The organism is Streptomyces sp. NPDC102402 (assembly GCF_044765765.1).
Lineage (GTDB): Bacteria > Actinomycetota > Actinomycetes > Streptomycetales > Streptomycetaceae > Streptomyces.
Genome location: NZ_JBIWKR010000014.1, coordinates 1 through 164,157, shown reverse-complemented (window position 1 = coordinate 164,157; position 164,157 = coordinate 1). Strand labels below are relative to the sequence as shown.

Genomic DNA, 164,157 nt, shown 5'->3' with positions numbered 1-164,157 from the left:
CGGGCGGGGGGGCGGGGGGGGGGGGCGGGGGGGGGGCGGGGGGGGGGGGGGGGGGGGGGCGGGGGGGGGGGGGGGGGGGGGGGGGGCGGGGGGGGGGGGGGGGGGGGGCCCCCGGCGGCGGGGGGGGCCCGGCCCCCCCCCCCCCCCCGCCCGGCACTCGATGGGTGAGCCTTCTACGACCCGGCGCGCAGCACCGCCGCCACCACGGGGCCGGCCGCGTCGCCGCCGTGGCCGCCGGACTGGACGACCGCCGCTGCCGCGAGGTCGTCGCTGAAGCCGGTGAACCAGCTGTTGGACGTGCCCTGCCCGTCGACCTCGGCGGAGCCCGTCTTGGCGCCCTTGTCGCCGCCGACCGAGGCCATGGCGGCCTTGCCGGTGCCCCAGGAGGCGGTGGCCCGCATCATGGCGTTCAGCTGCCCGGTGACGTTCGGGGACAACGAGCGTGACGCGGTGGCGAGCTGACGGTCGTCCAGGGACTGCGGGACGATCACGGGCTGGCGGAATGTCCCGGTGCGGGCGGTCGCGGTGATGGACGCGATGTTGAGCACGTTCATCTGGACGGTGCCCTGGCCTATGTACTGGGCCGCGGCCACGCCGCCGCTCTCCTCGGGCACGCTCCCGTCGAACGAGACGACACCGGTCTTCCAGTCCAGGCCGATCCCGAAGACGTCACGGGCCTCCTTGGAGAGCGCGGTGTCGTCGTGCACGTCGTCGATCTTCTTGATGAAGGCCGTGTTGCAGGAGCGGGCGAAGCTCGTGGTGAACGTGTCCGAGTCCGGCAGCGAGAAGTACTTCAGGTTGTGGAAGGTGTTCCCCTGGTACATGACGTCCTTGGGGCACTCGACCGGGCGGGTCGCCGAGACGAGGCCCTTCTCGATGAGCATCGCGGCGGTCATGATCTTCAGCGTGGAACCGGGCGCCTGCTTGCCCTGCATCGCCGCGTTGAATCCCGTCGCCGGGTTGTTCGCGACGGCGCGGATCGACCCGGTGGACGGCCTGACGGCGACCACCGACGCCCCGCTGAACTGCTTGACCGCCTTCTCCGCCGCCGCCTGTGCGCCCGCGTCCAGCGTGGTCTGCAGCTTGCCGGGCTTCCCCTTGGCCAGGGTCAGCAGCGTCGTGTCCGGCAGCTGTTCGTCCGCCGGCTCGATCCAGGTCTCGATGCCCGGTGAGCCGCCGGTGGTGTCGCCGTACTTCTCGCGCAGGCTGTCCAGGATCGGCCCGAGCGACGGGTATGTCTCCTTGTCCAGCACCTTGCCGTTGTGGTCCACGGCCTCGATCGCCGCCGTCGACGACTCGCCGGTCTTCAGCGTGGCGCCCTCGGTCAGCTCCGGATGGATCACCGTGGGTTCCCAGTCGACGAGCGCCTTCCCGGTCGTCAGGCCGCGCACCACGGTCAGCTCGGAGGAGTACGACCAGGGCTTGCTCTTCCCCTCGTACGACACCGTCGCCTTCACCGTGTACGGCACCTTCGTGCCGACGGCGGGCCCCGGTGTGATCACGGCCTTGGTGACGTACGCGTCGTCGGCGTACCCGGCCAGCAGCGGCTCGGCGACCGCGTCGTTGTTCGTGAGCTGGGCGGCGGCCGGCGCGTCGCCGGACGCCCATGCATCGAGGAAGGCCTTGGCGGTCTCCTCGATCTCCTCCTTGCCCGGCGGCCCGGTCTTCACCTCGGATGACGCCGAGGCCGTCTCCGTGCCCCCGTCACCCCCCAGCACCACGTCGTACACGCCGTACCCGAGCCCTCCGGCCACCAGTACGAACACCCCGCCGACTATCGCGACCTTCGCTCCACTGCGCATCTGTGCAGTCCCCCTCCCCAGGAGGTCTCTTGAACGTGTTCAAGAGACGCTTCCCTGGGCACTTTACGGGACGCGAGGTGACTCTGAGGAGGTTGTTACCGGACCGCTACGCACTCCGAGAGAGCGCTTTCCGCCAAGTGGCGCCTTTCCGATGCGCGCCGGATCCCCCGCTACACCCAGGTGTCCAGCCACATCCGGTCGCGCCAGGAGGTGTCCGGGATCGAGGTGCCCGTGTAGAGCGGCCAGAAGTAGACGAAGTTCCAGACGATCAGCAGCACCAGCACCCCCGCCGCGATGGAGCCCAGGGTGCGTCTCCGGTCGCCCGTGGGGTCGGCCTTCTCCAGGCCCAGACGGTGTCTGGTGCCCGTGCCGGACGCCGGGCCCAGGAGGGCGCCGATCATCATCGTGACCGCCAGGCACAGGAACGGCACGAAGACGACCGCGTAGAAGAGGAAGATCGTCCGCTCCTGGTAGAAGAACCAGGGCACCCACCCCGCCGCCACGCCGCACGCGATCGCTCCCGCACGCCAGTCGCGGCGGAAGAACCAGCGCCACAGCACGTACAGCAGCGCCACGCACGCCGCCCACCAGAGCAGCGGGGTGCCGAGCGCCAGGACCTCGCGGGCGCACTTGCGCGTCTCCGAGGTGAGGCAGCCCGTCTGCTCCTCGTAGAAGTACGAGACGGGCCGGCCCAGCACGATCCAGCTCCACGGGTTGGACTGGTAGGTGTGGCCGGAGGTCAGGCCGACGTGGAACTCGTACACCTGGTACTCGTAGTGCCACAGGCTGCGCAGCCAGTCGGGGAGCCAGGTCCAGCTGCCGCCCTTGCCCTCCGTCGCCGCCCAGTTGCGGTAGTAGCCCTTGTCCGTGACGATCCAGCCGGTCCACGAGACGAGGTACGTGCCGATCGCGACGGGCACCGTGGAGACGAACGCGGGCAGCAGGTCCCGCAGGACCACGGCCCGGTACGGCTGCACGGCGCCCGCCGTGCGCCGCGCGCCGACGTCCCAGAGCACCGCCATCACAGCGAACGCGGCCAGGATGTAGAGCCCGTTCCACTTCGTGGCGAAGGCCAGGCCGAGCATCAGCCCGGCCGCGATCCGCCACGGGCGCCACCCGAGGCGGAGCGTTTCGGCGATGTGCGCGTCCGGCCGCAGGATCCCCTCCTCGTCGACCGGGAGCGCCGCGGCCAGCTTGCGGCGGGCCCAGTCGCGGTCGATGAGGAAGCAGCCGAACGCCGCGAGCACGAAGAACATCAGCACCAGGTCGAGCAGCGCGGTGCGGCTCATCACGAAGTGCAGCCCGTCCACGGCCAGCAGGGTGCCCGCGAGGCAGCCCAGGAACGTCGAGCGGAACAGTCGGCGGCCGATGCGGCACAGCATCAGGACCGAGACCGTGCCGAGCAGCGCCACCATGAAGCGCCAGCCGAACGGCGTGAATCCGAAGATCTGTTCACCGATCCCGATGATCCACTTGCCGACCGGCGGATGGACGACGTAGCCCGGGTCCACCGGGATGTCCACCGAGGACGGGTCCCTGAGGATCTGCTTGTCGATGTCCTTCGGCCAGGAACCCTCGTACCCCTGGTTGACCAGCGCCCAGGCGTCCTTGGCGTAGTACGTCTCGTCGAATATCACCGCCTTCGGGCTGCCCAGGTTCCAGAAGCGCAGCACTCCGGCCACCAGGGCGACCAGCAGCGGCCCGCCCCACGCGGACCAGCGCACCAGGCGGCCGGCGAGGGCCGGCGGCACGGCGAGCACGTTCCAGAACTGACGGCCGGGGCGGCTGTAGGGCGGCACCAGGCGCTCGCGCAGCCCCGTCTCGGGGCGTGGGGAATGGCCGAAGCGGCGCAGCCGCTGCTGCCAGGAAGGCAGCTGTTCGCCGGCATCGTCCCCGGCGTCGTTGCCCTGCTGGGCCTCGGGCGCAGTACTCGTCACCGCGCCATCGTAGGGAACGCATCTGTGCGAGTGGTGCCGCCCGTGCTGGGAGGATGGCCGATGTGACTGGAACGACTGGAACGCTCGTACTCGCAGGGACCCCCATCGGTGACGTCGCGGACGCCCCGCCACGGCTCGCCGCCGAGCTGGAGACGGCCGACGTGGTGGCCGCCGAGGACACCCGGCGGCTGCGCCGGCTCACGCAGGCGCTGGGAATCCACACGACGGGGCGTGTCGTGTCCTACTTCGAGGGCAACGAGTCGGCGCGTACGCCCGAACTCGTCGAGGCGCTGGCCGGCGGCGCGCGCGTCCTGCTCGTCACGGACGCCGGGATGCCGTCCGTCTCCGACCCCGGCTACCGTCTCGTCGCCGCCGCCGTGGAGCAGGACATCAAGGTCACCGCCGTGCCGGGGCCCTCCGCCGTGCTGACCGCGCTCGCGCTCTCCGCGCTGCCCGTGGACCGCTTCTGCTTCGAGGGCTTCCTGCCGCGCAAGGCGGGCGAGCGGCTCGGGAAGCTGCGCGAGGTCGCCGGCGAACGCCGCACGATGGTCTTCTTCGAAGCCCCGCACCGGCTGGACGACACCCTGGCCGCGATGGCCGAGGTCTTCGGCGCCGACCGCAGGGCCGCCGTGTGCCGGGAACTGACCAAGACGTACGAAGAGGTGAAGCGCGGCCCGCTGGGCGACCTGGCGGTCTGGGCGGCCGAGGGCGTGCGGGGCGAGATCACCGTCGTGGTCGAGGGCGCCACGGAGACCGGCGAGGAACTGGACGCCGACGAGCTGGTGCGCAGGGTGCAGGTGCGCGAGGAGGCGGGGGAGCGGCGCAAGGAGGCCATCGCGGCGGTCGCCGCCGAGGCCGGGCTGCCCAAGCGCGAGGTGTTCGATGCGGTGGTCGCGGCAAAGAACGCGGCCCGGACCGGCCAGGACCAGGGCAAAGGGCTAGCCTGAAAAGTAAAGCGCAAGCCGCGTACCGGGCCCTTCCCCCACGGATCGGCCAAAAGCGTTCCAATACTCGGCAGATCTGGTGCGCGGCCCCCGGGTGAGGGCGTCCACTTGAGGGTGGAACGCACCATCCGGAGTGCTTGTCCGGAGTGCTTGTCCATCGGACAAGAGGAGCAGGCATGAGCGAGATCGCGGCAACCACCGTGCACGAGGCGTACGCCTTCGCGTGCATGAGGTGTGGACACGGCTGGGAACAGGCGTACGAGATAGAGCACCACGTCGACGGCTCGGGCAAGGCCTTCGTCGTGTACAAGGCGGACGGGGAGCGGGTCCCCTCGCCGCTGTCCACCCCGACCTGCGCCAACTGCGGCGGCCATGTGGTCCGGATCATGCGCGCCGGCCGGGTCTCCACCGTCCAGCAACTGCTCCAGCACCAGAAGACCGTGCGCCCGGAGGCGGGGGCGGACCGGATCGCGGCCACCGCCGTGCCGTCCTCCGGGTCCGACGCCCACCACTGGCAGCTGGCCGATCTGCTGCGCCCCTTCCACCGGCGGTGAGCTCGCCCCACCGGCGGTGAGTCTCGCGCCCCTTCCACCGGCGGTGAGCTCGCCTCACCGGCGGTGAGCGGGGGCCCCGGCCCTCGTAGAGTCGTGGCATGAGCCGTACCGACGCCCCGCCGCTCCCCGAACCCCTCCGGGTTCCGGTCGCCGATTCCCACACCCACCTGGACATGCAGGACGGCACCGTCGAGGAGGGCCTCGCCCGCGCCGCCGCGGTCAACGTGACCGCCGTCGTCCAGGTGGGCTGCGACGTGAAGGGCTCGCACTGGGCCGCCGAGACCGCCGCCGCACACCCGTCCGTGCACGCCGCCGTGGCCCTGCACCCCAACGAGGCGCCCCGCATCGTGCACGGGGATCCCGAAGGCACGGCCCGCCAGGGGGCCCGCGAGCCCGGCGGGAAGGCGGCGCTCGACGAGGCGCTCGCCGAGATCGACGCCCTCGCCGCCCTCGCGCACGTACGCGCGGTCGGCGAGACCGGCCTCGACTTCTTCCGCACGGGCCCCGGGGGCGTCGCTGCGCAGGAGGAGTCCTTCCGCGCCCACATCGAGATCGCCAAGCGGCACGGCAAGGCTTTGGTCATCCACGACCGCGAGGCCCACGAGGACGTGCTGCGCATCCTCGCCGACGCGGGCGCGCCGGAGCGGACCGTCTTCCACTGCTACTCCGGGGACGCCGAGATGGCCCGGATCTGCGCGGCGGCCGGCTACTTCATGTCCTTCGCCGGCAACGTGACCTTCAAGAACGCGCAGCCGCTGCGCGACGCGCTGGCCGCCGCCCCCGCCGAGCTGGTGCTCGTGGAGACCGACGCCCCCTTCCTCACCCCCGCGCCGTACCGCGGACGGCCCAACGCGCCCTACCTCATTCCGGTCACGCTCCGTGCGATGGCCGAGGTGAGGGGCGTCGACGAGGACACCCTCGCCGCGGCCGTCTACGACAACACCGCGCGGGCGTTCGACTTCTGATCTGCCCGGCCCCCCACGCCGACACGTAGGGTGATCACACGACTTTGGGCGGTGACGGAACCTCGGCTATCGTGCCCGCGCATCGGGGTCGGCAGCCGGATCTCCTGGAGCGTCGTGGGCCATTCGCAGGGCAGTCACCGCGCACCGCGCGGCGCAGGGCGGACCGGTCGGGTCCCGGCGAGGGTGCCCGCCCCGGCTCCGCCGCGCTCCCTCCACGAGGAGCGGACGATCGTGGCCACACTGTGGGCGGGTCCGCTCCCGGTCCACGACCCGACGGTGCTGGACACCCCGCTGGTGCCCCCGCCGCCGCTGGTGCCCCCGCCTCCGGCGGTGCGCACGCGGCCCGCGGGGCACCGGGCGGTCCGACGGCACCGGAGCACGCCCGAGGGCCTGCGGCGGCTCGTCCCCCGCGCACTGGTCCTCGCCGTCCTGGCCGGCGGGACCGCCGCCTTCCTCACCCAGGACAAGGCCGTCCACGTCAGCGTCGACGGGACCTCGCGCACCCTGCACACCTTCGCGGACGACGTCGGTGAGCTCCTCGACGCGGAGGGCGTCACGGTCGGCGCCGGCGACACCGTCGCCCCCGCCCCCGCCACGGGGCTGGCCGACGGCGACGAGGTCACCGTCCGCCGGGAGACGCGCGCACCCGCGCCCGCGCCGGGTGGCGGGCCCAGGGCCCCGCGGCGGCCGTAGGCTTAACGGGTGAGCACCACAGAGCCCGACGCCCTCCTGGGCCCCGCAGACATCCGCGAGCTGGCCGCAGCGCTGGGCGTACGCCCCACCAAGCAGCGCGGCCAGAACTTCGTCATCGACGCCAACACGGTCCGCAGGATCGTACGGACCGCCGAGGTGCGGCCCGACGACGTGGTGGTCGAGGTGGGGCCCGGCCTCGGGTCACTGACCCTGGCCCTGCTGGAGGCGGCCGACCGGGTCGTCGCCGTGGAGATCGACGACGTGCTCGCGGGCGCCCTGCCGGCCACGGTCGCCGCCCGGCTCCCGGAGCGCGCGGACCGCTTCTCCCTGGTCCACTCCGACGCGATGCTGGTCACCGAGCTGCCCGGCCCGGCGCCGACCGCGCTCGTCGCCAACCTGCCGTACAACGTCGCCGTTCCGGTCCTGCTCACCATGCTGGAGCGCTTCCCCACCATCGAGCGGACGCTCGTGATGGTCCAGTCCGAGGTCGCCGACCGACTGGCCGCCCGGCCCGGCAACAAGGTCTACGGCGTGCCGTCGGTCAAGGCCAACTGGTACGCCGACGTCAAGCGCGCCGGGTCGATCGGCCGCACCGTCTTCTGGCCCGCGCCCAACGTCGACTCGGGGCTGGTGTCCCTGGTGCGGCGTACGGAACCGGTCCCCACCACCGCGACGAGGGCCGAGGTCTTCGCCGTCGTCGACGCCGCCTTCGCCCAGCGCCGCAAGACGCTCCGCGCGGCCCTGGCCGGCTGGGCGGGCTCCGCACCGGCCGCCGAGGCCGCCCTCACCGCCGCCGGGATCTCGCCGCAGGCACGCGGTGAGGCACTGACCGTCGAGGAGTTCGCCGCCATCGCCGAGAACAAGCCGGAGCCCTCCGCATGACCCGCAGCGTCACCGTCCGCGTCCCCGCCAAGGTCAACGCGCAGCTCGCGGTGGGAGCCCCCCGCCCCGACGGCTTCCACGACCTGGCCAACGTCTTCCTCGCCGTCGGCCTGTACGACGAGGTCACCGTCACCCCGGCCGACGCGCTGCGCGTCACCTGCTCCGGACCGGACGCCGGCCAGGTCCCGCTGGACGCCACCAACCTCGCGGCCCGCGCGGCGATCGCCCTGGCCGCCCGCCACGGCATCGCCCCCGACGTGCACATCCACATCGCCAAGGACATCCCGGTCGCCGGGGGCATGGCGGGCGGCAGCGCCGACGGCGCCGCCGCGCTGCTGGCCTGCGACACCCTGTGGTCCACCGGCGCGAGCCGGGAGGAACTCCTTGAGATCTGCGCCGAGCTGGGCAGCGACGTGCCCTTCAGCCTGGTCGGCGGGGCCGCGCTCGGCACCGGGCGCGGCGAGAAGCTCACCCCGATCGAGGTCGGCGGGACCTTCCACTGGGTCTTCGCCGTCGCCGACGGCGGGCTCTCCACCCCCGCGGTGTACGGCGAGTTCGACCGGCTCGCCGCCGGTACACGGGTGCCCGAGCCCGTCGCCTCCCCCGCCCTGCTCACCGCCCTGGGCAAGGGGGACACCACCGCGCTCGCCGAGGCCCTGTCCAACGACCTCCAGACCGCCGCTCTCTCCCTGCGCCCCTCGCTGGCCGACACCCTCGCCGTGGGCACCGCCGCGGGCGCCCTGGCCGCTCTGGTCTCGGGGTCCGGGCCGACGACGGCGTTCCTGACCGCCGACGAGGAGTCCGCGCGGACGGTCGCCGACGCCCTGCTGGCGTCGGGCACGTGCCGCAGCACGCGGGTCGCCCTGTCTCCCGCTCCGGGGGCCACCGCCGTCTGACCGCCGGTACTCAGACGGGAACTGAGTACGGTCGCGCTGCCGCCCCCCGGGTGCCCGGCGCGACCGTAGGCGCATGGGATCACCTGTTCGCGAACTGGCCGAGGCCACACCCGTCACCCGGGACCGCTACATCGACCTGCTGCGTGTCGTCTCGCTCGGCACGGTCGTCCTCGGCCACTGGCTGATGGCCGCCGTCACCAGCGAAGGGGTCGGCAACCTCCTCGCCGTCGTGCCGGGACTCCAACTGCTCACCTGGGTCCTCCAGATCATGCCGGTGTTCTTCTTCGTCGGCGGCTTCTCCCACGCCCTGTCCTACCGCTCCCTGCTGCGCAGGCGCCCGGAGGACTCCACGGCCTCGGTGTACCCGTCCTTCCTGCGCGCCCGCCTGCAACGGCTGCTGCGGCCCACCATGGTCTTCGTCCTCGTGTGGGGTGCGGCCGCGCTCGCCGTCCAGCTCCTCGGCGGTGGCGGCGGACTGACCGGTGTGACGCTGAGGCTGGTGACCCAGCCCCTCTGGTTCATCGGGATCTACCTGGCGATGGTCGCGTTCACCCCCGCCCTGCTCACGCTCCACGACCGCTACGGCTGGGGCGCGTTCGCCGCGCTCGCCGGAGCGGCGGCCGCGGTGGACCTCCTGCGGTTCGCCGCCGGCGTCCCGTACGTCGAGTTCCTCAACTTCGCCTTCGTCTGGCTCGCCGTGCACCAGCTCGGCTTCCTGCGGGCCGACGGCCGCATCCGCCGGCCCGCGCTCCTCGCCGGCGCCGGGCTCGCCGCCGTGGCGCTGGTGGCCCTCGGCCCGTATCCGCTCTCCATGGTCGGCATGCCCGGGGAGAAGATCAGCAACATGGCGCCCCCCACGCTCGCCCTGCTCGGTCACGGCCTCTGGCTGGTCGGAGCGGTCGAGCTGCTGCGCGCCCCCGGCGCCCGGCTGGTCGCCCGGCCCAGCGTCTGGCGCACGGTCGTGGCCGCCAACGGCGTCGCGATGACCGCGTTCCTGTGGCACCTCACGGCGATGCTCGGCGTGTACGGGGCGATGCTCACCCTCGGCCTCACGCTGCCCGAGCCGGCCACCGGCGCCTGGTGGGCGCAGGTACCGGTGCGGATCGCCGCCGCCGCCGCGGTCACCGTGGTCCTGGTCGCGGCCTTCCGCACGTTCGAACGCCCCGTCGGCGTCGTCCCCGGAAGAGGGTCGGGCGGAGCGGGCGCGGTCTCGGCGATCGGGGTGACCCTCGCCCTGCTGGGCGTGCTCGGCCTGTCCATGGTCGGATACGCGGGACTGCTGGAAGGACACACCGCGCTGCTGATCGCCTTCCACGTCAGCGCCCCGGCCGCCGTGGCCATGGCACTCGGCGGCTGGCTGCTGGTCGAGCGGGCCGGGCGGTGACGGCCGTGGGCAGCGGGAGGTGCCGCCCGCGTCAGCCCAGCTCCAGGCTGTCCCTCGCCAGCTCGTACGCCGGGAGCATCTCCTCGTGCTCCTGCGGGTCCAGTCCGCCCAGGTGCACCACGACCGGCCCCTCCGGCGTGGCGACCGCGAAGGCCCGCTCCGTCTTCGGCTCGTCCAGCAGCTCGCCGCTCACCGTGTAGGTCACCTCGGCGGCCGGCACCGGCCCCGCCTCGGTCTCCTCGTACGCGGCCTTCGACGCGTCCTGCGCGCCGGCCACGAAGTCCTCCAGCGCCGCGCGCGGGGTGGTGGAGGCGCCCTTGCCCTGCCAGACACGGATGTAGCCGATGTGGCCGGCCGGCTTGGCGTCGATCTCGCAGACCATCGTGGCCGAGCCCTGCCGGCCCAGCTCGGCGAACTCGGAGCCGGGATCGACGTCCACGGCCTCCGGCTTCCAGCCGGCCGCCAGGTCGAAGCTCACCGGCAGCTCGCAGGCCGATCCCGCGCCACCGAGCCTGGCGCCCTTCTCCGCAGCGCTCTTCGACGCCTTCGCGGGGGCGCTGTCCCCGTTCTTGCCCGCGTCGTTCCCGCCCGCGTCCGTGCCCGTGCCACCGGACGACGAGCAGCCCGCCAGCGCGGCCGCCGTCAGGATCGCCGGAACCAGTGCCCGTATCGCGCCACGCATCATGAAGTCCCCACCCCAGAGATGTTCCGGACCGCTCCGACCTGGGGTTACTCCCCATGATCGATCGCCGCACGCTATCGCACCCCGCGCGGCGACTACTCTGGGACGTCGAGCGGTCCCCGACGCAGGGATCCCCGAGGCAGGAGTGAAATGGCCGTCAATCTGGTCAATGTCGAGCAGGTCAGCAAGGTGTACGGCACCCGTGCCCTGCTCGACGGTGTATCCCTCGGGGTGTCCGAGGGCGACCGGATCGGCGTCGTCGGCCGTAACGGCGACGGCAAGACGACGCTCATCCGGATGCTCGCCAAGCTGGAGGAGGCGGACACCGGCCGCGTCACCCACAACGGCGGGCTGCGCCTCGGTGTCCTGACCCAGCACGATTCGCTGGACCCGCAGGCCACCATCCGGCACGAGGTGATCGGCGACCTCGAGGACCACGAGTGGGCGGGCAGCGCCAAGATCCGCGACGTCCTCACCGGGCTCTTCGGCGGCCTCGCCCTCCCCGGTTTCGAGCACGGCCTCGACACGGTCATCGCCCCGCTCTCCGGTGGCGAGCGGCGCCGGATCGCGCTGGCGAAGCTGCTCATCGCCGAGCAGGACCTGATCGTCCTCGACGAGCCGACCAACCACCTCGACGTCGAGGGCATCTCCTGGCTGGCCGGACACCTGCGGACCCGTCGCTCCGCACTCGTCTGCGTCACCCACGACCGGTGGTTCCTGGACCAGGTCTGCACCCGCATGTGGGACGTCCAGCGGGGCAGCGTCCACGAGTACGAGGGCGGCTACAGCGACTACGTGTTCGCGCGGGCCGAGCGGGAGCGGATCGCCGCGACCGAGGAGTCCAAGCGGCAGAACCTGATGCGCAAGGAGCTTGCCTGGCTGCGGCGGGGCGCCCCCGCCCGTACGTCCAAGCCGCGCTACCGCATCGAGGCCGCCAACGAGCTGATCGCCGACGTCCCGCCCCCGCGCGACACCAGCGAGCTGATGAAGTTCGCCAACGCGCGCCTCGGCAAGACCGTCTTCGACCTTGAGGACGTGACCGTCCAGGCCGGCCCCAAGACCCTCCTCACCCACCTCACCTGGCAGCTCGGCCCCGGCGACCGCATCGGCCTGGTCGGCGTCAACGGCGCGGGCAAGACCTCGCTGCTGCGGGCGCTCGCCGAGGCGTCCCGCAGCCAGGGCGACGTACAGCCCGCCGACGGGAAGATCGTCGTCGGCAAGACCGTCAAGCTCGCCTACCTCTCGCAGGAGGTCGCGGAGCTCAACCCCAACCTGCGGGTGCTCGAAGCGGTCCAGCAGGTGCGCGACCGGGTCGACCTCGGCAAGGGCCGCGAGATGACGGCCGGGCAGCTCTGCGAGCAGTTCGGCTTCGTCAAGGAGAAGCAGTGGACGCCGGTCGGCGACCTCTCCGGCGGTGAGCGGCGGCGGCTGCAGATCCTGCGCCTGCTGATGGACGAGCCCAACGTCCTCTTCCTCGACGAGCCCACCAACGACCTGGACATCGAGACCCTGACCCAGTTGGAGGACCTCCTCGACGGCTGGCCCGGATCGATGATCGTGATCTCCCACGACCGGTTCTTCATCGAGCGGACCACGGACAAGGTCATGGCGCTCCTGGGCGACCGGGCGCTGCGGATGCTGCCGCGCGGCATCGACGAGTACATCGAGCGCAGGCAGCGCATGGAGGCGACGGCCACGCCCGCCTCGGCCGCCGCGTCCTCCGCGCCCAAGGCGGCGCCGGCCGAAGCCGTTTCGCCGCAGGCGGCGCGTGCCGCGAAGAAGGAGCTGCAGAAGGTCGAGCGGCAGCTCGACAAGATGTCGACCAGGGAGACCACGCTGCACGCGCAGATCGCCGACAACGCCACCGACTTCGCGAAGGTCGCCGAGCTCGACGCCGAGCTGCGTGAACTGGTCGCGGAGCGGGACGTGTTGGAGATGCGCTGGCTGGAACTGGCCGAGGACGCCTGAGGGACGGCGGGTGGCGGGGACGAGGACCGCTCCGCCGGTGTGACCGTGCGGACCATGTCCGTCCAGCTCCCGAAGCGGATGAGCGCGGACGAGGACGAAGCGGATCAGCGCGGACGAGGACGAAGCGGAGGAGGCGGGCACCGCGGTGCCCGCCTCCGGCCCGTAGTCACCGGAACCCGGTTCCGGTGAAATGAGCTCCTTGCGGGACGAGTTGACGTGGCTTGGGGAAACGCGGCCGGGCCGGGCCCCGACAGGTGCGTAACGGAGGCATCACGGCCCGGTTCTCCCTTGGGAACAGGGGATGGACCGCACCGGTGCCCGGTGCGGTGCGGGTGGTACAAAGAAGCCCCGCTCGACTGTCGTAACGCCGCGGAAGCCATGCCCGATTCGCTCCTTTCCGGGGGGAATTCAGAGATCTCTCCTACGTGATCCTCTGAGCCCAGCGGAATCGCGGGGGAGACCGGAACGGGCACCGGACCGCACGAAGGGGGACGTGCTGATGACCCAGCCGCCCAGCCAGCAACCGCCGCAGGGGGGCTTCGGGGCTCCGCAGGATCCGCAGGGCACTCCTCAGCCGCCGTCCCAGCCGCCGTCACCCCCGGCGGCTCCGCCGCAGATGCCGCCGGGGCCCCCGCAGACGCCGCCCCCGGCGACGCCGCCCCCCGCGCAGCCGGGCTACGGCTACCCGCAGACCCCCGGCGCGCAGCCCGGATACGGCTACCCCCAGGGCCCCGGACAGGCGGCCCCCGGCCCGTACGGCGGCCAGCAGCCCGGCCCGTACGGCGCCCCCGCGGGCCCGTACGGCCAGCAGCCCGGCCCGTACGGCGGACAACAGCCCGGCCCGTACGCCCAGCAGCCCGGTCCGTACGGCGGCCAGCAGCCCGGTTACGGCTACCCGCAGCAGCAGTACCCCGGGGCGCCCACCCCCGGCGGCACCGGCGGCGGCCCCTTCAAGGGCAAGCCCGCCGTCATCATCGGTGCGGCGCTCGCCGCGCTCCTCGTCATCGGCGGAGGCGTCTTCTTCGCGGTGAGCGGCGGTGACGACGACGTGAAGAAGCCCGTCTCCAAGTCCAGCAGCGGCGCCGTGGACCCGAGCGGCTCTCCCAGCGTCGACCAGGGCGACGGCAAGGGCGACGGCCGCGAGGCCGACGACGACCTGAACGCCGGGCGCAAGGCGGGCGAGGCGAAGGTCCTCTGGCTGACGAAGAACGATGTCGACCTGCCGCGCAACGGCGCGGACGTGTACGGCCCGTGGATCGTCGGGGACACGCTCGTCAAGGGCATGTACCGCTCGCTCATCGGCTATTCGGTGGCCGACGGCAAGGAGAAGTGGAAGCTGCCGCTGTCCACCGACCTGTGCGCGGCACCAGGGACGGCCACCGCCGACGGCAAGATCGTCATCGGTGTGCAGAACGGCACCACGGACAAGTCCACCTGCGCCGATCTGCAGATGGTCGACCTCAACACCGGCAAGGCCGGCTGGAAGAAGTCGATCAAGAAGAACGGCAACTTCGACCTGCTGTCCGACATCGGCATCGCGATCAGCGGAGACACCGTGGCCGTCGGCCGCACGAGCAACTCCAACGGCTACCGGGTCAGCGACGGCAAGGAGCTGTTCGGCAACCCGTCGAGCGGCTGCAAGCCGTTCGCCTTCGCCGGCGGCCCGAAGCTGATCGCCGCCGCCAGCTGCCCCACCAAGTACGGGGAAGACCCGCAGAACCAGATCCAGGAGATCGACCCGACCACCGGCAAGGCCAAGTGGACGTACCAGCCCAAGGTGGGCTGGGAGGTCGACAAGGTCTACTCGGTGAACCCTCTCGTCGTCTCGCTGACCCATCGGGAGGACAAGAAGTGGGGCATCCTCGCGCTCAAGGAGGACGGGTCACTCCGCTCCCAGCTGATCAGTGACAAGGGGGACAAGCTCTCCGTCGACTGCGGCGGCGGCTTCGTGATCTTCGGCGGACAACTGGAGGGCTGCACCGGTCTCGCCGCCGATGCCAACACCTTCTACATGATGACCGAGGACGACACCAGCGGATCCGCCCGCACCAACAAGGTCATCGCGTTCGACCTGAACACCGGCAAGACCAAGTGGAAGGCGGCGGCACCCGCCGAGCGCACCATGAAGCCGCTGCGCATGGAGGGCGGCAACGTCCTGGTCTACCTGGAGCCCTCGTACGACAAGGGCGGCGCGATCGCGACGATCGCCCCGACCGGCGGTGCGCCCAAGGTGCTGTTGCAGCACCCGGACTCGACGACCGGGATAGAGAACTTCTTCTCTTCCCAGGTCGTCTACGAGGGCGGCCGTTCCTTCGTCGTCAGCAACCGCGTCAGCGCGAGCAACGACGAGGAAGAGATGGAACAGACGACCATGATGGCCTTCGGCAAGTGACGGCCGACGACGGCAGCAGCAGCCCCTCCTTCTCAGACTCCGCAGAGGTACGTACGCCATGACCCAGCCGCCCCAGCCGCCCAACGAACCGCCCCAGGGCGGGTTCGGTGCCCCGCAGGACCCGCCGCCCGGCGGATTCGGCGCGCCCACCCCGCCGCCCTCCGACCCGTTCGGCAAGCAGCCCCCGGCGGCGCCGCCCACCCCGCCCGCGGGTGGCTACGGCAGCCCGCCCACCCCGCCGGCCGGTGGCTACGGCAGCCCGCCGCCCCCGCCCGCCGGTGGCTACGGCGCACCGCAGACGCCCCCGCCCGGGCAGCCGCCGCAGAACCCCGCGTACGGCTACCCCCAGGCGCCGCCTCCCGGGCAGCCGCCGGCGCAGCCCGGATACGGCTTCCCGCAGGGACCGCCCGGACAGCCCGGCATGCCTCCGCAGGGGTACGGATACCCGACCGCGCCGATGCAGCCGCAGTACGGCCCCCAGCCGGGCGGCGGCAAGAAGTTCAGCACCCAGATGCAGATCATCGTCGCCGCGGCCGTGGCCGTGGTGCTGATCGTCGGCGGCGGGATCTTCTACGCCTCCACCAGTGGTGACGACGACGGCGGCAAGCAGGGCCAGGCGTCCTCGGCCGGAACCGACGGCGGCGAGGGCAAGGGCGGCGAGGGCGACGGCCTGGCCGGCGGCACCGAGAAGGCCCCGGCCGACACCAAGTCCGAGGTCGGCTTCCAGCTGCCCCACCCGAAGGTCACCGACACCACCGTCGTCGAAGGATCCTGGGTCACCGACAAGGCGTACGTGAAGACCGGGGTGAACGAGGTCGTCGGCTACGACCTCGCCAAGGGCACCAAGCTCTGGGCGATCCCGCTCAAGGGCCAGGTCTGCGCCGCGTCACGGCACATGACCAAGGACCACAGGACGGCCATCGCCTTCGAGGAGGGCAAGGCCACCGCGGAGGACAAGTACCCCTCCTGCAACCAGGTCGGCGCGCTCGACCTGGCCACCGGCAAGCTCCTGTGGAGCAAGTCGGTCACGTCGGCGTCCAGCGGTGACGAGCCCGTCAGGTTCGACGAGGTCACGGTCAGCGGCTCCACGGTCGCCGCGGGCGGCACCAGCGGCGGCGCCGCCTTCGACATCGCCGACGGCGCCGAACTCTGGAAGCCGAAGGCGGACACCAACAACTGCTTCGACATGGGCTACGGCGGCGGCGACGCCCTCGCCGTGGTCCGCAGGTGCGGAAGCTTCGACGAACCGCAGCTCACCATCCAGGCGCTGGACCCGGCCACCGGCGCACCGCTCTCCACGTACACCATGCCGGCCGGCGTCAAGTACGCGGGCATCGTGTCCACCAAGCCGCTCGTGGTCGCGGCCAACGTCGGCGACACCGCCGACGACGGCAGCGCCGTCTCGGACTTCTTCTCCATCGACGCGGCCACCGGCAAGCTCAAGGTCCGCATCTCGGCCGATGCGGACAAGTACGCGGGGGAGTGCGGTTCCACCGAGGTGGAGAAGTGCGCCTCCCTGGTCGTCGGCAACAACAAGCTCTACGTGCCGACCGAGGACCACGAGGGCGAAGGCGAGTACGGGAACACCAACGAGATCGTCGCCTTCGACCTCGACACCGGCAAGCTCGTCGGAGGCAGGGCGGACGCGGGCGACAAGTACAGCCTGATCCCGCTGCGCATGGACGGCTCCAACGTCATCGCGTACAAGAAGCCCCCGTACGACAAGGGCGGCCAGATCGTCTCCATCAACGGCTCGACGTTCGAGCAGACCGTGCTGATGGTCAACCCGGACGACGAGGCGATCCGTGACGCGGAGGGCACCTTCTCCACCAGCTACGCGGAGTTCCGATACGAGAAGGGCCGGCTGTTCATCTCCGAGGGGATGGTCAGCGAGCCCAGCAAGTCCGGTTCGCTGGACGACAAGCAGTACCTCGTCGTCTCCTTCAGCACCGTCTGACCCGCCCCGGCCCCGCTCCCGGGGCCACCACCGACGGCCCTGCCGGTTGATCATCCGACCGGCAGGGCCGGTCGTTTTCTGACGGGCAAGTAGCCCTGAATGACGCAGAATTCGGCATTCTGGGGGGCTTCTGCCCAGTAGGGGGCGCGCAGCGTCGAACAAGCGTGTAACTTGCCGGGTCAGAGGGGCCGGGGGGCCTGTTCAGGGTTACGCAGCGGTACCGCTGTACACATGGGGGCTTTTCCGATGGGCGTGCGGCTCATGGTGGTCGATGACCACCGTCTGCTCGCCGAGGCACTCGCCTCGGCACTGAAACTCCGGGGGCACCGCGTGCTCGCCGCCGCCGCGCCGACGTCCGGGGCCGCGGAACTGGTCGTCAGCAGAGCGCCCGAGGTGTGCCTGTTCGGCACGGCGGCACCCGCCGAACCCGGCGTGTTCGACCCGATCGTGCGGATCGGACGCGAGCGTCCGCAGGTGGCCGTGGTGGTGCTCGGCCCGGTGCCGTCTCCGCGCGGCATCGCGGCGGCCTTCGCCGCGGGGGCGGCCGGCTACGTCCGGCACGACGAACGCATCGAGGGCGTCGAACGCGCGATGATCAAGGCCCGTGCGGGGGAGGCCGCGATCGCCCCGCAGCTGCTGCGGGGCGCCTTCGCCGAGCTGCTGCACCCGGCGGCCCAGCCGGACGACGAGGGGCAGCGGCTGCTGCGCCTGCTGACCCCGCGGGAGGTCGAGGTGCTGGTGCGGGTCGCCGAGGGCGAGGACACCCGGCTGATCGCGGCGGGGATGGGGATCGCGCCGAGCACCGCGCGGACGCACGTGCAGCGGGTGCTGATGAAGCTGGGCGTCGGATCCCGCCTGGAGGCGGCCGCGCTCGCCGCCCGTACGGGGCTGCTCGACCGGGCGGGAACGCCGCAGGGGCCGGACGGCCTCGCGTGAACGCGTGATCGCCGGCCCCCGCTGGGTGGTGCCGGTCAGCCTTCCGGCGTGCCGGGGGTCTCGTTCGGGACCTGGACCGGGCGCAGCTTCATCCAGATGAGGAAGAAGAGCCCGAGCGCCAGCATGGCCAGGCCGGTCCACAGGTTGATGTGGACGCCCTCGGCCTTCTTCAGGTCGGCTTCGGACGGGCTGATGCCGGCGATGGTGACGATCACTCCGTAGACCACGAAGAGACCGCCGATGATCCGCCGGATGTCGAAGAGCCGGGCCGCGGTCGCGGACTTGCGCTCCAGCTCGGAGACTTCCTTGTGCAGGTCGGACATGGTGAGTGCCTCCGATCAGAGCGAGTAGGGCAGGTAGCAGAGGGTGGCGAGGACGATGGCGCCCCAGCCCAGCAGCGCGGGCTTGCGGTACCAGGCGCTGTCGCCCTCGTCCGGGGCTTCGTCGGCGTCCGGGGACTCCGTCCCGTAGACCAGACCGGCCAGCTGGGCCTCCGGCTTGGGGGCGGTGAACAGGGTGACCGCGACCATGACGACCGCACCGGCGACGAATCCGACGATGGCGGAGACGAAGTTGGCGCCCTGGTCGGACGGGATGTCGATGATGCCCTGCTTGTAGATGACGAAGTAGTTGACCATCGCGGCGGTGGTGCCCGCCAGCAGGCCCCAGACGCCCGACTTCATCGAGGCGCGCTTCCAGAACATGCCGATGATGAAGACGACGAACAGCGGGACGTTGAAGAACGAGAACAGCGTCTGCAGGTACGTCATGATGTTGGAGAAGCTGGCCGCGATGAACGCCGTGCCGATCGAGGCCAGCACACCCACCGCGGTGATCAGACGCCCGAACCTCAGGTAGTACGCGTCCGGCTGGTCCTTCTTCACGTACCGCTGCCAGATGTCCGTGGTGAACACCGTGTTGAACGACGACACGTTGGCGGCCATACCGGCCATGAACGCGGCCAGCAGACCGGTCACCGCGATGCCGAGCACACCGTTGGGCAGGAGCTCCTGCATCAGCAGCGGAATGGCGTCGTTGTACGTGAGGTCCGAGCCGGGTGTGCCGATCTTGGGCACGATCACGGCGGCGACCAGGCCGGGGATCATCACCACGAAGACGATGAAGATCTTCGGGAAGGCGGCGATCAGCGGGGTGCGCTTGGCGGCCGAGAGGTTCTTCGCGGACAGGGCGCGCTGCACCTCGGCGAAGTTGGTGGTCCAGTAGCCGAAGGAGAGCACGAAACCGAGGCCGAGGATGATCGTCAGCCAGTTGGCGCCGAGCGGGTTGGCGTCACCGATGCCGGTACCGCCCCAGGCGGTCATGAAGTCGGCGCCGTGCTGCTTCTCCAGCGAGCCGCTCAGGCCGTCCCAGCCGCCGACGCGCTTGAGGCCCAGCAGGGTGATCGGGATCAGTGCGGCGAGGATGACGAAGAACTGCAGCACCTCGTTGTAGATCGCCGAGGAGAGACCGCCGATGGTGATGTAGATCAGCACGAAGAGGCCCGCGACCACGATCGCGACCCACTGCGGCCAGCCGAGGAGCGCCTCCACGACGATCGACAGGGCGTAGAGGTTCACGCCCGCGATCAGGATCGCCGAGAAGGCGAAGAGTATGGAGCTCAGCAGGTGCGCCGACTTGTCGAAGCGGTGCAGCAGGAACTCCGGTACGGAGCGGACCTTCGACCGGTAGTAGAACGGCATCATCACCAGGCCCAGGAAGACCATGGCGGGGATGGCGCCGATCCAGTACCAGTGGACGACCGCGACGCCGTACTGCGCGCCGGTCGCCGCCATGCCGAGGATCTCGGTCGCCCCGAGATTCGCGGCGACGAAGGCCAGACCGGTCACCCAGGCGGGCAGCGAACGGCCGGACAGGAAGAAGTCGAGGCTCGTCTTCACACTGGCCCGGGCGGCGAAGCCGATGCCGAGCACCACGACGAAGTAGATCGCCAGGATTGTGTAATCGAGCCCGTTCGTGGGGAGCCGGAGCCCTTCGGCCAGATATTGCATGGGGGGTACTCGCTTCGTTGCGCGAACTGAACCCGTCGGAACCTACGCCTTTGTGTTCAGAAACTGAACAGGTTGCATCACGTTCTTTGTTTGATCGTGATCGCACAGGGTGGAATGTCTGCTTATGAGCCGCCTTTGGGCACAGGCATCCCACAGGACTCGGCGCCATTGACTGTCATGTTGAGTTGTGATTTGTTATGTGCGGTTATGTTTGGAGGGCGTCAAATGGAGGACCCTGGTGAAGAAGACGGTTACGACCCTCGCCGACGGCCGTGAGCTGATCTACTACGACTCCGCGGACGACACCGTCCGCGACGCCGTCGACCGCCGGCCGCTGGATGCCGTCTCGACGTCCTCCGAGGTCCGCCGCGACCCCCTCCTCGGCGACTCCGTCGCCATCGCCTCGCACCGCCAGGGACGCACCTACCACCCGCCGGCCGACGAGTGCCCGCTCTGCCCCTCGCGGGAGGGCCGGCTCAGCGAGATCCCCGACGCCGACTACGACGTCGCCGTGTTCGAGAACCGCTTCCCCTCCCTCGCCGGCGACTCCGGCCGCTGCGAGGTCGTCTGCTTCACCTCCGACCACGACGTGTCCTTCGCCGGCCTCACCGAGGACCAGGCCGCCCTCGTCCTGGAGGCCTGGACCGACCGCACCGCCGACCTCGCCGAGCTCCCGCAGGTCACCCAGGTGTTCTGCTTCGAGAACCGGGGCGCCGAGATCGGCGTCACCCTCGGCCACCCCCACGGGCAGATCTACGGCTACCCCTTCGTCACCCCGCGCACCGAGCAGATGCTCCGCTCCATGGAGACCCACCGCGCGGAGACCGGCCGCAACCTCTTCGACGACGTCGTCGCCCGCGAGCTGGCCGACGGGTCCCGGATCGTCCTGGAGGGCGAGCACTGGGTCGCCTTCGTGCCGTACGCCGCGCACTGGCCCTACGAGGTCCACCTCCACCCGCGCCGCCGCGTCCCCGACCTCCGGGAGCTCGACGCGGGCGCGCGGACAGAGTTCCCACAGATCTATCTGGAACTCTTGAGGCGATTCGACCGGATCTTCGGCCCCGGCGAGCCGCCCACCCCGTACATCTCCGCCTGGCACCAGGCCCCCTTCAGGGTCCCCGGCCGTGAGGAGTTCGGGCTGCACCTGGAGCTCTTCACCATCAGGCGGACCACCGGCAAGCTGAAGTTCCTCGCGGGCTCCGAGTCCGGCATGGGCGTGTTCATCAACGACGTGCCGCCGGAGGCCGCGGCCCAGCGACTGCGAGAGGTAGCGAGCGAGTGAGCAACACCGGCAAGAAGTACCTGGTGACGGGCGGCGCGGGATACGTCGGCAGCGTCGTCGCCGCCCACCTGCTGGAAGCCGGTCACACCGTGACCGTCCTGGACGACCTGTCGACCGGCTTCCGCGAAGGCGTCCCCGCGGGCGCCGGGTTCATCGAGGGCCGCATCCAGGACGCCGCCCGGTGGCTGGACCCCTCCTACGACGGAGTGCTCCACTTCGCCGCCTACTCCCAGGTCGGCGAATCCGTCACCGACCCCGAGAAGTACTGGGTCAACAACGTCGGCGGGACCACCGCCCTCCTCGCCGCCATGCGCGACGCCGGGGTGCGCACCCTCGTCTTCTCCTCCACCGCCGCGACCTACGGCGAGCCGGTCTCCAGCCCCATCACGGAGACCGATCCCACCGCCCCCACCAGCCCCTACGGCGCCACCAAGCTCGCCGTCGACCACATGATCACCGGCGAGGCGGCCGCCCACGGCCTGGCCGCGGTCTCCCTGCGCTACTTCAACGTCGCCGGCGCCTACGGCAGCTGCGGCGAGCGCCACAGCCCCGAGTCCCACCTCATCCCGCTGGTCCTCCAGGTCGCGCTCGGGCAGCGCGAGTCGATCTCCGTGTACGGCGACGACTACCCGACCCCGGACGGCACCTGCGTACGCGACTACATCCACGTCGCCGACCTCGCCGAGGCCCATCTGCTGGCCCTGCAGGCGGCCACCGCGGGCGAACACCTCATCTGCAACCTGGGCAACGGCAACGGCTTCTCCGTCCGCGAGGTCATCGAGACCGTCCGCCGGGTCACCGGCCACCCGGTCCCCGAGACCCCGGCACCCCGGCGCGGCGGCGACCCGGCCGTCCTCGTCGCCTCCGCCGCCACCGCCAGGGAGCGGCTCGGCTGGAAGCCGTCGCGCGCCGACCTGGACGCCATCGTCGCCGACGCGTGGACGTTCGCCCGCCGAGAGGAGCCCACCGCACCATGACCGACAACGCCGAGCTCACCGCCTCCTTCACCGAGCTGTACGGGACCGCCCCCGAAGGGATCTGGGCCGCACCCGGACGGGTGAACCTGATCGGTGAGTACACCGACTTCAACGACGGCTTCGTCATGCCGCTCGCCCTTCCGCACCACGCCCGCGCCGCCGTCGCCCGCCGCGCCGACGGACTGCTGCGCCTGCACTCCACCGACGTACCCGGCGGAGTCGTCTCCCTGCGCGTCGACGAACTGGTCCCGCACTCGGGCCACGGCTGGGCCGCCTACCCGGCCGGTGTCGTCTGGGCGCTCAGGGAGGCGGGGCACCCGGTGACCGGCGCGGACATCCAGCTCACCTCCACCGTGCCCGTCGGAGCCGGCCTCTCCTCCTCGGCCGCCCTGGAGGTCGTCACCGCGCTCGCCCTGAACGACCTCTTCGAGCTGGGCCTGAGCGCCCCGGAGATCGCCGTGCTCGGCCAGCGCGCGGAGAACGCCTTCGTCGGCGTGCCCTGCGGCGTCATGGACCAGATGGCCTCGGCGTGCTGCACCGAGGGCCACGCCCTGCACCTCGACACCCGCGACCTCACCCTTCGCCAGGTCCCCTTCGACCTGGCCGCCCACGGGCTGCAGCTGCTCGTCGTCGACACCCGGGTCAAGCACGCCCTGGGCGACGGCGCGTACGCGGAGCGCCGGGCCGGCTGCGAGGCGGGAGCCCGGGCGCTGGGCATCGGCACGCTCCGCGACCTTCCGTACGAGGGCCTGGACGCCGCGCTGAAGACCCTCGCGGCGGCGGGTGAGGACGAGTCGGTCGTGCGCTACGTCCGCCACGTGGTGAGCGACAACCACCGGGTGGAGCAGGTCATCGCGCTGCTCGACGCGGGCGACGTGCGCGCCGCGGGCCCGGTGCTCAACGAGGGGCACGTCTCGCTCCGCGACGATCTGCGCGTCTCGTGCCCTGAGCTGGACCTCGTCGTCTCCACGGCGAACACCGCCGGGGCGCTCGGGGCCAGGATGACCGGCGGCGGCTTCGGCGGCTCGGCGATCGTCCTGGTGGAGGAGGCGATGGCGGACACCGTCGCCAAGGCCGTCTCCGAGGCGTTCAGCTCAGCGGGTCACGCCGCCCCGGGAGTCTTCCCCGCGGTTCCTTCGGCGGGTGGCCGGCGGCTCGCTCCAGCTGCTTGACCAGGATGAACTCCGCGACACCGGGCGGGTAGTCCTCGACCGCGCCGACCACCTCGTACCCCTGCTTCCGGTAGAAGTCCGGGGCCTGGAAACCCCAGGTCTCCAGCCGGGAGCGGGTACAGGCCCGGTCGTCGCGGGCGAGGCGCTCGGCCTCGGCCAGCAACCGCGCGCCGAGGCCGAGCCCGCGATGGCGGGCCTCGACCCAGAGCAGGTCGACGTGGAGCCAGTAGGCCCAGGTCCGCCCGCTCAGCCCCCCGGCCAGGGCCCCCTGCTCGTCCAGGAGCCAGACCTCCAGCGGCACCTCCTGCTCGGCGGAGGTGGAACGCAGGGCACGCAGCTCCGGAGATCCGTCCCAGTTGTCGTCGTGCAGCCGACGGCCCAGCAGAATACGACGTTCCTTGTCTACTTCTGTCTCAAGACGGAACATGGACAACACCCTAAACACCTTGGACGGTCAGTTCCGCGAATCGCCTTCCGCCGCCCACCGCCGCCCGTACGCTGATGCTCAGCACCGGTGGGGGCCGGTGCCGTTTCAGGGGACGAGACAGTCGGACACGACGCCCGGAGCGGGTGGCACCCGGCGTACGGCGGCGGCCGTGCGCCGGTGGATCACCGGAGCGCTCCGGGCGCCGTGTCCGCAGGGTCCGTCCTCGTCGGGGCCGGCCACGAACGGGGCGCCCCAGGAGTTCACACAGCATGGGGGTGTCTGTGGCTCGTATCCGGGTTCTGGTGGTCGACGACCACCGCATCTTTGCCGAGTCGCTCGCGGCGGCCCTCGCCGCCGAACCGGACGTCGACGTGTCCGCGGCGGGCAGCGGTCCCGCCGCGCTGCGCTGTCTGGAACGCGCGGCCGTCGAGGGGCGCCGTTACGACGTGATGCTGGTCGACGCCGAACTGGGTGCCCTCGCCACGGGCGGGGCCCGCACGGTTCCCGCGCCGCGCGCCGCCCCGGACGCCGGGGACGGAAGCGGCCCGGTGGACGGCATCTCGCTGGTGGCCGGGGTGCGCGCCGGCCGCCCGCACATCCGCACGGTGGTGCTCGCCGAGAAGGACGACCCGCGCCGGGCGGCGGCGGCTCTGCAGGCCGGAGCCTCGGGCTGGGTCGCCAAGGACTGTTCGCTGCAACGGCTGCTGACCGTCATACGGGGAGTGCTGCGCGACGAGACGCATCTGCCGCCCGCCCTGCTGACCGGTGTGCTGCGGGAGCTGACGGCGGCCCGCAAGCACCGCACCGAGAGCGAGCAGCTCGTGGAGTCGCTGACTCCGCGCGAGCGCGAGGTGCTGCGGTGCATGGTGGCGGGTCTGGGCCGCAAGGCGGTCGCGGAGAGGCTCTTCCTGTCCCCGCACACGGTGCGCACCCACATGCAGAACGTGCTGGGGAAACTGGGCGTGCACTCGACCCTGGCGGCCGTGGCCCTGGCCCGGAGGGCCGGGGTGGGTCCTGCCCCGCTATCCGGGGATGTTGTCGAACGGGGCGGTCAACTGGCGTAGCAGCCCAGCCAGTTCGGAGCGCTGCTGGCGGGAGAGCTCGCCCAGGATGGCCCGCTCCTGGTACAGCAGGCCGGCCAGCGACTGGTCGGCCTTGTCGCGGCCCAGGTCGGTCAGCCGGACGAGGACGCCGCGCCGGTCGCTCGGGTCGGGCAGCCGCTCCACCAGGTTCTTCTTGGTCAGCCGGTCGATGCGGTTCGTCATCGTGCCCGAGGTGACCAGCGTCTGGGTGAGGAGCTGGCCGGGGGAGAGCTGGTAGGGGGCGCCGGCGCGGCGCAGCGACGTCAGGACGTCGAACTCCCAGGGCTCCAGCTGGTGCTCCGCGAAGGCGATTCTGCGGGCCCGGTCCAGATGCCGGGCCAGACGGGAGACGCGGCTCAGGACCTCGAGTGGTTCCACGTCGAGGTCGGGGCGCTCGCGGCGCCATGCAGCGACCAGTCGGTCGACCTCGTCCTCCATGTCGATCAGTGTAGAGGTTCCCTCGACATGAAGTCTCTTGAATTCAAGTCTCTTGACATCAAGATATACGGGTGGTGATCCTGGTGGCATGACAGCACCCGTCTGGGACCCCCACCAGTACCTCCGCCACGCCGGCCACCGCACCCGCCCCTTCCTCGACCTCCTGGCCCGGACCGGACCCCTCCCGCACGAACCCGCGCCCCGGATCGCCGACCTCGGCTGCGGCGCCGGCAACGCCACCGCCGTCCTCACCGACCGCTGGCCCGCCGCCCGCGTCACCGGCTACGACAACTCCCCCCAGATGCTGGAACGCGCCCGCACCCACGCGGGCCCCCTGCTCGACTTCACCGAGGCCGACGCCACCACCTGGGAGCCCTCCGAGACGTACGACCTCATCGTCTCCAACGCCCTGCTCCAATGGGTCCCCGGCCACACCGCCCGGTTCCCCCACTGGCTGGGCGCCCTGAACCCCGGCGGCACCCTCGCCTTCCAGGTCCCCGGCAACTTCGACGCCCCCAGCCACACCCTCATGCGCGAACTCGCCGGATCCCCCCGCTGGCAGGAGCGCCTCGGCGGCCTCCTGCGCCACGGCGACGCCGTGCACACCCCCGCCGGCTACCTGGAACACCTCACCGCGCCCGGACGGACCGTCGACGTCTGGGAGACCACCTACCTGCACCTGCTCCAAGGGGAGGACGCCGTCCTGGACTGGGTCAAGGGCACCGGCCTGCGCCCCGTCCTCGACGCCCTCGCCGACGACCCGGAGGCCCGTGACGCCTTCCTCGGCGAGTACCGCGACCTGCTCCGCACCGCCTATCCGGCGGGCCCGCACGGCACGGTCTTCCCGTTCCGCCGGATCTTCGCGGTGGCCCGCACGGCGGGGTGAGCGCCGCGGCCGGACGTCACAGTGCGTCGAGGGCCTCCGCCGAGATGTCGAGGTCGACGGGGAACGGCACACCCGTCTTGAGCCGGTCGTGATGGATGCCCGTCAGCGCGTACGCCTTCGTCACCGGATCCAGTTCGTAGACCCGCACCACCGGGTGCCGGTCGGTGCCGGTCATCTCCACCAGCCAGAAGTGCTCGATCCCGGCGGTCGCGTACTTGTGCGGCTTCGTCTCGCGGTCCCGGGCCTCGGAGTCGGGTGAGACCACCTCGACGGCGAGAACCACGTCCGCCGCCTCGAAACGGGTGAGCTCCCGCCCGGTGACCGCTTCCGCCCGGACGACGGACACATCCGGCTCCGGGGCGTTGCGCCGGTCGAGTGCCACGGTCATCTCGCGTACGACCTTCAACTCGCGGGGCGAACCGCTGCGCAGCCCGTAGGTCAGCAGGTCGATCATGCGGCTGTGAAAAATGCGCTGCGGACTCACGAAAACCAGGCTCCCGTCGAGCAACTCCGTGTGCGGCGGGAGATCGGGCAGCGTGAACAGGTCGTCCACGGTGTATCCGTCCTGCGGGGGCACCGGCCAGCGGCTGCTGTGCCCGGTGGTCGGCTCGGCGGTCATGGTTCCTCCCATGGACGGGATCCTGGTCCTGCACCACCACAGTAGGGTCCGGTTCGCGACTCCGTCATCACAACGAGTGATCACGCGCTGACCGGAGGGATCAGTTCTTCCGGTGCCCTATCAGCCGTGGCTTCGACTCCAGGTTCTCCAGTCCGTGCCACGCCAGATTCACCAGGTGCGCGGCGACCTCGGCCTTCTTCGGCTTGCGCACGTCCAGCCACCACTGACCCGTCAGCGCCACCATCCCGACCAGCGCCTGCGCGTACAGCGGCGCCAGCTTCGGGTCGAAACCCCGGGCCTTGAACTCCAGGCCCAGGATGTCCTCGACCTGCGTCGCGATGTCACTGATCAGCGACGCGAACGTCCCCGTGGACTGGGCGACCGGCGAATCACGGACCAGGATCCGGAAACCGTCCGTATACGTCTCGATGTAGTCGAGCAGCGCGAACGCCGCCTGTTCCAGCAGCTCACGCGGATGGCCCGCGGTGAGCGCCCCCGTCACCAGGTCCAGCAACTGGCGCATCTCGCGGTCCACCACGACGGCGTACAGGCCCTCCTTGCCGCCGAAGTGCTCGTAGACCACCGGCTTGGAGACCCCGGCACGCGCCGCGATCTCCTCCACCGAGGTGCCCTCGAAGCCCTTGTCGGCGAACAGGGTGCGGCCGATGTCCAGGAGTTGCTCGCGGCGCTCCTTGCCCGTCATACGGACCCGCCGGGCCCTTCGCGTGGGGGCAGGCATGCTCTTCTCGCCGCTTGTGCTTCCGTCGGTCGCCACGTCGTCAATCATGCCGGGTCGGCGGCCGCGGCCTTGCGCCGGGAGGCGATACGCGACGCGTCGGGCCACCGCACGTCGTGCGCCCAGCCCAGCTGCTCGAACCAGCGGATCAGCCGGGCGCTGGAATCGATCTGGCCCCGCATCACGCCGTGCCGCGCGCTCGTCGGGTCCGCGTGGTGCAGGTTGTGCCAGGACTCGCCGCACGAGAGCACCGCCAGCCACCACACGTTCCCGGACCGGTCACGCGACTTGAACGGCCGCTTGCCGACCGCGTGACAGATCGAGTTGATCGACCACGTCACGTGGTGCAGCAGCGCGACACGGACCAGCGAACCCCAGAAGAAGGCGGTGAACGCCCCCCACCACGACATCGTGACCAGGCCGCCGACCAGCGGCGGGATCGCCAGCGAGAGGATCGTGAAGCTGAGGAAGTGACGCGAGATCGCACGGATCGCCGGGTCCCTGACCAGGTCCGGGGCGTACTTCTGCTGCGGCGTCTGCTCCTCGTTGAACATCCAGCCGATGTGGGCCCACCACAGGCCCTTCATCAGCGCGGGGAGATTCTCGCCGAAGCGCCACGGCGAATGGGGGTCGCCCTCGGCGTCGGAGAACCGGTGGTGCTTGCGGTGGTCGGCCACCCAGCGCACCAGCGGGCCCTCCACCGCCATCGAACCCGCGACGGCCAGGGCGATGCGGAGCGGGCGCTTCGCCTTGAAGGAGCCGTGCGTGAAGTAGCGGTGGAAACCGATCGTCACGCCGTGGCAGCCCCAGTAGTACATGACGACCAGCAGGCCCAGGTCGAGCCAGCTGACGCCACGGCCCCAGGCCAGCGGCACCGCCGCGACCAGGGCCGCGAAGGGCACCACGATGAACAGCAGGAGCGCGAACTGCTCGACCGAACGCTTCTTGTCTCCGCCGAGCGTGGCGGAGGGGACGCCGTCTGCCGCCGTGGGCAGGCCGTCGTCGATCACATCGGGGCTGGTGGGCATTGGGGAGTCCCCCGTGAGGTGAGGAAATATGATGGTATGAGCGGGCTACGCTTCCGTAACCTACGGCAACGTAAGTATGACAGCGAAGAGCGCCGCGACACGAGAGCGCCGCCACGACAACCCGTGTACGACCGGGCTCCCACCCTCCGTCTACCCCGGATCCCGTCCACCCCCGCAGGGCAACGAGCACGCCGAACGCCCGGACACCTATCCTGGGTGCGTCGGACAGCGCGGTCCGCACTCTGCATACCCGGGGTGACCCGTCAGCACCGCGAGCGCCCCGGCCCCCCTGACAGACGTGCTCAACCACTGCAAGGAGCCGCACACTGTGAGCAGTGCCGACCAGACCCCTGCCGCCAACACCGAACTGCGGGCCGACATCCGCCGCCTCGGCGACCTCCTCGGCGAGACCCTCGTACGACAGGAGGGCCAGGAACTCCTCGACCTCGTCGAGCGCGTCCGCGCCCTGACCCGCGAGGACGGCGAGGCAGCAGCCGAGCTCCTCGGCGACACGGACCTGGAGACCGCCGCACAGCTCGTGCGCGCCTTCTCCACCTACTTCCACCTCGCCAACGTCACCGAGCAGGTCCACCGCGCCCACGAGATGCGCGACCGCCGGTCCGCCGAGGGCGGGCTCCTCGCCCGCACCGCCGACCGCCTCAAGGACGCCGACCCCGAACACCTGCGCGAGACGGTCAAGAACCTCAACGTCCGACCCGTCTTCACCGCACACCCCACCGAAGCCGCACGGCGCTCCGTACTCAACAAGCTCCGCCGCATCGCCGAACTCCTCGAAACCCCGGTCATCGAGGCCGACCGCCGACGCCAGGACATCCGCCTGGCCGAGAACATCGACCTCATCTGGCAGACCGACGAACTCCGCGTGGTCCGCCCGGAACCCGCCGACGAGGCCCGCAACGCCATCTACTACCTCGACGAACTCCACGCCAACGCCGTGGGCGACGTCCTGGAGGACCTGGCCGCCGAACTGGAGCGCGTCGGCGTCGAACTGCCCGCCGGCACCCGCCCCCTCACCTTCGGCACCTGGATCGGAGGCGACCGCGACGGCAACCCGAACGTCACCCCCACCGTCACCTGGGACGTGCTCATCCTCCAGCACGAGCACGGCATCACCGACGCCCTCGAACTCATCGACCAGCTGCGCGGACTCCTCTCCAACTCCATCCGCTACACCGGAGCCACCGACGAGCTCCTCACCTCCCTCCAGACCGACCTGGAGCGCCTCCCCGAGATCAGCCCCCGCTACAAGCGGCTGAACGCCGAAGAGCCCTACCGCCTCAAGGCCACCTGCATCCGCCAGAAGCTCGTCAACACCCGCGAGCGACTCGCCACCGGCACACCCCACCGCCCCGGCTGCGACTACCTCGGCACCGCCGAACTCATCACCGACCTCGCACTCATCCAGACCAGCCTGCGCGAACACCGCGGCGGACTCTTCGCCGACGGCCGCATGGACCGCACCATCCGCACGCTCACCGCGTTCGGCCTCCAGCTCGCCACCATGGACGTCCGCGAACACGCCGACGCCCACCACCACGCCCTCGGCCAGCTCTTCGACCGCCTCGGCGAGGAATCCTGGCGCTACGCCGACATGCCCCGCGACTACCGGCAGAAGCTCCTCGCCAAGGAACTCCGCTCCCGCCGCCCCCTCGCACCCACACCGGCCCCGCTCGACGCCGCCGGCGAGAAGACCCTCGGCGTCTTCCACACCATCAAGCAGGCCTTCGAACGCTTCGGCCCCGAAGTCATCGAGTCCTACATCATCTCCATGTGCCAGGGTGCCGACGACGTCTTCGCCGCCGCCGTCCTCGCCCGCGAAGCAGGACTCCTCGACCTCCACGGCGGCTGGGCCAAGATCGGCATCGTCCCGCTCCTCGAAACCACCGACGAACTCCGCGCAGCCGACGTCATCCTCGACGAAATGCTCGCAGACCCCTCCTACCGCCGCCTCGTATCACTCCGCGGCGACGTCCAGGAGGTCATGCTCGGCTACTCCGACTCCTCCAAGTTCGGCGGCATCACCACCTCCCAGTGGGAGATCCACCGCGCCCAGCGACGCCTCCGCGACGTCGCCCACCGCTACGGCGTCCGCCTGCGCCTCTTCCACGGCCGCGGCGGCACCGTCGGCCGCGGCGGCGGCCCCTCCCACGACGCGATCCTCGCGCAGCCCTGGGGCACCCTCGAGGGCGAGATCAAGGTGACCGAACAGGGCGAGGTCATCTCCGACAAGTACCTCATCCCCGCCCTCGCCCGCGAGAACCTCGAACTGACCGTCGCGGCCACCCTCCAGGCCTCCGCACTCCACACCGCACCCCGCCAGTCCGACGAAGCCCTCGCCCGCTGGGACGCGGCCATGGACACCGTCTCCGACGCCGCCCACGCCGCCTACCGCAAGCTCGTCGAAGACCCCGACCTCCCCGCCTACTTCCTCGCCTCCACCCCCGTCGACCAGCTCGCCGACCTGCACCTGGGATCACGGCCCTCCCGCCGCCCCGGCTCAGGCGTCTCACTCGACGGCCTGCGCGCCATCCCCTGGGTCTTCGGCTGGACCCAGTCCCGCCAGATCGTCCCCGGCTGGTACGGCGTCGGCTCCGGCCTCAAGGCACTGCGCGAAGCCGGCCTCGACACCGTCCTGGACGAGATGCACGAACAGTGGCACTTCTTCCAGAACTTCCTCTCCAACGTCGAGATGACCCTCGCCAAGACCGACCTGCGCATCGCCCAGCACTACGTCGACACCCTCGTCCCCACCGAGCTCAAGCACGTCTTCGACGCCATCCGCGCCGAGCACGAACTCACCGTGCAGGAAGTCCTCAAGGTCACCGGCGGCAAGGAACTCCTCGGCACCAGCCCCGTGCTCCAGCAGACCTTCGCCATCCGCGACGCCTACCTGGACCCGATCAGCTACCTCCAGGTCTCCCTGCTCGCCCGCCAGCGACAGGCAGCCGAACGCGGCGAGGAAGCCGACCCGCTGCTCGCCCGGGCCCTGCTGCTCACCGTCAACGGTGTCGCCGCGGGCCTCCGCAACACCGGCTGACCCCACACGGGACGAAACAGCGGGTGCGGCCCCGTCAGAGGGCGACGAACGTCGCCGCCAACAGGGCCGCACCCGCGATCCCCGCCCCCCACGCCGTACGCGTCAGCCGCATACCGCCGCCGATCACCAACGCGGCCAGCACCAGCGCACCACCCAGCGGCACCCACGCATGCAGAAAGCCCGGCGTCCCGGTACGCACCACCTCACCGGACCCGGGCTTCACCACGACACGGAAGCGGTCCCCCTTCTCCGCCGCGACCGACCGCTCGACCGTCACCGCGTCCCGGCCCTCCGCGTCGGCGTCCGGCGAGAACGACCCCGTGCAGGTGTCCTCACCGCACGACGTCACCTCCATCGTGCCGTGCTCCCGGCCCTTGGCCAGCACTATGTGATGCGCCGTGTCCCACGACGACCACACACCCGCGACCAACAGCAGCAGGACGACACAGCCGGCGGCGAACGTACGCCCATGAACCACCAGCCGGTGGGAGGAACTCCGCTTCATGGGGGCCGATCCTTGGGCAGAGCCCTGCCAACGGTCAACCCACGGCCGAAAAACACCCAGGAACCAGCAGGAATGTCAGGAGTTGTACGCGGACTGAGCCCGCTCCAACCCCTCCGCCAGCAACGACTCCACCGCATCCGCCGACCGGTCCACCAGATACGCCAACTCCTTGCGCTCGGCGGACGAGAAATCCTTCAGCACGAAATCAGCGACCTGCATCCGCCCCGGCGGCCGCCCGATCCCGAACCGCACCCGGTGGTAGTCCGGACCCATCGCCTTCGTCATCGACTTCAACCCGTTGTGCCCGTTGTCACCCCCGCCCAACTTCAGCCGCAGCATCCCGAAATCGACGTCCAGCTCGTCATGCACCGCCACGACGTGATCCGTGGGCACCTTGTAGAAGTCACGCAACGCAATCACCGGCCCGCCCGACAGATTCATGTACGACATCGGCTTGGCCAGCACCACCCGCCGGCTCGCCGGCCCAGGAGGCCCCACCCGGCCCTCCAGCACCTGCGCCTGCGCCTTCTGCGCCCGCTTGAACTTCCCCCCGATCCGCTCCGCCAGCAGATCGGCCACCATGAAACCCACGTTGTGCCGGTTCGCCGCGTAGTCGGGACCGGGATTGCCGAGGCCCACGATCAGCCAGGGGTCGGTGACGTCGGACATCGCGCTGGGTCTCCTCGGGTACGGGCGAACGACTGCGGACAGGACTGCGGACACAGGGAAACGGGGCGGCGGAACCCCCGGAAGGGAACCGCCACCCCGTCAGTGAAGCAGGTGGGGCGAGGATCAGGCCTCGGCGGGAGCCTCCTCGGCGGGGGCCTCCTCGACCTGCGCCGCGACGACCTGGAGCACGACGGCGTCCTCGTCACCGGCGAGCACGGAGCCCTTCGGCAGCGGGATGTCCTTGGCCAGGATCGAGTCACCGGCGTCCAGACCTGCGATCGAGACCGTGACGGACTCGGGGATGTGGGTCGCCTCGGCCTCGACGAGCAGGGTGTTCTGCACGTACTCCAGCAGGTTGCCGCCCGGGGCCAGGTCGCCCTCGACGTGCACCGCGATCTCGACCTCGACCTTCTCGCCGCGCTTCACGGTGAGGAGGTCGACGTGCTCGATGTTGCCCTTGATCGCGTTGCGCTGGACAGCCTTCGGGATGACCAGGGCGTCCTTGCCGTCGATCTGGAGACCGATGAGGACGTTGGCGGTACGGAGCGCGAGCTGCAGCTCGTGGCCCGGCAGGTTGATGTGAACCGACTCGGCACCGTGGCCGTAGACGACCCCGGGAACCAGGTTGGCGCGACGGGTACGACGGGCAGCGCCCTTGCCGAACTCCGTACGGACCGTTGCGTCGAGCTTGATCTCAGCCATGCTGCACTCCTCGTAAGGTGACGAAAACCGATGGTCACCCGGCCCACGACAGGCCTGCTACGAAGAGCGCGTCGATAACGGACCACCGGCTCCCATGACCACGCATGAGAACGGCCTCCCTCGCCGAGCAACTCAGTGAGTCTACCCGGCGGGGAGGCCGTACCCAAAGTCGATCACCCGCAGGTGGTCACTCCTGCTCCTCGAAGAGGCTCGTCACCGAACCGTCCTCGAACACCTCACGGACCGCACGCGCGATCGTCGGCGCGATGGACAGCACCGTGATCTTGTCGATCTCCAGCTCACCCGGCGTCGGCAGCGTGTCCGTGAACACGAACTCACTGACCTTGGAGTTCTTCAGGCGGTCGGCGGCGGGACCGGAGAGCACCCCGTGCGTCGCCGTCACTATGACGTCCTCGGCACCGTGCGCGAACAGGGCGTCCGCCGCGGCACAGATCGTGCCACCCGTGTCGATCATGTCGTCGACCAGCACACACACCCGGCCCTCGACGTTACCGACGACCTCGTGGACGCTGACCTGGTTCGGAACGTCCTTGTCGCGACGCTTGTGGACGATCGCCAGCGGCGCGTCCAGCCGGTCGCACCAGCGGTCGGCCACGCGCACACGCCCCGCGTCCGGCGACACGATCGTCAGCTTCGACCGGTCCACCTTCGCACCGACGTAGTCCGCCAGGATCGGCAGCGCGAACAGGTGGTCCACCGGGCCGTCGAAGAACCCCTGGATCTGGTCCGTGTGCAGATCGACGGTGAGGATGCGGTCCGCACCCGCCGTCTTCATCAGGTCGGCGACCAGACGCGCCGAGATCGGCTCACGACCGCGGTGCTTCTTGTCCTGACGGGCATAACCGTAGAACGGAACGATCACGGTGATGGACCGGGCCGAAGCGCGCTTCAGCGCGTCCAGCATGATCAGCTGCTCCATGATCCACTTGTTGATCGGAGCCGTGTGGCTCTGGATCAGGAAGCAGTCGGCGCCACGAGCGGACTCCTGGAAACGCACGTAGATCTCACCGTTGGCGAAATCGAAGGCCTTCGTCGGCACGAGACCGACACCCAGTTGATGCGCGACCTCCTCGGCCAGCTCGGGGTGGGCGCGGCCGGAGAAGAGCATCAGCTTCTTCTCGCCGGTCGTCTTGATCCCGGTCACAGCACAGTCTCCTCAGACGTGTATCTGGCGCCGCGCGCATGTGTCCCGATGTGCGACGAGCCAGCCGAAATGGGTGAGCATCTATCACGGTACGCCGCCTTCGGCGCACCTGTTTCCGGTCAGCTTTCGCCGTCGGGCTCCTGAGCGGCGGCCTGGGCGGCCTGCGCCGCGGCGCTCCCGGGGCGCTTCCGGGCGACCCAGCCCTCGATATTCCGCTGCTGGCCCCGGGCCACGGCCAGCGAGCCGGACGGTACGTCCTTGGTGATGACCGAACCCGCGGCCGTGTAAACGCCGTCCCCGACCGTGACAGGCGCCACAAACATATTGTCCGACCCGGTCCGGCAGTGCGAACCGATCGTGGTGTGGTGCTTGGCCACCCCGTCGTAGTTCACGAACACGCTCGCCGCACCGATGTTGGTGTGGTCGCCGATCGTCGCGTCCCCGACGTAGCTCAGGTGCGGCACCTTCGTGCCCTCGCCGATCGTCGCGTTCTTCATCTCGACGTACGTGCCCGCCTTGGCCTTCGCACCCAGCCGCGTCCCCGGACGCAGATAGGCGAACGGGCCCACGGTCGCCCCGGGGCCCACCTCGGCGCCGTCCGCGACCGTGTTGTCCACGCGGGCGCCCGCGTGCACGACGGTGTCCCTCAGGCGGGAGTTCGGGCCGACCTCGGCGTCCTCCGCCAGGTGGGTCGCGCCCAGCAGCTGCGTCCCCGGGTGCACGACCGCGTCGCGCTCGTACGTCACCGTCGCGTCGATCAGTGTCGACGCCGGGTCCACGACCGTCACGCCGGCCAGCATCGCGCGCTCCAGCAGCCGCTCGTTGAGCAGCCGCCGTGCCTCCGCCAGCTGGAGCCGGTTGTTGATGCCCAGGATCTCCCGGTGGTCGCCCGCGATCGAGGCGCCCACACGGTGCCCCTCCCCGCGCAGGATCGACAGCACGTCGGTGAGGTACTCCTCGCCCTGGCTGTTGTCCGTACGCACCTTGCCGAGGGCCTCGCCCAGGAGCAGGCCGTCGAAGGCGAAGACACCGGAGTTGATCTCGCGGATCGCGCGCTGGGCTTCGGTGGCGTCCTTGTGCTCGACGATCTCGGTGACCGCCCCGGTGGCCGCGTCGCGGACGATCCGGCCGTAACCGGTCGAGTCCGGGACCTCCGCGGTCAGCACGGTGACGGCGTTCGCGTCGGCGGAGTGGGTCGTGGCGAGCGCGCTGAGCGTCTCGCCGGAGAGCAGCGGGGTGTCGCCGCAGACGACGATCACGGTGCCGTCCACGGTGCCGCCGAGCTCCTCCAGCGCCATCCGCACGGCGTGGCCGGTGCCGTTCTGCTCGGCCTGGTAGGCAGTGCGTACGGAGGTGTCCCCGGCGGACAGGTGCGCGGTGACCTGCTCGGCGGCGTGGCCGACGACCACGACGAGGTGCTGGGGGCCGAGCTCACGGGAGGCGGCGACGACATGTCCGACGAGCGAGCGCCCGGAGATCTCGTGCAGGACCTTGGGGGTCTTCGACTTCATGCGGGTGCCCTCACCCGCTGCGAGGACGACGACGGCTGCCAGTGGGGCATCCCCTGTTCGAGCGGAGCCGAGAACTTGGGGAATGGTGGCGCTCACGGATGTGCCCTTCGGCTTCGGATGGTGGACACCCGCAGGATACCGGGGGGCGTTTACGCCCGAAACGAGTGCGGGCCCCGACCGGCGAGGTCGGGGCCCGGGGTGCGTAGCTCCCCCACCAGGATTTGAACCTGGACATACAAGACCAAAACTTGCAGTGCTGCCTGATTACACCATGGGGGATCAACGCCGGTTGGACCGGACATTGCGCCGGTGTACCGGATCGGCACCCAACACTATGCCGTACCAAGCGCCCTCTACGCGACGATAGAGCTCTGCACTCTTGGTCACGTAGATGACCAAGCAACCGCGATACGCCTCACCTGTGTTCTTTCGAGTCGTCTTCGGGGAGTGCTTTTTCAGGGTGGCCCGCATGAAATCGGTGCGTGGGACTCCGGTCAGGTCGGCCCAGAAGTCCTCCGCTTCTGCCACGTTCGCCGTCTCATGGATGCTGACGCGGAGGTGCAGGCGTTCGCGTGTGACGCCGAGCAGGTCGAGCCAACTCAGGTAGACCTTGATCACGTTGGGGTCGCTGTTGACGAAGAGCAGGCTTTCCCGGCGGCTGTAGGGCTTGTCCTTCATGCCCTCGGCCCAGTAGAGCGCGACTCCTGTCAGGAACAGGTCCCGGTCGGATACTTCGCCCACTGACTCGCGCGCGATCCGTTTCGTCTCCAGTCGTTCCGCGTCCTGGTTGGCCCGCAGTCTGGCCAAGCCTGCGTTCATGCGGGCGCGCCGCTCTTCCTCCGAGTAGCGCGGCTCCGGCTTCGGCAGGTCCCGCACCCACAGCGAGATCGAACTCTTCGAGCACCCCAGCTCCACCTGGATCTGGTCGTAGGTCATCCCCTGGAGCCGCAGCCCCCGGGCCCTCTCGCGCAGGTCGTCCTTGGCGTTGGGGCGTTTCGTCCACTCCGGCGCGGGCTCGCCTCGCAGGAGGCGATGGAGGATGTCGTTGTTGAAGACCTTCAGCCGGTCCCTGATCTGCCGCACGCTGAGCCCCTCCCGCCGCAGTGCGACCGCCTTCTCGCGCAGGCTCTCGAAGTCCGCGTACTTGCCACTGGCATGTGTCATACGGACAGCTTGGTCCGGAATGCGGACGTCCGGGTCGAAAGGGTGTCCGGTTCACCGGATCGTGCGATCTACGCATGTTTGCGGTGTGACCAGTCATTTTCTGTGCTGATGGAGTCTCCGGAAAAAGAGATGCGCCCGCCCGTAGGCTGGATGCCATGACCGCAACGGGGGCAGACCGGAAGGCGGCGGGACCGACCACCCGCGGCTACTGGTGGTGGGAGCGGCGGCGGAGTGCCGCCCTGGACGTGGGGCTGGCGCTGGTTTCGGCGCTGGAGTGCGCGCTGGAGGGGGTGGAGTTCGCCCGGGACACCGGGCTGCCGGTGCCGCTGGGGGTGCTCTTCGGGCTGCTGGCGGGGTCGGTGCTGGTGCTGCGCAGGCGGTGGCCGATCGCCGTGGTGCTGGTGTCGATAGCGACGACGCCGGCCGAGATGGGCTTCCTGATGGGGATCGTCGGGCTGTACACCCTGGCGGCTTCCGAGGTGCCGCGCAGGATCACGGTGGTGCTGACGGGGATGACCCTGGTCGGCACCTTCATCGTGTCGTACGTGCGGCTCCGGCAGAGCGTGGACGCCCATGCCGACTTCGGGCCGGGGGTCTGGTACGTCCCGGTGGTGTCCCTCTTCATGTCGCTGGGGCTGACGGCGCCCTCGGCGATCTTCGGTCTCTACGTCGGGGCGAGGCGCAGGCTGATGGAGAGTCTGCGGGAGCGCGCGGATTCGCTGGAGCGGGAGCTGTCGCTGCTCGCGGACCGGGCGGAGGAGCGGGCCGAGTGGGCGCGTACGGAGGAGCGGACGCGGATCGCGCGGGAGATGCACGACGTGGTGGCGCACCGGGTGAGTCTGATGGTGGTGCACGCGGCGGCGTTGCAGGCGGTGGCTCCGAAGGATCCGGCGAAGGCGGTGCGCAACGCGGCGCTGGTGGGGGACATGGGGCGGCAGGCGCTGACGGAGCTGCGGGAGATGCTCGGGGTGCTGCGGAGCGGGGATGCCCTGGCGCCTTCGCCGTTGGGGCTGGTGCCGCTGGCCTCGGTGGGGCGGGTGGCGGTGGTGGCCGCGGCCGCCGCGGTGGAGGAGGGGCCGCGGTTGTGCGAGGTGGAGGCGTTGGTGGCGCAGTCCCGTGAGGCGGGGATGACGGTGGAGCTGTCGGTGGAGGGGGAGCTGCGTCCGTATGCGCCGGAGGTGGAGCAGACGGCGTACCGGGTGGTGCAGGAGGCGCTGACGAACGTGCACAAGCATGCGGCGGGTGCGCGGACGTGGGTGCGGTTGGCGCATCGGGGGGCGGAGGTGGCGATGCAGGTGGAGAACGGTCCGACGGACGGTGTGGCGGTGGATGCGGGGCTGCCGAGCGGTGGCAACGGTCTGGTGGGGATGCGGGAGCGGGTGCTGGGGCTCGGGGGTGTGTTCGTGTCGGGGCCGACGGAGGCGGGGGGTTTCCGGGTGTCGGCGGTGCTGCCGGACGGCGGGGCGGCGTAGGGCGTCTCCTGGTTCGGCTGTTCCGGCCGGGTGGCCGGGTGGCGTTGTTCAGCCCGAGGTGAGGCGTGAGGGCTGTACTCCGGTCATGAGGGTTTCGAGGGCGCGGTCGATGTCGGAGCCGAGGTACCAGTCGCCGGTGTGGTCGATGGAGTAGACGCGTCCTTCGTTGTCGATGGCGAGGACGGCTTGTCCGTCGCCTTCTTCGCCGAGGGGTGCGACTTCGGTTCCGAGGGCGCGTCCGAGGTCGCCGAGCGTGCGGGCCAGGTGGAGTCCGCTGAGCGGGTCGATGTGCACGGTGGTGGTGGCGATCTGCCGGCCGGGGGCGGAGGAGGAGATGCTCAGGCGGCCGAATTCGGCCCAGGCCTCGACGGCGGCGGGGAAGACGGCGTGCTGGTGTCCGGCGGGGGAGGCGTGGGAGCGGAGGGCGTCGGCCCATTCCTCGGCCTGGCGGATGTCCCAGCGTCCTGGTTGCCATCCGGCGTCGCGGAGTGCGGCGTCCACGGCGACGGGGAAGCGTGTGGTGGAGGTGCGGCTCTGTTGGGCCGGTACGTCGGTCCGGTTGCGCATGGTGGTGTGCTCAGCCCTTCTCGGCGGTGGTCGCCGCACCTGTGGTGAGGTCGACGGGGCGTACGCCGAAGTGGGCGAGCATCGCCGTGCAGGAGCGGCAGGGGGGTGCGTAGCTGCCGTGGAGGGGGTCGCCGTCCTCGCGGATGCGGCGGGCGGTGAGGCGGGCGTGTTTGAGTGCGCGGCGGGCTTCGCCGTTGGTGAGGGGTTTGCGCTGGGCCCGTCTGGAGCGGCTGTCGTCGGCGGCGGTGAGCTGGCGTGACAGGAGTATGGCTTCGGGGCAGCGGCCGGTGAAGCGTTCGCGCTGGTTGCTGGTGAGGGTGTCGAGGAAGTCCTGCACGAGGGGGTGGAGGACGGGTGGCTGGTCGCCCTTGCCCGCGGTGCAGGTGAGTGTCTCCCCGCGGACGGACAGGGCTGCGGCCACCGCGGGCAGGATGCCGTCGCGGCGGTGGTGGAGATGGGGCGCGCGGTGGGGCTCGGTGGTGCTCCAACTGAGTCGCGGATCTCCGGCTGTGACTGGTTGTGCTGTGTGCATGGTGCTGGTGTCCCTCCCTGCAATCCCCCGAGTTGCGGGGGACAGCCTGCCAAATATGCAGGGTGCTGCGGAAGCTGGGTCGGTGAAACGTGTCTGCGTGTCGCGGCTGTGTGGCTTGGTTGTCGCGTGTCCGTCACGTGTCGGTGACGTTGGGTGAGTGGGGTGCCGGGGGCGGGGGGTGTTGTTGCGTCACCGCATAGGCTGTGCGGAACACCGGACGCAGCAGGGGGCAACCGCCATGACGACAGGTCGGCTCGGGCAGCAAGCCGCGCCACCGAACGCGGCCTATGCCAGGCAGGTCGTTCACTTCCCGGATCCTGTCCGGGCGTCCCGCCACCCTAGAGGTGTGCGTGTGGACGAGAACGGCTATCCGGTGCTTTCGCCGTATGCGCGTGCGGCGGCCGAGATCGCGGATCCTCCTCCGGGGTTCGGTGTCGACGAGCTGCGGCTGACGGATTACGTGTCGGCGAACGCGGCGCTGGCCGCGGAGGGCCATGAGCTGTGGGACACGATTCCGGCGGTGGCGACGCCGCACGGCTGGACGTGGCACCACGTGGCGGGGGGCCGGCGGATGGAGCTGGTTCCGGTCGAGGTGAAGGCGTTGTTGCGTCATCACGGTGGGCTGGCGACGACCGCGGTGGATCAGAACCGTCGGGGTACGCGGCCGTTGCAGGAGACGCGGCCCGCTCATTTCCGGCTGCCGAAGGGTTCTGTGGCGGTGGGTGAGCAGCAGGTCCTGGGCGTCGAGGAGGAGCTGGGGTACCGGCTTCCGGGGGCGTACCGGTCGTTCCTGAAGGCGGCCGGTGGTTCGGCTCCGGTGGGTGCGGCGTTGGACGCGGAGCTGGGTCTGCTGGTGGACCAGCCGTTCTTCACGGTGCGTGAGGAGGCGGCGATGAATGATCTTGTGTATGTGAACAAGTGTCTGCGGGATCACTTCACGAAGGATTTCCTGGGTGTGGGTTTCGTCCAGGGCGGGATTCTGGCGGTGAAGGTCCGCGGTGAGGGTGTGGGGTCGGTCTGGTTCTGTGCGTATGACGACGCGCGGGATCAGGACGGCTGGGGTGTGCAGGAGCGGGTGGACCGGCTGTTGCTGCCGTGCGGTGAGGATTTCGATGCTTTCCTCCAGCGTCTGGCGGGTAATCCGCCGGAGCTGGAGACGGTGGCGAACCTGATGGTGGACGGTGGCTTCGCGCGGGCCGTCCCGGTGGAGGGGTGAGCGCGGTGGTGACCTTCGCGCAGGCGCAGGAGCGGGCGGACGAGTGGGTCAACGGTGACGTGCCCGCGTATCAGCACCGTGAGGTCCGGGTCCGTGAGTTCGAGCTGGGTTTCGTGGTGTGGGCCGAGGACCGGGCGGAGGGTCCTGTTTCGGACGGGGGCCGTCAGCGGCTGGTGATCGCTCGGGACAGTGGTGAGGCGACGTTGTGGCCGGGGCTGCCGGTGGGTGAGGTGGTGCGGCGTTACGAGGAGGAGTACGGGGCGTCGGCGGAGGTGCGGTCCGCGCCGGAGCCGCCGCAGCGTATCGATCTGAATCAGACGTCGTTCCTGCTGACGCCGCCGGAGTGGCTTCAGGAGGCTGCGGACAAGCTGGGGATCCCGGACCGGCGGGCGGGGGCGGAGCCTGCGGATTCCGTGCCGTCGTCTTCTGCGGCCTCGTCGTCCGCGTCTGCTCCGGTCGCGCCGCCGGTTCCAGGGCCGCCTGCTCCTTCGTCTTCTTCCGGTCCGGCGCCGGTCCGTGCCGATTCGGGGGCCGGGTGGCCGGCTGCCGGCGGTCAGCGGGACCATGAGCCGACGGCGAACGACGGGGTGCCGGCCGGGGCGACTCCCTGGGCGGGTACGGATACGAACGCCGATGGTGACGAGGGTGGGGTGGCGCTGCCGGCGACGGTGTTCGCGCCGCCGCTCTCGGGTTCGGACGACGACGGGGCTCTGCCGCCGGTCGTTCCGGCGGAGGCTCCTACGGCGCTGATGTCGGGTGGCAGTGCGCTGCCGCCGACGGCGGTCGTTCCGGGGCTGGATCCGCAGGCGCCGGCTCCGGGGCCGGTGGTTCCTTCGGCTCCGGCTCCCGTGGCGCCCGCTCGGGGGGCGGAGGACATCGCCGACGCGGCGACGAGCAAGGCGGTCGTTCCGCCGCGGGGTGCGCGGGGGTCGGGTCAGACGACTCCGCCGCCTCCTGGGGCGCCGGGTACGCCGGGGGTGCGGCCGGGTCCGGTGCCGCCGCCGCCGGGTCCGGGTGCGCCCGCGGGTGGCTACCTGCCGACGCAGATGGTCTCCCAGCTGGGCCCTCCGGGTGTGCCGCAGCCGCCTGCTCCTCCGGGGCCGCCTGGTGCTCCGGGTGCTCCGGGCTCGACGCCGCCTCCGGGTGGCGGGATGCATCACGCGGCGACGATGTTCGCCGACGGGAGTATCGGCGGCCCGAGTGCTCCTCGTCCTCCGGGTCCGCCGGGACCTCCTGGTGCTCCGGGTGCGGTGCCGCCGCCTCCGCCGGGTTCGACGCCGCCTCCCGGGGTGCCCGCTCCTCCTGGTCCGCCTCCGGGTGCGACGCCGCCCCCGGGTGGCGGGGTGCACCATGCGGCGACGATGCTGGCGGGTCCGGGGCAGACCGGCCCGAGTACGCCGCGGCCGCCCGGTCCCCCGGGTCCTCCCGGTGCTCCGGGTGCTCCGGGGGTGCCGGGTCCGCACACACCTCCGCCGCCTGCGGGGGCGTACGGCTATCCGCAGCAGCCGTCGGGTCAGCCGACGGTCGGTCCGGGGTATCAGGCCGTGTTGCGCTTCCGTGCGGCCGACGGCAGCGAGCAGCAGTTGATCCGGCGTTCGGCGCCGGGTACTCCGCATCCGGAGTGGCAGATGCTGCACGAGCTGCGTGGGATGAACGTGCCGCCTCAGCAGGTCATCGAGCTGCACACGGAGCTGGAGTCGTGTGAGCTTCCGGGTGGTTACTGTGCGCGGATGATCCGGGAGACCTGGCCGCAGGTCCGGATCACGAGTGTGGCGCCGTACGGCACGGATCACGCGAGCCGGCAGCAGGGCATGCAGCATCTGCTGACGCACCAGGGTGAGCTGCATCAGGTGGCGGACGGTCCGGCGCGGCCTGCTCCGGTGCGGGCGCCGTTGCCGCAGATTCCGCCCGCGGCGGCGTTGCCTCCGGAGGCGTTGGCGGAGGAGCTGCACGGGGCGTTCGGTCCTGGGGTGCTGCGTTTCGACCAGCGGGCGGTGTCCCGTCAGGGTGTGCCCGAGGTGGTGGCGCGGACTCTGGTGTGGGCGGGGCTGCCCGCTGATTTCGGGCCGTTCTTCTGGGCGCAGCCCGGTCATCCCGTGGTGCCGACGCTGGGTGAGCTGGCGGCGCAGCGTCAGGTGCAGCCGGCGGCGGACGCGGGTTCGTATCTGGTGATGGGTTCGGACTTCGGCCGGGCGATCTGTGTGCAGTACGGCACGGCGAACATCGTGGCTGTGCCGGTGGAGGCGGGGCCGGGTGGTCAGCCGGTGCCGCCGCAGTTCGTGAACACGGGGCTGCCCGAGTTCGTGCGGTCCATGGCGTTGCTGGGCCGGATGTGGCGTCTGCGGTACGGGTTGAATCCGGAGCAGGCGGGGCGTTGGACGGTCGATTTCCAGGCGCAGTTGGTTGCGGTGGATCCGGCGGCGCTGGCGTCGCCGGAGAGCTGGTGGTCGGTTCTGCTGGAGCAGATGTGGGACGGGTTGTTGTGATCCCGCCCGATCGGTTCTGACCTGTTGTGCCCGAGAGGCGCTCGCCCCCTGGTGGGGTGGGCGCCTTTTGTGTGCGGTTTTGTGATGCGGATCGCTTCCGTCCTGAATGCAACTGATCGATTCCGACTTCCGGGCGAATTGCCGCATCCTTGACGTATTGCTGGACGGTCGGGGCGTCGGAGAGCGGGAAAGAGGGCTTCAGGGATGAGTGGTGGACCGGTGTCCGCGCACGGTTTCGTCGGTGTACGGGGGCGTGGTTACCGTCCTGAACAGGTGGACCGGGCGGTGGCCTCGCTGTCCGGTGAGCGGGACGCGGCCCTGGACCGGCTGTCCCGGCTGACGGCGACGGCGGAGGAGCTGGCGGAGGAGTCGGCGCGGCTGGGCGAGGTGGTGGCCTCGCTCGCGCCGCAGACGTACCAGTCCCTGGGGGAGCGGGCGCGGCAGATCCTGGGGCTGGCCGAGGCCGAGGCGGAGTCGGTCAGGGGGGCGGCGCAGGAGGAGGCGCAGGGGCTGCGGGACGCGGCGGACTCGGCGGGCCGGCAGGCGCGTGAGGCGGCGCGTGAGCGGGCCGCTGAGGTGCGGGCTGCGGCGGAGGCCCGTGCGGAGGAGGTGCTGGCGGCGGCGGGGGACGCGGCCGGGGCGCTGGTGGAGGAGGCACGCCGGGACGCCGGCGGGGTCCGTGCGGCCGCGGAGGCGGAGATGGCGCAGACGCGCCGGCGTACGGCGGGTGTGCTGACGCATCAGGAGCAGGAGCACGCCGAGCGGGGGAAGGCGGCCGATGAGGAGATCGCCGGGGCGGAGGCCGCCGCGTCGGAGTACGAGTCCGGTCTGACGACCCGCGGGGAGGAGTTGCTCGCCCGGGCCCGGCGGGAGCTCGCGGAGGCGGAGGAGGCGGCACGGCACGGGCAGGAAGACGCGGAGGCGCGGGCGGCGGAGCTGCTGTCGGGGGCCGGTATGGCGCGGGAGCGTGTGGTGCGGGAGACGGAGCGGGTCCTGAGGGAGCACGAGGAGGGCCGCGAGGAGCTGCAGGCGCACATGACGCACGTGCGCAATTCGCTGGCGGCGCTGACGGGGCGCGCGGTGGCGGGGCCTGCCGGGGAGTGAGGCGGGGCGGTCAGCGCCGCCCGGCTGGTGGGGCCCCCGCGAGGATCCAGGGTTCGACGGCTTCGTACTGGCGGCGTTGTCCGGTGGGGTCCGTGTCCCGTCCGTGGAGGCTGCCGAGCCAGCCGGCCAGGAAGCCGAAGGGGATGGAGACCAGGCCGGTCGTGGTGAGCGGGAACCAGTTGAAGTCGCGGTGGGGGAAGACGGATCCGGGGGAGCCGGAGACGAGGTCGGTGCCGGTGATGAGGACGAGTACGCAGGCGGTGCCGCCGATGAGGGTGCAGAGCAGGCCGGTGCGGGTGTAGCGGCGCCAGAACATGCTGTAGACGAGTGCCGGTGCGATGGCGGACGCGCCGATGCAGAACGAAAGGGTCACCAGGGCCTGGACGTTCCAGTGGCGGGCGAGGACGGCGAGGGCGACGGCCAGTGCCCCGACGCCGATGGCGGCGGTCTGGGCGATGGCCATCTCGGTGCGGCCGGGCAGGGGGCGGGCGGTCGGCAGGCCGTGGGCGAAGAGGTCGTGGGCGAGGGAGTTGGCGCAGGCCAGGATCATTCCGGCGACGGAGGCGAGCAGGGTCAGGAAGATCGCCGTGGTCATGGTGGTGACGACGAGTGCTCCGGTCTCGCCGCCTCCCGCGACGGCGCCGGTGACCTGGAGGATCGCGCTGTTGCCCTGGGCTCCGGCGGCGGTGATGCGGTCGTGTCCGACGAGGGCGGCGGCTCCGAAGCCGGTGACGGCGAGGAGGAGGCAGAGGCCGACGACGACGCAGACGGCCCAGGAGAGGGAGCGGCGGACGGCCCGTGCGCTGCGGACGCTGGTCATCCGCATGGTGATGTGGGGCAGGCAGGCGGCGCCGAGCACGACGGTCAGTTCGGAGCTGATCATGTCGAGGTCGTTGCCGCCGAACTGGAGGCCGGAGCGCAGGTAGGCGCCGCCCGCCCCGCTGCCGGCCTCGGCGGCGTGGAGGAGGGCGCCGGTGTCCCAGTCGAAGCGGTCGAGGACGAGGACGGAGACGAGGAGTCCCGCGCCGAGGAGGGCGACGGTCTTGATGATCTGGATCAGGGCGGTGCCCTTCATCCCGCCGATGGCCGCGTAGCCGATCATGACGGCGCCGAGGGCGATGATCGATCCGGTGCGGAATCCGGAGCTGTCGAAGCCGAGGATGAAGGCGAGCAGGTTTCCGCTGCCGGCGAGCTGGACGACCATCAGGGGCAGCAGGGCGGCGAGGGTGACGGCGCAGGAGGCGATGCGGGCGGCCCGGTCGGGTGCGCGCCGGGTGAGCATGTCGCCCATGGTGAACCGGCCCGCGTTGCGCAGGGGTTCGGCGAGCAGGAACATCAGCAGGACCAGGGAGAGAGTCGTGCTGAGGGCGAGTACGAGGCCGTCGTGACCGGTGAGGGCGATGACTCCGGTGGTGCCGAGGACGGTGGCGGCGGAGAGGTAGTCGCCGGCGATGGCGAGGCCGCTGCGCAGGGGCGAGAGCGTGCGGTAGCCGGTGTAAAACGTGTCGAGGTCGTCGCGGTCGGGGCCGGTCATGACGCAGAGCAGCAGGGTGATGCTGGCGACTGCGATGAACGCGGTGAGGGACATCGTCTGGGCGGACTCGTCGAATCCGTTCACCGGTCCGCTCCCGTCCTGCGGTCCTCGGCCGGTACGGCGCCGGTGCCGGGGTGGAGGCGGCCGGCCCGGTCGCGGAGTCCGGCGCTGAGCGGGTCGACGGTGCGGCGGGCGGTCCATTCGTAGACGGCGACGGCGGCGAGTGTGACGGGGAGCTGGCACAGGCCGAGGAGGAGGCCGGTGGTGAGTCCGCCGTCGCCGACGGGGCGGGTCATCAGGGCGGGGGCGTAGCCGGACAGCAGGAGGAACAGGGTGAAGTAGCCGAGTGCGGTGAGGGTCGAGACGCGGCGCAGCAGGCGGTAGGCGGTGCGCAGCCGTCGCAGGTCGCTGTGGTGTCCGGGGGCGGGGGCGGAGTTCGCCGAGGGGGCTGGTGGGCGGGGTGGTGGCGGGGGCGGGGAGCTCTGCCACGGCATGAGGTAGTCGCGGGGGTACGGGGGTGGCGTGGGGTGGTGGGTGCGCTGTGACTGCCGGGGTGGGTGAGGGGGTGGCTGCGAGTGGTGCGGCATGGCAGTGCTCCTTGCATGGTTCGGGTCCGGGGACGGACTGCAAGGCAGGTGCGCGGATGCGCTGTCGGGAGCGCGTACGTTACTCGCGGGTATCGCGATGGGGGAGGGATACGGGCGAACTACCGCAGGTAACACGCCAGTTGTCTAGTCCTTCGGTGTGTGGGAAGCGCTCTCGTGCTCGTCCAGGACCGGGAAGCGGCGCGGCGCCAGGACGACGAGCACCAGCAGGGCGAGCGCGGCGGCGCCCGCGGCGCCGGTGAACACGTGGTCGACGGCGGTGTCGACGGCGCGCCGCAGGTGGTCCGCGGCCGTGGCGGAGAGGGCCGCCGGGTCCTCCAGTGCGTGCGAGACCGCGTCCAGGTCGCCGGGGAGCCCCGGGGCGGGGGAGGAGGCCAGTCCGGAGGTGAGCACACCGTTGGCGACGGCGCCGAAGAGCGCCGCGCCGAGGCTCTGGCCGACCTGGCGGCAGAAGAGGACGGACGCCGTCGTCGTGCCCCGCTCGGCCCAGCCCACCGTCGACTGGACCCCGACGATCAGCGGGAGCTGGAAGAGGCCGAGCGTCGCGCCGAGCAGCAGCATGAGCAGGGCGGGCTGCCAGGCGGCGCCGGGGTAGGGCAGCAGCGGGAAGCAGAGCAGGACCAGCAGGGCGCCGGACATGCCGGTGATCGCGGTGCGGCGGAAGCCGATGCGGTTGTAGACGCGGTCGGAGAGCGCGGCGGCGACGGGCCAGCTCAGGGTCATCACGGACAGGACGAACCCGGCGGCGATCGGGCCGAGCCCGAGGACGGACTGGGCGTAGGTCGGCAGGAAGACGGTCGGCGCGACCATGAGCAGGCCCATGGCGCCGAGGGCGAGGTTGACCGAGGCGATCGTGCGGCGCCGCCAGACCCAGCCGGGGATGACGGGCTCGGCGGCCCGCCGCTCGATCAGGACCGTGAGGCAGCCCAGCGCGGCGGTCGCTCCGAACAGGCCGAGCGAGGGGGCGGAGAGCCAGGGCCAGGCGACGCCGCCCTGGACGAGCGCGGTCAGCAGGAGCGCGCCGGTCGCGAAGACGCCGAGGGCGCCCGCCCAGTCGGTGCGGGGGCGCGTGCCGGGCCGGGGGCGGGCGGGCTCGTGGAGGTGACGGACCACCAGCCAGAGCGCCACGGCTCCGACGGGCAGGTTGATCAGGAAGATCCAGCGCCAGTCGGCGTACGCGGCGAGGAGCCCGCCGACGGCGGGTCCGGCCACGGCCGAGGTGGCCCAGACGGTGGACAGCTTCGCCTGGATCTTCGGCCGTTCCTTGAGCGGGTACAGGTCGGCGGCGATGGTCTGCACCGTGCCCTGGAGGGCTCCGCCGCCGAGGCCCTGGACGACGCGGAAGGCGATGAGGGCGGCCATGTTCCAGGCGGCGGCGCAGAGCAGGGAGCCGGCCAGGAAGAGGATGATGCCGGCGATCAGGACGGGCTTGCGGCCGAAGGTGTCGGAGAGCTTCCCGTACACCGGCAGGGTGACGGTGACGGCGAGCAGGTAGCCGGAGAAGAGCCAGGAGAACACGGAGAAGCCGCCGAGGTCGCCGACGATCTGCGGTACGGCGGTCGCGACGATGGTGCCGTCGATGGCGGCGAGGCCCATGCCCAGCATGAGGGCGGCGGCGACCGGGCGCCGGCCGCGCGCGGTGTCCCGTGCCGTGTCCCGGGCGGCTTTCCCCTGCGCCACTTCCGGGCTCTCCGTACCGCCGGTGCCGTCCGTGCCGCCCACGGGGGTCCCTTCCCTATGCATCTATTTCCGGGGGACACTGTCTCACCGCCCGCGCCCGTACGGGAGTCGCGGGCCGAGGGGTGAGACCGTGTCCGCACCGGTCACGCCCGCGGCACGAGCGGCCTCCGAGGGGGCGGTCCGCAGGACCGGCGGCAGCGCGGCAACCCCTACTCAGGTCCCGCTCCGGCGGCCCGGACCCCTAGGGGGAGCTCCGTAGCAGGGCCCAGGGGGCGTTCCTCCCGGCGGAGGACGAGAGGGCGGTGCCCCGTTCCTTACCGTGGTCCTACACCGGGGGATGCGGTCGGCCGCAGGGGGCGGGGTGGGGAAAACCCCCCGTGAAGACTGCGCCGGGCACCACTGCGCTCGACCCCCTTCGCCACCGAGACTCGGAACGTACACAGAGACGTCCGTGCATCGACCGACATAGGAGAAAAACCGTGACAACGGCTGTAAGCATTCCCAGGCACGGGGACACTGGAGGGCGTACGGCCGTCGCAGCGCGGGCGCGGCAGGTCGTCAAGGCGTACGGGGCGGGCGAGACCCGGGTCGTGGCACTCGACCACGTCGATGTGGACATCGTCCGCGGGCAGTTCACGGCGATCATGGGTCCGTCCGGGTCCGGCAAGTCGACCCTGATGCACTGCCTGGCGGGGCTGGACACGGTGACCTCCGGTCAGATCCACCTGGCGGACACCGAGATCACCGGTCTCAAGGACAAGAAGCTCACGCAGCTGCGCCGGGACCGGATCGGCTTCATCTTCCAGGCGTTCAACCTGCTCCCGACGCTCAACGCGATCGAGAACATCACGCTGCCGATGGACATCGCGGGCCGTCGGCCCGACGCCGACTGGCTGCGGCAGGTCGTGGAGACCGTCGGTCTCGCCGAGCGCCTGAAGCACCGGCCCACGCAGCTCTCCGGCGGTCAGCAGCAGCGTGTGGCGGTTGCCCGCGCGCTCGCCGCACGGCCCGAGATCATCTTCGGTGACGAGCCCACCGGGAACCTGGACTCGCGTGCCGGAGCCGAGGTGCTGTCCTTCCTGCGCAGGTCCGTCGACGAGCTCGGACAGACCATCGTCATGGTCACCCACGACCCGGTGGCCGCCTCCTACGCGGACCGGGTCCTCTACCTCGCGGACGGATCGATCGTCGACGAGATGAAGAACCCGACGGCCGAGCAGGTGCTGGACCGGATGAAGGACTTCGACGCACGCGGGCGGACCTCATGACCGTCTGGAAGACCTCGATGCGCAACTTCCTCGCGCACAAGGGGCGGATGGCGCTCTCCGCCGTCGCCGTCCTGCTGTCGGTGGCGTTCGTCTGCGGCACGCTCGTCTTCACCGACACCATGAACACCACCTTCGACAAGCTGTTCGCGGCGACGTCCGCCGACGTCACGGTCAGCCCGAAGAAGGCGGCCGGCGCCGACGACCTCCCCGAGAACGGCAAGCCCGAGGCGCTCCCCGCGTCCGTCGTGACCGAGGTCGCCGGCGCGGACGGGGTGAAGAAGGCCGAGGGCGCGGTCACCAGCATGGCCGTCACCCTCGTCGACGGCCACAACAAGAACCTCGGGTCCGACACCGGAGCCCCGACCATCGCCGGCAACTGGACCGACAACGACCTGCGGTCGATGGAGATCACCTCCGGCCACGCCCCGCGCGGACCGACCGAGGCCATGATCGACGCCGACACCGCGGAGAAGCACCACCTGAAGCTCGGCGACGAGGTGCGCACCATCTCCGTCACCGGCGACATCGAGGCGAGGATCACCGGGATCGCCTCGTTCACCGTGACCAACCCCGGCGCGGCCGTCGTCTACCTCGACACCGCCACCGCGCAGCAGAAGCTGCTGGGCGCCCCCGGTGTCTTCACCCACATCTCGGTCACGGCCGAACCCGGTGTCGGTGACACCGAGTTGAAGAAGAACGTCGCCGCGGCTCTGGGCGGTACGGCCGCCTACAAGCTGCAGACCCAGGACGAGGCGGCGGCCGCGGGCAAGGACTCCATGGGGTCCTTCCTGGACGTCATGAAGTACGCGATGCTCGGGTTCGCCGGGATCGCCTTCCTCGTGGGCATCTTCCTGATCGTCAACACCTTCTCCATGCTGGTCGCCCAGCGCACCCGTGAGATCGGCCTGATGCGGGCCATCGGCTCCAGCCGCAAGCAGGTCAACCGGTCCGTGCTGGTCGAGGCGGTGCTCCTGGGCATCGTCGGATCGGTCCTGGGGGTCGGCGCCGGCATCGGCCTCGCCGTCGGGCTGATGAAGCTCATGGGCGCCGTGGGCATGGAGCTGTCCACCAAGGACCTCACCGTCGCCTGGACCACGCCGGTGACCGGGCTGGTGCTCGGCATCGTCGTCACCGTCCTCGCCGCGTACGTCCCGGCCCGCCGGGCCGGCAAGGTCTCCCCGATGGCCGCCCTGCGCGACGCGGGGACCCCGGCGGACGCCAGGTCCGGCTGGATCAGGGCCGCTCTCGGCCTGGTCCTCACCGGTGCCGGCACCGCGGGTCTGTGGGCCGCGACACGGGTGGACGAGGCGAGCGAGGGCTCGCTCTACCTCGGCCTGGGCGTGGTCCTCACCCTCATCGGATTCATCGTGATCGGCCCGCTGCTGGCCGGCGTGGTCGTGCGGGTGCTCGGCGTCGTCGTCCTGCGGCTGTTCGGCCCGGTCGGGCGGCTGGCGGAGCGCAACGCGCTGCGCAACCCCCGGCGTACGGGAGCGACCGGCGCGGCACTGATGATCGGCCTCGCGCTGGTGGCGTGCCTCTCGGTCGTCGGCTCCTCCATGGTCGCCTCGGCCACCGAGGAACTCGACAAGTCGGTCGGTACGGACTTCATCGTCCAGTCGGGCACCGGTCAGCTCCTCGTGCCGCAGGCCGCCGAGGCCGTCGAGAAGGTGCCGGGCATCGAGCACGTCACGGACTACAAGGTCCTCGCGGCGAAGCTCACCAACCCCGACGGCTCGACCGTGGACGAGGACGTCACCGCCGCCGACCCGACCTACCCGCAGGACCTGCGGCGCGAGACCGTCGCCGGCGACCTGGCGAAGGCGTACGGCGAGAACGCCATGTCGGTCGGATCGGACTACGCCACCCTGCACAGGATCAAGGTCGGGGACGAGCTCACCGTCGCCTTCAAGGCCGGCGACACCGCGAAGCTGAAGGTCGCCGCGATCACCTCCGACGACACGAACGTCGACCGGGGTGCGAAGTACATCAACGTCACCACCGCCGAGCGTCACGTCACCGCCGACCGGATGCCCGGGAACCTGCTCATGTTCGCGGGGGCGCAGGACGGCAAGGAGAAGGAGGCCTACGCCGCCCTCAAGAGCGCGCTCGCCCCGTACCCGCAGTACAAGGTGCAGAACCAGGCCGACTTCAAGGAGGACCTGAAGGACCAGATCGGCCAGCTGCTGAACATCGTGTACGGCCTGCTCGCCCTGGCGATCATCGTCGCGGTGCTCGGGGTCGTGAACACCCTCGCCCTGTCGGTGGTCGAGCGGACCCGCGAGATCGGCCTGATGCGGGCGATCGGCCTCTCCCGCCGTCAGCTGCGGCGCATGATCCGGCTGGAGTCCGTCGTCATCGCCCTGTTCGGCGCGCTGCTCGGACTCGGCCTGGGGATGGGCTGGGGCACCTCCGCGCAGAAGCTCCTGGCGCTGGAGGGACTCGGTGTCCTGGAGATCCCGTGGCCGACGATCCTCACGGTCTTCGTCGCCTCGGCCTTCGTCGGACTGTTCGCCGCCCTGGTCCCGGCCTTCCGGGCCGGCCGGATGAACGTCCTGAACGCGATCGCCACGGACGGGTGACAGTGCCCGCCGTAGGATGACTGCTCCGGCCCCGGGACGTTCCTCCAGACGTCCCGGGGCCGTTTCGTGTCCCGCTGCCTCCGTCAGGCGTGCATGACCGGCACGTCGTACTGGGGGATCCACTTGTCGCGGGTGACGATCGTCAGCCCCTCCGTCTGGGCCTGGGCGACGAGGACGCGGTCGAAGGGGTCACGGTGGAGCGGGGGGAGGCGGCCGGCCTTGACGCCGTGCCCCGCAGTGATCGCCAGGCCGGTCAGCTGGCAGTCGCGGACTCGCTCAGCCAGGTCGTCGGGCCCCGCGAGCTTCCCGGCGGACTGCTTGATGGCGATTTCCCATGGAGTCGCGGCACTGAGATACACGGCGGGCTCCGTGTCGATCAGGTCCTTGAGCTCGTCGGAGAGTTCAGGGGAGTCGTCGAGCCACCACAGGGCGACATGGGTGTCCAGCAGAAGGCGCATCAGCGCATCCCGAAGGCGTCGGCGATGTCGTCCGGAAGTTCGTCGAAGTCGTCGGGGATGTGGATCTGCCCTCGGAGGGAGCCGCGACCGGTCCGCCGTACCTTCGGATGAAGGGGCACCACCCTCGCGATGGGCTCCCCGGCCCGGCTGATCACGACCTCCTCGCCGGTCTCGACCTGCTGCAGTATGCGCGAGAAGTGGGTCTTGGCCTCGTGCACGTTGTACTGCCGGGCTGCTTCCATGACTGCCTCACAGGGCCACAGGTGGACTAGATACCGGACTAAGGCTAGCCCCGCTGCCGCCGTCCGGACAACGGCGTTCCCTCGCGCGGGTGACACACCGGCGTCGTACGCTGGAGACCCCGGCCCGTCCCACGTGTCGGGTCCTTCGCGTTGCTCACTCGCCCCACCGGACGGAACCTTCATGAGCCTGCACGGTCTGCTGGATGTCGTCGTCACCGACCCGGCGCTCTCCGAAGCGGTGAAGGCCGCCTCCGACGGCCACCGGGCCCATGTCGACCTGGTCGGGCCGCCCGCCGCGCGCCCCTTCGCCGTGGCCGCCCTGGCCCGGGACGCCGGGCGTACGGTGCTCGCAGTCACCGCGACCGGCCGGGAGGCCGAGGACCTGGCGGCCGCGCTGCGGACCCTGCTGCCCCCCGACACCGTGGCGGAGTTCCCCTCCTGGGAGACCCTGCCCCACGAGCGGCTCTCGCCCCGCTCGGACACCGTCGGCCGCCGTCTCGCGGTGCTGCGCCGGCTCGCGCACCCGCGGCCGGACGACCCGGAGACCGGTCCGGTCAGCGTGGTCGTCGCGCCGGTCCGCTCCGTGCTCCAGCCGCAGGTCAAGGGCCTCGGAGACCTGGAGCCCGTCGCGCTGAGGAGCGGGCAGACGGCGGATCTCGGCGAGGTCGTGGACGCCCTCGCGGCAGCGGCGTACGCCCGGGTTGAACTGGTCGAGAAGCGCGGCGAGTTCGCCGTGCGCGGCGGCATCCTGGACGTCTTCCCGCCGACCGAGGAGCACCCCCTCCGGGTGGAGTTCTGGGGCGACGACGTCGAGGAGATCCGCTACTTCAAGATCGCCGACCAGCGGTCGCTGGAGGTCGCCGAGCACGGGCTGTGGGCCCCGCCCTGCCGTGAGCTGCTGCTCACCGAGGAGGTGCGTGAGAAGGCCGCGGCCCTCGCGGAGGCGCACCCCGAGCTGGGCGAGCTGCTCGGGAAGATCGCGGAGGGCATCGCGGTCGAGGGCATGGAGTCCCTGGCCCCGGTGCTCGTCGACGAGATGGAGCTGCTGCTCGACGTCCTGCCGAAGGGATCCATGGCGCTGGTCTGCGACCCGGAGCGGGTGCGGACCAGGGCGGCGGATCTCGTCGCGACCAGCCAGGAGTTCCTCCAGGCGTCCTGGGCGGCCACCGCGGGCGGCGGCGAGGCCCCGATCGACGTCGGCGCGGCCTCCCTGCGGGGCATCGCCGACGTCCGCGACCGGGCCCGCGAGCTGGGCATGATGTGGTGGTCGGTGGCTCCCTTCGCCGCCGGCGACGAGGTCGACGACGACACCCTGAAGCTCGGGATGCGCGCGCCGGAGACGTACCGCGGGGACACGGCCAGGGCGCTCGCCGACACCAAGGGATGGCTCGCCGACGGCTGGCGCACGGTGTACGTCACCGAGGGGCAGGGGCCCGCCTCCCGCACCGTGGAGGTGCTCGGCGGCGAGGGCATTGCCGCCCGTCTCGACCAGGACCTGGCCGAGATCACGCCGTCGCTCGTCCACGTCTCGTGCGGCGCCATCGACAACGGCTTCGTCGACCCGGCCCTGAAGCTGGCCGTGCTGACCGAGACGGACCTGACCGGGCAGCGCACCGCCAGCAAGGACCTGGGGCGGATGCCGGCCCGCCGCCGCAAGTCCGTCGACCCGCTGACCCTCCAGGCGGGGGACTACATCGTCCACGAACAGCACGGCGTGGGCCGGTACATCGAGATGGTGCAGCGCACCGTGCAGGGCGCGACCCGCGAGTACCTCCTCGTCGAGTACGCCCCCGCCAAGCGCGGCCAGCCCGGCGACCGCCTCTACATCCCGACCGACCAGCTGGAGCAGGTCACGAAGTACGTCGGCGGGGAGGCCCCCACCCTGCACCGGCTGGGCGGCGCCGACTGGACGAAGACGAAGCAGCGGGCCAAGAAGGCGGTCAAGGAGATCGCCGCCGACCTGATCAAGCTGTACTCGGCGCGGATGGCCGCCCCCGGCCACGCCTTCGGCCCGGACACCCCGTGGCAGCGCGAGCTGGAGGACGCGTTCCCGTACGCGGAGACGCCCGACCAGCTGTCCACGATCGCCGAGGTCAAGGAGGACATGGAGAAGTCGGTCCCGATGGACCGGCTGATCTGCGGCGACGTCGGCTACGGCAAGACGGAGATCGCGGTGCGGGCGGCCTTCAAGGCGGTCCAGGACGGCAAGCAGGTCGCCGTCCTGGTGCCCACGACGCTCCTCGTGCAGCAGCACTTCGGCACCTTCACCGAGCGGTACGCCCAGTTCCCCGTCAACGTGAGGGCGCTGAGCCGCTTCCAGTCGGACACCGAGTCGAAGGCGACGCTGGAGGGGCTGAAGGACGGGTCCGTGGACCTGGTCATCGGCACGCACCGGCTGTTCTCGTCGGAGACGAAGTTCAAGGACCTGGGCCTGGTCATCGTCGACGAGGAGCAGCGTTTCGGTGTCGAGCACAAGGAGCAGCTGAAGAAGCTCCGCGCCAACGTGGACGTGCTCACCATGTCGGCGACACCCATCCCCCGTACGCTCGAAATGGCTGTGACCGGCATCCGCGAGATGTCGACGATCACGACGCCCCCGGAGGAGCGGCACCCCGTCCTGACGTTCGTCGGGCCGTACGAGGAGAAGCAGATCGGTGCGGCCGTGCGCCGTGAACTCCTGCGTGAGGGCCAGGTGTTCTACATCCACAACCGGGTCGAGTCCATCGACCGGGCGGCTGCGCGGCTGCGCGAGATCGTGCCGGAGGCACGGATCGCGACGGCGCACGGGCAGATGGGCGAGAGCCAGCTGGAGCAGGTCGTCGTCGACTTCTGGGAGAAGAGGTTCGACGTGCTGGTGTCCACGACGATCGTCGAGTCCGGCATCGACATCTCCAACGCCAACACGCTGATCGTCGAGCGCGGCGACAACTTCGGCCTCTCCCAGCTGCACCAGCTGCGCGGCCGGGTCGGCCGTGGCCGGGACCGGGGCTACTCCTACTTCCTGTACCCGCCGGAGAAGCCGCTGACGGAGACGGCGCACGAGCGTCTGGCGACGATCGCCCAGCACACCGAGATGGGCGCGGGCATGTACGTGGCGATGAAGGACCTGGAGATCCGGGGAGCGGGCAACCTGCTCGGCGGCGAGCAGTCCGGTCACATCGCGGGTGTCGGCTTCGACCTGTACATCCGGATGGTCGGCGAGGCGGTGGCGGACTACCGGGCGGCGGTGGACGGTTCCGTCGAGGAGGAGCCGCCGCTGGAGGTCAAGATCGAGCTCCCGGTCGACGCGCACGTCCCGCACGACTACGCCCCGGGCGAGCGGCTGCGCCTCCAGGCCTACCGTGCGATCGCCTCCGCGAATTCGGAGGAGGACATCAGGGCGGTGCGCGAGGAGCTCGGCGACCGCTACGGCAAGCTGCCGGAGCCGGTGGAGAACCTCCTGCTGGTGGCGGGCCTGCGGATGCTGGCCCGGGCCTGCGGTGTGGGCGAGATCGTGCTCCAGGGGCCGAACATCCGCTTCGCTCCGGTGGAGTTGCGGGAGTCGCAGGAGCTGAGGCTGAAGCGTCTCCACCCGAAGACGGTCATCAAGCCGGGCGCCCACCAGATCCTGGTGCCGCGGCCGACGGCCGGCCGGATCGGCGGGAAGCCGGTGGTGGGGCGCGAACTCCTCTCGTGGACCGGGGAGTTCCTCACGACGATTCTGGGCTCGTAAGCCCGCTCGCCGGGCTCCGCGGCTGTTCGCCGAAGAGGAGTCCGGCGAGGACGCGGAACACCTCGGCGGGGTCCCGCCCGTCGACGGGGCCGTCCAGGTTGCCGCTGAGCAGCAGGGTGGCGAAGCCGTGGGCGAGTGACCAGGCGGCGATGCCGGCGAGCCGGGCGTCGTCGCCCCGGCCGGCGTCGGAGAGGCCGCTGACCCCGGTGCGCAGCGCCTCGGTGGCGCGCGCCTTCGCGGCGAGCAGGCCGGGGTCGTCGGCGCGGTGGAGCTCGGGGCGGAACATCACCTGGAAGTACGCGGGGTGCCCGGTCGCGAAGCGTACGTAGGCGACGCCCCGCTCCCGCAGGTCCGGTGCCTGCGCCAGGGCGTCGGCGAACAGGGTGTAGCCCTCGGCGGCGACCGCGGTGAGCAGGCCGGTGCGGTCCTTGAAGTGGTGGGCGGGCGCGGCGTGCGAGACGCCTGCCCGGCGGGCCAGGTCACGCAGGGACAGGGCGTCGGGGCCGTCGGCGGCGATGACGTCGAGGGCGGCGGTGAGGACGGCCCGCCGCAGGTCGCCGTGGTGATAGGTGCGCTCACTGGTCATGGCACGTAACCGTACGCCGAATCTAGTCATTGACAAGTTGGTGGACGGAGCGCACTCTGGGTATCTAGTCGCTGTCAAGATTGATGGGGTCGCGGGAGGCCGGCATGTCGGATGAACTGGGGTTCGTACGCAGGATGTGGCATCTGCTGGAGCCACTGCACGCCGTCGTCTACTACGCGCCGGAGGCCTTCGAGGAGGCCGCCGCGCTGGGCCTCGCCACGGACGAGCGCTGGCCGGGCTACTTCGCGTGGCGTGCCGCCCCGCTGGGAGCCGTCGGGGCGGACCGGGTGACCGGGGTGTTCCACAGCTTCAGCCCGGCGATGACCGGCGCGTACGTCCCGGCGGGCTGGTCCGTGGCCGCCCCGGACGAGGTGCTCGCGGCCAGGGCGCGGGCGGTCGACCGGGCCTACCGCGCCCTCTTCGGCGACCGCGTCGACGGCCCTGAGTTCGCCGGGGCCGCTGCCCTCGCGCGGCGCGTGGCATCGGCCGCGGACGTGACCGGACGTCCGCTCGCCGCGGCCAACGCGGCCCTGTCCTGGCCGGACGCGCCGCATCTGGTGCTCTGGCACGCCGCGACGATCCTGCGGGAGCACCGGGGGGACGGTCATGTCGCGGCGCTCGAGGCGGCGGGCCTGGACCCGGTGGAGTCGCTGGTCTCCTTCGCGGCGGTCGGCGCCGCCCGCCCGGAGGTGTTCGAGAGCCGGGGATGGAGCGCGGCCGAGTGGGAGGCCGCCCGTGGCCGACTGGCGGAGCGCGGGCTGCTGGAGGCGGACGGGACGGCCACGGTCGCCGGGCGGGCGCTGCGCGCGGAGGTCGAACGGCGCACGGACGAGAGCGCGTCGGCGCCCTGGGCCGTGCTCGGCCCGGACGAGCGGGAGCGGCTCGTGGAACTGCTGGGGCCGGTCTGGGTGGGGGTGATCGGCTCGGGACTGCTGCCGTCCGAGACGACGCTGGGCATCGGGAAGGTGTGAGCGCCCGGCGGCCCGGTTCCGGCCCGCGGCCTGGTCCGGCCCGGCGGCCTGGTCCGGCCCGGCGGCCCGGTTCCGCTGGGGGGGCCCGGACGGGCCCGCGCCCTGGTTCCGGCGGGGGCCCCGGCTGCCGGGCGCAGGGGTGATCCGGGGGTGCGGGTGAGCGCGTCGGGTGAGCCCGTCCTCTCTCGCCCCGTGTCGCGAGGCGCGCCAGGCCCCTAACCTGGTTCGCTGTGACGCCTCTTCGTACAGTGAGCTCCCGAAACCGCCTGCGCCTTCTCTCCCTCGCGACCGTGGCCCTGTCCGGCTCCTGGGCCCTGACCGGGTGCGAGGGCCTGGACCTGCCCGAATCCGGGCAGTCCTCCGGGGCCGCGGCCCCGGCGGCCGCCGGCAGCGCGCTGAAGGCGGCCGAAGGTCTCACGGTGAAGGGGCGGGCACCGAAGACCGGTTACGAGCGGGAGGAGTTCGGGTCCGCCTGGGCCGACACCGACGACAACGGCTGCGGCACCCGCGACGACATCCTCGCCAAGCAGCTCGACGACGTCTCCCGGGACTCCGACGGCTGCAAGGTCCTCAGCGGCGTACTCGACCCCGACCCGTACACGGGTACGCGCGTCACCTTCGAACGCGGGCGCAGCAAGGTGGACATAGACCACCTCGTCGCCCTGTCCGACGCCTGGCAGAAGGGTGCCCAGAAGTGGAGCGACGGCAAGAGGCGGGCCTTCGCCAACGACCCGCTGAATCTGGTGGCGGCCGATTCGTCCACCAACCGCAGCAAGGGGGACGGCGACACCGCGACGTGGCTGCCGCCCAACAAGGACTACCGCTGTGACTACGTGGCCGGGCAGGTCTCGGTGAAGAAGAAGTACGGGCTGTGGGTGACCGAGGCCGAGCTGGGCGCCATGAAGAAGGTGCTGGCCGGATGTCCGGACCAGAAGCTGGTCGCGGGGGGTAACCCCACGGACGCGCCCGCCCGTTGAGCCGCGGGCCGTTCCCGGGCCGCGGTGCTGGACCGGGCCGGGCGTGTGGATACTGGGCGGATGTGGAAGTGGCGGCTGACGGCCGTGGGGGCGAATCTTCTGCTCGGGGTGCCGGGCATCGTTCCCTGGTGGCTGGTCTGGTACATCCTGGCGAACGGTCCGCTCGCGAACGCCGGCGTGACCCAGCGGGAGCCGACGGAGAACGACGGCATGATGCTGTGGCTGGTCATCGCCGTGCCGGTGTGGGCGGTGTTCGGGATCATCTGGTGGCTGGCCAACGAGCCAGTGGGACGCAGGTCGGCCATGGATCCCCTCGTGTACTGGCCGGCCGGCGCGCTGCTGACCCTGGTGCCGACGGGGGTGCTCATCGCCCTCACCTTGTCGTGAGGATGCCGGAGCGCGTGGGGAGGCGTCAGGGTTCGCGTCGGCCGCCCGTGAAGGAGTCGGCGGCGGGGGCCGGCGTCTCCGGCGTCGCCATATGGACGTGAAGACCACCATGCTCGCCGAGCGGCCCGAACCGGCCGGAGCGCCGGCCGAGATGCCCGGGCGCCGGACGGCCCGGTGTGGCACCGGACGGCCCGAGGGTGGACCCGGACGGCCTGAGTGGTGTGGCCCCGGCCGGCCTGAGACCCCGGCCGGCCTGAGACCCCGGCCGGCCTGAGACCGCGGCCGGCCTGAGACCGCGGGGCCGGCCCGCCCCGAGGGGGTGGCCGGCCCTGGCGGTGGGCGGTCCTTCGTCGCACGCGGCCCGTCGTGTCAGAGCTTCAGCTCCCACTGGCTCGCGTCCCAGTCGAAGCCGGGGCCGACCTCGACGGTCAGGTTCTTCGCGTCGGCCGGGGCGTCGAAGGCGTACTTCGCCGTGATCTTCTTGCCCGGCAGGACCGTGCCGCTGAAGCCCTCGCCGGTCTTGTCGTCGTAGATCTGCTCGGCGTTCACGCCGTCCTCACCGGCACGGGCGTCGACGGTGACGAGCGTCGCGTCGAACTTCTCCTTGCCCTTGTTCTCGATGACGACCGACACCGTGTAGGCGCTGTTCCCCTTGGTGTGGCCGATCGCGAACTCACTCGCGGTGTACGGGGCCGGGGCGCTGACGGTGATCTCCAGCCCGTCGTCGTAAGCGGCCGAGTCACCCGCTCTCAGGACGTCGTCGCCCTTGCCCTCGGTGCCGCCAGCCGCCCCGCCGCCGGCGGCCGGCTTCGCGGAGGCGGAGCTCTCCGCGACCGCCTTGTCGATCTCGTCCACCACGTCGTCCACGGCCTTGAACGTCAGGACGGCTCCGACCACCGACAGGATCAGCGCGACCAGCCCCAGGACCGCGCCGAACGTCGTCACGCCCTTGTTCGTGGCCTCCCCGCGCTTGACCCGTCCCCGCCCCGCCAGGCCCAGGATCAGGGCGATCAGGCCGAGGATCCCCGCGAGCCAGAAGAACAGCGGGATCAGCCCCGAGACCGTCCCGATGATGCCGAGGACGAGGGCGGAGATGCCGAGGCCGTTGCGGGCGGGACGGGTGCCCGGTGCCTGAGCGGGGGCGTACGGCTGCTGCGGCTGTGTGTACTGGGACATGGCTGTGCCCTTCCGGATGAAGAACGGGACTGTGAGCGGTTCGATGCGCCGCACCGTGGTGCGACGGGTCAATAAGACCATTGCCTGTGAACCGAGTCAACACTGAATTCGGTGTGAACGGATGGCGGGCCACTATCGGTATGCTCACCCCCACACAGCAGGCGACACGGACGTGCGCGGAACGGGAGACAGGCCAGTGCCGGACGACTCGACAGAGGTGACCGCGGCCGGAATCGCCAGGCTCGCGGGAGTGGGCCGCGCGGCGGTCAGCAACTGGCGCCGCCGGCACGCCGACTTCCCGAAACCTGTCGGGGGCACCGAGGCCAGCCCCTCCTTCGCGCTCCCCGAGGTCGAGCGGTGGCTGCGGGACCAGGGGAAGCTCGCCGAGGTGCCCCTGCGGGAACGCGTCTGGCAGCAGTTGGCCGGCCACCCCGCCGGTGCCGTCACCGCGCTCGTCCACGCCGGGTGCGCCCTCCTGCTCGTACGGGACAGACCCACCGCCTGGCTGGAGATCACCGCCGTCTCGGACGCCCGGATGGCCGGTGTCCTGCCGGCGGCCCTCGATCACGTGCTCGGCGACCGCTTCGGTCCGGAACGGGCGGTCCCCACCCCCACGGAGTCCGCGATCCTGCCGTCCGTACCCCTGCTGCGCGCCGCCGCGGACCTGGCGGCGGAGACCGGCGCCCGGCAGGCGTTCGACTTCCTCTTCGGACGTCAGCTGGACACCAACCCCCGTCAGTACACGCTCACACCCCCCGGCCTCGCCGAGCTGATGGCCGACCTCGCCGAACCGCAGAGGGACACCGCCAGGCAGGGAGGCAGGCGGGGCTCCCGGACGGTCCTCGACCCCGCCGCCGGAACAGGCGCCCTGTTGTGCGCCGTCGGCCGGCCCACGGCGCTGTACGCACAGGAGGCCGACCCGGACCTGTCCGCACTCACCGCCCTCCGGCTCGCCCTGCACTCGGAGGGGAGCGGAACAGGCCGCCTCACGCTCGCCGTCCGGACCGGCGACACCCTGCGCGCCGACGCCTTCCCCCAGCTCACCGCCGACGCGGTGCTCTGCCACCCGCCGTTCAACGAACGCAACTGGGGTCACGACGAACTGGCCTACGACCCGCGCTGGGAGTACGGCTTCCCGGCCCGCACCGAGTCCGAACTCGCCTGGGTCCAGCACGCCCTCGCCCACCTGCGCGAGGGCGGCACCGCCGTGGTGCTGATGCCCCCGGCCGCAGCCTCCCGCCGTTCGGGCCGCCGGATCCGCGCCGACCTGCTCCGCCGCGGCGCCCTGCGCGCGGTCGTCGCGCTCCCGGCCGGCGCCGCGCCCCCGTACGGCGTCCCGCTCCACATCTGGGTCCTGCGCAAGCCGGGTGCCGAGCAGTCCCCGGCGCCCGAACTGCTGCTCGTCGACACGGCGGAGCCCGAATCCGCCGGAGCCCCGTCAGGCCGTGACCGGCTGGACTGGCCGGCGGTCCGACGTGCGGTGCTCGACGCGTGGAGCCTCTTCGACGCGCCGGGGCGCCGCGAACCCGTCGAGGAGCGCCCAGGGGCCAGCCGGGCCGTCCCCGTCATCGAACTCCTCGACGACGACGTGGACCTGGCCCCCGCCCGCCACCTGCCGCCACCGGCCGCGGGCGGCGGCGCGGCCGAACTGACCCGAGTGCGGGAACGGCTGGACGGCACCCTGAGACTGACCACCCGGCTGACCCCGCCGCCCGCCGTCCCCGGCGAACCCGCCAGACGGCCCTTCACCACGGTCGGCGAACTGGCCCGCGCCGGCGCCCTGCAGCTGCGGTCGGGCACCGGCGCGGGCACCGGACCGGTGCTCACCGAACACGACGTCCTCGCGGGCACGGCCCCCAGCGGGACACCCGCCCAGCCCGCCCCGCCCGCAGACGGCGAACCGCTCCTCCTGGAAGCGGGCGACGTCATCGTGCCCGTACTGGGCGGCGGTTCGGTCGCCAGGGTCGTCGACGACGCCACCGCCGGTGCCGCGCTCGGACGCAACCTCCAGTTGCTGCGCCCCGACCCGGCCGCCCTGGACCCCTGGTTCCTCGCCGGATTCCTGCGCGGCACCGCCAACGGCCGTCAGGCCAGCAGCTACGCCTCCACCGCGACACGGCTCGACGCCCGCCGCCTCCAGGTGCCACGCCTGCCCCTGGCCGAACAGCGCAGGTACGGCGAACAGTTCAGCGCCCTCGCGGCGTTCGAGGACGCCCTGCGCGAGGCGGGACGGCTCGGCGGGCAGCTGGTGCAGGGGATGTACGACGGCCTCACGGACGGCACTGTCGCTCCGGAGTGACGTGAAGCACAACGGTTGTGCACAACCCGGGACCGGTTGTCCGTGTCGGTGTATACGCTCACTGCACACGTCCGATCCACGCCCTCCGGGAGCAGCACATGCACGGCTACGGCTATCCGCCGGAGCAGCAGCCGAAGCGTCGTCCGTCCTCGGCCACGCTGGTCACCCTGCGCGTGGTCTTCGTCGCGCTCGCCCTGCTGAGCTGCGGACTCCTCGCCTGGGCGGCCATGCTGCGGCTGGCGATCGTCACGCGCAGACAGCGCGACTGGTGGCTGTTCGGCCTCGTCCTGGCCCTGAACATCGGGCTGATCGCCTATCTGGGATCGTTGCCGCCGGAGGAAGAGGTGATGACGGACGGGCAGGCGGTCATCACCCTGTCCTGGATGCTGGTCGTCTTCGTCGGCTCGGTCACCTACTACCTGTACGCGGAGATACGGCACTTCGGCCCGTACGGCGACGCACGGACAGGGGCCCAGGCGGGTCCCTACACCGCCGGGCCCTACGCCGGTCCGTACGGCGGGCAGCACCCCGGAGCGTCCCCGGCCCGGTCCGGTGGGTACGCGCCGCCGCAGGCCGTGCCCGCCCCGTCGACGCCCCCCGCCCCGTCCTACGGCTACCCGCCCGCCCCCCGGCAGGGCTCCGTTCCCCCGCCCCCCTCGGACGCTCCGGGGGCGACCGGGCCTCAGCGCCTCGACCAGGTGCGCGCCGAGCTCGACGAGCTGAGCGACTACCTCCGCAAGGAGGGTGACGGCCGGTGAACGGGCGTGTCATCGCCGGACGTTACGAGCTGGCGACCATTCTCGGCCAGGGCGGCATGGGCCAGGTCTGGACGGCGTACGACCAGCGCCTCGACCGCAGGGTCGCGGTGAAGCTCCTGCGCCCCGACCGGGTCGCGGGCCCCTCCGGCAGTGCGGCGGCCGACGATCTGCGCCGCCGCTTCGTCCGCGAGTGCCGGGTCACCGCGCAGGTCGACCACCCGGGCCTGGTCACCGTCCATGACGCGGGGAGCGACGGCGAGGACCTCTATCTCGTCATGCAGTACGTCGAGGGCGCCGACCTCGCCGACCACCTCGCCGAGCACGACCCCTATCCGTGGCCGTGGGCCGTCGCCGTCGCCGCCCAGCTGTGCGCGGTGCTCTCCGCCGTGCACGCCGTCCCGATCGTCCACCGCGACCTCAAGCCCCGCAACGCCATGGTGAAGCCCGACGGCACCGTGACGGTGCTCGATCTGGGCATCGCCTCCGTCATGGACACCGACACGACCCGTCTGACCCACACGGGCTCACCGATCGGCTCCCCCGCCTACATGGCGCCCGAACAGGCCATGGGCGGAGCGGTCGGTCCCTACACCGACCTGTACGCGCTCGGTGTGCTCCTGCACGAACTCCTCAGCGGTGACGTGCCGTTCGCCGGGTCCACCGCCCTGGGAGTCCTGCACCGCCATCTCTACGAGCCGCCCCTCCCGGTCCGCCATCTCCGCCCCGAGGTCCCGGAGGCGCTCGAAGCGCTCGTCCTGCGACTGCTCTCCAAGGACCCGCAGCACCGCCCCGCCTCCGCCCAGGAGGTCTACGAGTCCCTGCGGCCCCTGCTGCCCGCCGGCGGGGCACCGTCCGGTCCGCTCGACCCGACGCGGCCCTTCCTCCGCCCGCACGCGCCCTGGCCCGACCGGGCGGCCGTCCCGGCGCCCGCGCCCGTCCCGGCGCAGCAGGCGCCCGCCGCGCCCCAGGAGCGGCCCTCCCGGCCGAACGTGGCCCGAGCCGTGGACGACGTCAAGCGGCTGCTCGGCGAGGGCCGTATCACCCAGGCCGTCGACATCCTCGGGGGGATCCTGCCGGCCGCCGCCGCGGAGCACGGCGAGCACTCGCCGGTGGTGCGGATCCTGCGCAAGCAGTACGCGGCCACGCTGATGGACGACGGCCAGTACCGCCGCGCCCTCCCCGAGCTCCGCCGCCTCGCCGACGACCGCGCGGCGGAGGCGGGGCCGGCCGATCCCCAGGCCCTGCAGTTCCGTTACGACGCCGCCCAGTGCCTGGAGCAGCTCGGTGAGGCGGCCGCCGCGCTCGCCGAGTACCGGGCCGTCCTCCCCTCCTACGAGAACGGCTATGCCACCTCCACCGGTCCCGGCCGGGCCTTCGACATCCGGCACCGGATCGGCCACCTCCTGCTCGGGATGGGCGACCACGCGGCGGGCCGCGCCCAGTTGCAGGCCCTCCTGTACGACACGGAGCGCACCTACGGCCCCCACCACCCGCTCCCCACGGAGCTCCGCCGGCAACTGACCCACCACCAGGACGTACGCGGCTCGGTGTGAGCCGGGGAGGCCGAAAAGGGTGAGCCGGGCGGGATTTCGTCCGTGACCCCACACTCACCGGTCCGGAAATCGTTGGTCGAAGCAGTGGCCCGAATCACGTCCACTGCCTAACATCGATCACCGCAAGGCTTTGTGCACTGATGCACAAACTCTCCCCGGGAGGCTCCTTTGCACCGCCGACGTCGCACCGCGCTCGCCCTCTCCGCCGCCACGCTCGTCGCGGCGCCGCTCCTGACCGCCTGCGGCAGCGAGGCCCATCCCGGTGCCGCCGCAGTGGTCGGCGGCGACCGGATCGACGTGGCCACGGTCCAGCAGCAGGCGTCGGACGTGCGCAGCGCCCAGCGGACGTCGGGGCAGTCCGAGGAGCTGGTGAAGAAGTCCGGCCAGCTGAACCGCGCCAAGCTGCACAGCCTGATCTTCGGACGGGTCCTCGACCGGGCCGCGAAGGACGCCGGGGTGAGCGTCAGCCGCAAGGAGATCCAGCAGATCCACACGGCGGCCGCCTCGCAGTCCGGAGGGGACAAGGGCCTGCGGACGGTCATGCTGGAGCAGCGCTGGGTCGCCCCCGGCCAGATCGAGGAGGACCTGCGCAAGGAGGTCCAGCTCCCGAAGCTCGCACTGGCGCTCGGCGCGGACCTGCAGACGCCGGCCGGCCAGCAGGCCGTGGGCAAGGCGCTCACCGCGGCGTCGAAGGCGCTCCACATCGACGTCAACCCGCGCTTCGGCAGCTGGGACGACCAGAAGGTCCAGCTCAGCACGTACAAGACGCCGTGGATCACACAGGTCACCACCTTCCAGGGGCAGGAGCCCGAGGCGGGGGCCTGACCCCGTCCGGCGGCAGAGGTAGGTTCGGGGGGTGAACGCTGAAGCCCCCGGCCGTATCGTCCTGCTCACCGCCAGCCACCGGGTCGCCCCCGGGCTGCTGTCCTGGCCTGCCTGGCAGACGCTGCACGCCGCCGACCGGGTGCTGTGCGCAGAGCGGGACCATCCGCAGCTGCCGTATCTCCGGGAGGCGGGGGTCGCCGTGGAGCACGCCGTGCCCTCGGCCGAGGAGCTGGTGGACGACTGCGCGGGCGGCCGGACCGTGGTGGTGCTGGTGGGCGGCGAGGGCGATCAGCGGCTCACCGACGGCCTCGCCCGGCTCGGCGGGTCCGGCCGGGTGCAGATGCCGGACCTGGAGCTCCTGCCCGGTTCGTACGACCTGCCCGGCGCGCGCCTCCTGGACCTGGTCCAGGTCATGGACCGGATCCGGCTCGCCTGCCCGTGGACCTCGCAGAAGACGCACCAGGGCCTCGTGAAGTACGCCATCGAGGAGGCGTACGAACTGGTCGAGGCCATCGAGGACGGCGACCGCGACGAGCTGCGCGAGGAGCTCGGCGACGTACTGCTGCAGGTCGTCTTCCACGCGCGCATCGCGCAGGAGGACCAGGAGGAGCCGTTCGGCATCGACGACGTGGCGGGCACGATCGTCGAGAAGCTGATCCACCGTCATCCCCACGTGTTCGGCGACGAGACCGCCGAGACCCCGGAGGACGTCCACGCGCACTGGCTGCGTACGAAGGCGATCGAGAAGCAGCGGGAGTCGGTCACCGACGGGGTGCCGCTCGGGCAGCCCGGTCTGGCACTGGCGGCCAAGCTGGGCAGCAGGGTCCGTACGGCGGGTCTCGACGCCGCGCTCCCCGACGGGGACGGGGTCGGCTACCGCCTGCTGGCCCTCGCGGTGGAGGCGGAACGGGACGGCACCGACCCGGAGGCCGCCCTGCGGGCCGCCGCCCGCGCCTACCGGGACGCCATCCGGGCGGCGGAGGGGCTCGCGACGGCTCCGGACGGCACGGAGGCCGCTCCGGACGGCGCAGGGGCCGCTCCGGATAGCGTCGAGGAGTGAACGACAGCCCCGACACAGCGTCCGCGTCCTGCCCGGCGTCCGGACCCGCGCCCGAACTCTTCACCTGGGAGTTCGCCACCGACCCCTACCCCGCCTACGCCTGGCTCCGGGAGAACAGCCCCGTGCACCGCACGGCACTGCCCAGCGGCGTCGAGGCCTGGCTGGTGACCCGGTACGCGGACGCCCGGCAGGCCCTCGCCGACACCCGGCTCTCCAAGAACCCGGCGCACCACGCCGGGCCGGCCGCCGCCAAGGGCAGGACGGGCATCCCGGGGGAGCGCAAGGCGGAGCTGATGACGCATCTGCTGAACATCGACCCGCCGGACCACACACGGCTGCGCCGGCTCGTGTCCAAGGCGTTCACTCCGCGCAGGGTCGCCGAGTTCGCGCCGCGCGTGCAGGAGCTGACGGACCGCCTCATCGACTCGTTCGTGGAGGAGGGCAAGGCCGACCTCATCCACGACTTCGCCTTCCCTCTCCCCATCTACGCGATCTGCGACCTGCTGGGAGTGCCGCGCGAGGACCAGGACGACTTCCGCGACTGGGCGGGCATGATGATCCGGCACGGCGGCGGGCCGCGCGGCGGGGTGGCCAGATCGGTCAAGAAGATGCGCGGTTATCTCGCCGAACTCATCCACCGGAAACGGGAGAATCCCGGCGACGACCTGATCTCCGGGCTGATCCGGGCCAGCGACCACGGCGAGCACCTCAGCGAGAACGAGGCCGCGGCGATGGCCTTCATCCTGCTCTTCGCCGGTTTCGAGACGACCGTGAACCTCATCGGCAACGGCACCTACGCCCTGCTGCGCGATCCGGTCCAGCGCGCCCGTCTGGAGCGCTCGCTGGCCGCGGGTGAGACGGAACTGCTCGCCACGGGCCTGGAGGAGCTGTTGCGCTACGACGGTCCGGTGGAACTCGCCACATGGCGTTACGCCACCGAGCCCGTGAGGCTGGGAGGACAGGACATCGCGGCGGGGGACCCCGTTCTCGTGGTGCTGGCCGCGGCGGACCGGGACCCGGAGCGATTCCAGCATGCGGACACCCTGGATCTCGCGCGGAGTGACAATCAGCACCTCGGATACGGGCACGGCATCCACTACTGCCTGGGGGCGCCGCTGGCCCGTCTGGAGGGCCAGGTGGCGCTGGCGACACTGCTGCGGCGCCTCCCCGACCTGCGGCTTGCCGTGGATCCTGCCGATTTGCGCTGGAGGGGCGGGCTCATCATGCGTGGACTGCGCACGCTTCCCGTGGAGTTCGGAGCCGGACGCCACTCCGAAAAAAGTGACAGCCTGTCAACTCTGTGACTTTCACGTGATCTCCGCTGCATCGACTTGTGACACACGTTCGAGTAGGGCTAGGTTCACCCCTCGACTCACCCGTCACATGTCAGTCACACGGAAGGCAATCCCATGGGCTCCGCGAACGGCAGACACCGTCGCCCTCGCCAGGCACCCGCCATCGTCGTCGCCGCGGGCGTCACGGGATCGGCCATCGCCATCCCGCTGCTCGGCGCGGGCGGTGCGCAGGCCGCCGACGCGACGACCTGGGACAGGGTCGCCGAATGCGAGAGCGGCGGCATGTGGAGTGCGGACCTCGGCAACGGCTACTACGGCGGTCTGCAGTTCTCGCAGGACACGTGGTCGGCCTACGGCGGCACGGCGTACGCGGCACGCGCCGACCTCGCGAGCCGCTCGCAGCAGATAGCGGTCGCGGAGAAGGTGCTGGACGACAAGGGCCCGCAGGCGTGGCCCAGCTGCGCGGTGATCTCCGGTCTCGCCCTGGACGGGTCGCTGCCGGGCGTCGACCCGGGCGGTGAGCCGTCGGCCGAGCCGTCCGCCGGCCCCTCGGACACCGGGACCCCGTCCGGGACTCCCTCGTCCGACGCGTCGGACGAGGCGGAGGGCGCCGACGGCGCCGATGACTCCGGCGACTCCGACGGGTCGGGTGCGAAGGGCAAGGCGAAGGGGGACGAGTCCGACGACGCGTCGGGCAAGGGCGACGAGGCGTCGCCGTCCGCCACTCCGTCGCCCGAGGCCTCCGAGACGTCCGGTGCCTCGAAGGGGGACGGGGCGAAGGGCGGGAAGCACCGCGGCACGCCGGCTCCCGAGGCGAGCGCGGAGCCGGGCCAGGACGGCGGGCGCGAGTCCGGACGCCACGCCTCGCGCGGTGACTCCGACGCGCGCCAGGGCGCCGAGGGGACGTACACCGTCCGCGAGGGCGACAACCTCTGGGCCATCGCCGACACGCAGGGGCTCGCCGGCGGCTGGACCGCGCTCTACGAGACCAACAAGGACGAGCTGGGCTCCGACCCGGACCTGATCCTCCCCGGCCAGAACCTGGACCTCGGTCTCGCGTCGGCCGAGTCGGGCGCCCAGGCGGAGAGCGCCGACGCCAACTGATCGAAAACGGGAAAACACCCCGAAAGCGGGGGCAGTTAAGAGACCTATGTCCACTTATGCGTAAGTGAGACATGGGTCTCTTTGCGTCAACTGGTGCGTCCTGTCCGTCCGGTCCGTCCATATTGGCTCCGACCTGCGGAAACGGTCAGGTGCGACGGACCGTTACGCGCTGATAACCCGTTATGTCCATCTTTGAATGTGGGGGTTGCGTGTGTTTACGGTCGGAGCCGCTCGCACCGCGGGCACCTCCGACCGTCACGCCGAATCCTGCCGTCGGCCGGGGGGTACCGACGCGTAAAGCGCCGTAGGCAGGAGCGGGGGAACCAGGTAAGCGCCGGACCCGGCCGTCGGAAGACGGATGAGGGAACGGCTAGGGGTGGAGCCGTCCGCGGAAGCGGGCGGCCGGGCAACTCACAGGCCCGAACCCGACAGCTCACCTCGTAGGCGTCGGTGAGGAGAACCATGCTGCTTTCCAGCAAGGGCAAGCACCGTCGCCCGTCCAAGGCCGTCCGTATCGCGACCCTGGCCGGTGTCACCGGTGCCGCCGTCGCCGTGCCGCTCATGGGCGCGACCGGCGCCTCCGCCGCCTCCGTCGACACCTGGGACGCCGTCGCCCAGTGCGAGTCCGGTGGCAACTGGTCCATCAACACCGGCAACGGTTACTACGGCGGTCTGCAGTTCTCGCAGTCCAGCTGGGCCGCCGCGGGCGGCACGCAGTACGCCGCCCGTGCCGACCTGGCCACCAAGGGTCAGCAGATAGCCGCCGCCGAGAAGCTCCTCGACCTCCAGGGTCCGGGCGCCTGGGCCTGTGCCGGCGCCGGCGGCCTGACGAACGACGGTGTGGACCCGGGTGTCGACACCGGTTCCGGCCAGAGCGCCGACAAGGCCGAGACGAAGGCCCAGCCGGAGCGCGAGGCCGAGCAGCCCGCCACGCGCAGCGAGAAGCGCACGGCCCCCGAGAAGACCGTCACCACCCCCACCGGCGAGAAGGTCGAGAAGGGCGACGGCGAGTACAAGGTGAAGGCCGGCGACACCCTCAGCAAGATCGCCGACGCGAAGAAGGTCAAGGGCGGCTGGGAGAAGCTGTTCAAGCTGAACGACGACATCGTCGACGACGCGGACATGATCTTCCCGGGGCAGCAGCTCCACCTGAAGTAGCCGGAGACGGCCCGGGGTCCTCCTCCTGCCCCGGAGGCCCGGCCCGGCGCGCAGACCCCCCGCGCGCCGGGCCGGACCGCGTCCGGCACCCGCCGGAAGGAGGCGCCGGGCGCCCGCCGGAAGGGTGCCCGGGCGGGCCCGTCGTGAAGGCGGGCGTTCAACACTTGTGGTTACTGGTCAGTATAATTCTGGACCTTTGCCCGGAATGAGGGCCCTTGGGTCCTTTTTCGTCCCAGGGGACGGGCGGACGGCCGACGGAGCGGGCCGAGGCGGTTAGGCTCGTGGCGCAAGGCCACAGTGACCCTGCACAACCAGTGTCAGATCCCAGAAGGAGATGCCTCGTGCCGTCCATCGACGTCGTCGTAGCCAGGGAAATCCTCGACTCCCGGGGCAACCCCACGGTCGAGGTCGAGGTTGGCCTCGACGACGGCAGCACGGGACGTGCTGCTGTTCCGTCCGGCGCCTCCACCGGTGCGTTCGAGGCCATTGAGCTTCGCGACGGCGACCCCAACCGCTACCAGGGCAAGGGCGTCGAGAAGGCCGTCCTCGCCGTGATCGAGCAGATCGGCCCGGAGCTCGTCGGTTACGACGCCACCGAGCAGCGCCTCATCGACCAGGCGATGTTCGACCTGGACGCCACCGAGAACAAGGGCTCCCTCGGCGCCAACGCTATCCTCGGTGTCTCGCTGGCCGTGGCGCACGCCGCGTCCGAGGCCTCCGACCTCCCGCTGTTCCGCTACCTCGGCGGCCCGAACGCGCACCTGCTGCCCGTTCCGATGATGAACATCCTGAACGGCGGCTCGCACGCCGACTCCAACGTGGACATCCAGGAGTTCATGATCGCGCCGATCGGCGCCGAGTCCTTCTCCGAGGCCCTTCGCTGGGGCGCGGAGATCTACCACACCCTGAAGAAGGTCCTGAAGACCAAGGGCCTCTCCACCGGTCTCGGTGACGAGGGCGGCTTCGCCCCCAACCTCGAGTCCAACCGCGCCGCCCTCGACCTCATCCTCGAGGCCGTCAAGGAGGCCGGTTACGTCCCGGGCCGTGACATCGCGCTCGCGCTCGACGTCGCCGCGTCCGAGTTCTACAAGGACGGCGTCTACGAGTTCGAGGGCAAGTCCCGCTCGGCCGCCGAGATGACCGAGTACTACGAGGAGCTCGTCTCCGCGTACCCGCTGGTCTCCATCGAGGACCCGCTGTACGAGGACGACTGGGCCGGCTGGAAGGTCATCACCGACAAGCTCGGCTCCAAGGTGCAGATCGTCGGTGACGACCTGTTCGTGACCAACCCCGAGCGCCTCGCCCGCGGCATCGAGGAGGGCTCGGCCAACGCCCTGCTCGTCAAGGTCAACCAGATCGGTTCGCTGACCGAGACGCTGGACGCCGTCGAGCTGGCGCAGCGCAACGGCTTCAAGTGCATGATGTCGCACCGTTCCGGTGAGACCGAGGACGTCACCATCGCCGACCTCGCCGTCGCCGTGAACTGCGGTCAGATCAAGACCGGCGCCCCGGCCCGCTCGGACCGCGTCGCCAAGTACAACCAGCTGCTGCGCATCGAGGAGATCCTCGACGACGCCGCGGTGTACGCCGGGCGTTCGGCGTTCCCGCGGTTCCGCTTCGAGGGCTGACAGCCCGAGTCCGGGGCACCAGCCTCCGTCCGTCCCCGCATCCGGTCCCGTACCGTGTGCGGGGACGGACGTGCGTAACGGGGAGGCGTGAGAGATGGCCGGGAAGGACCGCGACCGGTTCTCCACCGCGACCAGGCTGCGACTGCTCGGGGAGCAGACGGCGGCCCGTGTCTACCGGTCCCAGAACCGCCGCCAGGCACGCCGTTCCCGGCTCACCGGCCGGGCCGCGTTCCTCGCGCTGATCGTCTGCTCCCTGGTGGTCGCCCTCGCGTACCCCATGCGGCAGTACGTCTCCCAGCGCGACCAGATCGCCGAGCAGGAGAGGCTGTCGCGGGAGGCCCACCAGCGGACCGAGGAGCTGCGCGACGAGAAGGCGCGGCTCAAGGACGACGCGTACATCCGCCGTCTCGCCCGCCAGCACCTGCACTACGTGCTGCCCGGCGAGACCGGTTATACGGTGGTCGACCCGGACGCCGACCAGGTGCGCCGCGGCGGGCCGGGGGCCTCGGGCCGGCCCTGGCACTCGAACCTCTGGGACGGCGTCGACAGCGCGGACCGCGAATGACGGCCCGTGGGCGCCGGGCCCCGGCCCCGTACCGATTCATACAGTCCGACCGATGACATTCAAGGCAGGCATGGACACGCCCCCTCCGCAGACCGAATCCACCGCGCCCACCGACGCGGACATCGCCGCGTTCGAGCTCCAGCTCGGCCGGCCGCCGCGCGGGCTGCGCGCGATCGCGCACCGCTGCCCGTGCGGCAACCCGGACGTGGTCGAGACGCAGCCCCGTCTGGAGGACGGCACGCCGTTCCCGACGACGTACTACCTGACCTGCCCGCGTGCCGCGTCCGCGATCGGCACGCTGGAGGCCAACGGGGTCATGAAGGAGATGACCGAGCGGCTCACGACCGACCCCGAGCTGGCCGCCTCCTACCGCGCCGCGCACGAGGACTACCTCGCCCGGCGTGACGCCATCGAGGTCCTGGAGGGCTTCCCGAGCGCGGGCGGCATGCCGGACCGGGTGAAGTGCCTGCACGTGCTGGTCGGACACTCGCTGGCCGCGGGCCCGGGAGTGAACCCGCTGGGCGACGAGGCGATCGCGATGCTGCCGGAGTGGTGGGCGAAGGGCCCGTGCGTCACGCCGTGCGGCCCCGACGCCGGCCCCCACGCGTCCTGAGACCGCGGTGCGGTACCCGTACAACCACAGGAGCCCCATGACCCGCGTTGCCGCCATCGACTGCGGTACCAACTCCATCCGTCTGCTCGTCGCGGACGTGGACCCCGCCACCGGAGGCTTCACCGAGCTCGACCGGCGGATGAGGATCGTCCGGCTCGGCCAGGGCGTCGACCGGACCGGCCGGCTGGCCCCCGAGGCACTCGAGCGCACCTTCGACGCCTGCCGTGAGTACGCGGCCGCGATCAAGGAGCTCGGGGCCGAGCGGATCCGGTTCGTCGCCACGTCCGCGTCCCGTGACGCGGAGAACAGCGACGTGTTCGTCCGCGGGGTCCTGGACATCCTGGGTGTCGAGCCCGAGGTCGTCACCGGCGACCAGGAGGCGCAGCTCTCGTTCGACGGCGCCACCAAGGAGCTGGTGGGCAGCGACCACCTGGAGAAGCCGTACCTGGTGGTGGACATCGGCGGCGGTTCCACGGAGTTCGTCGTCGGCGACGACCGCGTCCGCGCCGCCCGGTCCGTGGACATCGGCTGCGTGCGCATGACGGAGCGTCACCTGGTCCTGGACGGGGCCGTCGTGGATCCGCCGACGCCCGACCGGATCGCCGCGGTCCGCGCGGACATCGGGGCGGCCATCGACCTGGCGGAGCAGACCGTGCCGGTCGCCTCGGCGGCGACCCTCGTCGGTCTGGCCGGGACGGTCACCACCGTCGCCGCGATCGCGCTCGGACTCGAGGAGTACGACTCGAAGGCGATCCACCACTCCCGGGTCTCCCTGGACCAGGTCCGGGAGATCACGGCGCGGCTGCTGGCCTCGACACACGAGGAGCGCGCGGCGATCCCCGCGATGCATCCCGGCAGGGTCGACGTCATCGCGGCTGGGGCGCTCGTCCTGCTCGCGGTGATGGAGCGGAGCGGTGCCCGTGAGGTCGTCGTCAGTGAACACGACATTCTCGACGGGATCGCCTGGTCCGCCGCCTGATCACAGGGGCGGCGCGGACACGGTGAGATGTCGCTCATACGCATTCCCGCCTGCACCTTTGAGCTTGTCGAGGCCTCCCCGGACCTGTCCGGGGAGGCCTTTCGCGAGGCGCCGCGAGAAACTTCGTGAACTTCTTCACAAGGAATTCGGTCCCTCTGGGCGAAGTTCTGCCTCCGGGGGGCCGTGCGGGCGGCCCGCGGCTCCGCGCGGGGGTGATACGGGGGCGTTGCGAGGGTGTGGCGAAGGCGTGTCCCGGGCAGGTGGTTCACCCGGGGTGCGGCCTCAAGGGCCAGCTCACAAGTGGTGAACAACGTTCGCCAACGCCTCGTGGTTCCCCGTCCGTAACATGACCTGGGTCACGTGGGCGGCGAAGTGTAGCAGAGGCTCGCGCATACCTTGTGAAGGGGCTCACGAGCATGCCCTCCGAGAGGGGTGGATACTCGATGGCATGAGCACCACGGAGCGTCCCAGGATCCTCGTTGTAGGCGGTGGGTACGTAGGCCTGTACGCAGCTCGTCGCATTCTGAAGAAGATGCGGTATGGAGAGGCGACCGTCACGGTCGTCGACCCGCGCTCGTACATGACGTACCAGCCCTTCCTCCCCGAAGCTGCTGCCGGCAGCATCTCGCCTCGGCATGTCGTCGTCCCGCTGCGACGCGTGCTGCCCAAGGCAGAGGTTCTCACCGGCCGTGTCACGACCATCGATCAGGACCGCAAGGTCGCCACGGTCGCGCCGCTCGTCGGCGAGGCCTACGAGCTGCCCTTCGACTACCTGGTCATCGCGATGGGCGCGGTCTCCCGCACCTTCCCGATCCCCGGCCTCGCCGAGCAGGGCATCGGTATGAAGGGCATCGAGGAGTCCATCGGTCTGCGCAACCACGTCCTCGAGCAGCTGGACAAGGCCGACTCGACGACCGATGAGGACGTCCGCCGCAAGGCGCTGACGTTCGTCTTCGTCGGCGGCGGCTTCGCCGGCGCGGAGACCATCGGCGAGGTCGAGGACATGGCCCGCGACGCGGCGAAGTACTACACGAGCGTGAAGCGCGAGGACATGCGCTTCATCCTGGTCGACGCCGCCGACAAGATCCTTCCCGAGGTCGGCCCGAAGCTGGGTGCCTACGGCAAGGAGCACCTGGAGAGCCGCGGCGTCGAGGTCTACCTCTCGACGTCCATGGACTCCTGTGTCGACGGCCACGTGGTGCTGAAGAACGGCCTCGAGGTCGACTCCAGCACGATCGTGTGGACGGCCGGCGTGAAGCCGAACCCGGCGCTGGCCCGCTTCGGCCTGCCGCTCGGCCCGCGTGGTCACGTGGACACCTCCGAGAAGCTGCAGGTGCAGGGCACCGACTACATCTGGGCCGCGGGCGACAACGCCCAGGTCCCGGACATGGTCGGCCGCCGTGCGGGCAACCCGAACGCCTGGTGCCCGCCGAACGCCCAGCACGCGCTGCGTCAGGCGAAGGTCCTCGGTGACAACGTCATCTCCGGCATGCGGGGCTTCCCGCAGAAGGAGTACAGCCACGCCAACAAGGGTGCGGTGGCCGGACTCGGCCTGCACAAGGGCGTCGCGATGATCGTCATGGGCAAGGTGAAGATCAAGGTCAAGGGCCGTCTCGCCTGGTACATGCACCGCGGCTACCACGGCATGGCCATGCCGACCTGGAACCGTAAGATCCGGATCTTCGCCGACTGGACGCTGGCGATGTTCCTCAAGCGCGAGGTCGTCTCGCTCGGCGCCATGGAGACTCCGCGCGAGGAGTTCTACGAGGCCGCCAAGCCGAGCCCCGCTCCGGTCGCGGCCAAGGCCGACGGCGACGCGAGCAAGGCCGGCGAGAAGGCCAAGGCCTCCTAGCGCCAGTACGTCATCGAAGGGGCCGTCCGCCATCCGTGGTGCGGACGGCCCCTTCGGCGTTCCCGGACGCGGCCAACTAGATGGTCACTGCAAGTATTTTGCCTTTCCGTTGCCCTCGCGCGGGATGGTGCGGGCGGCGAGCGGCGTTGACGCTGCTGTACCTCGCCGTGGCCCCGAGGTGTCGCGGCCCGGTTCGGGTGCGTATATGCGAATTTAGGCACGTTCGGAAACACCACCACGGAGGTGTGCACCATGGCCGACGCCGCATCGCGGCTGACCGCTCTCGCCGAAGAGTTGCTGGGAGAACCCCTGCCGGTCCGGATCCGGGCCTGGGACGGCAGCGAATCCGGACCGCCGGGTGCCCCCGTCCTCGTGCTGCGCCACCGCCGCGCCCTGCGCAGGCTGCTCTGGAAGCCGGGCGAACTGGGACTGGCCCGTGCCTGGGTGGCCGGAGAGATCGACGTCGACGGGGATCTCTACGCGGCCCTGGACGCCGTGGCCTCCCTGCTCTGGGAGCGCGGCGCCGACGCGAAGGACACCGTCCACCCCGTCCGCGACCCCAAGGTGCGGGCCTTCGCCCGCGGTCTCGTCGAGCTGGCCGGGCCGTGGCCGCCCCCGCCCCCGCCCGCCGAGGAGGTCCGCCGCCGCACCGGGCCGCTGCACACCAGGCGCCGCGACAAGGAAGCGATCAGCCACCACTACGACGTGGGCAACGACTTCTACGCCATGGTCCTCGGCCCGTCCATGGTGTACTCCTGCGCCTACTGGCAGGACGGTTCCACCCTTGAGGAAGCCCAGCGCGACAAGCTCGACCTCGTCTGCCGCAAGCTCGCCCTCCGGGAGGGCGACCGCCTCCTCGACGTCGGCTGCGGATGGGGCTCCATGGCCATCCACGCCGCCCGTGAGTACGGCGCCCGGGTCACCGGGGTGACCCTCTCCACCGAGCAGGCCGCCTTCGCCCGCAAGCGCATCGCCGAGGAGGGGCTCACCGACCGCATCGAGATCCGGGTCCAGGACTACCGGGACGTCCGGGACGGCCCGTACGACGCCATCTCCTCGATCGGCATGGCCGAGCACGTCGGCACGGTCCGCTTCCGTGAGTACGCCGATGACCTCTACGCACTGCTCAAGCCCGGCGGGCGGCTGCTCAACCACCAGATCGCCCGCCGTCCCGAGCGGGACGAGTCGGCCTACCACGTCGACGAGTTCATCGACGCCTACGTCTTCCCCGACGGCGAACTCGCGCCGGTGGGCCGCACCGTCGCCACCCTGGAGGAGGCGGGATTCGAGGCCCGCGACGTCGAGGCGATCCGCGAGCACTACGCACTGACCCTCCGCCGCTGGGTGGCCAATCTGGAGGCGAACTGGAAGGAAGCCGTCCGGGCGTCCTCGCCCGGCCGGGCCAGGGTGTGGCGGCTCTACATGGCCGCCTCCGCGCTCTCCTTCGAGCACAACAAGATCGGCGTCAACCAGATCCTCGCGGTACGTCCGAGGGAGGGCGGCTCGGCGGGCATGCCGCTGCGCGCCCGCGACTGGACGGCGTCGGCGGACGCCTGACCAGGAGACGCGTGAGGGCCGGTACCCGCCACCGCGGGTACCGGCCCTCACGCGTACGCCTACTCCGTCTTGATCGCGGTCAGCATGTTCAGCTTCGCGCCGCTGCGGGCCGGCCACAGGGAGGCCAGGACACCCACCAGGCCGGCGAGCGCCAGGAAGAGCGCGAGCCGGTCCCACGGGACGACCAGGGCGTAGCCGGGGATGGAGGCGGACAGGCTCTTGCCGATGGCCCAGCCGAGGAACGTACCGAGGGCCACGCCGACCACCGCTCCGAAGAGCGAGATGACGACGGCCTCCAGCCGGATCATGCGCTTGACCCTGCGCCGGTCCAGCCCGATCGCCCGCAGCATGCCGATCTCCTGCTGGCGTTCGAAGACCGACATGGCCAGCGTGTTGACGACTCCGAGCACGGCGATGATCAGGGCCATGGCGAGGAGCGCGTACATGATGTTCAGCGCGGTGTTGATGAACCCGCCGAACATGTCCCGGATGCCCTGGCGGTCCACGACGCTCATCGCCGGGTTGTCACCGAGCGCGTCGACCACGGCCTTCTCGTTGGCCTCGCTCTGGCCGCCGTCCATGGTCAGCCAGACCTCGCGGATGTCGGCGAGGGTCTCGTGCGGGTCGACGACGGCGTCGGAGATCAGGACCGGGGAGAGGAACTCGTTGCCCTCGTAGAGCGCGCCGACCTTCAGGGTCTCCTTCTTCTCGTCCTGGAACGTCACGGGGACGCTGTCGCCGGTCTTCCAGCCGTGCGACTCCGCGGTCTTGCGGTCGACGGCGATCTCGCCGTCCTTCAGCGACGACAGCGAGCCGGAGACCGTCTTCAGGTTGAAGACCTTCTCGACGTCGCCCGGGGTGACTCCGGAGGCCGAGACGCCCTGGTCGTCACTGATGTCCAGCCAGACGGACCGCTGGGGAGTGGCCGCCGCGACGCCGTCGGCCTTGCGCAGGGCGGTGAGAGCCGACTCGTCGAGCGGGTCCCCGCTGGCCATCGAGACCATGTAGTCGGCCCGGATGTTGTCCGTCGTCATCTTGTCGATGGCCTGGCCGAGCGTCACGCCGAGCACGGAGATGCCGGTGACCAGGGTGAGCCCGATCGCCAGGGCGGACGCGGTGGCCCCGGTGCGGCGCGGATTGCGGACCGCGTTCTGCGCGGCCAGCTTCCCGGACACCCCGAACAGCCTCGCCAGCAGCGGACGTGCCAGGGCGATGACCGGCCGCGAGAGCAGCGGGATGAGCACGATGACACCGGTCAGTGCCAGGAAGGCGCCTCCGCCGATGAGCCACCGGCCGTTCTCGTCGCCCTGCGCGGCGCCGGCGACGATCAGGGCGGACCCGACGAGGGTGATCACCCCGCCGATCGAGTTGCGCACGACCAGGGACTTGGTGGTGGCCACCGCGTGCACGCTGCTCATCGCCGCCACCGGCGGGATCTTGGCGGCGCGACGGGCGGGCAGCCAGGCGGCGAACACGGTGATCAGCACGCCGACGGCGAACGCGGAGGCGACCGCGGTGGGGGAGACGACCAGCGGACCGGCCGGGATCTTCCCGCCGAACATGCCCATCGCGGAGCGCAGTCCCGTCGCGAGGCCGACGCCGAGGACGAAGCCGATCACCGAGGCGATCAGGCCGACGACACCGGCTTCGAGCAGGATGGCCCGCTTGACCTGCCGGCGGGAGGCGCCGACGGCGCGCATCAGGGCGAGTTCCTTGGTGCGCTGGGCGATGAGCATGGTGAACGTGTTGGCGATCAGGAACACACCGACGAAGAGCGCGATGGCCGCGAAGGCCAGCAGCATCGAGTTGAGGCTCTTGAGACCGGACTCGGTCATCTCGGCCTCCTCGTCCGCGAGTGCCGCGCCCGTCTTGGCCTCGGCGTCCTTCGGGAGGAGGGGCTTCACGGCGTCCAGCAGCCTCTGGTCGGACGCACCGGCCGCGGCGGTCACCGTGACGTCCTTGAACTCGCCGGGCCGCAGGTAGAGCCGCTGGGCGATCTCGGTGTCGAAGAGGACCAGGCTGCCGCCCGCGTTCACGGCGCCGTCCTCGGTGGTGAAGATCCCGGAGAGGGTGTACTCCTTCACCGGCCCGTTCGTGGCGACCCGCACCTTCTCGCCGACGCGGTAGTCGCCCTTGTCCGCGGAGGTCCTGTCGAGGGCGATCTGCCCGGCCTCGACCGGGCCGGTGCCCTCGGTGAACGCGTACTGGGCGTCCTTGCCGTCGGTGCCGGGGGAGTAGTTGGAGCCGGTGTTGGACCAGCCGTTGCCGATGAGCTTGCCGTCGGTGTCGGCGACGCCGGCGAAGCCGGAGACCCGTCCGGTGGCGTCGGCCACGCCGTCGAGCTCCTGGATCCTCCTGAGGGTGGCCTCGTCGACGCCGGGGGTCTCCTCGTCGCCGCGCTCGGCCCAGGTGGTGACGGCGACGGCCACCTTGTCGTAGTTCTTGGCGGACTGGTTGCGGAAGGCGTTGCCGAGGGTGTCGGTGAAGACCAGGGTGCCCGAGACGAACGCGACGCCGAGCATCACGGCGAGCACGGTCATCAGCAGCCTGGCCTTGTGCGCAAGGACATTGCGCACGGCGGTACGGAACATGTCGTCAATTCCTGGGGGGAGTTCGGAGTGCGGAAGGGTGGTGCGACAGCCTCTGGGACGTCAGCTGGTGCGGCCCTTCGCGTCGAACGCCTTCATCCGGTCGAGGACCCCGTCGGCGGTGGGGTGCATCATCTGGTCGACGACCGCGCCGTCCGCGAGGAAGACCACACGGTCCGCGTAGGAGGCGGCCACCGGGTCGTGGGTCACCATCACCACGGTCTGGCCGAGCTCGCGCACCGAGTTGCGCAGGAAGCCGAGGACCTCGGCGCCGGAGCGGGAGTCGAGGTTGCCGGTCGGCTCGTCACCGAAGATGATCTCCGGCTGCGAGGCCAGGGCACGGGCGACAGCCACGCGCTGCTGCTGACCGCCGGAGAGCTCGGTGGGCCGGTGCTTCAGCCGCTCCGAGAGGCCCACCATGTCGATGACCTTCTGGAGCCAGGCGGCATCGGGCTTACGGCCGGCGATGTCCATCGGCAGGGTGATGTTCTCCAGGGCGGTCAGGGTGGGCAGCAGGTTGAACGCCTGGAAGATGAAGCCGATCTTGTCCCGGCGCAGCTGCGTGAGCTGCTTGTCCTTCAGCGCCCCCAGCTCGGTCTCACCGATGCGCACCGAGCCGCTGCTGAAGCTGTCGAGACCGGCCACGCAGTGCATCAGGGTGGACTTGCCGGAGCCCGAGGGGCCCATGATCGCCGTGAATTCGCCCTGCGGGAAGTCCACGGTCACCCGGTCCAGGGCGACCACCTGGGTCTCACCCTGGCCGTAGACCTTCGACAGCTCCGTGGCTCGGGCGGCGACCGCGGTGGTGCGGTGGGCGGTGGTGGTCGTCACAGGGGTACTCCAGGTTCGGGTGACTCGTTCTCGGGGACCCCTCCATCCTCACCGCCGTCACGCGCCGGGTCGTCAGCCCCCGTGCCCGTTCCCGGGGCCCTCTTGAGTCGCACCCGCCGGGTGGCCGCGTAGTCCTGAGGTAGGAGAACGACCCTCAGTTCCGCCGGCCGCTCAGCGGGGCGGGGCAGTGGATCCGCGGGGCACCAGCCGGGCGGTCGCGTCCTCGAACCCCGGGGCCGATCCGTCGGCCACCATCGCCAGCAGGGTGCGGGCGGCGTGCGTACCGTACGCGGGGATGTCCCTGCTCAGCGCCGTCAGCGCGGGACGCACGACGCGCGAGAGCTGGGAGTCGTCCCAGGCGACGAGCGAGAGGTCGGCCGGCACGTCCAGTCCCATCTCCTGGGCGACGGACAGCCCCGCCACGGCCATGATGTCGTTGTCGTAGATGACGGCGGTGGGCCGCGCCGCCGAACCGATCAGCCGTCTGGTGGCGTGCGCGCCCTCCTCGCCGGAGTAGTCGGTGTGCACCACCACCGGTTCGTCCAGCCCGAGCCGGGCGCTGATCTCGCGCTGGGCGCGGTCGCGCAGCTGGGTGTGGATCAGCTCGGGCAGCCCGGCGACCCGGGCGACGGACCGGTGGCCGAGCGCGGCCAGATACGTGAGGGTGTCCCGCAGGGCCGCCGAGTCGTCGGACCACACCGGGGTGAGCGGCCCGGCGGCCGAGGGGTGGCCGATCACGACGGCGGGCATGCCCAGCTCCGCGATGCCCTCGATGCGCGGGTCCGGCGAGCGCACGTCGGCGAGGAACACCCCGTCCACCCGGCCCTCGCCCCACCAGCGGCGGTAGATCTCCAGCTCCTGCGCCGGGTCGGTGACGACCTGGAGGAGCAGGGCGCAGCCGCGGGCGGAGAGCTCGGTCTCCATGCCGCTGATCAGCTCCATGAAGAACGGCTCGACGCCGAGCATCCTGGCGGGACGGGACAGCGCGAGCCCCACGGTGTCGGCGCGGGCGTGGGTGAGGGCGCGGGCAGCGCTGTTGGGGCGCCAGCCGATCTCCTGCGCGATGGCCTTGATGGAGGCCCGGGTCGCGGGGGAGACGCCGGGGCGGTCGTTCAGGGCGTAGGACACCGCGACCTTCGATACCCCAGCGCGGCGCGCGATGTCGGCGATCGTGGGGCGGTGCTTGGGCATGGGACCTCGCTTAACCGGTTCGTGTTCATCGGGCATCCTAGCCGCAGGTCCCTGACCTCCGTCTTCCCCGGTGCGGTCCAGACCTCTTCGGAAGTGCCCGCGAAAACTCGAATGGGAGCGCTCCCTTTCCATTGACATCGCTTCGGCGCGCCCATACCTTCACGGCACTTACCCGGTTCAGTGACTCCGCTCGGCAGGGACGGCGCGGGGGAAGAGGAGGGGCTATGGGTACGCGTACCCGGCTGCGGGTCACCACCGCACTCGCCGTGTTCACGCTCGCCGCGACCGCGTGCACGGGAGGCGGCTCGGGGGCGGGCGGCACCGGTGGCCCGGTCGGCAAGGGCGGCTCGCTGCCGCGCGACGAGACGCTCTACACGACCGGAACCCAGTGGGGGCCTCCGGCCAACTACAACCCGCTGCGCAACTGGGACCACGCGACCGGCACCAAGGGGCTGGTCTACGAGACGCTGTTCCACTTCGACCCGAACGAGGGCGAGCTGACGCCCTGGCTCGCGGAGTCGGGCAGCTGGACCGACGACAAGACCTACGAGGTGCGGCTGCGCTCCGGCATCACCTGGGCCGACGGCAAGCCGCTGACCGCGAAGGACGTGGCGTACTCCTACGGTCTCGGCAAGATCGAGGCCGCCTCCTTCCACTCGCTGTGGAGCTGGCTCTCCGACGCGAAGGCGGTGGACGACAGCACCGTCCGCTTCACCTTCAAGGAGGCCCGCTACCAGGAGTGGGACTACACCCTCTACGGCCAGCCGATCGTCCCCGAGCACGTCTGGAGCTCGCGCACCGACGAGGACGTCCTCAACGGTGTCAACGACAAGCCCGTCGGCACCGGCGCCTACAAGCTGAAGAGCAAGTCCCAGGACCGGGTCGTGTGGGAGCGGCGCGACGACTGGTGGGGCACGAAGGCGCTCAGCATGACGCCCGCCCCGCGCTACATCGTCGACGTCTCCAACCCGAGCAACGAGGTGGTCATCGGGCAGCTGGGCCAGGGCCAGCTGGACCTCAGCAACAACTTCCTGCCCGGCGCCTCCTCGCTGGTCAAGAGCAAGAAGGTCGTGTCGTACTACGACAAGGCCCCCTACATGCTCTCGGCCAACACCGCCTGGCTGGTGCCCAACACCACCAGGAAGCCGATGGACGACGCCGCCTTCCGCAGGGCGCTCGCCGCGTCCGTGGACACCGGGAAGATCGTCAAGGGTGTCTACGGCGACCTGGTCAAGCCGGCCTCCCCGACCGGTCTGCTCCCGCAGTGGGAGCAGTACGAGGACAAGGCCCTCATCGCCGAGAAGGGCTTCACGCACGACGCCGCCGCGGCGAGGAAGACGCTCGCGGACGCCGGCTACGAGGACGAGGACGGCGACGGCTTCGTCGAGAACAAGGACGGCTCCGCCCTCAGCCTGAAGCTGGCCGTGCCCTCCGGCTGGACCGACTGGATGGAGGCGGCCAAGGTCATCGCCGCCGGGGCCAAGGACGCGGGCATCAGGGTCAGCACCGAGTTCCCCGACCAGAACGCCCTCAACGAGCAGCGCGGCAAGGGCGACTTCGACCTCGTCATCAACAACGAGCGCCAGCTGTCGAACACCCCCTGGACCTACTACGACTACATCTTCCAGATGCCGGTCCAGAAGCAGCAGAACACCGTGAACTTCGGGCGCTACGAGAACGAGGAGGCCTGGAAGCTGGTGCAGGAGCTCGGAGGGGTCAAGACCGACGACGCCGCGGGCATGAAGGCCGCCGTGTCGAAGATCCAGGACATCCAGCTGACCGAGATGCCCATCATCCCGCTCTGGTACAACGGCCTCTGGTCGCAGTCCACCACCGGTTCCTGGACGAACTGGCCGTCGGACGCCGAGGGAGCTCCCAAGACGGCACCGGCCCTGTGGCGCAACTGGCTGGAGATGGGCGGCTTCGAGACGCTCACGCAGCTCAAGCCCGCCAAGTGACGCGGCAGTTCTGACTCCATGACCGCTCCGCCGTGCGCGCGCACCTGACCGCCCGCGCACGGCGGGGCTCTCCACCAGGGGAGCACCCTTGCGCCGCTACTTCGCCCGCAAACTTCTGATCTACGCGCTGACGTTCGTCGTCGCCGTCACCGTCAACTGGATGATCCCGCGCTTCATGCCCGGCGACCCGGTCTCCGCGATGGTCGCCCGCGCCCGGGTCTCGCAGCCCGAGGCCGCCGAGGCGATGCGCACGTACTACAACAACCTGTTCGGCTTCGACGAGCCCCTGTGGCAGCAGTACCTGCACTTCTGGGGTGCGCTGCTCCAGGGCGACTTCGGGATCTCCATCCTCGTCTTCCCCACGCCGGTCGGCGACGTCCTGCTCGACGCGCTCCCGTACACGCTCGGCCTGATGATCCCCGCCGTCCTGCTCAGCTGGTTCGTGGGCAACTGGATCGGGGCACTGTCCGCCCGCCGCAAGGTCCTCGACAACACCGTGCTGCCGGCGGGCTACCTGCTGACGGCCATGCCGTACATGTGGATCGCGGTGATCCTCGCGTGGGCGCTGGGAGCCAAGGCGGGGTGGTTCCCCCTGTCCGGGGGGTACAGCCTGGACATCCAGCCCGGTCCGAGCGCCGACTTCGCGCTGGACGCGCTGCACCACTGGGTGCTGCCGTTCCTCTCGCTGTTCCTCGTCGCGCTGGGCGGCTGGGCCATCGGTATGCGCAACATGATCATCTACGAGCTGGAGTCCGACTACTCCTCCTACCTGGCCGCCCTCGGCGCACCCCAGCGGCTGATCCGCCGCTACGCCTTCCGCAACGCCGTCCTGCCCCAGGTCACCGGCCTCGCACTCCAGCTGGGCGTGCTGGTCGCCGGAGCGCTCGTCACCGAGATCGTCTTCGCCTACCCGGGGCTCGGCTCGCTGATCCTGGCCGCCATCCAGAACCAGGACTTCTTCCTGCTCCAGGGCGCGTTCCTGTTCATCGTCATCGGCGTCCTGATCGCCAACTTCCTCATCGACATCGTGTACGTCGTCGTCGACCCCCGCACCCGTACGGGCATGGCAGGAGGCACGTCATGAGCACACTGCCCGACCCGGCACCCGAGGCACCCGCCGCTCCCGCGGCCCGCCGCGAGTCGCTGCACTACGCGGTCCGCAACCCCAAGCTGATCATCGGCGTGGGCGTGGTCGCCGTGCTGCTCGCCGTCGGCGTCATCGGCCCCGTGCTGCTCGACAACGGCAACCCCAACGAGTACGTGGGGCCGCAGGCGTCGGCACCCGACGGCACGTACTGGATGGGCACCACCACCTTCGGCCAGGACGTGTACGCGCAGTTCGTGCACGGGCTGCGCGCCACCTTCCTGGTGGGCGTCGTCGGCGGGGCCATCGCCGCCGTCATCGCCATGGTCGTCGGCTTCCTCGCCGGCTACCGGGGCGGAGTCACCGACGAGATCCTCAACATGCTCACCAACGTCGTCCTGGTGATCCCCGCCCTCGCCGTCCTGCTGATCATCAACGCCTACATGGGGGTGCGCAGCGTCGCCGTGCAGGGCCTGTTCATCGGCCTGACCTCGTGGCCCTGGGCGGCCCGCGCGATCCGGGCGCAGACCTTCTCGCTGCGCACCAGGGAATTCGTGGACCTGGCCCGGCTCAGCGGGAGCGGCACCTGGCGGATCGTCTTCCGCGAGATCGCGCCCAACATGAGCTCGTACCTCTTCATGATGTTCATCCTGCTCTTCGGCGGGTCCATCCTCATCGCCTCCTCGCTGGACTTCATCGGGCTCGGCCCGACCGAAGGCGTCTCGCTCGGCCTGATGCTGCAGAGCGCCCAGCAGTGGAGCGCGCTCCAACTCGGCATGTGGTGGTGGTTCGTCCCGCCGGGCGCCGGGATCACCGCGATCGTCGGCGCGCTCTACGTCGCCAACGTGGGCCTCGACGAGGTCTTCAACCCGAAGCTGAGGGAGTCCTGAGCACATGACCCTGACCGTCGACGATCTGCGGGTCCACTACCGCACGCTGCGTGGCGAGGTCCGGGCCCTGGACGGCGTCGGCTTCGACCTGGCGGACGGCGAGATCCTGGGCCTGGCCGGCGAGTCCGGCTGCGGCAAGACCACCCTCGGCAAGTCCCTCATCCGGCTCGACGGCCGGATGCGGCACGTGGGGGGCACCGTCACGCTGGACGGCGACGAGCTGCCGCTCTCCGACGACCGCGCCATGAACGCCTACCGCTTCCACAGGATCTCGCTCGTCCCCCAGTACTCGATGAGCGCGCTCAACCCGACCCGCCGCATCGGCCGCATGATCCGCGAGCTCCTCGCCTCGCGCGGCGTCACGGTGGACACCGGCGAACTGCACCGCCGCCTCGCCCTGGTCGGCCTGGAACCCGGGGTCCTGGACCGCTATCCGATCGAGCTGTCCGGTGGCATGAAGCAGCGCGCCGTCATGGTGATCTCCACGCTGCTCGACCCGTCCGTCCTCATCGCCGACGAGGTCACCTCGGCGCTGGACGTCTCCAACCAGCAGGCCGTCGTGGGCGCCCTCACCGGACTCCGGGACAAGGGCCTCGTCACCAGCATGATCTTCGTGACCCACGACCTCGGGCTGACCTCGCACATCGCCGACTCGATCATGGTGATGTACGCGGGCAAGCTCGCCGAGAAGGCGCCCACGAAGGTGCTGACGACGCAGCCCCGCCACCCGTACACGAGGATGCTGATCGGCTCGCTGCCCCAGGTGGGCGCCCGGTACAAGGACAAGCCGCTCAGCGGCATCGAGGGCTCCCCGCCCTCCCTGCTGAATCCTCCGGCCGGCTGCCGCTTCCGCGACCGCTGCCCGATCGCCGACAGCCGGTGCGCCGAGGAGCCGCCGGTCGTCGAGATCGCCCCCCGTCACTCCGTCGCATGCTGGAAGGCGGCCTGATGCTGACGCTCGACCGTGTCACCAAGACCTTCCGGGCCGGCTCCTTCGGCGGCGGTTCGGTCACCGCCGTGGACCGGGTGTCCTTCGAGGCGGCGCCCGGCGAACTGGTCTCGCTCATCGGGGAGAGCGGCAGCGGCAAGTCCACCATCGGCCGCATGGTCCTGGGCCTCACCCGGGTCAGTGCGGGCAGCCTCACCCTGGACGGCGAACAGGTCCGGCCGGGCAAGGACTTCTACCGCCGGGTCCAGGGCGTGTTCCAGGACCCCTTCAGCTGCTACAACCCGGTCTTCAAGGCCGACCGGGTCTTCGCCCTCGTGCGCCACGCCTACCACCCGGGCGTCTCGGACAAGGAGTGGGCCGACCGCGTGGAGAAGGCCGTACGCGATGTACGCCTGGACCCCGGACAGGTCCTCGGCCGCTACCCGCACCAGCTCAGCGGCGGCCAGCTGCAGCGCCTGCTCATCGCCCGCGCGCTCCTCCTGGACCTGCGGTTCCTGGTCGCCGACGAGATCACCAGCATGCTCGACGCGTCCACCCGCATCGATGTGCTCAACCTCCTCGCCGGCCTCAAGGAACGCGGCCTCGGCGTCCTCTACATCACCCACGACCTCGCGCTCGGCACCTACCTCGCCGAGAAGACGGTCGTGCTGCGCAACGGCCGTGTCGTCGAACGCGGCGACACACAGAAGGTCTTCGGCAACCCCCTCCACCCCTACACCCGCACGCTTCTGGCCGCGGTACCCCGGCTCGACCAGCCCTGGACGCCCGCCGAGCCGGTGGAGGCCTGCGCCTACCACCAGGGCGGCGCAGGGGACACCGGCCTGCACGAGGCCGAGCCGGACCACTTCGTCGCCTGCGCCGGGCTCCCCGACTGCGGAAGGACCTCCGCGTGACCTCTCGCCACCTGCCCCTGCACGACGGCTGGACGCTCACCGCCGACGACACCGTCCCGGTGGAGATCCCGGCCGGCGGCGTCCCGGCGGCCGTCCCCGGCTGCGTGCACACCGATCTGCTCGCCGCCGGGCTGATCGACGACCCCTACCTGGACGACAACGAGACGCGGCTCGGCTGGATCGGCCGCACCGACTGGACGTACCGCACCACGTTCGACTGGTCCGACGACGGGCACGCGTTCACCGACCTGTGCTTCGACGGCCTCGACACCGTCGCCACGGTCCTGCTCAACGGCACCGAGGTGGGCTCCACCGCCAACCAGCACCGCGGCTACCGCTTCCCCGTCCGGCCGCTGCTCCGCGAGGGCCCCAACACCCTCGCCGTACGCTTCACCGCCCCGTACACCTACGCGGAGGCGCTGCGCGACAAGCTCGGCGACCGGCCGGGCGCCTACACCGAGCCGTACGCCTTCATCCGCAAGATGGCCTGCAACTTCGGCTGGGACTGGGGCCCCACCCTGGTCACCTCCGGCATCTGGCGGCCGGTGGCCCTGGAGTCCTGGACCGGGCCGCGCATCGCCCGGGCGAAAGTCCTCGCCGACCTCGACGGGGACGGGGTGCCGCGCCTGGCGGTCACCCTCGACGTCGACCGGGCGGCCGACGGCCCCCTGGAGGCATCGGTGGAGGTGGCCGGCGAGCGGGCCGTGCTCACCGTCCCGGACGGGGAGGACCGTGCCGCGGTGACCCTCGCCGTCCCCGGGGCCGCGCGCTGGTGGCCGCACAGCCACGGCGAACAGCCCCTGTACGACGTCACCGTCCGCGTCGGCGACGACGTGTGGAACGGCAGGACCGGCTTCCGGAGCGTGGACCTGGAGCGCGAGGCGTTCCGCATCGCCGTCGACGACGAGCCCGTCTTCGTCCGCGGGGTGAACTGGATCCCCGACGACTGCTTCCCCGCCCGTGTGTCCCGGCAGAGGATCTCCGACCGCCTCGACCAGGCGATCGCCGCCGGCGTCAACCTGATCCGGGTCTGGGGCGGCGGCCTCTACGAGAGCGACGACTTCTACGAACTGTGCGACGAGAAGGGCCTGCTGGTCTGGCAGGACTTTCCGTTCGCCTGCGCCGCCTACCCGGAGGAGCAGCCCCTGTACGACGAGGTCGAGGCGGAGGTCCGCGAGAACCTCGTCCGGCTGGCCCCGCACCCCTCACTGGTCCTGTGGTGCGGGAACAACGAGAACCTGGAGGGCCACGCCGACTGGGGCTGGCAGGAGAAGCTGGAGGGCCGCACCTGGGGCCACGGCTACTACCACGAGCTGCTGCCCGCCCTCTGCGCCGAGACCGACCCCACCCGTCCGTACTGGCCGGGCTCTCCCTACTCCGGCTCGCCGGAGCTGCCCCCGCAGGACCCCGCGCGCGGCACGGTCCACCTCTGGGACGTCTGGAACCGGGTCGACTACCGCCACTACGCCGACACCGCCCACCGCTTCGTCGCCGAGTTCGGCTTCCAGGGCCCGCCCGCGTACGCCACCCTGCGCCGCGCGGTGAGCGGCCCGCTGAGCACGGACGCCCCGCTGCTCGCCCACCACCAGAAGGCGGAGGACGGCGACGCCAAGCTGCTGCGCGGCCTGGGCGACCATCTCCCGCAGCCGTCCGGCTTCGACGACTGGCACTGGCTCACCCAGCTGAACCAGGCCCGCGCGGTCGCCTTCGGGATCCGGCACTTCCGTTCGCACACCCCGTACTGCATGGGCTCGATCGTGTGGCAGCTCAACGACTGCTGGCCGGTCGTGTCCTGGGCCGCGGTGGACGGCGACGGCCGCCGCAAGCCGCTCTGGTACGCGCTGCGCGCGGCGTACGCGGACCGGCTCATGGCCGTACGGGACGGCGCCCTGCACCTGGTCAACGACTCGGCCCGGCTCTGGGAGGGCACACTCCGGCTGACCCGGCGCTCCCTGGACGGCGCGGTCCTGGCCGAGGAGACGTCCGTGGTCGGCACGGCGGCCCGGGGTGTCACCCGGGTCGTCCTGCCGCCCTCGGTCGCCGAACCGGAGGACGGAGCCCGCGAGGTGCTCGTGGCCGAACTGGGCGATCTGCGCACGGTCGAGTTCTACGAGGAGGACACCCGTGTCGCCCTGCCACCGGCGCGCTACGACGCCGTGGTCACCCAGGGTGACGAATCGGGCATCGGGTACCGGGTCACGGTCACCGCGCGGACGCTGCTGCGGGACCTCGCGCTCTTCCCCGACCGGCTGGATCCGGCGGCCGAGGTGGACGACATGCTCGTCACCCTGCTGCCCGGCGAGAGGGCGGTGTTCCACGTTACGGGCGCGGTGCTGAAGGACCCCGGGGCGCTGGGCGCGCGGCCGGTCCTCCGGTGCGTCAACGACGCCGTCGACGGGTGAGGTGGCGGAGCCCCTGGCGAACGGTGGCGCGGCCCATGGCGCATGGGCCGTACGGGTGCGGCGACTTTCCGTCATTCCCGTTTGCCGGGGTTCGTCCCCATCGGCCGGTCCGGGCGTGTACTGATGCGGTACGGCGCGTCTGACGGACCCTCACACGATCAATAAAATAAGACAACATCGAGTGGATGTTCCGCTGTTCGAGGGATGCCCCCGGATAGGGTCTTTGCCAAACGCGGAGCCGCGCGCCCACGCCCGGGTGGTGGAATGCAGACACGGCGAGCTTAAACCTCGCTGCCTCCTCGGGGGCGTGCCGGTTCGAGTCCGGCTCCGGGCACTCACCGCTCGGGCGCCAGGACCCTGCGTGTGCGCGTGACTGCCCCCAGCGACACCGGGCGGCCGCGAGGACCGTGAGCCGCATCGGCCGGCGGACCGAGGCGAGTGCGCCGTTTGTCTGACTACGTTCCGTGATGACGCCTCATGAGTGCCCCGCCGACCGGGCCGCCACCTGACGGAGATCCGGCCGTGGCTGAATACGTGCGGGCGCACGGCGGTCCCGGATCGCGGGGTGAGCGCGACCGGTGACGAGCACGTCATGGCCTGAGCCCGGTGCGAGGCGCCTGCCGCCGGTCACATCCGCCCGCCTCGTCCCCGTGCCCGGATCTCCGCAGGACATGCGCGGATCCGGGATGACCTGCGGATGAGACTTCTCGCAAAGATCCTCCTCGGGCAGTAGGGTCATTGTTTTGCCTACCCATTACTCTTGACGCAAGGCCGCGCACGGTGGCCATGGAGGAGTGAAATGAGGAGCAGCAACCCGGTCTTCTCGCGACGGGGGTTCAGCCGCGACAACGGCTCCGCGGGCTTCAGCGCGGCGCCGCAGGCCGGGGCCCCCGCAGCGGGTACCAACCCGTACGCACAGGGCACCGCCGCCAACCCGTACGCCACGAACCCCTACGCCCAGCAGGACACCCAGTACGGCGCCCCGCAGGCGCCGGCGCGCTCCGACGCGATGACGATCGACGACGTCGTCACCCGTACGGCCATGACGCTGGGCACCGTGGTGCTCACCGCCGCGCTCTCCTGGGCCCTGCTCCCCGTCGACGAGGCCAACCTCGGCAAGTCCTACGGCATCGCCATCGGCGCGGCCCTGGTGGCCTTCGTCTTCGCGATCATCCAGTCCTTCAAGCGCAAGGCGTCGCCGGCGCTGATCCTTGCCTACGCGGCCTTCGAGGGTGTCTTCCTCGGAGTGATCTCGAGCACGGTCAGCACCTACATCAGCCCCGGCACGGTGATGCAGGCGGTGATGGGCACCATGTGTGTCTTCGCCGGTGTCCTCATCGCGTACAAGATGCGCTGGATCCGCGTCACCCGCCGTTTCTACGGCTTCGTGATGGCCGCGGCCATGGGCTTCGTGCTCCTGATGATGGTCAACCTGCTGTTCAGCGTGTTCGGCGGCGGGGACGGCCTCGGCTTCCGCAGCGGCGGACTCGGCATCCTCTTCGGAGTCGTCGGCATCATCCTCGGTGCGTGCTTCCTGGCCCTGGACTTCAAGCAGGTCGAGGACGGCGTCAACTACGGCGCACCGCGCGAGGAGTCCTGGCTGGCGGCCTTCGGCCTCACCCTGACCCTGGTGTGGATCTACCTGGAGATGCTGCGTCTGCTCTCCATCCTCAACGGGGACGACTGACCCCGTAGTCGCGACGACGACGCCGGACGGCCCGCAGGCACCTCGCCTGCGGGCCGTCCGGCGTCGCGGGGGAGCGCGTGCCTCAGAGGAGCTTGCGCGCGGCCCGTCTCAGGTCGTACTCGTGGATGATCGCCTTGGCGTGGCCGTAGGTGAGGTCGTGTTCGCTCCGCAGCCAGCTGACCTTCTCCTCGAAGCGGAAGAGAGAGGGGCCTTCGTCGACGGTGCGGAGCCAGTCGGCGATGTCGCGACCGGTGCAGTGAGGGATCCGGGAGAGCAGGTTGCGATGGGTTTCTTCGGAGAAGACTTGAGACATCGGCGCCTCCGACGCAGTACGCGTTGCTGGTCCTTCCGGACACCGTGCCCGAGCAACGGCCCGTTGGCAACCATCCGGTGGGGGCGCGTAGGGTCACGGCGTGCTCGATACGTCGCCCTTGATCACCGCCGTGGACCGATTCGCCGACCGGCTGCGGAGCGCCCCGCAGAGCCGGCTCCAGCAGGGCGTGGCCGCGGAGGCCCTGGCGGCGGCCAGGGAGCTGTCCGTCCGGGCCCAGCGCGCCGAGGAGCCCGGCCTGGAGCCGAGGATCATGCCGGACGCCGGGATATTCGCGGTCGGTGACCAGCTCGCGGTCGCCGGGCGGGACCTGGCCGCGGCACTGGAAACGGCCTCGTCCCAGGAGCTGGACGAGGCCGTGCGGAGTGTCGAGGCCGCGGCGGCGCGGGCGTTCGGGCCCGGGCCGCGCTAGCCGGCTAGAACGAGGCGATGACGCGGTCGGCGAGGATGTAGACGTTCTCCTTGCCGCAGGAGAACGTCAGCGCGTAGGCGCCGGAGACCCCGGAACCACCGAGCAGCACGGGCTGTTCACCGGAGCGCAGCGAGTCGGCCAGCCGCTCGGCGGTCTCCCGGTGACCGGGCGTCATGCAGAGCGTCGTGCCGTCGGCGAAGACGTAGACGTCGAGCGTCCCCAGGGGGCCGGGGCGCACGTCCGTCAGTTCCGTAGCGGTATCGGCGAGCCGCTCCAGCCGGTTCACGGTACGCTCATGGTCGGTGACGACCGGTGTCTGCACCGGGACGAAATCCGGGTGCGACGGGTGGCGGCGACGGGCCGCCGCCAGCTCGGGGGAGTCCTCGGGGAACTCGGCGACCTCGGGCAGGTCGGTGAGTCCCACCAGCTCGGTCAGCTCGTCCAGGGCGTCGGCCGCTTCGAGGTCCATCGCCTCCAGGCCCGCGAAATCGCTCTGCCGGGGCATGAAGAACGGTGCGTCGTCACCGAGCCCGCCCAGCAGGGACGGGGCGTCGGCCGCGTCGCGCGCCTCCTGGGCCGCCCAGAAGGCACGGGCCTCGGCGAGCTCGCGCTCCCGCTCCTCGGCGAGGGCGTCGGCGACGGCCGCGCGTATCTCCTCGACGGGCGTACTGGTGCTGCGGTTCTGCTGCTCGGGCACGGACGCGTGGAGCCCCCGTCCCTCCGCCAGCTCCGTGCGCAGGGCCGTGACCTGCTTGCGCAGCCCGTGAGCAGCGTGCAGAGCGGCGGCGCCGACAGCCGTGGCAGCGGCGGTGGTCAGCAACAGGGCAAACGGCATGGCGCTCACTGACATACTCCCGGTTTCAATCGACACCCCCGACTTCCTACATCAGCTTGTCCTGTACTGGTGCCTGCTGTCAGTGCATTACGTCACGAATTGGACAGGTCTTTGTGCCCGATGTTTAGCCCTGTGGCTGGTGTGACCTGCAGAAACGACTCTCCCCCGGGACGCAGATCACATCCTGGGGGAGATTCGGTCACGATCGGGGCTCGGCTCGATTCAGGACGGCCCCGACGCGGGAGGGCCGGCCCGCCCGGGGCCCGGTGTGCGGGGCGCTGCGGCTCAGCTCAGCCGCTCACCTCTCGTGGTCGCGCTGAGCTTCGCCTCAGCTCAGCCGCTCGATGACCATGGCCATGCCCTGGCCGCCGCCCACGCACATCGTCTCCAGGCCGAACTGCTTGTCGTGGAACTGGAGGCTGTTGATCAGCGTGCCGGTGATGCGCGCGCCGGTCATGCCGAAGGGATGGCCGACGGCGATCGCGCCGCCGTTGACGTTGACCTTGTCCAGCGGCAGGCCGAGGTCCCGGTAGGAGGGGATGACCTGGGCGGCGAACGCCTCGTTGATCTCGGCCAGGTCGATGTCGTCGATGGTCAGCCCGGCGCGGCTGAGCGCCTGCTTGCTGGCCTCGACCGGTCCGTAGCCCATGATCTCGGGGGACAGGCCGGAGACGCCGGTCGAGACGATGCGGGCCAGCGGGGTCAGCCCCAGCTCGCGCGCCTTCGTGTCGGACATGATCACGAGCGCGGCCGCGCCGTCGTTGAGCGGGCAGCAGTTGGCCGCGGTGACCATCCCGTCGGGGCGGAACACCGGCTTCAGACCCTGCACGCCCTCCAGGGTGACGCCCGCGCGGGGGCCGTCGTCCTTCGAGACGACCGTGCCGTCCGGCGTGGTCACGGGGGTGATCTCGCGCTCCCAGAAGCCGTTCTTGATGGCTTCCTCGGCGAGGTTCTGCGAGCGGACGCCGAACTCGTCCATGTCCTGGCGGGTGACGCCCTTGATCCGGGCCAGGTTCTCGGCGGTCTGCCCCATCGCGATGTACGCGTCCGGGACGAGGCCCTCCTCGCGCGGGTCGGTCCAGCTCGTGCCCTCCTGCTCGGCGCGGGCGGCCGTGCGGGCCTCGGCCTCGGCGAAGAACGGGTTGCGGGTGTCCGGCAGGCTGTCGGAGTTGCCCTTCGCGAAGCGGGAGACCATCTCGGTGCCCGCGGAGATGAAGACGTCGCCCTCGCCGGCCTTGATGGCGTGCAGCGCCATGCGGCTGGTCTGGAGCGAGGACGAGCAGTAGCGGGTGACCGTACAGCCGGGGAGGTGGTCCATCCCCATCTGCACGGCGATGATGCGGCCCAGGTTGTTGCCCTGCTCGCCGCCGGGGAGGCCGCAGCCGAGCATCAGGTCGTCGATGTCCCTCGGGTCCAGCTCCGGGACCTTGGCCAGCGCGGTCTGGATGATGGTCGCGGTCAGGTCGTCGGCGCGCAGGTCCTTGAGGGACCCCTTGAAGGCCCGGCCGATCGGCGAACGGGCAGCAGAGACGATCACGGCTTCGGGCATCACGCGGCTCCATGAGGGCTGGAAGGCAGGAAAGGCTGGGCTGTCTTGGAAGTTACCCGGCCGTATAGCTGAGGTCACCCGACAGGGGATGTGATGCGGACCTCTTTTCTAAGCAACCGCTCAGTCGCCCGCATTGTTCCCCTCGTGGCGGGACGCAGCGCTCAGGCCCGCCGCCACGTCGCCCCCGACCCGGGGCCGTGCCCGGGCCGGCGCCCGGGCCTCGGTCCGCCGTCCGTGCTCGTGTCCGTGCCCGTGTCCTCGTGCCGCACCGGCTCCGTGTGGGCGGGCAGGCGCCGGCGCCTGCGGTGCTTGAGCAGGGCCCAGGGCGCCCGCGCCCCGGTCACCTCGGTGCCGGCCTCCCGGGCCGCGCGGGAGGCCGCCTTCGCGACCGGCAGCATGCCCTCGCGCCGCGAGCCGTCCAGGTGGTCCGACTCCGGCCACAGGCCGAGGGTGGCGCACAGGGTCGGCAGCATCGCCATCGCGGCCGTCGCGTACCCCTCGGCCGAGGGGTGGTAGTTGTCGGGGCCGAACAGCTCCCGCGGGTTCGCCTCGAACTCCGGCCCGAGCAGGTCGCCCAGCGAGACCGTCCGGCCGCCCTGTTCCACCGCGCCGATCGTCTGGGCGGCCGCCAGTTGCCGGCTCACCCGGCGGGCCAGCCAGCGCAACGGCTGGTAGACCGGCTCGATCGTGCCCAGATCGGGGCAGGTGCCCACGGCGACCTCCGCGCCGGCCGTGCGGAGCCTCCGTACGGCCGTGCTCAGGCAGCGCACCGACTGCGTCGCGGGCATCCGGTGGGTCACGTCGTTCGCGCCGATCATGATCACGCAGACGTCCGGCACCCCCGACGGATCCGCCAGCACGAGGGACACCTGTCGCTCCAGGTCGTCCGACCTGGCGCCCGGCAGGGCCACGTTACGGAAGTCGACGGGCCTCTCGGCCACCGCGGCCAGCCCGGACGCCAGGAGCGCTCCAGGGGTCTGCCCCGCCCTGCGCACGCCTTGGCCCGCGGCCGTGGAGTCGCCCAGCAGGACGAAGCGCAACGGGTCGGCGGGCCCCGCGAACGCCACCCCGTACCGTCCGTCCGCACTCGGCGGGACCGGGGCCTTGCCCCCGCCCACGGCCCGCTTCGCCAACTGCACCTCGGCCAGCACCAGGCCCACCGTCGCCGCACCGATCAGCCCGACGCTGCCGCCGCCGTAGGCCGCACCCGCCGCGATCCGCCGCGCCACCCTCGCTCTCGACACAGTCCGGTCCACCTCCTCCGTGCCGTACAGGCGTACAAAGCACTACCTGCCCCGTGGAGGGCGTAACTCAATCGCTTCGTCCAATCTCCTGCCCGTACGCATACTCTTGGCGGACCATCACGGAGATCCCGGAGTACACGGTGCAATTCCACGATTCGATGATCAGTCTTGTCGGCAACACCCCGCTCGTCAGGCTGCGCAATGTGTCGGCAGGCATTCAGGCGACGGTCCTGGCGAAGGTCGAGTACTTCAACCCCGGCGGGTCGGTGAAGGACCGCATCGCGCTGCGCATGATCGAGGCGGCCGAGGCGAGCGGTGAGCTGAAGCCCGGCGGCACGATCGTCGAGCCGACCAGTGGAAACACGGGCGTCGGCCTGGCCATCGTCGCCCAGCAGAAGGGCTACAAGTGCGTCTTCGTCTGCCCGGACAAGGTGTCCACGGACAAGATCAACGTGCTGCGCGCGTACGGCGCGGAAGTCGTCGTCTGCCCGACCGCGGTCGACCCCGAGCATCCGGACTCCTACTACAACGTCTCGGACCGCCTCGTCCGTGAGACGCCGGGGGCCTGGAAGCCCGACCAGTACTCCAACCCCAACAACCCGCGCTCGCACTACGAGACGACGGGCCCCGAGCTGTGGGAGCAGACGGAGGGGCGGATCACCCACTTCGTCGCGGGCGTCGGCACCGGCGGCACGATCACCGGCACGGGCCGCTATCTCAAGGAGATCAGCGAGAACCGGGTACAGGTCGTCGGCGCGGACCCGGAGGGCTCCGTCTACTCCGGAGGATCCGGGCGTCCCTACCTCGTGGAGGGGGTCGGCGAGGACTTCTGGCCGAGCGCCTACGACCGCACGGTCACGGACGAGATCGTCGCGGTCTCGGACAAGGACTCCTTCCAGATGACCCGCCGCCTCGCCAAGGAGGAGGGCCTGCTCGTCGGCGGCTCCTGCGGCATGGCGGTCGTCGCGGCCCTGGAGGTGGCCAAGCGCCTCGGTCCCGAGGACGTGGTGGTGGTCCTGCTGCCGGACAGCGGCCGCGGCTACATGAGCAAGATCTTCAACGACGAGTGGATGGCCGACTACGGCTTCCTGGAGGACACCGGCCCCTCGGCCAGGGTCGGCGCGGTGCTCGACTTCAAGGAGGGCCCGCTTCCCTCCCTCGTGCACATGCACCCCGAGGAGACGGTCGGCGATGCCATCGACGTGCTCCGGGAGTACGGCGTCTCGCAGATGCCGATCGTGAAGCCGGGCGCGGGACACCCGGACGTGATGGCCGCCGAGGTCATCGGCTCCGTCGTGGAGCGTGAGCTCCTGGACGCGCTGTTCACCCAGCGGGCCACCCTGTCCGACCCGCTGGAGAAGCACATGTCCGCCCCGCTGCCGCAGGTCGGCTCGGGGGAGCCGGTCGAGGACCTGATGGCCGTGCTCAGCGGCGGCGACGGAGCCGACGCGGCGATCGTCCTCGTCGAGGGCAAGCCGACAGGGGTCGTGAGCAGGCAGGACCTGCTGGCCTTCCTCGCGAAGGACGCCGCACCCAAGGCGTAGCGGGCGGGTTTCCGGGGTTCGCGAAAACGGTACGAGCGCGACACGTCCGCGCAGCACCGGCTTAACACGGCTCCGGCACAGTAATGGGTGTCGGCAGGGAAACCCGCCGGCCCACCTACGGCGACACGGACTACGGAGCGGCTCCCGGACCTCCACCGTCGCCTGGACGCGACACCCGGCCCTGACCCGGGACCGCGTCCCTCGCGGGGACCGCCGTCGTCCCGCCCCCCGGTAACGGGGGTGCGGCGGTCCCCGCGACTATCCGTGCGCGGCGCCGGGCTCCCGTCGGCCGCGCCGCCCTGCTCAGACCTCCCACTCGGATGTCCTCCGCGGCTTGCCCCGGGCCCACGGCCACGTGCGGGCGGCATGCACGGCGTTCACGCCGAAGATCCCCAGCCAGGCCACGACGAGCCCCTTGATCCCGGCGTTGGCGACGCCGATCGCGGACAGCGGGACGGCCAGCACCAGCGAGACGACCCCGAGCCCGAACCGCTCCGCGAAGCTCCCGAACGCGCTGGGGGGCCGCGTACCGCCCCGGGCGGCGGCCGTCTGCCGCTCGGCGAGCTGCCGCCGCGTCATCTGCTGGTCGTGCGGGCCGCCGAACCGCTGCTCGACCTTCTCCAGGAACGAGTCGATCAGCGCGGACTCGTACTCCGGCCCCAGCTCGCTCCGGGCCTGCAGGGTGGCGTCGAGCTCTCGCCTGAGCTCAGGGTCACGGGCTTCCATGCGCCTCACGGTACGAACCAGGGCCGCCCGGGTCAGTGGGGCTAGCCCCCCTGTTTCGGCGCCCCGCCCCACAGAGCGGGCCGTGACCCGTCGGCGTAGCGTGGACGGACAGGACGAGGGAGGCGCGCCCATGGCCACCACGATGACGTCCGCCCGTGCCGTTCCCCGCACCTCCGGCACACGGGCCCGCCTGGTCAACGAGGCCGAGCTGAGGGCCACCCTCGCGACGTTCCGGGAGCTCGCGGACGAGGACTGGCGGCGCCCGACCTCCTGCACCGGCTGGACGGTCCGGGACATGCTGGCGCACACCGTCGGCCAGTACGAGGAACTCCCGCGCCCCTGGATCGCCGTGCGCCGGATCCGGCGTGCCGCGCGGACCCATCCGCACCTCGGTCCGCTGGACGGGCACAACGAGGCCCAGATCGAGGACCGGAAAGCCGTCCCGGGACGGGAGCTGATCGGCGCCCTCGCCCACTTCGCGCCCCAGGGCCTCATCGCGCTGCGCCGTGTGCCCGTCGTGGTGCGGCGCAGGGTGCGGGCGAGTCTGCTCTACCCGGAGGCCAGGGCCCTGCCCGACGACTCGGTGGACTACCTCGGCAACGTCCTCATCGCCCGTGACACCTGGATGCACCGGGTGGACCTCGGCGACGCCGTGGGGGCCGAGCCCGTCCTCGACGGGCACGACCGGGAGATCGTGGCGCAGGTCGTGCTGGACCTGGCCCTCGCCTGGACGGGCCCCGCCGTGGAGGTCGACCTCCGGGGCCCCGCCGGAGGTCACTACCTGCTGGGCATCGGGACCCCGGCCGCCACCCTGCGGGCCGACGCCCTCGACTTCGCCCGGCATCTCTCGGGGCGGCCGGTGAAGGGACGTCTGGAGCTGGACGGCGAACCCGGGGCCCGTGCGGCCCTGGGGGCGGCCCGCGTCGTGTTCTGACGCGGACCGCGGGGATCCGGCCCATGGTGGGGAGTCATCGGGGGGCCGCCTCCGCGAGGAAGGCCTCGGGAGTGACCGCGTACCCCTCCCCGCTCAGCACGGACAGGGGTGTCCCGTCGAACAGGACCGTCGGGGTCGACCGGACACCGCTCGCCTGGAAGGCCGCCGACACCTGCGCCGCCCAGGGCAGGTAGGTGCGCTCCATGACCTTCTGGCGGAAGGCGTCGGTGTGCAGCTCCTGGACCTCGCCGGCCAGCCGCAGCAGGGTCGCCCGGTCGGAGAAGGCGTCCACGTCCTCGCTGGGCTGATCGGCGTACAGCGCCCGCAGGTAGTGCATGAACGGCTTCTGGCCCTCGTCCGCCGCGGCTCCCAGCGCGGCGAGCGCCTCCATGGATCCGCTGCCGCCCGCGGCGTCGTCGATGAAGGTGGCGAAATGGTGGTCGATCGCGAACCGGCCCTCGTCCGCGGCCCGCTCCATCACGGCTCCGAGGCCGAGTTCCATGCGCTTGCAGTAGGGGCAGCGCAGATCGGCGTAGACGCTCAGCACGTGCGCGGCATCGGTGTCGCCGTAGCGGACGATGATGCCGCCCTGCCCTCTCGTATTGCCTGGGATCATGATCCCAGGGTCGGCAGAGGAGGGCGGTCCCGCAATGCGAGCGGCGCCCACGGCGCCCACGGCGCTCCGGCCGCGCCCCCACCCCCGGGCTGTATATGGACATGCAGAGCGCTTGCTGGCTGAATGGATTCCTCGGCACCGGATCGGTGCGGTGGAACTCCGGAGGGGACAGCATGAGCGGGAGCAGCCCGGCTGCGCGGTTGCAGCGGCTCTTCGAGGGGCAGCGGCTCACCCCCACCCAGCGGCGGATCGCGCACTCCATGGTGCGGCGGGCGGCCGACGCGCCGTTCCTGTCGAGCGTGGAGCTGGCCGAGCTGGCCGGGGTGAGCCAGCCGTCCGTGACCCGCTTCGCCGTGGCCCTCGGGTTCGACGGGTACCCCGCACTGCGCAAGCACCTCAGGGAGACCACGCCGCCTGCCGGGTCCGCCGGTGAGGGGAGCGGCGCGGAGGAGGAGCTCAACGAGTACCAGCAGGCGGTGCAGGCGGAGATCGAGAATCTGCGGCAGCTGTCCGAGCTGCTCGCCGATCCGGCACCGGTGGAGCGGGCGGGGAGGCTGCTCGCCGGATCCAGGCCGCTGCTCGTGCTCGGGCTGCGGGCGGCCTCCTCGCAGGCGCGGGGGTTCGGGTACTTCGCGGCCAAGGTGCACCCGGACGTACGGGTCCTCGACGAGGGCGGCAGCATGCTGCACGACCGCGTGGACGCGGCCCGGAGGGCGGGGGCGAGCGCGTTGATGTGCTTCGCGCTGCCGCGGCATCCGCGGGAGGTCGTGGACGCGCTGGCGTACGCGCGGGAGCAGGGGCTGACCGTCGTGACCGTGGCCGATTCGGCGTTCGCGCCGGTCGCCGCCCACAGTGACCTGCTCATTCCGGGTGCCGTGGGCACCGGGCTGGCCTTCGACACCGCGTGCGCGCCGATGCTGCTGGGGCGGGTGCTGCTGGAGGCCATGTGCGACGGGCTGCCCGAGGCCCAGGCCCGGCTGGAGGCGTTCGACGCGAGGGCCGCCGCACGGGGGCTGTTCGTCGAGTAGGGCGGGCGGGGACGGCTCGCGGGCGCCGTCGGGGCGTTCGGCCCGGGACCCGGCGGGTGCGGCACCGGTCAGGCGGGTGCAGGGCCTGCCCGGCGGCCGGACCCGTGGCGGGTGACGCCGCACCCGGTGGGGTGCGGCGTCACCGCGGGCGAGGCCACCGGGTCAGACCTCCAGTTCCGCCTCGATCTTCTTCAGCTGGTGGCGGGCCATCGCGAGGTTGGCCCGGGCCCCGTCGAGCACCAGGTAGAGGAACAGGCCGTTGCTGCCGCGGGTCTTGAGCAGCCGGATCAGGTGGTACTGGGTGCCGAGGGTGATCAGGATGTCCTCGATCTCGTCCTTGATGCCCAGGTGCTCCATGGTCCGGAGCTTGGCCCGGACGACGTCGGTGTTGCCGGCGGCGGCGACGTCGAGGTTGAAGTCCTTGCCACCGCCCAGGGTGCCCAGGGCCATGCCGCTGGTGTAGTCGACGAGAGCGACACCGGTGGCCCCCTCGATCGACGCCATCGCGTCCTTCAGTGCCGTTTCGGTGTTGGCCATAGTGCTCGTTTCCTTTCCCTGGCCGGCCTGTCGGCCGGTCCGTTACTGGTGGTGCGGTGATGTCCGGGCCGAGCGGGTGTCAGGTGGAGTCCGGTGTGGTGGTGCGGCGGGGCAGGGCCCGGGACTGCTGCGGGCGCGGAGCCGGCACGGGACGGTCGGCGCGGTCCTGGACGGCGTCGACCACCTCTCCGATGCGCGCGCCGGCACGGCGGCCCTCGAGGTGGAGGCGGCCGACGTTGATGCGGTCCTCGGCCAGCAGGGTCAGGACGGCGGATGCGCCCGCCGCGTAGGTGGCGATGTAGCCGTTCTCCCCGCGGATCAGGAGTTCGCGGAAGCCGCCGCGCCCGGTGGCGTCGGTCATGCGGACCGAGACGCCGAGCGCGGCGGCCGTCAGGGCGGCGACGCCCTCGGCCTCGACGCCCGGGGTGTCCTGAGCGACGATCAGGCCGTCGGTGCTGGCGGCCAGTGCGCCGGTCAGGAGCGGGACCCGGGCGCGTAGTCGCTGGAGCTCGTCGAGGACATCCTGTACTTCGGCCTCGGGCACCATCAGCTGTCTCCTCCCGGCACGCTGTCTGAGCGCGCGTATCACAGGGCCTCCAATGCGTCTCTGAGCCGGCGCAACAGGGCGACGTCGGGGTCGTTCGTGACCTCGGGAAGCGAGATGCGGCCGGGCCCGGACGCCGGTGCGGACCCGGGTGCGGGGCGGACCGCCTCCACGAGTCCGGCGGCCGCGAGCCGGCGTAGGTCGACCAGGATGTGGAAGGCCGAGCGGCCCAGCTCCTGGGCGATGTCGGTGGCCGTGCGCTCGCCGTTCACCAGGGCCAGGACGCGGCGCTGGCGTGGGGGCACCGGGGCGTCGACCGGGTGGGACGAGGGGGTGAGCGGGGCGCTGTCGGTGAGCGCGTCCGGCCAGATCCGGTCCAGGAGTTCCCGGCGCCGGAGCGTCTCGCGCTGCACGGAGTGCACGGGCACCGGCCGGACCGGGCCCATCCAGTGGGAGACGCCGTAGCGGAAGCGGGCGGGGGTGTTCGTGGGGGCCAGGGCGAAGAAGGCCGCGTCGTACAGCGCCCCCAGGTGGCAGAGCTCCAGTGCTCCGCCGGGGACCCGGCCGCTGTCCACGAGGTAGCGCCCGACCCGCTGTCCGGACCCCGCCTCGGCGATGGCGTCCCACCAGCCCTCGGAGCGCAGGGCCCCGCCCGTCGTCAGCAGGACGTCGATTCCCGGGGTCGCGGGGCTCTCGGCGTGGACGACCTGGCCGTCGGCGAGGTACAGGGTGCCGCGGTCGCGCATCAGCGCGCCGGTCGCGCGCTCCGCCGCGAGCCGCTGCAGCATCGGGGAGGGGGTGGCCCGTTCCGGTACGCCGGGCAGCTCGGTGACGGTGGGGCTCATGCCAGGACCAGCCGCTCCGCTATCTCGCCGAGCCGTATGCGGGCCAGGGCGAGATTGCCTTCCGCGCGGTCCAGCCAGAGGTGGAGGAAGACGCTGCTGTCGAAGGCCGTCTCGACGAAGCGGAGGATGTGGTAGCCGGGGGCGGTGGTGACGATGACGTCCTCGACGGCGGGGACGGGAGGGTCGGCCGGCCCGCCGGCCTGCGCGAAGACCGGTTGTTCCGCGGCCATCCTCGCCACCTCGGCCGTCTCGGCGGCCGTGGCCTCGTGGTCGCCGTTGGGCGACTCGCCGATCGTGCCGAGCGCCAGACCACTGGTCCAGTCGACCACCGCGGCACCACGGGCGCCGGGCAGCCTCATGACTTCGATCAGGCACTCGTCGATTCCGGGCAAAGCGAACTCACCTCCCGACGTGGTGTACGGATGTAATGGAGAGGCTACGCAACGTGTGCGCGGCTGGTGTGAGTTCTGGCATTTTCCACAGGTACATGCGGCGGGCCGTGTAAGAGGCCCCAGGTGGGCGCGCGACAGCCGGTCGGAATATGTCCGACCGGCTGTCGTTCTCGCGGCGGATCCGGTCCGCCGGTGTCCGTTGTCAGGCCTTCTCGCGGGCTGTCATCACCATCTTGTTGACCGCCCAGAGGCCGATTCCGATCAGCAGGAGGATCCCGGCCCGGAGGTAGACGTCCGCGGCCCGGTCGGCCAGCGGGCTCGCCAGGATCAGGGAGGTGACCGCCCCCAGCACGGGCAGTGCCGTCGGCGTCCGGAAGTGCCGGTGGTCCACCCGGTCCTTGCGCAGCACCAGTACGGCGAGGTTGACGACCGCGAAGACGCAGAGGAGGAGGAAGGATGTGGTGTCGCCGAGGCCCTCGATCTCGCCCGTGGAGACGAGGCCGACGGCGAGCACGGTGACGAAGACGATGCCGGCCCACGGTGTGCGGCGCCTGGCGAGGACACTGCCCATCGCGCGGGGCAGGATGCGTTCGTTGGCCATGCCGTAGCAGAGGCGCGAGGCCATCATGATGTTGATCAGGGCGGAGTTGGTGACCGCGAACAGGGCGATCAGCGCGAAGAGTTCGGGCGGGAAGTCGACGCCGCCCGCCTTCACCACCTCCAGCAGCGGTCCGCTGGACCCTTCCAGGGTGCGGGAGTCGACGAGCAGGGACGAGACCAGGGCGACCAGGACGTAGATGGTGCCCGTCACCGCGACCCCGAGGAAGATCGCGCGGGGGAACGTCCGGGCCGGGTCGTGGGTCTCCTCGGCCATGTTCACCGAGTCCTCGAAGCCGACGAAGGCGAAGAAGCCGAGCGCTGTCGCCCCGAGTACGCCCGTGACCAGGGCGTACCCCGTGCCACCCGTCTCCAGTTCGGTGAGCCGGGAGGGGTCGCCGTCACCGGACAGGACGGCGTAGGCGCCGATCGAGAGGATCACCAGGAGGCCGCTGAGCTCGACGAGCGTCAGTACGACGTTGGCCTTCACCGATTCGGCGACGCCCCGCAGGTTGATCGCGGCGAGCGCGAGGACGAAGAGGATCGCGACGAGTGTGGGCGGCAGGGCGTCGGTGAATTCGCCCAGGTAGTCGCCGCTGAAGGCGAGGGCCGCGGCGCCGGCGGAGGAGAGGCCCGAGCACATGACCATGAAGGCGATGACGAAGGTCAGGAACGGGACCTTGAACGCCTTCTGCGTGTACAGCGCGGCACCGGCCGCCTTCGGGTACTTGCCGACGAGTTCGACGTACGAGGCGGCCGTCAGCAGGGCGACGGCGAAGCCGATCAGGAACGGCAGCCAGAGGGCCCCGCCGACCTTCCCGGCGACCTTGCCGGTGGTGGCGTAGATGCCGGTGCCGAGGATGTCGCCGATGACGAACAGGATGAGGAGCCTGGGGCCGATGACCCGCTTGAGCGCGGGTTCACCGGCCTGGCTCACCGGCTGCGATGCGGACACGGCGCCTCCCCGGGAGTGTGATGACAGAAGGCCTGCCCCGAGGAGGAGGGGGCCGCACCTGTTGACTAGAAGTATTCAGACCACCAGGATGTGAATGGAAGAGTCACATTCGCGAGGAGGCATCCCATGTCAGGACCCCGCCCCGTACGGGCACCGCGCGGTACGGAACTGAGCGCCCTGGGATGGCAGCAGGAAGCCGCCCTCCGCATGCTGCAGAACAACCTCGACCCCGAGGTCGCCGAACACCCGGACAAGCTCGTCGTCTACGGCGGCACCGGCAAGGCCGCCCGCGACTGGCGCTCCTTCGACGCCATGGTCCGTACGCTGCGGACGCTCAAGCAGGACGAGACGATGCTCGTCCAGTCCGGGCGGCCGGTCGGCGTCATGCAGACCCACGAATGGGCGCCCCGCGTCCTGATCGCCAACTCCAACCTGGTGGGCGACTGGGCCAACTGGGAGGAGTTCCGCCGGCTGGAGGCCCTCGGGCTCACCATGTACGGGCAGATGACCGCCGGTTCCTGGATCTACATCGGGACCCAGGGCATCCTCCAGGGCACCTACGAGACCTTCGCCGCCGTCGCCGCCAAGCGGTTCGGCGGGACCCTCGCCGGGACGATCACGCTCACGGCCGGACTGGGAGGCATGGGCGGCGCCCAGCCGCTGGCCGTCACGATGAACGACGGCGTCGCGATCTGCGTCGACGTCGACCCGCGCGCCATCGAGCGCCGTATCGAGCACCGCTTCCTGGACGTGCGGGCCGACTCCCTGGAACACGCGCTCCGACTGGCCGTCGAGGCCCGCGACGCACGGCGCCCGCTCTCCATCGGCCTGCTCGGCAACGCGGCGGAGCTGCTGCCCCGGATGCTCGCCGAGGGCGCTCCCGTCGACATCGTCACCGACCAGACCAGCGCGCACGACCCGCTCGCCTACCTGCCCGTCGGCGTCGACCTCGACGACATGGCCTCGTACGCCGCCGAGAAGCCCGCCGACTTCACCCTGCGCGCCCGGGAGTCGATGGCCGCGCACGTCGAGGCCATGGTCGGCTTCATGGACGCGGGGGCCGAGGTCTTCGACTACGGCAACTCGATCCGGGGCGAGGCCCAGCTCGCGGGATACACCCGCGCGTTCGACTTCCCCGGCTTCGTGCCCGCCTACATCCGGCCGCTCTTCTGCGAGGGCAAGGGCCCCTTCCGGTGGGCGGCCCTGTCGGGCGAGGCGTCGGACATCCACAAGACGGACAGGGCGCTGCTCGAACTCTTCCCGGAGAACGAGTCGCTGCACCGCTGGATCAGGATGGCCGGGGAGCGCGTCCACTTCCAGGGGCTGCCGGCCCGGATCTGCTGGCTCGGCCAGGGCGAGCGCGACAAGGCCGGCGACATGTTCAACGACATGGTCGGCAACGGCACCCTCGCCGCCCCGCTCGCGATCGGCCGGGACCACCTGGACTGCGGTTCGGTGGCCTCCCCCTACCGCGAGACGGAGGCCATGCTCGACGGCTCCGACGCGATCGCCGACTGGCCGCTGCTGAACGCCATGGTGAACGTCGCCTCGGGCGCCTCCTGGGTCTCCATCCACCACGGCGGCGGCGTCGGCATGGGCCGCTCCCTCCACGCGGGCCAGGTCTCGGTCGCCGACGGCACGGAGCTGGCCGGCGAGAAGATCCGCCGCGTCCTCACCAACGACCCCGGCATGGGCGTGATCCGGCACGTGGACGCCGGCTACGACATCGCGGAGTCGGTGGCGGACGAGCGCGGCGTGCGCATCCCGATGCGGGAGGAGGACACCGCGTGAGCGACACCTTCCACGCCATGTGGCGGTCGCTGCGGCCCATCGGCCGCAGCGACGCCTCCGGCGGCTACCGGCGCTACGCCTGGACCCCGGCCGACGCCGAGTGCCGCCTGTGGTTCCAGGCGCAGGCCGAGGCGCGCGGCCTGCTGTACGAGACCGACCGCAACGGCAACCAGTGGGCCTGGCTCGGCGATCCGCTGGCGGGGGACGCCGTGGTCACCGGCTCCCACCTGGACTCCGTGCCCGACGGCGGAGCCTTCGACGGCCCGCTCGGCGTGGTGTCCTCCTTCGCCGCCCTGGACGAACTCCGCCGCAGGGGCGTGGTGTTCACCAAACCCCTCGCCATCACCAACTTCGTCGACGAGGAGGGCGCGCGCTTCGGGCTCGCCTGTGTCGGCTCGCGTCTCGCCGCCGGGCAGCTGAGCGTCGAGAACGCGCACCGGCTCCGCGACGGCGACGGTGTCTCGCTGCCGCAGGCCATGGAGGCGGCGGGGCACGACCCCGGCACCATCGGAGCCGATCCCGGCCGCCTCGCCCGGATCGGCGCGTTCGTCGAGCTCCATGTGGAGCAGGGGCGCGCCCTCGACCTGAGCGGGGACCCGGTCGGGGTCGCCTCGGCCATCTGGCCGCACGGCCGCTGGCGGTTCGACTTCCGGGGCGAGGCCAACCACGCGGGCACCACCCGGCTCGCCGACCGGCGGGACCCGATGCTCACCTACGCCGAGACCGTGCTGGCGGCCCGCCGCGAGGCGGAGCTGGCCGGCGGCCTCGCGACCTTCGGCAAGATCGCCGTCGAGCCGAACGGGGTCAACGCGATCCCGTCCCTGGTGCGGGGCTGGCTCGACTCGCGGGCCGCCGACCAGGCCACGCTCGACGCCGTCGTGAGCGGTGTCGAGCGGGCGGCACGGGAGCACGCGGAGCGGGCCGGCATCGATCTCGACGTCGTGCGCGAGTCGTTCACACCGGTGGTGGACTTCCAGCACGCGCTGCGCGACGAGATCCGCCGGGTCCTGGAGAAGAGGGGCGCGGACGACGGGCGCGCCGTGCCGGTGCTCGGCACGGGAGCGGGACACGACGCGGGCATTCTGTCCGCTTCCGTGCCGACCGCCATGCTGTTCGTACGGAACCCCACCGGGATCTCGCACTCGCCCGCCGAACACGCCGCGGAGGACGACTGCGTGGCCGGGGTGAAAGCACTCGCCGACGTACTGGAAGGTCTCGCGTGCAGCTGACAACGCAACCGACGGGCACACCGGTCACCGCGACGTACTGGATGTCGCACGCCTGGCTCGGCACCCATGTCGAGCCGGGCGTCGTCCTGGACGTGGCCGGAGGGCGCATCGCCGGTGTCCGGACGGGCATCGGCACACCGCCGCCCGGTGCCACGGTCCTGGACGGCCTGACCGTCCCGGGGCTGGCCAACACCCACTCGCACGCCTTCCACCGCGCTCTGCGCTCCACCGTCCAGGTGGGCTCCGGCACCTTCTGGACCTGGCGCGAGACGATGTACCGGACGGCCGCGCGGCTCACCCCCGACACCTACTACGCGCTGGCCCGGGCCACGTACGCCGAGATGGCGCTGGCCGGGATCACCGCCGTGGGCGAGTTCCACTACCTGCACCACGCGCCCGGCGGCACGCCCTACGACGACCCGAACGCCATGGGGGAGGCGCTCATCGCCGCGGCGGCCGAGGCGGGCATCCGCATCACGCTGCTCGACACCGCCTATCTCGCCGCCGGATTCGGGGAGAAGCCCAGCCGGCACCAGTCGCGCTTCTCCGACACCACCGCCGACGCCTGGGCCGAGCGCGCCTCCCTCCTCAAGGGCGACGACGACATGGTGGTGATCGGCGCCGCGATCCACTCCGTACGGGCCGTACCGGCGGAGCAGCTGTCGACCGTCGCCGAGTGGGCCCGCGGGCGGGCGGCCCCGCTGCACGTCCACCTCTCCGAGCAGACCGCGGAGAACGAGGCATGCCTCGCCGCCCACGGCCGCACCCCCGCCCGGCTCCTCGCCGACCACGGGGTCCTCGGCCCGCACACCACCGGCATCCACAACACCCACCTCACGGCCGAGGACATCGAGCTGCTGGGCACCTCCCGCACGGGCACCTGCATGTGCCCCACCACCGAACGCGACCTCGCGGACGGCATCGGCCCGGCCACCGCCCTCCAGGGCGCGGGCTCCGCCCTCTCGCTGGGCAGCGACAGCCACGCCGTGATCGACCTCTTCGAGGAGGCCCGGGCGATGGAGCTCAACGAACGCCTGCGCACCCATGTGCGGGGCCACTGGACCGCCGCCGCCCTGCTCAGGGCCGCCTCCGCCGCAGGGCATGCCGCCCTCGGCCGCCCGGAGGCGGGCCTGCTCGAACCGGGGGCACCCGCCGACCTCGCCACCGTGGCCCTGGACTCCGTCAGGACGGCGGGGCCGGTGCCCCGGCTGGCAGCCGAGGCCGCCGTCTTCGCGGCCACCGCCGCCGACGTGCGGCACACCGTGGTGGCGGGACGGCACATCGTCAAGGACGGCCGGCACACCCGGATCGACGACGTGCCCGGCGCACTCGCCTCGGCCGTCGCCGCCCTGCACGGGTGACCACCCGCAATCCCGGCCGGAACCCGAGGCGGACCGGCCGGGCCGAACCGACGAAAGATGTACGCGGATGACGACGACCGCCATCACCCACATCGCGAACCTGGTCACCAACGACCCCTCCCTCGGCGACGGGACCCCCCTGGGCCTGATCCACGACGCGGCCGTCGTCATCGACGGCGACCGCATCGCCTGGACCGGTGAGGCGGGCAGGGCACCCGCCACCGACGAGGCCTTCGACGCGGGCGGCCGGGCCGTGATCCCCGGCTTCGTCGACTCCCACTCCCACCTGGTGTTCGCGGGAGACCGCACCGCCGAGTTCAACGCCCGCATGTCCGGCCGCGCCTACTCCGCGGGCGGCATCCGCACGACCGTGGCCGCCACCCGCGCCGCCTCCGACGACGAGCTGTCCGCCAACGTCGCGCGCTATCTGGCGGAGGCCCTCCGGCAGGGCACCACCACCTTCGAGACCAAGTCCGGCTACGGCCTCACCGTCGAGGACGAGGCACGGTCCCTGCGCGTCGCCGCCCGCCACACCGACGAGGTCACCTTCCTCGGTGCCCACATCGTGTCCCCCGACTTCGCCGACGACCCCGCCGGTTACGTGGACCTCGTCACCGGGCCGATGCTCGACGCCTGCGCCCCGTACGCCCGCTGGATCGACGTCTTCTGCGAGCGCGGCGCCTTCGACGAGGACCAGGCGCGCGCCGTCCTCACCGCGGGCCTGGCCAAGGGCCTCCACCCCCGCGTCCACGCCAACCAGCTCGGCCACGGGCCCGGAGTCCGCCTCGCCGTCGAGCTGGGCGCCGCGTCCGCCGACCACTGCACCCACCTCGACGACGCCGACCTCGACGCGCTCGGCCAGGGCGACACCGTCGCCACCCTGCTGCCCGGCGCCGAGTTCTCCACCCGGGCGGTCTGGCCCGACGCCCGCCGGATCCTGGGCGCCGGCGCCACCGTCGCCCTGTCGACGGACTGCAACCCGGGGTCCTCCTTCACCTCCTCCATGCCGTTCTGCGTCGCCCTCGCCGTACGGGACATGGGGATGACCCCCGACGAAGCGGTCTGGTCCGCCACGGCCGGAGGCGCCGCCGCGCTGCGCCGCACCGACATCGGCCGCATCACCCCCGGCGCCCGCGCCGATCTGGTGGTCCTGGACGCGCCGAGCCACGTCCACCTCGCCTACCGGCCGGGCGTCCCGCTGGTCGAGGCGGTGTGGCGCCGGGGCGAGAGGGTCGTGTGACACTCCCCGGGCACCGGACCGGCCGCCCGCCCGGTGCCGCCCGGTCCGTGGCACCGCGTCGACAACGCGGAAGGACCCGCCCGTCGGGGCAGGTCCTTCCGCGATGTGCCGTGCCGGCGGAGCCGGTGACGCGAGGTCACTCCTCCAGGGTCAGGCCCTTCCTGAGCTTGACGAGGGTCCGGGAGAGGAGCCTCGACACGTGCATCTGCGAGATGCCGAGCTCCTCGCCGATCTCCGACTGCGTCATGTTGGAGACGAACCGCATGGAGAGGATGGTCCGGTCGCGGAGCGGCAGCGAGGCGATGAGCGGCTTGAGGGACTCGACGTACTCGATGCCCTCGATGCCGTGGTCCTCGTAGCCGAGGCGGTCCGCGAGGGCCGCCTCGTTTCCGTCGCCGTGGTCGTCGGGCTTGGCGTCCAGCGAGCTCGCGGTGTACGCGTTGCTCGCGGCCATGCCCTCGACGACCTCGTCCCGGGTGAGGCCGAGGCGGTCGGCGAGCTCGACGACCGTGGGTGCGCGGTCCAGCTTCTGGGAGAGCTCGTCGCCCGCCTTGGCCAGGTCGAGCCGCAGCTCCTGCAGACGGCGCGGGACGCGCACGGACCAGCTGGTGTCGCGGAAGAAGCGCTTGATCTCGCCGACGATGGTGGGCATCGCGAAGGTCGGGAACTCCACGCCGCGGCTGAGCTCGAAGCGGTCGATCGCCTTGATCAGGCCGATCGTGCCGACCTGGACGATGTCCTCCATCGGCTCGCTGCGGGAGCGGAAACGGGAGGCGGCGAACTTGACCAGGGCCAGGTTCAGCTCGACCAGGGTGTTGCGGACGTAGGCGAACTCGTGGGTGCCCTCCTCGAGGGCTTCGAGCCGTGCGAAGAGCGTCTTCGACAGGGCCCTGGCGTCCAGCGCGCCGACCTCGGCGTAGGGCGGGATCTCGGGGAGCCCCTCGAGACCCTCGAATCCCTCCTCGCCCGGAAGGTGGTCGTCGGCGGAAAGTTCGGTGGTGGTGCCGGTGGTGCTGGTGCTGGTGCGCGGGCCGGGTACGGCGCTCGCGGCAGCGGAGTCGGAATCGGTCGGTCCCTGAGGACATGCCGACGCCGCGATGTGGGTACGCGGTACGTCGAGCCGGGGTGACATGGTTCTCCTCCATCGTTCTCGGCATATGGCTGCCGATGCCCATACGTCTTCCTGCGGTGAAGCGGCGCCTCCGAAGCCGATCGAAATTCCTGGTGCAGATGTCTCCGTCTACCCATACCCGGTCGCAGCCGTGAGTTACAAGCGCCAAATCGGCCTGAATGTCCGGTATGTGGAGTTCTCCGACTACCGTGTGGCGAGGTAAACGCGTAATGTTTTACGCACGTCGGGGGCAGCCACGATGAAGCCGTGTCCACGGGGACGCGGGTAGTGACGGACGGCGAAGAGGGACGGGCATGGACCGCGGAACTGTCGGCAGCGCGAACCGGGGTCGGCTACAGGTCGACGTCCGGACCGAGGGCCGCAGTGAAGTCGTGACTCCGGTGGGTGAGCTCGATCACCACACCGCTGATCTGCTGCGTGAGCCGCTGGAGAGTGCGGTCGAGGCGGGGCGGACCCGCCTGGTCGTCGACTGCTCGGGGCTCGACTTCTGTGATTCCACCGGACTCAACGTCCTGCTCGGCGCGCGGCTGAAGGCCGAAGCCGCCGGGGGAGGGGTTCACCTGGCCGGCATGCAGCCCGTGGTGGCTCGCGTCTTCGAGATCACCGGGGCGGACGCGGTCTTCACCGTCCACGCCTCGCTCGAAGAGGCTCTGAGCAGCTGACGGCGGCGGCCTCCGATGTGCATCCCAGGCCCCCTGGAGCCCCCTTGTCGCGCGAGTCACGCTGATGGCATGGGCGGAGTGGGTGTCGCCACCCTTCATCAGGGCAGGAGAGACCCCGTCAGGGTCATGGGCCCCGCACACGCTGTATCTGTTCAGTATCTGTTCGATGGCAACACACGGTGAATCGGTGAGGTGAAGCGCTGATGAGCACCACCCGGCAACATCCGCCGGGCGGCCTCGGCCGCGAGCCGGACGGCACGGGCACTGCCTCTGCCGTACCCGCTGACCGGCAGTGGCGCACGCTCTCGCTGAGGCAGGCCACCGGCATCGTGCCGATGGCCCGCGACTTCGCCAGGCAGGCGCTGCACGACTGGGGCTGGCTGCCCGCGTCGGGCGCCGACCGGAAGGCGGCCGCCGAGGACGTCCTGCTGGTCGTCTCCGAGCTCGTCACGAACGCCTGCCTGCACGCGGGCGGCCCCGAGGAGCTCCGTATCGCCTGCTCGCCCAAGATGCTCCGGGTCGAGGTGGTCGACGGCGGTGCCGGACAGCCGGCGCCGCGCACTCCGCACCGCGCGGGGCGGCCCGGCGGCCACGGCATGTTCATCGTGCAGCGGCTCTGCCTCGACTGGGGCGTGACGCGTACGGCGGACCAGCCGGGCAAGACGGTCTGGGCGGAACTCGCCGCTCCGGCGTAGCCCGCCCCCCACGCGTCTCCGCGCGGACGAACCGCGAAAGGCTCAGGCCCCGCACCGATCGGTGCGGGGCCTGAGCCTTTCGGGCGGGGGCGGGGTCCGTGTCAGCGGACGTCGCCCATGAGGGCCTTGACCTTGCCGCGGTACATGAAGACCGCGACACCGGCGGCGACCGCGAGCGCGGCCTGGAGCGCCACGACCCCGGTGCCGTTGAGGTCGACACCCGCGATGGAGAGCAGGCCCGTGGTGCAGTCACCCGCGGTCACGGCCAGGAACCAGACACCCATCATCTGGCTGGCGTACTTGGCCGGGGCCATCTTCGTGGTGACCGAGAGGCCGACCGGCGACAGCGTCAGCTCACCGACGGTCTGCACGAAGTAGATCGCGACCAGCCACATCGCGGCGGCCTTGTGGCCGTCGCCCGCGATGGTCAGCGGCGCCAGGAAGAGGAAGAACGACGCACCGACCAGCACCAGACCGGAGCTGAACTTCACGACCGTGCTGGGCTCCTTGCCCCGCCGGTTCAGGGCGAGCCAGAAGGCGGCGAAGACCGGGGCCAGCGCCATGATCAGGATCGGGTTGACCGACTGGTACCAGGAGACCGGGAAGGCCCAGCCCAGGACCGAGTTCTCGGCCGAGGAGTCGGCGAAGATCGCCAGGGTCGAACCGCCCTGGTCGTAGATCATCCAGAAGATGGCGGCGGCCACGAAGAACCAGATGTAGCCGGACATCTTCTTCTGCTCGGTCTCGCTGAGCTCCTTGTCGCGCTTGATGCGCGCCAGGACCATCACCGGGATGACCAGACCGGCGACCGTGATCGGGACCAGCAGCCAGTTCAGCGTGTAGACGCCGGTGACGACCGTGCCGATGTAGAAGACCGCCGCGATGCCGAGCCAGATCATCGACTTGCGCAGCGTGGACGCGCGCTCGTCGGCGGAGAGCGGCTTCGGCACGACGAGGCTGCGCTCGTTCAGGTGGCGCGTGCCGAGCAGGAACTGGGCGACACCCAGTCCCATGCCGAGCGCGGCCAGGGCGAAGCCCAGGTGCCAGTTGACGTTCTCGCCGACGGTGCCGATCACCAGCGGGGCGGCGAAGGCGCCCACGTTGATGCCCATGTAGAAGATCGTGAAGCCACCGTCACGGCGCGGGTCGTCCGGGCCGTCGTAGAGGTGGCCGACCATCGTGGAGATGTTCGACTTCAACAGGCCGGAGCCGATGGCCACCAGGCCCAGCCCGGCGAAGAAGGTGCCCTCGGAGGGCAGTGCCAGCACCAGGTGGCCGAGCATGATCACGCCGCCCGCGATGGCGACGGTCTTGCGGGGACCCCAGACACGGTCGCCGAACCAGCCGCCGGGCATGGCGAGCAGGTACACCAGCGACAGGTAGACCGAGTAGATCGCCGTGGCCGTGGCGGGGTTCATGTGAAGCCCGTTGGGAGCGATCAGGTAGAGCGGGAGGAGGGCGCGCATGCCGTAGTAGCTGAAGCGCTCCCACATCTCCGTCATGAAGAGAGTGGCCAGGCCGCGGGGGTGGCCGAAGAAGGTCTTCTCCGAACCGGCGGTGCCGGCGGAGTCCTTCGTCAGGCTGGACGCCATGGTCGATCCTTGCTGGTCGGGACGCGTCGCCTCGTGAGCGGTACGCGCCCGGTGGGGGGTAGCCGGCACCGGGCGGAGGAACCCCACCCCCGACGCCTCGAGGGGATTCGATCCGGCCACCCGCTCCGTAGGGAGTGCGGGGGCGGGGTCGTGGGACCGACCGCTCCGGGATCCACGCCCGGCACGCGTCCTCGCGCTCCGGGCCCGGCCCACAGGTCATTCACTGGTCGGGGCCGGTGAGAACCGGCCCGTACACAAAAACGACCCTTGGCGCGAAAAGCTGCCCAAAGGTCCTTCGGTGGTGCAACAGGCGTCGAGCCACCATACGACATGACACACGGCGATATGGAAGGACTTGAGAGATGGATCACAGGTTGTGATGGAACCACGGTCCCATATTCAAAGGTGGATGACCGATTCGTGTCCCTGACCCGCAGGGCCTGCCGCGTGCCTCACCTCAGCGGTCCCGCGCGGACTACCATCACTGCATGACCCGTGTACTGCTCGCCGAGGACGACGCATCCATCTCGGAGCCACTGGCCCGCGCCCTGCGTCGTGAGGGTTACGAGGTCGAGGTCCGCGAGGACGGTCCGACCGCGCTCGACGCCGGACTCCAGGGAGGCGTCGACCTGGTCGTGCTCGACCTGGGGCTGCCCGGCATGGACGGACTCGAGGTCGCCAGGCGGCTGCGGGCGGACGGCCACGCCGTGCCGATCCTGGTGCTGACCGCCCGCGCCGACGAGGTCGACACCGTGGTCGGCCTCGACGCCGGCGCCGACGACTACGTCACCAAGCCCTTCCGCCTCGCCGAACTCCTCGCCCGGGTCCGCGCCCTGCTGCGCCGCGGTGCCACCGAGCCCGCCCCGCAGCCCGCCACCCACGGCGTCAGGATCGACGTCGAATCCCACCGTGCCTGGATGGGTGACGACGAACTCCAGCTCACCGCCAAGGAGTTCGATCTCCTTCGGGTCCTCGTGCGGGACGCCGGCCGGGTCGTCACCCGCGACCAGCTGATGCGTGAGGTCTGGGACACCACCTGGTGGTCCTCGACCAAGACCCTCGACATGCACATCTCCTGGCTCCGCAAGAAGCTCGGCGACGACGCGGCCAATCCGCGCTACATCGCCACCGTCCGGGGCGTCGGCTTCCGGTTCGAGAAGAGCTGACGTACAGAACAGTCATGCGCCGCCGACTGATCAACTCCACGCTCGCCGTGGTGCTCGTCGTGATCGCCGTCTTCGGCGTCTCCCTCGTCATCGTCGAGACCCGGACCATCAGCAACAGCGCCCAGGAGAGCGTCGACTCCGAGGCCTTCCGGCTGATCAGTGTCGTCGAGAGCCGGCTGCTCGGAGCCGAGCGGATCACCCCCGCCGTCCTCGCGGAGCAGGTCGACCCCAGCCGTTACGCCCGCGTCGAGATCCCCGGCCGGGCTCCGATCGAGGTCGGCGAACGCCCCGCGGGCGACGGCGTCACCCGCAGCACCGAGACGGGGGAGCAGGGCGAGAAGGTCACCGTCGAGGAGTCACGCTCCGCGGTGACCCGCGAGGTCGGCAGGACCCTGCTGATCATCGGCGCGGTGGCGCTGCTCGCGATCATCTCCGCCGTGCTCCTCGCCGTACGCCAGGCCGACCGGCTGACCTCCCCGCTCATCGACCTCGCCGAGACGGCCGAGCGCCTCGGATCGGGCGACCCGCGCCCCCGGCACAAGCGGTACGGGGTGGCGGAGCTGGACCGCGTCGCCGACGTCCTCGACTCCTCCGCCGAGCGGATCGCCCGGATGCTGACCGCCGAGCGGCGCCTCGCGGCGGACGCCTCGCACCAGCTCCGTACACCGCTGACCGCCCTCTCCATGCGCATCGAGGAGATCTCCGTCACCGACGACCCCGACACGGTGAAGGAAGAGGCGAACATCGCGCTCACACAGGTCGAGCGGCTCACGGACGTGGTGCAGCGGCTGCTGACCAACGCCCGCGACCCGCGCACCGGCTCCGCCGTCGTCTTCGACCTCGACGAGATCGTCAAGCAGCAGATCGAGGAGTGGCGCCCGGCCTACCGCAGCGCCGGCCGCGCCGTCGTCTGCTCCGGCAAGCACGGGCTGGAGGCCGTCGGCACCCCCGGCGCCGTCGCCCAGGTCCTCGCCGCGCTGATCGAGAACTCGCTGATGCACGGTGGCGGCACGGTCGCGCTGCGTACCCGGGTCACCGGCAACCAGGTCGTCGTCGAGGTCACGGACGAGGGCCCCGGTGTCCCGGCCGACCTCGGGGCGCGGATCTTCGAGCGCACCATCAGCGGCCGCAACTCCACCGGCATCGGTCTCGCCGTGGCGCGGGATCTCGCCGAGGCCGACGGGGGCCGGCTCGAACTGCTCCAACAGCAGCCGCCGGTCTTCGCGCTCTTCCTCAGCAGGGTCGCGCCCGGCCGCAGGGACTCCGTACGCCCTGTGCGCTGAAGGCCCCCGCCCGCCCGGCGGAGGTCAGTGGGGCACCGGACCCGGCGCTACCTCGTCGGAGGGCCGCCGCTGTTCCAGAAATCGCTCCGCGTCGAGCACGGCCTCCTTGACGGGCAGCGCCCTGAACACCCAGGTGCGGTAGGACCAGAAGCGGAACAGCGTGGCGATCCCGATGCCGAGGACCTTGAAGACGTTGCTCTGCACCGGGCTGTTCCACCCGAAGCCGTACGTCGCCGCGTAGAGGACACCCGTCTCGATCACCGCGCCGACGGCGCTGAACAGCAGGAACAGCATGAGCTCGCGGGTCCGGCCGGTCTTGTCGCGGTCCCGGTAGGTCCAGTAGCGGAAACCGACGTAGTTGAAGAGGATGGCGACGACCGTCCCCATCAGTCCGGCCCGCACCACCGGAATGTCCGTCGTGCGCCAGATCAGGTTGGAGACGGCGATGTTGACGACCAGCCCGAGTGCGCCGACCGCGCCGAACTTGGCGACCTCCCGGGCCAGCAGATCAAGCCGGGCCCGCAGTGCGCCCCGTTCGCTCATGGTGATCGCTCAGCCCCGTCCGGTCGGTTTCGTCAACCCGGCCATGCTAACCAGCCCTCCCGTGTGATGCCCGTGAGCCGTCCGGTCCGGATGGCCCGAGGCCGGCTCCCGGCCCCGGGCCTGGGCCGGGAGGGAGAGGGTGAGGGGTGTTCCCGCACGCCCGATACCCTGGACACGTGACGTTCCCTGTAGTCGGCATGGTCGGCGGCGGTCAGCTCGCCCGTATGACCCACGAGGCGGGCATCCCCCTCGGCCTGAAATTCAAGCTGCTCAGTGACACCCCCCAGGATTCGGCCGCCCAGGTCGTCGGTGAGGTCGTCGTCGGCGACTACCGCGACCTGGAGACGCTGCGGGCCTTCGCGCGCGGCTGTGACGTGATCACCTTCGATCACGAGCATGTGCCGACCGAGCACCTGCGGGCCCTGGAGGCGGACGGCATCCCCGTGCGCCCCGGCCCCGACGCCCTGGTGCACGCCCAGGACAAGGGGGTGATGCGCGCCAGGCTCGCGGAGATCGGAGCACCCTGCCCCCGCAACCGCATCGTCGCGGACCCGGCGGACGCCGCCGCCTTCGCGGACGAGGTGGGCGGCTTCCCGGTCATCCTCAAGACGGTCCGCGGCGGCTACGACGGCAAGGGCGTCTGGGTGGTCCGCTCCGAGGCCGACGCCGCCGAGCCCTTCCGGGCCGGCGTCCCCGTCCTCGCCGAGGAGAAGGTCGAGTTCACGCGGGAGCTGGCGGCCAACATCGTCCGCTCGCCGCACGGCCAGGCCGTCGCCTATCCCGTCGTCGAATCCGTCCAGGTGGACGGGGTCTGCGACACCGTCATCGCCCCGGCGCCCGGCCTGGACGAGCGCCTGGCCGGCGAGGCCCAGCAGCTCGCCCTGCGGATCGCCGCCGAGCTCGGCGTGGTGGGCCACCTCGCGGTGGAGCTCTTCGAGACGCCCGACGGGCGCATCCTCGTCAACGAGCTCGCGATGCGCCCGCACAACTCCGGGCACTGGACCCAGGACGGTGCGGTCACCTCGCAGTTCGCCAACCACGTGCGGGCGGTCCTCGACCTCCCGCTCGGCGACCCCCGTCCGCGCGCCACCTGGACGGTCATGTGCAACGTCCTCGGCGGCGACTACCCGGACATGTACCAGGCGTACCTGCACTGCATGGCCCGTGACCCGGGGCTCAAGATCCACATGTACGGCAAGGACGTGAAGCCCGGCCGCAAGGTGGGCCACGTCAACACCTACGGCGACGATCTGGCGGACGTGCGGGAGCGCGCCCGGCACGCGGCCGACTACCTGCGAGGAACGATCACCGAATGACCGCACCAGGCTCCGCACCCGTCATCGGCATCGTCATGGGCTCGGACTCCGACTGGCCCGTGATGGAAGCGGCCGCCAAGGCCCTCGGCGAGTTCGAGATCCCCTACGAGGTCGACGTTGTCTCCGCCCACCGCATGCCGCACGAGATGATCGCGTACGGCGAGAAGGCCGCGGACCGCGGTCTCAAGGCGATCATCGCGGGTGCGGGGGGCGCGGCCCACCTGCCCGGCATGCTGGCCTCCGTCACCCCGCTGCCCGTCATCGGCGTACCCGTCCCGCTGAAGTACCTCGACGGCATGGACAGCCTGCTCTCCATCGTGCAGATGCCGGCCGGCGTCCCCGTCGCCACCGTCTCCGTCGGCGGCGCCCGCAACGCGGGCCTGCTCGCCGCCCGTATCCTCGCCGCCCACGACGCCGAGCTGCTGGCCCGGATGAAGGACTTCCAGCAGGAGCTCAAGGACCAGGCGACGGAGAAGGGCAAGCGGCTTCGCGCCAAGACCCAGAGCGCGGACTCCTTCGGCTTCGGGAAGTAGGGGGTCACGATGGACAACCTGGACCGTGCCCGGCTGCTCCTCGCCGACCACCCGGTCGTCGACGGTCACAACGACCTCCCCTGGGCCCTGCGCGAGCAGGTCGGCTACGACCTCGACGCCCGTGACATCTCCCGCGACCAGACCGGCACCCTGCACACCGACATCCCCCGGCTGCGGGCCGGCGGCGTCGGCGCGCAGTTCTGGTCCGTCTACGTCGCACCCCGCCTGACCGGGGACGACGCGGTCAGCGCCACGCTGGAGCAGATCGACGTGGTCGCCGAGATGCTCGCGCGCTACCCGGACGACCTCGGGCGCGCCCTGACCGCCGACGACATGGAGAAGGCCCGTGCCGAGGGCCGTATCGCCTCCCTGATGGGGGCCGAGGGCGGCCACTCCATCAACAACTCGCTGGGCACCCTGCGCGCCCTGCACACCCTCGGCGTCCGCTACATGACGCTCACGCACAACGACAACACCGACTGGGCGGACTCGGCGACCGACTCCCCGCGCGTCGGCGGCCTGTCGGAGTTCGGGCGCGAGGTCGTACGCGAGATGAACCGTGTCGGGATGCTGGTCGACCTGTCCCACGTGGCGGCCACCACCATGCGGGACGCGCTGGCCACCTCGGTGGCGCCGGTGATCTTCTCGCACTCCTCCGCGCGGGCGGTCTGCGACCACCCGCGCAACATCCCCGACGACGTGCTGCGGATGCTCGCGGCCAACGGCGGGGTGGCCATGGCGACCTTCGTCCCGAAGTTCGTCCTGCCGGCGGCCGTCGAGTGGACCCTGGCCGCCGACCGCAACATGCGGGAGCACGGCCTGCACCACCTGGACACCACGCCGGCCGCCATGCGGATCCACGCGGACTTCGAGGCGCTCAACCCGCGCCCGATGGCCACCGTGGGGACGATCGCCGACCATCTCGACCACATGCGCGAGATCGCCGGGATCGACCACATCGGCATCGGGGGCGACTACGACGGCACCGCCTTCCTCCCGCTGGACCTGGAGGATGTCTCGGGCTACCCGCACCTGATCGCGGAGCTGCTCACGCGCGGCTGGTCCCAGGACGACGTGTCCAAGCTGACGTGGCGCAACGCGGTCCGGGTCCTGCGGGACGCGGAAGCGGTCGCCCGCGACCTGAGCGCCCGGGTCGGCCCGTCCCACGCGACGATCGACGAGCTGGACGGTCCCGCCCGCTGACCGCGCGCGACCGATGCGAGGAGGCGGCGGCCCACAGGGCCGCCGCCTCCTCGCATCGGGCTCGGGGTCAGGCCTTCGGGCGTCCCATCGCCCGGTACGTCCAGCCGGCCTCACGCCACACCACCGGGTCCAGGGCGTTCCGGCCGTCCAGGATGATCCGCCGGCCAGCCACCTCACCCAGCGCCGCCACGTCCAGCTCCCGGAACTCGCGCCACTCCGTCAGGTGCAGCACGACATCCGCCCCGCGCACCGCGTCCAGCGCCGTGTCCGCGTAGCCGAGCGTCGGGAAGAGCCGGCGGGCGTTGTCCATGCCCTTCGGGTCGAAGACCGTGACCTGGCCGCCCTGCAGATGGATCTGCCCGGCCACGTTCAGCGCCGGCGAGTCGCGTACGTCGTCGGAGTCCGGCTTGAAGGTGGCGCCCAGCACCGCGACGCGCGTGCCGAGGAACGAGCCCCCGCCCACCGCCTCGCGCGCCAGCTCCACCATGTGACCGCGGCGGCGCATGTTGATCGAGTCGACCTCCCGGAGGAAGGTCAGAGCCTGGTCGGCGCCCAGCTCGCCCGCGCGCGCCATGAAGGCACGGATGTCCTTGGGCAGGCAGCCCCCGCCGAAGCCGATCCCGGCCCGCAGGAACTTCTTCCCGATGCGCTCGTCGTGGCCGATGGCCTCGGCGAGCTTCACCACGTCGCCGTCGGCCGCCTCGCAGACCTCGGCCATCGCGTTGATGAAGGAGATCTTGGTCGCGAGGAAGGAGTTGGCGGAGGTCTTCACCAGCTCGGCGGTGGGGAAGTCCGTCACCACGAAGGGCGAACCCTCGGCGATCGGCCCGGCGTACACCTCGCGGAGCAGCTTCTCGGCCCGCTCGCTCTCCACGCCGATCACGACCCGGTCAGGGTGCAGCGTGTCCTTCACCGCGAAGCCCTCGCGCAGGAACTCCGGGTTCCAGGCGAGCTCCGCGTCCGTACCCACCGGAGCCAGCTCGGCCAGCCGCGCCGCCAGCCGGGCGGCGGAGCCCACCGGGACGGTGGACTTGCCCACGACCAGGGCGGGACGGGTCAGCTGCGGGGCCAGCGACTCGAAGGCGCTGTCCACGTAGCTCATGTCGCAGGCGTACTCGCCGTGCTTCTGGGGAGTGTTCACACAGACGAAGTGCACATCGCCGAAGGCGCCGATCTCCTCCCAGGAGGTGGTGAACCGAAGCCGTCCCGTGGACCCCTCGATGCCCGCGACGTGCTTCTGCAGGATCTCCTCGAGCCCCGGCTCGTACATCGGCACCCGGCCGGCCGAGAGCATCTCGATCTTCTCGGGCACGACGTCGAGCCCGAGGACTTCGAAGCCCAGCTCCGCCATGGCCGCGGCATGGGTGGCGCCGAGGTAGCCGGTGCCGATCACGGTGATCCTGAGGGCCATGGGTGCTCCTGAACGATGCGGACAGACGTGCGGAGCCGAGCATAACCGGGCGTGCGGAACGCCGTTTTCCGGCCGCCTCCGGTCTGTCGGCAAGCTCACGTGCCCCGCCCGTATGCCGTCCCTGGGCAGGGCCACTAAAATTGGGTTACTTAACGGTAGTTAGCATCCTTGGGGAGTGAACATCTTGGCGGGTTCGACCGATTTCGACCTGTACCGTCCGGCCGAGGAGCACGACATGCTCCGCGAGACGATCCGTTCGCTGGCCGAGGCGAAGATCGCCCCGCACGCCGCCGCGGTGGACGAGGAGGGCCGTTTCCCGAGGGAGGCCCTGGACGCGCTGGTCGCCTCGGACCTGCACGCGGTCCACGTCCCGGAGGAGTACGGCGGCGCGGGCGCCGACGCGCTCGCCACGGTCATCGTGATCGAGGAGGTGGCTCGCGTCTGCGCGTCCTCCTCCCTTATCCCGGCCGTGAACAAGCTGGGCTCGCTCCCGGTGATCCTCTCCGGTTCCGAGGACCTCAAGAAGAAGTACCTGGGCCCGCTCGCCAAGGGCGACGCGATGTTCTCGTACGCCCTCTCTGAGCCGGACGCCGGTTCGGACGCGGCGGGCATGAAGACCAAGGCCGTGCGCGACGGCGACTTCTGGGTCCTCAACGGTGTGAAGCGCTGGATCACCAACGCGGGCGAGTCCGAGTACTACACGGTGATGGCCGTCACCGACCCGGACAAGCGCTCCAAGGGCATCTCGGCGTTCGTCGTGGAGAAGTCGGACCCGGGTGTCTCCTTCGGCGCCCCGGAGAAGAAGCTCGGCATCAAGGGCTCTCCGACGCGCGAGGTCTACCTCGACAACGTCCGCATCCCCGCCGACCGCATGATCGGCGAGGAGGGCACCGGCTTCGCCACCGCGATGAAGACCCTGGACCACACCCGCATCACGATCGCCGCCCAGGCACTCGGCATCGCCCAGGGCGCCCTCGACTACGCCAAGGGCTACGTCCAGGAGCGCAAGCAGTTCGGCAAGCCGATCGGCGACTTCCAGGGCATCCAGTTCATGCTCGCCGACATGGCGATGAAGCTGGAAGCGGCCCGCCAGCTCACCTACAGCGCCGCCGCCAAGTCCGAGCGCCTCGACGGCGACCTGACCTTCTTCGGCGCCGCGGCCAAGTGCTTCGCCTCCGACGTCGCCATGGAGGTCACCACCGACGCCGTCCAGCTCCTCGGCGGGTACGGCTACACGCGTGACTACCCGGTCGAGCGCATGATGCGTGACGCCAAGATCACCCAGATCTACGAGGGCACCAACCAGGTCCAGCGGATCGTCATGGCCCGCAACCTGCCGTAGCTCGCGTACCCACACGTTGCGCCCCCCGGCACCATGTGCCGGGGGGCGCTCGCGTGTCCGACAGGCTCCGCCGGGGCGGGAAGGAACGCGGCGACGCGGACGAGGAGCGGAGGCCGGTCGCGACCCGTTCCGGTACGTCAGCCTCTCCGCAGGTCCCCGGCCTCCGGTCCGGTGAGCCGGTGAAGATGGTCGGTCAAACGGCCGACCGACCCCGGATCTCTCAGGATGACACCGATTTCGACGTTGTCCCGCAGCGCACGGCCGGTGAGGCTGGCGCTGCCCATGACGGCTTGGCCGCCACGTGCGGCCGCATGACACTGCCCTCTCGACCGGGTTCAGAAGCGCGTGGCCCCACTGGAAGCGCAGTGCTCCGCGCTCGGCTTCCGGGCCACTGCTCTTGCTCGCCGTCGCACCTCGCCGGGTTCGGCGGGGTGACGGACCTACCGGTGGGGCCTGGGAGTGTGTGCGGCCACCGGATCGGCTTAGCGTGTGCGGCCACCGGATCGGCTTACTCCTCGGTGAAGACGTCCTCCGCGGTGGTGGCGGTGACGGCGCGGCTGAACCACCGGTCCAGGAGGTACAGGTCGTCGCAGTCGGCGATCTTCTCTCGCACCTCGTCGGGAACGGCGACGCCGCGCAGCTCGAGCAACCGCAGGATGTCCTCGGCCCGACCCTTTGCCCGGCCTTCGTCCCGGATCTCCTCGGAGAGGGGTGAGGTGTAGAAGGAGAGATCCACGGCCACCAGGTTCCTCCATTGTCGTGCGGCGGGGCGGTTGCCCAGGCCTTGTGCGGTGAGTTCCACGAGCGGGTTCGCGATGGCTTCCGGTGTGTCCCGCAGGGCGGTCGACAGTGTTTTCAGTATGGCACCGATGTCCGGATCGTCGGCGTGTGTGATGAGGGCGAGTGTGGTGAACGCCGGGTCCTTGCGGGCTGCGGCCACCTCGGTGATCACCGGCATGTTGTGCGGCCCCACGACCAGAGGACGCAGTGTGATGACCGCGTGTTCCGGGCTTCCGAAGTGAGTCGGGCGTGCGGCCCATTCGGCGGTGGAACGGTTCTGGCAGACGACCAGGAGCAGAGTCCGCATGCGGTACTTGTTCAGCAGGTGCGCGTAGTAGTAGGCCCAGGTCGCGGGCTTCTCGGGGTCCTTCCTGCCCTGGGCCTCGATGGCGAGGAGGAAGGGGCTGCCGTTCTCCGTCTCGATGCGCAGGAGGGTGTCGACGCGGCGCTCCAACGGTTGGCTCTCGGTGAGGTCTGTGGGCATGACATCGGCCGAGGAGCATGGTCCGGTGTCGATGCCGAGGACTTCGGACAGGCGGGAGAAAAGGCTCGGGTGTTCCTGGAAGATGCGATGCATCGCTTCGTGGGATGAGCTGACCATGAAGGCCCATTCGGATCGTGGATTGGTGTAACTGCTGGTCAAGCGGCTGCTGGAAGGTCGGCGCGGCAGTCGCGGCAGTGGCCGGGATGGCGGGAGCGGAAGGCGCGGTCGCAGCGGTCGCAGTTCTGGAGCGGGATGACGAGCGCGCCCGGGCGGGCGGGTGGCGCGAGGTCCTGGGCTCCGGGGAGCGGGGGCGGCAGGAGCGCGGTGATGCGGTGGCGCATGAGCTTCGCCGGATGCCTGAGCGGGACCGGCAGGTCGTGGGTGAGGGCGTGGCGGATGGTGTCGGGGTGGGCGTCACGTTCGAGCCAGACCGCGACACCGGGGGCGAGGATGTTGATGTCGTGCTCGGAGAGCGTGAGTTGGGGTGCCTGGCGGCGCAGGTCGGCGAGGAGCGCGGAGGCCGCCCGCTGGAGCTCCTGTGTCAGCACCTGGGGCTGAGGCAGCGGCGGGGGTGGGGCGATGCGCGCGGTCGGAGGCGGTACGAGGACGGGGGCGGGCTGCGTTTGCGGCGCGGGTGTGGCAGGTGCTGTGGGTTCCGGCTGTGGCGTGGTGACCGGGAGGGGTGCGGGCGGATTCGGGGCTTGTCCGGGGGCACAGGCGCCTGCGGGCTCGGGGATTGGCCGGGGCGGCTCGGGTACGCGGACGGGCTCGCTCGGACGGGCCGCGTGCGGCGGAGGCGCGGATGGCCTGGGCCTGGTCTGCGGCCGGGGTGTGGCAGCGGGTGAGTCCGCGCCGGGCTGGTTGTACGAGACCGTGCGCGTCCCGATGCGGCCGTCGGCGAGGCGTACGCGGCTGCGGTGCAGGTAGCCCGTCGCCTCCAACTCCCGCAGGGCGGCGGCGATACGGGTCTCGCTCTCCGGGAAGCGCTCGGCGAGGCGCTTGATGCCGATCCTCGCCCCGGCGGGCAGCGACTGGATGTGCGCGGCCAGGCCGATCGCGACGAGCGAGAGGCCGCGGTGCTGGGCCAGGTGGTTGCCGATGACGGTGAAGCCGGCGGCGTGCCGGACGTTGACGTGAATGACGCCGGACGACGGCGCGGAGCCCCTGGAGGCAACCGTCCGGGCGCACGGGGGCGCGGTAATCTGCTGGGTATCCATCGGGAAGCGTTCTCTTCCTCGGTGGTCAGGCCCTCGATCGGGATTCGCAGTCCCGGCCGGGGGCCGTCTCATGTCTGTGGTGGTCGGGGTGAGCATATGCCTGGCAAGCCACCCTAAATCCATCTCAGTTGCCCTATGTCACCCGCGCGAGTGATGGGAGCGGAGCCGGGTCGGGTTGGGGTGGGGAAGGTAATTCCTCCAGGTACTTCAAAGCCTTATGCGTCGTGGGGCACCGCGTCGCGGCCCACCGGGTCGTGGGTTTCCGCGACCCGGTGGCGGCGGTCACGGTGGAGGTCGAGTTCGGCCCAGACCGTCTTGCGCGGGACGGGCCCGACCTCCACGCCCCAGCGGTCCGCGAGCGCCTCGGCGATGAGCAGGCCGCGCCCCGACTCCCCGTCCTCGGCTGGTGGTGCCAGGAGCGGTAGCCGTTCGCCCAGGGTCTCGGTCACCGCGATGCGCAGAGGCCTGTCGTCGTGGACCGCGGGGCTCAGTCGGAAGCCCCTGCCCGGGGTCGCGATCGCGCCCCAGCGCACCGCGTCGAGGAACGCGTCCAGGCGGTCGGGGGCATCGATGCCGGCGGCCGGGGAGGGCAGCGCGTACTGCTGGTGGACCACCGCGCCCTGCTCCAGCTCCCACACCACCCGGAGCTCCTCGTCCCGGGCATCGTCCTCGACGGGGACCAGGGCTACCAGATGCGGTGCCGATGCTCCCGCCGTACGGGCCGGGTCCTCGGAGGAGACGGCGGAGAGGGAGACCTCCGTGACGACCCAGGGGCGGTTCCGCACGGTGACGAGCTGACCGTGGGCGGGCACGGTCGGTTCCCCATCGATGTCGGCTTCGGGCTGTGCTGCCCCTACGGTCGCGTCCGTCATCGATGGCACCCCTGATCTCGTCTCACGGCTGCGCGAGAAACGCCGCGTAGCCGACCCCTCCGGGAAGCTTGGAGGGCAAAAACAGACGCGCTGGAGAAACAGGAAGATCCGGACGGCGGACCGTCCGGATCCTGTGCGTACCGCTGGTCAGCTGCCCTTGACCGTGACCTTCTCGTCGTTCTTCAGCTGCTCCACGAGCTTCTTGACCTCGTCCTTGTCCCAGACCAGGTTGCCGTTCACGCTCTGGCCCGAGAGCGGGATGTTCATCGACTTGCCCTCGCCGCCGGTGACGCCCTTCATCGCGAAGAACATGTTGCCGAGCGACCAGAGCGACATGTCCTTGTCCACGACCAGCGTGTCCAGGCCGGCGCCCATCGTCGGGTAGAGCTTGAAGGGGTTGAGGACCGTCGACGGGGTCGCCGTCTGGGAGGCCAGGGCCGCGAGGAACTTCTGCTGGTTCTTCGTGCGGTCCAGGTCGCTGCCCGCGAAGGCGTACCGGGTGCGGACGAAGGCGAGGGACTGCTCGCCGTTCAGCGTCTGCTTGCCCGCCTGGAAGTCGGCGCCGGACTTCTTGTCCTTGAACGCCTTGGGGATGTCCATCTCGACGCCGCCGATGGCGTCCACGATGTTGGCGAAGCCGCCGAAGCCGATCTCGACGTAGTGGTCGATGCGGAGCCCGGTGTTGAACTCGACCGTGCGGACCAGGAGCTCCGGGCCGTCCTCGGCGTACGCGGCGTTCAGCTTCACCTGGCGGCCGGTGCCCTCGAACGTCTTCCCGGACTCGGACCCCTTGAAGGACGGGATCTCGACGTTCGAGTCGCGGGGGAGCGAGATCAGCGTCGGGCCGTTGGAGCCGTCGTGCAGGATCATCATCGAGTCGGTCCGCTTGCCCTCGGCGGAACCGGTGTGCAGCTTCTTCTTGTCCTCGGCCGTCATGCCCTCGCGGCTGTCGGAGCCCACGATCAGGTAGTTCGTGCCGTCACCCTCGCCCGGTCTGTCGATGACCTTGGAGAGATCGACGTCACGCTTCAGCTTGCCGTCGGCCCAGAAGTACGTGCCGACGGAGACGGCGAGCACCACGACGACCAGGGTCAGGACGCCGACCTTGATCCGCCTGCCCCAGTCCGGGGCGGCGCGGGGCTGGACGTAACCGCTGTCACCGCCGCGCCCGCCGCCCTGGCCGCCGCCGCGCTGACCACCGCCGTAGACCTGGCCCGTGTTGTAGCCGCTGTCGTAACCGGGGGTCTCGCCGTAGCCGTCGTACCCCTGACCCTGCTGCGGCGGGATCCGGGGCGGGGACTGCGGCGGCGCGGGGCGCCGCCGGACGTGCGGCATGGCGCGGGCACTCTCGGGCTGCGGGCTTCCGCTGCCCCGCCCGTAGCGCTCGTCGGGTCCGCCGTTCCGTCCTTCGGGCCAATCGCTCATGCCGACCAGTGTGCCGTCTCGGCCTGGGGCTCTTACAGGGTGTACGGGAGATCGGGTCACGGCTGTTGCGAAGCTGATGCAAAGCAACCGGGCGCAAGCCCCCGCATAAGGTGGAGGGCATGACAGATCAGCCCCAGCCGCCGGAGGGCGAGATTCCGGTCAAGCCGACCTCGGCTTCCCGGACCACCCTCAGCCACATCATGACCGGTAACGACACCAACCTCCTGGGTACGGTGCACGGCGGCGTGATCATGAAGCTGGTCGACGACGCCGCCGGCGCGGTCGCCGGCCGGCACTCCGGTGGTCCGGCCGTGACGGCCTCGATGGACGAGATGGTCTTCCTGGAGCCGGTCCGCGTGGGTGACCTCGTCCACGTCCGCGCGCAGGTCAACTGGACGGGGCGCTCCTCGATGGAGGTCGGCGTCCGCGTCATGGCCGAGCGGTGGAACGAGTCGACCCCCGCCCAGCAGGTCGGCAGCGCCTACCTGGTGTTCGCCGCCGTCGACGAGGAGGGCAAGCCGCGCCGCGTACCGCAGGTGGCCCCGGAGACGGAGCGCGACAAGCGGCGCTACCAGGAGGCACAGATCCGCCGTACGCACCGCCTCGCGCGGCGCCGTGCGATCAAGGAACTGCGGGAGCAGCGGGCCGCCGAAGGCATCGACGACTGAGCCCGGCGGCGAACGGTCCTCACCGGGGCGCGCGCAGCCGTTCCAGCAGCGCGTCCTCGGCCCGCTCGGCCCCCTGCCCCTCCCAGAACGTCACGGGCACGCCCCGGATGTGGCGGCCCCGGGGGTCCAGAAGATGGCCGGCGATCTTGAGCTGCCACAGGGCCACCGCCCGGTCCACGACGGCTAGCTCGGGGAAGCGGTCCGCCAGCCTGGCCTCGAACGCCCCGATGTCCTCGGCGGAGCGCAGCCAGACCGTCAGCATCAGATTGTGCGGGCCGGTCAGGGAGGCGCAGAGCCGGGTCTCCCGCATCCGGATGAGCTGGGAGGCGATGCGCGAGGTCTCGCCGGCCGGGGCGATGCCCCAGAGGGTGACCGAGACCGGCCAGCCGGACAGGCAGCGGGCCACCTCGCAGCGGTAGATCAGCGCGTCCTGCCGGTGCATGCGGTCCAGCCTGCGGCGCACGGTGGTGGGGCTGACACCGAGGCGTTCCGCGAGGCGGGCGGCAGGCTGCCGGAAGTCCTCGCTGAGCAGCAGGTAGAGCCGGGTGTCCAATGCGTCCGGGGCGGGCAGCCCGCGCCGGGGCATGGCCGGTGCCCGGTCCCTCGCGAGCAGGTCCTGGCTGTCCGGGTCCAGCCGGTCGAGCCGCCAGCGGCTGCCCTCGGTGTGGACGGCCGTCGCCGTCTGGGACCGGGTGGCGGACACCCCGGGCAGCCGGCCGAGGCGGAAGCCGACGTAGCGCGCCAGCATCGCCAGGTCGGGGAAGGCCGCGGTGAGCACGAGGTCCCGGGCGCCGGTGACGTGCTCGATGGTGATCAGGTGCGGATCGTCGGCGATCTCGGCCGCCACCTCGTGCAGCGCTCCGGCCGCACAGTCGACCTCGACGAACGCGATGATCGGCACCGTCGGCCCCACCGCCACCGTGTAACAGCTGAGCCAGGCGTGTCCGGCCTCCGTGAGCCGGTTCCAGCGGCGCGCCGCCGTCGAGGCGTCCACTCCGAGCACCTTCCCGATCTGCGCCCACTCCGCCCGTGGCGAGGTCTGGAGCGCGGTGATCAGGAGATAGTCCAGCTCGTCCAGCGGCTCCGGCTGATCCGTGCGCAACAGGCGCTCGGGGTGACCGGCCGCTATGTGGCCGGTGGATTCGTGCGTCGAACGGCTCATGAGGAGCGCTTTCCTGCGGACGATCATGGACAGGGGGTTCTGTTCCGCACGATACGCCCATGTCCCTGCTCCACGAGGCCCGTGACCTCGCCCCCGACCTGACCGCCCTGCGCCATGCCCTGCACCGGGAGCCGGAAATCGGCCTCGACCTGCCGCTGACCCAGGCGAAGATCCTCGCCGCGCTGGACGGCCTGGGCCTGGAGATACGCACCGGCAGGGCGCTGAGCTCCGTCACCGCGGTGCTGCGCGGTGGCCGGCCCGGCCCCGCCGTCCTGCTCCGGGGCGACATGGACGCCCTCCCGGTCCAGGAGGACACGGGGCTCGCGTACGCCTCGGTCCTCGACGGGCGGATGCACGCCTGCGGCCATGACCTGCACGTCACCGGGCTCGTCGGCGCCGCCCGGCTGCTGGCCGCGCGGCGGGAGGAGCTGGCCGGGGACGTCGTCCTCATGTTCCAGCCCGGCGAGGAGGGACAGGGCGGCGCGCAGATCATGATCGACGAGGGCGTCCTCGACGCCGCCGGGGAGCGGGTCGTCGCCGCCTACGCCCTGCACGTGATCTCCACAGGCGCACCCACCGGCTTCGCCGCGACCCGTCCCGGCCCCATGCTCGCCGCTTCGGACGCGGTCGAGGTCACGGTGCGCGGCCGGGGCGGGCACGGCTCCTCGCCGCACTCCGCCGCCGACCCCGTGCCCGCGCTGTGCGCCATGGTGACCGCGCTCCAGACGGCCGTCACACGGGAGATCGACGTCTTCGACCCCGCCGTCGTCACGGTCGGGAGGATCGAGGCGGGCACGGCCGCGAACGTCATCCCGGAGACCGCCCGCTTCGCCGCCACCGTGCGGACCTTCTCCGACGCCACCCACGCCCGGGTACGCGCCGCGTTCGAGCGGACCTGCCACGGTGTGGCCGCCGCGCACGGCGTGACCGCCGACATCGACTACGTCGAGCAGTACCCGCCGACCGTCAACGACGCGGGCGAGGCGGCGTTCGCGCTCGAGACCGCCCGGCGGGTCCTGGGGGAGGAGCACGTCTTCGAGGCGCCGGAGCCGATGGCGGGGGCCGAGGACTTCTCCTTCGTGCTCCGGAAGGTGCCCGGCGCCTTCGTCGGCCTCGGCGCCTGCCCGCCCGGCACCGATCCGGCCACCGCCCCGATGAACCACTCCCCGCAGGCCGTCTACGACGACGACGCCCTGCCGCACGCCGCCGCCCTCCTCGCGGGACTGGCGCTGCGCCGGCTCGGCAGCCCGCTCCCGCCGCAGGAGACCGCGTCCTTGGCCGGGGCCGCCTCCGCCCCCTCCTCGCAGCAGTAGCCCCATGACCGGGAGCAGCCACATGACCGGGAGCAGCCACATGACCGCCACCGCCACCCCGCCGCCGGACGCTCCTCCCGGGCAGCCGCTGCCCGCGTCCGTCACGGCCGTCGTCGGACTCCTCGTCCTCTTCGAGGTGACCAGCGGATTCCTGCAGGTCGGGCTCGCCCCGCTGCTGCCCGACCTGGCAGGCCACCTCGGGATCGGTTCGGCCGCCCTGAACTGGGTCGTCTCCGTGCAACTGCTGGCGGCTGCCGTCTGCGTCCCGCTGTTCGGCCGTCTCGGCGACCTGTACGGACACCGGCGGATGCTCCGGATCGCCCTGGCGCTGATCGCGGCGGGCACCGTCGTCGTGGCGCTCGCCCCGGACTACCCGACGCTCCTGGCCGGGCGGGTGCTGCAAGGGCCGATCGCCGCCCTGCTGCCCCTGGAGATCGCCCTCGTCCGGGACCGGCTCTCCGTCGCCGACGCGCGGCGGGCGATCGCCCGGCTGGTCGGCGCGCTGACGCTGGGCGCGATGGCCGGCGGGGTCGTGATGGGTCTCGTCGACTCCGCCTTCGGCAGCCTGCGGCTCACCCTGCTGGTGCCGGCCGCTCTCGCCGTGCTCTGCGTGCCCGTCTCCTTCGTCGCGGTGCCGGAATCGCGGAGCAGAGCCGGTGGCCGGGTGGACTGGGCCGGCGTGGTCCTCCTCGGCGGCGCCATGGTCGCCCTGCTGGGGGGCGTGTCCGGGGCGGAGGGAGGCTCCTGGGGCTCCACGCGGGTCCTGGGGCCCGTGGTGCTCGGGATCGCGCTGCTGGCGGTGTGGGTGCGGGTGGAGCTGCGCAGTGCTGAGCCCCTGGTCGACGTACGGGCGCTGGCGGCCCGGACCACCGCCCCGTTCTACGGTGCGGCCTTCCTGTTCGGCGTCTTCTACTTCGGGAGCCAGGCGCCGAACTCGTCCTTCTACGCGGCTGACCCGGAGGTCACCGGTTACGGGTTCGGGCTGAGCGCGCTCTCCATCTCGCTCGTCCTCCTGCCGGGTGCGATCGGCAGCGTCGTCGGTTCGCTGAGCACGGCCGCACTCGCCCGGCGTATCGGCTACCGGCCCACGCTGATGGCGGCCTTCGGGCTGGTCGCCCTGACCTTCCTGCAGTTCGCGTTCCTGCACGAGGAGATCTGGCAGATGGCGGCCGGGTCCGCGTTCACCGGCCTGGGGATCGGGCTGGCTCTCGGAGCGATGCCGACGGTGATCGTCGAGGCGTCCGATCCCTCCAGGACCGGGATCGCCGCCGCGCTCTACAACAACGTGAAGACGCTGGGCGGGGCCGTGGCGGGCGGTGTCTTCGCCGCCCTGCTCGGCGCGTTCCTCTCGGCGTCCACGGGCGAACCGGGCGAGGAGGGCTACACGGCGCTCTGGCTGGCGTCCTCGGCCGCGGCGGTCATCGCCCTCGTGGCGACCGCGGTCTCCCGGCGCCGCGAGGGGTGACCGCGGTCTCCCGGCGCCGCGAGGGGTGACCGCGGTCTCCCGGCGCCGTGGGGGTGACCGCGGTCCCCCGGCGCCGTGGGGGTGACCGCGGTCCCCCGGCGCCGGGAGGGGTTATCCCACCGGGCCCGGCACGGTCAGGGGCAGACCACCTGGTCGCCCGTGACCGTGCCGAACTCACCGCGCCCCGGATCCTCCGCCTTCACCCGCTTCACCTTGGTGAAGTCCGAGCCCGCCGTGACCTCCATGGTCGCGCCCTGCCCCTTCACCGCCCTCAGCTCGCAGCCGGGCAGCGCCGTGGCCAGGGACTTCGCCGACCGGTCCCACCGCGGGTCGTAGGTGACCTGGGTGCGGGTCAGGTTGCTCGGGCCGCCGTTCAGCGGGGCACGGGTGGTGTTGAAGCCGGTGGCGCGCAGCCCCGCGTCGACCTCTTGGCCGAGCCCGTCCTTCGGCGTCCCGTTGTAGACCTGCACCCGGATCTGTTCCGGGGCCACGTCGACGAGCGTCGCTCTGGGCTGCTTCGGCAGGTGCGCCGCGAGCGGCCGGTCCGCGCGCAGGGCCTGGAACATCTTCTTCGACTTCGCGGCGTCCCACTTCACCGTGGAGCCGATGCCCTTGACCGGGAAGCCCTTCTCCTCCAGCGGGACGGAGGCGAATTCGGACGAGGCCGGGGTGAAGCCGCGCATGGCCTTGCCGAGCTCCAGCATCTGCTCCGTACCGAAGCCCTTGTCGGCGCGGACCGATTCGAGCATCGACGCGGCGACCCGCTGGAACTTCACCGGGTTCATCAGCACACCGCTGCTGGTGGTCTGCTTGACCAGCGCGGCCATGAACTTCTGCTGGCGCTGCATCCGGCCGAGGTCGGCCGCCCCGTCGAGATGGCGGGAGCGTACGTACTGGAGGGACCGGCCGCCGTCGAGGCGGTGGGTGCCGGCGGCCAGGTCGAGTCCCGTGTAGGAGTCCTTCAGCGGCTTGGCGGTGCAGATCTCCACCCCGCCGAGGGTGTCGACCGTCTTCATGAAGCTGGTGAAGTCGACCTCCAGATAGTGGTCGATCTTGACGCCCGTCATCTGCTCGACGGTCCGCACCGTGAGGGTGGGGCCGCCCTCGGCGTACGCGGCGTTCAGCTTCACCGGATGGGCGGAGTGCTCCTTGCCCGTGGTGCCGTCGGTGTGGGCCGGGAGCTCGGCGTAGCTGTCGCGCGGAAGGCTGACGACGCTGGCCCGCTGCTTGTCGGCCGAGAGGTGGACGAGCATCAGGGTGTCGGTGCAGTGGCAGGGGGCACCGCCCAGCCTGTACTTCTTCTTCTCCGCCTTGGTGATCCTGTCGCGGCCGTCGGTACCGACGAGCAGGAAGTTCATCCCGTGGCCGCCCTGGGGGCGGTTCTTCATGTCCTTGAACGGGTCGACCCGGTCGATCCCCGTCTCCAGGCCGCTCACCACGGCGTGGCCGATCCCGCCGGCGCCGAGCACCAGCACGGACAGCCCGGTGGCGACCCGCATGCCCCACCGTGGCGGCGGCTTCCGCCTGCCGGCCCGCTTCCGTGGCACGGCGCGGCCGCCCGGCTGCCGTGAGGACCTGCGCTGCGGGGAATCGGTGCGGGGGTGAGGTGGACGGGGCGATCGGTGCGGCGTGGGCACGAGGGACACCTCCGCGGTGCGAGTGGGACTTTCGCACGGTAGGCCCATACGATCTGCAGACCGGGGAGAGACCCGGCGGCGCGCGCCGCTGTCCCCCGTTCGCGGTAACGTGGCGGCCGAATCACGCCGCCTCCTGGGGTGCGAAAACCCCCGGAACCCTGGCACCCCCGAGGACCCCCTGAGGACCACATGTCTGCCGCGCAGTACCCCGCCGTCTCCGTGATCATGCCGGTGCTCAACGAGGAACGCCATCTCAGGAACTCGGTCCGGCACATCCTGGAGCAGGAGTACGCCGGCGAGATGGAGGTGGTGATCGCACTCGGCCCCTCGGACGACCGTACGGACGAGATCGCCGCCGAGCTGGTCCGGGAGGACTCCCGGGTCCACACCGTCCCCAATCCGACAGGCCGCACCCCGGCCGCGCTCAACGCCGCCATCAAGGCGTCGCGTCACCCGATCGTGGTACGGGTGGACGGCCACGGCATGCTCTCGCCGAACTACATCGCGACGGCGGTCCGGCTCCTGGAGGAGACCGGCGCGCAGAACGTCGGCGGCATCATGAACGCCGAGGGCGAGAACGCCTGGGAGGACGCCGTCGCCGCCGCGATGACGTCGAGGATCGGCGTCGGCAACGCGGCGTTCCACACCGGCGGAGAGGCCGGTCCGGCCGAGACAGTGTTCCTGGGGGTCTTCCGCCGGGAGGCGCTGGAGCGGGCCGACGGCTACAACGTGGAGTTCATCCGCGCCCAGGACTGGGAGCTCAACTTCCGCATCCGCGAGGCGGGCGGCCTGATCTGGTTCTCGCCCGAGCTGAAGGTGCAGTACCGCCCGAGGCCCAGCGTGCGGGCCCTCGCCAAGCAGTACAAGGAGTACGGCCGCTGGCGCCACGTCGTGGCCCGCTACCACTCCGGTTCGATCAACCTGCGCTACCTGGCCCCGCCGGCCGCCGTCTGCGCCATCGCGGCGGGTGTCGTCGTGGGCGCGGCCGTCACCCCGTGGGCGTTCGTCGTGCCGGCCGGGTACGCCGCGGCGATCGTCGCCGGATCGCTGCCCGCCGGGAAGGGCCTGCCGCTGAAGGCGCGGGCGCAGATCCCCGTGGCGCTGGCCACCATGCACATGTCGTGGGGATACGGCTTCCTGACCAGCCCCCGCTCGCTCGCGAAGAAGGTCATCGCCAGCCGCCGCCCGTCCGTCCGGGAGCAGACGGCCTGACCGCGGGACAGCCGTGAAGGGCCCCGCCGGCGCCGGCGGGGCCCTTCGCACACCTACGGCATCACCAGGTGTAGTTCGGGTTGATCTCCATGCACGCTTCCTCGTCCGCACCGTTGAGGGGGTTCGCCGAGTCCGGCGTCTTCTCATCGGCGGCCTTGGCCGGGTACGCCTCGTCCTCCCGCCAGTCCGCTCCCACGGCCAGCACGATGCCCGACACGTCGGTCGACTTCTTCACCTGGGACACCGGGACGCCGAGCGCCTTGGCGACCGCCCGGGCGTCGCCCTCCAAGTCCGCGCTGGGGTAGAGGATGCCGGTCGTGGCGGCCGGCTCGACGTTCTGCGAGTCGATCGACGCCTTGGCGAAGCCCGCGTCCGTGAGCAGGTCCTTGACCGCGGTCGCGCGGCCCTGGGCGGGACCGAGGGCGTCCGTGGCGGAGGCGTTGCGCACGCTGACCGCGATCTCGTCGTCGGGGGCCGCCGTGTCCTTGGCGACGGGCGTCTTGCGCTTGGACGCCTTGCCGTCCAGCGGGATGTCCTCACGGATCATCCGGAACACCTGCTCGGCCTCCTCGGCCTTCGGGTACACGCGCCCCGCGTACTTCCCCGTGCCGTAGACGTTGGGCATGGTCGTCATCGTGATGCGGTCGGTCGGGGCCTTCTTGAGCTCCTCGGCCAGGTCGTACAGCTTCTTGACCGTGTCGAGGCCCTTGTCGACCGTCAGCGCGCTGGTGGCCGCCTCGGCGAGGTTCATGAGCTTTCCGGGGTCGGTGAGCTTGGTGCCCTTGCGCAGCTCGCGGACCATCGAGTTCAGGTACTGGTGCTGGGCCTTGGTGCGGCCGAGGTCCGTGTTGTCCTCGAAGCCGTACCGGGTGCGCAGCCACTGGAGGGCCTGCTTGCCCTTGACGGAGGTGGTGCCCTCCTCCAGCTTCAGTCCCGAGCCCTTCCCGTCGCTGCTGTGCGAGTAGACATTGGCCTTGACGCAGACCGGGACGCCGCCGATGGCGTCGGCCATGGAGACCACACCCGCGAAGTCGATCATCATGAAGTGGTCGATCGTGATGCCGGTCAGTTCGTACCAGGCGGCAACGGTGCACCCGGGGCCACCGCGGCCGAGGCTCTCGTTGGTCTGGACGTCGAGCGTGCTGGCCGCGTACACCTTGCCGGAGTCGGGGTCGGTGCACTTGGGCATCTTCAGCATGGTGTCCCGCGGCATGCTGACGACCGAGATGTTGCTGCGGTCCGCGGAGAGGTGGAGCAGCATCTGGACGTCGGCGAGCGGCGTGCCCCCGAAGGTCTCCTTGGCGCCGCCCAGCTTCTGGTTGGCCTCGGAGTCACGGGCGTCGGACCCGATGAGCAGGATGTTGAGAGGCGTCTGTCCGGCGGCGTTGGCCTTGTGGTCGGCCATGTCCTTGTCGCCGAGCGTCAGATCCTCTTTCCTGATGTTCCCGTTGAGGTGCTTGTAGTACACGTAACCGGCGGCGCCGGTGCCGAGTATCAGCAGCGCGAGGACGGACGCCACCCAGCGCAGCACGCGTCTCCTCCCGCTCCTGGGGGTCCGCCGGGCCCGGCGGTCGGGCCGTCCCTGTCCTCCGTGCTCCGGCTGTGCGGACCGGTTCCGCCGGCCGTGGCCTCGCCGTCCGGCCCGGCCGGCGGCATCCGCCCCGCCGGGGACGGCCGGACCGTCGTGCCGGCCGTGAGGCCGCGTCTCCTCCCCGCGCACACTGCTCCGTCCCACCTGGACCCCCTGCTTCTCAGAAATCTGCTTGTGGCGCGAGGACTGTCGTCACGTCGCGCGTTCCGCCGTACCCGCACCGGCCCACCGCATGTCCTCCGGCGCCTTTGCCGGTCCGGTGAGGGGGACTCCCCGCGCCCTCGAAGCCGGCGCTCGGGGGCCGGCGCCATCGCCATCGCCTGAAGACCCCCGGCGCGGCGTCGGCCTCCCCCTGCCTGACGCGGTGGCGGGCACCTCGCCGCGAGAGGCTGCGTATTCACGTCGGCCGGCGGGCCGGCCCGGTATACGCAAACGACCGGACGACTCTCTTCCGGAGTCGTCCGGTCGCAATTCGTCAGTGCCGGTCCGCAGGCCGGGGGCCCACTGGTCGGCGGGACCGATTTCGTCCGCCCGCCCACGGCTATGCGCATCCACGGTTGCCTGAATCCTCCGTCGGTGCCACACGAGGCGCCTTCCCCGGCAGGGCGCTCGGTCGCTCGCTCCGGCCGCGTGCGATCGGATGACCGAGAGCGCCGGATCGCGTCACACTATCCGGCGGAATCGGCCACAGGAGGCGTGCGTGACACAATCCACGCCCTTTACAACCGGGCATTCCGCCTATTCCACTCCGATTGCCGCCCATCGCTTGGGAATTGTTTTACGTGCCGCACGGGTCGTCCGCCGCATTCGAGCCCGAATAGGTGGGGGCGGGTGTCGGGCTTCCGCTGGTTTCGCCGGGCTTTTCGCCGGACGGGTCCTTCTCGGAGCTGTCACCCGCCTGTGAATCCCCGGAATCCATCTTGTCGGCGGGGACCACGGTGACGGGCTCGTCCTTCCGCAGCTGTGTGAACAGCCGGCCCGCGTCGGGCTGCACGAGCTCGTCGCGGTTCGGGTCGGCGCGGTAGGCGGTGCGGGGCACCGTCAGGAACTGCACCTTCTCCGTCGGCACGTTCCGCATCCCGCGCACCAGGTCGTACAGGTCCCGCAGGGAGTCGAGGTCCGGGTCGGTGGTGAGCGACTTGGTCGCCGCGTCCAGTACCGGGTAGAGCCGCGTCGGGTTCAGCAGCACGCCGTTGCTCTGCATCTTGTTGACGAGGGCCCCCAGGAACTTCTGCTGACGGTCCATGCGCTCGGTGTCGCTGCCGTCGCCGATCGACTTGCGGGCGCGTACGTACCCCAGGGCCTCCTCGCCGTCGAGCTCCTGACGTCCCGCGGGGAGCTTGAGATGGGCGTCGTCGTCGTCGACCGGCTCCTTGAGGCAGACCTCGACGCCGTCCACCGCGTCGACCATGTCCTTGAAGCCGTTGAAGTCGATGACCATGTGGTGGTCGACCCGGATGCCCGTCATCTTCTCGACCGTACGGATCGTGCACGCCGTGCCACCCAGCTCGAAGGCCCAGTTGAACTGGGCGAACTGTGCCTTCGTGGACTTGCCTTCGTCCGTGTGGCAGCTGGGGATCTCGGCCATCAGGTCGCGCGGGATCGACACCGCCGTCGCGCTCCTGCGGTCGGCCGCGAGGTGCAGCAGGATCGTGGTGTCCGAGCGCTGGCTGCCGCCGTCGTCCCGCCCGTAGGCGCTGTTCTCGCCGGAGCGGGTGTCGGAGCCGATGAGCAGGATGTTCTGGGCGTCGCGGGCGATCGGCAGCGGACGGTCCTTCTCGTACGCCTTCAGCTCGGCGGCCGCGCTCGTGTCGGTCGTGATGTTGCCGTCCAGCTTCTTGTACAGCCACCAGCCGACCCCCGCGGCGACCAGTACGAGGAACGAGGCGGCGAGGGCGGTCCAGCGCAGCCAATGGCGCCTTCCGCCGCGCGGGTCGCGCCCGGCCCGCTGGGACCAGGTCCCGTCCGCGGCCGGAGCGCCGTCGTCCGTGTCGTCGCTGCCGTCACCGGGGCCGCTGCCGTCGTCGGCGCTGCTCTCGCTTCCGCTTGTGCCGGACGCCGGGGGCGGGGGTGCGCCGGCGGAGGCGTCCTCCCGCGGGGCCGCCCCGGACGTGTTCTGCGGCCCGTCTGCCGGCTCGCCCCCGGCCGGGTGGTCCGGGCGTTCCGGTTCGGCCGGGGTGCCGGGGCTGTCGCTCACGTCTGCGTCCATCCTTCACGGTCGGCGGCGCGATGGGCCGCCGGTCGCAGAAGTAGACGGCTGAACCTCACGCTTGGTTGTGCATCCAGAGGGCATTCCCGGCGGTGCTTCGTACCGCCCGATCATGTACCGCCGTCGTTGATCAGTCCCGGGGGCTCGGCCCGCCGTGGGCCGGACGGGTGGCCTTCAGGGCGCTTGTCATACCGCCGTGCCGGTGATCCGCTCACTTTCGACGCGCTTGGCCAGCCCTTCGGTGTCCAGCCGGTCCAGATGGCGGCAGAGCACCACGGAGCCCCCCGCGGCCAGGGGCGCGAAGAGGCCGGCGGACAACCCCTCCCAGGTGTCGTACGTGCGTCCCGTCAGCAGCCTGGCCCCCGGGCCGAGCCCCAGCTCCGCCGCGTCCTCGCGGGCTCGGGCGACCAGCTGGTCCGCCGTCAGGCCGACGCCGCCCACGGTCAGGGCGGGGGCCGCCGGGTCCACCGGGGCGAACGGGGCGAAGCGGTCGCCCTGGCCCGGAACCTCCACCGCGTAGTCGGCGAACCCCTCGGGAACCTGCGGGAACCGGCCGCCCAGCGGGCGGAGGGCCAGCGCGATCCGCTCGCCGCGGCAGGCGCGGGCCCGGTCGAGCGAGTCAGGTCCGCTGACGACCAGATCGGCGGAGGCCGGGTCGCCCTGGACCTCCGCGACCACACCCACCGACGAGCAGGCGAGCAGCCAGACGGCCGACTGCCAGTGGGCGGGGAGCAGCAGGGCCAGCCGGTCGCCCGGCTCGGCGCCCAGGTCGCCCTGGAGCAGATTGGCGGTCTTGGCCACCCAATTGGCGAAGGTGGCCACCGACAGTTCGACGCGCTCTCCGGTTGCGTCGTCGTAGAAGGTGACGAGGGGGCGGGCCGGGTCCGCGGCGAGCGCGGATCGCAGCAGGTCGGCGGGGGTGCGATCGCTGGCGTTCATCCGCGCAAGGGTACGCGGCGGGCGCGCGCCCCGACGTGCGTGACGGGTGCCCCGTGCACCGGTTCGGCAGACGGGGCGTCAAGTCGACGCGACTGTACTCCAGTAGCCGGAAATGCCGGACTCTGTGAAGGATTTCCTGTATGCGTGCACTTCTTGCAACCTCGATCGGCGTCACCTGCGCGACGGCACTCACCCTTCCGCTCGCCGCGCCGGCACCCGCCGCCCCCGCCCAGGCCACGGTCGCACAGGCGCCCGCCGCCCCCGTCGAACCCGCGGGCTCGACCCAGTCCCTGCCCCTGCGGCCGCTCACCGACGCGGCCGAGCGGGCGACCGGTGAACCCACCGGGTCCATGAACCCCGACGCCGCGCAGGGAATCCTCCGGCGCGACTCGCACCGCTTCTCGCTCGTCGGCGTGGTCTGGGACGACGCCGACGCCGAACTCCACGGGACCGTCCAGGTCCGTACCCGCAGGACCGGCACCACCGGGTGGTCCGGCTGGCAGTCCGTCGAGACGCACAACACCGACCACGCCGCCGACTCGGGCAGCCCCGAACGCGAATCGGGCTCGGTGCGGGGCTCGACCGCTCCGCTCTGGGTCGGCGACTCGGACGGTGTCGAGGTGCGCGTCCGATCCGAGAACGCCGGGCCGCGCGGTGGCACCGCCGGCACCGCACCCCTCCCCGCCGGCCTGCGGGTGGAACTCGTCGATCCGGGCGACGACGGGGAGGAGTCGCGCGCCGACCACACCATCACCCCGTCGCCGGCTGCGGCGACACCCGCCACCGCGACACCTGCCACCGCGACACCCGCCACGGCCGCCCAGCCCGGCGCACTGCCCGAGTCCCAGGGCCTCACCATGGCCGCGGCCGAGAGCTCCGCCGTCAACGCCGACCTCGCCCCGCTGGGCGCCACCGAGATCCCCGCCCTGAGCAAGGCCCAGTCGGAGGAGCAGGCGGTCGTCGGGGCGGGCGCCAAGCCGTTCGTCGGCCCGCGCCCGGGCATCGTCACCCGCAAGGGCTGGGGTGCCGACGAGAGCCTGCGGGAGCGCAACTTCGCGTACACCTCGACCGTCAAGGCCGCCTTCGTCCACCACAGCGCCACCGGGAACAACTACACCTGCGCCCAGGCGCCCTCCGTCCTGCGTGGTATCTACCGCTACCACGTCAAGAGCAGCGGCTGGCGGGACTTCGGCTACAACTTCGCCGTCGACAAGTGCGGAAAGATCTACGAAGGACGTGCCGGCGGGGTGACGAAGGCGGTCCTCGGGGCGCACACGCTCGGTTTCAACACGAACAGCATGGGCATCGCCGTGCTCGGGACGTACAGCTCGAAGAACCCGCCCGCCGCCGCGGTCACGGCGATCGCCAAACTCACCGCCTGGAAGCTCGGTCTGTTCGGCCGCAACCCCAAGGGCAAGGTGACGCTCGTCTCCGGCGGCAGCGGCAAGTACAAGAAGGGCGCCAAGGCCAATCTCCACGTCATCTCCGGGCACCGCGACGGGTTCGCAACCGAATGCCCCGGAATCCGTCTCTACAAGAAGCTCGGCACGGCCCGGACCAGTTCGGCCAAGCTGCAGGGCCGCTGACCGGGAGGGCCCGAACGGTCTGCATACACTGGCCAGCCGAAACGAGGCCCGGCCCCAGCAGGAAGCAGAGACGGTGCTGTGACAGAGGCAAAAGAAGCGATCCTCCTGGTCGGCGGCAAAGGCACCCGGCTGCGTCCGCTCACCGTGCACACCCCGAAGCCGATGGTCCCGGCGGCGGGGGTGCCGTTCCTCACGCACCAGCTGGCGCGCGCCAGGGCGGCCGGAGTGGAGCACATCGTGCTCGCGACGTCCTACCTGGCGGAGGTCTTCGAACCGTACTTCGGTGACGGTTCGTCGCTCGGCCTCTCCATCGAGTACGTCACCGAGGACGAACCCCTCGGCACCGGCGGAGCCATCCGGAACGTGGCGTCGCGGCTGGCCTCGGGCCCGGACGAACCCGTCATCGTGTTCAACGGGGACATCCTCACCGGCCTCGACATCCGGGCCCTGGTCGCGGCGCACACCACCTCCGGGGCGGACGTCTCGCTGCACCTCACGCGGGTGGAGGACCCGCGTGCCTTCGGCCTGGTCCCGACGGACACCACGGGCAGGGTGACGGCCTTCCTGGAGAAGCCGCAGACCCCCGAGGAGATAGTCACCGACCAGATCAACGCGGGGGCGTACGTCTTCCGCCGGTCGGTCATCGACACGATCCCGGAGGGCCGGCCGGTCTCCGTCGAGCGCGAGACCTTCCCCGGGCTCCTGGACGCCGGCGCCCATCTCCAGGGCATGGTCGACTCCACGTACTGGCTGGACCTCGGCACCCCGCAGGCGTTCGTCCGCGGCTCGGCCGACCTGGTCCTGGGCCGTGCCCCGTCCCCGGCCGTCCCCGGCCGCTGCGGCGACCGGCTCGTCCTGCCCACCGCCTCCGTGGCCTCCGACGCCAAGCTCACCGGCGGTACGGTCGTCGGCGAGGGCGCGGTGATCGGCGAGGGCGCCAGGATCACCGGCTCCACCGTGCTGGACGGCGCCGTCGTCGGACCCGGCGCGGTGATCACCGACTCGCTGGTCGGGGCCGGTGCCCGCGTCGGCAGCCGCACCGTCCTCACGGGGGCGGTGATCGGCGACGGCGCCCAGGTCGGCGCCGACAACGAACTGAGGGACGGGATCCGCGTCTGGTGCGGTGCGGTCCTCCCGGACGCCGCGGTCCGCTTCTCGTCCGACCAGTGAACGCTCCTCGTCGGCCGTACCCTCGACAGGTACCCCCGACGACCTAGGAACTCAGCCGTGGCAGGACGCTTCGTACCCCGCACCACCGCCGTGCCCCGGCAGGAGCCCGGGGCCGGTCCCGGTGACGCCTCCGCCGCGCCGCGGACCCGGACCTGGACGCCGCAGGGCCCGCTCGACCTGCGGCTGGTCCTGAGCCCGCTGCGGCGCGGTCCGGCGGACCCCGCCTACCGGGCGCTGCCCGACGGGACCTTCTGGCGTGCGACCCGCACCCCGGCCGGCCCCGGCACCCTGCGCGTCTCGGCGGCCCACGACGGGCGGATCGCGGCGGCGGCCTGGGGGCCGGGCGCGCAGTGGCTCCTGGACGGGCTGCCGGCGCTGCTCGGCGCGGACGACACCCCGGACGACTTCCGGCCGCGCCACCGGCTGCTCGCCCTGACCCAGCGCAGCCGGCCCGGGCTGCGCCTGCTGCGCACCGGGCTGGTCATGGAGTCCCTGATCCCGTCGGTCCTGGAACAGAAGGTCACCACCGACGAGGCCTACCGCGCCTGGCGGCTGCTGCTCCGCACCCACGGCACCCCCGCCCCCGGCCCGGCCGAAGGGGACTTCGGACGTTACGGCCTGTACGTCATGCCGGACGCGAGGACCTGGTCGCTGATCCCGTCCTGGGAGTGGCACCGCGCGGGTGTGGACGCCAAGCGCTCCGCCACGATCCTGCGCGCGGTCCGGGTGGCCCGGCGGATGGAGGAGGCGGCCGCGATGGACCTTCCCGAAGCCATGGCCCGGCTGCAGCTGATCCCGGGCATCGGCCCCTGGACCGCGGCGGAGACCCTGCAGCGATCGAACGGCGCGGCCGACGCGGTGACGGTCGGCGACCTCCACCTGCCGGGCATCGTCGGCCACGCACTCGCGGGCAACAGGAACGCCGACGACGAGGAGATGCTGGCGCTCCTCGCCCCGTACGAGGGCCAGCGCCACCGTGCGACCCGTCTGATCATGCTCTCGGGCCACACCCCGGCCCGCCGGGCACCCAGGATGACGCCGCGCGACATCGCACGGCTGTAGCCGCCCCACGCCGGCGGCCGGCGCGCCGCGCCTCGACGTACCGCGTCCCAGCGCACCGTCCCGATGCCCGCGTCTCAGCGCACCGCGACGAACGCCCCCGCGTCCCGGGCGGTCCGCGCCGGCGGTGTCGCCTTCGCGTGCCCCACGGCCACCGCGCCCAGCGGATCCCACGATTCCGGCAGGTCCAGCACCTCACGCACGACGTCCCGGCAGAACATCGTCGAGGACACCCACGCCGAACCGAGCCGCTCACCCGCGAGAGCCACCAGGAAGTTCTGCACGCCCGCCCCGGCGGCGACCACGAACATCTCGCGCTCCGCGGTGTCCCGGCGCTCGTCCCCGTAGGTGTGCGAGCCGTCCATGACGAGGCACGGCACCGCCAGGTACGGGGCGTTGCGCAGGACGTCGCCCCGTCGTACCCGTTTCGCGACCGACTCCTCGTCGCGTCCGTCCCGCCGCAGGTCCGCGATCCACGCGTCCCGCATGGCGTCCAGCAGCCGGTGTCGCGACGCCTCCGACTCCAGGAGGACGAACCGCCAGGGCGTCGTGTGGTGGGGCGCCGGAGCGGTCACCGCCGCCGCCACCGCGCGCCGTACCGCCCCGGGGTCCACCGGCTCGTCGGTGAACTCACGCACCGTGCGCCGCAGGCTCAGTGCCTCCCGCACGGCCTCGGACGTGCCCAGCCGGAACATGTCGTCGGCGGCGACCCGCACCATCGCGCGGGCACCCCCGTCGGGCTCGGCGGAGTCCGCCACCACATGGGGAAGCCCCCGGACGACCGCCACCGGCAGCCCGGACGCCTTGCCCTTCACCAGATCGCCCGCGGAGGCCAGTTCGTCGGCCGTGGCCACGACGGTGGCGCTCAGCGGGTTGCCGTATCCGTCGGTTCCGCCCCGGAGATCGTCGAGCACCCTGACCCCCGCCGCCCCGATCGCCACGTCCGTCAGACCGTTCCGCCAGGGGCGGCCGAAGGTGTCCGTGACGACGACCCCGACCTCGACGCCGAGCGTGTCCCTCAGGCCGTCCCGGATCAGGCGGGCCGAGGCGTCCGGGTCCTCGGGCAGCAGCAGCACCGTCCCGGCGGGGGTGTTCGACGCGTCGACCCCGGCGGCGGCCATGACGAGGCCCTGCCGGTTCTCCACGATCCTGAGCGTCCCGCGCCTGGCGACCACCCGGACCGTCTCGGCGTCGATCGCCGCCTCGCGGTCCGTGGCCTCCACGATCCGGCCCTCGGCCTTGGAGACGATCTTCGAGGTCACAAGGAGGACGTCGCCGTCCACCAGACCCGGCTCCGTCGCGGCGATCAGCTTCGCGAGGTCGTCTCCCTCCCGCACCTCGGGCATCCCGGGCAGGGCCCACACCCGGTACGAGGGCGCCCCGTCCGCCGGTCCGCCGCTCATGCGCGTACCTCCTCGGCGAGCGCCAGGGCCTGCCGCGCCATCTCGGCGGTGGTGTCCACGTCCGTCATCATCAGCGGGACGGCGCGGCAGCGGATCCCGGCGGCCTCGACCTCGTCGACCGCTCCGGCGTCCACGCTGTCGACGAGCCAGCCGTCGAGCAGCCCCGAACCGTAGTGCTGGGCGACGGCCGCGGCCGTGGACTCGACGCCCACCGCGGCCAGCACCTTGTCGGCCATGCCCCGGACGGGCGCGTCACCGACGATGGGGGAGAGCCCGACGACGGGGACACCGGCCTCGGCGATCGCCTCCCGGATGCCGGGCACGGCGAGGATGGTGCCCACCGACACGACGGGGTTCGACGGCGGGAAGACGATGACGTCGGCCCCCGCGATGGCCTCCAGCACCCCGGGAGCGGGCTTGGCCTGGTCCGCACCGACCGGCACGACGGCCTGTGCGGGCACGGAGGCGCGCATCTTCACCCAGTACTCCTGGAAGTGGACGGCCTTGCTCTCGCCGTCGACGTCCACCGCCACGTGCGTCTCGACACGGTCGTCGGTCATCGGGATCAGGCGTACGCCCGGCTTCCACCGCGCGCAGAGCGCCTCGGTGACCGCGCTCAGCGGATAGCCCGCGCCGAGCATCTGCGTACGGACGATGTGGGTCGCGAAGTCACGGTCGCCGAGACCGAACCACTCGGGTCCCACCCCGTACGCCGCGAGTTCGTCCTTGACCCGGAAGCTCTCGTCCGTACGCCCCCAGCCCTGCTCCTCGTCGATGCCGCCGCCGAGGGTGTACATCACGGTGTCGAGGTCGGGGCAGACCTTCAGTCCGAACAGATGGATGTCGTCGCCGGTGTTGCCGATCACCGTGATGTCCGCGTCGGGCGCGGCCTGTCTGAGGCCACGCAGGAAACGAGCACCACCGATACCGCCGGCCAGAACCACAATGCGCATGACCAACAGTCTGTCAGGCGCAGCCTGATCCTTGTGGGGGTGGTGGTGGGCGACGGGTGGGTCTGTCAGGCGCAGCCTGATCCTTGTGGGGGTGGTGGTGGGCGACGGGTGGGTCTGTCAGGCGCGGCCTGGTCCTTGTGGGGGTGGTGGGCCCGGCGGTCAGGCGGGGACGGTGTCCTCGGCGGTGGCGGCAGCGGCGCACCGCGCCGAGTGCATGGGCATCTCGGTCAGGCCCGGGAAGTAGACGTGCAGGCTGACCGCGGGCTCCAGGGAGTCGTTGACCACCTCGTGGACGTATCCCGGGGCGAAGACGCGCTGCGCACCGGCGCTCAGGGAGTGCGCCCCGCGGGCCGTGTGTTCGGTCAACTCGCCGTCCAGGACGGTGAGTACACCGGAGGAGAGGCCGTGGTCGTGCCTCCCGCTGCCCTGTCCGGGTACCCAGCTCAGGAGCCATACCTCGTAGCCGGGACCCTTCTGGAGCCGGTGGTACCAGCGGGTCGTGGTGTCGTAGCGGACGTGCGGGGCCCACCGGTCGCGGTCGGCGGCGATGGAGCGGGCGAGGCCGACGAACCCGGCCACGGTGGAGGGGTGGGGGCTGGCCGGCTGGAGGAGGTGCTGTACCTCGAGGATGTCGCCGGCGATCGAGAGGTCGCTGTCGCTGTTCATGGGTGCGGTGGTTCCTCGGCATGTGGATACGCGTGCGGGGGGTGTCGCGAAGACCTGAATGCGGTGAAACGGGGCTGGATCAGAGCTGGAGCGCTACGGCTCAACAGCTGTGACAGCTGGAACAGCAACAGCGGGCCTGGACAGCGGTACGGAACCCACGGACGTGGGTCGTGTACATCGCTGAGGTCGCTGGCATGAAGTCAAGGAGACCGGCTGGGTCGCCCCTCTGTCAACCCAATGCCCGATTTGGCGGCAATGTTTCACCCCATCCGGTTGCTGGAGGTGGAGAAAGGTTTTGGCAGCCCCCGGAGAGGCAAGGTGGCGCATCAACCGCGTCGGCGCACGCGGCTGATGTGCCGTTACCCTCCTGTGATCCTGGTCGCTTCAGTGATCAAATCGAAACATCAGGACGGCCCCGCTCGTCTCACCCGGTGAGAAGCGCTACGTGAGCGACACCGATGGCATATGTCAGGTTTTTGGTGATTTGAACACTTTCCGCATACGCTTGGTTCCGCAGAGTGAATACCGAGGCCAATAGCAGATCTTCGCTTGACTGGCCCGAAGCTACACACTTGTAATTTCACTCGTGTCGTTCGGCCGCATCGGTAACGGCCGCATCACGGGGACGCGAGAGACAGACGAGGGGCGCACATGACCGAGCTGTTCCAGCAACTGCTGGTCGAGGACGCGGACGAGGAACTCGGCTGGCAGGAGCGCGCACTGTGCGCCCAGACCGACCCCGAGTCCTTCTTTCCCGAGAAGGGCGGCTCGACCCGCGAGGCCAAGAAGGTCTGTCTCGCCTGCGAGGTCCGTAGCGAATGCCTTGAGTACGCCCTCAACAACGACGAGCGGTTCGGTATCTGGGGCGGCCTCTCCGAGCGTGAGCGCCGGCGCCTGAAGAAGGCGGCCATCTGACACGGCGCCACGGACGCCGGGACGGCGATGGCCTGGGGGCCGCACCCTGAGCACCTGAGCACAGGGTGCGACCCCCAGGCCATCGCCATGTCCGGCCATCTCCGGCATCTCGGCCGTCCCGCGTTCCCGCCGGTCAACCGCTCGGCGCGGGGCGCACAGCCGTACCGTTAGTGTGGGGCCCCGTCCGAGAGACGCGCCAACGCCCCGCCGGGGCGCGCGTGTACACCGATGCAGCCCCCGGGGGGAACCCCCTCCGGACCCGGCCGGAGGGCCCGTACCCCGATGTCCGTGCACAGCCACTCGGCGGCGCCGAACGCGGCCGCCGCCGCCCCAGAGTTCCCCCGCCACGTCGTCACCGCCGTGCTCGTCTCGCACGACGGCGCACGCTGGCTGCCCCGCGTGCTCGGCGGACTGCTCGGGCAGGAACGCCCCGTACAGAACGTCGTCGCCGCCGACACCGGCAGCGCCGACGACTCCGCCCGTCTGGTCACCGAGGCGCTCGGCGCCGAGCGCGTCCTGCACCTGGCGCGGCGTACGAGCTTCGGCACCGCCGTCGACGAGGCGACCCGCACCGCCGGTCCCCTCACCCCCGACGACCTGCCGTACCTGAAGCGCCCCAGCGGCTGGGACCCGGTCACCCGGAGCTGGCGCGACGACGCGTACGACCTCCCGGAACTCCCGTACGGCGAACCCGTCCAGTGGCTCTGGCTGCTGCACGACGACAGCGCCCCGGAGCCGGACGCGCTCGCCGAGATGCTCCGCGTCGTCGACAACGACAAGCACGCCGCGATCGTCGGACCCAAGCTGCGCGGCTGGTACGACCGCAAGCAGCTCCTCGAGGTCGGCGTGTCCATCGCCAACAGCGGACGCCGCTGGACCGGACTGGACCGCCGGGAGCAGGACCAGGGCCAGCACGACCAGGTCCGTACCGTGCTCTCCGTGTCCTCTGCGGGCATGCTGGTGCGGCGGGACGTCTGGGAGGAGCTCGGCGGCTTCGACCGCAGGCTCCCGCTGATGCGTGATGACGTCGACCTCTGCTGGCGCGCCCACCTGGCCGGCCACCGGGTGCTCGTCGCCCCTGACGCGGTGCTGCGGCACGCCGAGGCCTCCGCCAGGGAACGGCGCCCCATCGACTGCGCCGGACGCTCCGTCGCCAGCCCGCACCGCGTCGACAAGGCCGGCGCCGTCTACACCATGCTGGTCAACGCCCGCGGCAGACAACTTCCCTGGGCCCTCGTCCGCCTCGTCGTCGGCACCCTGCTGCGCACCCTCGCCTACCTCGTCGGCAAGGTGCCGGGACAGGCCCTGGACGAGGTCGCCGGGCTCTTCGGCACACTGCTGCGCCCCGGGCGGATCCTCGCCGCGCGCCGTGTCCGGGGACGCGGGGTGGTGGACGCGGCCGAGCTGCGGTCCCTGTTCCCGCCGCCCGGCGCCACGGTCCGCGCCACCGTCGAACAGGTCGCGGGCAACTTCGGCAACCGCACCGACTCCGACTCCGGCGGCTCACGGCACGGAGTGGTCGAGTCCGGGCCCGGCGGCGACGACGCCGACTTCCTGGAGATCGAGCAGTTCGCGCGGCTCAAGAAGGTCGGCCGCAAGCCCGGCCCCGTGCTCTTCCTGCTCCTCCTCCTCGTCTCACTGGTGGCCTGCAGGGGTCTGCTCGGCAGCGGCGCCCTTGCGGGCGGCGCGCTGCTGCCCGCCCCCGCCGACGTCTCCGACCTCTGGGCGCGCTACGCCGACGGCTGGCATCCCGTCGGCACCGGCGGAACCCAGTCCGCACCGCCCTACCTCGGTGTGATCGCGGCCCTGTCGGCGCTCTTCCTCGGCTCCACCGGCTTCGCGCTCACCGTGCTGCTCGTCTGCTCGGTCCCGCTCGCCGGGCTCACCGCGTACTTCGCCTCCCGGCCGCTGATCGAGTCCAGGCTCCTGCGCGCCTGGGCGAGCGTCGCGTACGCCTTCCTGCCCGCAGCGACCGGAGCGCTGGCGACGGGGCGTCTCGGCACGGCCGTCCTGGCCGTCCTCCTGCCGCTGATCGCCCGCGCCGCGGTCGCCGCGCACGGGCTGCGCGGCGACGGCTCCACCGCGCGCGGCAGCTGGCGCGCCACCTGGGCGTACACCCTGCTGCTCACCCTCGCGACGGCCTTCACCCCGGTCGTCTGGCCGCTCGCGGTGGCCCTCGGCATCGCGGTGCTCGTGCTGCGCCGCGACGACATCGTCGCGTACGGCCTGCGCTTCCTGGCCACGGCCGGCACCCCGATCCTGGTCCTCGCCCCCTGGTCGCTCTCCCTGCTGACCAGCCCGTCCGGATTCCTGAAGGAGGCCGGGCTCGACATCGGTACGGGCACGGCGTCCGCCCTCGACCTGCTCGGCATCAGCCCCGGCGGCCCCAAGGCCGCGGGCGGTGTCCTGCTGCTCGGCATCGTGCTGGCGGCGCTGGCGGCCCTGATGCGCGGGGAGCGGCAGTTCGCGATCCGCGCCGCCTGGGCCGTCGTGCTCGTCGCCCTGGTCTTCGCCGCGCTCTCGAACGGCTCGACCTGGGCCGGCCCGGCCACCCTCGTCTACGGCATCGCGCTGCTCGCCGCCGCGCTTCTGGGCGCGGACGGCGCCCGGATCCGGGTCGCCGCCCTGAGCTTCGGCTGGCGCCAGCCGGCCGCCGCGCTGATCGCGCTGGCCGCCGGGATCGCTCCGGTCCTCGCCGCGGCCGGCTGGATGATCGGTGGCGCGGCCGGCCCCGTGGAGCGGCGCGACCCCGTGCAGGTGCCCGCCTTCGTCGCGGAGGAGAGCACCACCCGCGACCAGGCGCGCACCCTGGTGCTCGGGGGCTCGTCACCGGACACCGTCTCCTACAGCCTGGTCCGCGGTTCGGGTGCCCGGCTCGGCGACGCCGAGCTCACCGAGGCGGGCGGCAGCAACACCCACCTCGACAAGGTCGTCGCCAACCTGGTCGCGGGCTCCGGCGCGGACCAGGGGAGCCAGCTCAGCGGCTTCGCCGTCCGCTACGTCCTCGTACGGGACGGGGCGCCGCGTCAGATGAGCCGCGTGCTGGACTCGACGCCCGGCCTGAGCCGGCTCAGCCAGCTGGACGGCAGCGCCCTGTGGCGGGTCGACCGGCAGGTCTCCCGGCTCGCGATCGTGCCCTCCGGCGCGGACAGCGTGCCCGTGCCCGTCGGATCGCTGTCCGTCGAGGCGCACACCACGATCCCTGAGGGCGACGCGGGCCGCGTGCTGCGGATCGCCGACTCGGCCGACCCGGGCTGGCAGGCCACGCTGAACGGCCGGGCCCTCACCCCGAAGACCGTGGACGGCTGGGCCCAGGGCTTCGACCTGCCCACCGAGGGCGGCACGCTCGACCTCACCTATGACGCGCCCCTCACGCACACCGTCTGGGTCTGGGTGCAGGTGGCGCTCGGTGTCGTCCTGGTGGTCCTGGCCCTGCCGGGCCGCCGCCGGGAGATCGACGACGACCTGCCCGAGGAGACCGAGGCCGTTCCGGCGGAGCCGGTCGCCGGGGAGGGACGCCGGGCCCGCAGGCTGCGCGCGGCCGCCCAGGCGGAAGCGGCGGCGGGCGAGGAGCCCGCCGGGGCGGCGTACCCGGAGGACGGTGCGGGGACCGGGTACGGCGACGCGGCTCCCGGGATGCCCGAACAGGCGCCGGGCGACCACATCCCGGCGCAGCAGAACGCCGACCCGTACGCGCCGGTCCCGGGCGACCAGGACGGTACGGGCACGTACGCGGCTCTGCCGGACCAGGACGGTACGGGCACGTACGCGGCTCTGCCGGACCAGGACGGTGCCGGCACGTACGCGGCGGTCCCGCAGCAGAACTACGGGGAGTGGGACGCGCAGCAGTACCAGGGCGCCGACTACGGCCAGTACACGGGCGGGCAGGACGCGGGCCAGTACTACCAGGCCGACCCCTACCAGCAGGACCCGTACCGGCAGCAGGGCGCCTACGACCCCTACGGCTACGCCCAGCAGCAGCCCTACGCCCCGGAGGCGGGCGAGGCAGCCCCCTACGACGGGCGTGACGGGAACGACCAGAACACGGCTCCGGGCCAGGACCCGTGGCCGAACGGCAACGGCAACGGCAACGGCAACGCATCGCGAGGCGAGTCCGAGTGAAGTCCACCCCCCTGTCCCTCATCGCGGGCGTCGTCGCCCTCGCCGCCGTCACCGGCTTCGCCGCGCTCACCGCACCGGGCGGCGGGGAGACGACGGAGGCCGGGGCTGCCGCCGCCCGGCTGCCGGTCGAGCGGTCCAGCCTGCTGTGCCCGGCGCCGAGCACGTCCGACCTGGCGGAGACGACGTACACCTCCTTCACGCCGGCGGGGGAGAGCGGTGGGGAGGCGGGTGCCGCAGAGCTGAAGGCGGCCGATGCCCTCCCGGCTGACGAGGACGCGGCGTCCGACGACGGAGGGAAGGACACCGACGAGGAGAAGGACGACGCGGACAAGGAGAAGGCGTCGGACGGCAAGCCCGTCATCTCCCTGAAGGACCTCGGCAGGCCGGCCACCGCCGACACCACGAAGACCGGCGCCCCGGCACTGGTGGGCACGGCCACCGGGAAGTTCGCCCCCGGCTGGACCGCCCAGCAGACCACCACGACCGCCGCGGGCAGCGCCCGCGGCCTGCTCGGAGTCAGCTGCACCGCCCCCGACACGGACTTCTGGTTCCCGGGCGCGAGCACCGCGAAGAGCCGTCAGGGCTACGTCCACCTGACGAACCCCGACGACACCGCCGCCGTCGCCGACATCGAGCTGTACGGCGCCGAGGGCCCCCTCAAGTCCGATGCGGGCGAGGGCATCACGGTCCCGGCCAGGTCGAGCGTCCCGATGCTGATCTCGACCCTGACCGGCGAGGCCGCCGAGAACGTGACCGTCCATGTCACCACCCGGACGGGACGCGTCGGCGCGGTCGTGAGCGCGGCCGAGGACGAGGTGGGCAGCGACTGGCTGACCGCCTCCGCCGACCCGGCCGGGACCCAGGTCCTGCCGGGCATCCCGGCCGACGCCACCTCCGTGCGCCTGGTGGCGTTCGCGCCCGGGGAGGACGACGCCGACGTGAAGGTCCAGCTCATGGGCAAGGACGCGACGTTCTCACCGGCCGGCAACGCCACCCTGCACATCAAGTCGCAGATGACCGCCGCCCTCGACCTGAAGGACGTCACACGGGGGGAGCCCGGCTCGCTCCGGCTGTCCCCGGCCGACGGCAGCACGACCCCCGTGGTCGCCGCGCTGCGCGTGGTGCGCGGCACAGGTGCCAAGCAGGAGGTCGCGTTCATCCCGGCGACCGACGCGGTCGGGGAACGGGCGAGCGTCGCCGACAACCGGGCGAAGGGCTCGACGCTGTCCCTGACGGCCCCTGGTGCGACGGCCAAGGTCAAGGTCACGGCGTCGGCGGGCAGCGAGAGCGGCGAGGCGACCGTCAAGACGTACACGGTCAAGGGCGGCACGACGCTCGATGTCACACCCGAGACCCCGGCGGGCCTCAAGGGCGGCTACGCCCTGACGGTGGAGACCGAGTCGGGCGGGCCGGTGCACGCCGCCCGCACGCTCAGGCTCGCGGAGGGCGGCGTCGACATGTTCACCGTGCAGACGCTCCCGGACGACGGGGGCTCGGTCGAGGTGCCCGCGGCGGAGCAGGACCTGTCGGTCCTGGACGACTGAGGCCCGTGCCGCGGGCAGGCCTCAGTCCTGCCCGTAGCGCGGGTCGACCGACTCCGGCGACAGGCCGAGCAGCTCCGCGACCTGCTCCACCACGACCTCGTGCACCAGCATGGCGCGCTCGTCGCGGCTCTTGGTGCGGATCTCGACGGGGCGCCGGTAGACGACGATCTGTGCCGGCCGGCCCTTCGCGGCGGACTCCGCGCGTCCCAGCGGAACGGTGTCCTCGAGCGACCCCGGTACATCGAGGACCAGGAAGTCGACGTCCGCCAGCTGCGGCCAGCGCCGCTCCAGTCGCTCCACCGAATCCTGGACCAGATCGCGGAAGCTCTCGGCCCTGCTGACGGACAGCGGCACCTGGGGCGGGGCGACCGGTCCGCGCATGCCGCGGCCATGACGGTCGCGACGACGGGGCCGCGGCTCGGGCGGGTGGGGCGGTACGGGACTGTCCATCACCGACGCAGCGTAACTCTCCCCGGCCCGGGGCGATCACTGCTTCCGGGCGGGCCCTCCGGATGTCCTGAGATGAACATTCCGGCCAGGATCGAGTGCGGTTCCGGTCCTTGCTCCGATCGCGAGCCCTCCGCCGTGCGACCGTTCCTGTCCTCCCCGGCGACCTTCCCCCGCCCGCGCCCACCGGCTGACGCGCAGGTCGGACCTGTTGCGCCGGAGCCGCGCGAGGCCCTGCCCGAGGGGCGACACGAGGGGGTGGGCTGGGGGAGAGTCGTCGCAGCCCGCTCAAGAGTGCGGTACCGTCCAACATCGTGAGCCCTGTACGTCGCTGTTCGCGAACTGCGTGCGGCCGTCCCGCCGTCGCGACACTGACGTACGTCTATGCCGACTCGACCGCGGTCCTCGGCCCGCTCGCCACCTATGCCGAGCCCCACTGCTACGACCTCTGCGCCGAGCACGGCGAACGGCTCACCGCGCCGCGCGGCTGGGAAGTCGTCCGGCTCTCCGATCCCTCTGCTCCCACCCGGCCCAGCGGTGACGATCTCGAAGCGCTGGCCAACGCCGTGCGCGAGGCGGCCCGGCCCCAGGACCGGCCGCAGGGCGGCAGGGGACCACGAGCGGCGGACCCGGTGGAGGTAGCGCGCCGGGGCCACCTCCGGGTGCTGCGCTCCCCGGACTCCTGACGCGTCTGCCGCGTCCCGTACCCCACCCGCGTCTTCCGCTTCCCGGATCCCAGGTGCCCCTGGTTCCCCGATCCCAGGCGCTCCTGGGTGCTCTCCGCGCCCCACCCCCGCTTCCCCGGCCGCGGGTTCCTGGTGCGTCCGTCCCGGGTTCCCTGGCGTGTCCGTCCTGGGTTCCGGCTTCGGGCACACCACCTGACCCCCCGGTACCACCCGTCACTTCTCCGACCGGAATGAAGTTTTCCGGTACGGAGCATTGACGCTGCGTTGTCGCGGACACGACCATTCCCCCACCCGTGAGAGATCGCTTCCGCATCACGGAATCCGGGGAGGTCTGTGTGTTTGTCCAGCAACTCGAACCCGTAGCCGATTCGCTCGGTCTGTCCGCTCTCGTCGCTTCCTTGCCTCTGGTGACCGTTCTGGTCCTGCTCGGCGCCGTCCGGATGAAGGCCCACCGCGCCGGACTCATCGGTCTCGCCGTCGCGGTGCTCGTCGGATGGCTCGCCTTCGGCATGCCCGTCGGGCAGACCCTGTCCGCGGGGGCGCAGGGCGTCCTCTTCGGCCTCTTCCCCATCATGTGGATCGTCGTCAACGCCCTCTGGGTGTACCGGATGACCGTCCGCACCCAGCACTTCGACATCCTGCGGCGTTCCTTCGGAAGGGTCTCCGACGACCCCCGCATCCAGGCGCTGGTCATCGCCTTCTGCTTCGGCGCCCTCCTGGAGGCGCTGGCGGGCTTCGGCGCACCCGTCGCCATCTGCTCGGTCATGCTCGTCGCGCTCGGGTTCGACCCGGTGAAGGCCGCCGTCGTGTCCCTGGTCGCCAACACCGCGCCCGTCGCCTTCGGCGCCATGGGCACACCGGTGGTGACGCTCGCCCAGGTCACCGGGCTGCCGCTGGACGACGTCGCCACGGTCGTAGGCCGACAGACACCCCTGCTCGCGCTCGTCGTCCCCCTGATCCTGGTCTTCCTGGTCGACGGCAGGCGGGGACTGCGGGAGACCTGGCTGCCCGCGCTCGTCTGCGGAGTGGCCTTCGCCGTCGCGCAGTTCGCCGCGTCCAACTACGTCTCGGCCCAGCTCGCCGACATCGCGGCGGCGCTGGTGGGCGCGGGCGCGCTGATCGCCGTCCCCGGAGCCCGCAGGCCCGCCGACGAGTCCGTACGCGAGGCCGTGCTGACGGGCGCGCGCAGCGAGGACCTGGACCAGGAGGACCCGCGCCGGGAGGTGCTGCGGGCCTACGCCCCGTACGCACTGATCGTCGCGGTCTTCTCCGTCGCCCAGATCCCGCCCGTCAAGGAGCTGCTGGCCGAGGCGACACGCGTCTTCGACTGGCCCTTCCTCGACTTCGCGGGGCCCGACGGAGAACCGGTGGGCGCCAACGACTTCACCCTCCCGCTCCTCGGCACGGGCGGCACCCTCGTCCTGCTGGCGGGCCTGGCCACCGCCGTCGTGCTCGGCGTACGGGCCGGCACCGCGGCGCGGGAGTGGGCGGCCACCGTGCACGAACTGCGCTACGCGATCCTCACCGTGACCTCAGTGCTCGCGCTCGCCTACGTCATGAACCTCTCCGGACAGGCCGCCACCATCGGCCAGTCCGTCGCCGCGGCAGGCGCCGGACTCGCCTTCCTCTCCCCGGTGCTCGGCTGGTTCGGGGTCGCCGTGTCCGGCTCCGACACCTCGGCCAACGCCCTCTTCGGCGCGCTCCAGGTGTCCGCCGCACGGGAGTCGGGCCTCTCGCCCGAACTTCTCGCCGCCGCCAACAGCTCAGGGGGAGTGCTGGGCAAGATGATCTCCCCGCAGAACCTGACCATCGCCTGTGCTGCCGTCGGGCTCGCCGGACGGGAGGGCGATCTGCTCCGCAAGGTCCTCCCGTGGAGCCTCGGCCTGCTGCTGGTGATGTGCCTGATCGTGATGGCACAGAGCACGGTGGTGCTGGGCTGGATGCTCCCCTGACCGGGAGGTCCGGGGGCGCCGGGTAGTTTGGGCGGTCCGCAAAGACTCCCAGGAGGACCGGCCGTGGTTGCTGACCTGTCGCAGCTCGTGAAGGCGTACGACGTGCGCGGAGTCGTGCCCGACCAGTGGGACGAGTCGCTCGCCGAGCTGTTCGGCGCCGCCTTCGTCCAGGTCACCGACGCGGGAGCGATCGTGATCGGCCACGACATGCGCCCGTCCTCGCCCGGGCTGGCAGCCGCCTTCGCGCGCGGCGCGACGGCACGCGGCGCCGACGTGACCCTCATCGGGCTCTGCTCGACGGACCAGCTCTACTACGCGTCCGGGGCGCTGGACCTGCCCGGCGCGATGTTCACGGCCTCGCACAACCCGGCGCGGTACAACGGCATCAAGCTGTGCCGCGCCGGGGCCGCGCCGGTGGGCCAGGACACCGGCCTGACCGAGATCCGGGCCCTGGTCGAGCAGTGGTCGGAGCACGGTGTTCCCGCGACGGCCGCCGTGGACCCGGGCACGGTCACCGAGCGCGACACCCTGTCCGACTACGCGGCGCACCTGCTGGGCCTCGTCGGCCTCGAAGGGATCCGGCCCCTGAAGGTCGTCGTCGACGCGGGCAACGGCATGGGCGGCCACACCGTCCCCACCGTCTTCGCGGGGCTCCCTCTCGACCTCGTACCCATGTACTTCGAGCTCGACGGCACCTTCCCCAACCACGAGGCCAACCCCCTCGACCCGAAGAACATCGTCGACCTCCAGGCCCGTGTCCTGGCGGAGGGCGCCGATCTCGGGCTCGCCTTCGACGGGGACGCCGACCGCTGCTTCGTCGTCGACGAGCGCGGCGAGGGCGTCTCCCCGTCCGCGATCACCGCCCTGGTCGCCGCCCGCGAGCTGGCCCGCAACGGCGGCGAGGGCACCGTCATCCACAACCTGATCACGTCCTGGTCGGTCCCCGAGGTCGTCCGGGAGCACGGCGGGACCCCCGTCCGTACCCGCGTCGGCCACTCCTTCATCAAGGCCGAGATGGCCGAGCACGGAGCGATCTTCGGCGGCGAGCACTCCGCGCACTACTACTTCCGCGACTTCTGGAACGCCGACACGGGCATGCTCGCCGCCCTGCACGTCCTGGCCGCACTCGGCGGCCAGGAGGGCCCGCTCTCCGGGCTCCTCGACAGCTACGACCGCTACACCGGCTCCGGTGAGATCAACTCCACCGTCGCCGACCAGGCCGGCCGGCTGAAGGCGATCAGGGCGGCGTACGAAACCCGCGAAGGCGTCGAGTTCGACGAGCTCGACGGACTGACGGTGACCGGCGCCGACTGGTGGTTCAACCTCCGCGCCTCCAACACCGAGCCGCTGCTGCGCCTGAACGTCGAGGCGCGGGACGAGAGGACGATGACGGCCGTGCGCGACGAGGTCCTCGCCCTCGTCCGCGCATGACCGGCACGCGTCGGGGCACCCGCCCCGCGTGGCTCAGCCCTTCGTGAGGTGCCCGGGAGCCGTGAGGCGCGCGTGCCCCGGGAGCCGCTCACGCGGACCGGGGCCGCCCGCCTCGCGCCGGCGGCCGACGCATGCCCGGTCGGGCGGGGTCCGCCGGGCCGCGACCCTCCCGGCCCGGCGGTAGGCTGACCACGCCCCAAGCTCCGCCGACCCGGACCCACCGGTCCGGACCGGATCCGCACCGCATGCCTGAAGGGACCCACCCCATGCCGCTCGAAGCCGGCCTTCTGGAGATCCTCGCCTGCCCGGCCTGTCACGCCGGGCTCGACGACCGCTCCGCGGCCGAGAGCCCCGAGCTGGTCTGCACCGGCACGGACTGCGGTCTCGCCTATCCCGTACGGGACGGCATCCCGGTGCTCCTCGTCGACGAGGCCCGCCGCCCCGCGTAACCCGCACCCTGATCAGCACGGTGATCGGAGGCCCACCACATGCTCGACGAGTCGCTGCTCGACGCACCGGAAGCCCTGGCACGAGCCGACCGGCGAGGCCTGCTCCGCGGTGCCGCCGAAGCCGGAGCGCGTGTCCGCACCGCCAGCCGGCACGCAGCCGAGGCGGGAATCGGCACGCTGGCCCCCGAGGGGCGGCCCCGCGCCGTCCTCGTCGCGGGGCCCGGCACCGCCGCTTCCGGAGTCGCGGACCTGATCGGCGCCCTCGCAGGCGCCTCCGCGCCCGTCACCGCGATCGGCCCCACGGGCGTCGCGGCGGCCGCCGGCGCGCTGCGCTGGACGCTGCCGGGCTGGGCCGGATCCGTGGACCTGCTGCTCATCGCCACCGCCGACGGCTCGGAACCCGGTCTCGCGCTGCTCGCCGAGCAGGCGTACCGACGCGGCTGCACGGTCGTCGCCGTCGCCCCCGTCCGCTCACCGCTGCGCGAGGCCGTCGACGGGGTCCACGGCCTCGTCGTACCGATGGCGGCCGCTCCGCACGGGGAGTACGACGCCGAGACCTCGGCTGCCGGCCCCGGCACCCTCTGGGCCCTCCTCACCCCGCTGCTCGCCCTGCTGGACCGGGTGGGCCTGATCGACGCGCCCCCGGAGACCCTGCAGAAGGTCGCCGACCGCCTCGACCGCACGGCCGAGCGCTGCGGTCCGGCGATCGCCACGTACAGCAACCCCGCCAAGACGCTCGCCTCGGAACTCGCCGACAGCCTGCCCCTCGTCTGGACGGAAGGGCAGGCCGCGGGCCCCGTCGGACGCCGGTTCGCCGCCGTCCTGGCCGAGCTCGCCGGCCGTCCGGCCCTCGTGGCCGAGCTGCCTCAGGCCCTGCCCTCCCACGGCGGGCTGCTCGCCGGCGCCTTCGCCGCCGGGGGCGACCCCGACGACTTCTTCCGGGACCGGGTGGACGAGCCCGAGGCCATGCGGGCCCGTGTCGTCCTGCTCCGCGACCGGCCCACCGGCGGTCTCAGCGCGAGCCCGGCCGCCCGCGAGCTGGCCCTGAGCCACGACACGGCCATCAGCGAACTCGAACCGGAGGAGGGCAGCGAACTCGAAGCCCTCGCCGAGCTCCTCGCGGTCACCGATTTCGCCGCCGTCTACGCATCCCTGGCCTCAGACAACCGGGCCTGACGGCCCTCCCTCCCCGGGCACCCACCCACGCCCCGCACAACCCACGAGGACGAGAATCTCCATGGACCGGCTCTCCAACACCGTGCGCCCCTACGCCTGGGGGTCCACCACGGCCATCCCCGAGCTGCTCGGCACAGCCCCGAACGGCGAACCGCAGGCCGAGATGTGGATGGGAGCCCACCCGGGAGCCCCTTCGCGCCTGACCCGCTCCTCCGGAGCGGGCGCCTCGGTTCCCGGAGCGGGCGCCTCGGTCGCCGGAGAGGGCGCCTCGGTTCCTGGAGCGGACGCCTCGGTCGCAGAAGAGGGCGAGCAGACCCTCACGGACGTCATCGCGGCGGACCCCGTACGCGAGCTCGGCTCTGCGGCGGTCCGCGCCTTCGGCCCCCGCCTCCCCTTCCTGCTCAAGCTGCTCGCCGCCGGTGCCCCGCTGTCCCTCCAGGTCCACCCCGACCTCGCGCAGGCACAGCAGGGGTACGCGGACGAGGAGCGCAGGGGCATCCCCGTCGACGCGCCCCACCGCACCTACAAGGACGCCAACCACAAACCCGAACTGATCTGCGCACTCACACCCTTCGACGGACTGTGCGGCTTCCGCAGGCCCGCCGAGGCCGCCGACCTGATAGCCGCCCTGGGCGTCGACTCCCTCAAGCCGTACGTGGACCTGCTCCGCGCCCGCCCCGAGGAAGGCGCCCTGCGCGAGGTCCTCACGGCGATCCTCACCGCCGACCCGGACGAGATGGCGCACACGGTCGCCGACGCGGCCGAGTCCGCCGCACGCCTCGGCGGTGCCCACGCCCCGTACGCCCAGATCGCCCACCACTACCCGGGTGACCCGGGCGTCATCGCGGCCATGCTGCTGAACTACGTACAACTCCAGCCGGGAGAGGCCATGTTCCTCGGCGCGGGTGTGCCGCACGCCTATCTCGGCGGCCTGGGCGTCGAGATCATGGCCAACTCCGACAACGTGCTGCGCTGCGGTCTGACCCCGAAGCACATCGACGTTCCCGAACTGCTGCGCATCGTCCGCTTCGAGCCCACCGAGCCGGGCATCCTGCGCCCCGAGGCGGCACCCGACGGCGAGGAACTGTACGAGACGCCGGTCGACGAGTTCCGGCTGTCGCGCTTCGTCCTGCCGGAGGGCGGAGCCCCCGTCGAGCTCACGGCGGCCACCCCGCAGATCCTCCTCTGCACGGCCGGTGCCCCGACGGCCGGGGAAATCACCCTCGCACCCGGCGAATCCGTGTTCGTCCCGGCGGACGAAACGGTCGAAGTGGCTGGTAAGGGAACACTCTTCCGCGCGACCGTGATGGTCTGACGTACCGTCCGCCCCAACGGCTGCAACAATGTCCGGCCGTAACGCGGCGTCCGTGCCGCGGCACCGAGGAAGGGACACCACGCACTCATGAGCGCGTCAGGCGGAACCAAGGCGATCGTGGCGGCACTCGCCGCCAACCTCGCGATCGCAGTGGCCAAATTCGTGGCGTTCCTCTTCAGTGGCTCGTCGTCGATGCTGGCGGAGAGCGTCCACTCGCTGGCGGACTCGGGCAACCAGGGCCTCCTGCTGCTCGGTGGCAAGAAGGCCCAGCGCGAGGCGACTCCCCAGCACCCCTTCGGTTACGGGCGCGAGCGCTACATCTACGCCTTCCTGGTGTCGATCGTGCTGTTCTCGGTCGGCGGCATGTTCGCGATCTACGAGGGCTACGAGAAGATCAAGCACCCCCACGAGATCGAGGCCTGGTACTGGCCGGTCGGCGTGCTGGTCTTCGCGATCATCGCCGAGAGCTTCTCCTTCCGCACGGCGATCGTGGAGTCCAACCAGACCCGCGGCAAGCTCTCCTGGACGCAGTTCGTCCGCCGCGCCAAGGCGCCCGAGCTCCCGGTCGTCCTCCTCGAGGACCTCGGCGCGCTCGTCGGCCTCATCCTGGCCCTCGGCGGCGTCGGCCTGGCGCTGGCCACCGGCGACGGCGTCTGGGACGGCATCGGCACCCTGTGCATCGGCATCCTGCTGATCATCATCGCGATCGTCCTCGCCGCGGAGACGAAGTCGCTGCTGCTCGGTGAGTCCGCCGGCGTCGAGGACGTCGAGAAGATCCACGCCTCCGTGGTCGACGGCGACACCGTCACCCGCGTCATCCACATGCGCACGCTCCACCTCGGCCCCGAGGAACTGCTGGTGGCCGCCAAGATCGCCGTTCGGGCCGACGAGAGCGCCGCCGAGGTCGCGGAGGCGATCAACGCCGCGGAGAGCCGGATCCGCGAGGCGGTCCCGATCGCCCGGGTCATCTACCTCGAGCCCGACATCTACGACGAGTCGGCGGCCGCGGCCGGAACGAACCCGGGCAAGGCTCCGGGCGGCCCCGGAACCTCCGACGACGCACCGGCCGGATCCGGCCACTGACCTGCTGGTACCAGCCCCGAACGGCCCCGGGCCCCACACCGCCACCCAGGCGGGCTGGGGCCGCGGGGCCGTTCGGTGTAGATTCGGAGACGTACCAGACGTCGCTGCTGATGGCGGTCGATCGGTCCGCGGAAGCGGACCGGCCGAGGGAGAGAGGGCCTCCGACGGACTGCACTGTGGACCGCCCGGGCATACGTGTGTCCGTGGCCGCCGCAGAGCCAGCCAGTCCACCCTCGACCCACTACGAGGAGCAGCCCGTTATGACGACGGCCGCCAACCCCCAGGACTTCAAGGTCGCCGACCTCTCCCTCGCCGCCTTCGGGCGCAAGGAGATCACCCTCGCCGAGCACGAGATGCCCGGCCTGATGTCGATCCGCCGCGAGTACGCCGCCGCGCAGCCGCTGGCCGGCGCCCGGGTCACCGGCTCGCTGCACATGACCGTGCAGACCGCGGTACTCATCGAGACGCTCGTCGCCCTCGGCGCCGAGGTCCGCTGGGCCTCCTGCAACATCTACTCCACCCAGGACCACGCCGCGGCCGCCATCGCCGTCGGTCCGAACGGCACCCCGGACGCACCCGCGGGTGTCCCGGTCTTCGCCTGGAAGGGCGAGACCCTGGAGGAGTACTGGTGGTGCACGGAGCAGGCGCTGACGTGGCCCAACACCCCCACCGGCGGCCCGAACATGATCCTGGACGACGGTGGTGACGCCACCCTCCTCGTCCACAAGGGCGTCGAGTTCGAGAAGGCCGGCGAGGCACCGGACCCGTCGACCGCGGACAGCGAGGAGTACGCGTACATCCTCACCCTGCTGAACCGCACCCTCGGCGAGTCCCCGCAGAAGTGGACCCAGCTGGCGTCCGAGATCCGTGGTGTCACGGAGGAGACCACGACCGGTGTGCACCGGCTGTACGAGATGCACCGTGAGGGCACTCTCCTGTTCCCGG

Annotated in this window: 137 protein-coding genes, 1 tRNA gene, 1 pseudogene and 1 riboswitch; of the genes and pseudogenes, 83 read left to right on the top strand and 56 right to left on the bottom strand. The window is 71.4% G+C overall.

The window, feature by feature from the left end:
- Window positions 1-173: 173 nt before the first annotated feature.
- Together ACIRJR_RS30320 and ACIRJR_RS30315 are read right to left on the bottom strand one after the other, a co-directional pair.
- Window positions 174-1,802, bottom strand: a complete 1,629-nt coding sequence (locus ACIRJR_RS30320; RefSeq protein ID WP_403786473.1) for a penicillin-binding transpeptidase domain-containing protein — start codon at window positions 1,800-1,802, stop codon at window positions 174-176.
- Window positions 1,803-1,972: 170 nt separating this feature from the next.
- A complete protein-coding gene (locus tag ACIRJR_RS30315) occupies window positions 1,973-3,739 on the bottom strand; it encodes a dolichyl-phosphate-mannose--protein mannosyltransferase (protein ID WP_403786471.1) in 1,767 nt (588 codons plus the stop codon).
- 53 nt (window positions 3,740-3,792) lie between these two features.
- On the opposite strand from ACIRJR_RS30315, the gene rsmI reads away from it, so the two are divergent.
- From rsmI to ACIRJR_RS30280, 7 genes are all read left to right on the top strand, one after another.
- Window positions 3,793-4,686 carry a 16S rRNA (cytidine(1402)-2'-O)-methyltransferase gene (gene rsmI, locus ACIRJR_RS30310; protein ID WP_403786469.1) on the top strand — a complete coding sequence of 298 codons (894 nt, stop codon included), beginning with the start codon at window positions 3,793-3,795 and terminating at the stop codon, window positions 4,684-4,686.
- Between the two features lie 173 nt (window positions 4,687-4,859).
- Entirely contained in the window at window positions 4,860-5,237 is a 378-nt protein-coding gene (locus ACIRJR_RS30305) for a hypothetical protein (RefSeq protein ID WP_403786467.1), read from the top strand.
- 98 nt (window positions 5,238-5,335) lie between these two features.
- Window positions 5,336-6,202, top strand: a complete 867-nt coding sequence (locus ACIRJR_RS30300) for a TatD family hydrolase (protein WP_403786465.1) — start codon at window positions 5,336-5,338, stop codon at window positions 6,200-6,202.
- Between the two features lie 231 nt (window positions 6,203-6,433).
- Complete coding sequence (locus ACIRJR_RS30295; RefSeq protein WP_403786463.1) at window positions 6,434-6,895, top strand: ubiquitin-like domain-containing protein; 462 nt, start codon at window positions 6,434-6,436, stop codon at window positions 6,893-6,895.
- A 9-nt stretch (window positions 6,896-6,904) separates the two neighbouring features.
- Window positions 6,905-7,777 carry a 16S rRNA (adenine(1518)-N(6)/adenine(1519)-N(6))-dimethyltransferase RsmA gene (rsmA, locus tag ACIRJR_RS30290; protein WP_403786461.1) on the top strand — a complete coding sequence of 291 codons (873 nt, stop codon included), beginning with the start codon at window positions 6,905-6,907 and terminating at the stop codon, window positions 7,775-7,777.
- Window positions 7,774-8,673 (top strand): 4-(cytidine 5'-diphospho)-2-C-methyl-D-erythritol kinase, encoded by a 900-nt coding sequence (locus ACIRJR_RS30285; RefSeq protein ID WP_403786459.1) that lies wholly within the window; start codon window positions 7,774-7,776, stop codon window positions 8,671-8,673. The genes rsmA and ACIRJR_RS30285 overlap by 4 nt, the downstream gene beginning before the upstream one ends.
- A 73-nt stretch (window positions 8,674-8,746) precedes the next feature.
- Complete coding sequence (locus tag ACIRJR_RS30280) at window positions 8,747-10,057, top strand: acyltransferase family protein (RefSeq protein WP_403786457.1); 1,311 nt, start codon at window positions 8,747-8,749, stop codon at window positions 10,055-10,057.
- A 31-nt stretch (window positions 10,058-10,088) separates the two neighbouring features.
- Here the strand turns inward: ACIRJR_RS30280 and ACIRJR_RS30275 are convergent, their stop codons facing one another.
- Window positions 10,089-10,742 (bottom strand): lipoprotein, encoded by a 654-nt coding sequence (locus ACIRJR_RS30275; RefSeq protein ID WP_403786455.1) that lies wholly within the window; start codon window positions 10,740-10,742, stop codon window positions 10,089-10,091.
- Between the two features lie 147 nt (window positions 10,743-10,889).
- Between ACIRJR_RS30275 and ACIRJR_RS30270 the strand changes: the two genes are divergently transcribed.
- The 4 genes from ACIRJR_RS30270 to ACIRJR_RS30255 all read left to right on the top strand — a co-directional run bounded on the left by ACIRJR_RS30270 (window position 10,890) and on the right by ACIRJR_RS30255 (window position 17,992).
- Window positions 10,890-12,707 (top strand): ABC-F family ATP-binding cassette domain-containing protein, encoded by a 1,818-nt coding sequence (locus tag ACIRJR_RS30270; RefSeq protein ID WP_403786453.1) that lies wholly within the window; start codon window positions 10,890-10,892, stop codon window positions 12,705-12,707.
- A gap of 499 nt (window positions 12,708-13,206) precedes the next feature.
- Window positions 13,207-15,099: a PQQ-binding-like beta-propeller repeat protein gene (locus tag ACIRJR_RS30265; protein WP_403786451.1), complete on the top strand. Its 1,893-nt coding sequence runs from the start codon at window positions 13,207-13,209 to the stop codon at window positions 15,097-15,099.
- 58 nt (window positions 15,100-15,157) lie between these two features.
- Window positions 15,158-17,056, top strand: coding sequence for a PQQ-binding-like beta-propeller repeat protein (locus ACIRJR_RS30260; RefSeq protein ID WP_403786449.1), 1,899 nt, complete (start codon window positions 15,158-15,160; stop codon window positions 17,054-17,056).
- Between the two features lie 246 nt (window positions 17,057-17,302).
- On the top strand, window positions 17,303-17,992 hold the full coding sequence (locus tag ACIRJR_RS30255) for a LuxR C-terminal-related transcriptional regulator (protein WP_403786497.1): 690 nt from the start codon (window positions 17,303-17,305) through the stop codon (window positions 17,990-17,992).
- A 35-nt stretch (window positions 17,993-18,027) separates the two neighbouring features.
- Here the strand turns inward: ACIRJR_RS30255 and ACIRJR_RS30250 are convergent, their stop codons facing one another.
- On the bottom strand, window positions 18,028-18,315 hold the full coding sequence (locus tag ACIRJR_RS30250) for a hypothetical protein (RefSeq protein ID WP_403786447.1): 288 nt from the start codon (window positions 18,313-18,315) through the stop codon (window positions 18,028-18,030).
- A 15-nt stretch (window positions 18,316-18,330) separates the two neighbouring features.
- On the bottom strand, window positions 18,331-20,001 hold the full coding sequence (locus ACIRJR_RS30245; protein WP_403786445.1) for a sodium:solute symporter family protein: 1,671 nt from the start codon (window positions 19,999-20,001) through the stop codon (window positions 18,331-18,333).
- A 238-nt stretch (window positions 20,002-20,239) separates the two neighbouring features.
- On the opposite strand from ACIRJR_RS30245, the gene galT reads away from it, so the two are divergent.
- Genes galT through galK form a run of 3 tightly spaced genes read left to right on the top strand, consistent with a single transcriptional unit; the run spans window position 20,240 to window position 23,432 of the window.
- Window positions 20,240-21,283, top strand: coding sequence for a galactose-1-phosphate uridylyltransferase (galT, locus tag ACIRJR_RS30240; protein ID WP_403786443.1), 1,044 nt, complete (start codon window positions 20,240-20,242; stop codon window positions 21,281-21,283).
- Window positions 21,280-22,260, top strand: a complete 981-nt coding sequence (galE, locus tag ACIRJR_RS30235; protein WP_403786441.1) for a UDP-glucose 4-epimerase GalE — start codon at window positions 21,280-21,282, stop codon at window positions 22,258-22,260. The genes galT and galE overlap by 4 nt, the downstream gene beginning before the upstream one ends.
- Window positions 22,257-23,432, top strand: coding sequence for a galactokinase (gene galK / locus ACIRJR_RS30230; RefSeq protein WP_403786439.1), 1,176 nt, complete (start codon window positions 22,257-22,259; stop codon window positions 23,430-23,432). Before galE ends, galK begins: the two co-directional genes overlap by 4 nt.
- Here the strand turns inward: galK and ACIRJR_RS30225 are convergent.
- Window positions 23,422-23,859: pseudogene (locus ACIRJR_RS30225) on the bottom strand (GNAT family N-acetyltransferase); the annotation flags it as partial. The gene galK and the pseudogene ACIRJR_RS30225 overlap by 11 nt on opposite strands.
- A gap of 269 nt (window positions 23,860-24,128) precedes the next feature.
- Here ACIRJR_RS30225 and ACIRJR_RS30220 point away from each other — a divergent pair.
- The gene (locus ACIRJR_RS30220) at window positions 24,129-24,923 is read left to right on the top strand and encodes a LuxR C-terminal-related transcriptional regulator (protein WP_403786437.1); all 795 of its coding nucleotides are present in this window, start codon (window positions 24,129-24,131) and stop codon (window positions 24,921-24,923) included.
- On the opposite strand, the gene ACIRJR_RS30215 is transcribed toward ACIRJR_RS30220, so the two are convergent.
- Window positions 24,882-25,379 carry a MarR family winged helix-turn-helix transcriptional regulator gene (locus tag ACIRJR_RS30215; RefSeq protein ID WP_403786435.1) on the bottom strand — a complete coding sequence of 166 codons (498 nt, stop codon included), beginning with the start codon at window positions 25,377-25,379 and terminating at the stop codon, window positions 24,882-24,884. The two genes, ACIRJR_RS30220 and ACIRJR_RS30215, sit on opposite strands and share 42 nt — an antisense overlap.
- Window positions 25,380-25,467: 88 nt before the next feature.
- Here ACIRJR_RS30215 and ACIRJR_RS30210 point away from each other — a divergent pair, with 88 nt between their 5' ends.
- Window positions 25,468-26,265 (top strand): trans-aconitate 2-methyltransferase, encoded by a 798-nt coding sequence (locus tag ACIRJR_RS30210; protein ID WP_403786433.1) that lies wholly within the window; start codon window positions 25,468-25,470, stop codon window positions 26,263-26,265.
- A gap of 16 nt (window positions 26,266-26,281) precedes the next feature.
- Here the strand turns inward: ACIRJR_RS30210 and ACIRJR_RS30205 are convergent, their stop codons facing one another.
- From ACIRJR_RS30205 to ACIRJR_RS30195, 3 genes are all read right to left on the bottom strand, one after another.
- Window positions 26,282-26,884 (bottom strand): Uma2 family endonuclease, encoded by a 603-nt coding sequence (locus tag ACIRJR_RS30205; protein WP_403786495.1) that lies wholly within the window; start codon window positions 26,882-26,884, stop codon window positions 26,282-26,284.
- 100 nt (window positions 26,885-26,984) lie between these two features.
- Complete coding sequence (locus ACIRJR_RS30200) at window positions 26,985-27,671, bottom strand: TetR/AcrR family transcriptional regulator (protein ID WP_147963818.1); 687 nt, start codon at window positions 27,669-27,671, stop codon at window positions 26,985-26,987.
- A complete protein-coding gene (locus ACIRJR_RS30195; RefSeq protein WP_403786431.1) occupies window positions 27,668-28,648 on the bottom strand; it encodes an acyl-CoA desaturase in 981 nt (326 codons plus the stop codon). The genes ACIRJR_RS30200 and ACIRJR_RS30195 overlap by 4 nt, the downstream gene beginning before the upstream one ends.
- A 328-nt stretch (window positions 28,649-28,976) precedes the next feature.
- On the opposite strand from ACIRJR_RS30195, the gene ppc reads away from it, so the two are divergent.
- Window positions 28,977-31,706, top strand: coding sequence for a phosphoenolpyruvate carboxylase (ppc, locus tag ACIRJR_RS30190; RefSeq protein ID WP_403786429.1), 2,730 nt, complete (start codon window positions 28,977-28,979; stop codon window positions 31,704-31,706).
- A gap of 34 nt (window positions 31,707-31,740) precedes the next feature.
- On the opposite strand, the gene ACIRJR_RS30185 is transcribed toward ppc, so the two are convergent.
- The 6 genes from ACIRJR_RS30185 to ACIRJR_RS30160 form a co-directional block, all read right to left on the bottom strand.
- Window positions 31,741-32,211 (bottom strand): hypothetical protein, encoded by a 471-nt coding sequence (locus ACIRJR_RS30185; RefSeq protein ID WP_403786427.1) that lies wholly within the window; start codon window positions 32,209-32,211, stop codon window positions 31,741-31,743.
- Window positions 32,212-32,286: 75 nt separating this feature from the next.
- Complete coding sequence (gene pth / locus ACIRJR_RS30180) at window positions 32,287-32,880, bottom strand: aminoacyl-tRNA hydrolase (protein ID WP_403786425.1); 594 nt, start codon at window positions 32,878-32,880, stop codon at window positions 32,287-32,289.
- A gap of 123 nt (window positions 32,881-33,003) precedes the next feature.
- Complete coding sequence (locus ACIRJR_RS30175; protein WP_403786423.1) at window positions 33,004-33,582, bottom strand: 50S ribosomal protein L25/general stress protein Ctc; 579 nt, start codon at window positions 33,580-33,582, stop codon at window positions 33,004-33,006.
- Window positions 33,583-33,769: 187 nt separating this feature from the next.
- Window positions 33,770-34,747, bottom strand: coding sequence for a ribose-phosphate diphosphokinase (locus ACIRJR_RS30170; RefSeq protein WP_376374075.1), 978 nt, complete (start codon window positions 34,745-34,747; stop codon window positions 33,770-33,772).
- Window positions 34,748-34,866: 119 nt separating this feature from the next.
- Complete coding sequence (gene glmU, locus ACIRJR_RS30165) at window positions 34,867-36,300, bottom strand: bifunctional UDP-N-acetylglucosamine diphosphorylase/glucosamine-1-phosphate N-acetyltransferase GlmU (RefSeq protein ID WP_403786493.1); 1,434 nt, start codon at window positions 36,298-36,300, stop codon at window positions 34,867-34,869.
- A gap of 237 nt (window positions 36,301-36,537) precedes the next feature.
- On the bottom strand, window positions 36,538-37,422 hold the full coding sequence (locus ACIRJR_RS30160) for a hypothetical protein (protein WP_403786421.1): 885 nt from the start codon (window positions 37,420-37,422) through the stop codon (window positions 36,538-36,540).
- A gap of 155 nt (window positions 37,423-37,577) precedes the next feature.
- On the opposite strand from ACIRJR_RS30160, the gene ACIRJR_RS30155 reads away from it, so the two are divergent.
- On the top strand, window positions 37,578-38,894 hold the full coding sequence (locus ACIRJR_RS30155) for a sensor histidine kinase (RefSeq protein ID WP_403786419.1): 1,317 nt from the start codon (window positions 37,578-37,580) through the stop codon (window positions 38,892-38,894).
- A 48-nt stretch (window positions 38,895-38,942) separates the two neighbouring features.
- Here ACIRJR_RS30155 and ACIRJR_RS30150 read toward each other — a convergent pair whose 3' ends face one another.
- On the bottom strand, window positions 38,943-39,461 hold the full coding sequence (locus tag ACIRJR_RS30150) for an SUKH-3 domain-containing protein (RefSeq protein ID WP_403786417.1): 519 nt from the start codon (window positions 39,459-39,461) through the stop codon (window positions 38,943-38,945).
- A 10-nt stretch (window positions 39,462-39,471) separates the two neighbouring features.
- Window positions 39,472-39,993 carry a YwqJ-related putative deaminase gene (locus ACIRJR_RS30145; RefSeq protein WP_403786415.1) on the bottom strand — a complete coding sequence of 174 codons (522 nt, stop codon included), beginning with the start codon at window positions 39,991-39,993 and terminating at the stop codon, window positions 39,472-39,474.
- A gap of 238 nt (window positions 39,994-40,231) precedes the next feature.
- On the opposite strand from ACIRJR_RS30145, the gene ACIRJR_RS30140 reads away from it, so the two are divergent.
- From ACIRJR_RS30140 to ACIRJR_RS30130, 3 genes are all read left to right on the top strand, one after another.
- Window positions 40,232-41,209 (top strand): SMI1/KNR4 family protein, encoded by a 978-nt coding sequence (locus ACIRJR_RS30140; RefSeq protein WP_403786413.1) that lies wholly within the window; start codon window positions 40,232-40,234, stop codon window positions 41,207-41,209.
- Between the two features lie 5 nt (window positions 41,210-41,214).
- On the top strand, window positions 41,215-43,695 hold the full coding sequence (locus tag ACIRJR_RS30135; RefSeq protein WP_403786491.1) for an SUKH-4 family immunity protein: 2,481 nt from the start codon (window positions 41,215-41,217) through the stop codon (window positions 43,693-43,695).
- Window positions 43,696-43,899: 204 nt separating this feature from the next.
- A complete protein-coding gene (locus ACIRJR_RS30130) occupies window positions 43,900-44,799 on the top strand; it encodes a cellulose-binding protein (RefSeq protein ID WP_403786411.1) in 900 nt (299 codons plus the stop codon).
- A gap of 10 nt (window positions 44,800-44,809) precedes the next feature.
- On the opposite strand, the gene ACIRJR_RS30125 is transcribed toward ACIRJR_RS30130, so the two are convergent.
- The 3 genes from ACIRJR_RS30125 to ACIRJR_RS30115 form a co-directional block, all read right to left on the bottom strand.
- A complete protein-coding gene (locus ACIRJR_RS30125) occupies window positions 44,810-46,387 on the bottom strand; it encodes a cation acetate symporter (protein ID WP_403786489.1) in 1,578 nt (525 codons plus the stop codon).
- Window positions 46,388-46,413: 26 nt separating this feature from the next.
- Window positions 46,414-46,920, bottom strand: a complete 507-nt coding sequence (locus ACIRJR_RS30120; protein ID WP_403786409.1) for a DUF485 domain-containing protein — start codon at window positions 46,918-46,920, stop codon at window positions 46,414-46,416.
- Between the two features lie 144 nt (window positions 46,921-47,064).
- The gene (locus tag ACIRJR_RS30115; RefSeq protein ID WP_403786407.1) at window positions 47,065-48,681 is read right to left on the bottom strand and encodes an MFS transporter; all 1,617 of its coding nucleotides are present in this window, start codon (window positions 48,679-48,681) and stop codon (window positions 47,065-47,067) included.
- 416 nt (window positions 48,682-49,097) lie between these two features.
- Here ACIRJR_RS30115 and ACIRJR_RS30110 point away from each other — a divergent pair, with 416 nt between their 5' ends.
- Together ACIRJR_RS30110 and ACIRJR_RS30105 are read left to right on the top strand one after the other, a co-directional pair.
- Window positions 49,098-49,886: an ABC transporter ATP-binding protein gene (locus tag ACIRJR_RS30110; protein WP_403786405.1), complete on the top strand. Its 789-nt coding sequence runs from the start codon at window positions 49,098-49,100 to the stop codon at window positions 49,884-49,886.
- On the top strand, window positions 49,883-52,465 hold the full coding sequence (locus ACIRJR_RS30105; protein ID WP_403786403.1) for an ABC transporter permease: 2,583 nt from the start codon (window positions 49,883-49,885) through the stop codon (window positions 52,463-52,465). Before ACIRJR_RS30110 ends, ACIRJR_RS30105 begins: the two co-directional genes overlap by 4 nt.
- Before the next feature lie 83 nt (window positions 52,466-52,548).
- Here ACIRJR_RS30105 and ACIRJR_RS30100 read toward each other — a convergent pair whose 3' ends face one another.
- Both ACIRJR_RS30100 and ACIRJR_RS30095 read right to left on the bottom strand, forming a co-directional pair.
- A complete protein-coding gene (locus ACIRJR_RS30100) occupies window positions 52,549-52,923 on the bottom strand; it encodes a type II toxin-antitoxin system VapC family toxin (RefSeq protein ID WP_403786401.1) in 375 nt (124 codons plus the stop codon).
- The gene (locus ACIRJR_RS30095; RefSeq protein ID WP_403786399.1) at window positions 52,923-53,165 is read right to left on the bottom strand and encodes a type II toxin-antitoxin system Phd/YefM family antitoxin; all 243 of its coding nucleotides are present in this window, start codon (window positions 53,163-53,165) and stop codon (window positions 52,923-52,925) included. Before ACIRJR_RS30095 ends, ACIRJR_RS30100 begins: the two co-directional genes overlap by 1 nt.
- Window positions 53,166-53,346: 181 nt before the next feature.
- Between ACIRJR_RS30095 and mfd the strand changes: the two genes are divergently transcribed.
- Window positions 53,347-56,877: a transcription-repair coupling factor gene (gene mfd / locus ACIRJR_RS30090; RefSeq protein WP_403786397.1), complete on the top strand. Its 3,531-nt coding sequence runs from the start codon at window positions 53,347-53,349 to the stop codon at window positions 56,875-56,877.
- On the opposite strand, the gene ACIRJR_RS30085 is transcribed toward mfd, so the two are convergent.
- Window positions 56,855-57,463, bottom strand: coding sequence for a TetR/AcrR family transcriptional regulator (locus tag ACIRJR_RS30085; RefSeq protein WP_403786395.1), 609 nt, complete (start codon window positions 57,461-57,463; stop codon window positions 56,855-56,857). The genes mfd and ACIRJR_RS30085 overlap by 23 nt on opposite strands.
- Window positions 57,464-57,567: 104 nt before the next feature.
- Between ACIRJR_RS30085 and ACIRJR_RS30080 the strand changes: the two genes are divergently transcribed.
- From ACIRJR_RS30080 to ACIRJR_RS30070, 3 genes are all read left to right on the top strand, one after another.
- The gene (locus ACIRJR_RS30080; RefSeq protein WP_403786393.1) at window positions 57,568-58,434 is read left to right on the top strand and encodes a hypothetical protein; all 867 of its coding nucleotides are present in this window, start codon (window positions 57,568-57,570) and stop codon (window positions 58,432-58,434) included.
- A 266-nt stretch (window positions 58,435-58,700) separates the two neighbouring features.
- Window positions 58,701-59,411 (top strand): HNH endonuclease family protein, encoded by a 711-nt coding sequence (locus tag ACIRJR_RS30075; protein ID WP_403786487.1) that lies wholly within the window; start codon window positions 58,701-58,703, stop codon window positions 59,409-59,411.
- Between the two features lie 60 nt (window positions 59,412-59,471).
- Window positions 59,472-59,798, top strand: a complete 327-nt coding sequence (locus ACIRJR_RS30070) for a hypothetical protein (protein WP_403786391.1) — start codon at window positions 59,472-59,474, stop codon at window positions 59,796-59,798.
- A 369-nt stretch (window positions 59,799-60,167) separates the two neighbouring features.
- Here the strand turns inward: ACIRJR_RS30070 and ACIRJR_RS30065 are convergent, their stop codons facing one another.
- Complete coding sequence (locus tag ACIRJR_RS30065) at window positions 60,168-60,974, bottom strand: DUF4352 domain-containing protein (protein WP_403786389.1); 807 nt, start codon at window positions 60,972-60,974, stop codon at window positions 60,168-60,170.
- 196 nt (window positions 60,975-61,170) lie between these two features.
- On the opposite strand from ACIRJR_RS30065, the gene ACIRJR_RS30060 reads away from it, so the two are divergent.
- From ACIRJR_RS30060 to ACIRJR_RS29995, 14 genes are all read left to right on the top strand, one after another.
- Window positions 61,171-63,273, top strand: coding sequence for an N-6 DNA methylase (locus ACIRJR_RS30060; RefSeq protein ID WP_403786387.1), 2,103 nt, complete (start codon window positions 61,171-61,173; stop codon window positions 63,271-63,273).
- Window positions 63,274-63,371: 98 nt separating this feature from the next.
- The gene (locus ACIRJR_RS30055; protein ID WP_403786385.1) at window positions 63,372-64,031 is read left to right on the top strand and encodes a hypothetical protein; all 660 of its coding nucleotides are present in this window, start codon (window positions 63,372-63,374) and stop codon (window positions 64,029-64,031) included.
- Entirely contained in the window at window positions 64,028-65,584 is a 1,557-nt protein-coding gene (locus ACIRJR_RS30050; protein ID WP_403786383.1) for a protein kinase, read from the top strand. Before ACIRJR_RS30055 ends, ACIRJR_RS30050 begins: the two co-directional genes overlap by 4 nt.
- 168 nt (window positions 65,585-65,752) lie before the next feature.
- Window positions 65,753-66,409 carry a SurA N-terminal domain-containing protein gene (locus ACIRJR_RS30045; RefSeq protein ID WP_403786381.1) on the top strand — a complete coding sequence of 219 codons (657 nt, stop codon included), beginning with the start codon at window positions 65,753-65,755 and terminating at the stop codon, window positions 66,407-66,409.
- Between the two features lie 31 nt (window positions 66,410-66,440).
- Window positions 66,441-67,469, top strand: coding sequence for a nucleoside triphosphate pyrophosphohydrolase (locus tag ACIRJR_RS30040; RefSeq protein ID WP_403786379.1), 1,029 nt, complete (start codon window positions 66,441-66,443; stop codon window positions 67,467-67,469).
- A complete protein-coding gene (locus tag ACIRJR_RS30035) occupies window positions 67,466-68,773 on the top strand; it encodes a cytochrome P450 (RefSeq protein ID WP_403786377.1) in 1,308 nt (435 codons plus the stop codon). Before ACIRJR_RS30040 ends, ACIRJR_RS30035 begins: the two co-directional genes overlap by 4 nt.
- 105 nt (window positions 68,774-68,878) lie before the next feature.
- Window positions 68,879-69,868: a transglycosylase family protein gene (locus ACIRJR_RS30030; protein ID WP_403786375.1), complete on the top strand. Its 990-nt coding sequence runs from the start codon at window positions 68,879-68,881 to the stop codon at window positions 69,866-69,868.
- Between the two features lie 290 nt (window positions 69,869-70,158).
- Window positions 70,159-70,330: riboswitch (cyclic di-AMP (ydaO/yuaA leader) on the top strand.
- Complete coding sequence (locus ACIRJR_RS30025) at window positions 70,331-71,026, top strand: transglycosylase family protein (RefSeq protein WP_403786373.1); 696 nt, start codon at window positions 70,331-70,333, stop codon at window positions 71,024-71,026.
- Window positions 71,027-71,367: 341 nt separating this feature from the next.
- The gene (gene eno, locus ACIRJR_RS30020; RefSeq protein ID WP_014155837.1) at window positions 71,368-72,654 is read left to right on the top strand and encodes a phosphopyruvate hydratase; all 1,287 of its coding nucleotides are present in this window, start codon (window positions 71,368-71,370) and stop codon (window positions 72,652-72,654) included.
- 94 nt (window positions 72,655-72,748) lie between these two features.
- Entirely contained in the window at window positions 72,749-73,219 is a 471-nt protein-coding gene (locus ACIRJR_RS30015; RefSeq protein ID WP_403786371.1) for a septum formation initiator family protein, read from the top strand.
- A 70-nt stretch (window positions 73,220-73,289) separates the two neighbouring features.
- Window positions 73,290-73,832, top strand: a complete 543-nt coding sequence (locus tag ACIRJR_RS30010; RefSeq protein WP_403786485.1) for a DUF501 domain-containing protein — start codon at window positions 73,290-73,292, stop codon at window positions 73,830-73,832.
- A gap of 37 nt (window positions 73,833-73,869) precedes the next feature.
- Window positions 73,870-74,811: an exopolyphosphatase gene (locus tag ACIRJR_RS30005; protein WP_403786369.1), complete on the top strand. Its 942-nt coding sequence runs from the start codon at window positions 73,870-73,872 to the stop codon at window positions 74,809-74,811.
- A 448-nt stretch (window positions 74,812-75,259) separates the two neighbouring features.
- Window positions 75,260-76,663, top strand: coding sequence for an NAD(P)/FAD-dependent oxidoreductase (locus ACIRJR_RS30000; RefSeq protein WP_403786367.1), 1,404 nt, complete (start codon window positions 75,260-75,262; stop codon window positions 76,661-76,663).
- Between the two features lie 252 nt (window positions 76,664-76,915).
- Entirely contained in the window at window positions 76,916-78,220 is a 1,305-nt protein-coding gene (locus ACIRJR_RS29995; protein WP_403786365.1) for a class I SAM-dependent methyltransferase, read from the top strand.
- A 59-nt stretch (window positions 78,221-78,279) separates the two neighbouring features.
- Here ACIRJR_RS29995 and ACIRJR_RS29990 read toward each other — a convergent pair whose 3' ends face one another.
- The 3 genes from ACIRJR_RS29990 to ACIRJR_RS29980 form a co-directional block, all read right to left on the bottom strand.
- On the bottom strand, window positions 78,280-80,811 hold the full coding sequence (locus tag ACIRJR_RS29990; protein ID WP_403786363.1) for an ABC transporter permease: 2,532 nt from the start codon (window positions 80,809-80,811) through the stop codon (window positions 78,280-78,282).
- Window positions 80,812-80,871: 60 nt separating this feature from the next.
- Complete coding sequence (locus ACIRJR_RS29985; RefSeq protein ID WP_403786361.1) at window positions 80,872-81,639, bottom strand: ABC transporter ATP-binding protein; 768 nt, start codon at window positions 81,637-81,639, stop codon at window positions 80,872-80,874.
- 171 nt (window positions 81,640-81,810) lie between these two features.
- Window positions 81,811-82,830 carry a LacI family DNA-binding transcriptional regulator gene (locus ACIRJR_RS29980; protein ID WP_403786359.1) on the bottom strand — a complete coding sequence of 340 codons (1,020 nt, stop codon included), beginning with the start codon at window positions 82,828-82,830 and terminating at the stop codon, window positions 81,811-81,813.
- A 224-nt stretch (window positions 82,831-83,054) separates the two neighbouring features.
- Here ACIRJR_RS29980 and ACIRJR_RS29975 point away from each other — a divergent pair, with 224 nt between their 5' ends.
- The 8 genes from ACIRJR_RS29975 (at window position 83,055) to ACIRJR_RS29940 (ending at window position 92,693) form a co-directional block, all read left to right on the top strand.
- Window positions 83,055-84,788, top strand: coding sequence for an ABC transporter substrate-binding protein (locus ACIRJR_RS29975; RefSeq protein ID WP_403786357.1), 1,734 nt, complete (start codon window positions 83,055-83,057; stop codon window positions 84,786-84,788).
- An 88-nt stretch (window positions 84,789-84,876) separates the two neighbouring features.
- On the top strand, window positions 84,877-85,872 hold the full coding sequence (locus ACIRJR_RS29970; RefSeq protein ID WP_403786355.1) for an ABC transporter permease: 996 nt from the start codon (window positions 84,877-84,879) through the stop codon (window positions 85,870-85,872).
- The gene (locus ACIRJR_RS29965; protein ID WP_403786353.1) at window positions 85,869-86,762 is read left to right on the top strand and encodes an ABC transporter permease; all 894 of its coding nucleotides are present in this window, start codon (window positions 85,869-85,871) and stop codon (window positions 86,760-86,762) included. The genes ACIRJR_RS29970 and ACIRJR_RS29965 overlap by 4 nt, the downstream gene beginning before the upstream one ends.
- A 4-nt stretch (window positions 86,763-86,766) precedes the next feature.
- Window positions 86,767-87,711 carry an ABC transporter ATP-binding protein gene (locus tag ACIRJR_RS29960; RefSeq protein WP_403786351.1) on the top strand — a complete coding sequence of 315 codons (945 nt, stop codon included), beginning with the start codon at window positions 86,767-86,769 and terminating at the stop codon, window positions 87,709-87,711.
- Window positions 87,693-88,604, top strand: coding sequence for an ATP-binding cassette domain-containing protein (locus tag ACIRJR_RS29955; protein WP_403786349.1), 912 nt, complete (start codon window positions 87,693-87,695; stop codon window positions 88,602-88,604). Before ACIRJR_RS29960 ends, ACIRJR_RS29955 begins: the two co-directional genes overlap by 19 nt.
- Window positions 88,601-91,006: a glycosyl hydrolase 2 galactose-binding domain-containing protein gene (locus tag ACIRJR_RS29950; protein WP_403786347.1), complete on the top strand. Its 2,406-nt coding sequence runs from the start codon at window positions 88,601-88,603 to the stop codon at window positions 91,004-91,006. The genes ACIRJR_RS29955 and ACIRJR_RS29950 overlap by 4 nt, the downstream gene beginning before the upstream one ends.
- A 250-nt stretch (window positions 91,007-91,256) precedes the next feature.
- Window positions 91,257-91,340 (top strand) — tRNA-Leu (locus ACIRJR_RS29945).
- A 465-nt stretch (window positions 91,341-91,805) separates the two neighbouring features.
- On the top strand, window positions 91,806-92,693 hold the full coding sequence (locus ACIRJR_RS29940; RefSeq protein ID WP_403786345.1) for a Bax inhibitor-1/YccA family protein: 888 nt from the start codon (window positions 91,806-91,808) through the stop codon (window positions 92,691-92,693).
- A gap of 82 nt (window positions 92,694-92,775) precedes the next feature.
- Here the strand turns inward: ACIRJR_RS29940 and ACIRJR_RS29935 are convergent, their stop codons facing one another.
- Window positions 92,776-93,006 carry a DUF4287 domain-containing protein gene (locus ACIRJR_RS29935; protein ID WP_124277313.1) on the bottom strand — a complete coding sequence of 77 codons (231 nt, stop codon included), beginning with the start codon at window positions 93,004-93,006 and terminating at the stop codon, window positions 92,776-92,778.
- Between the two features lie 100 nt (window positions 93,007-93,106).
- Between ACIRJR_RS29935 and ACIRJR_RS29930 the strand changes: the two genes are divergently transcribed.
- A complete protein-coding gene (locus ACIRJR_RS29930; protein WP_403786343.1) occupies window positions 93,107-93,436 on the top strand; it encodes a hypothetical protein in 330 nt (109 codons plus the stop codon).
- A 4-nt stretch (window positions 93,437-93,440) separates the two neighbouring features.
- Here the strand turns inward: ACIRJR_RS29930 and ACIRJR_RS29925 are convergent, their stop codons facing one another.
- The 3 genes from ACIRJR_RS29925 to ACIRJR_RS29915 all read right to left on the bottom strand — a co-directional run bounded on the left by ACIRJR_RS29925 (window position 93,441) and on the right by ACIRJR_RS29915 (window position 97,049).
- The gene (locus ACIRJR_RS29925; protein WP_403786341.1) at window positions 93,441-94,286 is read right to left on the bottom strand and encodes a hypothetical protein; all 846 of its coding nucleotides are present in this window, start codon (window positions 94,284-94,286) and stop codon (window positions 93,441-93,443) included.
- 313 nt (window positions 94,287-94,599) lie between these two features.
- Window positions 94,600-95,820 carry an acetyl-CoA C-acetyltransferase gene (locus ACIRJR_RS29920; RefSeq protein WP_403786339.1) on the bottom strand — a complete coding sequence of 407 codons (1,221 nt, stop codon included), beginning with the start codon at window positions 95,818-95,820 and terminating at the stop codon, window positions 94,600-94,602.
- Between the two features lie 161 nt (window positions 95,821-95,981).
- On the bottom strand, window positions 95,982-97,049 hold the full coding sequence (locus ACIRJR_RS29915) for an SGNH/GDSL hydrolase family protein (protein WP_403786483.1): 1,068 nt from the start codon (window positions 97,047-97,049) through the stop codon (window positions 95,982-95,984).
- A gap of 155 nt (window positions 97,050-97,204) precedes the next feature.
- On the opposite strand from ACIRJR_RS29915, the gene ACIRJR_RS29910 reads away from it, so the two are divergent.
- Window positions 97,205-98,608 carry a cystathionine beta-synthase gene (locus ACIRJR_RS29910; RefSeq protein ID WP_403786337.1) on the top strand — a complete coding sequence of 468 codons (1,404 nt, stop codon included), beginning with the start codon at window positions 97,205-97,207 and terminating at the stop codon, window positions 98,606-98,608.
- Between the two features lie 303 nt (window positions 98,609-98,911).
- Here ACIRJR_RS29910 and ACIRJR_RS29905 read toward each other — a convergent pair whose 3' ends face one another.
- Window positions 98,912-99,334 carry a hypothetical protein gene (locus tag ACIRJR_RS29905; RefSeq protein WP_403786335.1) on the bottom strand — a complete coding sequence of 141 codons (423 nt, stop codon included), beginning with the start codon at window positions 99,332-99,334 and terminating at the stop codon, window positions 98,912-98,914.
- Between the two features lie 130 nt (window positions 99,335-99,464).
- Here ACIRJR_RS29905 and ACIRJR_RS29900 point away from each other — a divergent pair, with 130 nt between their 5' ends.
- Window positions 99,465-100,268 carry a maleylpyruvate isomerase family mycothiol-dependent enzyme gene (locus tag ACIRJR_RS29900; protein ID WP_403786333.1) on the top strand — a complete coding sequence of 268 codons (804 nt, stop codon included), beginning with the start codon at window positions 99,465-99,467 and terminating at the stop codon, window positions 100,266-100,268.
- Between the two features lie 34 nt (window positions 100,269-100,302).
- On the opposite strand, the gene ACIRJR_RS29895 is transcribed toward ACIRJR_RS29900, so the two are convergent.
- Entirely contained in the window at window positions 100,303-100,884 is a 582-nt protein-coding gene (locus ACIRJR_RS29895) for a DsbA family protein (protein ID WP_403786331.1), read from the bottom strand.
- 173 nt (window positions 100,885-101,057) lie between these two features.
- On the opposite strand from ACIRJR_RS29895, the gene ACIRJR_RS29890 reads away from it, so the two are divergent.
- Complete coding sequence (locus ACIRJR_RS29890; RefSeq protein ID WP_403786329.1) at window positions 101,058-101,912, top strand: MurR/RpiR family transcriptional regulator; 855 nt, start codon at window positions 101,058-101,060, stop codon at window positions 101,910-101,912.
- Between the two features lie 162 nt (window positions 101,913-102,074).
- Here the strand turns inward: ACIRJR_RS29890 and ACIRJR_RS29885 are convergent, their stop codons facing one another.
- From ACIRJR_RS29885 to ACIRJR_RS29865, 5 genes are all read right to left on the bottom strand, one after another.
- Complete coding sequence (locus ACIRJR_RS29885; protein WP_403786327.1) at window positions 102,075-102,449, bottom strand: hypothetical protein; 375 nt, start codon at window positions 102,447-102,449, stop codon at window positions 102,075-102,077.
- A gap of 79 nt (window positions 102,450-102,528) precedes the next feature.
- Window positions 102,529-102,996, bottom strand: a complete 468-nt coding sequence (locus ACIRJR_RS29880; RefSeq protein ID WP_403786325.1) for a roadblock/LC7 domain-containing protein — start codon at window positions 102,994-102,996, stop codon at window positions 102,529-102,531.
- 38 nt (window positions 102,997-103,034) lie between these two features.
- Window positions 103,035-103,838, bottom strand: coding sequence for a winged helix-turn-helix domain-containing protein (locus ACIRJR_RS29875; protein WP_403786323.1), 804 nt, complete (start codon window positions 103,836-103,838; stop codon window positions 103,035-103,037).
- Window positions 103,835-104,230 carry a hypothetical protein gene (locus ACIRJR_RS29870; RefSeq protein WP_403786321.1) on the bottom strand — a complete coding sequence of 132 codons (396 nt, stop codon included), beginning with the start codon at window positions 104,228-104,230 and terminating at the stop codon, window positions 103,835-103,837. The genes ACIRJR_RS29875 and ACIRJR_RS29870 overlap by 4 nt, the downstream gene beginning before the upstream one ends.
- A 202-nt stretch (window positions 104,231-104,432) precedes the next feature.
- Window positions 104,433-105,782, bottom strand: coding sequence for an APC family permease (locus tag ACIRJR_RS29865; RefSeq protein ID WP_403786319.1), 1,350 nt, complete (start codon window positions 105,780-105,782; stop codon window positions 104,433-104,435).
- A 126-nt stretch (window positions 105,783-105,908) separates the two neighbouring features.
- On the opposite strand from ACIRJR_RS29865, the gene hutU reads away from it, so the two are divergent.
- From hutU to hutI, 4 genes are all read left to right on the top strand, one after another.
- A complete protein-coding gene (gene hutU / locus ACIRJR_RS29860; RefSeq protein WP_403786317.1) occupies window positions 105,909-107,573 on the top strand; it encodes a urocanate hydratase in 1,665 nt (554 codons plus the stop codon).
- 17 nt (window positions 107,574-107,590) lie between these two features.
- Window positions 107,591-108,802, top strand: coding sequence for an allantoate amidohydrolase (locus ACIRJR_RS29855; RefSeq protein WP_403786481.1), 1,212 nt, complete (start codon window positions 107,591-107,593; stop codon window positions 108,800-108,802).
- A complete protein-coding gene (locus ACIRJR_RS29850) occupies window positions 108,793-110,163 on the top strand; it encodes a formimidoylglutamate deiminase (RefSeq protein ID WP_403786315.1) in 1,371 nt (456 codons plus the stop codon). The genes ACIRJR_RS29855 and ACIRJR_RS29850 overlap by 10 nt, the downstream gene beginning before the upstream one ends.
- Before the next feature lie 67 nt (window positions 110,164-110,230).
- Window positions 110,231-111,403 (top strand): imidazolonepropionase, encoded by a 1,173-nt coding sequence (gene hutI, locus ACIRJR_RS29845; protein WP_403786313.1) that lies wholly within the window; start codon window positions 110,231-110,233, stop codon window positions 111,401-111,403.
- A 136-nt stretch (window positions 111,404-111,539) separates the two neighbouring features.
- Here hutI and ACIRJR_RS29840 read toward each other — a convergent pair whose 3' ends face one another.
- On the bottom strand, window positions 111,540-112,535 hold the full coding sequence (locus ACIRJR_RS29840; protein ID WP_403786311.1) for an RNA polymerase sigma factor SigF: 996 nt from the start codon (window positions 112,533-112,535) through the stop codon (window positions 111,540-111,542).
- A 293-nt stretch (window positions 112,536-112,828) separates the two neighbouring features.
- Between ACIRJR_RS29840 and ACIRJR_RS29835 the strand changes: the two genes are divergently transcribed.
- Window positions 112,829-113,197, top strand: a complete 369-nt coding sequence (locus ACIRJR_RS29835; protein ID WP_403786309.1) for an STAS domain-containing protein — start codon at window positions 112,829-112,831, stop codon at window positions 113,195-113,197.
- A gap of 203 nt (window positions 113,198-113,400) precedes the next feature.
- Entirely contained in the window at window positions 113,401-113,892 is a 492-nt protein-coding gene (locus ACIRJR_RS29830) for an ATP-binding protein (protein ID WP_403786307.1), read from the top strand.
- A 101-nt stretch (window positions 113,893-113,993) separates the two neighbouring features.
- Here ACIRJR_RS29830 and ACIRJR_RS29825 read toward each other — a convergent pair whose 3' ends face one another.
- Window positions 113,994-115,484 carry an oligopeptide:H+ symporter gene (locus tag ACIRJR_RS29825; protein ID WP_403786305.1) on the bottom strand — a complete coding sequence of 497 codons (1,491 nt, stop codon included), beginning with the start codon at window positions 115,482-115,484 and terminating at the stop codon, window positions 113,994-113,996.
- 488 nt (window positions 115,485-115,972) lie between these two features.
- Here ACIRJR_RS29825 and ACIRJR_RS29820 point away from each other — a divergent pair, with 488 nt between their 5' ends.
- Both ACIRJR_RS29820 and ACIRJR_RS29815 read left to right on the top strand, forming a co-directional pair.
- Window positions 115,973-116,650 carry a response regulator transcription factor gene (locus tag ACIRJR_RS29820; RefSeq protein WP_403786303.1) on the top strand — a complete coding sequence of 226 codons (678 nt, stop codon included), beginning with the start codon at window positions 115,973-115,975 and terminating at the stop codon, window positions 116,648-116,650.
- Between the two features lie 14 nt (window positions 116,651-116,664).
- Entirely contained in the window at window positions 116,665-117,933 is a 1,269-nt protein-coding gene (locus ACIRJR_RS29815; RefSeq protein WP_403786301.1) for an ATP-binding protein, read from the top strand.
- Between the two features lie 24 nt (window positions 117,934-117,957).
- Here ACIRJR_RS29815 and ACIRJR_RS29810 read toward each other — a convergent pair whose 3' ends face one another.
- The gene (locus ACIRJR_RS29810) at window positions 117,958-118,476 is read right to left on the bottom strand and encodes a GtrA family protein (RefSeq protein ID WP_403786299.1); all 519 of its coding nucleotides are present in this window, start codon (window positions 118,474-118,476) and stop codon (window positions 117,958-117,960) included.
- Between the two features lie 146 nt (window positions 118,477-118,622).
- On the opposite strand from ACIRJR_RS29810, the gene ACIRJR_RS29805 reads away from it, so the two are divergent.
- Genes ACIRJR_RS29805 through ACIRJR_RS29795 form a run of 3 tightly spaced genes read left to right on the top strand, consistent with a single transcriptional unit; the run spans window position 118,623 to window position 121,528 of the window.
- On the top strand, window positions 118,623-119,792 hold the full coding sequence (locus ACIRJR_RS29805; RefSeq protein ID WP_403786297.1) for a 5-(carboxyamino)imidazole ribonucleotide synthase: 1,170 nt from the start codon (window positions 118,623-118,625) through the stop codon (window positions 119,790-119,792).
- Complete coding sequence (purE, locus tag ACIRJR_RS29800) at window positions 119,789-120,325, top strand: 5-(carboxyamino)imidazole ribonucleotide mutase (protein WP_403786295.1); 537 nt, start codon at window positions 119,789-119,791, stop codon at window positions 120,323-120,325. The genes ACIRJR_RS29805 and purE overlap by 4 nt, the downstream gene beginning before the upstream one ends.
- 9 nt (window positions 120,326-120,334) lie before the next feature.
- Entirely contained in the window at window positions 120,335-121,528 is a 1,194-nt protein-coding gene (locus ACIRJR_RS29795) for a dipeptidase (protein ID WP_403786293.1), read from the top strand.
- Window positions 121,529-121,595: 67 nt separating this feature from the next.
- On the opposite strand, the gene ACIRJR_RS29790 is transcribed toward ACIRJR_RS29795, so the two are convergent.
- On the bottom strand, window positions 121,596-122,939 hold the full coding sequence (locus tag ACIRJR_RS29790; protein ID WP_403786291.1) for a UDP-glucose dehydrogenase family protein: 1,344 nt from the start codon (window positions 122,937-122,939) through the stop codon (window positions 121,596-121,598).
- A gap of 184 nt (window positions 122,940-123,123) precedes the next feature.
- Between ACIRJR_RS29790 and ACIRJR_RS29785 the strand changes: the two genes are divergently transcribed.
- Window positions 123,124-124,281, top strand: coding sequence for an acyl-CoA dehydrogenase (locus tag ACIRJR_RS29785; RefSeq protein WP_403786479.1), 1,158 nt, complete (start codon window positions 123,124-123,126; stop codon window positions 124,279-124,281).
- A 508-nt stretch (window positions 124,282-124,789) separates the two neighbouring features.
- Here ACIRJR_RS29785 and ACIRJR_RS29780 read toward each other — a convergent pair.
- The 4 genes from ACIRJR_RS29780 to ACIRJR_RS29765 all read right to left on the bottom strand — a co-directional run bounded on the left by ACIRJR_RS29780 (window position 124,790) and on the right by ACIRJR_RS29765 (window position 129,059).
- Complete coding sequence (locus ACIRJR_RS29780) at window positions 124,790-125,662, bottom strand: hypothetical protein (RefSeq protein WP_403786289.1); 873 nt, start codon at window positions 125,660-125,662, stop codon at window positions 124,790-124,792.
- Window positions 125,663-125,700: 38 nt separating this feature from the next.
- Window positions 125,701-126,762 (bottom strand): helix-turn-helix domain-containing protein, encoded by a 1,062-nt coding sequence (locus tag ACIRJR_RS29775; protein ID WP_403786287.1) that lies wholly within the window; start codon window positions 126,760-126,762, stop codon window positions 125,701-125,703.
- A gap of 215 nt (window positions 126,763-126,977) precedes the next feature.
- The gene (locus ACIRJR_RS29770; RefSeq protein WP_403786477.1) at window positions 126,978-127,355 is read right to left on the bottom strand and encodes an ATP-binding protein; all 378 of its coding nucleotides are present in this window, start codon (window positions 127,353-127,355) and stop codon (window positions 126,978-126,980) included.
- Between the two features lie 426 nt (window positions 127,356-127,781).
- Window positions 127,782-129,059 (bottom strand): LCP family protein, encoded by a 1,278-nt coding sequence (locus tag ACIRJR_RS29765; protein WP_403786285.1) that lies wholly within the window; start codon window positions 129,057-129,059, stop codon window positions 127,782-127,784.
- Window positions 129,060-129,178: 119 nt separating this feature from the next.
- Between ACIRJR_RS29765 and ACIRJR_RS29760 the strand changes: the two genes are divergently transcribed.
- Window positions 129,179-129,727 carry an acyl-CoA thioesterase gene (locus ACIRJR_RS29760; protein WP_403786283.1) on the top strand — a complete coding sequence of 183 codons (549 nt, stop codon included), beginning with the start codon at window positions 129,179-129,181 and terminating at the stop codon, window positions 129,725-129,727.
- Window positions 129,728-129,746: 19 nt separating this feature from the next.
- Here the strand turns inward: ACIRJR_RS29760 and ACIRJR_RS29755 are convergent, their stop codons facing one another.
- Window positions 129,747-130,889, bottom strand: coding sequence for an Lrp/AsnC family transcriptional regulator (locus ACIRJR_RS29755; RefSeq protein WP_403786281.1), 1,143 nt, complete (start codon window positions 130,887-130,889; stop codon window positions 129,747-129,749).
- Window positions 130,890-130,948: 59 nt separating this feature from the next.
- On the opposite strand from ACIRJR_RS29755, the gene ACIRJR_RS29750 reads away from it, so the two are divergent.
- Window positions 130,949-132,202 carry a M20 family metallopeptidase gene (locus ACIRJR_RS29750; protein WP_403786279.1) on the top strand — a complete coding sequence of 418 codons (1,254 nt, stop codon included), beginning with the start codon at window positions 130,949-130,951 and terminating at the stop codon, window positions 132,200-132,202.
- Between the two features lie 22 nt (window positions 132,203-132,224).
- Window positions 132,225-133,667, top strand: coding sequence for an MFS transporter (locus tag ACIRJR_RS29745; RefSeq protein WP_403786277.1), 1,443 nt, complete (start codon window positions 132,225-132,227; stop codon window positions 133,665-133,667).
- A gap of 134 nt (window positions 133,668-133,801) precedes the next feature.
- On the opposite strand, the gene ACIRJR_RS29740 is transcribed toward ACIRJR_RS29745, so the two are convergent.
- Window positions 133,802-135,166, bottom strand: a complete 1,365-nt coding sequence (locus tag ACIRJR_RS29740) for an LCP family protein (RefSeq protein WP_403786275.1) — start codon at window positions 135,164-135,166, stop codon at window positions 133,802-133,804.
- 327 nt (window positions 135,167-135,493) lie between these two features.
- Here ACIRJR_RS29740 and ACIRJR_RS29735 point away from each other — a divergent pair, with 327 nt between their 5' ends.
- On the top strand, window positions 135,494-136,516 hold the full coding sequence (locus ACIRJR_RS29735) for a glycosyltransferase family 2 protein (protein ID WP_403786273.1): 1,023 nt from the start codon (window positions 135,494-135,496) through the stop codon (window positions 136,514-136,516).
- Window positions 136,517-136,577: 61 nt separating this feature from the next.
- On the opposite strand, the gene ACIRJR_RS29730 is transcribed toward ACIRJR_RS29735, so the two are convergent.
- The 3 genes from ACIRJR_RS29730 to ACIRJR_RS29720 form a co-directional block, all read right to left on the bottom strand.
- Entirely contained in the window at window positions 136,578-138,251 is a 1,674-nt protein-coding gene (locus ACIRJR_RS29730; RefSeq protein ID WP_403786271.1) for an LCP family protein, read from the bottom strand.
- Window positions 138,252-138,885: 634 nt separating this feature from the next.
- Entirely contained in the window at window positions 138,886-140,316 is a 1,431-nt protein-coding gene (locus ACIRJR_RS29725) for an LCP family protein (RefSeq protein WP_403786269.1), read from the bottom strand.
- A 186-nt stretch (window positions 140,317-140,502) separates the two neighbouring features.
- Window positions 140,503-141,255 (bottom strand): TIGR03089 family protein, encoded by a 753-nt coding sequence (locus ACIRJR_RS29720; protein ID WP_403786267.1) that lies wholly within the window; start codon window positions 141,253-141,255, stop codon window positions 140,503-140,505.
- A gap of 140 nt (window positions 141,256-141,395) precedes the next feature.
- Here ACIRJR_RS29720 and ACIRJR_RS29715 point away from each other — a divergent pair, with 140 nt between their 5' ends.
- From ACIRJR_RS29715 to ACIRJR_RS29705, 3 genes are all read left to right on the top strand, one after another.
- Window positions 141,396-142,841, top strand: coding sequence for a peptidoglycan recognition protein (locus ACIRJR_RS29715; protein ID WP_403786265.1), 1,446 nt, complete (start codon window positions 141,396-141,398; stop codon window positions 142,839-142,841).
- A 78-nt stretch (window positions 142,842-142,919) separates the two neighbouring features.
- The gene (locus tag ACIRJR_RS29710; RefSeq protein WP_403786263.1) at window positions 142,920-144,011 is read left to right on the top strand and encodes a sugar phosphate nucleotidyltransferase; all 1,092 of its coding nucleotides are present in this window, start codon (window positions 142,920-142,922) and stop codon (window positions 144,009-144,011) included.
- Window positions 144,012-144,068: 57 nt separating this feature from the next.
- Window positions 144,069-145,073 (top strand): DNA-3-methyladenine glycosylase family protein, encoded by a 1,005-nt coding sequence (locus ACIRJR_RS29705; protein ID WP_403786261.1) that lies wholly within the window; start codon window positions 144,069-144,071, stop codon window positions 145,071-145,073.
- Between the two features lie 74 nt (window positions 145,074-145,147).
- On the opposite strand, the gene ACIRJR_RS29700 is transcribed toward ACIRJR_RS29705, so the two are convergent.
- From ACIRJR_RS29700 to ACIRJR_RS29690, 3 genes are all read right to left on the bottom strand, one after another.
- The gene (locus ACIRJR_RS29700; protein ID WP_403786259.1) at window positions 145,148-146,473 is read right to left on the bottom strand and encodes a coenzyme F420-0:L-glutamate ligase; all 1,326 of its coding nucleotides are present in this window, start codon (window positions 146,471-146,473) and stop codon (window positions 145,148-145,150) included.
- Window positions 146,470-147,426, bottom strand: a complete 957-nt coding sequence (cofD, locus tag ACIRJR_RS29695; RefSeq protein WP_403786257.1) for a 2-phospho-L-lactate transferase — start codon at window positions 147,424-147,426, stop codon at window positions 146,470-146,472. The genes ACIRJR_RS29700 and cofD overlap by 4 nt, the downstream gene beginning before the upstream one ends.
- Before the next feature lie 159 nt (window positions 147,427-147,585).
- Window positions 147,586-148,092, bottom strand: a complete 507-nt coding sequence (locus ACIRJR_RS29690; protein WP_403786255.1) for a cysteine dioxygenase — start codon at window positions 148,090-148,092, stop codon at window positions 147,586-147,588.
- A 651-nt stretch (window positions 148,093-148,743) separates the two neighbouring features.
- On the opposite strand from ACIRJR_RS29690, the gene ACIRJR_RS29685 reads away from it, so the two are divergent.
- From ACIRJR_RS29685 to ACIRJR_RS29675, 3 genes are all read left to right on the top strand, one after another.
- A complete protein-coding gene (locus ACIRJR_RS29685) occupies window positions 148,744-149,007 on the top strand; it encodes a WhiB family transcriptional regulator (protein ID WP_031093859.1) in 264 nt (87 codons plus the stop codon).
- Between the two features lie 282 nt (window positions 149,008-149,289).
- Window positions 149,290-153,129 carry a glycosyltransferase gene (locus ACIRJR_RS29680; protein WP_403786253.1) on the top strand — a complete coding sequence of 1,280 codons (3,840 nt, stop codon included), beginning with the start codon at window positions 149,290-149,292 and terminating at the stop codon, window positions 153,127-153,129.
- Entirely contained in the window at window positions 153,126-154,673 is a 1,548-nt protein-coding gene (locus tag ACIRJR_RS29675) for a DUF5719 family protein (protein ID WP_403786251.1), read from the top strand. Before ACIRJR_RS29680 ends, ACIRJR_RS29675 begins: the two co-directional genes overlap by 4 nt.
- A gap of 21 nt (window positions 154,674-154,694) precedes the next feature.
- Here ACIRJR_RS29675 and ACIRJR_RS29670 read toward each other — a convergent pair whose 3' ends face one another.
- Window positions 154,695-155,123, bottom strand: a complete 429-nt coding sequence (locus tag ACIRJR_RS29670) for a metallopeptidase family protein (protein WP_403786475.1) — start codon at window positions 155,121-155,123, stop codon at window positions 154,695-154,697.
- Window positions 155,124-155,434: 311 nt separating this feature from the next.
- Here ACIRJR_RS29670 and ACIRJR_RS29665 point away from each other — a divergent pair, with 311 nt between their 5' ends.
- The 8 genes from ACIRJR_RS29665 to ACIRJR_RS29630 form a co-directional block, all read left to right on the top strand.
- A complete protein-coding gene (locus ACIRJR_RS29665; protein WP_238442178.1) occupies window positions 155,435-155,806 on the top strand; it encodes a DUF3499 domain-containing protein in 372 nt (123 codons plus the stop codon).
- Window positions 155,807-156,141: 335 nt separating this feature from the next.
- Window positions 156,142-157,758 carry an L-lactate permease gene (locus tag ACIRJR_RS29660; RefSeq protein WP_403786249.1) on the top strand — a complete coding sequence of 539 codons (1,617 nt, stop codon included), beginning with the start codon at window positions 156,142-156,144 and terminating at the stop codon, window positions 157,756-157,758.
- A gap of 63 nt (window positions 157,759-157,821) precedes the next feature.
- Complete coding sequence (locus ACIRJR_RS29655) at window positions 157,822-159,189, top strand: phosphomannomutase/phosphoglucomutase (RefSeq protein WP_403786247.1); 1,368 nt, start codon at window positions 157,822-157,824, stop codon at window positions 159,187-159,189.
- Between the two features lie 266 nt (window positions 159,190-159,455).
- Window positions 159,456-159,638, top strand: a complete 183-nt coding sequence (locus ACIRJR_RS29650) for a Trm112 family protein (RefSeq protein WP_015577430.1) — start codon at window positions 159,456-159,458, stop codon at window positions 159,636-159,638.
- A 39-nt stretch (window positions 159,639-159,677) separates the two neighbouring features.
- Window positions 159,678-160,814, top strand: a complete 1,137-nt coding sequence (locus ACIRJR_RS29645; RefSeq protein ID WP_403786244.1) for an SIS domain-containing protein — start codon at window positions 159,678-159,680, stop codon at window positions 160,812-160,814.
- Between the two features lie 61 nt (window positions 160,815-160,875).
- The gene (gene manA / locus ACIRJR_RS29640) at window positions 160,876-162,129 is read left to right on the top strand and encodes a mannose-6-phosphate isomerase, class I (RefSeq protein ID WP_403786242.1); all 1,254 of its coding nucleotides are present in this window, start codon (window positions 160,876-160,878) and stop codon (window positions 162,127-162,129) included.
- An 87-nt stretch (window positions 162,130-162,216) separates the two neighbouring features.
- Window positions 162,217-163,212, top strand: coding sequence for a cation diffusion facilitator family transporter (locus ACIRJR_RS29635; RefSeq protein ID WP_403786240.1), 996 nt, complete (start codon window positions 162,217-162,219; stop codon window positions 163,210-163,212).
- 260 nt (window positions 163,213-163,472) lie between these two features.
- A partial coding sequence (locus ACIRJR_RS29630) for an adenosylhomocysteinase (protein ID WP_403786238.1) occupies window positions 163,473-164,157 on the top strand: 685 nt, incomplete at its 3' end.

What these genes read in the sequence shown, in the direction of transcription:
- ACIRJR_RS29885 (WP_403786327.1), bottom strand. Translation starts at nt 102,449, where the DNA reads ATGGCCAACACCGAAACGGCACTGAAGGACGCGATGGCGTCGATCGAG.
- ACIRJR_RS29720 (WP_403786267.1), bottom strand. Translation starts at nt 141,255, where the DNA reads ATGAACGCCAGCGATCGCACCCCCGCCGACCTGCTGCGATCCGCGCTC.
- ACIRJR_RS29725 (WP_403786269.1), bottom strand. Translation starts at nt 140,316, where the DNA reads ATGGACGCAGACGTGAGCGACAGCCCCGGCACCCCGGCCGAACCGGAA.
- ACIRJR_RS30095 (WP_403786399.1), bottom strand. Translation starts at nt 53,165, where the DNA reads ATGGAAGCAGCCCGGCAGTACAACGTGCACGAGGCCAAGACCCACTTC.
- ACIRJR_RS30055 (WP_403786385.1), top strand. Translation starts at nt 63,372, where the DNA reads ATGCACGGCTACGGCTATCCGCCGGAGCAGCAGCCGAAGCGTCGTCCG.
- ACIRJR_RS30285 (WP_403786459.1), top strand. Translation starts at nt 7,774, where the DNA reads ATGACCCGCAGCGTCACCGTCCGCGTCCCCGCCAAGGTCAACGCGCAG.
- ACIRJR_RS29900 (WP_403786333.1), top strand. Translation starts at nt 99,465, where the DNA reads ATGGCCACCACGATGACGTCCGCCCGTGCCGTTCCCCGCACCTCCGGC.
- ACIRJR_RS29940 (WP_403786345.1), top strand. Translation starts at nt 91,806, where the DNA reads ATGAGGAGCAGCAACCCGGTCTTCTCGCGACGGGGGTTCAGCCGCGAC.
- ACIRJR_RS30080 (WP_403786393.1), top strand. Translation starts at nt 57,568, where the DNA reads ATGTCGGATGAACTGGGGTTCGTACGCAGGATGTGGCATCTGCTGGAG.
- ACIRJR_RS30305 (WP_403786467.1), top strand. Translation starts at nt 4,860, where the DNA reads ATGAGCGAGATCGCGGCAACCACCGTGCACGAGGCGTACGCCTTCGCG.
- ACIRJR_RS30010 (WP_403786485.1), top strand. Translation starts at nt 73,290, where the DNA reads ATGGACACGCCCCCTCCGCAGACCGAATCCACCGCGCCCACCGACGCG.
- ACIRJR_RS30195 (WP_403786431.1), bottom strand. Translation starts at nt 28,648, where the DNA reads ATGCCCACCAGCCCCGATGTGATCGACGACGGCCTGCCCACGGCGGCA.
- ACIRJR_RS29855 (WP_403786481.1), top strand. Translation starts at nt 107,591, where the DNA reads ATGTGGCGGTCGCTGCGGCCCATCGGCCGCAGCGACGCCTCCGGCGGC.
- ACIRJR_RS30125 (WP_403786489.1), bottom strand. Translation starts at nt 46,387, where the DNA reads ATGTCCCTCACCGCGTTCATCGCAGTCGCCAGCATCACCCTGCTGCTC.
- ACIRJR_RS29670 (WP_403786475.1), bottom strand. Translation starts at nt 155,123, where the DNA reads ATGGACAGTCCCGTACCGCCCCACCCGCCCGAGCCGCGGCCCCGTCGT.
- ACIRJR_RS30015 (WP_403786371.1), top strand. Translation starts at nt 72,749, where the DNA reads ATGGCCGGGAAGGACCGCGACCGGTTCTCCACCGCGACCAGGCTGCGA.
- ACIRJR_RS29820 (WP_403786303.1), top strand. Translation starts at nt 115,973, where the DNA reads ATGACCCGTGTACTGCTCGCCGAGGACGACGCATCCATCTCGGAGCCA.
- ACIRJR_RS29875 (WP_403786323.1), bottom strand. Translation starts at nt 103,838, where the DNA reads ATGAGCCCCACCGTCACCGAGCTGCCCGGCGTACCGGAACGGGCCACC.
- ACIRJR_RS30130 (WP_403786411.1), top strand. Translation starts at nt 43,900, where the DNA reads ATGAGTGGTGGACCGGTGTCCGCGCACGGTTTCGTCGGTGTACGGGGG.
- ACIRJR_RS29840 (WP_403786311.1), bottom strand. Translation starts at nt 112,535, where the DNA reads ATGTCACCCCGGCTCGACGTACCGCGTACCCACATCGCGGCGTCGGCA.
- ACIRJR_RS29880 (WP_403786325.1), bottom strand. Translation starts at nt 102,996, where the DNA reads ATGGTGCCCGAGGCCGAAGTACAGGATGTCCTCGACGAGCTCCAGCGA.
- ACIRJR_RS29815 (WP_403786301.1), top strand. Translation starts at nt 116,665, where the DNA reads ATGCGCCGCCGACTGATCAACTCCACGCTCGCCGTGGTGCTCGTCGTG.
- ACIRJR_RS30175 (WP_403786423.1), bottom strand. Translation starts at nt 33,582, where the DNA reads ATGGCTGAGATCAAGCTCGACGCAACGGTCCGTACGGAGTTCGGCAAG.
- ACIRJR_RS30275 (WP_403786455.1), bottom strand. Translation starts at nt 10,742, where the DNA reads ATGATGCGTGGCGCGATACGGGCACTGGTTCCGGCGATCCTGACGGCG.
- ACIRJR_RS30320 (WP_403786473.1), bottom strand. Translation starts at nt 1,802, where the DNA reads ATGCGCAGTGGAGCGAAGGTCGCGATAGTCGGCGGGGTGTTCGTACTG.
- ACIRJR_RS29995 (WP_403786365.1), top strand. Translation starts at nt 76,916, where the DNA reads ATGGCCGACGCCGCATCGCGGCTGACCGCTCTCGCCGAAGAGTTGCTG.
- ACIRJR_RS30115 (WP_403786407.1), bottom strand. Translation starts at nt 48,681, where the DNA reads ATGCATAGGGAAGGGACCCCCGTGGGCGGCACGGACGGCACCGGCGGT.
- ACIRJR_RS29735 (WP_403786273.1), top strand. Translation starts at nt 135,494, where the DNA reads ATGTCTGCCGCGCAGTACCCCGCCGTCTCCGTGATCATGCCGGTGCTC.
- ACIRJR_RS30085 (WP_403786395.1), bottom strand. Translation starts at nt 57,463, where the DNA reads ATGACCAGTGAGCGCACCTATCACCACGGCGACCTGCGGCGGGCCGTC.
- ACIRJR_RS30120 (WP_403786409.1), bottom strand. Translation starts at nt 46,920, where the DNA reads ATGCCGCACCACTCGCAGCCACCCCCTCACCCACCCCGGCAGTCACAG.
- ACIRJR_RS30185 (WP_403786427.1), bottom strand. Translation starts at nt 32,211, where the DNA reads ATGAAGCGGAGTTCCTCCCACCGGCTGGTGGTTCATGGGCGTACGTTC.
- ACIRJR_RS29980 (WP_403786359.1), bottom strand. Translation starts at nt 82,830, where the DNA reads ATGCCCAAGCACCGCCCCACGATCGCCGACATCGCGCGCCGCGCTGGG.
- ACIRJR_RS29990 (WP_403786363.1), bottom strand. Translation starts at nt 80,811, where the DNA reads ATGTTCCGTACCGCCGTGCGCAATGTCCTTGCGCACAAGGCCAGGCTG.
- ACIRJR_RS30100 (WP_403786401.1), bottom strand. Translation starts at nt 52,923, where the DNA reads ATGCGCCTTCTGCTGGACACCCATGTCGCCCTGTGGTGGCTCGACGAC.
- ACIRJR_RS30205 (WP_403786495.1), bottom strand. Translation starts at nt 26,884, where the DNA reads ATGACCGCCGAGCCGACCACCGGGCACAGCAGCCGCTGGCCGGTGCCC.
- ACIRJR_RS30155 (WP_403786419.1), top strand. Translation starts at nt 37,578, where the DNA reads ATGACCGCAACGGGGGCAGACCGGAAGGCGGCGGGACCGACCACCCGC.
- ACIRJR_RS29795 (WP_403786293.1), top strand. Translation starts at nt 120,335, where the DNA reads ATGGACAACCTGGACCGTGCCCGGCTGCTCCTCGCCGACCACCCGGTC.
- ACIRJR_RS29810 (WP_403786299.1), bottom strand. Translation starts at nt 118,476, where the DNA reads ATGAGCGAACGGGGCGCACTGCGGGCCCGGCTTGATCTGCTGGCCCGG.
- ACIRJR_RS30260 (WP_403786449.1), top strand. Translation starts at nt 15,158, where the DNA reads ATGACCCAGCCGCCCCAGCCGCCCAACGAACCGCCCCAGGGCGGGTTC.
- ACIRJR_RS29825 (WP_403786305.1), bottom strand. Translation starts at nt 115,484, where the DNA reads ATGGCGTCCAGCCTGACGAAGGACTCCGCCGGCACCGCCGGTTCGGAG.
- ACIRJR_RS30220 (WP_403786437.1), top strand. Translation starts at nt 24,129, where the DNA reads ATGGGGGTGTCTGTGGCTCGTATCCGGGTTCTGGTGGTCGACGACCAC.
- ACIRJR_RS29645 (WP_403786244.1), top strand. Translation starts at nt 159,678, where the DNA reads ATGCTCGACGAGTCGCTGCTCGACGCACCGGAAGCCCTGGCACGAGCC.
- ACIRJR_RS30105 (WP_403786403.1), top strand. Translation starts at nt 49,883, where the DNA reads ATGACCGTCTGGAAGACCTCGATGCGCAACTTCCTCGCGCACAAGGGG.
- ACIRJR_RS29650 (WP_015577430.1), top strand. Translation starts at nt 159,456, where the DNA reads ATGCCGCTCGAAGCCGGCCTTCTGGAGATCCTCGCCTGCCCGGCCTGT.
- ACIRJR_RS29700 (WP_403786259.1), bottom strand. Translation starts at nt 146,473, where the DNA reads ATGAGCGGCGGACCGGCGGACGGGGCGCCCTCGTACCGGGTGTGGGCC.
- galK (WP_403786439.1), top strand. Translation starts at nt 22,257, where the DNA reads ATGACCGACAACGCCGAGCTCACCGCCTCCTTCACCGAGCTGTACGGG.
- ACIRJR_RS30280 (WP_403786457.1), top strand. Translation starts at nt 8,747, where the DNA reads ATGGGATCACCTGTTCGCGAACTGGCCGAGGCCACACCCGTCACCCGG.
- purE (WP_403786295.1), top strand. Translation starts at nt 119,789, where the DNA reads ATGACCGCACCAGGCTCCGCACCCGTCATCGGCATCGTCATGGGCTCG.
- ACIRJR_RS29750 (WP_403786279.1), top strand. Translation starts at nt 130,949, where the DNA reads ATGTCCCTGCTCCACGAGGCCCGTGACCTCGCCCCCGACCTGACCGCC.
- ACIRJR_RS29890 (WP_403786329.1), top strand. Translation starts at nt 101,058, where the DNA reads ATGAGCGGGAGCAGCCCGGCTGCGCGGTTGCAGCGGCTCTTCGAGGGG.
- ACIRJR_RS30030 (WP_403786375.1), top strand. Translation starts at nt 68,879, where the DNA reads ATGGGCTCCGCGAACGGCAGACACCGTCGCCCTCGCCAGGCACCCGCC.
- ACIRJR_RS29715 (WP_403786265.1), top strand. Translation starts at nt 141,396, where the DNA reads ATGCGTGCACTTCTTGCAACCTCGATCGGCGTCACCTGCGCGACGGCA.
- ACIRJR_RS29960 (WP_403786351.1), top strand. Translation starts at nt 86,767, where the DNA reads ATGACCCTGACCGTCGACGATCTGCGGGTCCACTACCGCACGCTGCGT.
- ACIRJR_RS29965 (WP_403786353.1), top strand. Translation starts at nt 85,869, where the DNA reads ATGAGCACACTGCCCGACCCGGCACCCGAGGCACCCGCCGCTCCCGCG.
- ACIRJR_RS30150 (WP_403786417.1), bottom strand. Translation starts at nt 39,461, where the DNA reads ATGCGCAACCGGACCGACGTACCGGCCCAACAGAGCCGCACCTCCACC.
- ACIRJR_RS30265 (WP_403786451.1), top strand. Translation starts at nt 13,207, where the DNA reads ATGACCCAGCCGCCCAGCCAGCAACCGCCGCAGGGGGGCTTCGGGGCT.
- ACIRJR_RS29745 (WP_403786277.1), top strand. Translation starts at nt 132,225, where the DNA reads ATGACCGGGAGCAGCCACATGACCGCCACCGCCACCCCGCCGCCGGAC.
- ACIRJR_RS30005 (WP_403786369.1), top strand. Translation starts at nt 73,870, where the DNA reads ATGACCCGCGTTGCCGCCATCGACTGCGGTACCAACTCCATCCGTCTG.
- ACIRJR_RS29830 (WP_403786307.1), top strand. Translation starts at nt 113,401, where the DNA reads ATGAGCACCACCCGGCAACATCCGCCGGGCGGCCTCGGCCGCGAGCCG.
- ACIRJR_RS29690 (WP_403786255.1), bottom strand. Translation starts at nt 148,092, where the DNA reads ATGAACAGCGACAGCGACCTCTCGATCGCCGGCGACATCCTCGAGGTA.
- ACIRJR_RS30070 (WP_403786391.1), top strand. Translation starts at nt 59,472, where the DNA reads ATGTGGAAGTGGCGGCTGACGGCCGTGGGGGCGAATCTTCTGCTCGGG.
- ACIRJR_RS30215 (WP_403786435.1), bottom strand. Translation starts at nt 25,379, where the DNA reads ATGGAGGACGAGGTCGACCGACTGGTCGCTGCATGGCGCCGCGAGCGC.
- ACIRJR_RS29835 (WP_403786309.1), top strand. Translation starts at nt 112,829, where the DNA reads ATGGACCGCGGAACTGTCGGCAGCGCGAACCGGGGTCGGCTACAGGTC.
- ACIRJR_RS30270 (WP_403786453.1), top strand. Translation starts at nt 10,890, where the DNA reads ATGGCCGTCAATCTGGTCAATGTCGAGCAGGTCAGCAAGGTGTACGGC.
- ACIRJR_RS29905 (WP_403786335.1), bottom strand. Translation starts at nt 99,334, where the DNA reads ATGGAAGCCCGTGACCCTGAGCTCAGGCGAGAGCTCGACGCCACCCTG.
- ACIRJR_RS29755 (WP_403786281.1), bottom strand. Translation starts at nt 130,889, where the DNA reads ATGAGCCGTTCGACGCACGAATCCACCGGCCACATAGCGGCCGGTCAC.
- ACIRJR_RS29635 (WP_403786240.1), top strand. Translation starts at nt 162,217, where the DNA reads ATGAGCGCGTCAGGCGGAACCAAGGCGATCGTGGCGGCACTCGCCGCC.
- ACIRJR_RS29760 (WP_403786283.1), top strand. Translation starts at nt 129,179, where the DNA reads ATGACAGATCAGCCCCAGCCGCCGGAGGGCGAGATTCCGGTCAAGCCG.
- ACIRJR_RS30300 (WP_403786465.1), top strand. Translation starts at nt 5,336, where the DNA reads ATGAGCCGTACCGACGCCCCGCCGCTCCCCGAACCCCTCCGGGTTCCG.
- ACIRJR_RS29775 (WP_403786287.1), bottom strand. Translation starts at nt 126,762, where the DNA reads ATGGATACCCAGCAGATTACCGCGCCCCCGTGCGCCCGGACGGTTGCC.
- ACIRJR_RS30145 (WP_403786415.1), bottom strand. Translation starts at nt 39,993, where the DNA reads ATGCACACAGCACAACCAGTCACAGCCGGAGATCCGCGACTCAGTTGG.
- ACIRJR_RS29780 (WP_403786289.1), bottom strand. Translation starts at nt 125,662, where the DNA reads ATGGTCAGCTCATCCCACGAAGCGATGCATCGCATCTTCCAGGAACAC.
- ACIRJR_RS29790 (WP_403786291.1), bottom strand. Translation starts at nt 122,939, where the DNA reads ATGGCCCTCAGGATCACCGTGATCGGCACCGGCTACCTCGGCGCCACC.
- manA (WP_403786242.1), top strand. Translation starts at nt 160,876, where the DNA reads ATGGACCGGCTCTCCAACACCGTGCGCCCCTACGCCTGGGGGTCCACC.
- pth (WP_403786425.1), bottom strand. Translation starts at nt 32,880, where the DNA reads ATGTCCGACGTCACCGACCCCTGGCTGATCGTGGGCCTCGGCAATCCC.
- ACIRJR_RS30140 (WP_403786413.1), top strand. Translation starts at nt 40,232, where the DNA reads ATGACGACAGGTCGGCTCGGGCAGCAAGCCGCGCCACCGAACGCGGCC.
- ACIRJR_RS29680 (WP_403786253.1), top strand. Translation starts at nt 149,290, where the DNA reads ATGTCCGTGCACAGCCACTCGGCGGCGCCGAACGCGGCCGCCGCCGCC.
- rsmI (WP_403786469.1), top strand. Translation starts at nt 3,793, where the DNA reads ATGGCCGATGTGACTGGAACGACTGGAACGCTCGTACTCGCAGGGACC.
- ACIRJR_RS29920 (WP_403786339.1), bottom strand. Translation starts at nt 95,820, where the DNA reads ATGCCCGAAGCCGTGATCGTCTCTGCTGCCCGTTCGCCGATCGGCCGG.
- ACIRJR_RS30210 (WP_403786433.1), top strand. Translation starts at nt 25,468, where the DNA reads ATGACAGCACCCGTCTGGGACCCCCACCAGTACCTCCGCCACGCCGGC.
- ACIRJR_RS30160 (WP_403786421.1), bottom strand. Translation starts at nt 37,422, where the DNA reads ATGACACATGCCAGTGGCAAGTACGCGGACTTCGAGAGCCTGCGCGAG.
- ACIRJR_RS29765 (WP_403786285.1), bottom strand. Translation starts at nt 129,059, where the DNA reads ATGAGCGATTGGCCCGAAGGACGGAACGGCGGACCCGACGAGCGCTAC.
- ACIRJR_RS29925 (WP_403786341.1), bottom strand. Translation starts at nt 94,286, where the DNA reads ATGTCAGTGAGCGCCATGCCGTTTGCCCTGTTGCTGACCACCGCCGCT.
- hutU (WP_403786317.1), top strand. Translation starts at nt 105,909, where the DNA reads ATGTCAGGACCCCGCCCCGTACGGGCACCGCGCGGTACGGAACTGAGC.
- ACIRJR_RS30255 (WP_403786497.1), top strand. Translation starts at nt 17,303, where the DNA reads ATGGGCGTGCGGCTCATGGTGGTCGATGACCACCGTCTGCTCGCCGAG.
- mfd (WP_403786397.1), top strand. Translation starts at nt 53,347, where the DNA reads ATGAGCCTGCACGGTCTGCTGGATGTCGTCGTCACCGACCCGGCGCTC.
- ACIRJR_RS30065 (WP_403786389.1), bottom strand. Translation starts at nt 60,974, where the DNA reads ATGTCCCAGTACACACAGCCGCAGCAGCCGTACGCCCCCGCTCAGGCA.
- ACIRJR_RS29955 (WP_403786349.1), top strand. Translation starts at nt 87,693, where the DNA reads ATGCTGGAAGGCGGCCTGATGCTGACGCTCGACCGTGTCACCAAGACC.
- ACIRJR_RS30025 (WP_403786373.1), top strand. Translation starts at nt 70,331, where the DNA reads ATGCTGCTTTCCAGCAAGGGCAAGCACCGTCGCCCGTCCAAGGCCGTC.
- ACIRJR_RS29685 (WP_031093859.1), top strand. Translation starts at nt 148,744, where the DNA reads ATGACCGAGCTGTTCCAGCAACTGCTGGTCGAGGACGCGGACGAGGAA.
- ACIRJR_RS29895 (WP_403786331.1), bottom strand. Translation starts at nt 100,884, where the DNA reads ATGATCCCAGGCAATACGAGAGGGCAGGGCGGCATCATCGTCCGCTAC.
- ACIRJR_RS29740 (WP_403786275.1), bottom strand. Translation starts at nt 135,166, where the DNA reads ATGCGGGTCGCCACCGGGCTGTCCGTGCTGGTGCTCGGCGCCGGCGGG.
- hutI (WP_403786313.1), top strand. Translation starts at nt 110,231, where the DNA reads ATGACGACGACCGCCATCACCCACATCGCGAACCTGGTCACCAACGAC.
- ACIRJR_RS30245 (WP_403786445.1), bottom strand. Translation starts at nt 20,001, where the DNA reads ATGCAATATCTGGCCGAAGGGCTCCGGCTCCCCACGAACGGGCTCGAT.
- ACIRJR_RS30250 (WP_403786447.1), bottom strand. Translation starts at nt 18,315, where the DNA reads ATGTCCGACCTGCACAAGGAAGTCTCCGAGCTGGAGCGCAAGTCCGCG.
- ACIRJR_RS29935 (WP_124277313.1), bottom strand. Translation starts at nt 93,006, where the DNA reads ATGTCTCAAGTCTTCTCCGAAGAAACCCATCGCAACCTGCTCTCCCGG.
- ACIRJR_RS29975 (WP_403786357.1), top strand. Translation starts at nt 83,055, where the DNA reads ATGGGTACGCGTACCCGGCTGCGGGTCACCACCGCACTCGCCGTGTTC.
- ACIRJR_RS30000 (WP_403786367.1), top strand. Translation starts at nt 75,260, where the DNA reads ATGAGCACCACGGAGCGTCCCAGGATCCTCGTTGTAGGCGGTGGGTAC.
- cofD (WP_403786257.1), bottom strand. Translation starts at nt 147,426, where the DNA reads ATGCGCATTGTGGTTCTGGCCGGCGGTATCGGTGGTGCTCGTTTCCTG.
- ACIRJR_RS30200 (WP_147963818.1), bottom strand. Translation starts at nt 27,671, where the DNA reads ATGATTGACGACGTGGCGACCGACGGAAGCACAAGCGGCGAGAAGAGC.